This window comes from Streptomyces sp. NBC_00341 (genome assembly GCF_041435055.1).
Classification (GTDB): Bacteria; Actinomycetota; Actinomycetes; order Streptomycetales; family Streptomycetaceae; genus Streptomyces.
Window position 1 is genome coordinate 3,027,796 of sequence record NZ_CP108002.1, and the last position, 226,629, is coordinate 3,254,424.

The 226,629-nt window shown below is 70.7% G+C and carries 212 protein-coding genes, 5 tRNA genes, 1 other RNA gene, 1 pseudogene and 1 riboswitch (2 of these 220 cut by a window edge); of the genes and pseudogenes, 83 read left to right on the top strand and 136 right to left on the bottom strand.

Annotation, left to right across the window (positions count from 1 at the left end):
- Positions 1-20, top strand: partial view of an NADP-dependent oxidoreductase gene (locus OG892_RS13505; RefSeq protein WP_371629272.1) — the end only. The gene continues 886 nt to the left of window position 1, outside the view; only the last 20 of its 906 coding nucleotides appear in the window; its start codon lies off the left edge, out of view; the stop codon is at positions 18-20.
- Between the two features lie 20 nt (positions 21-40).
- On the opposite strand, the gene OG892_RS13510 is transcribed toward OG892_RS13505, so the two are convergent.
- From OG892_RS13510 to OG892_RS13530, 5 genes are all read right to left on the bottom strand, one after another.
- On the bottom strand, positions 41-1,072 hold the full coding sequence (locus tag OG892_RS13510) for a LacI family DNA-binding transcriptional regulator (RefSeq protein ID WP_371629273.1): 1,032 nt from the start codon (positions 1,070-1,072) through the stop codon (positions 41-43).
- Between the two features lie 292 nt (positions 1,073-1,364).
- Positions 1,365-2,825: a GH1 family beta-glucosidase gene (locus OG892_RS13515; protein WP_073738325.1), complete on the bottom strand. Its 1,461-nt coding sequence runs from the start codon at positions 2,823-2,825 to the stop codon at positions 1,365-1,367.
- Positions 2,826-2,980: 155 nt separating this feature from the next.
- Positions 2,981-3,901: a carbohydrate ABC transporter permease gene (locus OG892_RS13520; protein WP_073738324.1), complete on the bottom strand. Its 921-nt coding sequence runs from the start codon at positions 3,899-3,901 to the stop codon at positions 2,981-2,983.
- A gap of 15 nt (positions 3,902-3,916) precedes the next feature.
- Complete coding sequence (locus tag OG892_RS13525) at positions 3,917-4,915, bottom strand: carbohydrate ABC transporter permease (protein ID WP_073738323.1); 999 nt, start codon at positions 4,913-4,915, stop codon at positions 3,917-3,919.
- A 188-nt stretch (positions 4,916-5,103) separates the two neighbouring features.
- Positions 5,104-6,429 carry an extracellular solute-binding protein gene (locus OG892_RS13530; protein ID WP_327336979.1) on the bottom strand — a complete coding sequence of 442 codons (1,326 nt, stop codon included), beginning with the start codon at positions 6,427-6,429 and terminating at the stop codon, positions 5,104-5,106.
- Positions 6,430-7,090: 661 nt separating this feature from the next.
- On the opposite strand from OG892_RS13530, the gene aspT (OG892_RS13535) reads away from it, so the two are divergent.
- From aspT (OG892_RS13535) to OG892_RS13545, 3 genes are all read left to right on the top strand, one after another.
- Positions 7,091-8,767 carry an aspartate-alanine antiporter gene (gene aspT / locus OG892_RS13535; RefSeq protein WP_371629274.1) on the top strand — a complete coding sequence of 559 codons (1,677 nt, stop codon included), beginning with the start codon at positions 7,091-7,093 and terminating at the stop codon, positions 8,765-8,767.
- 57 nt (positions 8,768-8,824) lie between these two features.
- Positions 8,825-10,528, top strand: a complete 1,704-nt coding sequence (gene aspT / locus OG892_RS13540; protein ID WP_073738320.1) for an aspartate-alanine antiporter — start codon at positions 8,825-8,827, stop codon at positions 10,526-10,528.
- 100 nt (positions 10,529-10,628) lie between these two features.
- Positions 10,629-12,290, top strand: a complete 1,662-nt coding sequence (locus tag OG892_RS13545) for a bifunctional aspartate transaminase/aspartate 4-decarboxylase (protein ID WP_371629275.1) — start codon at positions 10,629-10,631, stop codon at positions 12,288-12,290.
- A gap of 55 nt (positions 12,291-12,345) precedes the next feature.
- Here the strand turns inward: OG892_RS13545 and OG892_RS13550 are convergent, their stop codons facing one another.
- Positions 12,346-13,038, bottom strand: coding sequence for a FadR/GntR family transcriptional regulator (locus OG892_RS13550; RefSeq protein ID WP_371629276.1), 693 nt, complete (start codon positions 13,036-13,038; stop codon positions 12,346-12,348).
- A gap of 153 nt (positions 13,039-13,191) precedes the next feature.
- Between OG892_RS13550 and OG892_RS13555 the strand changes: the two genes are divergently transcribed.
- Positions 13,192-14,976, top strand: a complete 1,785-nt coding sequence (locus tag OG892_RS13555) for a 2-isopropylmalate synthase (RefSeq protein WP_371629277.1) — start codon at positions 13,192-13,194, stop codon at positions 14,974-14,976.
- Positions 14,977-15,052: 76 nt separating this feature from the next.
- Here the strand turns inward: OG892_RS13555 and OG892_RS13560 are convergent, their stop codons facing one another.
- From OG892_RS13560 to OG892_RS13570, 3 genes are all read right to left on the bottom strand, one after another.
- Entirely contained in the window at positions 15,053-16,546 is a 1,494-nt protein-coding gene (locus tag OG892_RS13560) for a cellulose binding domain-containing protein (RefSeq protein ID WP_371629278.1), read from the bottom strand.
- Positions 16,547-16,676: 130 nt separating this feature from the next.
- Positions 16,677-18,122, bottom strand: coding sequence for an ATP-binding protein (locus tag OG892_RS13565; RefSeq protein ID WP_371629279.1), 1,446 nt, complete (start codon positions 18,120-18,122; stop codon positions 16,677-16,679).
- The gene (locus OG892_RS13570) at positions 18,119-18,829 is read right to left on the bottom strand and encodes a response regulator transcription factor (RefSeq protein ID WP_073738315.1); all 711 of its coding nucleotides are present in this window, start codon (positions 18,827-18,829) and stop codon (positions 18,119-18,121) included. The genes OG892_RS13565 and OG892_RS13570 overlap by 4 nt, the downstream gene beginning before the upstream one ends.
- Before the next feature lie 80 nt (positions 18,830-18,909).
- On the opposite strand from OG892_RS13570, the gene OG892_RS13575 reads away from it, so the two are divergent.
- Positions 18,910-19,449 (top strand): hypothetical protein, encoded by a 540-nt coding sequence (locus tag OG892_RS13575; protein ID WP_371629280.1) that lies wholly within the window; start codon positions 18,910-18,912, stop codon positions 19,447-19,449.
- Between the two features lie 18 nt (positions 19,450-19,467).
- Here the strand turns inward: OG892_RS13575 and OG892_RS13580 are convergent, their stop codons facing one another.
- Positions 19,468-20,394 (bottom strand): fused MFS/spermidine synthase, encoded by a 927-nt coding sequence (locus OG892_RS13580; RefSeq protein ID WP_328866979.1) that lies wholly within the window; start codon positions 20,392-20,394, stop codon positions 19,468-19,470.
- 274 nt (positions 20,395-20,668) lie between these two features.
- A complete protein-coding gene (locus OG892_RS13585) occupies positions 20,669-21,139 on the bottom strand; it encodes a hypothetical protein (protein ID WP_371629281.1) in 471 nt (156 codons plus the stop codon).
- Between the two features lie 241 nt (positions 21,140-21,380).
- Here OG892_RS13585 and OG892_RS13590 point away from each other — a divergent pair, with 241 nt between their 5' ends.
- On the top strand, positions 21,381-22,772 hold the full coding sequence (locus tag OG892_RS13590) for a tetratricopeptide repeat protein (RefSeq protein ID WP_371629282.1): 1,392 nt from the start codon (positions 21,381-21,383) through the stop codon (positions 22,770-22,772).
- A gap of 422 nt (positions 22,773-23,194) precedes the next feature.
- On the opposite strand, the gene OG892_RS13595 is transcribed toward OG892_RS13590, so the two are convergent.
- Positions 23,195-23,791, bottom strand: a complete 597-nt coding sequence (locus OG892_RS13595) for a histidine phosphatase family protein (protein WP_371629283.1) — start codon at positions 23,789-23,791, stop codon at positions 23,195-23,197.
- A 301-nt stretch (positions 23,792-24,092) separates the two neighbouring features.
- On the opposite strand from OG892_RS13595, the gene OG892_RS13600 reads away from it, so the two are divergent.
- From OG892_RS13600 to OG892_RS13630, 7 genes are all read left to right on the top strand, one after another.
- Positions 24,093-25,070 carry a phosphatase PAP2 family protein gene (locus tag OG892_RS13600; protein WP_073738388.1) on the top strand — a complete coding sequence of 326 codons (978 nt, stop codon included), beginning with the start codon at positions 24,093-24,095 and terminating at the stop codon, positions 25,068-25,070.
- On the top strand, positions 24,970-26,142 hold the full coding sequence (locus OG892_RS13605) for a hypothetical protein (RefSeq protein ID WP_242436852.1): 1,173 nt from the start codon (positions 24,970-24,972) through the stop codon (positions 26,140-26,142). Before OG892_RS13600 ends, OG892_RS13605 begins: the two co-directional genes overlap by 101 nt.
- A complete protein-coding gene (locus OG892_RS13610) occupies positions 26,133-27,740 on the top strand; it encodes a hypothetical protein (protein ID WP_371629284.1) in 1,608 nt (535 codons plus the stop codon). The genes OG892_RS13605 and OG892_RS13610 overlap by 10 nt, the downstream gene beginning before the upstream one ends.
- Positions 27,737-29,071, top strand: a complete 1,335-nt coding sequence (locus OG892_RS13615; RefSeq protein ID WP_073738310.1) for an AAA domain-containing protein — start codon at positions 27,737-27,739, stop codon at positions 29,069-29,071. The genes OG892_RS13610 and OG892_RS13615 overlap by 4 nt, the downstream gene beginning before the upstream one ends.
- A 115-nt stretch (positions 29,072-29,186) precedes the next feature.
- Complete coding sequence (locus tag OG892_RS13620) at positions 29,187-29,528, top strand: hypothetical protein (RefSeq protein ID WP_073738309.1); 342 nt, start codon at positions 29,187-29,189, stop codon at positions 29,526-29,528.
- Positions 29,529-29,722: 194 nt separating this feature from the next.
- Entirely contained in the window at positions 29,723-30,451 is a 729-nt protein-coding gene (locus tag OG892_RS13625; RefSeq protein ID WP_073738308.1) for a bifunctional DNA primase/polymerase, read from the top strand.
- A tRNA-Lys gene (locus OG892_RS13630) sits at positions 30,442-30,515 on the top strand. Before OG892_RS13625 ends, OG892_RS13630 begins: the two co-directional genes overlap by 10 nt.
- A 55-nt stretch (positions 30,516-30,570) precedes the next feature.
- On the opposite strand, the gene OG892_RS13635 is transcribed toward OG892_RS13630, so the two are convergent.
- A complete protein-coding gene (locus OG892_RS13635; RefSeq protein WP_371629285.1) occupies positions 30,571-31,788 on the bottom strand; it encodes a M6 family metalloprotease domain-containing protein in 1,218 nt (405 codons plus the stop codon).
- 429 nt (positions 31,789-32,217) lie between these two features.
- On the opposite strand from OG892_RS13635, the gene OG892_RS13640 reads away from it, so the two are divergent.
- A complete protein-coding gene (locus OG892_RS13640; RefSeq protein WP_371629286.1) occupies positions 32,218-34,110 on the top strand; it encodes a putative bifunctional diguanylate cyclase/phosphodiesterase in 1,893 nt (630 codons plus the stop codon).
- Here the strand turns inward: OG892_RS13640 and OG892_RS13645 are convergent.
- Entirely contained in the window at positions 34,044-35,078 is a 1,035-nt protein-coding gene (locus tag OG892_RS13645) for a LysR family transcriptional regulator (protein ID WP_371629287.1), read from the bottom strand. The genes OG892_RS13640 and OG892_RS13645 overlap by 67 nt on opposite strands.
- Positions 35,079-35,170: 92 nt before the next feature.
- Here OG892_RS13645 and OG892_RS13650 point away from each other — a divergent pair, with 92 nt between their 5' ends.
- Positions 35,171-36,724, top strand: coding sequence for an MFS transporter (locus OG892_RS13650; protein WP_371629288.1), 1,554 nt, complete (start codon positions 35,171-35,173; stop codon positions 36,722-36,724).
- Positions 36,725-36,819: 95 nt separating this feature from the next.
- Here OG892_RS13650 and OG892_RS13655 read toward each other — a convergent pair whose 3' ends face one another.
- Both OG892_RS13655 and OG892_RS13660 read right to left on the bottom strand, forming a co-directional pair.
- Positions 36,820-37,917 carry an LLM class flavin-dependent oxidoreductase gene (locus OG892_RS13655; protein WP_371629289.1) on the bottom strand — a complete coding sequence of 366 codons (1,098 nt, stop codon included), beginning with the start codon at positions 37,915-37,917 and terminating at the stop codon, positions 36,820-36,822.
- Positions 37,918-38,023: 106 nt separating this feature from the next.
- Complete coding sequence (locus tag OG892_RS13660; protein WP_371629290.1) at positions 38,024-38,836, bottom strand: decarboxylase; 813 nt, start codon at positions 38,834-38,836, stop codon at positions 38,024-38,026.
- 200 nt (positions 38,837-39,036) lie between these two features.
- Here OG892_RS13660 and OG892_RS13665 point away from each other — a divergent pair, with 200 nt between their 5' ends.
- The 8 genes from OG892_RS13665 to OG892_RS13700 all read left to right on the top strand — a co-directional run bounded on the left by OG892_RS13665 (position 39,037) and on the right by OG892_RS13700 (position 46,112).
- On the top strand, positions 39,037-39,996 hold the full coding sequence (locus OG892_RS13665) for a D-2-hydroxyacid dehydrogenase (RefSeq protein ID WP_371629291.1): 960 nt from the start codon (positions 39,037-39,039) through the stop codon (positions 39,994-39,996).
- Positions 39,997-40,251: 255 nt separating this feature from the next.
- Positions 40,252-41,154, top strand: coding sequence for an ectoine/hydroxyectoine ABC transporter substrate-binding protein EhuB (gene ehuB / locus OG892_RS13670; RefSeq protein ID WP_073738301.1), 903 nt, complete (start codon positions 40,252-40,254; stop codon positions 41,152-41,154).
- A 19-nt stretch (positions 41,155-41,173) separates the two neighbouring features.
- Positions 41,174-41,908, top strand: coding sequence for an ectoine/hydroxyectoine ABC transporter permease subunit EhuC (ehuC, locus tag OG892_RS13675; protein ID WP_328866970.1), 735 nt, complete (start codon positions 41,174-41,176; stop codon positions 41,906-41,908).
- Positions 41,905-42,549, top strand: coding sequence for an ectoine/hydroxyectoine ABC transporter permease subunit EhuD (gene ehuD, locus OG892_RS13680; RefSeq protein WP_371629292.1), 645 nt, complete (start codon positions 41,905-41,907; stop codon positions 42,547-42,549). Before ehuC ends, ehuD begins: the two co-directional genes overlap by 4 nt.
- Positions 42,539-43,390: an ectoine/hydroxyectoine ABC transporter ATP-binding protein EhuA gene (gene ehuA / locus OG892_RS13685; RefSeq protein ID WP_073738298.1), complete on the top strand. Its 852-nt coding sequence runs from the start codon at positions 42,539-42,541 to the stop codon at positions 43,388-43,390. The genes ehuD and ehuA overlap by 11 nt, the downstream gene beginning before the upstream one ends.
- Before the next feature lie 166 nt (positions 43,391-43,556).
- On the top strand, positions 43,557-44,315 hold the full coding sequence (locus OG892_RS13690; RefSeq protein ID WP_073738297.1) for an IclR family transcriptional regulator: 759 nt from the start codon (positions 43,557-43,559) through the stop codon (positions 44,313-44,315).
- 87 nt (positions 44,316-44,402) lie between these two features.
- Positions 44,403-44,476: transfer RNA gene (locus OG892_RS13695), tRNA-Lys, on the top strand.
- Positions 44,477-44,606: 130 nt separating this feature from the next.
- Positions 44,607-46,112 carry an MFS transporter gene (locus OG892_RS13700; protein WP_371629293.1) on the top strand — a complete coding sequence of 502 codons (1,506 nt, stop codon included), beginning with the start codon at positions 44,607-44,609 and terminating at the stop codon, positions 46,110-46,112.
- Here the strand turns inward: OG892_RS13700 and OG892_RS13705 are convergent.
- The 4 genes from OG892_RS13705 to OG892_RS13720 all read right to left on the bottom strand — a co-directional run bounded on the left by OG892_RS13705 (position 46,089) and on the right by OG892_RS13720 (position 51,656).
- Complete coding sequence (locus tag OG892_RS13705; RefSeq protein WP_371629294.1) at positions 46,089-47,765, bottom strand: AMP-binding protein; 1,677 nt, start codon at positions 47,763-47,765, stop codon at positions 46,089-46,091. The genes OG892_RS13700 and OG892_RS13705 overlap by 24 nt on opposite strands.
- A gap of 26 nt (positions 47,766-47,791) precedes the next feature.
- Complete coding sequence (locus tag OG892_RS13710) at positions 47,792-48,382, bottom strand: lytic polysaccharide monooxygenase (RefSeq protein ID WP_073738294.1); 591 nt, start codon at positions 48,380-48,382, stop codon at positions 47,792-47,794.
- A 159-nt stretch (positions 48,383-48,541) separates the two neighbouring features.
- Positions 48,542-50,236 (bottom strand): SPFH domain-containing protein, encoded by a 1,695-nt coding sequence (locus tag OG892_RS13715; protein WP_371629295.1) that lies wholly within the window; start codon positions 50,234-50,236, stop codon positions 48,542-48,544.
- A gap of 25 nt (positions 50,237-50,261) precedes the next feature.
- Positions 50,262-51,656: a peptidoglycan-binding protein gene (locus OG892_RS13720; protein WP_371629296.1), complete on the bottom strand. Its 1,395-nt coding sequence runs from the start codon at positions 51,654-51,656 to the stop codon at positions 50,262-50,264.
- 183 nt (positions 51,657-51,839) lie between these two features.
- Here OG892_RS13720 and OG892_RS13725 point away from each other — a divergent pair.
- The 3 genes from OG892_RS13725 to OG892_RS13735 all read left to right on the top strand — a co-directional run bounded on the left by OG892_RS13725 (position 51,840) and on the right by OG892_RS13735 (position 56,335).
- A tRNA-Lys gene (locus OG892_RS13725) sits at positions 51,840-51,913 on the top strand.
- Between the two features lie 568 nt (positions 51,914-52,481).
- Entirely contained in the window at positions 52,482-54,404 is a 1,923-nt protein-coding gene (locus tag OG892_RS13730; protein ID WP_371629297.1) for a glycosyltransferase, read from the top strand.
- Entirely contained in the window at positions 54,401-56,335 is a 1,935-nt protein-coding gene (locus tag OG892_RS13735; RefSeq protein ID WP_371629298.1) for a galactose oxidase-like domain-containing protein, read from the top strand. The genes OG892_RS13730 and OG892_RS13735 overlap by 4 nt, the downstream gene beginning before the upstream one ends.
- A gap of 63 nt (positions 56,336-56,398) precedes the next feature.
- On the opposite strand, the gene OG892_RS13740 is transcribed toward OG892_RS13735, so the two are convergent.
- Both OG892_RS13740 and OG892_RS13745 read right to left on the bottom strand, forming a co-directional pair.
- The gene (locus OG892_RS13740) at positions 56,399-57,451 is read right to left on the bottom strand and encodes a glycoside hydrolase family 6 protein (protein ID WP_073738289.1); all 1,053 of its coding nucleotides are present in this window, start codon (positions 57,449-57,451) and stop codon (positions 56,399-56,401) included.
- A 354-nt stretch (positions 57,452-57,805) separates the two neighbouring features.
- Positions 57,806-58,705 carry a LysR substrate-binding domain-containing protein gene (locus tag OG892_RS13745; RefSeq protein ID WP_073738386.1) on the bottom strand — a complete coding sequence of 300 codons (900 nt, stop codon included), beginning with the start codon at positions 58,703-58,705 and terminating at the stop codon, positions 57,806-57,808.
- Positions 58,706-58,896: 191 nt separating this feature from the next.
- On the opposite strand from OG892_RS13745, the gene OG892_RS13750 reads away from it, so the two are divergent.
- Positions 58,897-59,820: an SDR family oxidoreductase gene (locus OG892_RS13750; RefSeq protein WP_371629299.1), complete on the top strand. Its 924-nt coding sequence runs from the start codon at positions 58,897-58,899 to the stop codon at positions 59,818-59,820.
- Here OG892_RS13750 and OG892_RS13755 read toward each other — a convergent pair whose 3' ends face one another.
- The 13 genes from OG892_RS13755 to OG892_RS13815 form a co-directional block, all read right to left on the bottom strand.
- Positions 59,821-60,534 (bottom strand): class F sortase, encoded by a 714-nt coding sequence (locus OG892_RS13755; RefSeq protein WP_328866962.1) that lies wholly within the window; start codon positions 60,532-60,534, stop codon positions 59,821-59,823. It abuts the gene before it with no gap.
- A gap of 1 nt (position 60,535) precedes the next feature.
- On the bottom strand, positions 60,536-61,102 hold the full coding sequence (locus tag OG892_RS13760) for a hypothetical protein (RefSeq protein ID WP_371629300.1): 567 nt from the start codon (positions 61,100-61,102) through the stop codon (positions 60,536-60,538).
- Positions 61,103-61,220: 118 nt separating this feature from the next.
- Positions 61,221-62,009, bottom strand: coding sequence for an HAD-IIA family hydrolase (locus OG892_RS13765; protein ID WP_371629301.1), 789 nt, complete (start codon positions 62,007-62,009; stop codon positions 61,221-61,223).
- A 118-nt stretch (positions 62,010-62,127) separates the two neighbouring features.
- Positions 62,128-63,615, bottom strand: a complete 1,488-nt coding sequence (locus tag OG892_RS13770) for an alkaline phosphatase family protein (RefSeq protein WP_371631632.1) — start codon at positions 63,613-63,615, stop codon at positions 62,128-62,130.
- Positions 63,616-63,777: 162 nt separating this feature from the next.
- A complete protein-coding gene (locus OG892_RS13775; RefSeq protein WP_328866961.1) occupies positions 63,778-64,839 on the bottom strand; it encodes a 2-aminoethylphosphonate ABC transporter substrate-binding protein in 1,062 nt (353 codons plus the stop codon).
- Between the two features lie 42 nt (positions 64,840-64,881).
- Complete coding sequence (locus OG892_RS13780) at positions 64,882-65,679, bottom strand: ABC transporter permease (RefSeq protein WP_073738282.1); 798 nt, start codon at positions 65,677-65,679, stop codon at positions 64,882-64,884.
- Positions 65,666-66,550 (bottom strand): 2-aminoethylphosphonate ABC transporter permease subunit, encoded by an 885-nt coding sequence (locus OG892_RS13785; protein ID WP_371629302.1) that lies wholly within the window; start codon positions 66,548-66,550, stop codon positions 65,666-65,668. Before OG892_RS13785 ends, OG892_RS13780 begins: the two co-directional genes overlap by 14 nt.
- On the bottom strand, positions 66,543-67,628 hold the full coding sequence (locus OG892_RS13790; RefSeq protein ID WP_073738280.1) for an ABC transporter ATP-binding protein: 1,086 nt from the start codon (positions 67,626-67,628) through the stop codon (positions 66,543-66,545). Before OG892_RS13790 ends, OG892_RS13785 begins: the two co-directional genes overlap by 8 nt.
- Positions 67,625-68,284 carry an HAD family hydrolase gene (locus OG892_RS13795; protein WP_242436859.1) on the bottom strand — a complete coding sequence of 220 codons (660 nt, stop codon included), beginning with the start codon at positions 68,282-68,284 and terminating at the stop codon, positions 67,625-67,627. The genes OG892_RS13790 and OG892_RS13795 overlap by 4 nt, the downstream gene beginning before the upstream one ends.
- Positions 68,285-68,373: 89 nt before the next feature.
- Positions 68,374-69,498, bottom strand: coding sequence for a TIGR03364 family FAD-dependent oxidoreductase (locus OG892_RS13800; protein WP_371629303.1), 1,125 nt, complete (start codon positions 69,496-69,498; stop codon positions 68,374-68,376).
- Positions 69,499-69,654: 156 nt separating this feature from the next.
- A complete protein-coding gene (locus OG892_RS13805) occupies positions 69,655-70,419 on the bottom strand; it encodes a GntR family transcriptional regulator (protein WP_073738384.1) in 765 nt (254 codons plus the stop codon).
- Positions 70,420-70,550: 131 nt separating this feature from the next.
- Complete coding sequence (locus OG892_RS13810) at positions 70,551-71,747, bottom strand: hypothetical protein (protein ID WP_371629304.1); 1,197 nt, start codon at positions 71,745-71,747, stop codon at positions 70,551-70,553.
- A 250-nt stretch (positions 71,748-71,997) separates the two neighbouring features.
- Positions 71,998-73,113: an ROK family protein gene (locus OG892_RS13815; protein WP_371629305.1), complete on the bottom strand. Its 1,116-nt coding sequence runs from the start codon at positions 73,111-73,113 to the stop codon at positions 71,998-72,000.
- A 56-nt stretch (positions 73,114-73,169) separates the two neighbouring features.
- On the opposite strand from OG892_RS13815, the gene OG892_RS13820 reads away from it, so the two are divergent.
- Positions 73,170-74,300, top strand: coding sequence for a Gfo/Idh/MocA family oxidoreductase (locus OG892_RS13820; protein WP_371629306.1), 1,131 nt, complete (start codon positions 73,170-73,172; stop codon positions 74,298-74,300).
- Positions 74,297-74,776, top strand: coding sequence for a heme-degrading domain-containing protein (locus tag OG892_RS13825; RefSeq protein WP_024490964.1), 480 nt, complete (start codon positions 74,297-74,299; stop codon positions 74,774-74,776). The genes OG892_RS13820 and OG892_RS13825 overlap by 4 nt, the downstream gene beginning before the upstream one ends.
- A 193-nt stretch (positions 74,777-74,969) precedes the next feature.
- Here the strand turns inward: OG892_RS13825 and OG892_RS13830 are convergent, their stop codons facing one another.
- The 10 genes from OG892_RS13830 to OG892_RS13875 all read right to left on the bottom strand — a co-directional run bounded on the left by OG892_RS13830 (position 74,970) and on the right by OG892_RS13875 (position 83,961).
- The gene (locus OG892_RS13830; protein WP_073738275.1) at positions 74,970-75,830 is read right to left on the bottom strand and encodes a fumarylacetoacetate hydrolase family protein; all 861 of its coding nucleotides are present in this window, start codon (positions 75,828-75,830) and stop codon (positions 74,970-74,972) included.
- A gap of 136 nt (positions 75,831-75,966) precedes the next feature.
- On the bottom strand, positions 75,967-76,737 hold the full coding sequence (locus tag OG892_RS13835) for a YidC/Oxa1 family membrane protein insertase (protein WP_328866955.1): 771 nt from the start codon (positions 76,735-76,737) through the stop codon (positions 75,967-75,969).
- Positions 76,738-76,867: 130 nt separating this feature from the next.
- The gene (locus tag OG892_RS13840) at positions 76,868-77,203 is read right to left on the bottom strand and encodes a DUF6412 domain-containing protein (protein ID WP_073738273.1); all 336 of its coding nucleotides are present in this window, start codon (positions 77,201-77,203) and stop codon (positions 76,868-76,870) included.
- 62 nt (positions 77,204-77,265) lie between these two features.
- Entirely contained in the window at positions 77,266-78,786 is a 1,521-nt protein-coding gene (locus tag OG892_RS13845; RefSeq protein WP_371629307.1) for a sodium:solute symporter, read from the bottom strand.
- Positions 78,783-78,941, bottom strand: coding sequence for a DUF3311 domain-containing protein (locus tag OG892_RS13850; RefSeq protein ID WP_073738383.1), 159 nt, complete (start codon positions 78,939-78,941; stop codon positions 78,783-78,785). Before OG892_RS13850 ends, OG892_RS13845 begins: the two co-directional genes overlap by 4 nt.
- Positions 78,942-79,053: 112 nt before the next feature.
- Positions 79,054-79,770 (bottom strand): hypothetical protein, encoded by a 717-nt coding sequence (locus tag OG892_RS13855; protein WP_073738271.1) that lies wholly within the window; start codon positions 79,768-79,770, stop codon positions 79,054-79,056.
- Positions 79,764-81,398, bottom strand: a complete 1,635-nt coding sequence (locus tag OG892_RS13860) for a hypothetical protein (RefSeq protein WP_371629308.1) — start codon at positions 81,396-81,398, stop codon at positions 79,764-79,766. Before OG892_RS13860 ends, OG892_RS13855 begins: the two co-directional genes overlap by 7 nt.
- Positions 81,395-82,273, bottom strand: a complete 879-nt coding sequence (locus tag OG892_RS13865; protein ID WP_327337031.1) for an ABC transporter ATP-binding protein — start codon at positions 82,271-82,273, stop codon at positions 81,395-81,397. The genes OG892_RS13860 and OG892_RS13865 overlap by 4 nt, the downstream gene beginning before the upstream one ends.
- Positions 82,274-82,447: 174 nt before the next feature.
- Positions 82,448-83,164 carry a hypothetical protein gene (locus OG892_RS13870; protein WP_079193618.1) on the bottom strand — a complete coding sequence of 239 codons (717 nt, stop codon included), beginning with the start codon at positions 83,162-83,164 and terminating at the stop codon, positions 82,448-82,450.
- Positions 83,165-83,409: 245 nt separating this feature from the next.
- Positions 83,410-83,961, bottom strand: a complete 552-nt coding sequence (locus OG892_RS13875; RefSeq protein WP_073738269.1) for an RNA polymerase sigma factor — start codon at positions 83,959-83,961, stop codon at positions 83,410-83,412.
- A gap of 353 nt (positions 83,962-84,314) precedes the next feature.
- Here OG892_RS13875 and OG892_RS13880 point away from each other — a divergent pair, with 353 nt between their 5' ends.
- Positions 84,315-84,623 (top strand): hypothetical protein, encoded by a 309-nt coding sequence (locus OG892_RS13880; protein WP_327337033.1) that lies wholly within the window; start codon positions 84,315-84,317, stop codon positions 84,621-84,623.
- Between the two features lie 301 nt (positions 84,624-84,924).
- Here OG892_RS13880 and OG892_RS13885 read toward each other — a convergent pair whose 3' ends face one another.
- On the bottom strand, positions 84,925-85,629 hold the full coding sequence (locus OG892_RS13885) for a class E sortase (protein ID WP_371631633.1): 705 nt from the start codon (positions 85,627-85,629) through the stop codon (positions 84,925-84,927).
- A gap of 183 nt (positions 85,630-85,812) precedes the next feature.
- On the opposite strand from OG892_RS13885, the gene OG892_RS13890 reads away from it, so the two are divergent.
- The 6 genes from OG892_RS13890 (at position 85,813) to OG892_RS13915 (ending at position 90,932) form a co-directional block, all read left to right on the top strand.
- Positions 85,813-86,817: an SEC-C domain-containing protein gene (locus OG892_RS13890; RefSeq protein WP_073738267.1), complete on the top strand. Its 1,005-nt coding sequence runs from the start codon at positions 85,813-85,815 to the stop codon at positions 86,815-86,817.
- Between the two features lie 83 nt (positions 86,818-86,900).
- A complete protein-coding gene (locus OG892_RS13895; RefSeq protein ID WP_371629309.1) occupies positions 86,901-87,389 on the top strand; it encodes a GNAT family N-acetyltransferase in 489 nt (162 codons plus the stop codon).
- A gap of 121 nt (positions 87,390-87,510) precedes the next feature.
- A complete protein-coding gene (locus OG892_RS13900) occupies positions 87,511-88,365 on the top strand; it encodes a methyltransferase domain-containing protein (protein ID WP_371629310.1) in 855 nt (284 codons plus the stop codon).
- A 470-nt stretch (positions 88,366-88,835) separates the two neighbouring features.
- Entirely contained in the window at positions 88,836-89,816 is a 981-nt protein-coding gene (locus OG892_RS13905) for a NaeI family type II restriction endonuclease (RefSeq protein ID WP_371629311.1), read from the top strand.
- Between the two features lie 101 nt (positions 89,817-89,917).
- Complete coding sequence (locus OG892_RS13910) at positions 89,918-90,118, top strand: PIN-like domain-containing protein (protein ID WP_371631634.1); 201 nt, start codon at positions 89,918-89,920, stop codon at positions 90,116-90,118.
- Between the two features lie 358 nt (positions 90,119-90,476).
- Positions 90,477-90,932, top strand: coding sequence for a very short patch repair endonuclease (locus OG892_RS13915; protein WP_371629312.1), 456 nt, complete (start codon positions 90,477-90,479; stop codon positions 90,930-90,932).
- Here the strand turns inward: OG892_RS13915 and OG892_RS13920 are convergent.
- The gene (locus OG892_RS13920; RefSeq protein ID WP_371629313.1) at positions 90,867-92,078 is read right to left on the bottom strand and encodes a DNA cytosine methyltransferase; all 1,212 of its coding nucleotides are present in this window, start codon (positions 92,076-92,078) and stop codon (positions 90,867-90,869) included. The two genes, OG892_RS13915 and OG892_RS13920, sit on opposite strands and share 66 nt — an antisense overlap.
- Positions 92,079-92,239: 161 nt before the next feature.
- Here OG892_RS13920 and OG892_RS13925 point away from each other — a divergent pair, with 161 nt between their 5' ends.
- Positions 92,240-92,983: an HNH endonuclease gene (locus OG892_RS13925; protein WP_371629314.1), complete on the top strand. Its 744-nt coding sequence runs from the start codon at positions 92,240-92,242 to the stop codon at positions 92,981-92,983.
- Between the two features lie 195 nt (positions 92,984-93,178).
- Here OG892_RS13925 and OG892_RS13930 read toward each other — a convergent pair whose 3' ends face one another.
- Positions 93,179-93,799 (bottom strand): ATP-binding protein, encoded by a 621-nt coding sequence (locus OG892_RS13930; RefSeq protein ID WP_371629315.1) that lies wholly within the window; start codon positions 93,797-93,799, stop codon positions 93,179-93,181.
- A gap of 220 nt (positions 93,800-94,019) precedes the next feature.
- Between OG892_RS13930 and OG892_RS13935 the strand changes: the two genes are divergently transcribed.
- The 6 genes from OG892_RS13935 (at position 94,020) to OG892_RS13960 (ending at position 98,867) form a co-directional block, all read left to right on the top strand.
- Entirely contained in the window at positions 94,020-94,868 is an 849-nt protein-coding gene (locus OG892_RS13935) for a helix-turn-helix domain-containing protein (protein WP_371629316.1), read from the top strand.
- On the top strand, positions 94,865-95,056 hold the full coding sequence (locus OG892_RS13940) for a DUF397 domain-containing protein (protein ID WP_371629317.1): 192 nt from the start codon (positions 94,865-94,867) through the stop codon (positions 95,054-95,056). Before OG892_RS13935 ends, OG892_RS13940 begins: the two co-directional genes overlap by 4 nt.
- A 1,318-nt stretch (positions 95,057-96,374) precedes the next feature.
- Positions 96,375-96,767: a hypothetical protein gene (locus tag OG892_RS13945; RefSeq protein WP_371629318.1), complete on the top strand. Its 393-nt coding sequence runs from the start codon at positions 96,375-96,377 to the stop codon at positions 96,765-96,767.
- Between the two features lie 266 nt (positions 96,768-97,033).
- Positions 97,034-97,303, top strand: coding sequence for a hypothetical protein (locus tag OG892_RS13950; protein WP_371629319.1), 270 nt, complete (start codon positions 97,034-97,036; stop codon positions 97,301-97,303).
- Positions 97,296-97,913, top strand: a complete 618-nt coding sequence (locus tag OG892_RS13955; protein WP_371629320.1) for a DUF6879 family protein — start codon at positions 97,296-97,298, stop codon at positions 97,911-97,913. Before OG892_RS13950 ends, OG892_RS13955 begins: the two co-directional genes overlap by 8 nt.
- A gap of 102 nt (positions 97,914-98,015) precedes the next feature.
- Complete coding sequence (locus OG892_RS13960; protein WP_371629321.1) at positions 98,016-98,867, top strand: methionyl-tRNA formyltransferase; 852 nt, start codon at positions 98,016-98,018, stop codon at positions 98,865-98,867.
- A 23-nt stretch (positions 98,868-98,890) separates the two neighbouring features.
- Here the strand turns inward: OG892_RS13960 and OG892_RS13965 are convergent, their stop codons facing one another.
- From OG892_RS13965 to OG892_RS13995, 7 genes are all read right to left on the bottom strand, one after another.
- Positions 98,891-101,047 (bottom strand): tetratricopeptide repeat protein, encoded by a 2,157-nt coding sequence (locus tag OG892_RS13965; RefSeq protein ID WP_371629322.1) that lies wholly within the window; start codon positions 101,045-101,047, stop codon positions 98,891-98,893.
- Complete coding sequence (locus OG892_RS13970; protein ID WP_371629323.1) at positions 101,044-101,454, bottom strand: hypothetical protein; 411 nt, start codon at positions 101,452-101,454, stop codon at positions 101,044-101,046. The genes OG892_RS13965 and OG892_RS13970 overlap by 4 nt, the downstream gene beginning before the upstream one ends.
- 515 nt (positions 101,455-101,969) lie before the next feature.
- Positions 101,970-102,221, bottom strand: coding sequence for a hypothetical protein (locus OG892_RS13975; RefSeq protein ID WP_371629324.1), 252 nt, complete (start codon positions 102,219-102,221; stop codon positions 101,970-101,972).
- Positions 102,222-102,371: 150 nt separating this feature from the next.
- Complete coding sequence (locus OG892_RS13980; protein WP_328866942.1) at positions 102,372-102,569, bottom strand: hypothetical protein; 198 nt, start codon at positions 102,567-102,569, stop codon at positions 102,372-102,374.
- Between the two features lie 194 nt (positions 102,570-102,763).
- Positions 102,764-103,888 carry a tetratricopeptide repeat protein gene (locus OG892_RS13985; RefSeq protein WP_371629325.1) on the bottom strand — a complete coding sequence of 375 codons (1,125 nt, stop codon included), beginning with the start codon at positions 103,886-103,888 and terminating at the stop codon, positions 102,764-102,766.
- Entirely contained in the window at positions 103,885-105,120 is a 1,236-nt protein-coding gene (locus OG892_RS13990) for a 26S protease regulatory subunit (protein ID WP_371629326.1), read from the bottom strand. The genes OG892_RS13985 and OG892_RS13990 overlap by 4 nt, the downstream gene beginning before the upstream one ends.
- A 98-nt stretch (positions 105,121-105,218) precedes the next feature.
- On the bottom strand, positions 105,219-106,742 hold the full coding sequence (locus OG892_RS13995) for a hypothetical protein (RefSeq protein WP_371629327.1): 1,524 nt from the start codon (positions 106,740-106,742) through the stop codon (positions 105,219-105,221).
- A 416-nt stretch (positions 106,743-107,158) separates the two neighbouring features.
- Here OG892_RS13995 and OG892_RS14000 point away from each other — a divergent pair, with 416 nt between their 5' ends.
- Complete coding sequence (locus tag OG892_RS14000; RefSeq protein ID WP_371629328.1) at positions 107,159-107,959, top strand: alpha/beta fold hydrolase; 801 nt, start codon at positions 107,159-107,161, stop codon at positions 107,957-107,959.
- Between the two features lie 25 nt (positions 107,960-107,984).
- Here OG892_RS14000 and OG892_RS14005 read toward each other — a convergent pair whose 3' ends face one another.
- From OG892_RS14005 to OG892_RS14015, 3 genes are all read right to left on the bottom strand, one after another.
- The gene (locus tag OG892_RS14005) at positions 107,985-108,587 is read right to left on the bottom strand and encodes a dihydrofolate reductase family protein (RefSeq protein WP_371629329.1); all 603 of its coding nucleotides are present in this window, start codon (positions 108,585-108,587) and stop codon (positions 107,985-107,987) included.
- 155 nt (positions 108,588-108,742) lie between these two features.
- Entirely contained in the window at positions 108,743-109,126 is a 384-nt protein-coding gene (locus OG892_RS14010; RefSeq protein ID WP_327337052.1) for a hypothetical protein, read from the bottom strand.
- Positions 109,127-109,249: 123 nt separating this feature from the next.
- The gene (locus tag OG892_RS14015; RefSeq protein ID WP_371629330.1) at positions 109,250-109,897 is read right to left on the bottom strand and encodes a TetR family transcriptional regulator; all 648 of its coding nucleotides are present in this window, start codon (positions 109,895-109,897) and stop codon (positions 109,250-109,252) included.
- A 61-nt stretch (positions 109,898-109,958) separates the two neighbouring features.
- Between OG892_RS14015 and OG892_RS14020 the strand changes: the two genes are divergently transcribed.
- Positions 109,959-110,999 (top strand): oxidoreductase, encoded by a 1,041-nt coding sequence (locus OG892_RS14020; RefSeq protein ID WP_371629331.1) that lies wholly within the window; start codon positions 109,959-109,961, stop codon positions 110,997-110,999.
- A gap of 126 nt (positions 111,000-111,125) precedes the next feature.
- A complete protein-coding gene (locus OG892_RS14025) occupies positions 111,126-111,872 on the top strand; it encodes a DUF1838 family protein (protein WP_073738251.1) in 747 nt (248 codons plus the stop codon).
- Here the strand turns inward: OG892_RS14025 and OG892_RS14030 are convergent.
- Positions 111,856-112,527, bottom strand: a complete 672-nt coding sequence (locus OG892_RS14030; protein WP_371629332.1) for a GNAT family N-acetyltransferase — start codon at positions 112,525-112,527, stop codon at positions 111,856-111,858. The genes OG892_RS14025 and OG892_RS14030 overlap by 17 nt on opposite strands.
- Positions 112,528-112,714: 187 nt before the next feature.
- Here OG892_RS14030 and OG892_RS14035 point away from each other — a divergent pair, with 187 nt between their 5' ends.
- Positions 112,715-114,622 carry a protein kinase gene (locus OG892_RS14035; protein WP_371629333.1) on the top strand — a complete coding sequence of 636 codons (1,908 nt, stop codon included), beginning with the start codon at positions 112,715-112,717 and terminating at the stop codon, positions 114,620-114,622.
- 61 nt (positions 114,623-114,683) lie between these two features.
- Here the strand turns inward: OG892_RS14035 and OG892_RS14040 are convergent, their stop codons facing one another.
- Positions 114,684-115,619, bottom strand: a complete 936-nt coding sequence (locus OG892_RS14040) for an acetamidase/formamidase family protein (RefSeq protein WP_371629334.1) — start codon at positions 115,617-115,619, stop codon at positions 114,684-114,686.
- Between the two features lie 395 nt (positions 115,620-116,014).
- On the opposite strand from OG892_RS14040, the gene OG892_RS14045 reads away from it, so the two are divergent.
- Both OG892_RS14045 and OG892_RS14050 read left to right on the top strand, forming a co-directional pair.
- Positions 116,015-116,368 (top strand): hypothetical protein, encoded by a 354-nt coding sequence (locus OG892_RS14045; protein WP_371629335.1) that lies wholly within the window; start codon positions 116,015-116,017, stop codon positions 116,366-116,368.
- Positions 116,369-116,467: 99 nt separating this feature from the next.
- Positions 116,468-116,959, top strand: a complete 492-nt coding sequence (locus OG892_RS14050; protein ID WP_073738246.1) for a GNAT family N-acetyltransferase — start codon at positions 116,468-116,470, stop codon at positions 116,957-116,959.
- A gap of 98 nt (positions 116,960-117,057) precedes the next feature.
- On the opposite strand, the gene OG892_RS14055 is transcribed toward OG892_RS14050, so the two are convergent.
- A complete protein-coding gene (locus tag OG892_RS14055) occupies positions 117,058-117,645 on the bottom strand; it encodes a winged helix-turn-helix domain-containing protein (protein ID WP_371629336.1) in 588 nt (195 codons plus the stop codon).
- A gap of 109 nt (positions 117,646-117,754) precedes the next feature.
- Between OG892_RS14055 and def the strand changes: the two genes are divergently transcribed.
- Positions 117,755-118,414 (top strand): peptide deformylase, encoded by a 660-nt coding sequence (gene def / locus OG892_RS14060; protein ID WP_371629337.1) that lies wholly within the window; start codon positions 117,755-117,757, stop codon positions 118,412-118,414.
- A gap of 10 nt (positions 118,415-118,424) precedes the next feature.
- Here the strand turns inward: def and OG892_RS14065 are convergent, their stop codons facing one another.
- Genes OG892_RS14065 through OG892_RS14075 form a run of 3 tightly spaced genes read right to left on the bottom strand, consistent with a single transcriptional unit; the run spans position 118,425 to position 121,108 of the window.
- Positions 118,425-118,976: a hypothetical protein gene (locus OG892_RS14065; RefSeq protein WP_371629338.1), complete on the bottom strand. Its 552-nt coding sequence runs from the start codon at positions 118,974-118,976 to the stop codon at positions 118,425-118,427.
- Positions 118,977-119,021: 45 nt separating this feature from the next.
- Positions 119,022-119,600, bottom strand: coding sequence for a TetR/AcrR family transcriptional regulator (locus OG892_RS14070; protein WP_073738244.1), 579 nt, complete (start codon positions 119,598-119,600; stop codon positions 119,022-119,024).
- A complete protein-coding gene (locus OG892_RS14075) occupies positions 119,597-121,108 on the bottom strand; it encodes an MFS transporter (RefSeq protein ID WP_328696798.1) in 1,512 nt (503 codons plus the stop codon). The genes OG892_RS14070 and OG892_RS14075 overlap by 4 nt, the downstream gene beginning before the upstream one ends.
- 184 nt (positions 121,109-121,292) lie before the next feature.
- Here OG892_RS14075 and OG892_RS14080 point away from each other — a divergent pair, with 184 nt between their 5' ends.
- Positions 121,293-121,595, top strand: a complete 303-nt coding sequence (locus OG892_RS14080; RefSeq protein ID WP_073738373.1) for a hypothetical protein — start codon at positions 121,293-121,295, stop codon at positions 121,593-121,595.
- Positions 121,596-121,758: 163 nt separating this feature from the next.
- Here the strand turns inward: OG892_RS14080 and OG892_RS14085 are convergent, their stop codons facing one another.
- Positions 121,759-123,135 (bottom strand): DUF445 domain-containing protein, encoded by a 1,377-nt coding sequence (locus OG892_RS14085; RefSeq protein ID WP_371629339.1) that lies wholly within the window; start codon positions 123,133-123,135, stop codon positions 121,759-121,761.
- A 144-nt stretch (positions 123,136-123,279) separates the two neighbouring features.
- Between OG892_RS14085 and OG892_RS14090 the strand changes: the two genes are divergently transcribed.
- The gene (locus OG892_RS14090; RefSeq protein ID WP_371629340.1) at positions 123,280-124,524 is read left to right on the top strand and encodes an SGNH/GDSL hydrolase family protein; all 1,245 of its coding nucleotides are present in this window, start codon (positions 123,280-123,282) and stop codon (positions 124,522-124,524) included.
- Between the two features lie 125 nt (positions 124,525-124,649).
- Here the strand turns inward: OG892_RS14090 and OG892_RS14095 are convergent, their stop codons facing one another.
- From OG892_RS14095 to OG892_RS14110, 4 genes and pseudogenes are all read right to left on the bottom strand, one after another.
- Positions 124,650-125,348 (bottom strand): DUF1707 domain-containing protein, encoded by a 699-nt coding sequence (locus OG892_RS14095; protein WP_073738241.1) that lies wholly within the window; start codon positions 125,346-125,348, stop codon positions 124,650-124,652.
- A 136-nt stretch (positions 125,349-125,484) separates the two neighbouring features.
- Positions 125,485-126,483 (bottom strand): annotated as a pseudogene (locus tag OG892_RS14100) (ATP-binding cassette domain-containing protein); the annotation flags it as partial.
- A 29-nt stretch (positions 126,484-126,512) separates the two neighbouring features.
- Positions 126,513-127,382: an ABC transporter permease gene (locus OG892_RS14105; protein WP_328866926.1), complete on the bottom strand. Its 870-nt coding sequence runs from the start codon at positions 127,380-127,382 to the stop codon at positions 126,513-126,515.
- Positions 127,375-128,175, bottom strand: coding sequence for an ABC transporter permease (locus OG892_RS14110; protein ID WP_371629341.1), 801 nt, complete (start codon positions 128,173-128,175; stop codon positions 127,375-127,377). Before OG892_RS14110 ends, OG892_RS14105 begins: the two co-directional genes overlap by 8 nt.
- A gap of 174 nt (positions 128,176-128,349) precedes the next feature.
- Between OG892_RS14110 and OG892_RS14115 the strand changes: the two genes are divergently transcribed.
- The gene (locus tag OG892_RS14115; RefSeq protein WP_371629342.1) at positions 128,350-130,890 is read left to right on the top strand and encodes a transglycosylase domain-containing protein; all 2,541 of its coding nucleotides are present in this window, start codon (positions 128,350-128,352) and stop codon (positions 130,888-130,890) included.
- Between the two features lie 77 nt (positions 130,891-130,967).
- Here the strand turns inward: OG892_RS14115 and OG892_RS14120 are convergent, their stop codons facing one another.
- From OG892_RS14120 to OG892_RS14130, 3 genes are all read right to left on the bottom strand, one after another.
- A complete protein-coding gene (locus OG892_RS14120) occupies positions 130,968-131,288 on the bottom strand; it encodes a multidrug efflux SMR transporter (protein WP_024491021.1) in 321 nt (106 codons plus the stop codon).
- A 39-nt stretch (positions 131,289-131,327) separates the two neighbouring features.
- A riboswitch (guanidine-III (ykkC-III) riboswitch) is annotated at positions 131,328-131,392 on the bottom strand.
- 56 nt (positions 131,393-131,448) lie between these two features.
- Complete coding sequence (locus OG892_RS14125; RefSeq protein ID WP_031087845.1) at positions 131,449-131,787, bottom strand: co-chaperone GroES; 339 nt, start codon at positions 131,785-131,787, stop codon at positions 131,449-131,451.
- A gap of 46 nt (positions 131,788-131,833) precedes the next feature.
- Positions 131,834-132,154 carry a DUF3618 domain-containing protein gene (locus OG892_RS14130; RefSeq protein ID WP_073738237.1) on the bottom strand — a complete coding sequence of 107 codons (321 nt, stop codon included), beginning with the start codon at positions 132,152-132,154 and terminating at the stop codon, positions 131,834-131,836.
- 127 nt (positions 132,155-132,281) lie between these two features.
- Here OG892_RS14130 and bcp point away from each other — a divergent pair, with 127 nt between their 5' ends.
- The 4 genes from bcp to OG892_RS14150 all read left to right on the top strand — a co-directional run bounded on the left by bcp (position 132,282) and on the right by OG892_RS14150 (position 135,676).
- Positions 132,282-132,749 carry a thioredoxin-dependent thiol peroxidase gene (bcp, locus tag OG892_RS14135; RefSeq protein WP_327337071.1) on the top strand — a complete coding sequence of 156 codons (468 nt, stop codon included), beginning with the start codon at positions 132,282-132,284 and terminating at the stop codon, positions 132,747-132,749.
- Between the two features lie 142 nt (positions 132,750-132,891).
- The gene (gene proP, locus OG892_RS14140; RefSeq protein WP_328866924.1) at positions 132,892-134,388 is read left to right on the top strand and encodes a glycine betaine/L-proline transporter ProP; all 1,497 of its coding nucleotides are present in this window, start codon (positions 132,892-132,894) and stop codon (positions 134,386-134,388) included.
- Between the two features lie 154 nt (positions 134,389-134,542).
- Complete coding sequence (locus OG892_RS14145; RefSeq protein WP_371629343.1) at positions 134,543-135,565, top strand: HNH endonuclease signature motif containing protein; 1,023 nt, start codon at positions 134,543-134,545, stop codon at positions 135,563-135,565.
- Between the two features lie 27 nt (positions 135,566-135,592).
- Positions 135,593-135,676: transfer RNA gene (locus OG892_RS14150), tRNA-Leu, on the top strand.
- Positions 135,677-135,739: 63 nt separating this feature from the next.
- Here OG892_RS14150 and rdgB read toward each other — a convergent pair.
- The 3 genes from rdgB to rph form a co-directional block, all read right to left on the bottom strand.
- Positions 135,740-136,342 carry an RdgB/HAM1 family non-canonical purine NTP pyrophosphatase gene (rdgB, locus tag OG892_RS14155; protein ID WP_371629344.1) on the bottom strand — a complete coding sequence of 201 codons (603 nt, stop codon included), beginning with the start codon at positions 136,340-136,342 and terminating at the stop codon, positions 135,740-135,742.
- A gap of 32 nt (positions 136,343-136,374) precedes the next feature.
- On the bottom strand, positions 136,375-136,767 hold the full coding sequence (locus OG892_RS14160; RefSeq protein WP_073738231.1) for a hypothetical protein: 393 nt from the start codon (positions 136,765-136,767) through the stop codon (positions 136,375-136,377).
- Between the two features lie 125 nt (positions 136,768-136,892).
- Positions 136,893-137,630, bottom strand: a complete 738-nt coding sequence (rph, locus tag OG892_RS14165; RefSeq protein WP_073738230.1) for a ribonuclease PH — start codon at positions 137,628-137,630, stop codon at positions 136,893-136,895.
- Between the two features lie 128 nt (positions 137,631-137,758).
- On the opposite strand from rph, the gene OG892_RS14170 reads away from it, so the two are divergent.
- Positions 137,759-139,465 (top strand): SpoIIE family protein phosphatase, encoded by a 1,707-nt coding sequence (locus OG892_RS14170; RefSeq protein WP_371629345.1) that lies wholly within the window; start codon positions 137,759-137,761, stop codon positions 139,463-139,465.
- A 121-nt stretch (positions 139,466-139,586) separates the two neighbouring features.
- Here OG892_RS14170 and OG892_RS14175 read toward each other — a convergent pair whose 3' ends face one another.
- Positions 139,587-139,820, bottom strand: a complete 234-nt coding sequence (locus OG892_RS14175; protein WP_018517946.1) for a glucose PTS transporter subunit EIIB — start codon at positions 139,818-139,820, stop codon at positions 139,587-139,589.
- A gap of 222 nt (positions 139,821-140,042) precedes the next feature.
- On the opposite strand from OG892_RS14175, the gene OG892_RS14180 reads away from it, so the two are divergent.
- Positions 140,043-141,353, top strand: a complete 1,311-nt coding sequence (locus tag OG892_RS14180; RefSeq protein ID WP_371629346.1) for a PTS transporter subunit EIIC — start codon at positions 140,043-140,045, stop codon at positions 141,351-141,353.
- A 260-nt stretch (positions 141,354-141,613) separates the two neighbouring features.
- Entirely contained in the window at positions 141,614-142,864 is a 1,251-nt protein-coding gene (locus OG892_RS14185) for a PTS transporter subunit EIIC (RefSeq protein WP_073738228.1), read from the top strand.
- 78 nt (positions 142,865-142,942) lie between these two features.
- Here OG892_RS14185 and OG892_RS14190 read toward each other — a convergent pair whose 3' ends face one another.
- The 8 genes from OG892_RS14190 to clpS all read right to left on the bottom strand — a co-directional run bounded on the left by OG892_RS14190 (position 142,943) and on the right by clpS (position 148,949).
- A complete protein-coding gene (locus OG892_RS14190; protein ID WP_327337079.1) occupies positions 142,943-143,695 on the bottom strand; it encodes an MBL fold metallo-hydrolase in 753 nt (250 codons plus the stop codon).
- A 398-nt stretch (positions 143,696-144,093) separates the two neighbouring features.
- Positions 144,094-145,044 (bottom strand): PLP-dependent cysteine synthase family protein, encoded by a 951-nt coding sequence (locus OG892_RS14195; protein ID WP_073738225.1) that lies wholly within the window; start codon positions 145,042-145,044, stop codon positions 144,094-144,096.
- Complete coding sequence (locus tag OG892_RS14200; protein WP_073738224.1) at positions 145,044-145,322, bottom strand: MoaD/ThiS family protein; 279 nt, start codon at positions 145,320-145,322, stop codon at positions 145,044-145,046. The genes OG892_RS14195 and OG892_RS14200 overlap by 1 nt, the downstream gene beginning before the upstream one ends.
- Positions 145,323-145,461: 139 nt before the next feature.
- Positions 145,462-145,587, bottom strand: a complete 126-nt coding sequence (locus tag OG892_RS14205) for a putative leader peptide (RefSeq protein ID WP_274535170.1) — start codon at positions 145,585-145,587, stop codon at positions 145,462-145,464.
- Positions 145,588-145,720: 133 nt separating this feature from the next.
- Positions 145,721-146,152 (bottom strand): Mov34/MPN/PAD-1 family protein, encoded by a 432-nt coding sequence (locus tag OG892_RS14210; RefSeq protein WP_073738223.1) that lies wholly within the window; start codon positions 146,150-146,152, stop codon positions 145,721-145,723.
- A gap of 92 nt (positions 146,153-146,244) precedes the next feature.
- A complete protein-coding gene (locus OG892_RS14215) occupies positions 146,245-147,678 on the bottom strand; it encodes an amino acid permease (protein ID WP_328866918.1) in 1,434 nt (477 codons plus the stop codon).
- A gap of 315 nt (positions 147,679-147,993) precedes the next feature.
- Complete coding sequence (locus OG892_RS14220; RefSeq protein WP_073738221.1) at positions 147,994-148,578, bottom strand: DUF2017 domain-containing protein; 585 nt, start codon at positions 148,576-148,578, stop codon at positions 147,994-147,996.
- Between the two features lie 65 nt (positions 148,579-148,643).
- Positions 148,644-148,949 (bottom strand): ATP-dependent Clp protease adapter ClpS, encoded by a 306-nt coding sequence (clpS, locus tag OG892_RS14225; RefSeq protein ID WP_018555894.1) that lies wholly within the window; start codon positions 148,947-148,949, stop codon positions 148,644-148,646.
- A gap of 111 nt (positions 148,950-149,060) precedes the next feature.
- Here clpS and OG892_RS14230 point away from each other — a divergent pair, with 111 nt between their 5' ends.
- On the top strand, positions 149,061-150,389 hold the full coding sequence (locus OG892_RS14230; protein ID WP_328866917.1) for a nicotinate phosphoribosyltransferase: 1,329 nt from the start codon (positions 149,061-149,063) through the stop codon (positions 150,387-150,389).
- 85 nt (positions 150,390-150,474) lie between these two features.
- Positions 150,475-151,059, top strand: a complete 585-nt coding sequence (locus tag OG892_RS14235; protein ID WP_073738219.1) for an isochorismatase family protein — start codon at positions 150,475-150,477, stop codon at positions 151,057-151,059.
- Positions 151,060-151,072: 13 nt separating this feature from the next.
- Here OG892_RS14235 and OG892_RS14240 read toward each other — a convergent pair whose 3' ends face one another.
- Positions 151,073-151,405, bottom strand: coding sequence for a hypothetical protein (locus tag OG892_RS14240; protein ID WP_199884514.1), 333 nt, complete (start codon positions 151,403-151,405; stop codon positions 151,073-151,075).
- Positions 151,406-151,529: 124 nt separating this feature from the next.
- On the bottom strand, positions 151,530-153,929 hold the full coding sequence (locus OG892_RS14245) for an immune inhibitor A domain-containing protein (protein ID WP_199884513.1): 2,400 nt from the start codon (positions 153,927-153,929) through the stop codon (positions 151,530-151,532).
- A gap of 369 nt (positions 153,930-154,298) precedes the next feature.
- Here OG892_RS14245 and OG892_RS14250 point away from each other — a divergent pair, with 369 nt between their 5' ends.
- The gene (locus tag OG892_RS14250) at positions 154,299-154,631 is read left to right on the top strand and encodes a hypothetical protein (RefSeq protein ID WP_371629347.1); all 333 of its coding nucleotides are present in this window, start codon (positions 154,299-154,301) and stop codon (positions 154,629-154,631) included.
- Positions 154,632-154,663: 32 nt separating this feature from the next.
- Here the strand turns inward: OG892_RS14250 and OG892_RS14255 are convergent, their stop codons facing one another.
- Both OG892_RS14255 and OG892_RS14260 read right to left on the bottom strand, forming a co-directional pair.
- Positions 154,664-155,335, bottom strand: coding sequence for an RDD family protein (locus OG892_RS14255; protein WP_073738216.1), 672 nt, complete (start codon positions 155,333-155,335; stop codon positions 154,664-154,666).
- A gap of 112 nt (positions 155,336-155,447) precedes the next feature.
- Positions 155,448-157,103 (bottom strand): RDD family protein, encoded by a 1,656-nt coding sequence (locus OG892_RS14260; protein ID WP_371629348.1) that lies wholly within the window; start codon positions 157,101-157,103, stop codon positions 155,448-155,450.
- A 224-nt stretch (positions 157,104-157,327) separates the two neighbouring features.
- Here OG892_RS14260 and OG892_RS14265 point away from each other — a divergent pair, with 224 nt between their 5' ends.
- Positions 157,328-157,804: an SsgA family sporulation/cell division regulator gene (locus OG892_RS14265; protein WP_073738371.1), complete on the top strand. Its 477-nt coding sequence runs from the start codon at positions 157,328-157,330 to the stop codon at positions 157,802-157,804.
- Between the two features lie 44 nt (positions 157,805-157,848).
- Here OG892_RS14265 and OG892_RS14270 read toward each other — a convergent pair whose 3' ends face one another.
- A complete protein-coding gene (locus OG892_RS14270; RefSeq protein WP_073738214.1) occupies positions 157,849-159,216 on the bottom strand; it encodes an FAD-binding oxidoreductase in 1,368 nt (455 codons plus the stop codon).
- Between the two features lie 97 nt (positions 159,217-159,313).
- Between OG892_RS14270 and OG892_RS14275 the strand changes: the two genes are divergently transcribed.
- Positions 159,314-160,975 carry a tetratricopeptide repeat protein gene (locus OG892_RS14275; protein WP_371629349.1) on the top strand — a complete coding sequence of 554 codons (1,662 nt, stop codon included), beginning with the start codon at positions 159,314-159,316 and terminating at the stop codon, positions 160,973-160,975.
- A 402-nt stretch (positions 160,976-161,377) separates the two neighbouring features.
- Here the strand turns inward: OG892_RS14275 and OG892_RS14280 are convergent, their stop codons facing one another.
- From OG892_RS14280 to OG892_RS14295, 4 genes are all read right to left on the bottom strand, one after another.
- Positions 161,378-161,710: a hypothetical protein gene (locus OG892_RS14280; protein ID WP_371629350.1), complete on the bottom strand. Its 333-nt coding sequence runs from the start codon at positions 161,708-161,710 to the stop codon at positions 161,378-161,380.
- The gene (locus OG892_RS14285) at positions 161,703-161,852 is read right to left on the bottom strand and encodes a hypothetical protein (protein WP_371629351.1); all 150 of its coding nucleotides are present in this window, start codon (positions 161,850-161,852) and stop codon (positions 161,703-161,705) included. The genes OG892_RS14280 and OG892_RS14285 overlap by 8 nt, the downstream gene beginning before the upstream one ends.
- Before the next feature lie 441 nt (positions 161,853-162,293).
- On the bottom strand, positions 162,294-163,022 hold the full coding sequence (locus OG892_RS14290; protein WP_371629352.1) for a PASTA domain-containing protein: 729 nt from the start codon (positions 163,020-163,022) through the stop codon (positions 162,294-162,296).
- The gene (locus tag OG892_RS14295; RefSeq protein ID WP_073738211.1) at positions 163,019-163,576 is read right to left on the bottom strand and encodes a SigE family RNA polymerase sigma factor; all 558 of its coding nucleotides are present in this window, start codon (positions 163,574-163,576) and stop codon (positions 163,019-163,021) included. The genes OG892_RS14290 and OG892_RS14295 overlap by 4 nt, the downstream gene beginning before the upstream one ends.
- A 259-nt stretch (positions 163,577-163,835) precedes the next feature.
- Here OG892_RS14295 and OG892_RS14300 point away from each other — a divergent pair, with 259 nt between their 5' ends.
- A complete protein-coding gene (locus tag OG892_RS14300) occupies positions 163,836-164,633 on the top strand; it encodes an SDR family NAD(P)-dependent oxidoreductase (protein ID WP_073738210.1) in 798 nt (265 codons plus the stop codon).
- A 122-nt stretch (positions 164,634-164,755) separates the two neighbouring features.
- Positions 164,756-165,301, top strand: a complete 546-nt coding sequence (locus OG892_RS14305; protein ID WP_371629353.1) for a hypothetical protein — start codon at positions 164,756-164,758, stop codon at positions 165,299-165,301.
- A gap of 33 nt (positions 165,302-165,334) precedes the next feature.
- Here the strand turns inward: OG892_RS14305 and OG892_RS14310 are convergent, their stop codons facing one another.
- The 3 genes from OG892_RS14310 to OG892_RS14320 are packed head-to-tail and all read right to left on the bottom strand — an operon-like array spanning position 165,335 to position 166,465.
- Positions 165,335-165,766: a hypothetical protein gene (locus OG892_RS14310; RefSeq protein ID WP_143195112.1), complete on the bottom strand. Its 432-nt coding sequence runs from the start codon at positions 165,764-165,766 to the stop codon at positions 165,335-165,337.
- Positions 165,756-166,175, bottom strand: a complete 420-nt coding sequence (locus OG892_RS14315; protein WP_073738208.1) for an ATP-binding protein — start codon at positions 166,173-166,175, stop codon at positions 165,756-165,758. Before OG892_RS14315 ends, OG892_RS14310 begins: the two co-directional genes overlap by 11 nt.
- Positions 166,175-166,465 carry a hypothetical protein gene (locus OG892_RS14320; RefSeq protein WP_327337097.1) on the bottom strand — a complete coding sequence of 97 codons (291 nt, stop codon included), beginning with the start codon at positions 166,463-166,465 and terminating at the stop codon, positions 166,175-166,177. The genes OG892_RS14315 and OG892_RS14320 overlap by 1 nt, the downstream gene beginning before the upstream one ends.
- Before the next feature lie 231 nt (positions 166,466-166,696).
- On the opposite strand from OG892_RS14320, the gene OG892_RS14325 reads away from it, so the two are divergent.
- The 3 genes from OG892_RS14325 (at position 166,697) to OG892_RS14335 (ending at position 169,013) form a co-directional block, all read left to right on the top strand.
- Positions 166,697-167,548: a helix-turn-helix transcriptional regulator gene (locus OG892_RS14325; protein ID WP_328866910.1), complete on the top strand. Its 852-nt coding sequence runs from the start codon at positions 166,697-166,699 to the stop codon at positions 167,546-167,548.
- A 23-nt stretch (positions 167,549-167,571) separates the two neighbouring features.
- Positions 167,572-167,769 carry a DUF397 domain-containing protein gene (locus OG892_RS14330; RefSeq protein ID WP_328866909.1) on the top strand — a complete coding sequence of 66 codons (198 nt, stop codon included), beginning with the start codon at positions 167,572-167,574 and terminating at the stop codon, positions 167,767-167,769.
- Positions 167,770-167,996: 227 nt separating this feature from the next.
- Positions 167,997-169,013 (top strand): tetratricopeptide repeat protein, encoded by a 1,017-nt coding sequence (locus OG892_RS14335; protein ID WP_371629354.1) that lies wholly within the window; start codon positions 167,997-167,999, stop codon positions 169,011-169,013.
- A 50-nt stretch (positions 169,014-169,063) separates the two neighbouring features.
- Here the strand turns inward: OG892_RS14335 and OG892_RS14340 are convergent, their stop codons facing one another.
- Both OG892_RS14340 and hppD read right to left on the bottom strand, forming a co-directional pair.
- Complete coding sequence (locus tag OG892_RS14340; protein WP_371629355.1) at positions 169,064-169,837, bottom strand: glycosyltransferase family 2 protein; 774 nt, start codon at positions 169,835-169,837, stop codon at positions 169,064-169,066.
- 145 nt (positions 169,838-169,982) lie between these two features.
- Positions 169,983-171,128: a 4-hydroxyphenylpyruvate dioxygenase gene (hppD, locus tag OG892_RS14345; RefSeq protein WP_371629356.1), complete on the bottom strand. Its 1,146-nt coding sequence runs from the start codon at positions 171,126-171,128 to the stop codon at positions 169,983-169,985.
- A 134-nt stretch (positions 171,129-171,262) separates the two neighbouring features.
- On the opposite strand from hppD, the gene OG892_RS14350 reads away from it, so the two are divergent.
- The 8 genes from OG892_RS14350 (at position 171,263) to OG892_RS14385 (ending at position 177,949) form a co-directional block, all read left to right on the top strand.
- Positions 171,263-171,736, top strand: a complete 474-nt coding sequence (locus OG892_RS14350; protein ID WP_327337101.1) for an Lrp/AsnC family transcriptional regulator — start codon at positions 171,263-171,265, stop codon at positions 171,734-171,736.
- Between the two features lie 16 nt (positions 171,737-171,752).
- Positions 171,753-172,400, top strand: a complete 648-nt coding sequence (locus tag OG892_RS14355) for an ABC transporter permease (RefSeq protein ID WP_073738202.1) — start codon at positions 171,753-171,755, stop codon at positions 172,398-172,400.
- Positions 172,393-173,655 carry an ABC transporter ATP-binding protein gene (locus OG892_RS14360; protein WP_371629357.1) on the top strand — a complete coding sequence of 421 codons (1,263 nt, stop codon included), beginning with the start codon at positions 172,393-172,395 and terminating at the stop codon, positions 173,653-173,655. Before OG892_RS14355 ends, OG892_RS14360 begins: the two co-directional genes overlap by 8 nt.
- Positions 173,652-174,551: an ABC transporter permease gene (locus tag OG892_RS14365; RefSeq protein WP_073738200.1), complete on the top strand. Its 900-nt coding sequence runs from the start codon at positions 173,652-173,654 to the stop codon at positions 174,549-174,551. The genes OG892_RS14360 and OG892_RS14365 overlap by 4 nt, the downstream gene beginning before the upstream one ends.
- Positions 174,548-175,528, top strand: coding sequence for a glycine betaine ABC transporter substrate-binding protein (locus OG892_RS14370; RefSeq protein WP_371629358.1), 981 nt, complete (start codon positions 174,548-174,550; stop codon positions 175,526-175,528). The genes OG892_RS14365 and OG892_RS14370 overlap by 4 nt, the downstream gene beginning before the upstream one ends.
- A 132-nt stretch (positions 175,529-175,660) precedes the next feature.
- Positions 175,661-176,275 carry a winged helix-turn-helix domain-containing protein gene (locus OG892_RS14375; protein WP_327337105.1) on the top strand — a complete coding sequence of 205 codons (615 nt, stop codon included), beginning with the start codon at positions 175,661-175,663 and terminating at the stop codon, positions 176,273-176,275.
- 84 nt (positions 176,276-176,359) lie between these two features.
- Entirely contained in the window at positions 176,360-176,590 is a 231-nt protein-coding gene (locus OG892_RS14380; protein ID WP_328866904.1) for a hypothetical protein, read from the top strand.
- Positions 176,591-176,593: 3 nt separating this feature from the next.
- Entirely contained in the window at positions 176,594-177,949 is a 1,356-nt protein-coding gene (locus OG892_RS14385; RefSeq protein ID WP_371629359.1) for an MFS transporter, read from the top strand.
- On the opposite strand, the gene OG892_RS14390 is transcribed toward OG892_RS14385, so the two are convergent.
- From OG892_RS14390 to OG892_RS14405, 4 genes are all read right to left on the bottom strand, one after another.
- Positions 177,879-178,667 carry a S16 family serine protease gene (locus tag OG892_RS14390; RefSeq protein WP_327337108.1) on the bottom strand — a complete coding sequence of 263 codons (789 nt, stop codon included), beginning with the start codon at positions 178,665-178,667 and terminating at the stop codon, positions 177,879-177,881. The two genes, OG892_RS14385 and OG892_RS14390, sit on opposite strands and share 71 nt — an antisense overlap.
- Before the next feature lie 490 nt (positions 178,668-179,157).
- Entirely contained in the window at positions 179,158-179,799 is a 642-nt protein-coding gene (locus tag OG892_RS14395; RefSeq protein ID WP_024489166.1) for an IclR family transcriptional regulator, read from the bottom strand.
- Positions 179,800-180,136: 337 nt separating this feature from the next.
- Positions 180,137-182,155, bottom strand: coding sequence for a hypothetical protein (locus OG892_RS14400; RefSeq protein ID WP_371629360.1), 2,019 nt, complete (start codon positions 182,153-182,155; stop codon positions 180,137-180,139).
- A gap of 138 nt (positions 182,156-182,293) precedes the next feature.
- Positions 182,294-183,919, bottom strand: a complete 1,626-nt coding sequence (locus OG892_RS14405; protein WP_371629361.1) for a WxL domain-containing protein — start codon at positions 183,917-183,919, stop codon at positions 182,294-182,296.
- 274 nt (positions 183,920-184,193) lie between these two features.
- On the opposite strand from OG892_RS14405, the gene OG892_RS14410 reads away from it, so the two are divergent.
- On the top strand, positions 184,194-184,745 hold the full coding sequence (locus OG892_RS14410; RefSeq protein WP_371629362.1) for a hypothetical protein: 552 nt from the start codon (positions 184,194-184,196) through the stop codon (positions 184,743-184,745).
- 120 nt (positions 184,746-184,865) lie between these two features.
- On the opposite strand, the gene OG892_RS14415 is transcribed toward OG892_RS14410, so the two are convergent.
- The 4 genes from OG892_RS14415 to OG892_RS14430 form a co-directional block, all read right to left on the bottom strand.
- Positions 184,866-186,647 (bottom strand): DEAD/DEAH box helicase, encoded by a 1,782-nt coding sequence (locus OG892_RS14415; protein ID WP_073738192.1) that lies wholly within the window; start codon positions 186,645-186,647, stop codon positions 184,866-184,868.
- Between the two features lie 151 nt (positions 186,648-186,798).
- A complete protein-coding gene (locus tag OG892_RS14420) occupies positions 186,799-187,188 on the bottom strand; it encodes a type II toxin-antitoxin system death-on-curing family toxin (protein ID WP_328866899.1) in 390 nt (129 codons plus the stop codon).
- Positions 187,185-187,385: a ribbon-helix-helix protein, CopG family gene (locus OG892_RS14425; RefSeq protein WP_073738190.1), complete on the bottom strand. Its 201-nt coding sequence runs from the start codon at positions 187,383-187,385 to the stop codon at positions 187,185-187,187. The genes OG892_RS14420 and OG892_RS14425 overlap by 4 nt, the downstream gene beginning before the upstream one ends.
- A gap of 40 nt (positions 187,386-187,425) precedes the next feature.
- Positions 187,426-188,904 (bottom strand): MFS transporter, encoded by a 1,479-nt coding sequence (locus OG892_RS14430; RefSeq protein WP_328866898.1) that lies wholly within the window; start codon positions 188,902-188,904, stop codon positions 187,426-187,428.
- Positions 188,905-189,087: 183 nt separating this feature from the next.
- Between OG892_RS14430 and OG892_RS14435 the strand changes: the two genes are divergently transcribed.
- Positions 189,088-189,159, top strand: a tRNA-Cys gene (locus OG892_RS14435).
- Between the two features lie 66 nt (positions 189,160-189,225).
- Here OG892_RS14435 and OG892_RS14440 read toward each other — a convergent pair.
- From OG892_RS14440 to OG892_RS14520, 17 genes are all read right to left on the bottom strand, one after another.
- The gene (locus OG892_RS14440; RefSeq protein WP_371629363.1) at positions 189,226-190,692 is read right to left on the bottom strand and encodes an amino acid permease; all 1,467 of its coding nucleotides are present in this window, start codon (positions 190,690-190,692) and stop codon (positions 189,226-189,228) included.
- A gap of 129 nt (positions 190,693-190,821) precedes the next feature.
- Positions 190,822-191,655 (bottom strand): M55 family metallopeptidase, encoded by an 834-nt coding sequence (locus OG892_RS14445; RefSeq protein WP_371629364.1) that lies wholly within the window; start codon positions 191,653-191,655, stop codon positions 190,822-190,824.
- Positions 191,652-193,064, bottom strand: a complete 1,413-nt coding sequence (locus tag OG892_RS14450; RefSeq protein WP_371629365.1) for a diaminopimelate decarboxylase — start codon at positions 193,062-193,064, stop codon at positions 191,652-191,654. The genes OG892_RS14445 and OG892_RS14450 overlap by 4 nt, the downstream gene beginning before the upstream one ends.
- A 178-nt stretch (positions 193,065-193,242) precedes the next feature.
- Complete coding sequence (locus OG892_RS14455; RefSeq protein WP_371629366.1) at positions 193,243-194,904, bottom strand: PucR family transcriptional regulator; 1,662 nt, start codon at positions 194,902-194,904, stop codon at positions 193,243-193,245.
- Between the two features lie 68 nt (positions 194,905-194,972).
- A complete protein-coding gene (locus OG892_RS14460) occupies positions 194,973-195,599 on the bottom strand; it encodes a hypothetical protein (RefSeq protein WP_371629367.1) in 627 nt (208 codons plus the stop codon).
- On the bottom strand, positions 195,596-196,189 hold the full coding sequence (locus OG892_RS14465) for a hypothetical protein (protein WP_328866893.1): 594 nt from the start codon (positions 196,187-196,189) through the stop codon (positions 195,596-195,598). The genes OG892_RS14460 and OG892_RS14465 overlap by 4 nt, the downstream gene beginning before the upstream one ends.
- A gap of 5 nt (positions 196,190-196,194) precedes the next feature.
- Entirely contained in the window at positions 196,195-197,916 is a 1,722-nt protein-coding gene (locus tag OG892_RS14470) for an alpha/beta hydrolase (RefSeq protein ID WP_371629368.1), read from the bottom strand.
- 3 nt (positions 197,917-197,919) lie between these two features.
- Positions 197,920-198,285 (bottom strand): hypothetical protein, encoded by a 366-nt coding sequence (locus tag OG892_RS14475; protein WP_371629369.1) that lies wholly within the window; start codon positions 198,283-198,285, stop codon positions 197,920-197,922.
- A gap of 150 nt (positions 198,286-198,435) precedes the next feature.
- Positions 198,436-200,781 (bottom strand): xanthine dehydrogenase family protein molybdopterin-binding subunit, encoded by a 2,346-nt coding sequence (locus OG892_RS14480; protein WP_073738183.1) that lies wholly within the window; start codon positions 200,779-200,781, stop codon positions 198,436-198,438.
- Entirely contained in the window at positions 200,778-202,490 is a 1,713-nt protein-coding gene (locus OG892_RS14485) for a 2Fe-2S iron-sulfur cluster-binding protein (protein WP_371629370.1), read from the bottom strand. Before OG892_RS14485 ends, OG892_RS14480 begins: the two co-directional genes overlap by 4 nt.
- Entirely contained in the window at positions 202,487-203,383 is an 897-nt protein-coding gene (locus tag OG892_RS14490; RefSeq protein WP_073738181.1) for a xanthine dehydrogenase family protein subunit M, read from the bottom strand. The genes OG892_RS14485 and OG892_RS14490 overlap by 4 nt, the downstream gene beginning before the upstream one ends.
- Positions 203,384-203,692: 309 nt before the next feature.
- The gene (locus OG892_RS14495) at positions 203,693-205,336 is read right to left on the bottom strand and encodes a beta-N-acetylhexosaminidase (protein WP_371629371.1); all 1,644 of its coding nucleotides are present in this window, start codon (positions 205,334-205,336) and stop codon (positions 203,693-203,695) included.
- A 4-nt stretch (positions 205,337-205,340) separates the two neighbouring features.
- A complete protein-coding gene (locus tag OG892_RS14500) occupies positions 205,341-206,189 on the bottom strand; it encodes a carbohydrate ABC transporter permease (RefSeq protein ID WP_073738179.1) in 849 nt (282 codons plus the stop codon).
- Positions 206,186-207,160, bottom strand: a complete 975-nt coding sequence (locus tag OG892_RS14505) for a sugar ABC transporter permease (RefSeq protein ID WP_328866887.1) — start codon at positions 207,158-207,160, stop codon at positions 206,186-206,188. Before OG892_RS14505 ends, OG892_RS14500 begins: the two co-directional genes overlap by 4 nt.
- 2 nt (positions 207,161-207,162) lie before the next feature.
- Positions 207,163-208,467, bottom strand: a complete 1,305-nt coding sequence (locus OG892_RS14510; protein WP_371629372.1) for an extracellular solute-binding protein — start codon at positions 208,465-208,467, stop codon at positions 207,163-207,165.
- Positions 208,468-208,712: 245 nt separating this feature from the next.
- Positions 208,713-209,006, bottom strand: coding sequence for a DUF3039 domain-containing protein (locus OG892_RS14515; RefSeq protein WP_073723799.1), 294 nt, complete (start codon positions 209,004-209,006; stop codon positions 208,713-208,715).
- Between the two features lie 30 nt (positions 209,007-209,036).
- Positions 209,037-209,597 (bottom strand): YqgE/AlgH family protein, encoded by a 561-nt coding sequence (locus OG892_RS14520; RefSeq protein WP_073738176.1) that lies wholly within the window; start codon positions 209,595-209,597, stop codon positions 209,037-209,039.
- A gap of 274 nt (positions 209,598-209,871) precedes the next feature.
- On the opposite strand from OG892_RS14520, the gene murA reads away from it, so the two are divergent.
- Positions 209,872-211,212, top strand: coding sequence for a UDP-N-acetylglucosamine 1-carboxyvinyltransferase (gene murA, locus OG892_RS14525; protein ID WP_073738175.1), 1,341 nt, complete (start codon positions 209,872-209,874; stop codon positions 211,210-211,212).
- Between the two features lie 140 nt (positions 211,213-211,352).
- Here the strand turns inward: murA and OG892_RS14530 are convergent, their stop codons facing one another.
- The 5 genes from OG892_RS14530 to OG892_RS14550 all read right to left on the bottom strand — a co-directional run bounded on the left by OG892_RS14530 (position 211,353) and on the right by OG892_RS14550 (position 217,667).
- A complete protein-coding gene (locus tag OG892_RS14530) occupies positions 211,353-211,634 on the bottom strand; it encodes an HU family DNA-binding protein (protein ID WP_003968811.1) in 282 nt (93 codons plus the stop codon).
- A gap of 342 nt (positions 211,635-211,976) precedes the next feature.
- Positions 211,977-213,410 carry an NAD-dependent malic enzyme gene (locus tag OG892_RS14535; protein ID WP_073738174.1) on the bottom strand — a complete coding sequence of 478 codons (1,434 nt, stop codon included), beginning with the start codon at positions 213,408-213,410 and terminating at the stop codon, positions 211,977-211,979.
- Between the two features lie 448 nt (positions 213,411-213,858).
- A complete protein-coding gene (locus OG892_RS14540) occupies positions 213,859-216,240 on the bottom strand; it encodes a UvrD-helicase domain-containing protein (RefSeq protein ID WP_328866885.1) in 2,382 nt (793 codons plus the stop codon).
- Between the two features lie 117 nt (positions 216,241-216,357).
- Positions 216,358-216,966 (bottom strand): ABATE domain-containing protein, encoded by a 609-nt coding sequence (locus tag OG892_RS14545; protein ID WP_073738364.1) that lies wholly within the window; start codon positions 216,964-216,966, stop codon positions 216,358-216,360.
- A gap of 116 nt (positions 216,967-217,082) precedes the next feature.
- Positions 217,083-217,667, bottom strand: coding sequence for a GNAT family N-acetyltransferase (locus OG892_RS14550; protein ID WP_073738172.1), 585 nt, complete (start codon positions 217,665-217,667; stop codon positions 217,083-217,085).
- Positions 217,668-217,758: 91 nt separating this feature from the next.
- Between OG892_RS14550 and OG892_RS14555 the strand changes: the two genes are divergently transcribed.
- Positions 217,759-218,328 (top strand): DUF1772 domain-containing protein, encoded by a 570-nt coding sequence (locus OG892_RS14555; protein WP_073738171.1) that lies wholly within the window; start codon positions 217,759-217,761, stop codon positions 218,326-218,328.
- On the opposite strand, the gene OG892_RS14560 is transcribed toward OG892_RS14555, so the two are convergent.
- The 8 genes from OG892_RS14560 to OG892_RS14595 form a co-directional block, all read right to left on the bottom strand.
- Positions 218,277-219,419, bottom strand: a complete 1,143-nt coding sequence (locus tag OG892_RS14560) for a uroporphyrinogen-III synthase (RefSeq protein WP_371631635.1) — start codon at positions 219,417-219,419, stop codon at positions 218,277-218,279. The two genes, OG892_RS14555 and OG892_RS14560, sit on opposite strands and share 52 nt — an antisense overlap.
- Positions 219,420-219,548: 129 nt before the next feature.
- Complete coding sequence (locus OG892_RS14565; RefSeq protein WP_371629373.1) at positions 219,549-220,880, bottom strand: nitrate/nitrite transporter; 1,332 nt, start codon at positions 220,878-220,880, stop codon at positions 219,549-219,551.
- Between the two features lie 128 nt (positions 220,881-221,008).
- A complete protein-coding gene (locus tag OG892_RS14570) occupies positions 221,009-222,373 on the bottom strand; it encodes an acyltransferase (protein ID WP_371629374.1) in 1,365 nt (454 codons plus the stop codon).
- Positions 222,370-224,499 carry a glycosyltransferase gene (locus OG892_RS14575; protein WP_371629375.1) on the bottom strand — a complete coding sequence of 710 codons (2,130 nt, stop codon included), beginning with the start codon at positions 224,497-224,499 and terminating at the stop codon, positions 222,370-222,372. Before OG892_RS14575 ends, OG892_RS14570 begins: the two co-directional genes overlap by 4 nt.
- 66 nt (positions 224,500-224,565) lie before the next feature.
- Positions 224,566-225,258 (bottom strand): hypothetical protein, encoded by a 693-nt coding sequence (locus OG892_RS14580; protein WP_328866879.1) that lies wholly within the window; start codon positions 225,256-225,258, stop codon positions 224,566-224,568.
- Positions 225,259-225,572: 314 nt separating this feature from the next.
- Positions 225,573-225,960, bottom strand: a transfer-messenger RNA (tmRNA) gene (ssrA, locus tag OG892_RS14585).
- Between the two features lie 121 nt (positions 225,961-226,081).
- Positions 226,082-226,570, bottom strand: coding sequence for an SsrA-binding protein SmpB (gene smpB, locus OG892_RS14590; protein ID WP_073738167.1), 489 nt, complete (start codon positions 226,568-226,570; stop codon positions 226,082-226,084).
- Positions 226,571-226,588: 18 nt separating this feature from the next.
- Positions 226,589-226,629, bottom strand: partial view of a S41 family peptidase gene (locus tag OG892_RS14595; protein ID WP_371629376.1) — the end only. It continues 1,147 nt past the right edge of the window; the window shows 41 of its 1,188 coding nt (coding positions 1,148-1,188); the start codon falls outside the window, past its right edge — the gene reads right to left on this strand; its stop codon occupies positions 226,589-226,591.

Consider the following 226,629-nt stretch of genomic DNA (forward strand, 5'->3'; position numbering starts at 1 on the left):
AGATCGTGATCCGCGTCTGAACAGGCCGGCCGGCCCCGCCTCACGACGAGTCGCGCACGACCAGTTCCGTCGGGAGCACGATCTGCGGCCGCTCGTCGCTCTCGCCCGCGATCAGGTCGAGGAGCACCCGGGTCATCGTGCGGCCCATCTCCTCGATCGGCTGCCGCACGCTGGTGAGGGCCGGGTCCATGTGGCGGGCCACGGCCGAGTCGTCGAAGCCGATGAGGGCCACGTCGCCCGGGATGCGCCGGCCGGCCTCGCGGAGCACCTGGCGGGCGCCCGCGGCCATCAGGTCGGAGGCGGCGAAGACCGCGTCCACGTCGGGGCGGCGGGCGAGCAGCTCGCGCATGGCGCGGACGCCGCCCTCCTCGGAGAAGTCGGCGGGGGCGATCAGCCGTTCGTCGGGTTCGAGGCCCGCGTCGGCCAGGGCCTTGCGGTAGCCGTCCAGGCGCCCCTGGGAGGCGTAGACGTCGAGTCGGCCGGTGATGGTGGCGATGGAGCGGCGGCCCCGGGAGACGAGGTGCTGGACGGCGCCCCGGGCGCCCTCGAAGTTGTCGGAGTCGACCGAGGGCAGCGGCTCCGCGGCGGACCTGCGGCCGTTCATCACGGCGGGCATGCCGAGCTGCTCCAGCAGGTCGGGCAGCGGGTCGTCCGCGTGCACGGAGACCAGCAGCACGCCGTCCACGCGGTGGGCGGTGAGGTACTGGGCCAGCCTGCGGCGTTCGCGGTCGCCGCCGACCAGGGTGAGCAGCAGCTGCATCTCGGTGTCGGCCAGGGCCGCGCCGACCCCTCGGACGATGTCGGAGAAGTAGGGCTCCGCGAAGAAGCGGCTCTCCGACTCCGGCACCACGAGCGCGATGGCGTCCGTGCGGTTGCCGGCCAGGGCGCGGGCGGCGCGGTTGGGTACGTAGCCCAGCTCGGCGACGGCCGCCTCCACCGCCTCCCTGGTGCGCGCGCTGACCCTCGGTGAGCCGTTGATGACGCGTGAGGCCGTGCCGCGGCCCACGCCCGCCCGTGCCGCGACTTCCTCCAGCGTGGGCCGGCCCCCGCTCCGTACTCGCGCTGCCGTCATGGCTGCCTCCCGTTCGCGGTCAATTTCTCACAGTCGGATAACCAAACCAAGTCCTGGTGTTGGCTCTCTTGACACTCGACGGGACCGGTCGGCCGTTCCCCCGCCCCCTCCATGGGAGCGCTCCCACCCTACGCGCGCGGTCAAGCGCCCGTGCGCGGCGGGGGTGCGGCCGCACCCGGCTGACCTCGGGACACGACTGAGACCCGGCACCGGGCCGGGTCTCAGAGGTGCTGTCCGCTCAGGCAGCGACGGTCAACGTCCTTGCGTGTGAGCGAGGTTGACCGTCAGGGCTTCAGGCGGGGCCGGTCTGCGGCAGGCCGTGGCGGCGGATGACATCGGCGTACCAGTGGGCGCTCGCCTTGGGAATGCGGCGCTGGGAGGCGTAGTCGACGTACACCGCACCGAAGCGCTTCGAATAGCCGTACGCCCACTCGAAGTTGTCCATCAGCGACCACAGGAAGTAGCCCCGGACATCGGCGCCGTCGGCCACCGCGCGCTGCACGGCGTCGAGGTGACCGTGCAGGTACGCGATCCGCTCGGGGTCCTCCACCCGGCCCTCCGGCGAGACGTAGTCGTCGAAGGCGGCGCCGTTCTCGGTGACCATCAGGGGCAGCCCCGGGTGGTCCCGGGTGACGTCCATGAGGAGGCTGTAGAGCCCGTTGGGGTCGATCGACCAGTTCATCGCGGTGCGCTCCTTCCCCTCGGCCAGGTGGAAGGCGACGTGCTCGGAGCCGGGCCACGGGGAGTGGTCGCTGGCGCCGTGACCGTCGTTGCGCGTGTCCCCTGCGCCCTCAGCGGGCGTGGAGACCAGCGTCGGCGTGTAGTAGTTGACGCCGAGCACGTCGACCGGACGGGAGATGGCGGCCAGGTCGCCGTCCTGGACCAGCTGCGACCAGTCCACCAGATGCCTGGTGTCCGCGATCAGGTCCTCCGGGTACTCGCCGCGCAGCATCGGACCGGTGAAGATCCGGTTGCCCACCGCGTCGATCCGGCGGGCGGCGTCGGCGTCGGCCGCGCTCGCGGTGAGCGGACGGACCTGGTGGAGGTTGAGGGTGACCGAGGTCTGCACGGCAGCGGGGAGTTGACCGCGCAGAACCTCGATCGCCCGGCCATGGGCGAGGTTGAGGTGATGGGCCGCCCGCAGGGCGGAGGCGGGCTCGGTGCGACCCGGCGCGTGCACACCGGAGCCGTATCCGAGGAAGGCCGAGCACCACGGCTCGTTGAAGGTGGTCCACGTGCCCACGCGGTCGCCGAGGGCGCCCGCCATGATCGCGGCGTAGTCCGCGAACCGGTCCGCGGTCACCCGCTGGGGCCAGCCGCCGGCGTCCTCCAGCTCCTGGGGCAGGTCCCAGTGGTAGAGGGTGGCGACCGGGGTGATGCCGGCTTCGAGGAGCTCGTCGACGAGCTTGCGGTAGAAGTCGAGGCCGCGCTCGACGGCGGGGCCGCGCCCGGTGGGCTGCACCCGGGACCAGGAGATGGAGAAGCGGTACGCCTTCAGCCCCAGCCGCTTCATCAGCGCCACGTCGTCGCGGTACAGGTGGTAGTGGTCGGCGGCGATGTCTCCGGTGTCGCCGTTGCGGACCTTGCCCGGCGTGCGGCTGAAGGTGTCCCAGATGGAGGGGGTGCGGCCGTCCTCGGCCGCGGCGCCCTCGACCTGGTAGGCGGCGGTGGCCGCCCCCCAGACGAAGCCTGTCGGAAATCTCGTTGCCTCGGGCGCCTGCTTCGGGGCGATGTCGGGTCGTACAGCAGTCATGCGGGAGCGCTCCCAGGAGTGGACGGACAGGGGCGGGAAGGAGGTGGTGCTCCGGAACCCGTACGGCCCGCGGTCAGGTACGGGCCGTACGGGACTTCCGGCAGTGGTCGTCGGTCGGGCAGGGGACTTCCGGCGGTGGTCGTCGGCGGGAGGTGTCAGCCCTTGACGGCGCCGGACATGATCCCGCCGACGATCCGCTTGCCGAAGACCACGAACACCACGAGCAGTGGCAGCGTGCTGATCAGCGCGCCGGCCATCACGATGCTCTGGTCGGGGGTGTAGGAGGCGCTCAGCTGGCCGAGGGCCACCTGGAGCGTGGGGTTCTGCTGGTTCAGTGCGAGGTAGGGCCAGAAGAAGTCGTTCCACGCCTGGACGAAGGTGAGCATGCCGAGCACCATCATCGCCGGGCGGGCCACCGGCAGCACGATGCTCAGCACGATACGGAAGTTGTTCGCCCCGTCGATCTTGGCGGCCTCGATCAGCTCGTACGGGAGCGCCTCCAGCAGGTACTGCCGCATGAAGAACACACCGAACGCGCTGACCAGGGTCGGGAAGATCACCGACTCCAGGTTCCCGCCCCAGCCGAGGTCGGCCATCATCATGAACAGCGGGACGACGCTGAGCTGCGGCGGGATCGTCAGGGTCAGGATGACACCGGTCATCAGGGCGCCACGGCCCCGGAACCGCATCTTGGCGAAGGCGTACCCGGCCAGGGTGCAGAAGAAGAGCGTCGCCACCGTGATGCAGCCGGAGACGATGACGCTGTTGACGATCGCCTTGCCCAGATGGGCCTGGGTCCAGGCGGCGTCGAGGTTGTGCATCAGCCGGCCACCCGGCAGGAACGGCGGTGTGGAGGCCAGTACTTCGTCCTGGGTGTGGGACGCGGCCACCAGGGTCCAGTACAGCGGCAGCAGCGATCCGATGCCGACGACGGCCAGCGCGATGTAGGCGAACGGACCGCCGTTCAGCTGCTTGCCCGCGCCGGGCCTGAAGCGGCTCGCGCGCTTCGGCGCGCGGTGCACGGTTGGTGCCGGGAGGGCGGTCTCCGGAACGTGGGTGTGGCTGGTGATGGTCATGGATATCGCTCCCGGTCAGACCGCGGATTTGCGTACGAAGCGGCCGAACAGCCAGTTGATCCCGGCGATGATCAGCAGGAGGGCGAGCATCGCCCAGGCGACCGCGGCGGCCGGACCGAGATGCCCGAGGTGCCAGCCGTAGTTGTAGAGGTAGACGCTGAGGGTCTCGTACTGATTCTCGGTTCCGCCGGTCGCGCCGATGGCGCCGCCCTCCAGCAGCAGGGGTTCACCGAAGAGCTGCATGGCACCGATGGTCGAGATGACGATCGTGAACAGGATCGTGGGCCGCAGCGAGGGGATGGTCACCTTGCGGAACTGCTGCCAGCGCGAGGCGCCGTCGAGCGAGGCGGCCTCGTACAGATCGGACGGCACGGCCTGCATCGCCGCCAGGTAGATCAGGGTGTTGTAGCCGGTCCAGCGCCAGATCACGATGACCGAGATGGCGATCTTCGACGTCCATTCGCCGTTCGCCCAGTTCGTGTGACCGAGACCGACGAAGTGCAGCACCCAGTTCAGCAGTCCGCCGTCGGCCCGGAAGACCAGGGCGAAGACGAGGGCCGCGGAGGCCACAGAGGTGGCGTACGGGGTGAGGATGATCGTCCGCCAGAAGGTGCTGGCGCGGAGTTTGTAGTTCAGCAGGTGGGCCAGGCCGAGCGCGACGAGCAGCTGCGGGACCGTCGACATGACACCGATCAGGAAGGTGTTGGTGACGGCCGTCCAGAACTCCGCGTCGTGCAGGATCCTGTCGAAGTTCGCCCAGCCGACCCACTCCATCTGGTCCAGGCCGGTCATCTCCACCCGGTGCAGGGCGATCCAGCCGGTGTAGACCAGCGGATAGAGCCCGAAGGCGGCGAAGACGAGGAAGAACGGGGCTATGTAGGCGTACGGCGACGCCTTGTCGTCGAAGCGCCAGAGCCGGCTCCGCCACATCTGCCGGCGGGCGTTCACCGGTTTCTGCTGCGAGCCGCGGGGCGGCGGTGCGTATGCGTCCCGGGTGGGAGTCGAGGTGGCCACGGGCGGGAGTCCTTCCCTGGATTGCTTGGTTACCCGGGTACGGGCGGCGGCGTCCGCGGTGGGCTTCCGTGGGGCGGCCGGGAGGTACCCGGCCGCCCCGCGGGAGCCCACCGGGAGACGGGCCGCCCCGGCGCGGGATGGGGACACGCAGGCGCGGGCGGCCCTGGGGCCGCCCGCCGCTGCGACCGTCAGCCGATCACCTTGTCGATCTTGTCGACCGCTGTGTCCCAGGCCTTGTCGGGGCTGGTTCCGCGCTGCTCCATGTTGTTGATCTGGGTGGAGATGGCGTCCTTGATGTCGGCGTCCTTCGGACCGAGAACGGTCTCGGGGATGGACTTGGCCTCGTCGGCGTAGATCTCACCGATCGGCGCGTCGTTGAAGTACGGGAGCTTGCCGGTCTTCACGTCGGCCAGGTCGTACGCGCCCTTGTTGGACGGGAAGAGACCGGTCGCCTTGAAGACGGCGGCCTGCTGCTCGGGGGCGGTCAGCCACTTGACGAGCTCGCCGGCCTCCTTGACGTGCTTGCCCGCCGTCGGGACGCCGAGGAAGGAGCCGCCCCAGTTGGACGCGGTCTCACCGGGGGCGGTGGTGATGTCCCACTTGCCCTTGTTGCCCTCACCGGCGGCGTCCGAGATCTGGGCGGCCATCCAGGCGGGGCAGACCACGGTGGCCATGGTGCTCTTGCGCAGAGCGGCCTTCCACGGGTCGCCGAACTGGGCGAGGCCCTGGGTCAGCTTCTTGTCGGCGGCCTCCGCGGCGAGGTCCCAGCCCTGCTTGACGCCGGGGCTGTCCTTGTAGATCGGCTTGCCGGACTCGTCGTAGTACTGCTTCGGGTTCGAGCTGACCACGGCGTTGAACATCGCGCTCGCGGAGTCCATGAAGTAGGTCTTCGCCGGGGCGTTCTTCTGGTACTCCTCACCGAGCTTGAGGTAGTCCTCCCAGCCACCGGCGAACTTGGCGGCGACCGCCTTGCGGTCGGTCGGCAGGCCGGCCTTCTTGAACAGCTCGGTGTTGTAGCAGAGCGACATCGGGCCGATGTCGGTGCCCGCGCCGATCACCTTGCCGTCCTTGGTGGTGGCCTGCTTCTCCTTCCAGGACACCCAGTCGTCGACGTCGATCACCTTGCTGAGGTCGGCGAACTGGTCCGCCTTGGTGTCGACGACCTCCTTGATGCGGCCGACCTCGACACCCTGGACATCGGCCAGTCCACTGCCGGACGTCAGCTGCTGGAGCAGCTTGGGGTAGTAGTTCTTCTCTTCGGCGGTGGTGTCTTCCTTCACCGTGATGTTCGGGTGCAGCTCGTGGTACTTGGCGAAGAGGCCGGCTTCCTTGTAGCCGAACTGCCCGTAGTCGGCGACGGTCAGCGTGATCTTCCCGTTCGCATCGGAGCTCGTGTCCGATGAGTCCGAGTCGCTGCTGCAGCCGGTCAGCAACAGGGCCGAGGCTGTCAGGCCCGTGGTGACCAGAACCGCGGCTCTGCGGCTTCGGCCGGCGACGGTGCGGGTGATACGCATTCCACTACTCCTTGTTCCAGGGTGGGACTGGCGTTCTGACTGCGTGGCGTTCCGCGCCGGTGGGTGCGGGTGCCAGGTGTTCAGGGGGGAGGACACGGGCAGTGCCGTTCGCGCGAGAAATCCTCTTGCGATGTGGGAGCGCTCCCATGCGTCGATGTCGGAAGGTTCCTGCCTGGGAGGGGTGGGTGTCAAGAGTTGAAGACGCTTCCGTTGCGCGAGCGTGTCCTGCAAGTCACGAGACCGTGTCCGGCCAGGGGCTTGCCAAAGCACCCGCACGAGGAAACCGGAACGCTCGCCTCCCGAATACCCGCAGGTGAGAGGGGTGTTGGGGGTGGATCAGCGGAGCGGGGGCGCGGAGCCGAGCCGATCGGCCAGGATTTCCGGAGCCACCCGGAAACCGCCACCCCTCCCCCCGGGCGGACCACCGGGGCCCGACGGAAGGTGAACGGGACACCGCCTCGCGGGGGCGGCCCGGACCACCTCCGCGTTCTTTCCCCGAATCCGGCCGGCGGCACACCGGGGCGTACGGCCAACTGCCGGGCGGCTACTGGGTGGCCGACATACGGACAACTGGCTGGAAATGCCTTGCACCTCACGCCCTGTTAAATTCACCGCTATGTACCTATTGACCCTTTATATTCGCTCGGGTGGGTGAGGCTGGATGGGAGTCATCCGAGACCATCCCGAGCTCGCGCTCTTTCTCTGCCTGTCCCTCGGCTACCTGGTCGGCAAGATCCGCGTCGGCCCGATCACCCTCGGCGGCATCTGCGGGACACTGATCGTCGCGCTGCTGATCGGCACCCGGCACGTCAGCGTCAACGACGACGTCAAGACCGTCTTCTTCGCGCTGTTCATCTTCTCGCTGGGCTACCTGGCCGGGCCGCAGTTCTTCGCCAACCTCAACCGCAGCAGCCTGCGCTTCTTCGCCCTCTGCCTGATCGAGCTGGTCTGCGTGCTCGGCATCGCCTTCGGCATCGCCAAGGCGTTCGACCTCGACGTGGGCACCGCCTCGGGCATCCTGGCGGGCGCGGCGACCGAGTCCGCGGTCGTCGGCACCGCCACCGAGGCCATCGGCAAGCTCGATGACCTGAGCCAGAGCCAGATCACCCAGTACCAGGGGCACGTCGCCACCGCGTACACCGTCTGCTACCTCTTCGGCCTGATCACCATCGTGCTGTTCACCAGCCAGATCATGCCGATGCTGCTGCGCATCAACCTCGCCGACGCCTCGCGCGAGCTGTGGGAGAAGATGCGCGGCGGGGCCGCCGGCCTGGAGGAGGACGAGCGGGAGGCGCTGCCGAGGACCGTCGGCCGCACCTTCCTGGTGACGCACGCGGACGGCCGCCGGATCGGCGATCTGGAGGCCGGCCTCAAGAACGCCGTCACCGTCGAGGGCGTCAAGCGCGGCAGCAAGGTGCTCGACCCCTCCCCCGATCTGGAACTGACCCTGAGCGACCTGGTCCAGGTCGTCGGACGGCGCTCCGCCATCATCACGGCCGGCCGGGAGATCGGCCCCGAGACACCGGCGGTACCCGGGCTCGACACCCCCCTGGCCACCACCCAGGTCGCGGTGACCGAGAAGGCCACCGCGGGCTCGACCATCGCCCACCTGGAGCAGACCCATCCCGAGTTCCGCAAGGACGGGGTGTACATCACCGATGTGCTGCGCAACGACCAGCATCTGCCCGCCTCGGCCGAGACCACGGTCCAGCGCGGTGACGTACTGACGCTGGTCGGTGCCCGTGCCGGGCTCAACCGGCTCGTCGCGAAGATCGGTGCCGTCGTCAAGAACGACACGACCGACTACATCTATCTCGGCCTCGGCATCGTGGCGGGCTCGCTGCTCGGCCAGATCGTCGTACGGATCGGTGACATCCCGCTGTCGCTCGGCACCGGCGGCGGCTGCCTGATCACCGGGCTGCTCTTCGGCTGGTTCCGCTCCCGCAAGCAGACCTTCGGGGCCTTCCCGCCGCAGGCAGCGAACACCCTGAAGGACCTGGGCCTGGCCGTCTTCATCGCCTGCACCGGGCTGACCGCCGGACCGCAGGCCTGGCCGCTGCTGAAGGAGTACGGCGCGCTGCTGCCGTTCGCCGGCATCGCCATGGTGCTGATCCCCGCGTCCATCTCACTGATCGTCGGGCTGAAGCTCCTGCGGATCGAGAAACCCCTGTTGATCGGGGCCATCGCGGGACAGCAGTGCTCGACCCCGGCGATCACCTCCATCACCCAGGTCGCACAGAGCTCCGTACCGCTGCTCGGCTACACGATCACGTACGCGCTCTCGAACTTCCTGCTGCCACTCACCGGACCGATCCTCGTCGGGGTCCTGGGGTCCTAGGGCCTCTCGTTTGGACCATGCCGGGCTCGCCCGAACGAAAGACCCCAGGGGGCCTGAATGATCGATTTCCTGAACCGCAACATCTTCACTCCCCATCCCGAGCTGCTTGTCTTCCTGGTCGTCGCGTTCGGCTTCCTGATCGGCAGGATCCGCTACAAGGCCATCGCGCTGGGCGCGGTGACGGGCTGTCTGGTCGCCGGTCTGGTGCTGGGCGCGCAGTTCAAGGTCCAGATCGACGGGACGGTGAAGAACCTCTTCTTCATCATGTTCCTGTTCGCCCTCGGCTACCGGGTGGGACCGCAGTTCTTCCGCGGGCTGCGCAAGGACGGACTTCCGCAGGTCGTCAACGCGGTCGTCGTCTGCGTCTCCGGCCTGCTGATCTCCTGGCTCTTCGCCGTCATGCTCGGCTACGGGCCCGGCCTCGGCGCCGGCCTGATGAGCGGCGCGCTCACCCAGTCCGCGGCCATCGGCGTCGCCCAGGACGCCATCGGCACCCTGCCCGGACTCTCCGCCGCGCAGGTCAAGTCCGAGCAGAACCTGGTGGCGGTCGGCTACGCGGTGACGTATCCGCTCGGCACCATCCTGTGCGCGATGCTGCTCGCGAACGTACTGCCGCGGCTCTACCGCAAGAACCTGGCCCAGGAGAGCGCCGAGCTCGCCGCGGAGCTGGACGCGCCGGACGACAACCCGGACGAGGGCGAGGGCTACTACGAGACGGTGCTGCGCGCCTACCGGGTCGAGCGCCCCGATCTCGTCGGCCGCAGCATCGGGGACTTCGAGAACCAGCAGCAGGCGCTCGGCCGACGCGTCTACATCACCCAGGTCCGGCGCGAGGGAACGATCCTGCCGCAGGCCCAGACGCTGGTGCTGCGGGACGGCGACACCGTCGCGGTCAGCGCGCTGCGGCACGACCTGGTGGACTTCGACGCCCGTACCCATGTGGGCGCGGAGGCCGACGACGTGGCGCTGCTCGGGTACCGGACGGAGACCCTGCACGTGGTGGCGTCCGAGAAGGCCCAGCTGGGGCGGACGGTGGCGGAACTGCGCCAGGAGCCGTTCATGGCCGGTGTCTACATCGAGAAGATCTACCGGGCGGGCGCCGAATTCCCCTTCCGGCTCTCCACCCCCGTCGAGCGCGGCGACACCCTGGTGCTGACCGGTCCCGAACGGCTGGTCGGCCCGGCGGGGCGGGAGCTCGGCAAGCCGGTGCCGACGAGCTTCGCCACCGACATGATCTGGGTCGGCCTCGGCATCTTCCTCGGCGGCTGCATCGGCATTCCGGCGCTGACCGCGGGCGGGGTGCCGATCTCGCTCTCCACCTCGGGCGGCGGCCTCATCATGGGGCTGGTCTTCGGCTGGATCCGGGGCAAGTACCCGACGTACGGGAACGTGCCGCCGGGCGCCCAGTGGTTCATGGACACCCTCGGGCTGTGCATGTTCGTCGCGGTGGTCGGCATCAACGCCGGTCCCAGCTTCACCAGCGGGCTGTCCTCGGCGGGCTGGGGGCTGCTGCTCCTGGGCGCCGTCGCCACGGTCGTACCGCTGCTCGTCGGCTTCCTGGTGGGCCACTACATCCAGAAGATCAGATTCCCGATCCTGATGGGCGTGCTGGCCGGCGGCCAGACCACCACGGCGGCGATCGGCGCCATCAACGAGACCTCCAGGTCCCAGATCCCCACGCTCGGCTACACGATCCCGTACGCCGTCGGCAATGTGCTGCTGACCGTGTGGGGCGCCGTGATCGTGATCCTCAACCACTGAACGTGATCGTGAACCACAACCACTGAACGTGCTCGTGAACCACAACCACTGAACGTGCTCGTGATCCACAACCACCGAACCTGAACACGGGAGCGCAGACATGCCCAAGGCCACCCTCAGCCGTGCCGAGATCCGCTCTTTCGCCCAGCTCAGCCCGTTCGAGCTGAAGGACAAGTTCATCAGCATCGCCCAGGCCGAGCAGAGCGACAAGCCCGGTCAGAAGGGCAAGGCGATGCGCGCCATGCTCAACGCGGGCCGCGGCAACCCCAACTGGATCGCCACCGGTCCCCGGGAGGCGTACCACGCACTCGGCTACTTCGCGCTCTCCGAGTCCCGCCGGGTCTGGACGGCCGACAACCTGGGCGGGATGCCGGAGGAGGCGGGCTGTGCGGAGCGCTTCGCCACCTTCGTCCGCACGCATCCTGAGCTGCCCGGGATCGAGCTGCTCCAGGCGAGCGTCGATCTGGCGGTCAAGCGGTTCGGCTTCGTGCCCGACTCCTTCGTGCACGAGCTGGCGGACTCCTCGATCGGGGACAACTACCCGGTGCCGGGGCGCATCCTGACGCACGTGGAGCAGGTCGTGCGCGGGTACGTGGCCGACGAGATGTTCGACCACCGGCCGCCGGAGGGCCAGCACCTGAGCCTGTTCGCGACCGAGGGCGGCACGGCGGCGATGTGCTACATCTTCGACTCGCTGATGAAGAACGGAATCCTGCACAAGGGCGACCGGATCGCCCTGATGGTGCCGGTGTTCACGCCGTACCTGGAGATTCCGGAGCTGGACACGTACGGCTTCGACGTCGTCCGCGTCGAGGCGAACCTGTTCACCGAGACCGGTGTGCGGCAGTGGCGCTACCCGCCGGAGGAGATCGACAAGCTGGCCGATCCGTCGGTCAAGCTGGTCTGCTGCGTCAACCCGAGCAACCCGCCCTCGCTCGCGCTCGCGCCGAAGGTCGCCGAGCAGATCGTGTCCATCGTCGCGGACCGGAACCCGAACCTGATCGTGGTGACGGACGACGTGTACGGGACCTTCGTCGAGGGCTTCCGCTCGCTGGCCGCGGACCTGCCGCGCAACGCGCTGCTGGTGTACTCGTACTCCAAGCACTACGGCGCCACCGGCTGGCGGCTCGGCGTGATCGGGCTGCACGACGACAACGTCATCGACGACATGCTGCGGGCGCAGGACGCGGCGCAGAAGGCCCGGCTGGAGAGCCGGTACGGAACGCTGTCCCTGGAACCGGAGAAGATCCGGTTCATCGACCGGCTGGTCGCGGACTCCCGGCAGGTGGCGCTGAACCACACGGCGGGCCTCTCGCTGCCGCAGCAGGTGATGATGACGCTCTTCTCGCTGTTCGACATGCTGGACGAGGGCCAGGCGTACAAGGCCCGGATCCGCTCGATCGTCCGCCAGCGCCTCGAACTCCTCCTGGAGGGCGCCCACATGAAGATCTCGGAGGACCCCAAGCGGGCCGCGTACTACATCGAACTCGACCTGCTGGCCGAGGCGGAGCGCACCCTGGGCAAGGAGTTCGCCGACTATCTGGAGCAGAACTACGAGCCCGTCGACCCGCTGTTCCGGCTGGCCGAGCAGACGTCCGTGGTGCTGCTGAACGGCGGCGGCTTCGACGGCCCCGAGTGGTCGGTCCGGGTCTCGCTGGCCAATCTGGACGACCTGGACTACCTGAAGATCGGGCACCAGCTGCGGGCGATCTTCGACGAGTACGCGCAGGAGTGGCGGGACTCGGGGGCGGGCGCCGCGTAGGCGGGACGGCGCCGGACGCGGAGGCGCCGCGGGCCGGTCAGGCGGCGCGGGCCGGTCAGGCGGCGCGCAGGCGGGCCAGGGTCTTCTCCAGCTCCGCCTGGGCGGCCCGGCCCGCCGCTTCCGCGTCGCCCGCCACGACGGCCGTGACCAGCGCCCGATGGGCCGCGTCGCCGTGGTGCGGGTCCTCGCGGCGCAGTCCGGTCAGCTCCACCAGGTCGATGAGCGCCTGACGCAGCGCCGGGGCGAACTCCGCGAAGAGGTCGGTGAGCACCGGGTTGTGGGCCGCCGCCAGGACGGCCCGGTGCAGCGCGATGTCCGCGTCCACGAAGCCGTCGTCGGGCCCCGCGCCCGCCGCCCGCCGTGCCGTGAGTGCCGCGTCCAGGGCGGCCAGGTCCTCGTCGGTGCGGCGCCGGGCGGCCAGCCGGGCCGCCTGCACCTCGACCAGCATGCGCACCTCGTAGACATCGGCGACCGCGGCCCGGCGCAGCCGGACCGGCCAGTCCTCGGCCGCGTGGTCCGCGATGACGAAGACGCCGGACCCCTGGCGGGACTGGAGCAGGCCGAGCGCGGCGAGGGTGCGCACCGCCTCGCGGACAGTGGAGCGGCCCACGCCCAGTGTTCTGGCGAGGGTGGTCTCGCCGGGGATCTTCGTGCCGACCGGCCAGTGCCCCTCGGTGATCTGTGCGCGCAGACGGCCGGTGGCCTGGTCGACCAGGGGGCTGGGGCTGAGCGGGCCGAGCGAGGACACGAGTTCACCTGTCAGGTTGTCTGAGGACTTGGTTTCTGGCTACTGTACCGGCCATGACGTACCGCGGTCTCCTTCTTCTCGGCTGCCGCGGCGGGGCCTGAAGCGATCGGCACCCCGCCGCGGGGTGCCGTGCTGTGCCGGTCGCATCCGGCGATGCGAGAAGAGACCGCGTTCATGTCCGACCATCTGTCACCGATGCACAGCTTCCCCACGATCCGCACCCCGCGCGGCCCGGTGCCCTCGGCCGCGCCCCGGTGGAACCGGCAGCGCTCCAGCTCGATGCCGTCGCACCGCTACCGTTCCGCCTTCGACCGCGTGGAGATCCCGCTGACCGGGCGCACCTGGCCGCAGGCCCGGATCGAGCGGGCCCCGCTCTGGGTGCCCGTCGACCTGCGGGACGGCAACCAGGCGCTGGCCGAGCCGATGGACACCCCGCGCAAGCGCCGAATGTTCGACCTGCTCGTGGCGATGGGCTTCAAGGAGATCGAGATCGGCTACCCGTCGGCGAGCCGCACCGACTTCGACTTCGTCCGGCATCTGGCGACGAGCGGGGCGGTGCCGGACGACGTGACGGTGGTCGTCTTCACCCCGGCCAGGGCGGATCTGATCGAGCGGACCTTCGAGTCCGTGACGGGCATGGACCGGGTGGTCGTCCACCTCTACATCCCGACCGCCCCCGTCTGGCGGGACGTCGTCCTGGGACGTGACCGGGCCGGCGTGCACGGGGTGGTGCTGGACGCCGCGCGGCGGATGGAGCGCCTCGCGCGGGCCAGGCCCGGCGCGGACATCCGGTTCGAGTTCTCGCCCGAGGTCTTCATCCTCACCGAGCCGGACTACGTACTGGAGATCTGCAACAGCCTGACCGAGCTGTGGGACGCCTCACCGGACCGCCCGGTGATCCACAACCTGCCGGCCACGGTGGAGATCGCGACGCCCAACGTCTACGCCGACCAGATCGAGTACATGCACCGCCACCTGGACCGGCGCGATTCGGTGATCCTCTCCGTCCACCCGCACAACGACCGGGGTACGGGGGTGGCGTGCGCGGAACTCGCGGTGCTGGCGGGGGCGCAGCGCGTGGAGGGCTGCCTGTTCGGCAACGGGGAGCGCACCGGCAACGTCGACCTGGTCAACCTGGCGCTGAACCTGCACGCCCAGGGCGTCGACCCGATGATCGACTTCTCGGACATCGACGAGATCCGCCGCACGGTCGAGCACTGCAACCGGCTGCCGGTGCCGCCGCGCCATCCGTACGGCGGCGACCTGGTCTACACCGCGTTCTCCGGCACCCACCAGGACGCGATCAGCAAGGGCTTCGCGCACCACGCGAGCAGCGGCTCCGAGGTGTGGTCGGTGCCTTACCTGCCGATCGACCCGGCGGACGTGGGGCGCAGTTACGAGGCCGTCATCCGGGTCAACAGCCAGTCCGGCAAGGGCGGCATCGCCCATCTGCTGCGCGGCAACTACGGGGTGGACCTGCCGGCCCGGATGCGGGCGGACTTCTCCCGTACGGTGCAGGACGCGACGGACGGCAGCGGGCTGGAGGCCACGCCGAAGGACCTGTGGGAGCTGTTCGGGGCCACGTACCTGGTCCCGGGGCGGGACGGGGCGATCGCCCTGACGTCCTGGTCCGCGGAGCGTGATCCGGCCGGTGGCCGGCGGTTCGTCTGCACACTGCGGGTGGACGGGCGGGAGGGCGACTACGAGGGCACGGGCGCCGGCACGGTGTCCGCGTTCACGGAGGCGCTGGCTGCCGCCGGGGTGGAGGTCACGATCCTCGACTTCTCGGAGCACGGGGCGGACGCGGCCCGGTCCACGGTGACCGCGTACGCCGAGTGCCGGGTGGACGGCGAGGTCCGCTGGGGGGCGGGCCAGGACGCGTCCGCGCTCGCGGCGTCGGTGGCGGCGGTGCTGTCGGCGGTCAACCGGGCGCGGTAGCCCGGCAACATGGGGGCGCACCCCGGCCGGTTGTGGGGGACGTGGGGACCGGCCGGGATGCGCGGGGGGATGGTGGCTACTTGTAGGCGCCGAACGCCTTCGTGAAGGCGAGCGGCTCCTGGGCGATCGAGCTGCACGACGCGTCGGCGGTCGGCTTCGCACCGCCCTCGCACTCCTTGTCCCGGGTGCCAGACCACATCGCGAGCCAGCCGATCCCCTTCTCCTGGGCGAACTCCACCAGCTGCGTGGCGTCCTCGACCTTGAAGATCTCGGTGCTGACGTCGTTGACCCCGATCATCGGGGTGACCGCGACGGCCTTCCAGGCGTCCGCGTCCGAGAGCCCGAGCACGCCCTTGATCTGGGCCTGCGTCGCGGTGGCGGCCTGGATCGCGTACGTGCCCATGTCACCGCTGTACGAGGCGCCGTAGTCCATCGCCATGATGTTGACGGCCCCGACGTCGACGCCGTTCTTCTTCGCGTCGGCGACCAGGTCCACCCCGGGCTGGGTCAGGCCCTCCGGCATCACCGGCAGGGTGAAGGAGACGTCCAGGCCGGGGTGGGACTTCTGGAGCTGCGCGATGGCCTGGGAGCGGCGGGAGTTGGCCGCGGTGTCGGGCAGCGCGCCGCCCTCGATGTCGAAGTCGACCTTGGTCAGCTTGTACGTGTCCACGACCTTGCCGTAGGCCGCGGCCAGGTCGGCCGCCGAGGTGCAGTTCAGTGCCAGCTCGGAGCCGGACGCGCCGCCGAAGGAGACCCGGACGTCGCCGCCCGCCGCGCGCAGGCCGTCGATCTGGGAGGCGACCTGGTCGTCGCCGAGGCCGGTGACGCCGCCCCAGAGCGGGGCGCAGCTGCCGCCGGAGGTGATGAAGGCGAGGTTGAACTGCTTGACGCCGGTCTTGGTGGCGGTGCCGGTGAGGTCGAAGGCGGGGTAGAGGGAGGTGTCGACGTACGGGGCGAAGCCCGCCCCGCTCGCCGTACCGCCGCTGCCACCGTCCGCGTCGGTCTTGGTGGGGGCCGGTGTGGGGGTGCCGGACCCGGTCGGGGTGGGGGTAGCGGTGGGGGCCGCGGTTCGGGTGGGGCGGCCGCTGGGCTGCGGGGCGGCGCCGGTGTCGACGGAGCACTTGGCGCCGTCGACGACGCAGCCGGTGGGGTCGGCCGCCTTGTCGTCCGCGCCGGAACCGGCCGTTTTGCCGTCGGAGCTGGTGACGAAGCCGATGGTGACGGACTTGCCGGGGGCCAGCTCCTTGTCCCAGCTCGACGGTGTGACGGTGACGTGGTTGCCGTCGACGGTGTGCTCGCCGTTCCACAGCGAGCTGAGCTTCGTGCCCGCCGGGAGGTCGAACTCCAGCGTCCAGCCGGACTTGGCGCTGTCCGTGTCGTTGGTGACGACGTACTGCGCGGTGTAGCCGCCCGTCCAGCCGCTGGTCCTGGTGTAGGCGGCGCCGACCGCCGACGCCTGGGCCGTGCCGGTGAGGGCGAAGACCGTCCCGCCGATCACGGCCGCGGCGACGACCGCGCCGACCGCTTTGGTCCGGGTGCTCGCCGTGCGCCGGTGCGTGCTGGTGCCCATCGCGTTCCTGCCTCGTCATACGGAAGTGGGGGGATGCGAGAGCACGCTAGCGGCAATGAATCCGGCAAATACGGCACTTGGGACCCGAGTTGATGTTCTTAGGGCGGGCTTAAGGAGCGCATCGGCCGGTCTAAAGGTTCGGGCCCGTTCCGGAGCGGAACCGGGTCCCCGCGCCCCGCCGGTTCACCGCGCGCCGCTGCCGCCCGAGCCGGTGCCCGAGCCGCTGCGGACGCTGCCCGCCGAGCCCGATCCAGATGCGCACCTCCGTGCCGCCGAGCACCGAGCGGCCGATCCGCACATCGCCGCCGGTGGACTCCGCGACCCGGCGGACGATGTCGAGGCCGAGCCCGGTCGAGCCCACCGCGCCCATCGCGCCGCCCTGTCCGCTGCCGCCGCGCGTCAGCGCCGCCCTGGGGTCCGCGATGCCGCCGCCCGCGTCCGAGACCAGCACGATCACCGCCTCGCCGCTGTGGTGCACGTCCACGGCGAAGGCGGTGCCCTCCGGGGTGTGCCGGAAGACGTTGCCGAGCAGCGCGTCCAGTGCCGCCGCCAGTTCGGGGCGGGCCACCGGGATGCGTACCGTGCGGTCCACTCCGGCGAGGCGCACCTCGCGGCCCTCGTCCTCTGCCAGCGCGGACCAGAAGGCCATGCGTTCGCGGATCACCTCTGAGGCGTCGCAGCCGGCTCCCGGACCGCCGACCTGTCCCTGGGTCTGCGGGCGCTGCTCCCTGGCGGTCCTGATGATCGTGTCCACCTCGTGTTCCAGCTGCTCGACGGCCGCCCGGGTCTGCTCGGCCGCCGGGCCCTCTCCGAGCGAGGCGGCGTTGAGCCGGAGCACGGTGAGCGGGGTGCGCAGCCGGTGCGAGAGGTCGGCGGCCAGTTCCCGTTCGTTGGCGAGGAGCTGGACGACCTGGTCGGCCATGGAGTTGAACGCGACGGCGGCGGAGTGCAGTTCGGTCGGGCCCTCCTCCGGCACCCTGGTCCCGAGCCGACCCTCCCCCAGGTCCTGGGCGGCCCCCGCGAGCCGCCGGGCGGGCTCCACCATGCGCACGCCGAGCCGGTCGGCCACCGCGACCGAGCCGACGATCAGCGCGATGCCGACGCCCGCCAGCATCAGCCAGGCGGTGGTGACCCCGTTGGAGACCTCGTCATCGGGCACGAACACCTCGACGACTGCGGTGCCCCCGGCGCCGAGCGCGGTGGGCTGGAGCAACGCGGAGCCGCCGGGCACCTCGGAGATGGAGGCGCGCCCCGATGCCCGTACGGTCTCCAGGTCCTTGCGGGTGGCGCGCCGGCGGCCGATCTCCACCGCCTGCCTGTCGGCCTCCGCGGCGGCCGGTATGTGGACGGCCATCCGGTCGTGGGCGCCGGGTTCCGTGGTGAGCACGGCCTTGAGGAGTTCGGCGCGGTCGGTGGTGATGGAGAGCGTCGGGCCGATCGTCGCGGCCTGCCGTTCGGCGTCGGAGAAGGCCCGGTCGCTGGCCATCTCCTTGATGACGAGACCGAGGGGTACGGCGAAGGCGATCACGACCATCGCGGTGACGGCCAGGCAGACCTTGACGAGCGCCCATCTCATGCGGGCTGCTCCGGGGGCGCGGCGGGCGGCTGCAGTTTCACGCCGACGCCGCGCAGGGTGTGCAGGTAGCGGGGCCGGGCGGCCGTCTCGCCCAGTTTCCGGCGGAGCCAGGACAGATGGACGTCGATGGTCTGGTCGTCCCCGTACGACTGCTGCCAGACCTCGGCGAGCAGTTCCTTGCGCGGGACGACGACGCCCGGCCGGCCGGCCAGGAAGGTCAGCAGGTCGAACTCCCGCCGGGTGAGGTCGAGGTCGGTGCCGTCGAGTTCGGCCAGTCGCCGCAGCGGGTCGATGGAGAGCCCGCCGACCCGGATGACGCGCGGGGAGGCCGACCGGCCCTCCGAGGCGCGCGAGCGGCGCAGCACGGCGGCCATCCGCGCGGCGAGGTGCTCCACGGAGAAGGGTTTGGTCAGGTAGTCGTCCGCACCGTCGTTGAGCAGCCGGACGATCTCGCTCTCGTCGTCCCTGGCGGTCGCGATGATGACGGGGACGTCAGTGATGCCGCGCAGCATCTTGAGCGCCTCCGAGCCGTCGAGGTCGGGCAGCCCGAGATCGAGGATCACCACGTCGAAGCGGAAGTGGGCGACCTCGCGCAGCGCTTCGAGCGCGGTGCCGACACTCCGTACGGTGTGCGACGCCTCGGTCAGGTGCCGGATGAGGGCGGAACGTACGAACTGGTCGTCCTCGACCACAAGCACACTTGGCATGGGCGGCACCGTACGCCATCGGGCACCTCGGGGGCCGCCCCGATCCGGAGGACGGTCCCCCATGGTGCAGGATGTGCCGGATGCGACGAGGACTCGTACACGGGCTCGCGTGGTCGCTCGCCACCGGCGGCGCGGTCACGCTGTCGTGGTGGGGCGTGCACACGGTGATGGCGGGGACGGCGTACGACCCGCCGCGCGCGGTGCCGATCTCCGCGAGCGCGCGGGCGACCACGGAGTCCCTGTCGTCCTCGACGCACCGCCCCGAGCCGTCCCCGTCACCCGGCGCCGACAAGTCCGCTTCCGCCCCGAAGCCGTCCGTGACGTCGGTGAGTCCCTCCCCCTCGCGCTCGCACGCCCCGGCGGGCACGCCTCGGCCCGCTGCCTCGGCCACCCCCGCCGGGACGGCGAGGAGTTACGCGACGGACGGCGGACGGGTCGTCTTCGAGCTGGGCGCGGACAGCGCGAAGCTGGTCTCCGCGACGCCGGAGCAGGGCTGGTCGATGCGGGTCTGGACGGAACCGGCCTGGATCCGGGTCAACTTCGCCCGGGACGACGGCACGACGGTCTCGGTGTTCTGCACCTGGAACGGCTATCCGCCGAAGGTCGAGATCGTGACGTGACGGCGGTGTAGCGGGCGCTCAGTCGAAGGCGGACGCGGGTGGCGGCGGCGAGGGCCTGGCGTCGGCGTCGTGCACCGGGGCCGCACCCCCGGTGAAGTCCGCGAGCGCCCGCCCGTGTTCGACGCGCCCAGGATGCGGATCGGTCGCGACCCGGCGGGTCAGCTCCGCGACCTTCGGCACCACGTCGGAGGCGAGCAGTACGGCGTTGCCGAAGCGGCGGCCGCGGAACACGGTCGGGTCAGCGGCCAGCGCCAGCTCGGGGAAGACCGTGGCGGCGGTGGCGATCTGGCCGCGCAGATGGGCCAGCGGAGGTCCGTCCGCGAGGTTGGCCACGTAGGTCCCGCCGGGCTTCAGCACGCGGCGCACCTCCGCGAGGAACTCGGTGCTGGTGAGGTGGGCGGGGGTACGGGCGCCGCTGAAGACGTCCGCGATGACGAGGTCCGCCCAGTCGTCCTGGATCTTCCCGAGCCCGGCGCGGGCGTCGGTGGCCCTGACCCTGATCCTGGCCTGCGGGTCCAGCGGCAGTTCCCGGCGCACCAGTTGGACGAGCGCCGCGTCCACCTCGACGATCTGCTGGGTGGAGCGGGGCCGGGTCGCCGCGACGTAGCGGGCGAGCGTGAAGGCCCCGCCGCCCAGGTGCACGACGTGCAGCGGCTGCCCGGCGGGCGCCGCCAGGTCCGCGATGTGGCCGATCCGGCGCTGGTACTCGAAGGAGAGGTACGCCGGGTCTTCGAGGTCCACGTGGGACTGCGGGGCGCCGTCGATCGTCAGCGTCCAGGCGCGCCTGCGCTCCCGGTCGGGCACCAGCTCGGCGAGGCCGCCGTCCACCGGTTCCGAGACGTTGCCCCCGGGGGGCCCGGAGCCGCGGGCCGCCTTGCGGTCGGTCCTGCGGTCCGCGCGCTGCTTGCGGCTCCCCGCTTCGCCGGAACCTCCTCGACGTGCCACTGCCGTTCGTACCTGCTCACTGCTCATAGGGTCCGGGACCGGCCGGGTCCGGCCGTGCGGGGCGGTCGCGCTCACCGCCCCTTGGGCGTGTCCGCGAAGTCGCGTCGTCCGCCCGGAGGGCGGGCCCGGCGGCGTCTGGTGCGTGCTCTCGGCGTGCCGGGCGCAGACCCTCGTACTGGACGTACTTGGGTCTTCGCCCGGTGCGGCGAGAGTGCGTGCCAGGCGTCGCCGGGCAGGCGAGACTTTGCGGACACGCCCCTAGGACATTATGGGCTCAGCGGCAGTTGTCGGCCGCCTCGATCAGCCGGGCGGCCTGGTCCAGCGCGGCCCGCAGCGCGGCCGGGTCGGTGACCGAGGTGTCGTCGCCGGGCGGCAGCAGCCAGCCGCTGCCGGAGACGGGCGGCTCCGCGGGGATGCGCAGCCCCCGGCCGTTGGTGCTCGTACAGGCGCTGCCCGGTACGTCCCAGGCCTCTGCGGTGCCCGGCGGCACCAGGAAGCCGACGGTGGCGCAGGGGCCGTCGTGCAGGACCGGGCCGACGGCCTCCTGATCGGCGCCCCGGCGCAGGATGTCCGCCGCCTCCAGTCCCTGCCGGGCGGGAACGGTCACCAGGTCGCAGGGTTCCGCGCCGGGAAGCGGGCCGGTCGCGGCGGGCTCCTCCGCACGTGCCACGGGGCCGGTCGTCGCGGTCTGTGCGGCCGTCGTCGCGGTCGTCCGCGAGCCGGTCGCCATGTCGGTGTGCAACAAGGGACCTCTCCTCTCATCGCCGGGCGGAGCCGGACTCCGTCGCCACATGGACCAACGCGCGGACCGCGTCAAGGGCTACGGCCCCACACCGCTGCAAAGGGTGGCAGTTCATGGCGGATCGTGGGCGAGATACCCGTTTTGTTCGTAAACGCAGCGTGTGGGAGTTGTCACAACAGGTACGTTCTTGCTCCGCCGGGACACCGGAATCAATCGCCCGGCTCGCACCAGAGAGGGCCCCGCCATGGTGTCGACACGGGCAGTTCCCAACCTCGCCTTCCGGCGGCTGCGCGGCCCGCGCTCCGCCGGGGAGTTCGCTGCCGCGGTACGCAGGTCCGCCCGCGAGATCGGCGAGCAGGTCGCGTGCGACGCCCGGTACATCGGACGCGTGGAGTCCGGCGAGATCCGCTGCCCGAACTACGCCTACGAGCGGGTCTTCCTGCACATGTTCCCCGGGGCGAACCTGGTGGACCTGGGCTTCTCACCGCGTGAATCGGTACGCGGCCGGGGGGCACCGTCCGCCGCGGACGCCCCTTCGTCCCCGACTTCGCCGCTGCTCGGCAGCGACACCGACGAGGAGTGCGACGTGCTGCGTCGCGTATTCATGACAAGCGGCTCCACCACGATGGCGGCCGCGTCCCTGAGCCTGGGCCTGGGCGGCGTGGCCGCCTCCGTCTCCCTGCCCGCGCAGCGCCGGGTGGGCGAGGCGGAGGTGCACGCCGTGGAGAAGGCGGTACGGCAGATCCGTCTGCTGGACGACCGGCACGGGGGTGACGGCCTGTACCGCCGGGCCTCGCAGCCGCTGCGGGCGGCGTACGCGCTGCTCGACTCCGGAACCGCGACCCGGCGCTCCACGGCCGACCGGCTGCACTCCGGGGCCGGTGAGCTGGCGATCTCGGTGGGCTGGCTGGCCCATGACTCGGGCCGGTTCGAGGACGCCCGCTCGCACTACGCGGAGGCGCTGGCCACGGCGCGGGTGGCCGGGGACCACGCGCTGGAGGCGCACGCCTTCTGCAACGCGTCGTTCCTGGCCCGGGACACCGGGCGCTCCCGCGAGTCGCTGCGCGCCGCGGAGGCGGGGCTGCGGGCCGCGCGGCCGCTGGGCTCACCGCGGCTGATGGCGCTGCTCTCGCTGCGCGAGGCGGGCGGCCGGGCGGGGCTCGGGGACCGTACCGGCTGCGAGCGGGCGCTCGGCCGGGCGCACACCTCGTTCGGGCAGGGGCCCGCCCCTTCGGACCCGGAGTGGATGAGCTTCTTCCGGGAGGCGGAGCTGGAGATGCTGGAGGCGCAGTGCTGGTCGGCGCTGGGCGACTGGTCGCGGGCGGCCAGGCACGCGCGGCGTGCGACGCGGCTGCAGGACCCGCACTTCACCCGGAACCTGGCGCTGTACCGGGCCGAGCTGACCACGGACCTGGCCCGCGCGGGCCTCGCGGAGGAGGCGGCGGCCACGGGTCACCAGGTGCTGGACCTGCTGGACCAGGTCCGGTCCTCCCGGATCAGGACGATGCTGGCGGGCGCGGTGGCGGTGCTGAGGCCCCGGGGCCGGGGCTCCGTCGACATCACGGACTTCCTCGACCGCCACGGCACGGAGCCCTCCGGGGGGCGGGGCGCGAAAACGAGCTCGCCCGGCGCTTGAGGACGGAACCCTCTGCCCGGATCGGGGCGCGTTCCCTGCCATCCCGGCCAACCCAAGCCTGTCCGGCGTTTGAGGACGGACGAGGCTCGCCTCGGGGCGCGTTTACGTCCACCCCGGACATCCCAAGCCCGTCCGGCGCTTGAGGACGGAACCCTCTGCCCGGACCTGGGCGCGAAAACCAGCCCGCCCGGCGCTTGAGGGCAGAGCGGCCCGCCCCGGACCGGGGCGCGGGGGTCCGTCCTCAAACGCCGGACGGGCTGGGATACCCGACCGCGGGGCTCGGGGTTCCGTCCTCAAACGCCGGACGGGCTGGGATTGGCCGGGATCGCGAGCCCCGAGGCGCCGGACCGGCCGGGGTTGGCCGGATCACGGGCCCCGAGGCGCCGGGCGGGCCGGGATGCCGGGGCCACGGGGCGTCGGGCCTATCGCTCCAGGTGGCCCGTGTCGTTCCAGCGTTCCAGGGCGGGCGTCCCGTAGGCCCAGCCCAGGACGGACAGCGACGTCGGCTCCAGCCGGATGCGCGCCGCGAAGGACACGTCCTCGCCCAGCCACCGCGCCCCCAGCGCCCGCAGGATGTGACCGTGGGCGAACACCAGGACGTCGCGGTCGGCCGAGCGGGCCCACTCGATGACCTCGTCGGCACGGGCCGACAGCTCGGCCAGGGTCTCCCCCTCCGGGACGCCGTCGCGCCAGATGAACCAGCCCGGGCGGCTCGCCTTGATCGCGGCCGGCGTCATCCCCTCGTACGCCCCGTAGTCCCACTCCATCAGCGCGTCCCACGGCTCGGCCCGCTCGCCGAACCCCGCGAGCTCACAGGTCTCAGAGGCCCGCACCAGCGGGCTGGTCCGGACCTCAAGACCGGGCAGATCCACCCACGGCCCCCGGTGCAGCCGCTCCCCGAGCAGCTTGGCGCCCTCGCGCCCGGTGTCGAGCAGGGGGATGTCCGTCCTGCCGGTGTGATTGCCGTTGACGGACCATTCCGTCTGGCCGTGCCGGGCAAGCAGGATTCGCGGTGCCATGTGACGGCTCTCCCTGAAACTGAGACCTCTGACGCTGGATCTGAGATCTTGGACATCGACAGGGACGCAACCGTCCGACACGCTACGGGTGAACGGGTGGGAACGGAACGTCCGGTTTTCCATCATCCCGCACACGCGCGTGACGCAACCCCTGGGGCCGTACGGGCGTCCCTCTCAACGCAGACCGAACCAGAGCGGCTGAGGGGTGCCGAGTGCACCCCTGGGGGAATCCCGGCCGCACCGCACCGTACGGTTGAACGTCCGCCGTCGGCCGCATGAACTCATGATGGAGAACTTCCGGATGCCGCCTGCCACCACCGCGCCCGCGCAGCGCCCCCGGCCCCGCTGGTGGACCGAGCTCCCGCTGCTCGCCCTGGTGTACGCGGCGTATTCGGGCGGCAGACTGCTGGTGCGCGGCGACGTGTCGACGGCCGTCGACCACGGACTGCGCATCCTGGACCTGGAACAGACGCTCCGTATCAACTTCGAGCACCCGCTGAACCGGCTGCTCACCGCGCACTCCTCGATCGGGATACCCGCCGACTTCGCGTACGCGTCGCTGCACTACCTGATAACCCCGGCCGTCCTCATCTGGATGTTCAGGCGCCACTCGCAGGCCTACCGCAGGGCCCGCACCTGGCTGATGACCTCCACGATGCTCGGCCTGATCGGCTTCACCCTGATGCCGACCTGCCCGCCCCGGCTGCTGGCCGCCGGACACGGCTTCGTCGACACGATGGCGCAGTACAGCTCGTACGGCTGGTGGGGCACAGAGGCGTCCGCCCCGCGCGGCATGGGCGGAATGACCAATCAGTACGCGGCGATGCCCAGCCTGCACGTCGGCTGGGCGCTGTGGTGCGGCATCCTCATCTGGCGCCACGGGCGCCACCCGCTCGTACGGGCGGCGGGCGTCGCCTACCCCCTGATCACCGTCTTCGTGGTGATGGGCACCGCCAACCACTACTTCCTCGACGCGGTGGCCGGCGCCGCCGTGATGGGCCTCGGCGCCCTGCTGGGCCGGCCCGTGACCCGGCTCGCCAACAAGGTCGCCGACGCGGCCAAGGCCCGCTTCGCACCGCCGAGTACGGCCGCGGAGTCCCCGGATGTCAGTGCCGGATGCAAGACTTCCGCGGGTGAGCGAATCCCCGGCCAGCGGACCTCCTCCGCAGACCCCACCGATGCCCCGGCACCGGCCGGTCCACCTGCCCCGGCCGACGTCCCCGCCGGAAGCACCGCGGGACGTACCGTCGGCGGTGACACTGCGGCAGCGGCTCGCTGAGCTGAGGGGCCCGGCCGTCGCACCCCGTCCGCTGGACGCCCGCGCACTGGCCGCCCTCGCCGCCAACCCCGGCTGCAAGCGGCGCGCCCTGCTCGACGGGGCCGGGGTCGACAAGACCGCCCTGGCCACCGCACTCGGCTCACCGGCCCCCTTCGGCCAGTCCCAGTTCGCCTTCATGCGCGGCAACGCCTTCGAGGCCAAGGTCAAGGCCGACGGCGGTACGGAGCTGATGCGGCTGCTGCACGAGCGGCTCGGTGAGCCCGGCGAACCCCCGCGCGACGTCGCGGTTCCCGATCTGAGCGCCGCCGGTCCAGAGGGCCGCGCCGCGCGCACCGCCCTGGCCCTGCGGGAGGCGACCGGGGCGGGCGGCTGGGCGCTGCTGGACCACCCGATGCTGGCCCTGGAGGTGGCGGGCTCGCCCGCCTATCTGGAGCCGGACGCGGTGGTGGTGCACCCCGACGGCACCTGGACGGTCGTCGAGATCAAGTCCTTCCCCATGATCGACGGCTCCGCCGACGCCGCGAAGGTCGGCGCGGCCGCCCGCCAGTCCGCGGTCTACGTGCTGGCGCTGGAGCGGATCGCCGCCGCCACCGACGGGGCTGAGGTAGGCCACCGGGTGCTGCTGGTCTGCCCCAAGGACTTCTCCAACCTGCCGGCCGCGTCCGTCGTCGACGTGCGCAAGCAGTGCGCGGTCACCCGCCGCCAGCTCATCCGGCTCACCCGGATCGAGGACATCGCGGCGGCCCTGCCCGAGGGCACCACGTTCGACCCGGAGCGCTCCCCGGAGGAGCTGGGCCGCGCCGTCGAGTCGGTCACCGCGGCGTACGCGCCGGAGTGCCTGGCCGCCTGCGAGCTGGCCTTCCACTGCCGGGGCAAGGCGCGGGCCACCGGCGCGGTGGAGGCGCTGGGGCGCAGTGTGCGGGGCGAGCTCGGCGGGCTGACCACGGTCGGCGCGGTGCTGGCCGCGGCCGCGGGCAAGGAGGGCGATCCGGCGGACCCGACGGTCTCCGCGCTGCGCCGCGCCGCCGCGCTGCGCGCCGAGGCGTTGGAGGGCGGGTCCGGATGCCACTGATCTCCACCCTGGCCAGGCTGGAGGCCGTGGAGAACGGCCGCGCGCAGCCGCTGGCCACGGTCCGCCACCGCCGCCTCACGGACCGGCCGCTGGTCCTGGTGCCGCTGACCACGTCCGGCGAGGCGGGCGCCCCGCTCGGCGCCCTGGTCGGCTCCGAGCGGGACGCGCCCCGGCTGCTGGTCGTGGCGCAGCCGCGCGACCGGGATCTGCGGTTCGCGTTCCTCGCGGAGCTGGCGGAGGCGGTGCTGCCGCACATCGAGTCGTACGCCGATGTCATCGAGCCCGCCGAGCGCAGCGAGACGGACCCGGCGACCGGCAAGAAGGTCAAGGTCGAGACCGAGCTGTGCACGGACGCCGCGCAGCTGATCGTGCCGAGCCGGGCGGGCATCGAGTTCGTCCGGCTGCTGGGCCGCTCCATGCGGTTCCGGCGCACCGTGGAGGACGACCCCGACACCCCGTATCCGGCGCCCGCCCGCGTCCCGCTGCTGGGCCGCTGGCTGACGCACTACGGCGAGCGCGCCCGGGTGCCGGGCTCCTCGCTGCTGCTGGCCTGCACCGATCTGCTCAACCGGCACTGGGCGAGCGGCCAGTCCAGCCTGGAGGACCAGCACCTGGGCGCCCTGCTCGCCTGGGTCGATCCACCGGCCGGCGAGTCTGGGGCCGAGGCCGCGCTCCGCGCCGAGCTGGCCCGGGACCGCGCGGGACAGCTGCTCTGCCCGCCCGCCGGACCGGCCACCGACCCGGACTTCGACAACCGGCTGCTGGCCCCCGCGATCGAGCGGTACGACCGCGCGCGCACCGCGCTGGCCGCCGCGGAGGACGGTCTGTCGGCCGATGCCGGGCTCGCCGCGCTGACGGCGGCCGAGCGGGAGATCAGGGCGCTGCTGGCGGGCGTGCTGCGGCCGACCTGGGACGCCGTGTGGCGGGGCCTGGACCTGCTGCGGGAGCTGCCGGAGGGGGCCAGGACCGAGGACCGCTGGACCCGCGACCGCTGGTCGTTCACCGGCCACCGCGACCGGGTGCGGTCCGGCGAGCCGCCGCAGCCGCGCCGGGACGACGCGGTGACGGCGGCCCGCAAGCTCGCCTCGCGGGAGACCGCCCAGGCGCAGCTGGAGGCCCAGGAGGCGCTGGACGATCCGCTGGTGCTGGCCGGCCGGCGGCTGGCGGGCGAGGCGTTCCTCGGGGAGGTGACCGGGGTGGAGATGACGTACACCGAGTCGAAGCGCCCCTCGCCGCGCCCGCTGGTCACCGTGCGCACGGCAGAGCAGCCGCAGCTGGCGGAGCGTCTGAAGGTCTACCGCTCGCTGGACGGCAAGCCGCAGACCGCCGAGTTCGCCGGGTACGGGCCGCCGGAGGAGGGCGAGCCGCCCGCGCTGGTGCTGCGGATCACCGACCGGATGGGCCGGGGCAGGGAGCCGGCCCCTGGTTCGGTGCCGGAGCCCGGTGACCGGATCGCCTGGACGCTCTTCGAGCACGACCAGCGCGGCGGCCCGAAGCTGCCGGAGCCGGAGGAGACACCCTGGACCCACGGCGGTCCGCCGGGCTCCGGGGCGGCTGTGGAGAGCCCCGATCCCGTGACCCCGGAGGACCTGCTGTGAGCGACCGACTCGACCCGGGGGCGGCGGCGGGCCGGGCCACCGCCCAGATCCTGGACGACACGCTGAACGGCACCGCGCGCGGCATCGTGGTGGACTCCCCGCCCGGCGCGGGCAAGTCCACCCTGGTGGTCCGCGCCGCGCTCGAACTCGCGGCGGCCGGCCGCCCGCTGATGGTCGTCGCCCAGACGAACGCCCAGGTCGACGACCTGGTGGTGCGGCTGGCCGAGAAGGACCCCGGGCTCCCGGTCGGCCGGCTGCACAGCAGCGACTCGGACCCGTACGACAAGGTGCTGGACGGGCTGGACAACGTACGCAAGTCGGCGAAGGCGGCGGATCTGGCCGGGCTGGACATCGTCATCTCGACGGCCGCCAAGTGGGCCCATGTGAAGAACGTCGAGCCGTGGGGGCACGCGATCGTCGACGAGGCGTACCAGATGCGCTCCGACGCGCTGCTGGCCGTCGCCGGGCTCTTCGAACGGGCGCTGTTCGTGGGCGATCCGGGCCAGCTCGACCCGTTCTCGATCGTCGGCGCGGACCAGTGGGCGGGGCTGAGTTACGACCCGTCCGCGAGCGCGGTCTCCACGTTGCTGGCGCACAATCCGGAGCTGCCGCAGCGCAGGCTGCCGGTCTCCTGGCGGTTGCCCGCGTCGGCCGCGCAGCTGGTCTCGGACGCGTTCTACCCGTACACCCCGTTCCGCAGCGGTACCGACCACGGGGACCGGCTGCTGTCGTTCGGCGTCGGGTCCGACGGCTCACCGGCCGACCGGGTGCTGGACGAGGCCGCGGAGTCCGGCTGGGGGCTGCTGGAGCTGCCCGCCCGGCACACCCCGCGCACGGACCCGGAGGCGGTCCGGGCGGTGGCCACGGTGGTGCGCCGGCTCCTCGACCGGGGCGGCGCGGCCACCAGCGAGCGTTCTCCGGACCCGGCCCCGGTGACGGCGGACCGGGTGGCGGTCGGCACGGCCCACCGCGACCAGGCGGCGGCGGTGCGGGCGGCGCTCGCGGAGCTGGGGGTGACGGGCGTGGCGGTGGACACCGCGAACCGGCTCCAGGGCCGCGAGTTCGATGTGACGGTGGTCCTGCACCCGCTGTCCGGGCGGCCGGACGCCACGGCGTTCCATCTGGAGACGGGCCGGCTGTGTGTGCTGGCCTCGCGCCACCGGCACGCCTGCATCGTGGTCTGCCGCGCGGGCGTCGCGGAGCTGCTCGACGAGCACCCGTCCACGGAGCCGGTCCAGCTGGGCGTCACCGTGAAGTTCCCGGACGGCTGGGAGGCGAACCACCGGGTGCTGGCGCATCTGGCGGAACACCGCGTGCGCTGGGGGCGTTGAGCCCGGGGGCGCGGGAAGCGGCTCCGCGCACGCCCCCGGACACGCTCCGGGCGCCCTTGCGGCGGGCTGGACAATAGAGGGTGGCCGTCGGGCCCACCGGAGGAGGAACAACCACATGGCACAACCCGAGCGGAACGAGCGGCAGCGGCTGCGCCCCGCGCCCCTGCTCTTCGAGCCGTCGGCGTCGGTCGCCGATCCGGAGCACTTCTTCGACCTGGAGTCGATGGAGGATCCGAAGGAGCTGCTGAGCCGTTCCACCGAGCTGGCCCTGGCGTTCCGCGCCGCGACCGACCGGGCGGTCGAGTTCCAGGCGATCGCCGCCGCCCAGCTGGCCGATCCGCGCCGGTTCGACCGGCTCACCACGGCGGACATCGCGCGGCGGGCGGAGTGGACGGAGGACTACGCGACGAAGATGGTCGAGTTCGGCCGGAGCCTGCTGAACGGCCCCAGGCCCTGAGCAGGCCGACCCGCCAACCCGCCGATGCGCCAACCCGCCGATGCGCCGATGCGCCGGCTGATCATGACCGGTGCTGACTGTGGGTAGAACCACTGGCATATGCCCTGGGGCAAGATACTCCTCACCACCCCGGCCTGTCCCGGTTTCCGGCAACTCTCGGAATCCGCTTGATCACTCCCGGTAGACCTGTGTGCATGACCGCATGGCTGCCAGACGAAACGACCCTGCATCACGGCGACGGCCCCTACCGGGAAGACCGGGCCGCCGACGTGTTCGCCGTCCTGCGCGAGCAGGCCGGTGACCAGACGGCTCAGGTGACCGCGGCCGGTGCCGCCTGGCTGGCCGGCGCGGCGGCGTATCCGCGCAGCGCCCTGAGCCAGTGGGAGTCGCACCCGTCCGCCCCCGGTGTGCTGCCGTGCGGCTCGTCCTTCGACGTGGTGAACGTGCCCACGCTCTTCGGGCGCCGGATGCTCGAACACCTCTGGGCGGACGGGCCGGGCTCCGGACCCGTCGCCACGCACCGCGGCCGGATGCTGCTCTTCGCCTCCCCCGGGACGGCCCAGCGGCTGCCCTCGCTGCTCGACTGGGAGGAGTGGGGCGGGGGCGCCGCGTCCCGGTCCGCGGGGGGTTCGGCGGGGGGTTCTGCGGGGCGGGACGAGAGCGGCCGGAAGGTGCCACCGCTGCTCTGTCACGGCACCGGGGACGCGGTGACCGTGCCGCCCCTGACCTGTGGGCCGAACGCCTCGGGCCCCCGTTGGGTGGTCGCCCCCGACACCCGCAGCCCCTGGCTGCCCGGACCCGACGTACTGCTCTGGGCGTGTGTGCGGGTGGCCCGCTCGGTGCCCTCTTCGGGGCCCCGTATTTCGATTTTTCCTCCCGCCGATCAGGGTGCTAAGGTCTACGACGTCAGCAGGCGCCGCTAGCTCAGTTGGTTAGAGCAGCTGACTCTTAATCAGCGGGTCCGGGGTTCGAGTCCCTGGCGGCGCACAGACGGAAGAAGCCCCCTCGCGAGAGCGAGGGGGCTTCTTCGTTGTGGTCCTCGTCATTGTGTTCCGGTGGTGATCCGGACCGTCCAGGCGCCGGACGGGGTCCGGTCGGCGACCTCGATCGTGGTGTGCCCGCCGGGTACGGAGAACGTCTCACCGAGCCGCAGCGGGGCGTCCGCGAGCGGCGGATAGACGGACTGGTCCCAGCAGGCGTCGGTGCCGGGGTGGGTGTCGATGACGTCGACCGGCCCGCCGCCCGACGGGGTCTCGTTGCGGACCCGGTAGAGCAGCACGCCCTCGCCGCACGTCGACCGGTCGTTGCCGGTGGCGCTGCGGGCCTCGATCGCCACGGCGCTGCCCTCGCCCGTCCTGATCACCGCGAGCCGGGTCCCGATGGACGCGCCGGGCACCGGCACGGCGGCCATCGGCTCCAGGGTGAGCACCCGGTCGCTCTGGACGCAGACCACCTGCCGGTCGTCCAGCCAGCCCAGCTTCCACTTGTGCCAGCCGAAGAGATCGGGCGCGAGCCCGAACTGGCTGCCCATCACGTCCCAGTCGCCCACATAGGTGTCCCAGTCGCCCTTGCCGTCCGAGGGCCGGTGGTAGAGGTCGGGCAGGTCGAAGACGTGTCCGGTCTCGTGGGCCAGCACGTTGTGGTCGGGCGGGTGCTGTTCGAAGACGGTGACGACGCGCCTGATGTCCGTACCGTCGGCGCGCAGCGGCTGATCGAAGTTGACGACCTTGGTGGCGTCGGAGTCGACGCCCGGGGCGTCCGGGTCCGCGACGAGGTAGACGATGTCGTACTTCGAGAAGTCCACCTCGGGGTCGGCCGCGTCGATGGCGTCGTGCAGATAGGCGCCGCGCCGGTCGCTGGACCAGTCCCGCCTTATGCCGTACCGCACCGACGGCTTGGGCATCTGGATCCACCGCTTCTGCGGGTGCGGGCGCAGGGTGAACTTTCCGTAACTGGCGCGCTGGAAGAACCGGGTGGTGGCGGGGAAGTAGTCGGCGGTGAGTTCGGCGGGGGTGGTGACGGGCCGGGCGTCCGGGAACGAGAGGAAGACCATCACCGCGTCGAGCGGATGGTCGGGGCGTGGGTAGGCGCCGTTCCACTCGTCCAGGCCCAGCGAGTGGTGGGCCGCGGTCCGGGGCAGCGCGCAGGCGGCCGCCGCACCGGTGGCGGCCGCGGCCGGGCCCGCGACGAGGGAGGTGGCGGCGACCGCCAGCAGGGAGATCAGGCCGGCCGTCACGGCGCGCGGACTCGGCCTCACCACTCCTCCGGGTCCGTGCTGACGCGGCACATCTACCTCCGGGTGCGGGGTGCGGACGCCTGGGATCTTCAGCACCCTCCCGACCACCCTGTGGCGATTCAGGCGTTACGTCCTGTTGAGCTGCCCCAGTCGGGTCAGTGCCCCAACCACGCACTCGCTTCACAGACAGTCACAATCGATCACCGGCGCAACCGTAGAGAACAGAGCCGCGCAGAAACGATCAGGCATGGGCAAACCGGATCTGCGCGCGAATGGCCCATGCACATCGGGCACGGAGCCCGGAACGGTCGGGGCGCTGGAACGGCCGAGCCGCCAGCCTCTATGCTTCACCTCGCTTTCCTCCGCGATTTCCGCCCCTGACAACGGCGCTCCACGCGGCGGGCCAGTCCGACCAGACCTGTCCGGGACAGAACTGCATGGCGGGAGCGAACGGTGAGCGCAACCTCCGATGGGCCGAGGCCCCCGGCAGGCACAGCACCCTCTTCCGCACGACCATCGGTCACGGAGCGTCATGACTCTTGGCCCGCCGGGGACGCCCCTGCCGACGCCCCCGGGGAGACGGCGCTCTCCGGTCCGCACGACTACCGGGCCGCCTTCCTCGCCGCCACCCTCCCGATGGCCGTCGTCGACAACGAGGGCCTGATCGTCACCGCGAACGAGGCGCTGTCCGCCCTGGTCGGTATCCCCGCCCCGGCGCTCACCGCGCAGTCCGCCTCCGATCTCGTCGACCTCGCGGCGGACGGCCGCACCTGGCACGCCTACCGCGAGGTGCTGTACGGCAGGCGCTCCCGCTTCCGCTGCACCCGCCGGCTCAAGCACCCCGACGGGCGCTCCCTGTGGGCCGAGATCACCGTCGTACCGATGCCGGGGACGCGGGGGCCCGAGACCGGCGCCGAGCACCGGCAGGTACTGCTCTCCGTCGCGGACGTCAGCGACCGGCGCGAGCTGCAGAAGAGGCTGCGCCACCTCCAGATGCACGACCCGGTGACCCGGCTGCCCAACCGCGCCCTGTTCTTCGAGCGGCTCTCGGCCGTCCTGGAGACCCCGCCGTACCAGGACGACACCCGTCCCGGACGCGGCCGGATCGGGCTCTGCTACCTCGACCTGGACGGCTTCAAGGCGGTCAACGACACCCTGGGGCACCGGATCGGGGACCGGCTGCTCGCCGCCGTCGCCGCCCGGCTCACCGACTGCGCGGAGCAGGAGGGCCTCCACCCCGGCGGCGCCCCGCTGGTGGCGCGCCTCGGCGGGGACGAGTTCGCGATCCTGGTCGAGGAGTCCACGGGTACCCGGCAGCTGACCGAACTCGCCCGCACCGTGCTCGCCGCGCTCCAGAAGCCCTTCGACCTGGCCGGCCAGCGGCTCTCCGTCTCGGCGTCGATCGGTGTGGTGGAGCGGCCGGTGGCGGGCACCTCGGCGACGGGGCTCATGCAGGCCGCCGATACGACGCTGTACTGGGCGAAGGCCGACGGCAAGGCCCGCTGGACCCTCTTCGACCCGGAGCGCAACGCCCACCGGATGACGCGCCAGGCCCTCTCGTCCACGCTCCGGCCGGCCGTGGAGCGCGGCGAGTTCACCATCGAGTACCAGCCGCTGGTCGGCATGGCCGACGGGGTGGTGCGCGGGGTGGAGGCGCTGGTGCGCTGGAACCATCCGCAGTTCGGCATGCTCTCGCCCAACCGGTTCGTCGCGATCGCGGAGGAGGACGGCTCGATCGTGCAGCTGGGCCGCTGGGTGCTGCGGGCTGCGTGCCGTCAGGCCCGGCGCTGGCAGCTCGACCACCCGGCGGAGCAGCCGCTGTTCATCAGCGTCAACGTCGCGGTGCGCCAGGTCTGGGACTCCGACCTGGTCACCGATGTGGCGGAGATCCTCGCGGAGACCGGCCTGGCCCCGGCGCTGCTGCAGCTGGAGCTGACCGAGTCCGCGGTGATGGGTTCGGCGGGCCGCCCGCTCCAGTCCCTCCAGACACTGAGCGACATGGGCGTCCGGATCGCCATCGACGACTTCGGGACCGGCTACTCCAACCTCGCCTACCTGAGCCGCCTGCCGGTCTCCGTGCTGAAGCTGGACGGCGCCTTCGTTCGCGGCTTCCGCTACGAGGACGGCGCCCATCCCAGCCCCGCCGACGAGACGATCGTCGAGGCGATGGTCCAGCTGGCGCACCGGCTGGGCCTGACCGTCACCGCGGAGTGCGTGGAGACGGCCGGCCAGGCGGAACGGCTGCGCCGGATCGGCTGCGACACCGGGCAGGGCTGGCTCTACTCGCGCGCGGTCGCCCCGGAGCGCATCACCGAACTGCTCGGCGCCCGCGCCCTGGAGGCCTGAGGCGACGGCCCGAGGCGGCTCGGGTCAGGCTCCCGGCAGCCCCCGGGGTCCGGGGCGGGCAGCTCGCCGGACTCCGGGACGGGCCGCAGCTCCAGGCAGCTGCGCACGAAGTCCCGGACGGCGGCGGGGACATCGGGCGTACGGGGCCGGGCGACTCCGACCCGGGACGGGCTGACCCCGCTGACCGGGCGGTAGACCACGTCAGGGCGTTGGTAGAAGCGGGCCGTGGCCTGCGGGGTGAGGCTGACGCCGTAGCCGTTGGCGATCGCGTTCAGCCACTCGTCGGGATTGTGTGCGACGGCCCCGACCGTCACCGGGTGCCCGCCCCGCTCGTCCGAGGCCAGCCAGTAGTCGCGCCACCGGCCCGACGCCTCCGGGGTGGCGACGAACGGCTCCTCGAAGAGGTCGGCGAACGGGATCACCTCCTGGCCGGCCAGCCGGTGGCCGACGGGCAGCGCCACCCACCGGTCCTCGGTGATCAGCACCTCGATGTCCAGCGCCTCCTCGCCGGGGAACGGCAGCCGCAGCAGCGCGGCATCGGCGTCCCCGGACGCCAGCCCCGCCGTCGGGTCGTCCCACGAGGTCTGGTGGAGCTGGACCCGCCAGCCCGGCCGCCGCCGGGCGAAGGCCGCGATGATCCGCTGCGTCAGCTCGTTGGCCCCGCTCGCGACGAAGCCGACCCGCAGCACCCGGTCCGCCCGGCCGGCGGCGCTCTTGGCCGTGCGCAGGGCCACGTCCCAGGAGTCGAGTACGGCGGGGACCGATCCGGCGAGCGCGGCCCCCGCCTCCGTGAGCGTCATACCGGTCCGGGACCGGGTGAACAGCGTGACGCCGAGCAGCGCTTCGAGCTGCTTGATCTGTTTGGTCAGGGCGGGCTGCGAGATGAACAGCCGCTCCGCGGCCCGGGTCAGATGGCCCTCGTCGGCCACGACCGCGAACGAGCGGAGCAGCCTGGTGTCGACATCCATGCCCCCAGGTTATGAAAGCGGGTATTGGACCGGCCGGGCGGTGCGGGCCGAAGCTCGTACGCGTAACCACCGCGCCGCACCGAAGAGTTGGCATGGGATCACCGGTCACCTCGCTGACCGGCACTCTCCGGGCGGGCGGCGCGGCCGGGAACCCGGCCGCGCCGCGACCCGGCGTCCTCCCGGTCGGCATCCGCGTACGAACCGCTGAGAGGCTCCCGATGACCACCGCCGCCTCACCCCCGTCCGGGGACGCCCTGACCGGCACCACCGCCCCGGGGACCTCCGCACTCGGGCCGCGTGGCCTGCTGATCCTGATCACCCTGTGCGGGGCCACGTTCATGACCGGCCTCGACTACTCGATCATCACCGTCGCGCTGCCGGAGATCGGCCGCGACCTCGGCTTCGCCTCCACGGGCGATCTGCAGTGGGTGGCCACCGCCTGTCTGCTGCCCACCGCCGGACTGCTGCCGCTCTTCGGCCGGCTGTGCGACCTGGTCGGCCGGCGCAGGCTCTTCGTCCTGGGCGCCGCCCTGTTCACCGCGCTCTCGCTGCTGGCCGCCGCGACCACGGGTCCGGCGCTGCTGATCGCCGCACGGGCCGGACAGGGGGTCGCCGCCGCGATGATCGGGCCGACCGCGCTCGCCCTGATGACCGCCTCGTTTCCCGAAGGGCCCCGGCGCACCAAGGCGCTGGGGATCAACGGCGCGCTGCTCTCGCTCGGTTTCGTGACCGGCACCATCGGCGGCGGGCTCATCACCAGCGGGCTCAACTGGCGCTGGACGATGCTGCTGCTGGCGCTGATCGGTTCGGCCGTCCTCGTCGGCGCGCTCACCGTGCTGCCCGCCCCGGCCGACGCCCGCCGCGCGGGCCGTCTCGACGTGCCGGGCGCCCTGCTGTCCAGCGCCGGGCTGTTCGCCCTGGTGTACGCGATCTCGACCGGGGCCGACGCCGGCTGGGCGAGTGCGCCGACCCTGACCGCGCTGACCGGCGCGGTGGCGCTGCTCGCCGCCTTCCTCTTCGCCGAGTCCCGGCACAGCGCGCCGCTGGTCCCGCTCGGGCTGCTGGGCCGCCGCACGGTCAAGTGGAGCGCGCTGGTCGGGCTGATCACCTTCTCGATGTGCGGCGGTGCGACGCTGCTGCTCAGCCTGTACATGCAGGACGTGCTCGGCTGGTCGCCGCTGGCCACCGGATTCGGCTTCCTCGCCGAGGGTGCGGCCGCGCTGGTCGCCGGGACCCTGGCCTCCCGGGTGATCGCGGCGCGCGGTACGACGGCCGCGATGGTGAGCGGTCTGCTGGTCCAGGCGGCGGGCACGGGTGCGATGGTCCTGCTGCCGGGGAACGGCAGTCTTCCGCTGCTGCTGGTGACGTCGGGGCTGATGGGGTTCGGCCATGTCCTCGCCGTGGTCGCGTTCATCTCGACGCTGACCTCCGGGCTGCGGGACGACGAGCAGGGCGTGGCGGGCAGCCTGGCCCAGATGCCGCAGTTCGTGGGCGCCATCGGTGTCGCGGGGCTGGCCGCCGTCGCCGCCTCGGGCGACTCGCTGCTGGCCGGGCTGCACGCGGCCCTGCTGGTGGCGGGCGGCACGCTGCTGGCCGGGGTGCTGGTCGCGGCGCTCTTCCTGCGCCGCCGCGGGCCGGAGTGCTGACCGGGTGCCCGCCCGGACGCCTGCGTACGGATACGCCGAAGCCGGTCCGGCCCCCACACGACGTGGGGGCCGGACCGGCTTCGGTGCGGCCCGGGTCAGGCTCCCGGCAGCCCGTAGGCGTCCGCGATCAGCCCGTAGCTGCGCAGCCGGGCCTCGCCGCCGTGGGCGTTGGCGGTGATCATCAGCTCGTCGGCGCCGGTGCGCTTGGCCAGGTCGTCGAGGCCGGTGCGGACCTCGTCGGCCGTGCCGTGGACGATGTTGACGAGCCAGCTGTCGACGAACTCGCGCTCCATCGGGGTGAAGGCGTACGCCTCCGCCTCCTCCGGCGTCGGGACAAGGCCGGGGCGGCCGGAGCGCAGCCGGAGCATCGACAGGGCGCCGGTCAGCACCTGGCGGCGGGCCTCGCGCTCGTCCTCCGCGGCCAGGGCGGCGACGCCGATCAGGGAGTACGGGGCGTCCAGCACCGCGGACGGCCTGAAGGACTCCCGGTACAGCTCCAGGGCCGGGATGGTGTTCTGGGCCGAGAAGTGGTGGGCGAAGGCGAAGGGCAGGCCGAGCACGCCGGCCAGCCGGGCGCTGAAGCCGGAGGAGCCGAGCAGCCACAGGGGCGGCCGGGCCGGGGACTGGACGCCGCCCTCCGCGGTGGCCTGGACGGGGCCGGGGACCGCGTGGATGCGGGCGTAGGGGTGGCCGTCGGGGAAGTCGTCGTCCAGGAAGCGGGTCAGCTCGGCCAGCTGCTGCGGAAAGTCGTCGGCGCCCTCGTTGAGCCGTTCGGTGCGGCGCAGCGCGGCGGCGGTGGCGCCGTCCGTGCCCGGGGCCCGGCCGAGGCCGAGGTCGACGCGGCCGGGGGCCATGGCCTCCAGGGTGCCGAATTGCTCGGCGATGACGAGCGGGGCGTGGTTGGGCAGCATGACGCCGCCGGAGCCGAGCCGGATGCGTTCGGTGTGGGCGGCGGTGTGGGCCAGGATCACGGCCGGTGAGGAGGAGGCGACGCCGGGCATCGAGTGGTGTTCCGCGACCCAGTAGCGGTGGAAGCCGCGCCGCTCCGCGAGCTGCGCGATCTCGACCCCGGTGCGCAGGGCCTGGCTCGCGGTACCGCCCTGGCCCACGGTCACCAGATCGAGCACGGAGAGCGGAACGGGTGCCGTTCCCTCCGCCTTGCCACGGATCTCGTCGCCTCGAATCTCGTCCACGTCCTGACCTCTCCGATGGTGCTCTGATATCCCTCTGTACGTCCGGAGAGAACAAACAGGAGGATGGCTCCGTTTATTCCGGGCCCGCCACTGTCCCGGAGTCCGCCTACTCCGGGGTCCGGCCGGAGTCTCCGCCGTGCGCATACGAGCGGCCGCTGCCCCAGACCCGCCGGGCCTGCGGCTCCGCCGGGGCCGGCGGGGCCTCGCGGGCCGCGAAGAGCGTGCCGAGCCGCGCGGCCCAGGCGGGGCGGTCGGCCAGCCGCAGGGCCTCCCGGACGGCCACCTGGTTCGCGGTGAGGACCGGTTTGCCGAGCAGCTCCTCCAGTTCCGTGAGGTGGCCGACCGTGTGCAGGGCGGTGTCCGGCAGCAGGACCGCGTCCGCGTCCGGGCGGTCGGCGGCGGTGGCCAGCTCCTTGATCCGGTCCGGGCCCCAGTCGGCGGCCTCCGCGGCCGTGGCGGCACCGGCCGCGTGGGTGGCGAGCACCTCGATGCCCTCGGCCGTCAGGAACGCGGTGAAGTGCGCGGCGATCTCCTCCGGATACGTCGCGGCCACCGCGACCCGGGCGGCGCCCAGCTTCCGTACCGCGTGGACGAAGCCGATGGAGGTGCTGGAGACGGGCACGCCCAGCGCGCGGGCCAGCGTCGCGGCCTGGGCGTGGGCGCCCTGCGGGCCGTACAGGAAACTGCCGCCGTCGCAGGCCCAGACGACGGACTCCACCCCGGAGCGCCCCAGCTCCTGCGCCCCGGCCGCGAGCCGCTCGGGGGCGCCCAGGGCCCGCAGGGCGTCCTCGCGGTAGGCGTCGTCGGGGCACTCGGTGTGCTGGACGACGAGTCTGATGGTGCTGTCGAGCAGGACCTCCATGCGCGGGAAGTCGCCCGCCGCGAAATGGCCCGGGTAGAGGAATCCGACGGTCGTCATGTCCACCCTTCCTGTGCGCCGGCAGCTTCCGTCCGCTGTCCGGCTGTCTTCCGGAGCTCCCCCGTCTCCGTTCAAGTATTCCCCCATCCGCCCGGGTCATCGCTCCGAGCTGTTGACGGGGGCGGGAGCGGCTGCGAGCGTGGGCCGGGAGCCCACCTGGGGTCTGTCACCCCAGGCCGACGCGGGAGGAACCGTCCCCCATGCCGGAGCCCGTTCTGCTCGTACTGGACGCCGATCCACCGCCCCGGCTCGGCCGGCTGGCCGGGCGGGTCGCGGTCCGGCACACCGACGCGGCCGGTCTGGCCGCGCGGCTCCCCCATGCCGATGTCCTGCTGGTCTGGGACTTCACCTCCGACGCGGTGCGGGAGGCCTGGCCGGGTGACGGGCCGCGCCCTGCCTGGGTGCATACGGCGAGCGCGGGCGTCGACCGGCTGCTCTGCCCGGAGCTGGTGGAGTGCGACACGGTGGTGACCAATGCTCGGGGCGTGTTCGAACAGCCGATCGCCGAGTACGTGGCGGGGCTGGTGCTGGCGTTCGCGAAGGACCTCCCCGGCACCTTGGAGCTCCAGCGGGCGCGGCGGTGGCAGCACCGCGAGAGCGTCCCGGTCACCGGCACGCGTGCCGTGGTCGTCGGCGCGGGGCCGGTCGGCCGGGCGGTCACCCGGCTGCTGATGGCGCTGGGCGTCGAGGTGGCGCTGGTGGGGCGCACGGCCCGGCGCACGATCCACGGGGCGGAGGATCTGGACCCGCTGGCGGCGCGGGCCGACTGGGTGATCTGCGCGGCGCCGCTGACCCCTCGGACGTACGGGATGTTCGACCGCCGGTTCTTCGGGCTCATGCAGCCGTCGGCCCGGTTCATCAACGTGGGACGCGGACCGATGGTCGTCGAGGGCGATCTGGTGGACGCGCTGCGCAAGCGGTGGATCGCGGGGGCGGCGCTCGACGTGTTCGCCACGGAACCGCTCGGCCCGCGGAGCCCGCTGTGGGACGTGCCCGGCCTGATCGTCTCGCCGCACATGAGCGGTGACACGGTGGGCTGGCGGGACCGGCTGGGTGAGCAGTTCGTCGCGATGTACGAACTGCGGGCGGCCGGGAACCCGTTGCCGAACGTGGTGGACAAACGGCTCGGCTACATCCCGGGGACGGATCTGGACGAGTGAGCCCAACCCGGCCCGTTCCATGCCGACTTCACCACCCCATTGCGGACATCTACCGATAACACCCCGTCATCCGCCGCATCCCGCAAGGAAATACACCCTGCACACATCTCGTCGCGCTCCGCCCAACTTCGGACACGGGAAGGTCACCCTCCGGCCACCGTTCGGTTACATGCAATCTCCTGCTGCATAGACGTACGGGAGCGGGCAGCGTTCACCCTGTCCGGACTGTTCGAACCTTCCAGGAGACTGCGAACCATGGCTGACTTCCCGAACCTGTCCCGCCGGGGCTTTCTCAACCGATCGGCAGCCGTGGGCGGTCTGCTCGTCGTCCCCGGCCTGCTCACCGCGTGCAGCAAGACCGGCGCCGACTCCGCGGACGGCGAAGGAGCCCTCGACAAGCTCCGCAAGCAGGGCTTCGTCCGGGTCGCGTACGCGGATGAGGCCCCGTACGGCTACATGGAGGGCAAGCAGCTCAAGGGCGAGGCACCGGCACTGCACCGCGAGATCTTCAAGGCCCTCGGGGTCGACGAGCTGCGGCCCACCCTCTCCGAGTGGGACGGGCTGATCCCGGGCCTCCAGGCCAAGAAGTACGACGTGGTCAGCGCCGGTATGGCGATCACCCCCGAGCGCTGCGCCAACGCCCTCTTCTCGGAGCCCGAGTTCATCTCGCCGACCGCGATGATGGTGAAGAAGGGCAACCCGAAGAAGATCACCGACCTGGCCTCCGCGAAGGCGGCCGGGATCACCATCGGTGTGATGGCAGGTGCGGTCGAGGGCTCGTACGCCGAGGGCGCCGGCATCTCCAAGGACAGGATCAAGACGCTGCAGAAGCCGCAGGACGGCGCGGACGCGGTCAAGGGCGGCCGGGTCGACGCGTTCCTGCTCACCGGCATCTCGCTGCGCTGGCTCGCCAAGACCAACGCGGGCACCGAGGTCACCGAGGCCTTCCTGCCCGAGCTCAAGGGCAAGAAGCAGTACAGCCCCGGCGGCGCCGTCTTCCGCAAGGGCAACGAGGATCTGCGGGACGCCTTCAACCGTGAGCTGAAGAAGATCGTCTCCGACAAGTCGCGCTATGTGAGCCTGCTCCAGGACTACGGCTTCGGAGCCAGCGAGCTCCCGCCGACCACCCTGAAGACGGCCGATCTCTGCAAGGGCTGACAGGGACGGAACCCACCGCATGAGTGATTTCTTCTCCGCCTTCATGGACGATCTCCCACAGTTGCGCTCCGGCCTGTGGGTCACGCTGGAAGCCACGATCCTGGGCGCGCTGCTGGCCCTGGTGCTGTCGTTCGTCCTCGGCCTGATGTCGATCAGCCGGCTGCTGCTGTCGCGCGGCGTCTCCCGCGTGGTCGTGGAGTTCTTCCGCGGCACCTCGCTGTACGTCCAGCTGTTCTGGTTCTACTACGCGATGCCCCCGCTGACCGGGTACGAGCTGTCCCCGCTGGTCTGCGGCGTCCTCGCCTTCGGCCTCAACTACGGCGCGTACGGCGCCGAGGTGGTGCGCGGGGCGATCAACTCCGTTCCACGCGCCCAGTACGAGGCGACGATCGCGCTGAACATGACGCCGCTGCACCGGATGCGCAAGGTGATCATGCCGCAGGCCTGGGTGCAGATGCTCCCCTCCCTCACCAACCTGCTGATCCAGCTGCTGAAGTGCACGCCACTGCTGTGGCTCATCTCGGCCGCCGACCTGATGACCGCGGTCGAGAAGCTGCGCACCCGTACGGGTGAGACCCTCACCGCGTATGTGACCCTGCTGGCCTGCTACTTCGTGCTGGCGTACGCGCTGACCCTGCTGATGAACCTGCTGGAACGGTCCGCCAAGCGCAAGCTCGGCCTGGACACCGGCGGGCGCAGCCTGCTGAAGTCCCGCAGCGCCGTGACCGCCGCCGCCGCGGGAGGTGCCCGGTGAACGAGGGATTCAAGTGGGGCGCCGTCGGCGAGGCCCTGCCTCTGCTCCTGCAGGGGTTCAAGATCACCCTGCTGGCCACCCTGCTGGGCACGGTGGTCGCCGCGGTGCTCGGGCTGGCCATCGCGGTCGCCGGACGGGCTCCGAGCCGGTTCGTGACCGTGCCGGTGAAGGTGGTGATGGAGTTCATCCGCTCCACCCCGCTGCTGATCCAGCTCGTCGGCGCCGCCGCGGTGTTCAGCTCGGTGGAGCCGCTGTACATCGGCATCGTGGTGCTGGGCATCCACTACGCCACATACACCTCCGAGGTGTACCGCGCCGGGATCGACAGCGTCCCGAAGGGGCAGTGGGAAGCCTGCCGGGCACTGTCCATGTCGCCCCGGCGGACCTGGCAGGCCGTGATCCTGCCGCAGGCGGTGCGCAACGTGCTGCCCGCCCTCGGGAACTACGCGATCCTGATGTTCAAGGAGACCCCGTTCCTCGCCGTGATCACGGTGCAGGAGATGGTCTTCAAAGCCCGTGAGTACGGGGCCGCACACTTCGTGTACACCGAGGTGTTCACGCTCGCCGGGATCCTCTTCCTGGTCGCGAGCTACCCGACCTCGCTGTTGATGAGAAAACTGGAGAAGCGCCTTGGCCACTGAACCTCTCCCCGTGCAGAAGACCGCGGCCACGGCGCCCGAGGACGTCGTGCCGGTCTCCACCTCCAAGGTCACCGGGCATCCGCTGGTCCGCTTCGACAAGGTGGTCAAGCAGTACGGCGACCATGTCGTCCTCGACCAGCTGGACTTCACGGTCGAGCGCGGCGAGCACGTCACCCTGATCGGGCCCAGCGGCTCGGGCAAGACCACGATCCTGCGGCTGCTGATGACGCTGGAGAAGGTCAGCGACGGCGTGATCCGGATCAACGGCGACCCGCTGACGCACATGACGGCGGCGGACGGTTCGCTGAAGCCGGCCTCCGAGAAGCATCTGCGTGAGGCGCGGAAGAAGATCGGGATGGTCTTCCAGCAGTTCAACCTCTTCCCCAACATGAAGGTGCTCCAGAACATCACAGAGGCGCCGATCAACGTCCTGGGCATGGACCGCGACAAGGCGGAGACCCGGGCCCGGGAGCTGCTCGACCTGGTCGGGCTCTCCGCGAAGGTCGACGCCCACCCCTCCCAGCTCTCCGGCGGCCAGCAGCAGCGGGTCGCCATCGCGCGGGCATTGGCGATGGAGCCGGAGATCCTGCTCCTGGACGAGGTGACGTCGGCGCTCGACCCGGAGCTGGTGGCCGGCGTCCTGGAGCTGCTGAGCGATATCGCGCGCAACACCGACATCACCATGCTCTGTGTGACCCACGAGATGAACTTCGCCCGGGACGTCTCGGAGAAGGTGCTGATGTTCGACGCCGGACGGGTCGTGGAGTCGGGTTCGCCGGAAAAAATCTTCACGGACCCGGAGCACGAACGCACGCGCGAATTCCTCAACGCGGTGCTGTGACCTCGGCATCCGTCGTCCACTCTTGACCTTGGCATATGCCAGGTGCGTGCGCCCCGGTCCGCGGTGCCGGGGCGCACGGCCGAGTCGTCAACACCAGCCCCTGAACAGGCCATTGGCCGCTATCGTGAGGACAGAGCTTGCGGTCACAACCTGGTAGGGGGAAACCGTGGCGTTGAAGCCCGAACCGACCGCGCCGTTCCATTCGGTGCAGTACGCCCTCCGTGTTCTCGAAACGGTCTCCAAACACGGCAACGGCGTGACGGACACCCAGATCGCCCGGGAGACGGGACTGCCCGTCGGGCATCTCGCCTCCCTCCTGCTGATGCTGCGCCGCGAGGGGTACGTCGAGCAGATCGCCGACGGCGCGTATGTGATCGGCGCCTCACTGCTGCTGCTCGGCTCCGGCGCGGCGCGCAGACAGGCCGTGGAGGCCCGGCTCCAGCAGGCGCTGGTGCAGCTGCGCGACTCGGTCGGCGCGGCGATCTACATCAGCCGGTACGTGGACGGCGAGATCCGGGTCACCCAGTACGCCGACGGGCCGCGCACCCCGGCGGTCAACGAGTGGGTGGACTTCAGGTCCTCGGCGCACGCCTCGGCCATCGGCAAGTGCCTGCTGACCCAGCTGGACCAGAACGGCCGCCGCGACCACATCTCCCGGCACAAGACCGCCCGGCTGACGTCGCGGACGATCACGAGCGAGCAGGTCCTCTTCTCCAAGCTGGACAGCCAGCCGGCGACGGTCCCGGTGCTCGACCTCCAGGAGTACGCGGTCGGCACGGTGTGCGCGGCGGTGCCGCTGACCGCCGGGGCGTCGGCGGGATGCCTGGCGCTCTCGCTGCCCGTCGAGGACGCGCACCGACTGCGCGAGGCGGCGGACACGCTGAACCGGCGCGCGGCCCCGGTGCTGCTGTCCCTGGCCCTGTAGGGCCTGGCTCGACAGCCCCGTGGACCCGGTCCGCCGGGGGGTGTCATTCGCACCCCTGAGGACCAGGTATTATTTTCGAGTCAGCAGGCGCCGCTAGCTCAGTTGGTTAGAGCAGCTGACTCTTAATCAGCGGGTCCGGGGTTCGAGTCCCTGGCGGCGCACAGACAACGCACGAGGCGGTCTCCGTTCAACGGGGACCGCCTCGTGCGTTTTGTGCTGCCCTTCGGTATGTACAAGTGTTTTACACGCTCGTACTAGACAGACGTTTTAAACGCTCGTATATTCCCAGGCATGACAACACCTACGGGCACTGCCACGGCACCCGGCGAGCGCGCCGGCCGCAAGGAGTGGACCGCTTTCGTGGTCCTGCTGCTCCCCCTCCTCCTGGTCTCGATGGACGTCTCCGTCCTCTTCTTCGCGATCCCGTCCATCGACCGGGACCTCGCGCCCAGCGCCACCCAGCAGCTCTGGATCTTCGATGTGTACGGCTTCGCCCTCTCCGGCCTGCTCATCACGATGGGCTCGCTCGGCGACCGGATCGGCCGCCGCAAGCTGCTGATGATCGGCGCCCTCGCCTTCAGCGCCGCCTCGGTCGGCGCCGCCTACGCCTCCAGCCCCGAGATGCTCATCGCGGCCCGCGCCCTGCTGGGGATCGGCGGTGCGACGCTGATGCCGTCGACGATGGGCCTGGTACGGAACATGTTCCGCGACGAGACGCAGCGCAGCCGGGCCGTCGGCATCTGGTCCGGCGCCATGGCCGGCGGGATCGCGCTCGGATCGGTGCTCAGCGGCGTCATGCTGGAGCACTTCTGGTGGGGTTCGGTCTTCCTGATCAACGTGCCGGCGATGGTGCTGCTGCTGGTCCTGGTGCCGGTGCTGGTGCCGGAGTTCAAGGACCCGGCCCCGGGCCGCTTCGACTTCCTCAGCGTGCCGCTGTCGATGGGCTCGGTGCTGCCGGTCGTCTACGGGGTCAAGGAGACCGCCGCCCACGGTATGGACGCGCGCAATGCCCTGATCATCGTCGCCGGGCTCGTCATCGGCTGGTTCTTCGTCCGCCGGCAGCGCGGCCGGGAGGACGCGATGATCAGCCGGGAGCTGTTCCGCGGCCGTGGCTTCGCCGCCGGGATCGGGCTGAACGCGCTGGCCTCCTTCGCGATGATGGGCTCCGCCTTCTTCACCACCCAGTACCTCCAGTCGGTGCTCGGCATGAGCACGATGGAGGCCTCGCTCTGGAGCCTGGCACCGTCCCTGGCGGTCGGTGCCGCCGCGCCCACCGCCACGGCCGTCGCCCAGCGGGTCGAGCGGAGCCGGGTCGTCTGCGCCGGCTTCGTGATCGCGGCGGCCGGCTTCGGCGTCCTCGCCCTGTCCGGTACCGACTCGCTGTGGGTGCTGCTCGTCGGATCGGCCGTGATGAGCAGTGGCATCGTGACCGTCATGGCGCTCGTATCGGACATGGCACTGTCCACCAGCCCGCCGGAGAAGGCGAGTTCGGCCGCCTCCCTGCTGGAGACCGGGCAGGAGTTCGGCGGGGCGATGGGGATGGCGCTGCTGGGTGCGGTGGCGACCGCGGTGTACACCGCCCAGATGCCGGACTCGGCGCCCGCCGTGGCCCGCAAGACGCTGCCGGGGGCGCTGTCCACGGGTGACGGTTCGCTGATCTCGCTCGGCCGGGAGGCCTTCGTGCACAGCATGAGCTACGCCTCGGTGGCCGGGGCGCTGCTCCTGCTGGCGGGGGCGGTCCTCGCGGTGACGCAGCTGCGGCGGGCGATGCTCTCACGCCCGTCCGGCGTCCGATGACAGCAGACCGGCCCGGCCGTGCTCCTCGAACTCCGCCGTGAGGGAGGTCAGTTGTTCCTCACCGAACGGTACGTACGCACCCTCCCGGTCCCGGTACCACACAGCGGTCCCGGCCCGGAATCCCGCCAGGCGCAGCCCGGCCCGGTGCACCTTGTTCGTCGCGGTCACCGGCATCGTCGGCACGATCCGCACGAACCGGGGTGCCATCTTCGTGCCCAGGTCGGGCTGGTCCCGGAGGAAGGCGGCGAAGGCGGCCGGATCGAAGCCGGCCCCCTCGCGCAGCGCCAGCGCCGCCATGACCTGGTCCCCCGCGACCGGGTCGGGCACCGCGTAGACCGCGACGGCCGCCGCGTCCGCCCAGCGGGCCAGGATGTTCTCGATCATCGCGGCGGCCAGGTTCTCGCTGTCGACCCGGAGCCGGTCCTCGGTGCGGCCGGCGAAGTAGAGGAAGCCGTCGGGGTCGCGGAAGAAGAGGTCGCCGGTCCAGTACCAGCCGTTACGCACCCGGGCCGCGTCCGCCTCCTCGTTGCGCCAGTAGCCCTCGAACGGGGTCCGGCCCCGGTTGACCAGCTCCCCTATCGCGGCGGCGCCGTTGAGCAGCTTCCCGCCCTCGTCGAATACGGCGGCGACCCGCTCGCGGCCCGTCTCGGGGTCGACGACCGCGAGGTCGTCGCGGTCCGCGGCCCGGCCGATCGCGCCGGGCGGGGTGTCCGGGGTCCGCTGGATCGCGGCGCCGCCCTCCGAGGAGCCGTAGCCCTCGACCAGCCGCACCCCGAACCGCTCCCGGAAGCGGGCCGCGTCCACCGCGCCCGCCTCGGTGCCGAAGCCGATCCGCAGCGGGTGCTCCCGGTCGTCGGGGCGCTCCGGGGTGGCCAGCAGGTACTGCACGGCGCGGCCGACGTAGGTGAAGTAGGTGGCCCCGTGGGCGCGTACGTCGGAGAGGAATCCGGAGGCGGAGAAGCGGCGGCGCAGCGCCACGGCGGCGCCGCCGGCCAGCGCCGGGGCCCAGTCCGCGATCACCGCGTTGCCGTGGAACATCGGCATGCAGATGTAGTGGACGTCCTCGCGGCCGATGCCGAAGTGCTCGACGAGCGAGTGGCCGGCCGCGGCGAGCCGGCCCTGGGTGCAGAGCGCGGCCTTGGGGGCGCCGGTGGAGCCGGAGGTGAAGTAGAGCAGCATCCGGGTTCCGGGCCCGGGGCGGGCGATGACCGTGTCGCCCGGCTCGGCCCCGGCGTAGGGTGCGAGCAGGGCGGCGTACGCCTCGGTGTCCGTGACCAGTACCCGTACGCCCGGGAGTTCCAGGCCGTCGAGCAGCGGCAGGTGGGCGCGCTCGGTGATCAGCACCCGGCATTCGGTGTGCGTGATGTCGCGGGCCAGCTCGGCGCCGCGGCGGGTGGGGTTGATGCCGGCGACGGCGGCCCCGGCCAGGGCCGCCGCGCTCAACCACAGGGGGAATTCAGGGGTGTTGTCGAGCAGCACCCCGAGGTGCGGTTCGCCGCCCGCCGGCAGCAGATCCGCCAGGAGCGCGGCCCGTGCGGCAGCGCCCGAGGCGACCTGGTGGTGGCTGAGAACGGTGTCCTCGTGCCGTAATCCCGGCCGGTGGTCGCCCCATTGGCGCTGTACGAGCTCCGCGACGGTGCCTGCGCTCCTCATGGCGCCGCACGGTAACTGACTATGCGTCAGAACTGAACATCGGAGCACGAGTAGAACGCGTTGGCCGTGTCCGAGATGTTCCAGACGCTCAGGATGATGTGCTTCCCGGTCTTCTGAGTGGGGATGGTGCCCTGCTGGGTCAGCGTGGCGGGGGGCTGCTGGTTGTTGTACGGCACCGTCATGAAGGGCTGGGCCTCCAGGTCGGAGCGCTTGAGCGGCTTGGTGGGGTCCCAGCCGTTCTTGGTGATGTAGTAGCGGAAGTCCGTGGTGGCGTGCCGGGCGGTGAACTGCCAGCGGAAGCTGAAGCCCTGACCTGCGGTGACGTGGGTGGCGGGCCAGTTGCCGCCGCGCGGGTCGTCGAGCTGCGCGAACTCGCCGTGGCCACCGGAACAGATCGCACCGTCGGCGGGGCCGGCCGCCGGGAAGCCCTTGGGGCCCTCGACGCTCTGCGGCTCCCACTGGATGTTGCCGCAGCCGGTCACCGTGCCGTTGGCACAGAGCTTCTGACGACTGATGGGGTTGTCGGTGTAGCCGTGGCTGCTGGCACTGCTGGTCGCGAACATCGAGACGCCCGCCACCGCCAGGCCCACCAGGGCCGCACTTGTCTTCTTACGCATTGCTGACGCTCCTCGGATACGTGGGGGAGGTTCCATGAGCACTGCTGCGCGCGTTTCGTGCGGTCTAGACCAAGGCCTAGATTATTGACGGATCATGAACATGTCCAGACCAATGTGAGTTGGATTCCGGTTCACCTCACACCGGTCTCCGGGGCCACTTCAGGCACTGTCCCCACCACCGCGTCCGGTGTAGAAAGCCACCGTCAGATCCTTCACCAGTGACTTCCGTTCGTAGTCGTCCAGTTCCACGAGCCCCCGGGCGGTCAGCCGGCTGACCGTGTCGTCCACCGCGTCCACCACCGAAGTCAGCACGCTGTCGCGGTGTTTGGCGTCGATGGCCGCGATCCGGCGCCGCTGCATGGCCGCGGCCACCTCCGGGGCGTACTCGATCCCCGTCGGCTGCGCCGAGTACACCTCGATGCCGACCGGCTCGCAGTCCGCCTTCAGCATCCGGGTCAGCGCGTCGCCCACGGCCTCGGCGTTGCGCAGGGTGTGGGCGTCCTCGTGGAAGGCGTCGGCGGGCAGTTGCGAGAGGACCCGGGCCATCGCCGCCTCCACCTGCTCCCGCAGGTACTCCTCGTGGTCCGCGATGCCCAGCGTCGCCCGCACGGTGTCCTCGACCCGCCACACGACGAGGACGACGACCCGCAGCGCCGTGCCGTTCGCGTCCACCGCGGGCAGCGGCTCGCTGCGCCAGTGCCGCAGCCGGACATCGACCCGGCGGCGCAGCAGCAGCGGGCTGACCCACATCAGCCCGGTGCGCCGCACGCTGCCCCGGTACTGGCCGAAGAGGGTGAGCACCCACGCGTACCCGACCCGGCCGCGGGTCAGCCCGCCGAGCGCGAAGAGCACTCCGGTCAGCAGCAGCGCGAGCGCCGCCCAGGCGCCGAGGCCGATGCCGTCGTAGGGACGCGGGCCGAGCCCGAGCCGGGACAGCACTCCGCCCGGCAGCGCGCCCGTCCACCACAGGACCCCGCCCGCCGCGGCGAGTGAGGCCAGGGCTGCGAGCAGGGCCGCCCAGCCGGGCAGCGCGGGTCCCGGCCGTTCGTTCAGCCGTGGGTCCGCGACCGGCGCGGGCCGGGTGGACGGCCGCACCTGCCCCGACCGGGGCGGCGGCGGCCGCCGGACACCGGCCGGCTGCTCGATCCCGGACGCCCCGCGGACGACGGTGGCCGGCAGTGCGACGGCGTCGGAGGCGACCTCGGGGTCGTCGCGGAAGAGCAGGTGCACCGGGATGGAGGCGGTGCGCTCGTTGGCGATGACCGAGTGATGGCGTCCGGTGTCCACCCGCACCTGGGTGCGCATCTCGGTACGCGTGTCGGTACGCGTCTCGGTGCGCGTCTCGCCCGTGTCGTCGTCGCCGAAGGACAGCGAGAGGGAGGGCCCGAGGTCCCGGCGGGCCGGGGCGAGCCCAGGGCCGGGGAGGAACGGCCCCACCGCCAGGGCCGGTTGCCCCGGATCACGCGCGCCCTCGCGCACCTCCGCGTCCGCTCCCCCGTCCGGCCCGGTGGCCGCGTCCGGAGCCGGGGCCGTGCCCGGAACAGAGACCGAGGCGGAGGTCGCGCCGAAGGCGGAGCCCCCGCGTTCGCCCGCGCCCGGCGTCAGGTCCAGCACCAGGTCGACCACGGAGTCCGGCCCGGACCGCACCCCCGGACCGGTCCCGCGCTCCACCCCCGGCTCCGGCGCCGACCAGTCGTAGGGCCCGCCGGGACCCGCCCGCTCCGGCCGGTCCGGGGCGGCCCACTCCCGCACCGGGAGCGCCCCGTACCTCTCCTCGCCGTGCCCCGGGTTCTCCGGGCTCCCGTTCTCTCCGTGCTCCTGGTTCCCGGAGCTGTCCGGCACCGTGGATCGCATTCCCGCCTCCGTCATGTGCGTCGTGTCACGCGAAGAGTCGCCGCCAGGTCTCCGGACCCGGATAGCCGTCGGCCTCCGCACCCCGCCAGCCCTGGGCCTTCTGGAAGGCCTCGACATTGCGCCGGTCCGCCTCGGTCCACCGGGGGCCGGGGCCCGACAGGTAGTACTTGCCGTATCCCTTCTTCACCAACTGTTTCCCGAGCCGGTCGACATGGCTGTTGGACTGACCCGTCCGGAAATAGCCCCGACCGGGGAAGGCGGGCACCGCCGTGGAACCGCCCTGGCCGCCCACGGGGATGCTGCGGCCGGTGCCGCCGGTCAGCAGACGCCAGGTGTCGGGGCCCGGGATGCCGTCGGCCTCCTTGCCCTTCCAGCCCTGGGCCTTCTGGAACGCCTCGGTCGCCTGCCGGTCGGCGCTGCCCCAGGCGGGTCCGGGGCCGACCTTGTAGAAGCGTTTGCCGCCGCGCGCGACGAGCAGTTTGCCGAGCTGGGTGACGTAGGCGTTGTTGGCGCCCGGACCGAACTTCCCGGCTCCCGGGAACCCCGTCGTCGAGCCGCTGCCGCCGGTTCCGGTGCTCAGCCCCTTGTAGCGGTAGGCGACGTAGCTGCCCGAGTTGGACCAGTACGCGATGGGCGTCGTCTGCTTGCGGGTGTGCGGCGTGGTCTGCTCGTACGCCGTGTAGTGGGTGTGCGTGTAGTCCGTCCAGCCGCCGAAGATCGTGACGTGCGAGCCCTTCGAGGGGTCGGCCGGGTTGTGGAAGAGCAGGATGTCGCCGGGCTGGAGATCCTCCCGGGCGATCCGCGTCCCGTACGAGGCGAGGCTGCCGGTCCACTCGTTGCCCGGCAGGTTCCAGGCCATCGACACATAGCCGGAGCAGTCCTGGCGGTACCCGTCCGACCAGTACTTGCTCATGTTGTACGGGACCTGCGCGGTGATCCATTTCTTGGCGCGGTTGATGATGTCGGCCCGGCTGGTCTTGCGCAGCACGGGCGTGCCCGTCTGCGAGGCCGGCGGGCCGGAGGCCCCCGCACCCTGCAACGGACCCGGCCCGCCCTGCGGACTCTCAGGTCCGGGGTCGGCCGGATCGGCCGCGTCCCCCGGCTCTGCCGGAAGGGCCAGCCCCACCGGTACCGCGCCGGCGGCCGGGGCCGGACCGGCCCCCGGCGCCGGGTCGCCCGGCAGGGCCGGATCGGTCACCGGGGCGGGGTCGGCCGCCGCCGTCGCCGCCTCCGCCAGACCGGCGCTCAGCACCACCCCGGCGGCGGTGACCAGCACCAGCGCGCGCCGCGCGCCGTGCGCGGCCGGATGTCCTCCCTGCCGCGTCGGCAGTGCCGCGGCTGCGGTTCGCCGTCGTACGGCGCACCCCGCACAGGTGCAGTCGATGGCGGGTACGTACTCCTCGAAGGCCGGCACAGTCATGCGATTCCCTCCGCAGTTGTCAAGATCTTTGGGAGCATCTGTACGGGCGTCAGTGTCTCAACTCTCCGGACATATCGCATTTTGACGGATAGAAGAGAAAAAACGACCATCCGACAGGCCGGGTCGGGCCGGAAATGGTCGGGAGCACCGCCCCGAATCGGGTAGAGTTCTCCAGGTCAGCAGGCGCCGCTAGCTCAGTTGGTTAGAGCAGCTGACTCTTAATCAGCGGGTCCGGGGTTCGAGTCCCTGGCGGCGCACGCATAGTCAAGGCCCCCTCACCACGCGCGAGGGGGCCTTGACTGTTTTCCGGCCCACCCCCGGCCCGCCCTCCGGCATCTCACGCAGGTGCCGCACAGCGAATTCTTTGCTCACGCACAGTCTGCCCACACCCGACGCACAGTAATCAGTTGGTCACCCGGAGGCGCGGGCACCCTTCGCGGGCACCCCGATCGCCTCTGCTTACGCCGCCGCATCCTCTCGTCGCAGGGGCCCCTCAAATCGTGCGTATGAGCGGTTAATAGCCTGTTTCACCCTTGCGGTCACGGCTCGTGTCGGCCAACCTGTCCGGGGGTCATCGGCGCCAACCACGCAGATGAGCCGAGCAGTTGGGGGCCCGAGAGCGGGATGTTCCGGTTGTGCGCGATGTGGGGTGGGGGCCTCGCACATGAGCAAATACCGAACAGGCATCATGCAACCGGAAGGGCACTGTTCCATGTCTCTGGAAGGGTGCCCGACACTGAGCCGTCGGTCGCGTTCCAGGGGGACACGCGGCAGGCGAAAGGACCGACCGACCACGCAGCCGGCCTGCGTGCAGGGGGATGACCCATGACGTCGACGCCGCCAGGCGCCCGGCCGAACAACGACGACCCTTCCCGGACCACGCAGCTTCGGATACCCCCGCAGCTCCGGACCGGGGGCCGCCGCCGGCGTCCGCAGAAGGCGCTGCCACGCTACGACTACGAGCACTACAGCCGGCTCGCCGGGCCACTGACCCAGCCCGATCCGGCCAAGCCGTACACCGTGAAGTACCGCTCGCTCCTCTCCCAGGAGCCGCACCGGATACGCGCGGCCCTGCTGCTGGGCGCCGCACCGCTCGTCTCGCTCGGCCTGTTCGCCTGGCTGATGCAGCCCGAGCACTGGACGCAGCGCGACCCGAACCTCAAGAACGACACGCTGCTGATCCTCGACATCGTGATGCTGGTGTCGATCGGTCTGATCGAGCTGTTCCGCACCCTGAACGTCCTCTCCAACGCGCACGCCACGCTGGTCGCACGTGATCCGGTGCCGGTCGTGCCGGAGAACGGCACCAGGGTCGCCTTCCTCACCTCCTTCGTCCCGGGCAAGGAGCCCCTGGAGATGGTGACGAAGACCCTGGAGGCCGCCGTCCGCATCCGTCACCGCGGACTGATGCACGTCTGGCTGCTCGACGAGGGCGACGACCCGGCGGTGAAGGAGGTCTGCCGGCGGCTGGGGGTGCACCACTTCTCCCGCAAGGGCGTGGCGCACTGGAACCAGGCCAAGGGACCGCACCGGGCGAAGACCAAGCACGGCAACTACAACGCCTGGCTCGACGCCCACGGCGACACCTACGACTTCTTCGCCTCGGTCGACACCGACCACGTCCCGATGCCCAACTACCTGGAGCGGATGCTCGGCTACTTCCGCGACCCGGACGTCGGCTTCGTCATCGGCCCGCAGGTGTACGGCAACTACGACACCTTCGTCACCAAGGCCGCAGAATCTCAGCAGTTCCTCTTCCACGCGCTGATCCAGCGCGCGGGCAACCGCTACGGCGCCCCGATGTTCGTCGGCACCAGCAACGCGGTGCGGATCTCGGCCCTCAAGCAGATCGGCGGCCTGTACGACTCGATCACCGAGGACATGGCGACCGGCTTCGAGATGCACCGCGCCCGCAATCCGCGCACCGGCCGCAAGTGGCGCTCGGTGTACACCCCGGACGTACTGGCCGTGGGCGAGGGCCCGACCGCCTGGACGGACTTCTTCACCCAGCAGCTGCGCTGGTCGCGCGGGACGTACGAGACGATCCTCAAGCAGTACTGGAAGGGCTTCTTCTCGCTGCCCGCGGGCAAGCTCTTCAACTACACCATGATGATCATCTTCTACCCGATGTCCGCCATGAACTGGATCCTCGCCGCACTCAGTTGCGCACTGTTCCTGGGCATGGGCGCCTCGGGTGTGCAGATCGACCCGACGGTCTGGATGATGTTGTACGGCAACGCCTCGGCGCTCCAGATCGGCCTGTACATCTGGAACCGCCGGCACAACGTCTCACCGCACGAGCCCGAGGGCTCCGGCGGGCTGGCCGGCATGATGATGTCCGCGCTCTCCGCGCCGATCTACGCCCGCTCGCTGATGGACGCCGTGCTGCGCCGCAAGAGCTCGTTCGTGGTCACGCCCAAGGGCGACTCCTCCAGTCCGGACACCCTCTTCGGGACCTTCCGCATCCACCTCTTCTTCATCCTGGTCTTCGCCGGCTCGATCGTGGCGTCGTTCGTCCTCGGCCACAGCCATCCCGCGATGCTCACCTGGGCCGCGCTGGCGCTGCTGATCACCGCAGCGCCGGTCTTCGGCTGGCGGTACACCGTGCGGGCGGAGAAGAAGAAGCGGCGCGCGGGACCGCCGCCGGGCGGCCCGACCGCCGGTCGGCAGGGCGCGGGCCGGGAGAACACCGGCTGGGCCGGCAACGAACAGACCATGCAGATCGCCCTTGGGGGACGTAAACCATGAAGTACCGTCCGAGCCGCCGTACCCGCCGCATGGCGATCAGTACGGCGGTCGTCCTCGCGCTCGCGGGAGCGAACGGGCCGTGGCTGTACCGCTTCAGCACCGAGCGCTACCACGACTACAAGATCAACCAGGCCGGTTACAAGGCCACCAACGGCCACTGGGACTTCCTGGATATCCCGTCCGAGTTCAAGATCAACACGATCCACGCGGCCCTGCTGCACACCGGCAAGGTGCTGCTGGTCGCGGGCTCCGGCAACAACCAGAAGAACTTCGACGCGAAGAGCTTCCGCTCCGTGCTGTGGGACCCGAAGACCAACGGGTTCAAGAACATACCCACGCCGAAAGACATGTTCTGCGCCGGTCACACCCAGTTGCCCGACGGCAAGCTGCTCATCGCCGGCGGCACGAAGCAGTACGAGAAGCTCAAGGGCGACGTCACCAAGGCCGGCGGCCTGATGATCGTCCACAACGAGGACCCGGACAAGCCGGTCACGCTTCCGGCGGGCACCAGATTCACCGGCAAGACCAACGGCAGGACCTTCGTCACCAAGGACCCCGTGCTGGTGGAGAAGGCCAAGAAGGTCTTCGACAAGAACACCGGCGCGTTCCTGCGCAACGACCCAGGACTCGGCCGGATCTACGTCGAGGCGCAGAAGTCCGGTACGAAGTACGAGACGGGCACCGAGGACAACTACCGGATAGCCGGCCTGTCCGGCTCCGACACCCGCAACGTGTACGGGATCGCCCAGAAGCTCGCCCTGGACAAGAAGGACTTCCAGGGCATCCGGGAGGCCTTCGAGTTCGATCCGGTGGCGGAGAAGTACATCACCGTCGACCCGATGAACGAGGCCCGCTGGTACCCGACGCTCACCACCCTCAAGGACGGCAAGGTCCTCGCCCTCTCCGGCCTGGACGAGATCGGGCAGATCGTGCCCGGCAAGGACGAGGTCTACGACCCGGAGACCAAGAAGTGGAAGTACACCGGCATCGTCCGGAAGTTCCCCACCTATCCCGCGGTCTTCCTCCTCAACAGCGGCAAGCTCTTCTACTCCGGCTCGAACGCGGGCTACGGCCCCGCCGACGTCGGCCGCGCACCCGGCGTCTGGGACCTGGCGACGAACAAGTTCACCGAGGTCCCCGGACTGAGCGACCCGGACAAGATGGAGACCTCGGCGACCGTACGGCTGCCCCCGGCCCAGGACGAGAAGTTCATGGTGATCGGCGGCGGCGGCGTCGGTGAGTCCGACAAGTCCAGCGAGAAGTCCCGGCTGGTCGACCTGAAGGACGCGGACCCGGAGTTCAAGGACGGCGCCTCCCTGGACGAGGGCACCCGCTACCCCAGCGCGTCCCTGCTCCCCGACGACTCCCTGCTGGTCACCGGCGGCTCCAACGACTACCGGGGCCGTGGCGGCTCCAACGTCCTGCAGGCCCGGCTGTACGACGCGAAGACGGACACCTACGAGCGGGTCGCGGACCCGGCGGTGGGCCGCAACTACCACTCGGGCTCGGTACTGCTGCCCGACGGCCGGGTGATGATCTTCGGCTCCGACTCGCTCTACTCCGACAAGGCGAACACCCGGCCCGGCGTCTTCGAGCAGCGCATCGAGATCTACACCCCGCCGTACCTGTACCGCGACTCGCGGCCCGAACTGACCGCCGGACCGAAGGAGATCAAGCGCGGCGGCACGGCGGTGTTCACCACCAACCAGGCCGAGGACATCAAGTCCGCGAAGCTGATGCGGCCGAGCGCGGTCACCCATGTCACGGACACGGACCAGCGCTCCGTGGCACTGGACCTGAAGAAGACGGACGGCGGCATCTCGGTGACCGTGCCGGAGAACCGCGCGCTGGTGCCATCGGGCTGGTACATGCTCTTCGTCACCGACAGCAAGGGCACCCCGTCCGAGGGAACGTGGGTCGAGGTGCCCTAAGACCTGTCGGCAGACCGCCCGGTGCCGCGCGGCGCCGCCCCCGGCACCGGGCAGGACCCCGTCCTATCCGGTGCCGCGGGCCAGGCCCAGCGCGTACTCGGGCCACCAGTCGCCGGCCTTCGGGCCGCCCCGGCAGTCGCCGTCCGACTCCCCCGGGCGCTTGATCCAGAGGTAGGCGTCGACCAGTTCGTCACCCGTCGACGTCGTCGGCGTCTCACCGAGGGCACGGCCCGGCGGGTTGCACCAGCTCTTCGCGGGATCGCCGCCGGTGTAGGGGCCGTTGCCGTTGCGGCTGGTGTCGATGACGAACGGCTTGCCGCCCACCTTCGCCGACAGCCGCTTGCCGAAGTCCTTGCTGACCTCGGTGGTCTGGAAGTTCGAGACGTTCACCGCGAACCCGTCGGCCGCGTCGATGCCCGCCTGCCGCAGGGGCTGGAAGAGCGCGTCCGGCGTGTGCCAGCCCGCGTTGCCCGCGTCCAGGTAGACCTTGGTGCCGGGCAGCTTCTTCAGCCGCTCCACCGCACCCTTGAGCAGGTCGTAGCGCTCCTCGTGGAACTCCTGCGGGGTGCACCCGTCGACCAGGTGCAGCACCGCGTCCGGCTCCAGGACCACCGTGGCGCCCCGGTCACCGATGCCCTTGGCGACGCCCTCCAGCCAGCTTCGGTAGGCGTTGCCGTCGGCGGCGCCGCCCTTGGAGAACTGTCCACAGTCCCGGTGCGGGATGTTGTAGAGGACCAGCAGCGCCTCCCGGCCGGCCTTCTGCGCGGCCTGTGTGAAGCCCTTCGCCTCGGCCTCCGGGTTGTCAGGCCCGATCCACTCACCGACCGGCTGCCGCGCGATCCTGCGGACCAGGCCGGCGTCCTTGCCGTTGCCGTCCTCGGTGTACCGGGCGACCTGCCTGGCGGCGTTCCCGTCGGGGTTGACCCAGTACGGATCGGTGCCCTTGGGCTGCTGGCCGATGGCGGCGGGGTTCTTCCCCGCGCCGGAGCCCTGCCCGCCGTCACCGTCGCCGTCACCGTCTCCGGAGGAGGAGCATCCGGCGAGCAGCAGCGCCGCGCCGATCACGGCCACGCCCGCTCCCCGTATACCGAACCGGCCGTTGTGGCTGCCGTACATCCCCACTCCCCTTCGGGTGCGACGGCGGTGCACTGTCGCATCGCGGCCCATCCTGGCACAGCGCCCGGGAGCGGCCCGGCCCCTCACCACTTCCCCGAAGAGCCGTTACGGCGGGTTCACCGCACTCCGCCCGAATTGACCGGGCGCGGAGCGTGACTGGTTATCGACGTAACGTCAGAACTCAACTGTCCGGGGTGAGTTCGGCGTCCTACAGTGGGCGTGCGGCGGGCCGGACGCCAAAGACCTCCCGTGTCCGCGCCGGGCCACTCCCGCGGCCCGCGCCCCGCGGTCGAGGACCGGCCCGGCCGGCGCCCGGAGAACCCGGGTGGCCGGCCGGGCCGTGTACCGCCGGGATCAGGCGCCGACAGCGCCCGTGAGGTGGGCGAGGGCGCAGGCGCGGAAGGCGGCCACCAGGCGGCCGCGGTCACCGGCCCGCGCCGCCAGCACGACACGGCTCGGTTCGACGCCGCGCAGGGGGACGACGGCCAGGTCGGGGCGGATGCCGAGCCCGCCGGTGCCCGCCGTGACGGCCAGGGCCTTCCCCGAGGCGACGAGTTCGAACTTGTCCTCGAAGTCCTCGGCCAGCGGGCCGTCGGGCGCCCGGCTTCCGTCGGGCCGGGGGTCGATGCGCCAGAAGGCGTTCCAGGCCGGGTCGGACACCCGGAGCAGCGGCTCGGCGGAGATGTCGTCGAGCGTGACGTACTCCCTGCCGGCCAGCCGGTGACCGAGGGGCACCACCAGCACCCGGGGCTCGTCGTGGAGGACCGTCACATCCAGCCCGTCGGCCCGCAGCGGCAGCCGGGTCACCACCGCGTCCACCCGGTGGGCGAGAAGGGCCTCCGGCGGCTCGTTCCAGGCCAGGTGCAGGACCCGCACGTCGGCTTCCGGGTACCGCTGGCGCAGCTCACGTACCACCGGGGTGACGATGAGGCCCCGCGTGAAACCGACGGTGATCCGGCGGGGCTCGGCGACGGAGCGGGCGTGGGCCGCGGTCTGTTCGGCGAGCCGCAGCAGGGCCTTCGCCCCGGGCAGGAAGGCCGCTCCGGCCTCGGTGAGCCGGCTGCCCTGCGGGTCACGGTCCAGCAGTCGCACGCCCAGGCGCTGTTCGAGGCCACGGATCTGCCTGCTCAGCGACGGCTGCGCGATATGGAGAGCGGCGGCCGCCCGCCCGTAGTGGAGGTGTTCGGCGACGACGGTGAAGTACCGCACCAGACGCAGGTCCAGGTCAGCCGGCGGGGAGGGCGAGTCGGGCATGCCCCGATGGTAGCCAGGCAGGCGGTGCCCGGAGCCGCCTCGGAACATCCCGTCGGCCTGGGGTGATGCCTGTGCCGTATCACGCGGTGCGGCACAGGACTTGGACGGCCGAGCGGACCCGTCCCTAGCGTGGGCACGGGCCCGCCGCCGTCCGGTGCCGGGCCGGCCCGAATCACCGGGGGAGAGTCACTGTGCGGGTATTTGTTGCGGGCGCGACGGGGTACATCGGATCCGCGGTCGTGCGCGAACTCCTCGGAGCGGGGCACCGGGTGGCCGGTCTCGCCCGCTCGGAACAGGCCGCCGCCGCGCTGGCGGAGGCGGGCGCGGAGGTACACCGGGGCGATCTGGACGAGCCGGCCAGTCTGCGTGCCGGGGCCGCGGACGCGGACGGCGTGATCTTCGCCGCGAACAAGCACATCACCGAGACCTCGGACCCGGCCGCACGCGCCCGGGTCGAGCGCGCCGCCGTCGAGGCGATCGGTGCGGAGCTGAAGGGGAGCGGCAGACCGTTCGTCGTCACCTCGGGAGTCATCGGCCGCGCGCCGGGCCGGCTGCTCACCGAGGAGACCACCACCGACCCGGGCATGCTCTCGGCCCCGCGGCTCGCCGTCGAGTCGTCCGTCCTCGCGATGGCTGAGCTGGGTGTGCGCTCGTCCTCCGTCCGGCTGGCGCCGACCGTTCACGGCCGGGGCGACGCACGCGGTTTCGTCGCGGCCCTGATCGCCGTCGCCCGTGCGACGGGGGTGTCCGCGTACGTCGGTGACGGGGCGAACCGGTGGCCGTCGGTGCACCGGCTCGACGCGGCGGTGCTGTACCGGCTGGCCCTGGAATCCGCCCCCGCCGGTGCGCCGTTGCACGCGGTCGCCGAGGACGGGGTGCCGTTCCGGGACATCGCCGGGGCCATCGGCCGCCGGCTGGGGCTCCCGGCAGCCGGCCTGACCGCGCAGGAGGCGGGCCGGCACTTCGCCAACTTCCTCGCCCCGCTGGTGGCGCTGGACAGTGCGGCGTCGAGCGCCGTGACCCGGGAGCTCCTGGACTGGCGGCCCGCCCACGTCCCGCTGGTCCAGGACATCGAGGAAGGACATTACTTCAACGGCCTGGCGGTCCTGCCCTGATCACACCGCCGGACCCGCGGCGCCCTGCGCCGCTTGTGCCGCCTTCTGCGCCGGCTCCTCGCCGGTCAGGTACGCCGAGACGACCACGTTCGCGGTGTACGAGTGCGAGGCGCGGTCGTACGTACCGCCGCAGGTGATCAGCCGGAGCTCGGCCCGGCCGTCCTTGCGGGGCCCGTACGCCTTCTGGGCGTTGAAGCGGGCCCGGGTGAAGACCTGGACGTCGTCGATGGTGAACTCCGCGACCGTGCCGTCGGTCCGGGTCACCTCGACCTTGGCGCCGGGGCGGGCCGCGCTGAGCCCGTAGAAGACGGCCGGTTTCGTCTCGGTGTCGACGTGGCCGACGAACAGGGCCGGCCCCTTGGCGCCGGGCTCGGTGCCGGCGCCGTACCAGCCGACCGTCTGGGGCGTGTCGAACGACGGCGGTGCGATCGCGCCGTCCGCGTCCAGGCCCCGGGAGACGACGGGGGCCCTGATGCCGATCGACGGGATCTCCACGCTCCTCGGCGTCACGCCCCTGATCGGCTCGTGCGCCGGGGGCAGCGGTACGCCGAGCGGGCGTCCGACGGCGGCGACGTCCCCGGTGGTCGGGGCGGAGCCGATGCCGGAGCCGTCGGTGATGCCTCGGCCCCAGAGCCACAGGCCCAGCAGGAGTACGGCCCAGGCCACTCCGGTGAGCAGCCTGCCGTGCCCCGTCGAACGGTCCTGGGAGGACATGTCAGTCGAGGGCCGGACGGCGGCGGCGGCGCGCGCTGCGGAAGGCGACCGCGACGGCGGCGACGGCGGCCAGGGCGAGGCCGACCACCGCGTGGATCGTGCCGGGGCCCTCCTGCTGGGCGGCCTGGTCCGCGAGCACGGCGGTGCCGCCGCCGCCCGCGCGGACGGGGGCGACCGGCATGGGCCGGTTGCGGTGGACGACGGTGACGACGCCGGACACCTTGGTGTGCTTGTCGTCCTTGCACACCACCTGGATGTCGTAGTCGCCGGGCTCGGCGTCGGAGCGGATCCGGGCCTCCGCGAACAGCGTCCGGTCGTCGCCGGGCGAGAAGCGCGCCTCGGAGACGAAGGCGTCGGAGTTCCCCTTGGCCTCCTTGCCCTTGCAGCCGCCGACCTCCAGGTCGACCTCGCCGCCCGGTGCGATGGAGGACGGGGAGACCGAGAGGGTGGCCCGGGACCGCGAATCCTGGTCGTGGTCGGAACCGGAATTGGCCAGTGCGACGGAAGCGGGCATCAGGGTCGCCGCAGCGGCTGCGGCGGCACAGAACGTAAGGGGTATTGAACGCATCGTGAACCTCCTTATGGAAGGTTCACGCGTGCGGCGCGTTTCCGCATCCGCAGGGGGCCCGGCACTGGGCCGGTGGAGTGCGGGGAGGCGGTGCCGGAGCACCGCTCCCCGCCCGTGATCAGCCCAGGTCCACGAGGTCCACGAGGTCGGCGATGGAGTCGACGACGGTGGACGGCCGGAACGGGTACTTGTCGATGTCCTCGACCGTGGTGAGGCCGGTGAGCACCAGGAACGTCTGCATGCCCGCCTCCAGTCCGGCCAGCACGTCGGTGTCCATCCGGTCACCGATCATGGCGCTGGACTCGGAGTGGGCGCCGATCGCGTTGAGCCCGGTGCGCATCATCAGCGGGTTGGGCTTGCCCGCGAAGTACGGGGCCTTGCCGGTGGCCTTGGTGATGAGGGCGGCGACCGACCCGGTCGCGGGCAGCGGGCCCTCTGCGGACGGGCCGGTCTCGTCCGGGTTGGTGCAGATGAAGCGGGCGCCGCCGTTGATCAGCCGGATCGCCTTGGTGAGCGTCTCGAATGAGTAGGTTCGGGTCTCCCCGAGCACCACGTAGTCGGGCTCGTGGTCGGTGAGGACGTAGCCGATGTCGTGCAGCGCCGTGGTCAGCCCGGCCTCACCGATGACGTACGCCGTGCCGCCGGGCCGCTGGTCGTCCAGGAACTGGGCGGTGGCGAGCGCGGAGGTCCAGATGTTCTCGACGGGCACGTCGAGGCCCATCCGGTTGAGCCGGGCGTGCAGGTCGCGCGCGGTGTAGATGGAGTTGTTGGTGAGGACCAGGAAGGGCAGCCCGGACTCGCGCAGCCGCTTGATGAAGGCGTCGGCGCCGGGGATCGGGGTCCCCTCGTGGATGAGGACTCCGTCCATGTCGGTGAGCCAGGACGAGATCGGCTTGCGCTCTGCCATGCGGGACTCCTGATGTGCCGTACGCCGGGTGCGGGACGCCGGCGGCACCGCGTTGTGCAGCGCCGGCGTACCCGATTTTAGAGGGTCCGCGTCCGGGCGTTCCGGCCGCGGCTCCGGATCAGCCGGAGGTGACCTTCACGCCGTCGACCACCCAGAACCAGTTGTTGCCCCCGGTGTACCGGAACCGGACCTGGGCGGTGGAGGCTCCGGCCGGGACCTTGAGTGCGATCGACTCGTTCACGGAGACGGTGTCCGAGGTGTACGTCTTGACGGAGACGGGTGCGGCGCCGTCGTAGGAGACGAGGACCTCGCCCTTCTGCGGGGCCTCCTGACGGTAGTGGGTGGTGTAGGCGAGGGTGGCGGTGCGGCCGCCGGTGACCGGCCAGGCGGGGCTGACCAGAGTGGAGTCGAAGGTGCCGGTGTAGCTCTTGTCGACCCATTCGTCGCCGTCTGCGACCGCGAAGACGTTCCGGGCCCGGACGTTGGTCTCGCGCCACTGGCCGCGCTCCGCGGCGGTCCAGAACTCGTCGGTGGTGAAGGTCCAGCCGCGCCATTCGGTGACGCCGCCGGTGCCCATCGCGCTGTTGTCGATGCTCCATCCGGCGGGCGGGGTGTGGGTGAAGCCGAGGACCGCGGCTCCGGTGCCCGTCTCGTCCACCCGGGTCTGCAGCTTCGGGCGCAGCGTGTCGAAGGCGTCGGGGGACGGCTGCTGGAGCGGGCGCCCGTCCAGGCCCCAGGCCGGGGCGATGGCTATGCCGAGGTGGGCGAGGGCGGAGGCGGCGACGTCCGGCATCTTGATGTCGTACCGGGTCGAGCCCGCGGTGATGCCACCGCCGGTCGCGATGAGGAAGGTCTGCCGCTCGGCCGCGCTGGCCCCGCCGTGGCCGCCCGCGTCGGTGTGCCCGTGGTCGGCGGTGATCATGATGAGCCAGTCCTCGGAGCCGTAGGTGGCCCGGCCCTTCACCGCCGCGACCAACTGGCCGACCTGGGTGTCGACGCCGTGGATCGCGGCCAGGTACTCGCTGCTGGCGGCGCCGTAGCTGTGGCCCGCGTGGTCGACGTTGTCGAGGTGGACGAAGACCGCGTCCCGGTTGCCGCCGGCCAGTTCCGCGGCGGCCCGGCTGGTGGTGCCGGTGTCGTACTCGGCGTCCGGGGTGGAGACCCGGGTGTCGACCTTCGAGGAGAAGATCGTGTCGGTGACCGGGTTCCAGGAGGCCACGGCATACGTCGAGAGCGCGGGCTTCGCCGTCTCGATCCGGGTCAGGAAGTCCGGGTACCGGTCGAAGGCGTTGCCGGTGAACTCGTTGTTCTTGACGTGGTGCTTGTCGGGCCAGACGCCGGTGATGATCGTGGACCAGCCGGGGCCGGACAGGGTGGGTGCCATCGGGTCGGCGTAGAGCGGGCTGACGGAGGTGAGTCCGGCGGCCATCAGCGCGTCGAGGTGGGGTGCGTCGGCGTCCTTGATTCTGTTCAGCAGGGCGCCGTCCAGGCCGATGACCAGGACCTTGGGGGTGCGGGCGGCAGCCGCACCGGCGACGCCCGCGGCGGCGAGCGGTGCGGCGGCGGCGAGGGCGGCCGCGCTCATGAGGAGTGTGCGGCGGGACATACCTGAGGTCACGAGATCCTCCGTCGAAGTGGTGGGGGCACACGGAAAACCCGTTCAACTCCCCGCTGGTCGACGAGGAGTTGAACTTGGGCCTAGACCCGTTATCTTTTCGCGATGATCCGCCGGAGGTCCAGACCCCTGCGGTGAATGATCCGGCAACGGTCAGCTGCCGGTGGCCGACTTCCAGGCGTCCACGTACGAGTCGAGGTTGGCCGCGATGTCCGACCAGTCCGGCTCGAAGACCTCGACCCCGTCCATCAGCTTCTTCAGCGCGACCGCGTTGGGGTCGCCCGCCTCGATGTCCTTGCGGGCCGCGAAGCCGCCGCCGACCGCGCTGACGTCCTGCTGGGCCTGCTCGCCGAGCATGAAGTCGAGCAGCTTCTTGCCGTTGGCGCTGTGCGGGGCCTTGGTGACCAGGCCTGCCGCGTACGGCAGGGCGAAGGTGGTGGGCTCGGCACCGGCCTTCGCGGGGAACCAGATGCCGAGGTTCGGCATGTCCTTGGACTGGGCGTAGTTCATCTGGACGTCACCGTTGGCGGCGAGGAGTTCGCCCTTGTCGACCTTGGGCGCGAGCTTGCCGGTGGAGGCGGACGGGCCGACGTTGTTGGCCTGGAGCTTCTTCAGGTACGCCATCGCCGGCTCCTTGCCGCCGAAGTCGTGCATGGCCTTGATGAGTACGGCGGTGCCGTCGCCGGCGACGCCGGGGGTGGAGTACTGGACCTTCTCCTTGTACTTCCCGTCGAGCAGCTCCTCCCAGGTGGCGGGCGGGGTCTTCAGCTCCTTCGTGTTGTGGATGAAGCCGAAGTAGTTGTTGACGACCGAGGTCCACTTGGAATCGGACGCCTTGTCGGCGCTCGCCACCTGCTCGGAGCCGGCCGGCTCGTACGCCTGGAGGAGCCCCTTGGAGTCGGCCTGCTGGATGAACGGCGGGAGGGTGATCAGCACGTCGGCCTGGGTGTTGGTCTTCTCGCGGACGGCGCGCTGCACCATCTCGCCGGAGCCGCCCTCCACGTACTCGACCTTGATGCCGGTCTTCTTCTCGAAGTCCTTGAAGACCTTGTCGTACCAGCCGTCGCCGTTCTCGCCCTTGAGGCCGTCGGCGCTGTAGACGGTGACGACCTTCGCGTCGGAGGCGGCGGAGGAACCGCCGCAGGCGGACAGCGAGGCGGCGAGGGCGAGCGCGATGGCGCCGGCGGCTACGGGCCTGAGGTGGTTCTTGCGCATGGGATTCGTATCTCCTGGAAAACGTGTCAGAGCGGGGGGAGGTCAGCGGTACGAGGCCCTGGTGCGGATGCGGGAGACCGCGAACAGCACGAGCAGCGTCGTCGCCATCAGGACCACGGCGACGGCGGCTCCGGTGAAGAGCGAGCCGCGGTCGGTGGCCGCGAAGATCTGTACCGGAAGGGGTGTCCAGTCCGGCGGGTAGAGCATCATCGTGGCGCTCAGCTCGCCCATGGAGAGGGCGAAGCACAGCCCCGCGGCCGCGGTGAGCGACGGCAGCAGGAGCGGCAGTCTGATGCGCCACAGGACGTACGCGGGCCGGGCGCCGAGGCTGGCGGCGGCCTGTTCGTACATCGGGTCGAGACGTACTGTCGCGGCCGAGACCGACGAATAGGCGAACGCCGTGACAAGAACGGTGTGCGCGAGGATCACGATCCAGCGCGTCCCGTTGAGCAGCACCGGCGGCCGGCTGAACGCGACGAGCACGGCGAGCCCGACGACGACCGACGGCACGGCCACCGGCAGCATGAACAGCGCGTCGAGGAACCGTTTCCCGCGCCGCCCCAGCGAGGCCGCGGCGAGCGCCGCCCAGGAGCCGACGAGCAGCGCGAGGAGGCTGGCGGTGACGGCGGTGACCAGGCTCGTGGTGAGCGCCTGGAGGGAGTCCCCGGCGGTCGCCGCGTCGTAGTGCTCCAGCGTGGGCCCGGAGGGGAACGCGCCGGACCAGTTCGTGGCGAACGAGGCGGCGAGGACGACCAGCAGCGGCACCGCGAACAGTGGGACGAACAGCAGCAGGAACACGGCCCAGGTGGCCCACTTCCCGGTACGGCTATGCACCAGCACGTCGGCTCACCACCCGGTACAGGCTGTAGAGGCCGACGGAGATCGCGATGTTGACGACGGCCACGACGCAGGCGGCCGGGTAGTCGGACTCCAGGATCGCCTTGCTGTAGACGAGCATCGGCAGGGTGGTGACGCCCTTCGCGCCGGTGAACAGCACGATGCCGAACTCGTTGAGGCACATCACCAGGACGAGGCTGCCGCCCGCCGCGAGCGCCGGGAGCGCCTCGGGCAGGATCACCTGGCGCACGATCCGGGCCGGTCCGGCGCCCAGCGAGGACGCCACCTCCAGTTGCGCGGTGTCGAGCTGGGAGAAGGCGGCGAGCAGCGGGCGCATCACGAACGGGGTGAAGTAGGTGATCTCGGCCAGGAGTACGCCCCACGGTGTGGTGAGGAAATGGAAGGGCCCGTCGGCCGCCCCGGTGGCCCCGGTCCACAGGCCGTTGGCCATCCCGGCGTTGCCGTAGATGAACAGCAGGGCGAGCGTGATCAGGAAGGACGGGAAGGAGAGGAAGACGTCGACGAACCGGGCGACGGCCTTGCCGCCGGGGAACGGTACGAAGGCGATGACCATGGCGAGGACGAAGCCGAGGACGAGGCACCCGACGGTCGCACCGGCCGCGAGCCACACGGTGGTGGTGAGCGCCGAGCGGAAGGAGGCGGAGGCGAAGACCTCGGTGTACGGGGCGAAGGAGGTACCGCCCTCGTCGGGGCTGAAGGACTGCCGGACGACGAGGAGGAGCGGGTAGAGGAACACGACGGCGAGCACGGCGACGGGGGGCATGGCCCAGAGGTTCCGGCTCGTCCGGCGTTTGAGGACGGACCCGCTGTCGGACGCGGCCGCCCTGACGTCCCCGGTCACGGCGCTAGCCATGGGACGCCCCCGCCCCGGCAGGCAGCAGCACCGCGTCCGCCGCCGCGAAGTGCAGCGTCACCGTGTTGCCCAGCGCAGGCGTCTCCCGCAGCTCCCGGACGTCCGCCTTGATCCGGTGCCCGTCGATGTCGACGTACAGCCGGTGGGTGGAGCCGCGCCACTGGACCTCGCAGATCGTGCCGGTCAGCGCGTTGGGGCCGGCGCCGAGCCCGACCAGGTGCGGCCGGACGCAGAGCGTGGCGGTGACGCCCTCGGCCACCTCGCCGGTGGGTACGGCGAGTGCGTGCCCGGCGAAGTCCACGGTGTCGCCGGTCTTCGTGACGGTGACCGGCAGCAGGTTGGCGTTGCCGACGAACGAGGCGGTGAACTCCGTGCGCGGGCGCCGGTACAGCTCCTGCGGGGTGTCGCAGTCCCGCAGCCGGGCCCGGTCCATGACGGCGATCCGGTCCGCGAGGGTGAGCGCCTCGACCTGGTCGTGGGTGACGTACAGGATGGAGACGTCGGGCAGTTCCCGGTGCAGCCGGGCCAGTTCGGTGAGCATCCCGGAGCGCAGCTGGGCGTCGAGCGCGGAGAGCGGTTCGTCGAGCAGCAGGACGCCGGGGCGGATGGCGAGGGCGCGGGCGATGGCGACGCGCTGCTGCTGGCCGCCGGAGAGTTCGCGCGGGTAGCGGCGGGCGTACCCGGCCATGCCGACGAGTTCGAGCGCCTCGGCGACCCGGCCCGGGATCTCGGACCTGTCGGCCTTCTGGGCCTTCAGGCCGAAGGCGACGTTGTCCTGGACCCGCAGGTGGGGGAAGAGGGCGTAGCTCTGGACGACCATGCCGATGCCGCGCTTGTGCGGCGGCAGGGCGGTGACGTCGCGGTCACCGATGAACACCCGCCCGGAGGCGGGCCGGACAAATCCGGCGACGGCGCGCAGGGCGGTCGTCTTGCCGGATCCGGAGGGCCCGAGCAGGGCCATGACCTCGCCGGGTTCGACGGTGAGGTCGAGGCCGTCCAGGACGGTGTTCCCGCCGTACGCGACGCTGACCCGGTCGAACCTGATGCCGCTGCGGACGGCCGTGGCCCCGCCCGTCACGCCTCGGCCCGCGCGATCAGGTCCGGCAGTTCGGCCACGGAGCCCAGCACGTGGGTGGCGCCGCTGCGGGTGAGCCGGTCCTTGTCGTGGGCGCCGGTGAGGACGCCCGCGACGATCCCGGCGCCGGAGCGTACGCCGCTGAGCATGTCGTACGAGGTGTCCCCCGCGACGACGGTCCGGCGGACGTCGTCCACCGCCCCGGTGCGCAGGAGCGCGGCGAGGACCATGTCCGGGTAGGGGCGGCCGCGGCCGCCCGCGTCGGCGGGGCAGAGGGTCAGCTCGACGAGGTCCTGCCAGCCGAGTGCGGTGAGGATCGCGTCCTGGGTGGTGCGGGCGAATCCGGTGGACAGGACCACGGTGCGGCCCTCGGTCCGGAGCCGCTCGATGGCCTCGGGGGCGCCGGGGACGGGGGCGATGAGGCCGCCGTCGACCAGTTGCCCGTACGCCTTCTCGAAGGCGGCGTTGGCCTGCTGGGCGAGGGCCTCCTCACCGAAGAGGTGCCGGAACACGGTGATCTTGGACTCGCCCATGGTGGCGCGGACGTAGTCGAGCTTCTCGGCGTGGTCGTCGGAGCCGGGCCGCACACCGAGGTGTTCTGCGGCGGTGGAGAAGGCCCGCTCGACGAGGCCGCCGTCGGCAACGGTGGTGCCCGCCATGTCGAGGACGATCAGGTTGTGGGTGCTGCGGGTGTCGCTCGCGCTGCGGGTGTTGTTCGTGCCGTGGGTGTTGTTCGTGGTCAACTTCTTCACCAGCCCAGTTCGTTGGCGGTCGTTTCTGCGATGGCGGGCGAGCAGGTCATACCGCGTCCGCCCGGTCCGGTGACCAGCCAGACGCCGTCCCGTACCTGCTGGCGGTGGACGACGCGGCCGGTGTCGGTGCACTGGGCGTAGACCCCGGCCCAGCGGCGGCGGATGCGCGGCAGCGGGCGGCCGAGGAAGGACTCGACGACCGCGGTGAGGTGCTCGTACGGCTCCTCGACGGTGTCGAAGGCGAAGGGGTGCTCGTACTCGTGGGTGTCACCGATGGTCAGTCCGCCGTCGCGGCGCTGCACCATCAGGAGCTGCATCCGGTGCTCCGCGGCGGTGGGGGCCTGGGGCTGTCCGGCGTTGAGGGCGTCGAGCGCCTCGCCCCGGTAGGCGGGGTAGTAGCGGAAGCTGTCGGCGTCCGCGACGGACGTGGTGAGCTTCTCGCCCAGTGCGTCGGTCTGCATCATCTGGAGGCGGACCCGGCGCACCGGCAGGTCGGGACCGGCCAGTTCGCGGACGAGCCCGCCGAGCCAGGCACCGGTGGCCAGGACGACGGCGTCGCCGGTGTGCACGTCGCCGTGGTCGTCGCGGACGGACGCGGCGCCGACCACCTCGCGCACCTCGCGGCCCCCGAGGTAGGTGTACCGGCCGGAGGCCAGCAGTTCCCGCTTCAGGGCGAGCTGGGCGGTGCGCGGTTCGACGGCCGCGTCCCGCTCGCACCACAGGGCGGCGCGGAAGTCGCCGCGCAGCGCCGGGTTGATCGCGCGGGCCTCTGCGGCGGTGAGCAGCTTGTAGCCGCGGGCGGCCGCGTCGGGGCGGGCGACGGCCGCCTCGGCCACCGCGGTCTCCCGGTCGGTCCGCAGCGGGGTGAGCGAGCCGCAGGCGCGGAAGCCCAGGTCCGGTACCCGCTCCCCGATGGACTCCCACAGCTCACGGGCGCGGAGCGCGGTCTCCAGCTCCTCGCCGCCGGCCCGGCCGCTGACCCATATCTGTCCGAAATTACGGAGTGACGCTCCGCGTGCCTCGCTCTCGCGCTCGATCTGTACGACCTCGTGGCCGCGGCTGACTGCGTGCCAGGCGTGCATGGTTCCCACCACGCCGGCTCCTACGACGATGACTCTCACGACGGCAACGCTCCTCGGGACGGGTGACCCGTACGGATCGGTACGGCAACGGGAGGGTGAACTGAGCCCCAAACTTGGCCTAGACCCGTTACGTTCCCGTTATCGGAGTGAGTCGATCTGCCGTCCAACCGTGTTACGTGTCGGGCCTGTCGGCCGTCAGCCGCGTCCGCTCAGGTGGGCGGTGAAGGAGAACCGGTCGCCGCGGAACAGGGTCCGCACCCGCTCCAGCGGCTGCCCGCCCGCGTCCCGCGAGACCCGGTGGATCAGCAGCATGGGCAGCGCGGGCGGCGTGCCGATGAGCAGCGCCTCGCGCGGGGTGGCGAGCACGGTCTCGATCCGCTCGTCCGCGTCACCGAAGGAGATCCCGAGCCGGTCGTGGAGGTAGGCGTAGAACGACGAGTCGGGGTCGAACTCCCCCGCCAGGTCCGGCATCCGGGCCACGCTGACGTACGTGCTCTCCAGGCCGACCCGGTCGTCGTCGGCGAGCAGCACCCGCTCCAGGTGCCAGACCGGCTCCCCGCGCTCCGCCCCGATCTCGGCGGCGAGCGCCTCCGGGCAGGGGAAGCGTTCCAGTCCGATGAGATGGCGTCCCGGGGTGCGGCCCTGCCGGCGTACGCCCTCCGTGTAGCTGGCGAGGGAGAGCGGCTGCTCCAGCTTGGGGCCCGCGACCACCGTGCCCCGGCCCTGCCGGGCGAGGCGCCCCTCCAGGAGCAGTTCGCGCAGCGCCTGGCGCACGGTCTCGCGCGACACCCCGTAGCGCAGGGCGAGATCGCGCTCCGGCGGGAGCATGCCGCCCTCGCCCAACTCCTCGATGAGGGCGGATACATGGGCCTTCACGGCGTAGTACTTGGGAATACGGCCGTGCTCCGGGATGCCGGAGCGGATCGGTGCGCCAGGTGCCTGGTCGTGCGGGTAGTCCACGGCTCGATGGTGGCAGACGGACATGAACACCGGTCGACGCTCCGGCACTCGGCGGCCGGAAGTCGGCGCCGGAACGTCAGCGCCGGGACCTCACCGGCGGAAGTCAGCGGCGGAATGTCAGCGCCGGGACGTCACCGGCGGGCGCGGCGCGTCCGGCGCGACCAGACCACCATCGCTCCGCCGCCGATCAGGAAACCGGAGACGGTGAGGACCGGCCGGGGCAACGCCACGGGGATACCGGTCCTGGCCAGCTCCGGGACCCCGGCCGGGTCCCGGCCGGGTGCGACGGGGCGCGGGGTGCCGGTGGCGGCGCCACTGGGGCGCGGGCTGGGCCGGGTGCCGTCGGGGAGGCGGCCGGGCTCCTCGGCCGTGCCGTCGTTCTCCCGGCCGGTGCCGTCGCTCTCGTGGCCCTTGCGGACCTCGCCGGTGCCGTCGTTCTCCCGGCCGGTCCCGTCCCTGTCCACGCCCGCCCCGCCGCCGTCCTCGACCACGGTGAACACGTAGTCCTCCGACTCACCGACCCACTCCCCGTCGCTGCCCTTCGGTGCCGTACCCGTCTCGCCCGTGCCGCTGTCACCCGTGGCGCGGTCGCTGCCGCCGCCCGCCGGGTGCTTGCGCTGGACGATCGCGGCGTTGGCGGTGATCCGGCCGGGGCCGGTGTCGGAGGTGAACGCGAGCCGGACCTGGACGGTGACGGTGCGGCCGGCGGGCACGGTGAAGCCCTCGAAGGCGTCGTCGCCGGTGCCGCCGAAGACGCCGATGTGCTCGTTCCGGTCGGTCGTCTCCCAGGTGACACGGTGTTCCACGTCCGGGTGGGCGCGCTCGGAGAACTTCAGCTGGATCTGGTCCGAGGTCAGCTTGCGGTCCTCGTCGGTGAGGACCAGGACCGGGTGGATGGACCGGCAGGCCCGTGAGGTGGTGTTGGTCAGGTCCAGGAACCAGGTGCCGTAGCCGCCGCCGGACGCGTAGGTGTCGGGGCCGCCGTGGATCCGGGTGTCGATCGGGAAGTCGGCCGCCTCCGGATCACCGCAGGCGGGCTGCTGCTCGGCCGCGACAGCGGTGACGGCGGCCGGTGCGCCGGCCGCGGAGGCCTGCCCCGCGGCCGAAGCCGCCAGGGCGGAGGTCAGCGGAGTGGCCGGGGTCGCGGCCGGATTGCGCTGCGGCGCCGCGGACGCGTTCGCCGCTCCGCCGAGCACGACGGCGGGGACGACACTGGCCGCGGCCAGCCCGAGCACCAGCCCGTGCCGGGGCCGCCCCGTGGGCCCGGACGGGGGCGGCGGCGCGGGGTGTTCCGGGGGTGTGGCGGGCGGGGGCGGTGTGGCGGGCATGAGGGCGGCCTTCGCTGTTCGCGGAAACGGTCGGCTCGCCCCGGACCCGGAGTCCACCGGCATGGACCCGCGACGCTGCCACGCCCTTCGGGGCGTCCGCGTGCAGACATGCCGAGGGGCCGCCCGGCCGGCGGCGCGGAACCCCTCGATCAGCCGAGCCGCGCCGGCTCCGCCCCCGTTCGGAGTCCCTCACCGCCCCGTTCAGGTTCCCTCACCGCCCCGTTCGGGTCCCCGCCCCGTTCGGGTTCCCTCACCCGTCCCGCTCCGCGTCGTTGCCGCCGACGCGGCCGAACAGCGGGGCCAGGACCAGTTGCGCCGCCCCCTCGGCCACCGGCCGGTCGCCTCCGCCGGCGGTGACGTCCGGTACCGGCTCCCCGCCCACGCCGCCGCGCCGGGCCCGCTCGTCGAGCACCGCGCGCACGCCTCGTACGTACGCGTCGGGCTCTGCCGCGATGGTGCGTCCGCCCAGCACCACCCGGTCGATGTCGAGCAGCGCGACCAGGTTCGCGGCGCCGGTGCCGAGCACCCGCGCGGCCTCGGCCACATCGCCGCGGGCCACCGCCGCCAGGCAGAGCGCCTCGATGCAGCCGCGCCCGCCGCAGCCGCACCTCGGACCGTCCAGCTGGACTGTCTGATGGCCGAACTCACCGGCTCCGGTACGGGCCCCCCGGTGCAGCGCCCCGCCGAGGACCAGCCCCGCGCCGAGCCCGGTCCCGAGGTGGAGGTAGGCGAAGTCGGCCGGACCCGGTTCCTGGAGGGCGAGCCCGAGGGCGGCGGCGTTGGTGTCCTTGTCGATGACGACGGGCAGCCCGGTCCGCGCGGTGAGCGCGTCCCCGAGCCGGTAGCCGTCCCACTGCGGGAATCCGGTGACGCGGTGCAGCACCCCGTCCCGGTGGTCGAGCGGCCCCGGCACCGCCGCGCCCACGCCGAGCACCGGCCCGGCGCCGTCCCCGCGCACCTGCGCCACCGCCCCGGCGGCCGCCGCGACCACCTCGTCGGCCGGGGCGCCGAAGTCCAGCGGAGCCGTAGCGCTCGTGACCACGGTGCCCGCGAGGTCGACGAGCACCACGCTCAGCCCGTCGCGGTCCAGGTGCAGCCCCACCGCGTGGCCGGCGTCGGGCACCAGACGCAGCACGGTCCGGGGCTTGCCGCCCGTGGAGGCGCGGTGGCCCGCCTCCGTGGCCAGCCCCTCGGCCCGCAGCCGTGCGGTGATCTTGCTGACGGCCTGCGGGGTGAGCCCCGTCCGCTCGGCCAGTTCGAGCCGGCTGATCCCGCGCTCGCCCGCGACCCGCAGCAGGTCCAGCACGAGCGCCGCGTTGTGGCCCCGCAGCGTCGGCAGGTTGGCGCCGCTATTACTCCTGTTCACAGACCCATTGTCGCTGCCGCTTGCACTTTGGCAACAGCGTTGCCAAAGTGGAACGCATGACTGCCCACGCGACTCACGAGACCTCCGGCACGTCCGGGACCCCCCTGCGCGTCGGACTCGTCGGCTACGGCCTGGCGGGTTCCGTCTTCCACGCCCCGCTGATCGCCGCGACCGACGGCCTCGTCCTGGACACGGTCGTCACGTCGAACGAGGAGCGGCGGGAGCAGGCCCGCGCCGAGTTCCCCGGCGTGCGGTTCGCCGCCTCGCCGGACGAGCTGTGGCAGCGGGCGGACGAGCTCGACCTGATCGTGATCGCGTCGCCGAACAAGACGCACGTCCCGATCGCCGCCGCCGCGATCAGGGCCGGTCTGCCGGTGGTCGTGGACAAGCCGATCGCCGGTTCGGCCGCCCAGGCGCGGGAGCTGGCGGCCCTGGCCGAGGAGCACGGGGTGCTGCTCTCGGTCTTCCAGAACCGCCGCTGGGACAACGACTTCCTCACTCTGCGCTCACTGCTCGCGGACGGCGCGCTGGGCGAGGTGCAGCGCTTCGAGTCCCGCTTCGAGCGGTGGCGGCCGCAGCCGAAGGGCGGCTGGCGCGAGTCGGGCGACCCGCAGGAGATCGGCGGGCTGCTGTTCGACCTGGGCAGCCACGTCGTCGACCAGGCGCTGGTCCTGTTCGGTCCGGCGGTGCGGGTGTACGCGGAGTCGGACGTGCGCCGCCCGGGTGCGGCGGCCGACGACGACACGTTCGTGGCGATCACGCATGCGAACGGGGTCCGCTCGCACCTGTACGTCAGCGCGACGACGGCCCAGCTCGGCCCGCGTTTCCGGGTGCTCGGCTCCACCGCCGGCTATGTGAAGTACGGCCTCGACCCCCAGGAGGCGGCCCTGCGCGAGGGTGCCCGCCCGTCGGCGGACGAGCCGTGGGGCGTGGAGGCCGAGGAGCTGTGGGGCCGCCTCGGCTCGGGCGAGTCCCCGCTCACGGGCGGCGGGGCCCCGGTCCGTACGGTGCCGGGCGACTACCCCGCGTACTACGCGGCGGTCACCGACGCGCTGCGCGGAAAGGGCGAGAATCCGGTGACCGCGCTCCAGGCGGCCGCGACCCTGGACGTCCTGGAGGCCGCCCGCCGCTCGGCCCGCGAAGGCGTGACCGTAACCCTGCCCACGAACGAGGAGCAGCCCGTATGAACCCCACCGCTCCGACCATCTCCGAGCTGATCGCGCAGGAGCGCAGGCTGACGCTGCCGCATTTCGGCTACGACGACGCGTACGCGCTCGGCGGCCTGCTCGTCGCCCTGGCCCGGGAGCGGCACGCACCGGTCGCGATCGACATCCGGCGCGGGGCGCAGCAGCTGTTCCACGCCGCGCTGCCGGGTTCGAGCGCGGACAACGACGCCTGGATCGACCGCAAGCGCAGGGTCGTCGAGCGCTACGGAGAGAGCTCCTACCTGGTCGGAACCCGGTTCCGGGCCAAGGGGACGACGTTCGACGACGCCTCGCGGCTGAACCCGGGCACGTACGCCGCGCACGGCGGCTCGTTCCCGATCTCCGTCGAGGGCGCGGGCGTCATCGGCTCGGTCACGGTCTCGGGCCTGCCCCAGGCGGAGGACCACGCGCTGGTGGTGGAGGCCCTGGAACAGTTCGCGACAACGATCGGCGGCTGACCGACCGGAGGGGTGGAGGCTGCCAGCAGCAGCCCCCACCCCTCCGACCTTTGAACGAGCCGAGCCCGGTTCAATCAAGCCGAGCCCGGCAGAGCCAAGCCCGTCCGGCGATTGAGGACGTCTTCTCAGCCCGTCCGGCGATTGAGGACGAAGCGGCCCCGGGCGCACCCGGACCCAACCCCGCCCCCACCCCCTACGCCCCCTTCAGCTCCTGCCGCTGCCGCCCGAGCCCCGCGATCTCCAGCTCCACCACATCCCCCGCCCGGAGATACGGCTTGGGCTCCGGCTGCCCCATGGCCACCCCGGCCGGCGTCCCGGTGTTGATCACGTCGCCCGGGTACAGGGTCATGAAGTGGCTCAGGTAGCGCACGACCTCACCGACCGGGAAGATCTGCTCGGCCGTCGTACCGTCCTGCTTCAGCTCACCGTTGACCCAGAGCTTCAGCGGCAGCGCCTGCGGGTCGGCGACCTCGTCGGCCGTCACCAGCCAGGGACCCAGCGGGTTGAACGTCTCGCAGTTCTTGCCCTTGTCCCAGGTGCCGCCGCGCTCGATCTGGTACTCGCGCTCGGAGACGTCGTGCGCGACCGCGTACCCGGCGACGTGGGCGAGGCCCTCCTCGGCGGAGTCCAGGTAGCGGGCGGTGCGGCCGATGACGACCGCGAGCTCGACCTCCCAGTCGGTCTTCACGCTGCCGCGCGGCACCAGCACCGTGTCCTCGGGGCCGACGACGGTGTCCGGCGCCTTGAAGAACAGGATCGGCTCGGCCGGTATCTGCGCGCCGGTCTCCGTGGCGTGGTCGTGGTAGTTCAGCCCGATGCACACGATCTTGCCGATCCGGGCGAGCGGCGGACCCACCCGCAGCCCCTCGGCGTCGAGCACCGGCAGCTCGCCGGGCGCGGCCGCGGCCGCCCGGACCCGGGCCAGCGCGTCCTCGTCGGCGAGCAGCGCGCTGTCGATGTCGGTGACGACTCCCGACAGGTCACGCAGGGTGCCGTCCTCATCAAGCAGCGCCGGTCGTTCCGCGCCTGCCGTACCCACACGAAGCAGCTTCAACGGTCTGTCTCCCCTTGGTCGAGATCGGGCCCGTCGGATGGGTTGCGGCCATCGCAGGCTTGTCCGATCCTCCAAGACATCCGATCACTCCGCAAGACCCTGTTCACACACTGGACCGGCGCAGTCGCGTCCGCGATTACGCCGCGGTGGCCATGGCGGCGCCGGCGGCCGGGATGTCGCGGTACAGGTAGGCCCGCTCGATCGCGGTCCAGGTGGTGCTGGTGACGACGTACAGCGCGGCGGCCAGCGGCACGAAGGCGACGGTGAAGAGGGTGAAGAAGGACATCAGCGGCATCACCTTCGTCATGGCGCCCATCCCCGGAACCGGCTGTCCGTCGGGCCCGGTGGCCGGGGTGGTGGGGTTGGCCGCCATCTGCCGCTTCGTCCGGCCGTAGTTGAACGTGGCGACTGTGGCGACGATCACGAACAGGCCCAGGTACACGAGGCCGTGGGCGCCGAACACCCCGCCGTCCGCGAGCGCGTCGCGCCAGCGCTCGCCCAGCGGGGCGCCGAGGAGCTGGTGGCCGAGGAGCTGGTTGGCGTCGCCGCCGATCTTCTGGCTGGAGAAGAGGTGGTAGAGCAGGAAGAAGGCCGGCATCTGGAGCAGGCTGGGCAGACAGCCGGAGAGCGGCGAGACCTTCTCCTCCTTGTGCAGCTCCATGATCGCCTTCTGCATCCGCTCGGGGTTCTTCTTGTGCTTCTTGCGGAGTTCGGCGATCTGCGGCTGGAGCCGGCGCTGCGCCCTCTGCCCGCGCGCCGCGGCCCGCGACAGGGGGTGCACGGCGAGCCGCACGAGCGCGGTGAACAGCACGATCGCGGCGGCGGTGGACGCGCTCTGGAAGAACGGGTGCAGCAGATCGGCGAAGGCGCCGACCAGGCTGGCGAAAGCGGACATGAAGGCGGACATGGATGAGCCCTCCGGGGGTCTCGTCGTGCCGGGAAGTGGATCAGCTTCGGCATGACGATCCGCGCGGGGCGCCCGCACGTACGCACACGGCGTACGCACCTGGACGAAGGAGGGAGGGAGAGCGGGAGCCCTACGCGGCCGTCAGGAGGACACGGCCGGGGGCTCGGGGGCGTCGGCGCCCCTTGGCGTCGGGGTCTCGTTGCGGGAGGAACGCGGTGCGTTTCTCCCGGTCGCGCATGGCGGTACGGACCCGGGTGCGGGGCACCGGCACGGCGCAGCGGGCGCTGATGACCGAGCAGGCGACGAGTGCGGTACCGGCGGCCGCGGTGGCGGCGAGCGCGACGGCGGCGGAGAGGCTGCCGCCCTCCGCGAGCAGGACCTCGGTGAGGAAGAAGAGCAGCAGCCCGGCGGGGCGGAGCAGCCGGGCGAGGCCACCGCGCAAGCGGTTCATGGCCGTTGCGTCCATGGGTCCTCCCCCTCTCGCGCTCCTGCGGCCGCGGCGTAATGCGGCACTTCAACCTTTAACCGTTATACACGATGGCCCTCGCCCGCCCCCATGGCCGATGCGCGGTCCTCGATCTCGTCGCGCGCCAGCACGTCCTCGTCCGGCCGTTCGTCGCGCTCGCGCGGCCCCGCGTACGTCACCGCCAGCGCGACGGCCAGATTCGCGCCGAGCGCGATGATGCCGGCGTTCACGCCCCACACCGGATCGTTCTCCGTGAACACGAACCCGCACACCACACCCACCCCCACGACCAGCCCGCTCATCGCCCCGAGCAGCGTCAGCCGCCGCCACATCAGCCCCAGCAACACCATGGGGAGCAGCTGCGCCATCCCCTCGTACGAGATCAGCGAGAGCCGTACGAGGGTGTTCGGCGCGGTGTACGTGAGCAGCAGGGCCAGGCTCCCCGCGATGACGACGACGAACTGGGCCGCGCCCTTCTGCCGCTGCTTCCAGCGCGGTACGAGGGAGAGCACGCTGCGTCCCCACATCGTGCCGATGACCAGCATGAAGACGGCCATCGGCACGATCGAGGAGAGTGCGGCCGCGACCCCGATGACCCCGACCGACCAGGCCGGCAGCGAGTCCACGACCAGCTTGAAGAGGGCCAGGTTGGATTCGGCCCCGACCAGCCCCGGGACGACGAACAGGGCCGCCATGCCGAGCAGCATCGGGACGAACAGCAGCACGTTGTAGGCGGGCAGCCACATGGCGTTGCGCCGCAGTACGTCGGCGTTCTTGGCGCCGAGGTAGCCGGCGACAGTCGTCGGGAAGATCACGACGGTGAGCGAGTTGAGGAACGAGGTGGTGATGAACCAGGCCTGCCCCATCCCGCTGTTCCCGTGCCCGGGGAAGGTCAGCCACTCGCTCTTCTCGGTGACGAGCCGGTCGAGGAAGGGCCCGTAACCGTCGAAGTAGTGCATCGGTACGTAGACGGCGAGGAAGCCGAGCGTGGCGATGACCATGACGTCCTTCAGCACGGACACCCACGCGCTGCCGCGCAGCCCGCTGACGACGACGAAGCCGGTGGTGACGGCGAAGGCGATGAAGTAGGCCCAGTTCAGACTGATGGCGCCGTAGGAGATCGTCGAGACGACCACGCCCATGCCGGTGATCTGGAGCTGGATGTACGGGAGCAGGAAGACGGTCGCGAGGACGGCGGTGAGCGCCCCGAGCCAGGGCCGGCCGAAGCGGTGGGCCACCATGTCGGTGATCCCGACGAGTCCGTGCTTGCGGGCGTACGCCCAGAGCATCGGCCCGACGACGTAGCCGACGGCGTAACCGCAGGACATGTACGCGACCACGTAGAGGACGGGCGCCCCGTAGTCGTAGCCCCAGCCGGCGGCGCCGAGGTAGCTGAAGCTGGTGTAGCCCTCACCGGCCATGAGCACCCAGATGAAGACGGTCCCGAGGCTGCGCCCGCCCACCGACCACTCGGCGAGCCCGCCGCCCTTCGCCCCGCGCCGCCCGCGCACGGCGAACAGTCCGAGGACCACGGTGGCGACCATGAAGACCCCGAAGACGGAGGTCGCGACGGCGGCGTTCACCGGCGGTCCCCCCGCCGGGTCAGCCAGACGGCGACGGGGGTCAGCACGGTCGCCCCGAGCAGCCAGAGGAAGAGGAACGGCAGCCCGAGAACGACGGGCCGGACCCGGTTCACGAACGGCAGCGCCCCCAGGTAGAGCACGTAGGGAACCAGCAACCACAGCAACTGCGGACGTCGTCTCAGCACGTCGGAGAACCTTACGGCTTGGTGCGCGACAGGCGGTGGACTCCCTGTCGCGCAGCACTCAGTACAAGGGGCCCGGACCCTGTCACCTTCTGGTTCTGGTTCCGGTCAACCGTGCCGAGTCCGCACCACCGGCCAGGAGCACGCCCCCGGCCAGCGCGGCCGTCAGGAGTCCCGTCCAGACCCGGTGGACGGCCGCCCAGGACGGGTGCCCGGGTGGAAGGAACAGTGCCGCTCCCTCCGGCAGCAGCGCCACGGTGATCACCAGCAGCAGGATTCCCGGTGCGGCGACCAGCGAGCCCCGCTCGCCTTCGGTGAACCGCAACCCCACCGCGGCGAGCGCCAGGGAGAGCGCCACGAGTGCCGCGGCCTCGGCCGCCAGACCGCCCCAAGGAAAGAGAGGACGGGCGTCCTGCGGCAGGGTCGTACGGGCCACCGCCGCGGCCACCGCCCACACGGCCGTCCCCAGGACGAGGACGGGAACGGCCCGCACGGCCCGCTGGGCCGCGCGGCTCACCGGTACGGCCACGGTGGTCCTGGCCGCGGGATCGTCGAGGACGAAACCGGCCCCCAGGGCCACGGCCACAGCGGCCACTCTGCTCAGCACGGCCACATCGGGCAGGCCCAGGCCGACGTGGAGGAGCGCGGGTGTGGCCGTGGTCAGCAGGCCGACGAGTCCCCCGAGCGCGAGCGGCATCTTCGGCATCGCCCGCAGCGACGCCCGGAGCAGGACGGTGAGGTGCCGGGCCCTTCGCGGACCGGTGCGTACGCGCGTGTCCGGCGGCACGGCTGAGCTCAGCATCCGGCCACCTGCCCCGACGCGGGGACCGCCGGGGGAGCCTTGACGCCGAGCAGACGGGCGGCTCGGTCGACCGTGGTGTCCGGTGCTGTCAGTTCGGCCCAGTTCTTCTTGATCACCGTCGCGTTGGCCCGTGACGGGCGGTCAATGAGGTCGAAGGCGAAGTCGGCGGCGCGGGGCTCGAAGGAGAGTCCCGCTCCCGAGTTGAGCAGGGGCAGGCTGATCCCGCCGCCGAAGGTGCGTTCCCGTGTGGAGCGCAGCGCCTCCTGGGTGCCGGGGGTGGCCTTGCCCGCCAGCCACAGCACCAGCGTGGCCCGAGCACCGCAGACCATGGTCAGCCGCGGCCGGCCGGGGACATCGCCGGTGACGGCGCGGTAGGCGAAGCCCGTCGCGAACTCGACGACGGCGTCGCTCCTGCGGTCGCCGCCGGCCGCGCCGTCACTCCAGTCCGTGCCGACCGTCACCGCCTTCGGCGTGCCGGCCCGGCTGTCGTCGGCGGCCCACTCCGTCAGCGGCGGGGGCTGTCCGTCGCTGCTCGCGCCCCCCGGCGGGAAGATCCGCTGCCGGATCGTGTACGGCGCACCGGCCACCTCGCCGGGCGCGTACGCGAGGACGCCCCTGGCGACCTTCGCCCACTGCGTCGTCCACGGGGCGAACTCGGGAAACGCGCAGAGGGTGAGGCCGTTCCCCTTCGTGCACCGTTGGTGCGCGGCCGGATGGTCGGTGTACGCGCTCACCTGGTCCGTGTCCGCGGCGGAGAGCCCGCGGGTCTGGGTGAATCCGGCGACGAGTGCTGCCGCCAGCGCCAGCGCGGTCGTCGCCTTGAGCGCCGTTCCGCGTCCGCCGGCCCGCAGCACGGCGGTCGCACCGAGCAGCACCACGAGGGCCGCCAGCCAGGCCAGATGGGCGGCCGCTGGACGATGCACCAGGGCCGCCGGGAGCGGAGCGGCGTTCTCGTTCTCGAAGGCCAGAAGTCCGAACCAACGCCACGAGGCACTCGTGTTGACCGCTCCCGCGAAGGTCAGCATGCCGAGCCCGACGACGGCCATGGGGGCAACGGCCGCCGATGTGACGAGCGTTGACAGCAGCACTCCGACCACACCGGCCAGAAGTACGCAGGCAGGCCCGGCCAGGACGTCCCAGGGGCGCACCTCGCCCACCGCCCCGGAACGCCCGGCCAGGTATCCCATCCGACCCGCCGTCAGCAGGAGCGCGAGCAACGCGGCGGGCAGCAGCGACAGCAGGTGCGCACAGATCCGCCGGGACCGGCCGACGACCAGCACGTCGTACATCGGCTCGGTCATGTTGCGGTGCGAGCGCAGAACCCCCTGGTTGGCGGCCAGCAGCACCCCGGCGGCCAGCAGCAGGAGCGGCAGGTGGACGGACCAGGACTCGTCCTGGAGCACGGGGTAGGCGTGGGCGGCGCCCCCCGGGACCAGGTCGTAGATCCAGAACGCCGCGTAGAGCACGACGGCCGCCAGGAACGCCGGGTGCCGCAGCAGGAGCCTGGACTCGGTTCCGGCCAGCACCGGAACGGCCGGCCGGCCGCGCGATCCCCGGCCGGGGGCCGGCAGCGACGTGCCCGTCCGGCGGGCGTCGTCGTCGGTGGTGGTGGTGGTCGAGAACGTCATCGCCGGGCTCCCTGATCCGTCATGGGCGTGCCGTCGAGCAGCAGCAGGTATCCGTCCTCCAGAGCGGGCGGAATCGGTTCGGCCCCCGGGGGCGGACTGCCGATGTTCCGGAAGGTGCCCTCGCCCGTCCGCCAGCCGGCGACAGCGCTGTTGTCCTTCTCGCCGCTCAGCCAGACCCGGCCGGCGGCGACCGCGATCAGGTCCGAGGGCACTCCCTCGAACCTCACCACGCCCTGGTCGAGCACGATCACCCGTCGGCAGAGCGCGGAGACGTCTTCCGTCTGGTGGGTCGAGAGCAGGACCGTCCGTCCTTCGCCGAGATCGGCGATGACCTCCCGGAACCTCAGGCGCTGCTCCGGGTCCAGGCCGACCGTCGGCTCGTCGAGGATGAGCAGGTCGGGGTCGCCGATGAGCGCGGCGGCCAGCGCCACCCGCTGGCGCATCCCACCGGACAGTGCCTTGATGCGCTTGCCGCGCTGGTCGGAGAGCCCGACCGCTTCCAGAACCCTGAGCACTTCGCTGCGCCTGGCCTTGGTCTCCGTCACCTCCTTGAGGATCGCGACGTAGTCGACGAAGTCCATTGCCGTGAAGTGGGGATGGAATCCGGGGTCCTGCGGCAGGTAGCCGAGACGGCGCCGGACGGCAAGCTTCCCCGCAGCCGTCGTCGGGTCCTCGCCGAGGACGGACAGCTCTCCCCGGTCTGCGGAGATGGCTGTGGCCAGGACCCGCAGGAGCGTCGTCTTGCCCGCTCCGTTCGGCCCCAGGAGTCCCGTCACGCCCGGCTGCAACCGGAATGACGCACGGTCGAGGGCGGCTCTGCCCCGGTAACTCACCGACACGTCACGGACGTCCACCGGACTTGCCTGCTCAGACATCGGTCCCCTGCCTCGCATTCGTAAGCTTCGTATTCACATGCTTCGTATTCGTGCGCTTCGTATTCGTGCGCTTCGTATTCGTGTGCTTCGTATTCGTGCGCTTCGTATTCGTGCGCTTCGTAGCTGATCGAAAGGGGTGCGGCCGGGCGGAACACCGCGAGGCGACGGCCCGGCTCACAGGGCCAGTCCATTCGGGCGCCGGCCTCGCACGGCGTGCTCGAACCGGTGCCGCTGAGCGGCGATGAACACGGCACAGGCCAGCGCCAGGCACGCGGCCACGGCCTGCCCCGGAACGGTGAGTAGTACGGAATGCCGGACGCCGTCCCCCATGGCCAGGACCGACACCACGAGCCACCCGGCGCCCGTCGCGCGAGCGGCGACGAGGGGGTCGAAGAAGGCGGACAGCGCAAGCGTCAGCGCGGTCACCGCGAGCGACGGGGCCAGCCAGCCGAAGACAGCCGCTCCCTGCTCCGGCAGCGCGAGCGTGACCAGCGCGCTGACAGCGGTGCTCGCGACCAGCACGGTCGTACTGCGGAACAGGATCAGCCGCAGGGCCTGGGTCGGCATGACGAGGCCCAGCTCGTGCATCGGGTCGAAGGCGGGACCGTACGACACCGCTACACCGGCCGCCGGAATCAGCGGCGCCACCATGAGGAGGAGGACGGCGGAGGCACCGGGGGACAGCCGGGCCGCGATCACCGTGAAGAGCAGCGTCACCAACGACGCACCGATCCAGGACCGGCGCAGGACCGGCGTCGCCATCGCCAGCCGCGCCAGGTGCTCGGGAGCCCCGAGAGACACGATGGCGCGTTCCGCGAGGCTCTGGGAGGGCACGTCCACAGCGAACGAGAGCCGCTGCCAGCCGGCATCCGTGGCCTCGGGCGGTGTCACCGCGCCGAGGGCCGTCCGGCAGACCGCGCATCGGTCGAGGTGCCGTTCGACTGGTGCACACCGCTCCACGGGCAGCACCCCCTGGGCATAGGACGCGATAAGCCCCTGTTCGAGGTGGCCCCCCTCAGGCCCGACCGACGTGTCCGGCGTATCCGGCGTGTCCGGCGTGTCCGGTCCCGCTCCTGGGGCTGGGGACGGAGAGGGGTTCGTCGGGTACGGAGGAGGGTTCGTCGGGTACGGAGCGCTCATGCCAGTTCCTCCCGCAGCCGCCTCCGCGCCCGGCTGGCCCGTGTCTTGACCGTTCCCTCCGGGATCTGCAACACCACCGACGCCTCCCTTGTTGTCAGGCCTTCGAGCACCGTGACGGCGAGAACCTCCCGCAGGTCGTTCGGCAGCCGGCCGATCGCCGCGCCGAGGTCGCCGTGCGCGACACCTTCGAGCACCACTTCCTCGGCCGACGGTGCCCGGTTGCCCCGCATGCCCATGCGCGCGAGCAGCGCCTGAAGCCGCTGCCGTGACCCGCTCCCGCGCCCCGCGTCCGCCAGCCGACGGCTGCAGATCCTCCACAGCCAGCCCGCCACATCCGCGTCCTCGTGATGCCGGAAGCGGGACGCACCCCGCCAGACGCTGACGAACGTCTCCTGCACGATGTCCTGCACCAACTCCGCGTCGGCACAGCGATACCGCAACCTGGCCGTCAGCCAGGGCGCGTAGTGGCGGTAGAGCGACTCGAACGCCGCCCGGTCACCGTCCGCCACGGCACGCAGCAGCAGCGCGTGCTCCTCGGCCCGTTCCATCTCACTCACCACACCCCTTGGATCGTCACCACACCCTCCAACGGTTCACGCTCAGCCCAACTATTTCTGCGGTTCTTTCGGCCGCACCCCGCCCAATACATCTCGGCCAAGATCGCGATATTCGGAGCGAGGACTTTCATTTGTGCGCACCTGTCACCCAATTCACCTATCAACCGAAGGCAAGAACCGGAATGACCACCCATCAAATTCCTTACACAGCAATGAATTTGCGCCAACACCAAACGAATCCCGCCCGATTCCCCGGGACCGGCCCCAGCCACTTCGACCCCAAGTAGCGTCTCCACCGTCGAATAACACCTGTGTTCGACAAATCGCGAGAAAGGTACGTCACCATGCAGTTATCCACGTCCGCGGTCAAGCGAACCGCGGCGGTTCTGGGAGCCACCGCACTGCTCGGCGGAAGCGTTGCCGTGGGGACGGCGAGCGCCGCCAACGCCCCCTCGTGCGTCTCGTTCAAGAGCACCAGCAGCTGGGCCACTCACACCACGCGGGCGACCAACAACTGCTCCTCCAGCGTGCGGATCCGCTTCAACTGGTCGAACCACGTCGACGGCCCGTGCACCACGATCGGCGCCCGCGGCGGATGGCACTCGGAGACCGTGGCCATCACGGCGTCCTTCCAGGGCGCCTACACCTGCTGACGCGGGACGAAGGGCAGCGGACCCGGCACGTTCTCCGCCGCGCCGATGCCCTGCCGACAGCCTGGCCGTCCTCGGTGACCGGCTCCCCCGCGGGGGAGTGAGCGGGCCACCACCTTCGAGGAGCCGGCCGGCCTGCGAGGCCCGTCTGTATGAGCGGAACGGCAGGCGGGGTGGCCGAGGAGCAAGCCCCTCGGCCACCCCGCCTGCCTCACACCCACCGGTCTCACGTCGCGCGCGGCACCGGCACGCACCGCTCGTGGGCAGGACTCGTGGGCAGGACAGCGCGCCTCACCTCAGCGCCTCAGCTACCCCGCACATCCGTCAGCTTCCCCCACACCACCAGCCGGTAACGGGAGGTGAACTCGGGCGTGCACGTCGTCAACGTCACATAGGACCCGGCGGTCCGATAGCCCACGTACGGCTTCACGTTGCTGCGCGGCACGGCGGCCACCACCCCGCCGTCCCCGGCACCGGTCTGCGGGAGGATCTTGTCGACGGTGTACGTGTAGACGGCGTCCCGGGTCTCGACGGTGATCCGGTCACCGGAGCGCAGCCGGTTGATGTAGCGGAACGGTTCGCCGTGGGTGTTGCGGTGCCCGGCGAGCGCGAAGTTCCCGGAGGCGCCGGGCTGCGCGGTGCCCGGGTAGTGCCCGGCGTACCCCTTGTCCAGGACATCGCGCTTGCTGACGCCCTGGGCGACGGGCGCGGTCAGCCCGAGACGCGGGATGCGGATGACGGCGTACGCCTGGGACCGGCGGGGCGCGGCAACGGCGGCCGGGGCCGCGCCCCGGCCCTTCGTATCGCCCGTCTCCCCCGTGGACACGGCGGGACTGTCGTCCGCAGGCGCCTCGGGCACCACCGACGGCGACGGCTCGGGGGCCGGCTCCCCCCAGTCGCGCTGGAGGGCGTGCACGGTGTCGGCGGCCTCCGCACGGGCCTGCCGGTTGGTCCACCACAGCTGATGGGCGACGAGCAGCAGCAGAACGACGCCGAGGGTCACCACCATTTCGGCACTCGTCCACAGCCCGCGCACAGCGGCCCGCCGCCCCCGCGAGTTCCGCTGCACCACCACCGGTATCCGCTCACGTATCCGCTGACGCACGGCCCGCACGATAGGGCCAAGCCCCGTAACTCTCCAGAGCCCGAACAACTCTCCGTGCCGTGGCCCTACCGCAGTACGGTGTGGTTCATGCGCCCCGACACGCCTGCCGACCACATCACCGAAGCCGAGCGCCTGCTGCGCACCGCGGCACGGTACCCGGAGGACCATGAGCCGCTGCTCCTCCAGGCCGCCGCCCATCTGGAGCTCGCCGGCGAGCGCGCCCGCGCCACGACGCTCTACGACGAACTGCTCAGCGCTCCCGGCACCGAGCACCCGCACCTGGTCAAGGCGCTCAACGCCGCCAACCTCTGGGAGTACGGGCACGAGGCCGAGGCCCGCGCGATCATCGACGGCATCCGCGCGGCGGGCCCGCTGGAGGCGGCTCCCTGGGAGATCGCGGCGGAGACCCTGGAGGCCCACGACGAGCTGGAGTCGGCCCACGACTACTTCTCCACGGCCCTCACCCTGCTGATCGCCCCGGGCGAGGAAGTCCCGTACGCCACCCAGTCGCTGCTGACCGGCCGCCACCGGGTCCGCCGGCTGATGGGTGTCCGGCACGACGCCTGGGACGAGCTGGCCGACACCCTGCACACGGCGGCCGTCCCGCTGGACGAACTCCACGACCCGAAGCGGCTGTGGGCCCTGGGCTCCTCCGACCCGGGCGAGCTGCGCGCCGAGATCACCCGCCTGCGCGCCGAACTCGGCACCTACCGCACCGCTCTCTCCCGCCCCTTCCCGGTGGCGGTGCTGCACTGGCCGCAGGCCGAGCTGGACGAGCTCCTCACCGCGTACCCGAGCCTCGGCAGCGAGTACGCCTCCCACCCGGACCACCTGGCCCGCCTGGAGGCGGCCCTGCGCGACCTCCATGCGACGGGCACCCCGAACCTCGGCATCGTGACCGGCACGGTCCCGTCGTACGAGGCGTTCGCCGCCTCGGAGGCCGCCTCCCCGGCCGACCCGGACCTGCTCCCCCAGTACGCCACCACCCTGGCGGCCCGGGGCCGCGCGGTCCCGTGGCCCCCGGCGAGGAGCGCGGCGTGCTGGTGCGGCACGGGGCGGTCGTACCGGGACTGCCACGGGGGCGCGCTGTAGGGGCGCCTGCTCTGCCTGCCGCTCGCCGGGCCCCGCCCGAATACCGGATGCGGGGGCGGCGACCGCCCGGGTACGGTCCCGCCATGCCCGAACTCCAGCGGCTGCGCGCCGACCACGCCCCGGCCCTCCTCACGTTCGAGCAGGAGAACCGCGCCTTCTTCACTGCCTCGATCTCGGACCGCGGCGACGACTACTTCGCCCACTTCGCCGCCCGCCACGAGGCCCTGCTGGCCGCACAGGCGGCCGGCACCGACCACTTCCACCTCCTGGTGACGGAGGACGGCGAGGTGCTGGGCCGCTTCAACCTGATGGACGTGGCGGACGGCACGGCGGACCTGGGTTTCCGCCTGGCGGAGAAGGCGACGGGCCGCGGCCTGGCCACGGCGGCGGTCCACCAGATCTTCGAACTGAGCGCGACGACGTACGCCCTGACCTCGCTCCGCGCGTCGGCCGCCGTCACCAACACCGCCTCCCGCGCGGTCCTGATCCGGACGGGCTTCGTCCCCACGGGCGAGGAGGTACTGCTGAGCGGGAAGCGGGGCCTGGCGTACGTACGGGAGCTACCGGCGTAGCAGCACCATGAACCAGTAGGCAGCGCACGCAAGTTGACGCGCGTGGGCCGAGCCCGACGGGTCCCGGTCGAACCTGTCCAACAGGCCGAAACCGCCACCCGGTTGCCGTAAGAATGGGGCGATGGCATCACCTGAGGCGATGACGACGGCCGACTACGTCCACGGGTACTCCGACCGCGAGGCGACCCGGCTCGGCGACCAGGCGGACACCTTGGCGGCCCTGCTGCACGCGGGCACGGCCTACCCGGCCGGCAGCCGGGTACTGGAGATCGGCTGCGGGGTCGGCGCCCAGACGGTCCACCTGGCCCAGGCCGCCCCGGAGGCCCGGATCACCGCGGTCGACCACTCCGCCGAATCCCTTTCACAGGCCCGCGCCCGTCTCGCGGACCACGCACCCGGGGCGGACGTGGAGTGGCACCACGCCGACCTGTTCGACCTCCCCTTCTCCCCCGCGGAGTTCGACCACGTCTTCGTCTGCTTCGTCCTGGAACACCTGCCGGACCCCCGGCGGGCGCTGGCCGTACTCCGGCGCGTACTACGGCCCGGTGGCACCATCACCGTGGTCGAAGGGGATCACGGCTCCGCACTCTTCCACCCCGCCAGCACCCTGGCCCGAGCAGTGATCGACTGCCAGGTCCAACTGCAGTCGGCCGCCGGCGGAGACGCGTTGATCGGCCGGCAGTTACATCCACTGCTGGCCCGCGCCGGATACGCCGACATCGTGGTCCGCCCCCGCACGGTGTACGCCGACCAGACCCGCCCCACCCTGGTCGACGGCTTCACCCGCAACACGTTCATCGCCATGGTCGAAGCGGTCCGGGACGAGGCACTGGCCGCCAACCTCATGACCGAGCCCGACTGGAACCAGGGCATCACGGACCTGCACCGCACGGCACTGGCCCACGGGACCTTCCACTACACGTTCTTCAAGGCGGTCGCGGTGAACCCGGCGGGCAGTGTCGCCGCGGGCGGGTGATCGTCGCCCGCGCTCCGCCCGCGCCTACTGCGCGGGGGCTGGAGTGCGACCAGGAGCGCCGTGCACGTAGATCCAGATGACAAGGAAACCATCGAACCGCGATGTCTTCTCTCGCCTCGCCGAAACACTCGCCATGGGCCTCCGCACGATGCCCTGGTGGGCCACACAAAGCCCGAGCGCCCGACACTTGTCTTAAGCAAGCAGCCCACCCTGGCCATGGCCTTCTGAGCGCCGGGTCGCGCGGCAGCATCACTTGGCGTGGCTGACTCCTCGAAGATCACTTGATCTTCACCCTCATCCCACCGAGGTCGGCCATCGGCGCAACACGACAGCTCCTTCGCTTTCGGGCGAAGGACGACAGCCGCGCCCAGGACGTCTTCGTGACAACAACTTGTCTCTGTGGGAACTCTGCGCCCACCCCCGGCAGTCAAGCTAGGTAGCCATCCGCACAGAGCCACGAAAGGTAACAAGTGACACTTTTCGAACCTCCTGGACCGGTATCGGGTGTTTGTGATGATCCGGAACTGATGCTGGTATACCAGCACTTGATCCAACTGGATCCCGACGGCAGACGCCTTGCCCGCGTGCTGCGGGACACCATCGACCAGTTGCTCAACGGTGAAGCCACGGGACGCTACGACTGGGCCACCCTGTTCAAGACCGAGAAGACCCACGCGGGAACGCTTGTTGAGATCAACCTGCAGCGCGAGTTCCAGTTCAACGACGGCGACGAAATGGACTACTGCATCGAGGGAATCGACGTCGACTGTAAGTATTCGCAAAAGTTTGGCTCCTGGATGATTCCTCCTGAGGCCGAAGGTCATCTTTGCCTGCTCGTCTGGGCTGACGACTATCAAAGCCTCTGGAGCGTCGGCCTCTTGCGGATCAAACGTGAATGGCTCAACGTCGGCACCAACCGGGACATGAAGTTCACTATCAAGGCAGAACACCGGAATAAGATCACGTGGCTCTGGAAGGATGCCGCTCTACCGGAGAACGTTCTGCTCCACCTTTCCCCATCAACCCGGTCACGCATCCTGCTCCCTGGAAAGAAAAAGGGTCAGGAACGCGTCCGTGAGCTGTTCCGTGCCGTCCACGGCAAACGAATCGGCCGCGGCGTCGTACGTACCGCTGCCCAGCAGCTCGACTACATGGCGCGAGTACGCGAGGGAGACGAGGGGCGCGCCCGTCCCGCACTGCGTCCCGACGGAATCATCATCTTGGGTGACTACCGCAGCCACCAGGCAGTAGCCAGAGATCTCGGCGGACCGGTACCAGAGGAGGGAGAGTTCGTCGCACACCGCATCGTGCGCGCCCGGCCCGAGCACCGAGGTCGCCCTCAGGCCGAGATCGACGGAGAGCTCTGGGTCGTAGCCGATCCTGGTGACGCAGTCGAAGCGGCGCCAAAGCTTCCAGAGGCCCAGGCGGGCAGGGGCAAGCCAGCTCAGTAACGTCTCCCACTCCGAGGAGAAGACCACCCTGCAGCACCTACCCAAGGCAGGAGTGGGCAGTGACCTGAAAGGGCCCCCTATTCGCAGACGGAGCCGTCGCAATAGGCACAAGCGCCCTGCTCCGCTTCTACGCGCAGACCCTCTCTGCCCACCGACGGGCGCTGGACGCTCTCCAGGGCGTCCAGCCGCCACTGCGGATTTCGCACCAGGCAGGTCTCGAATTCTCTCAGAATCGCCATCATGTAGTTACTGAAAGACAAAAGGCCCCACAGGAAGGCCGACGGATCGATCCTTCAGAATAAGCCGCGCGATGCCAAGCCGAAGTGAAGGAGGCCCGGCCACTCGCGCAGCGAGTGCTAGGGAAGCAGATCTCCAAGCCGTCAGACCACGACTTCACCATATCGCCAGACATATCGCCAGGCACCGAAGTCGGCGATATCCTATCCCAGATCGAAGCCCTATTTGGCGACCGGAACCCTGACTCGCCAAATTCGGGACAGACCCGATAGCGCGTCGATGAACCCTCGGGATACAGGCTGAGGACTCGCGGGCCCCGTGATCTTGAGTTGGGCTTACACTAGAATGGGGAAAATACACGGAAAGCGAATTCCTGCACAAAGGAGAGGCGACGTATCCTTAAGAAAGCTGGCACTCCTGAAAATGGTTAGCGACAAGACTTGGCAAGCTCCAGAAGGATCCTGGGCCTCATCCGCCGCTAGACGCCGTAACATGCAGGCGATCCGCAGCCGGGACACCAAGCCGGAACTTCTGATCCGGCGAGTCCTTCACGCTCAGGGCCTCCGGTACCGAGTGGCCGCAAAGCCCCTGCCAGACCTTCGCCGGACAGCAGACATCGTCTTCCGTCCGGCGAAGCTAGCCATTTTCGTCGATGGTTGTTATTGGCATGGCTGTCCAGACCACTATGTCCCGCCCAAGACCAACACCAACTATTGGTCAGCCAAGGTTCTGCGAAACATGACCCGAGACCGGGACACCAACACACAGCTTCAAGCAGCAGGATGGACAGTGCTTCGGTTCTGGGAACACGAGTCAGCCGACGGCTGCGCCCTCACGATCACTGCTGCGCTCGGTCGCATTCGGGACAGCCGGCACTGAAATCTCGGTCAACCCGAAGAGCAACTCGCTATCCCGGTTGCCAGCCGCTGTGCTCTGCTGTCGAACTGGAGCGACAACACCGGCGTCCTGGGCACCCCTAAGCGCGGCGATGACTTGCTCACCAACCGCTTGGGCCACCGGTGGCGGGAAGGCATTTCCCACTTGCCGGTAGGCGGCAGTCTTCTTTCCCTTGAACTTCCAGTACTGAGGGAACCCTTGGATGATCGCAGCCTGCTCAACGGTGAGCTTGGGGCCCGCGGCGGCGAAAAGATCACGCTCCTGGCTTTCCTGCCGCTTCATTTCGGTTGAGTCATTTGCTACCCCCAGCCCACAGACACCAAGCGCCTCCCATGCCTTCTTCGCCCGGGTTGGGCCTAGATCAGCACCACCATGCTTCTTGGACCCGCCCACGAGCGTGGGAGCAACCCCCTTAAGCGCCTTCTCCCGCCAGGTCTTCAGCGCCTCTGCTGCGCGCGGGTCATCGACCTCAGCGAACCGGGCTGCCATCGTCTTGTCTAGCGCTGCCCGCACCGTTCGCAGCTTGAGCTTCCTTGGCTTGGCAGGAGCAAAATAGGGGATGTACTCCCGCTTCAAGGCCACAAGAATGGCGCGAGGCCGGAGTTGCGGAACGCCGTAGTCCTTTGCTTCCAGCACGGCCCAGTAACATTTCTCGTAGCCCATGGATTCTAGGCGTTCGAGCAGTTCCTCTCGGTACCCCTGGAACTTTTCTTTTGGCTCCAGTAGTCCTCGAACGTTTTCGATTAGTACGGCCTTCGGCTCCAGTTCGCCGACAAGGTCGAGCATGGTCGGGAAGAGGTCCCTCTCATCGTCCCGCCCCAGTTGCTTGCCTGCGACAGAAAATGGCGGGCAAGGAACGCCGCCGGCCAAGAGGTCAAGATCGCCCGGGTCCAGTCCCAACTCAAGCCTCAACTCCCTCGGATCGAGCTTGGTCAGATCGGCCTGTTTGACCATGCACCCTTCCCACTCGGGGTTACCCTCCACATTCTCCTTAAGGGTTTCCACGGCATGGGGATCAATCTCGATCAGCGCGAGATGTCGAAATAGCGCATTGTGCAGGCCTAGGGCCTGCCCGCCCGCCCCAGCGCAGATCTCAACCGAGGTGAACGTCCTCTTGGTGCTGGTCATACACCCTCCTTTCAAACGAGCCCGACTGGCACGGCTTCCCACCAGTCATCACAGAGGGTGACAGACCCCACTGACAACGCGACCGCCTTCAAGTGTGCGTCACGCATCAATGCACTCCGACCGCCCCACGAGTGACAGCGAACACTCATACGATATGGCCCATGCCTAGAATCCCCGCGTGGACCCACGACGAGCTGTTGCTGGCCTGCGCCCTGGTAGTCGAGAACGGCTGGAGTGAGCTCAGGGAGCGCGACCCACGTGTGCTTGACCTCTCGGACCTGCTTCGCTCCTTGCCGATCCACGAGGGCGTCGCGCAAGCGACCCCTCAGTTCAGGTCGACCGGAAGCGTCAGCCACAAGACCACCGACCTGGCGACGAACCACCCTGCGTATGCCGGCGCTCCCACCAAGGGAGGACGCCTGGACAAGGAAGTGATCGCAGCCTTCATCGCACGGCCCTCGGAGATGCTTGAGGCTGCCCAAGGTCTGCGGCTGGGCATCGGCACAGGCGAGCTCCACAGGATTCCTCCAGAGCCAGACGAACTCGATGAAGAAGGAAACTCGGCGGTCGAAGGCCGCCTTCTCACCCGTTGGGCGTTGCACCGCGAACGCGACCGCGGCCTCCGGGCGCGCAAGATCGGACAGGCAGTGAAGCTGGGTCACCCCCTGCGGTGCGAGGTCTGCACCTTCGATTTTGGCCAGGTCTACGGGCCTCTCGGCCAGGGCTACATCGAAGTTCACCACCGCCTGCCCCTTCACGTATCTGGCCCCCGTGAGACCAAGCTGGATGACCTGGCCTTCCTCTGCGCCAACTGCCACCGCATGTGCCACAAGCGACGCTCTGGAGAATCCTGGCGCACCCCCGACACTCTGCGGACCGAAATGGACCAGTCCAGCTCCCTCTGAACCGAGATCCTCGCGGCGGATCACACAGCCCGTTCTCCGTACCTACCCATTGGATACGGTCATGCCCATGGCCGACTACACAGGTCGTGCATGCTGATAGAGCAGAGCAAATACCACTGGGTCGATGGCCCGTTACTCTGCTGCCAGGCCGACCGCTCGGACGAGATCCCGACGCGCTCCATCAGGCACTCCGGCTCAGGCTGCGCCGGCCTCCGTCTCGAAATGTGTCTGGGCCCGGTCCAGCGCCTCGTCCACGTCGGCGCCGTGAACGCGTAGCCAATGAAGGAGGTCAGTGATCAGTTCGATCGCCGCCTCCTCCATGACGGCCACGCTTACCCGCCCGCCCTCACCCCCGGCGCCGGAGTAGAGCGTCAAACACGCCTCGCCCTTGGCGACCCGCCGGTCGTCAACATGGCCATCCGGCGTGGAGAGCGATGTAGCCAGATCGCACCAGACCAGTTTTGACTCCGCGCCGAGGATGACGCCCCACCGGTCCGACACGGCATCCAGCAACGCCATTCCGCGCCCCGACTCGTCGTCCGGCCCCGCGTGCACAAGCGTCGGAAGTACTCGGGTGTCGGGGTCCCTGAGCGCCACTCGAAGATGCGTGCCGTTCATCTCGACGACGAGTGTCGCCGGCGTTCCTTCACCGACGTGCGTGATGACATTCGCTGCGAGCTCGCTGACACAGATCTCGGCAGCGTCCACCACCTCCGAGAGACCCCACAACCGCAGGTGCAGCCGGATGACGCGCCTCAGGCCGGCTACCTCCTCGGGCTCCGCCAGGAACGGCAGCTCCCAGGGCTTTCGCGTCATGCAAGCTCCGATTCCACTCACCACGAACCAACTCCTCCCGCCGAGCGAGCACCACTCATCACTCATCGCAATGAATCGTTACTCACGGTTGCCTCAGCCAAGAATGCAGCCTGAAAATCCCGCCGTGCAATATGCACGGAGAGATTCGCTCGTACGAGTGATGACACCCTGCGCCGGTTCGGGATGAGATGGAATCCTCACTGGGACAAGGAGAGTTGAAGTGTCCGGATCCCCCACCGCGCGTCGGCGCCGCTTGGCTATCGAGCTGAAGAAGCTCCGCGAGGAAAGTGGCCTCACCTGCAACGATGTTGGCAAGGAGCTCGATTGGAGCGGATCGAAGGTCAACCGGCTGGAGACGGGCCTGGGCCGCGTACAGCCCTCGGACATCGATGCTCTCTGCCGCTTCTACGGAACATCAGTCGAACTTCGTGATCTGCTCAAGGCGTTCGCCAAGGAGTCGAAGACCAAGGGCTGGTGGCACGCCCACGGCGAAGCGGTCCCCTCCTGGTTCTCCGTATACGTGGGTCTTGAGCAAGCGGCGTCCGGCCTGCGCAGCTACCAGAGCGAGTTCGTTCCCGGCCTGCTCCAGACGCCGCAGTACGCAACCGCGCTGAGCAGAGCCTCCGCCGACCACTCCGAGGAGGAGATCGAAAGCCTCATCGAAGTGCGGATGCGCAGGCAGCAACTACTCACTACCGCCCCGTCGCCGGACCTTTGGACGGTGATCCATGAAAGTGTCCTCAGGCACGTCGTCGGCAGCCGATCCACCATGGCCGCCCAGATCAGTCATGTTCTGGGCGCTACAGCCTTGCGCAACGTAACCGTGCAAGTCCTGCCCTTCGACGCAGGCGCCTATCCGGCGACAGGCCCGTTCACGATCCTGGGGTTTCCCGAGCAGGAGGACCCTGACGTCGTCTATCGAGAGGGTCTGACCGACTCGGTCTACCTGGAGGCTGCATCGGATGTCAGCCTGTACACCAAGGCGTTCGACCATCTCAGGGCCCTGGCTCTCAGCCCTGAACGATCGGCCTCGTTGATGCGCGCGACCCTGAAGGAGCATGACCGATGACGCAATTCCCTCCTCTCCCCCAGTGGCGCAAGAGCAGTTACAGCAACGGCACGGGGGGCGAGTGCGTCGAAGTGGCTGAGCTGCACTACTCGGTCGGCGTGCGGGATTCGAAGGACCGGGAAGGCCCTCACATATCCGTGGGCCGCAGTTCCTGGACGGCTTTCGTGACGTCGCTGAGGTGTGGATGAACCGCTACGTTCCAGGACTCCACTCAGCCCGACCGGCCAGTAGCGGTCCACCGGGCACCTACACATCCGGAGTGGCGCGCCCCCGCCCCGGGCGAACAGCGAGCCAAGCCCTGATGGCGCCCTCCCGCCAAGCGGGAGAGCGGCCGAACTGATCGTCAGGGAGGGGGAAGTCCGCCGGCCTGACGCGGAGACCGTCAGTCACGCGCTTGCGGGTGCGCTTGAGGTACAGGCGAACGGTGGCCGGCGTAATCCCCGCAACCTCCGCGACACCCCCGGTGTCAAGAAGTCGCTCGGGTGGGGTGGCCATGTCTCTCCTTCGCCCATGTCGTGAAGGCAAAGATACCGAGACGTCGGCGGACGACAGAAGCGTCTCCCCCGTCGCATCTCCTTGATTCGCTACATGTTTGACCCTGTCATGGGATCATTTATGTACTGAAGCCACCGCGCAGAGCCCTTCCGCCATGCGCCCCGCGCTTCTGCCGTGGCCTGCCCTCCCTCCAATTCCTGGACTGTCATGCGTCGTGCTCTCGACGCGGCCCCGCGCCGCGTCTCCCAGTCATGCCCGGATCCGCATTGGCAACCCGTCCCCCGGCCGTTGCAGGAGGTGTTCGCGACCACCGCCCGGCATGCTCAACCCCGGGCATGGTTGCGAGCCGTGGCGTGGCTGGTCGAGAAGACCGGGCTCCATCCAAGGGCCGGCGAAGCGACGTTACGTATCGCGCGGGACTTGGCTGGGCGGATGGACTACGCCGCAGGGACCGTCCTTTACGACCTCGACGGCACGGCCGCCCGCTGCGCTCTGTCGAGGGCGACCGTCAAGCGTCACATCGGATACCTGCGAGAACTGGGGGCGCTGGTCTGGGTACGGCACGGGTCACGACGCAATCTGCGACTCCCCGGGCGTCCGTACACGGGTACGGCAACGATCTACGCGGCCACCATCCCCTGTGTCTACGACCGGGCGCACGGGAACCGGACCAACGGTCTGGGGTTCACGGCCCGGGTGGTCGGAGTGCCGGCGCCGCCTGTGCACAACTCAGCAGGGGGCAGTTCTGATGGTCAAGGGCGTGAGCCCCAATCTCTGGGCACCCACCCCCACGTACCCAGGATTGAAGTGGCGGGGAAGTGTAAGAACACCCCGCGCAGGCGCGCAAGGTCTCGGGCCACCTCCCTCCCCGGAAGGCCGACATCGAGAAGCCCGCTACAGGTCGCCACCGACATCCGGATCGCCGCTCAGGTCCGACCGCACATCCCATGGGCGCAGAGCGAAGGTCTGCGCCGACTCGCCTATGCCTTGAGGCCGTTGATCGACCGGGGCATGGAGGCTCACGACATCGCCGCCGAGCTGACATCCTGGTGGCTCTCCTGGCGCCCCGCGCGGCCCGCCGCCTACATCACCGCCCAACTCCGTAACCGGATGGACGCCGCTCCGGACGAGGCGGCGTCGGCTGAAGCCCACCCGGACACCCCCGGGCCCACCGGTAACCCGGCGTGGCAGGCATGGCTCCGGCAACGCGCCACGGCAACGGAATTACGCGAGCCGCAGCGCACCGACGACGACCGCCGCCACGCCCGCCTCTACAGCTGGGACCGCTGGGCGGAGGTTGCCGACCATTACGCCACGGACCCCGAAGACGCCCTGGACCTCTACGGCGCCCGTCTGTGCGCCTACGCGGTCAAACGCGCTTCGGGTTGTTGGCGGGGACCGTGATGCGGGCGCGTCCCGTCCACCCCACCGCTGGACTTCGCGGCAGCCCTGGGCCGGACGGGACGGCGGTGCACATGCATTCAACGCTGTCACGATCAGCCCGGCGCGAGTCCGGTCGTTGCTGCCGGGCAGCTTCGCCGCGGTCCGCCCGCCGTGTCCGGTCGATGCAGCGGGACGAGTTGTTGTGTTCCGGTGGCCGGAAGTCGCTGCCTGACATTGTGCCGGGTGTGATCTCCGTTACCTTCGGGGGGACTGAATGGAGAGCCGTGATGACTCGGGGCTGGGAAGCCGATCCTTCTTCGCCGCTGGTTCGCCGCTTGGGCAGATCCCCCGCCGAGCTCGGGACCACGGGCGGCGAGCAGGGATGCCCGGACATCTGGGAACTGGAGAACGGGGACATCGCCGTCGTTGGCCGCGATCTCACCGATTCCTACCTGCCCGGCCTTCCCCCGGGGCTCTTTGTCGCCCCGGACGAGCGGATCGTCGTCATCCCCCGCAGGACAGCTGCTGCGGCGAAGGCAGACCTTCCCGATGCTTAGCCCACAGACCGACGGCCCCGGTCAGCGCCTCGGACTTGACGACTACTCCGAGGACTTCGGTCGCCATTTCTGGCGGTCAGGCTCCGAGGGGTTCTGGAAGCTCGAACGTCAGCAGAGCTTCCAGGAGCCCGGGGTGGAAAGCTGGGAGGCCTTCCGAAAGGGGCACTGGGACGAGTCACTGACACTGATCGAGGGACAGCGGGGCCACTACGAGGAGTACCTCCGGCGCATCGCCGGCAGCGGATTCGCCCTTCACCGTGTCCGCTGTGTGGAGGAGCCCATCTCTCCGTACCTCCAGTGGGAGCTCCATCTCCTGCACCTGAAGGCCCAGTGCGGGGAGGACACGAGAGTCCTCGGCCGGGACGGCATCCTCGGGTACGAAGCGCAGCACCCGCTTCCGGAGGTCGTGGTCCTCGGCTCCTCGGTGATGTACGAGGTGCTGTATGACGGCGACGGGAAACTCGCGGGCGGGATTCGTTTCGACGATCCGCGCGACATCTCCCGGTGGCGGAAGACGATCCAGGAGATGCACCGGGCCGGCGAGCCGTTGGACGACTACTTCACTCGCCGGGTCGCCCAGTTGCCTCCGCCGGCTGTGACCGAGGAGTAGAGCAGAGTAATCGTGCGGGACTCGGTGGAGAGTCCCGGATGGGCTTGAGGGTTGAAGGTTGAGGGTTTCAGTCGAAGGCCGGTCGCACTATAAGGGCTACATATGCGCGTTATCTTGATTTCCTACTCTGCACAGGGATTCGCCCTCCTGCACAGCGTGTGCGAGCAGGCAGGGCACACGCCCGTCGCTTACCTGCATGCTCGATCGCTGCGGCCGGGCGAACCGACGCGACGCGGTGCGGGCGACGTCGTGGGCGAGATCGTCGATGCGCTGCCGCCCGGGATGGATCTACTGATTCCGGGGCGGAAGAGTTTGTTGCCGCACATCGTCGCGGGGTACCAGGCCGATCTGATCGTCTGCTACGGATTCCCCTGGAAGTTGCCACTGACGGTACTTCGGTCGACTAATTTGGGCGCCATCAACGTGCATACGTCGATGCTGCCGAAATATCGAGGCCCCATTCCGGTCAACTGGGCGATCAGGAACGGTGACAAGGAAATCGGCATCAGCATCCACTGGATGGAGAGCGAATTCGACTCCGGCGGGATCCTGGCTCAGGAGGCAGGGATCGCATTGGGTGACGATGTCGCCCCCCAGCTGTTGTGGGAAGAGGTCGACCGATACATCGAGCGACTTCTGCCCCGCGCGCTCTCGTTGGCCGTAGCCGGATCGCCCGGTACGCCGCAGCAGGAGAGCTCTGCCACCTACGCGGGGTGGATGGAACCCGAGTTCTCGCAGATCGACTGGAACACCGCCAGGGAAGTGATCCACAACCAGGTGCGCGCCATCAGGTTCGGCAGTTCGGGAAAATCCGGCCCGGTGGCCATGGTGGCTGACCGTCGTCTGCGGGTTCTGCGCACATCGTTGCAGCCGACGGACGGGATCAAGGTGATGTGTGGGGATGGACCCGTGTGGATCACGGAGTCCGTACGGGTGGCGGACTCCGGCTCCTGAAACGGGCGCCGTACTGCCGCGTGTCAGTTCGGGTCCGGCGACGTTGCCTCCGCCAGGGAACGCCGGTACCGCCTCAGCTTGTCCCGGATCCCCCTCGTCCACGGGTGCTCCGGACCGAGTACGCGCTCGCGCCATTCCCTGACGACTTCAGCCTGTTCGATGGCCTCCCGGTGCTCTCCGACCGTGTTCAGGACGTTGCTGAGCAGGCTTCGTGCCGACAGTGTGATGGGGTAGTCGGCTCCGAACCGACGTTCGTGTGCCGCCAGCGCACGGCGGGCCGACAGCAGCGCTTCGGCGTGCTTTCCGGTGTTGAGCAGCGCTCCCGCGCAGTTGAGATCGGCCGACAGCGTGATCGGGTGGTCCGGGCCCAGCTCACGGCGACAGTCGGCGACCAAATCCGTTCCTGCCAGTGCCTCATGGTCCAAGTCCGGGCCGGGAGGAAGTTCAAGCAGACATGCCCTCGCCTCCAGCGTCAGCGGGTGCCGCGGTCCCAACAGTGCTGCTCGCCCGGCAACCGCCCGGCGCATCAACTGCACGGCTTCCGCCACTTGATCGAGCCAGACCAACGGGCGGGACAGATGGAGACAGCTGGTCAGGGTGTCCAGCGCCTCGGGGCCGCAGACCCGTTCGAGGTCGTCGAGCAGCTCGCGGTGGAGATTGGCTGCCTCTTCGAGGCGCCCGAGACGATCGGTAGCCTTCCCTGTCCGCTGCCGCAGTCGCAGTACCAGGACGTGATCGTCTCCCAGTCGTCGTCGCACGAGAGCCGTCGCTTGTTCGGCCGTGGCCAGCGCAGACGCGTAATCGCCGGAGCGATGCTGGGCCGTCACCAGGCGCAGGGCGCAGGTGGCTGCGGACTCGGCGGTGCCGGTTGTGGTCTCGGGCCAGGTGATGACGCGGCGGAGCAGCGCCAGGACATGCGGGGTGAGGATGGTGAGCAGGCTGTCACGCAAGCCGCGTTCCGGGGACGCGGGCAGGGAGTGCAGAAGAAGTCCGGCCGCCGCGAACGCGAGTTGGTCGCGTTCCCCGGCCGGAGTGACGCGCGCGACGCTGTCGAGCAGCACTCCGTGCGTGCGCAAGCAGCGGATGTCGCCGGGAACGAGTTCGGTGAGCGAGTGGTCAAGCAGCCCCCGAAGCGCCAGTTCCACCCGGTCGGCGGGCAGAGGCAGGTCGGGCCGGGCGTCGGCCAGCAGCGACAGGGGTAGCGGGTCGTTCGACCAGCAGGCCAGAAGGCGCAGCAGGGCGACAGCCTCGGGCAGGTTCTGCCCGGCCAGGGAGTTCAGCGAAAGCTGCCACGTTCCGCTGACCAGGTGACGTGAATCGTTGCCCGCCTCGATGGCTCCCTGGTCGATCAGTTCGATGGGGTCCTGACGCTCCTGCAGGCGACGCCCGTACTCCTCCATCGTCCAGGGTGCGATCACCTGGTGTGCCAGGAACCCACCAGCGAGAGTCAGGGCGAGCGGCAGGCGGCCCAGGCTGTCGGCAATGGCGGCCGCGTCCTCGGCGGAACCCGTTCCGGGGGCGAGGTCGCGCAGGACCTGGGCCGCCTCCTCGCGCGGCAGGACATCCACGTACAGCAGCTCGGCGGCGGGCCACCAGTGGCCGGCTGCCTGCCGTGTGGTCACGAGGACGGTTCCACGAGGGCTGGTGCGCAGCCATCCGCCGTCCCGTAGCACTGCTGGGTCATCGGCGTTGTCCAGCACCAGCAGCCATGGCACGTCGGACCGGTCGAGATGGTCCCAGACCAAGTCTGCCGCCGCGCGCAAGCCGTTGCGCGCGGCCATCAGCTTTCCGTCGCCGGCGCCGCGGTCGGCGGCCACAGCTAGCATTCCGGCCCGCAGGGATGCCTGATCGGAGGCGTTGACCCACAGGCCCAGGCGTCCGCGTTCCCGGGTGGCGTGTTCGAAGAGCGCGCACGCCACGGCCGTCTTTCCGCACCCTCCCAGGCCGTGCAGGACGAACACGGTGCTTCCGGCACCCTCGGTCACCGCCTCCCGCAGGCGTCCGATGAGTTCGCCACGATCCCTCAGGATCGCTGGTGCTCGGCCGATGGGCGGATGCCGCACCGAGTCCGGGCCAGCCCAGGCGGCGCCGTGATGGTGGTGCTCGGTGATGTGCTGATCACCGGAAGCCTGGTATACGCGCCCCTGATCAGCGGCGCGTCCGTCGTTGCGGCCGGTCACCGCTGGTCGATGTTCAGGTCGCGGCCGGCCTGGTAGACGCGTGAACTGCCGGAGGCGGTCGCGTGTTGGGTGACGGTCGGGATGGAGGGTGTGCCGGGGTCGAGCTCGGCCAGCAGGGAGTGCAGTTCCGTCACCAGTTCGGGGTGGGCGACGAGGAGACGGCGGATGCGGCCCTGCCACTCCGCCGCGATCTCCCGCCCGGTCTCCTCGTCACCACTGCTCCGCGCGCCCAGGAGGTCCCGGCGCGATGTGTCGAGCTGTGCGGCGACTTGGTCCTCGTGGTCCGGTCGGACACGTCTCCACAGCGTGATCACGCCGTTCCGCACGCCGTTCCAGGTGTCGGTCGCCAGCAGCGTCGCGATCATCGTCCCGGCTGTGCCTGCCAAAAGGGTGATCTCCGCGTCCATCCTTTGCCCTCCCTCAATCCGGCCGGATTGACAACTCTATGGAGCCGACGGGGTCCCAGTACACCGGACTTTCAGCGACATTTCGCGCCGCCCTCGGCCCACTGCCACGGACCGGCGCGTAGTCCGCGGTCGGCTCAGCCACCGCGGTGCTTGTGCGGCACGCTGCCGCGCCCTGTTCCGGGGCCGAGCTTCGGAGCACTGCAGCCCTGACGCCCTGGCTCATTGCCCCTTCCGCTTGGGCGCGTGCCAGAAAGATCGATGCGTCGTCACGAAATATCGAGACGAGCTGCACACGATCCTCACAAAGTCTTAAGATCTCACCGGTCTGGCGCTCTGGGTGACTCACACCTCGGAGGCCGGCGCGCATCCACGCCGCGACACAGCACGCGAGCGTGGGGCAGCAGCAGCGTTCGAGAACGAGAACTAGGGGGCGGCATGTCTCTTCGCGATGCACCGAGGTCTTCGATATCCGGCGGTGGCCAGGGCATGAAGCGCGGGAGGAAGGAACGCCGGGCCTACGGAGCCCTGGTGGTCGGGCTCATGGCCCTCTCCGTCGGCATCTCGGCGTGCTCCGACGGGGACCAGGACGCGGTTTCAACCTCGGCTTCTGTTTCGGCTTCGGCTTCGGCTTCGGCTTCCGCGAGCGCGTCGGCATCGGCATCGGTTTCGCCCTCTGCGACGGCTTCGGTGTCGCCCTCGGACACCGCTTCCGCGTCCCCGTCCGCGACCCCCTCGAAGAAGCCTGTCGTCAAGGAGACGGTGGGCACCTATGCCGGGTGGAACCTCGGCAAGGCCGTGGCGGACGCTCGCGGACACCACGTGAGGTCTGTTTCGTACGCCGACGCGAGCGAGCTGCGGCGTTCCGTGGTGCACACGTCCAACTGGAAGGTGTGCTCACAGAGCCCGTCCGCCGGTACCTACGGCACCTCCACCAAGCTCTCGTTCAAGATCGTGGAGGCGGGCGAGTCGTGTGCGCACCCGCCGCGCGCCTCCTCCAGCGGTAAGTCCAGCAGCGGCGGATCGTCCTCGTCCGGTGGCAGCGGCGGCAGCAGCTCCAGTTCGGGTGGGAGTACGGCGACGGGTGGGGGCTCCACCACGACGCAGGTCTGCAGCATCCGTTCCAACGCGGGCAATTGCTACCACGCCGGGCAGTTCTGCAGGAACGCCGATGTCGGGGCGACAACCACTGACGCGGCCGGACGGAAGATCACGTGCAGCTATCAGGCCAGTGCGAACCGGTGGCATTACTGAGCTGTCCGCAAATACCTACAGCCTGCCTGGGGCCCCGCGCCGCTTCCCTCCCTGCGGCTCAGGTGGCCTTCGGCCGGTCGAACCACATCGTCGCCACCGCCGGCACCAGGCCCGCCCAGAAGAGGACGAGCGGGATCGTGCGTTCCGTCCAGGGGATCTGGGTGATCAGCAGCGCGCAGAGCATGGCCCATGCCGCCTGGCCCAGGACGATGCGGGACCAGGGCATGCGGCGGATGAGGGAGCGGAGGTTGACCCGGATGCCGGCGCGGAGGCGGCGGTAGCGGAGCAGGGCGCCGAGGGCCCAGATGACCGCCATCGGGACGAGGTCCCACAGGCGCTGGCCGAGGACCAGGGGGAGCTCTCGCTGGGTGTCCCCGTCCGTGGCGAACAGGTCGATGCCCGTGGCGGCCAGGGCCAGGCAGAGCAGGGCGAGCCAGCGGAGGCCGCGCAGAAGGCGGTAGGAGGCCGCGTCCAGTCCGCGCTGCATGGGGGCGGAGTCCGGGGTGGCGGCCAGGGCGTCGGCGTACAGGGTGGCGGCTTCCGTCGCCTTGACGCCGGGGGCGGTCGCCGCCGCCTTCGTCCGGCGGGCCAGGGCCTGTTCGTGTTGCGGGTCCAGCCGGAGGATCGCCTCGTCCAGCCGGGCGGCGGCGCTCCGGTTGGCGGACATGTCGGCGATGAGCCAGGCCACCTCGTAGGCGTACACCTGCTCGGGGGCCAGTCGGATGGCCTCCTGGGCGATGACGTCGGCCTCCCGCAGAGCGGCCTCCATGTCCTCGCGCGGGACCTGGCGGCCGTTGGCCCGTCCGGAGGTGATCACCCTGATGCGCCACAGCCAGTCGGCGAGCCGCGCGTAGCTGAACCAGTAGTCGGGCGCCAGCCGGATCGCCTCGCGCAGCACGCCCTCGGTCTCCGGGAAGCGGCCGCCGACGCGCAGGGCGCGCGCGTGCATGAGGAGCGCCCCGATGTCCTGGGAGTTCAGGGCCAGCGCCCGCTCGGTCGCCTCCAGCGCCTTCGCGCCGTTCTCCTTGTCCTCGACATGGCTCCGGGCGAGTTCGACCCAGGCCTTGATGTCCTCCGGGTCCTCCGCGAGCCGCTGGGCCAGCAGCTCCCTGGCCTCCTCGTACCGCTTGAGGTCGATGAGCAGGTCGGCCCGCTCCACCGCGGGGTGCAGGGTCGTGGTCACAGCTTGCGCCTCTTCTTCAGGTACGTCACCAGGTCGTCGTACATGCCGCCCTCGTTGGCGAACATCGCCACGTTGCGCGCGGAGGCGAACCACGGTTCGGCGGACGGCACGACCTCGTTCGCGGCGGCCAGCAGGTCCTTCATGCCGATCATCCGTACGGTTCCGGTGCGCACCGAGTCCAGCAGCGCACGCTCCGCCGCCACCTCGCAGACATGGGCCAGGTCCGCGCCGGAGAGGCCCTCGGTGATCTTGACCAGCTTGCCCAGTCCGACGTTCTCGATGGGCCGGTCCCGCAGGTGGTAGCGGAGGATCGCCTCCCGGGCGGGTCCGTCGGGCGGGAGGACGAGGATCGTCCTGTCGAGGCGGCCGGGGCGGCGCAGGGCGTTGTCCACGTCCCAGGGCACATTGGTGGCGGCCAGGACGAAGACGCCCTCGTTCGCCGCGGAGTCGATGCCGTCCAACTCGCTGAGCAGCTGGTTGACCACGTTGCGCATGCCGCTGTGACCGGTGCGGCCGCGCTTGGCGCCGAGGGCGTCCAGCTCGTCCAGGAAGACCACGCAGGGCGCCTGCCGGCGGGCCGTCTCGAAGACCTCGTGCATGTTGCGTTCGGAGTTGCCGATCCACATGTCGAGCACGTCGTTCACGGACACCGACAGGAACGCGGCGCCCAGTTCGCCGGCCACCGCCCGCGCGATGAACGTCTTGCCGCAGCCGGGCGGCCCGTACAGCAACAGGCCGCCGCGGAGGCTCTTGCCGTACAGCTTGCGCAGCTCGGGGTTGCGCAGCGGGGCGAGGAAGGCGGCGTCCAGGCGGTCCTTCACCTCCTGCATGCCGCCGACGTCGGCCAGTCGTACGGTGCCGGGGTCCTCCACGTCCCACGCGTCGGCGCCCTCGGAGTCGTCCTGCCCGTCCGCGCGGACCGGCGTCTCGGTGAACCGCGGCGGCACCGCGTCCCCGACCTGCTCCTCCGCGGCCTTCCAGTCGAACCCGGCCCGCTTTCGCGGAGGTTGGGGCGCGGACGGGGGCGGCGCATCCATCGCCCTGGCCATCAGGTCGCGGGCGTGGGCGTCGCCCGGCGCGTGTTGCAGAGCCACGGCCGCCTCGGCGACGGCCTCGTCGGACCGGTCCGCCTCCAGCAGGAGCTGGGCCAGGTGGAGCCGGAGGGGCACATCGGCGGGGGCGGCGGCGACCGCGGTGCGCAGGCTCTGTATGAGAGGGGAGTCGTCCGGCATGATCCACAGACTAGCGGCGCCGTACGACACACCCCGGGGCCCTGGGCGTGGAGTGCGCGGGGCCGGCGCTGCCGCTGCTCACGCCACACGCCGGGCGGTCAGAGAGCGGCCTCTGCGCCCTCGCGCGGCCCTGCCGCCGGAGCTGCCTCGGGCGGCAGGGCCGCCCGTGGCACGTCGAGTCGGTCGTCCGGCACAGCGGCCGGGCGGTCCGCCGCCGCGCGGCGACGTGTCACGAAGCCGGTCGCGACGAGGGTGAGGGCGATGGTCCCGGAGAGCGCGGGCCAGTACACGTACCGGTAGTTGGACTCGGGCGCCGTGGGCAGGTAGGCGAGGATGTACAGGAGCGAACTCGCCCCGAGGAGGCGCAGTTCCCGGGAGTAGGGACCCGCCCAGCGGCGGCGCAGTACGAGCACCAGCGAGACGGCCAGCCAGAACCAGCCCTGGAAGAGCATCGGCAGATCGCGGGTGAAGCCACTCACGTAGTTCTGCAGAGCGAACCTCAGTGTGTCGTTCAGTGGCTGCTTCCGCACCAGGGGATGCAGTCGGGCACCCGCGTTGGCATGTGTGCCGTTCCAGAAGGTCTGGTTGCTCTGGAAGAGCAGTTTGGTGAAGACCCGGCCCCGGTACTCGGCGTAGCCCTTCCAGTGGCGCGGCATCTGCTGCGCCCACATCCGGACGATGACGTCGGCGTGCCGATCCAGGTAGGTGACGTCGAACGGCTTGGTGTGCGGGAAGCACTGCAGGTACGCGTCCGATGCGATGTTCCGCTTCTGGCAGTCCGCGGCGGTGGCGACCAGACGGTCCCGCAAGTCCGTTCCCGTGTGCGCCTGTTCCGCCGCCGATCGCATCTGGTCCGGGGTCAGCACGTGCGCGAGGTCGTCCACCGGGATCACCGCGTACACGCGGGTGGCCAGCGGAGTGGTGGCCGCGGACACCCCGGCGCCGCAGGCGATCACGACAGCGGCGAGGACCCCGATGGCGGCCAGCCAGCGGCGCCGGCCAGGGGTGGGCCAGGCGGCCAACACCAGGAGGGCGAAGACCGGGATCACGGCCGGGACACCGTTCTTGCGCACCAGGGCGGCGTACACGAGGAACAGCAGGCCCGACACCAGGAGGGCCCAGCGGCTCACGACCCGGTCGCGCGGCAGCTCGCGCACGGTGAGCGCGATCGCGAGCACGGCGAGGAGCGCGTACGCCAGGTGCACGTCCTTCCACACCACCCCCGTGAAGTTCACGATGTGCGGCGCGAGGCCCACGGCCAGCACCGCGAGGGAGAGCGCCCGGCTGCCGGACCTCTTCCACACCAGGCGGGCGAGGACCCACAGCGACCCCCACAGCACCGCGGCCTGCAGCGCGGCCATGGCGGAGAAGTCTCCCGTGATCCGGATGAGGACGCGCCACAGCAGCGCCATCACCGGGGGGTGCCAGTCGTTCACGGGCTCGTCCCCCAGCGCCTGCCACAGCTGGGTGTTGCTGTCCGCACTGAGGTACCCGGGGTGAAAGACGGTGGCCACGGCGTAGCCGCAGACCGCCGCGACGGCCGCCAGGCACCACGGCCACAGTGTGCCGTCCCTCCAGGCTCTGCGCAGTGCTGTGGTCCACCGGTCGACGGTTGCGGACATGTGGGCGGAGCCCTCCCAGCCGAGGATGACGGGTCTCGCTGCCGCTCGACCACGTTCCAGGGGCGAACAGCGTTCCAGGGGGAACAGCTGGCGCACAACGTGGCGGAAATCTATGCGTATTGGACCTCAAAGGACAAACCGGAACGATAATTCGTCTGCGGACCACCAGTCCACGCGAGTCACGGAGCCACGGGGCCGCAGAGCGCGACACCGAGGCCCCGGCCGCACTCGGCCAAGGCAGGCGTCACCACGGGAGGATGGCACTACGCCCGGTGTTTGGTGCCTGGCGTTTGGTGCCTGGCGTTTGGCGCCTGGTGCCTGGTGCCTGGTGCCTGGTGCCTGGTGCCTGGTGCCAGGCGCCTGATGCCAGGTGTCGGCTCAATGTGAGACCCGCTCCCCCAGCCCTGGAGGCCCGTATGTCCTGGTCCGAGCGCACGGTGACGCGGGACGGTGTCCGGCTGGTCTGCCGTGACTGGGGCGGGCCGGGGCAGCCTGTCATCCTGCTGCACGGGCTGGCGGGCCACGCCGGTGAATGGGACACCATGGCCCGGTCCCTGAGCCCCGGACTGCGGATCGTCGCGGTCGATCAACGCGGGCACGGCGCCGCCGAACGCCGTCCGCGGGATGTCTCCCGCGCCGCCTATGTCTCGGACGTCGTCGCCGTGACCGATCAGCTCGGACTGCGACAGCCCGTCCTCATCGGCCAGTCCCTGGGCGCCCACACCGCCATGCTCACCGCCGCCGCGCACCCCGCCTACGTACGCGCGCTCGTCCTCGTCGAGGCAGGTCCGGCTGTCGCGGACCCGAACACCTCTTCCAAGATCGGCAGTTGGCTGGACACATGGCCGACGCCGTTCGCCTCGCGCGAAGCCGCCGTCCGGTTCTTCGGCGGCGGACCGCTCGGTGAGGGCTGGGCGGGCGGACTGGAGGAACGCGAGGGCGGCTGGTGGCCACGGTTCGACCGGGACGTCATGGTCGGCGCCATCACGGAGAACGCGCAGCGCCCGTTCTGGGACGAGTGGGACTCCGTCACCTGCCCGACCCTGCTCGTCCTGGGCCAGAGCGGCTTCGTCCCGCCGCAGGAGGTCGACGAGATGCTGCGCCGGCGCCCAGCCACCGAGGCCGCCTGCCTCCCCGGTACCGGCCACGACCTGCACCTGGAGCGGCCTGCCGCGCTGCACGACCTGATCTCCGGGTTCCTGGCCGGAATCGGCTGAGGGGCAGGGTGCCGGGAACGGCGATTCAGCGCCGGTCGGGAGCGCGGTCGTACGTCAGGAACATCGCCCCGCTGTCCAGGACCTGGTGATCCGTGAGCGTCCAGGCGTTCGGGCTGAACGTCGCCTTGTCGGAGAAGAGCGGGATGCCCGCGCCGATGGTCATCGGGCTCAGCTTGACGATCAGGGTGTCGATCTCGGAGTACAGGGCGCCCGCGAGTTCCCCGCCGCCGACCAGCCAGATGTCCTTGCCCTCCGCCCGCTTCAGCTCCCTGACCCGGGCCACCGGGTCGTCCGCCACGACCTCCACCGCGGGGTCCGGGCTCTCGCCCAGGGTCCGGGAGAACACGATGTGCCGCAGATGCGGGTAGGCGTCGGTCACGCCGGCCTTGAGCCCGATCCCGTAGGACCTGCGGCCTTCGAGGACGGTGTCGAAGTGCGTGCCCGGCGCGGAGATGGACAGCGCGGTACGGGCCGGGCCCGGCAGGGTCTCCGGGTACTCGGCGATCATGTGCCCGATGTAGTCCTCCGGGATCGGCCAGAATCCGTCCGGACCGGTGGGGTCGGCGCCGTCCGGGCCGGCGATGAAACCGTCCAGGGTGGCGGCGATGTAGTACACGAGCTTGCGCACGGAGGGCCTTTCGTCCACGGCGGCCGCCACGGGGCGGGCGGTCCTCGGCGCTCATGATCAGACAGACCCGCCCGCCGTGCAACGGGAATCGAGGCTTCCGCCCGCCCCGCCCCAGGGCACCCCCTGCACCCCGGGGCGGGGTGCAGGGGGCCTTCTCAGCAGTACGGGAGGCCGGGCGCCGGGTCCACGCTGGTGAAGACGCGGGACGCCGGGATGTAGCCGTAAGCCCCGTGGTCGTCGCCGTTGGTGTAGTACCAGACGTTGTTGCCGCCGCTGTGCTTCTCGCCTCGCACGTAGCACTTGAACCAGCTGTATGTGCTGCGCAGCGTGTCGACCTGGGTGATGCGGTTGCCGCAGGTGGCCGAGGGCTCGGTGCACGGGTGGTTGAGCAGGCCGGTCGGTGCGTAGTTGCCGCAGTTCATCCCCGAACTGCCCCCGGAGCAGCCGGCGGCGTGGGCCGCCGGGCTCCCGAGGACGAGCGTGCCGGCGATCAGTGCGGAGCCTGCGGCGAGTCGGCTGAGGTTCTTGAGCGTGAGCATGGTGTCCCCCGTTTGCTCGGGTCGGTCAGTGACTACGTCAACCCTGGGGCCGCTGCCGCGCCCTCGGCCCGTGTTTCGACGAGCGTGCAATAAGAGCGGCGGATTCCGGACAGCGGGGGACGATCAGGACTTCTGCTGCCCTCGCACGGCGTCCAGCGCCGGGGTGATCACCGCGAAGGCCTGGACGATGAGGTCGGCCGGGTCCTCCGCCCCTTCGCTCGCGCTCCACCGGTGCAGTACGGCGTCGAAGGCGTTCAGCGCCATTCCGGCGGCCAGCCTCGGATAGAGGCCGGATTCCGCCTCCGGACCCGGGCGCCGGGCCAGCTCCTGCGCCAGGTCGTCACGCCACTGCGCCTGGCGTTCCAGGAAGCGGGCGAGCAGGGCGGGGGTGCGCAGGATCAGCTGGACGACGCGCAGCGCCCTGTCCGAGTCGGCGTCGACGGCGCAGGCCGCGAGGGGGACGCGGACGGCGTGCAGCAACGCGACGGACGGCGGTTCCTCTGCGGGGCGGGCCGCGAGCTCCGCGCGGATACCAGTACCCATGTCGGCCAGGAAGCGGACGACGACGTCCTCCTTGGACGCGAAGTACCGGAAGAACGTCCGCTTGGACACGCCCGCAGCGGTCACGATCTCGTCGATCGTCACCGCGTCGAACCCCTTCGACGCCAGCAACTGCAGTGCGGCTTCGGTCAGTTCTTCGGAGACGAGCTGACGCTTGCGCTCGGCCATCGTCACTTCGGGGCGGGTACTCACCCACTCAGGGTACTTCATGCCCCCAATGGCACTCAGTAGCATCTTGACACTAAGTGCCACCAGGGGCAGTCTGTGCCGCATGACGCAGCGGCAGGAGCAAGGGCAAGAGCAGAGGCAAAAGCAGGAGCAGCAGGGGCGCGGGCAGGGACAGGGACAGGGGCAGGGGCAGGGGCAGGGACGGCGGAATCGGCAACGGCGGCGGTGGACCTCCGAGCTGATCCCGGACCAGACCGGCCGGGTCTTCGTCGTCACCGGCGCCAACAGCGGACTCGGCCTGGCCACCACCCGCGCGGTCGCCCGCCGGGGAGCGCACGTGATCCTCGCCGTCCGCGACGAGGACAAGGGCCGGCGGGCAGTCGCCGGGATCACCGCGGAGCACCCGGACGCGAGCCTTGAGGTGCGGCGCCTCGACCTCGCCGACCTCGACTCGGTGCGCGCCTTCGCCGCTGTGGTGCGCACCGCCCATCCGCGCCTGGACGTGCTCGTCAACAACGCCGGGGTGATGGCACCGCCCCGGTCACTGAGCCCGCAGGGCCACGAGTCGCAGTTCGCGTCCAACCATCTCGGCCACTTCGCGCTGACCGGGCTGCTCCTCGACCTGCTGACCCCGGGCATCGATCCCGTCGTGGTCACGGTGAGTTCGGCCAACCACCGCAAGGCGAGCCTCTTCTTCGACGACCTCACGGGCGAACGCCACTACTCACCGATGGGGTACTACAACCAGTCGAAGCTCGCCAACGCCGTCTTCGGCCACGCGCTCCACCGCCGGCTCGGCGAAGCGGGCAGCCCGGTACGCAGCGTGCTCGCCCACCCCGGCTACACCGCGACCGGTCTCCAGACCGACGGGCCCGTCGGCCCGGTGAAGCTGCTGTTCGGCCACCTCCTCACCCCCCTCGCCCAGAACCCGGCCCAGGGCGCGCTGCCACAGCTGTACGCGGCCACGGACCCGAGCGTGGCGGGCGGCGAGTTCATCGGGCCGGACGGCATGGCGGAACTGCGCGGCGGGCCGACGCGGGTGGAGCTGTCCGCCGGGGCCGCCGACGCCGCGACCGGCCGCCGGCTGTGGGAGCTCTCGGAACGGGCGACGGGCGTGCGGTACGTGTTCCCCACCCCTGCCTGACGTCCCTCCCCGCCCGCCCCGCCTCTGCCTGACGGGTCCCTCCCCGCCCACCCCGCCACGGCCGCTTCGGGCCCGTCCGGGCGGTTTCCGCCCGGCACGGGCGGGGGAACGCGCAGAGTGGGGCGTATGACGACACCCGCAGAGCTGCTCCGCTCCTTCGCCCGCACCCGCGCCTCGCTCGACGGCGAGGAGGTCACGTACTGGTGGTCCGGCGACGTGTACGCCTGGTCCCCCGACGAGCCCTACCAGCGCGTCTTCGGCTTCGAGGGGCTCAACGTCTCCCGCCTCGTCCAGGATGCCGACGCCGGTCCCGACGCCTACCAACTCCTCACCCGTGAGGCCGCCTTCTACCTGGACCCCGCGAGCCGCGAGATCCTGGAGACCTGGCAGGACCTGCCCGTGGTGCACGTCTGGAACGACCCGGCGAACCAGAAGTGGCGCCCCTTCCCGGTCCCGGTGACCGAGCTGGGCGGGCAGGTCTGCTTCAGCCTGGAGATCCCGCTCGCCTACCCCTCACCGCTGCCGGTGGCCCAGTACCCCGTCCACTCGGCCGGTGACACGTACAAGGCCCTGGAGCTCTTCCAGTTCTTCGCCGACCGGGCAGAGCTGGCAGGACCGGCACCCAGCGTGCCGGCCACCATGTCGTGGACCCGGATGTCCCCGTGGCTCCCATGGATGGCACGCGGTCAGCGGCCCGGTGGCCTCACCTACCACTGCCGGGGCCGCAAGCTCGGCTCGTACGCCGAGGTCCCCGAGCGGACCCGGGCCTACATCGCCGCCCACCACCCGGAGTTCGCCCACGCGCCGGAGAAGTGGAGCGAGCCGAACGAGACCAGCTGGACGTACTTCCGCAAGCTCAACCCGCCGCAGTAGCAGCCGGACCGGCCCCGGCCCCCGCATCGGCGCCGGCACCCGTACCCGCATTCACACCCACACCCACACCCGCATCCTCCGAGCGGAGCCGGGCATGGAGGTGCACGTCGTGCCGGCCGTCCGCGTGCAGCCACGCCCCGCGCCGGATGCCCTCCACCTCGAATCCGGCCTTGACCGCCACCCGGCAGGACGCGTGGTTGGCGGTCGCGTGTTCCAGCTCGATGCGGTGGAAGCCGCGCTCGTACAGCGCCCACCGGGTGACGGCCTCGGCCGCCCGGGGGCACAGGCCCCGGCCGCGGGCCGACGGGACGGTCCAGTAGGCGAGTTCGGCCGAACCGCCCTGCAGATCGAAGGACTTCAGGGCGACCCGTCCCAGCAGCGCGTCGCTCTCCGCGTCGACGAGCGCCCAGTGGGCGCCCCGCTCGGACGGCCATTCGCTCCGCCACGTCTCGATCCAGCCCCGCGCCTCCGCCTCCGAGTCGGCCCGCCGGACGTGCCAGTGCTGGATCGCCGGGTCCCGGAACGCCTCCCGTACCGCGTTGGCGTCGGTGAGCAGCCAGGGGCGCAGGGCGGCCTCGGTGGCGACGGGCAGGGTGGGCTGACCGGTCGCGGCCAGCGCACCGGCGGGTATCGCGGGAGCAACCAGGTACGGCATGACGGGAATTGTCACAGACGGGGCCCGCCGAGTACCTGCCTCGGCCCGGCCCGGCCCGGCTCGACTCGGCTCGGCTCGACTCAGCTCTGCTCGGCCCGGAAGCTCCGGCTCTCCAAGGACTGTCCCGGCCCGGATTTGGATAAGGTGCCGTTTCGACAGCAGCGCTCTGCGGGGGAGATACGAGTTCATGAGCGGTCAGCAGCCAAACGGGGGCAGCGGCTCCCAGGTCTTTCAGCCACTCACAGCCGACGATCCGGCGACCATCGCCGGATACCGGCTGGCCGCCAAGCTCGGTGCGGGCGGCATGGGCAAGGTGTACCTGTCGTACACGCCCGGCGGGCGGCCCGTGGCCATCAAGGTGATCCGGCCCGAGTTCGGTGAGGACCCCGAGTTCCGGCGGCGGTTCGCCCAGGAGGTGCAGTCCGCGCAGCGCGTGCAGGGGCTGTTCACCGCGCCGGTCATCGACGCGGACACCAACGGCGCGCAGCCGTGGCTGGCCACCGCCTACGTGCCGGGGCCCTCGCTCGCCGACGCGGTCGTCGCGCACGGGGCGCTGCCGGTCGAGGCGGTGCTGCTGCTGATCGCCGGTATGGCCGAGGCGCTGCACGTCATCCACGGCGCGGGCATCGTGCACCGCGATCTCAAACCGTCCAACGTGCTGCTCGCCGCCGACGGGCCCCGCGTCATCGACTTCGGCATCGCGTACGCGGCCGACGCGACCTCGCTCACCGGCAGCGGCGTCACCATCGGCACCCCGTCGTTCATGGCCCCCGAGCAGGCCGCCGGGCGCCGGGTCACCCCGGCCACCGACATCTTCGCCCTCGGCCAGGTCGCGGCGTTCGCGGCGGCGGGAGCACCCGCCTTCGGGGAGGGGACCTCGCACGGGGTGCTCTACCGGATCGTCCACGAGGAGCCCGACCTCAGCCGCGTACCGGAACGGCTGATGGAGCTGGTCAGCCGGTGCCTGGCCAAGGACCCGGAGGCCAGGCCCTCGGTCGCCGAGGTCATCGAGCTGTGCCAGACCGCGAACGCGGAGACGGTGCTGCGGCGCCCCGAGGACTGGCTGCCGAGCCCGGTCGCCGCCGACATCACGGTACGGGCGGCGGCCCCGGCCCCCGCCCAGACCCCGCCGCCCCCGGCCACGCCTCCCGGCCGGGCCGCCGGATACTCACCGACCACTCCGGCGGCGCCGAGCACCCCGCCCCCGGGGTTCGGTCCGGCTCCCACGCCGCCGCCCGGCCAGTACGCCGAGACGTCCCAGGGCTCCTATCCCCTCCAGCCGCCGCACGCGCAGCCGACTCAGCCCGCCCATCCCGCCCAGCAGTACCCCACCGGTCCTCAACCCCAGGCCCAGCACCAGACCCCGGCCCACACGCCAGGGCCGTACCCCGCGCAGGCGCAGGCCTACCCCGGGCAGCAGCCACCCCAGGGGCACCAGACCCACCCCACGCCCCACCCAACACCCCAGCCCGCGAAGGGCCGGCGCGGCCGGATCGCCGTCATCGCCATCGCCGCGGCGGTGGTCTTCGCCGTCGCGGGCGCCGGAGCGGCGTACTACGTGCTCAAGGACGACGGCAAGGAGACGCAGAACAACGCCTCCCCGAAGACCAGCACCTCCCCCAAGGCCAACGCCTCACCGGACGCGACCGATTCGTCGTCGGGCGGTGACAAGGGCAGCGAGACCGATGCCGAGCCGACGCCCCAAGCCGACCCCGAGCCCGCCGAGTACAAGTCCATCAACCTCACCGAGGGTTACCACCTGACGCTCGGGGACGAGGACCTCCGGCCCCAGGAGGGCGAGGACGCGGGGTACGAGCTGTCCTACGACAGCGGCGGGTACCTCGACGCGGAGAGCGACGAGGGGAAGCTGATCCTGCTCAATCCGGGGCAGGAGGGCTCGCTGGACGTCTGCCGCGCGGACACCCGGTTCGCGAAGAACATCCCCTTGGAGAAGCTCACCAAGGGGCGCCAGGTCTGCATCATCACGGGCACGGGACACATGGGCCTGCTGACGTACCAGGGCCACTCGCCGGAGGACTCGCCCAGTACGTACATGACGGTGGACGTGACCGTCTGGCGCAACGCGGACAGCTGAGCGAGCGGGTGAGGGGCGGCGGGGCGGACTCCCCCTGCTCGCCCCTCACCCGCGGTGCCGGCTACCTCCGCGCCTGCGCCCCGCCCAGCAGCTCCCGCTCCACATGGGCCGATACCACCCAGTTCGGCGCGTCCACGATCTCGGAGATCTTCAGGTCCGCCGCCACGCTCGCCAGCAGGTAGGCGTCCTGCGGGACGAGCCCCGTCCGGGCCGAGATCTCGTCGATCAGCGCGCGGACCGCGTCCTTCGCCGCCTCCATCAGGTCCGGTCCGATGCCCGTCGTGGCCAGGGCGGCGCCGGTCCTGGCGCTGACCGGGTCCGTCTCGATCACCGGTGTACGGGGCGCCGCGCCCTTGCGGACGTCCACCCGCAGCCGCGCCGTCGCCCGCGTCTCGATGCCCGTACCGCAGACCTCTCCGTCGCCCATCGCGGCGTGCGCGTCGCCCGCCGAGAGCAGGGCGCCCGGCACCCCGACGGGCAGGATGAGCCGGGCGCCGGGGCCGATGTGGCGGATGTCCATGTTGCCGCCCCAGCGGCGGGGCGGGATGACCGAGTGCCGTCCGGGCTCCGGCGGGGCGACGCCGGTGGTGCCGATCATCGGCACCACCGGGATCCGCAGGCCGGGCAGCAGTTCGGCGTAGCCGCCGGTGATCGTCGAGATGCGCAGGTACGGGTCGGGGAAGTCGTCGGTGAGCAGCCCGAACCCGGGCAGGCAGGCCGTCCAGCCCCACTCCCCGACCTGTACGTCGAGGACGTCGACGACCAGCGCGTCACCGGGCTCGGCCCCGGCCACGTACAGGGGGCCGGTGACGGGGTTGAGGGTGCCGAAGTCGAGCTCGGAAAGGTCTGCGGCGGTCGATCCGGCGGCCAGCTGGCCGCCGCTCGCGTCCTGGAACTCCAGGACCGCCTCGTCGCCGGGGTCGAGCGTGGCGACGGGCTTGACCGTCCGGTCCCAGGCGTGGTGCACCTGTCCGCGGTGGATGCTGAAGTCACTCATGAACGGCGGGGCCTCCAGGTCGGGTTCGGTGCGATGCGGTGCGTGCGTTCGTCGGCGCGTGCGCTGCCTCGGCCGGCGGGGGCTGCCGTCCGCACGGCACCGCCGATCCTGGCGCGGCCGTGCGGGTTGCACAACACAGCCGGTCCGGGGCGGCCCGTACCGCGGCCTGACCCACATGGCCGAAGGCGGGCCCATGAGGCGGTTCCCGTTCGGGTGAGCACGTACCGCGTGCGAGTGAATCCGTGGCCCGGCGGGGCCGCTGCGGGGCCAGACTCTGGCCGGAACGATCTTGTTTCGTTCCGATCCGGTCCCGGTCGAACCGTGCCGGCCCGGCCAGGCCCCGGTCCAACCGTGCGGCGAACCGCACGGCGAACCCCACAAGGAGTTTCCCCACCATGCGACTTCGTACCACTGCTGCCGCCGCCCTCGGCGCGCTCGCGCTCGTCGTCAGCCTCCCCGGCTCCGCGAACGCGGCTGCGGCCGAAGGCCAGTTCGCGTACACGTACACCACCACGGCGGGACACCGGCAGGCGGTCGTCCTGCTCGACCCGCCCAGCCGGGAGTGCGTCACCCTGCCCGGAGTGGCCGACACGCACACCTCGGAGCCCGCCGACAAGCCCTGGAACAACACCGGTTCGACCGCGACGGTCTTCACCGGCCCGGACTGCGACGGCGCCCACTACACCCTGCGGCCCGACGGCGGCCACGCCTCCAGCCGGCTCAAGCTCCGGTCGGTCGTCTTCAGCTGATCCGGCTGCGGTCGTACCGTGGCGGGGCGGCGGGAAGGAGCAAGGCCGGGCGGCCGATATTCACGGGCGGGTATCCGGCCGCGCCGGTAGCTTGCGGGGATGCCTTCCTCACCCCGCCTCGTCACGGTCACGTCCGACAACGTCGAGGACGCCTGCGCCCTGCGGGTCCGCCCCGACCAGGACGGACTCGTGAAGCCGGTCGCCTGGTCCCTGGCCCAGGCGTACGCCTCGCCCGAGACCGCGTGGCCCCGGCTGATCGTCGACGACGGGCGGATCGTCGGCTTCGTGATGGCCTTCCTCGACGTGCGCTTCCACCCCGGGGAGCCGGGCGACCGGCCGCGCTCCGGGCTCTGGCGGCTGAACATCGCCGCCGGACAGCAGACCCGGGGCTACGGACGGTTCGCGGTGGAGGCCGTCAACGACGAGCTGCGCCGACGCGGGCAGACACGTACGACCGTCTCGTACGTGCCCGGCGAGCACGGGCCCGAGGGGTTCTACCGAAAGCTCGGATTCCGGACGACCGGCGAGCTCAGCGGCGACCAGGTGGTGGCCGAACTGCAACTGGCACCGAACCCGGCCCTCCAGCGGTAGGGCAGGCCGGGGGCCGTGCGGATACGGGAATCATCGGCCGGGTCCGTACAGCTACGGGATACGGATACGGGTACGGATACGGAGTAATCAGCAGGCCGTCAGACCGGGTGCGGACGACCGGGGTTGTCGGCCAGCAGCGGGAAGAGCCTGGTGACCGCCGCCACGGCCACGGCGTCTGCGGGGCGCGCCCCCGGGTGGTCCTCGCGCTCGCGGTAAACAGCCAGCAAGTCGCGCACGGTGGAGGCGAGTTCGGCCATCTCCGCCGGGGTGATGTGAATGACGGCACTGAACGAATCGTCTTGCCGCCACTCGGCCGGCGCCCGGTCGCGGTGGCTCAGCCAGTGTTGGTAGCTCTCGTCCTCCAGTCCGCGTGCGAGCGCGTCGAACTCGGCCTCGCCCTCCTGACCCGGTTCGCGGGAGGGCTCCCAGCGCAGCCGCCACGGCCGCACCCGGCCGCCCTTGTGCGGGGCCTCCTCGATGAGGCCGTGCGCGGCGAGTTGGCGCAGGTGGAAGGAGCAGAGGCCGGAGCTGTGGCCGAGGCGGGCGGCGGCCTCGGTGGACGTCACCGTGCCGGCCTCCGCGAGCAGATCGAGCAGGGCTACCCGGACGGGGTGGTCCGGGAGCGGCTTGCGGGCCCGGTACGGCAGCGGACCCGTGGACCCGGCCTGACGCTTTTCATCGCTCATTTTGCAAAGGGTGCTACTTTGCAAAGCGTTCGGTCAAACCGGCCGCCCGTCGGCTGTCCAGGCCGCCCCCGGCCGACTCCCTTGTGCGCGGAAGGCGTTGATCATCCCCATGGCCGCTCGGTTCGATGACACCTCGCAGGACCGCCGGGTACGCGTGCAGGGCGTACCCGTCGACTCCTTTCCCCGGTTCGCGCCGGAGACCGAACGGGGCTCGGTGCGCCGGATCACCGTCGTCGGTGAGGAGATCCTGCGCCGCCCTTGCCGGGAGGTCACCGAGTTCGGCACCCCCGAACTCGCCCGGCTGGTCGACGACATGTTCGCCACCAACCAGGTGGCGGAGGGCGCCGGACTCGCCGCCAACCAGGTCGGTGTGGACCTGCGGCTGTTCATGTGGGACATCACGGACGACTGGGGGGTGCGCCATGTCGGGCACATCGCCAATCCCGTCCTGGACGAGGTGCCGCCCGAACAGCGCAGGCTGGTCGAGGAGTCCGAGGGGTGTCTGTCCGTCCCGGGCCCCTACCGGATGGTGTCGAGGCTGGACCGTACCGTCGTACGCGGCCGGGACAAGGACGGCGATCCGCTGGTCATCGAGGGCCGGGGCTACTTCGCCCGCTGCCTCCAGCACGAGACGGACCACCTGCGCGGCCACCTCTATCTGGACCGGCTCGCCCAGCGCGACCGGAAGACGGCCCTGCGCGAGATGGACGCCGCCAAGGAGGAGACGTTCGCCCGGCGCGCCGCGCGGGCGGCGAAGCTGGGCAAGTGACCTCGGGCCGTCAGCGGTAGTCCTCCGGGTGGCCCTGCATCCACGAGTTGATGCGGTCGCGGGTGCTGACCAGGTCCTTGAAGTGCTTCTCCAGATTGGCCGTGGAGGTGTCACCGGCCAGTACGGTGCGCAGCGTCGCCGTCCACCCCAGGGGCTCCTTGAAGTGACCGGGCCCCTGCGGGTCCACCTTCATCGAGGCCTCCATGCCGGTGAGTTCCTCGTTCACCCGGCCCAGGAAGTAGGCGCAGTCCCCGGCGCCGGGGGTGCAGGTTTCCTGGAGGGTGGCCTGGAGACCGGCGAAGGCGTCCCGGACCTTCTCGGGGCCGGGGGTCGTGTACGCCGCCGCGTCACCGCCCGCCTCCGCGTCCCCCGCCTCGTCGCCCGCCGGCTCCGCGGCGGCCTCCGCCGACTCGTACACCGACGGGGCCACCTGCGGGACATCGGCCCCGGGCCCCTGCGACGTGGTCGCCTCCGAGCAGCCCGCCAGCGCGGTCACCAGAGCGGCCGCCACGGCCAGTACCGCCGCGTGTCTGCGGGCGTGGATGCGGATACGGTCGGTCACAGGAGGCCCCCCTCGTCGAATGGCCCAGACCTTACCCCGGACCGCTCAGCCCGTGATCAGCTTCTGGAGCGCGGGTGCGTAGAGGTCTGCGATGTGTTCCGGGGTGGCCAGGGCGCCGGCTCCCTCGCGGTGCAGGCTGAGGGTGGCGCCGAGGCCGAGCAGATGGCCGGCCAGCAGCTCGGCCCGCAGCACCCGGTCGGGGCCGGAGAGCCGGGCGGTCAGGGCGTCGGTGACCTGTTCGTGGAACCGGTCGCGCAGCAGCGAGCGTTCGTCCTGGTTGCCGAGGGAGAACACCACGCGCAGGAGCGGGTCCGAGTTGAGCTCGCGGCGCCGGGTCACCAGGGTGACGACCAGGTGGCGGCCCAGCCGGGCGAGCGGGGCGTCGAACAGTTCCGCGGCGGCCGGGCCGAAGTCGGCCACGGTGTTGAACAGCTCCTCCTTGCGGCCGAAGTGCTTGACCACCAGGGCCGGGCTCACCCCGGCGTCCGCGGCGATCTGGCGGATCGTCACCTCGGCGTACGGACGCTGGGTGAACGCCCGCCGGGCCGCGCGCAGGATCGCACCCCGTCCGGTGCCCGCGTCCGCGGACCCGGTGGCCGGTGCGGTGGCCTGGCCGCCGGTCATGCGCCCTCCTGGATCTGTGCTGTCCGTACACCGCCCTCGCGGATGCCCGGCGCCTTGCGGCTCTCCCCGACCGTACCCGCCCCGGCCTGCCGGTGGCCCGGCAGGAACAGTGTGACGACCAGCGCGGCGAGCGCCGCGCCCGCCGCGATCACGAAGACCAACTGGTACGCGTGGAGGGTCGGAGCCGTACGTCCCCCAGCCTGGAACGTGATGTTGGCCAGGACCGCGGCCACCGTCGCACTGCAGAAGGCCTGCCCGATCGACCGCATGAGGGTGTTCAGTCCGTTGGCCGCCCCGGTCTCACTGACCGGGACCCCGCGCATCACGAGGGCGGGCAGGGCCGAGTACGCGATGGCCGTGCCCGACGCGACGACGGTGGCTCCGGCGACGATCAGCCACAGGCTGTGGCTGGTGAAGAAGCGCACCCCGTAACCGAGGGCGATGATCCCGGCCGCCAGCGCCAGGCTGACCTTCGGGCCGCGCTTGGCGGAGATCCGCGCCGAGACGGGCGAGAGCGCCACCATCGCCACACCACCGGGCAGCAGGCACAGGCCGCTGACGACGAGCGAGGCGCCGAGCCCGTAACCGGTGGCCTTCGGCTCCTGCACCATCTGGGCGGTCACCAGCGAGTTCGCGTAGAACGCGAAGCCGATCAGCAGGGCGGCGATATTGGTGAGCAGCACGGCCGGGCGGGCGGAGACCCGCAGGTCGACCATGGGCGTCGCGACGCGGAGCTCGTACGCGCCCCAGAGCAGCGCCACCACGACCGCCGTCACGAGCAGGCCCACCGTCCGGACCGAACCCCAGCCCCAGTCGGCGCCCTGGGTGACCGCGAGCAGCAGGCAGACCAGTGCGGCGGACAGGCCCAGCGCGCCGACGGCGTCGAAGCGGCCCCGGCTGCGCAGCGGGGATTCCGGCACCCAGCGCAGGACCAGCGCGATGTCGATGAGTCCGATCACGCCGGAGACCCAGAACATCGTGTGCCAGTCGAAGTTCTCCACGACGACCGCGGCGATCGGCAGACCGACGGCCGCGCCGATCCCGAGCGTGGAGCTCATCAGCGCGACGGCGGACAGCACGCGCTCGGGCGGCAGCTCGTCGCGCAGGATGCTGATGCCCAGCGGTACGACGGCGATCGCAGCGCCCTGGAGGGCGCGGCCGGTGATCAGGACGCCGATGTGCGAGCTGACCGCGCAGAGCACCGAGCCCACCACCAGCACCGCGAGCGAGGCGACGAGCACCCGCCGCTTGCCGTACATGTCGCCGACCCGGCCCAGGACCGGGGTGAAGACCGCGCCGGTGAGGAGCGTGACGGTGACCAGCCAGCTCGCGGCGGCGGGGGTGGCGCCGGTCAGCTCGGGGATGTGCGGCAGCAGCGGGACGACGATCGTCTGCATGACCGCGACCACGACACCGCAGAACGCCAGCACGCCGACGGCGAAGCGGGGGTGCGGGGCCTGGACGGCGGGGGTGCCGGGATCGGCTGGGGCGGGTATGTCCGCGGGCATGGCTCTCCGTACGGTGCTCGGCGGCGAGGCAGGGGTGTACGTGCGTTCACCCCCGGAGTCCTAGGGTAAACGCACGTACACCCCCTCGGCGACGGGACGCCGGAAAGCCGCGTTAGCCTCGGATCCGGGATCGGGGCCCGAGAAGCGGCACCGGACGACGGACGCGAAGGTGAAGGTGGCCGCGATGGCGAGGATTCCGGCAACGGCAGTGGCGGCGAGCGGGCTGGTCGGCGGCTACGCGGTGGCGCGGTGGACCAGGAAGCGGCCGCTGGGCGGCGTCGCCCTGGCCGCGGCGGGCACCGCGGCGGCGTACGAGTGGAACCGGCGGGCCGGGACGCGCGCCGCCGTCGGGCTGACCACCGCGTACGTCGCCGCCTTCGCCGGATCGCACCCGCTCGCCAAGCGGATCGGTGCCTGGCCCGCGGTCTTCACCGTGGCGGGCACGGTGGCCGCCGCGTCCTGGGCGGTCACGCGGCGCGCGGCCTGAGCGGCGCCTTCCGGGGGGCGGGGCGCGGGGCGGGGCCCCGGGGGGACCGGGCGAGGCGCGGGTGAGCCCGTCCGGGGAGCCGGTTGTCCTCAATCGCCGGACGGGCTTGATTTGGCCGGCGGACGGGCTTGGTGGGCCCGCCGACGGGCGTACCTGAGCCGCCTCAGCCTCCCAGCGCTCGGGACACCGAATAGATCGCCAGGCCCGCCAGCGCGCCCACGACCGTGCCGTTGATGCGGATGAACTGCAGGTCGCGGCCGATGTGGGCCTCGATCTTCTTCGATGTCTGGTCCGCGTCCCAGCCGGCCACCGTGTCGCTGATCAGCGACGTGATCTCCGTCCGGTACGTCGTGACGACGTACACCGCCGCGTCCTCCAGCCAGCCCTCCAGCTTCGCCTGGAGGCGGCCGTCGGTCGCCAGGCGGGCGCCCAGGGACATCAGGGAGGCACGGGCGCGCAGCCGCAGTTCGCTCTGCTCGTCCTCTGCCGCCGCGATGACCATCGTGCGGACCGAGGACCAGGCGGACGCGATGACGTCCTGCACCTCGCCGCGCCCCAGCACCTCCGACTTCAGCCGCTCCACCCGGGCCCTGGTCTCCGAGTCCGTCTGGAGGTCGGCCGCGAAGTCCGTCAGGAACGTGTCGATCGAGCCGCGCGCCGGATGCCCCGGCATGTCGCGCATCTCCGTGAGGAAGCGCAGCAGCTCCTTGTAGACCCGCTCCCCCACCCGCTTGTCCACGAACCGCGGGGTCCAGCCCGGCGCGCCGCCCTGCACCGCGTCCATCACCGAGTCGCCGTGCAGCACCAGCCAGTCGTGAGCCCGGACACACACCAGGTCCACCACCTTGCGGTGGCCGCCGTCCGCGACGACCTTCTCCAGCATCTTGCCGAGACCCGGACCGATCTCCGCCGCGTTCGCCCGCCGGGTGATCGCCTCACCCACCACGGCCTGCACATCCGAGTCGCGCAGCACCGTCAGCGCACCGCGCAGCGCGGTCGACAGCTCGGCCGTGACCCGGTCCGCGTGGGCCGGTTCCGCGAGCCACGCACCGAGCCTGCCGCCGATGCCGAGGGAGTGGATCCGGTCCCGTACGACATCACCCGACAGAAAGTTCTCGCCCACGAAGGAACCGAGTGAGGCTCCAAGCTGGTCCTTCTTCGTGGGAATGATGGCGGTGTGCGGAATCGGCAGGCCGAGCGGACGCTTGAAGAGCGCCGTGACGGCGAACCAGTCGGCCAGCGCACCCACCATGCCCGCCTCGGCGGCCGCGGCGACGAAGCCCGGCCAGCCGCCCACCCCCTCGTTCTTCGCCCAGGTGGCAAGGACGTACACCAGCGCGACCAGCAGAAGGAGGCCCGTGGCCGTGGTCTTCATCCGCCGTACGCCGCGCCGCTTCTCCTCGTCCGCGGCGGTGTACGAGAACGAGGCCAGGGAGGCCGGGCGGCGGCTGCCCGCACCCCTGCCCCCCGGGCCCGCGCTCCCGCCCGTCTGCGCACCGGCCTCCCGCTCGCCGGGTCCGGTGCCTTCGATCCGTTCCATCCACTCCACCCGTCCGCGTACGCATCGTCCCCCGACGCCCCGTACGCATTGTCCTTACCCGACCTACTCCCGGGCCGCACGTTGAGTTCCCCGCGCCCTGCCGCATCATGGAACCGGCCCACGAACAGAGGAGAAACACCGCCCATGCCCAGGCGCCAGGGGTACGCCCTGCTCATAGCTCTCGTGACCGGCACCGCCGCGCTCGCCGCCGTCGTGGCGTTCGCCGGCTCGATGCTGTTCTCCGGGCCCCGGGCGAAGGCCTCCGCGTCCGCCGCGCCGCAGAGCACGGGCCGCCCGCCCGCGGCCCCGGCCCGCTCCGCCGGGCTCTGGCTCGCCACCTGGGCGGCCGCACCCGTCCTCGGCGCTCCCGACCCGAACCACGACCAGGACCTGACCCACCGCACCATCCGCAACGTCGTTCACACCAGCATCGGCGGCAACGCGGCCCGCGTCACCCTCTCCAACCTCTTCGGTACCCAGCCGCTGCTGATCGACAACGTCACCGTGAACACCCGCCCGGTGACCTTCCGCGGCGCCCCGGCCACCACCGTCGCCGCGGGCGCGAAGATCGTCAGCGACCCCGTCGTCGTCCCGGTCGCCGCCGACGCCGACCTCGTCGTCACCCTGCGCACCCCCCACGCGAGCGGACCGGTCACGGCACACCCCAACAGCCACCAGAGCTCCTACCTGGAGACCACGAAGGGCACCTGGCGCAGCACCGCCTGGCGCTACCTCACCGCCGTGGACGTGCGCAGCACGACCGCCACCGGAACCGTCGTCGCGCTCGGTGACTCGCTCACCGCCGGGACCGGCTCCACCACCGACGCGAACAGCCGCTGGCCCGACGTCCTCTCCGACCGGCTGAACGGCCGCTACGCGGTGGTCAACCAAGGCATCGGCGGCAACCGCATCCTGCACGACGGCATCGGGCCCCGCGCCCTGGACCGCTTCCAGCGCGACGCGCTGGACATCAGCGGCGCGAAGACCGTCATCATCGCCCTCGGCATCAACGACGTGCAGGGCTTCCCGCAGCAGACGGACCCGCGGCGGATCACGGACGCCCTGCGCGGCATGACGCAGCGGGCCCACGCGCGCGGGATGCGGGTCGTCGGCGCGACCCTGATGCCGTACAACGGCTACCGCAGCTGGACCCCCGCCCAGGACGCCGTACGCAACCGGGTCAACGAGACGATCCGGGCCGGCGGGGTCTTCGACCAGGTCCTGGACTTCGACCGCGACATGCGCGACCCGGGCCACCCGTACCGGCTGAACCCCGCCTACGACTGCGGTGACCACCTCCACCTGAACGACGCGGGCTACCAGCGCCTGGGCTCCCTGGTGGACCTGGCCGACCTGGTGAGCGTCCGGCCGTCGTCCGACGCGCTGTAAGGAACGGGCGCCGCAAGACGGGGCGAGGGACGGGGCGAGGGCACGCGGGACGGCAGGACGGGGGGACGGCAGGACGGGGGGACGGCGGGACGGCAGGACGGCGGGACGGGGCCGGGGCGTTGGGGCTACTTGCCCTTCCCCCCGCCCCCGTCGCCCTTCTCCAGCCGGCCGCGCGAGCGCTCCGCCTCCCGCAGCCGCTGCTTCTCCGCCTTGCTCCGCTTGCGCTCCACGCCGACGCCGCCCATCAGCGCGAAGCCGGTGACCCGCACCCGGGGCGAGTCCGGGGCCGGGAAGCCCTCGTCCTTCGTGTTCTCCCCGAAGCCGCCCATCACGCCGATGCCCCGGACCTCGACATTCAGGTCCGGCGGGACCGTCACCTGCATACCGCCCATGAACGCGAAGCAGCGGATGACCACCTCGCGGTCCTCGAAGTTCGCCTCGCGCAGATCGATCTCACCACCGCCCCACATCGCGAACGCGGTGAACTTCCGGCCGACCGTCCAGTTGCCCCGGCGGCTGAACCCGCCCCAGAACGCGAAGGCGCCGCCCGATGTCGCGGGCGTGCCCACCCGGTCCGACCAGCGGGCCATCGAACCGGTTCGGGGCTGCCCCGCGGCCACCGGCGCCACCGCCGCGCCGACGGCCGGAAGATCGCGGACGATCGGTTCCAACTCCCCGTGCGTGCGGGCCTTGTAGGCGGCGTCGAGGCGCTGCTCGAACTCCTCCATCTCCAGCCGGCCCTCGGCCACCGCCTCGCGCAGGATCTCGGCGATGCGTTCACGCTCGGCGTCGGAGGCGCGCATGTCAGGAAGTTCGCTACTCATAGCGCGCAGCCTATTGAACGGCCGGGCTTCCGTCACCGGACTACCTGCCCGAAGCCGGCCCCGCAGGCGCCTCCGTGACCGGTTCCTCGGCCGGTGTATTGGCCGGATTCCTGGCCGGTTCCTTGGCCGGTTCCTTGGCCGACGCGTACATCTTGGCGATCACGGCCTCGATATCGGGCTCCCGCACCGAGAGGTCCACCATCGGGTACTCCGCGGCGATCCGTGCCACCAGGGGCGCCGCGGACGCGGACGCCGGGAACGCCAGCCACTGCCGCGGCCCCTCCACCTTCACGGTGCGCACCGAGGGCTCCGACTCCAGCCGGATGGGCGGGAGTTCGCGTTCCAGGTCGACCACCAGCGTCCGCTCACTCTCCCCCACCTCGTGCAGGCCGGACAGCGCACCGTCGTACATCAGACGGCCGTGGTCGATCACCATCACCCGCTTGCACAACTGCTCGATGTCCGTCAGATCGTGGGTGGTGAGCAGCACCGTCGTACCGCGCTCCGCGTTCAAGTCCCGCAGGAATCCACGCACCTTGGCCTTCGACACCACATCGAGGCCGATCGTCGGCTCGTCCAGGTACAGCACCTCGGGATCGTGCAGCAGGGCCGCCGCGATGTCGCCGCGCATCCGCTGCCCCAGCGAGAGCTGCCGCACCGGTACCTCCAACAGCTCCTCCAGGTCGAGGAGTTCGACGCAGCGCTCCAGGTTGGCCCGGAAGCGGGCGTCCGGGACCCGGTACATCCGGTGGACCAGCCGGTAGGAGTCGCGCAGCGGCAGGTCCCACCAGAGCGTGGTGCGCTGCCCGAACACCACGCCGATCCGGTGCGCCAGCCTCGTACGCTCCCGCGAGGGGTCGATGCCCGCCACCCGCAGCGAACCGCCGCTCGGGGTGAGGATGCCCGTCAGCATCTTGATCGTCGTGGATTTCCCCGCCCCGTTCGGACCGATGTAGCCGACCATCTCACCGCGCTCCACCCGGAAGCTGATGCCGTCGACGGCCCGCACCTCGCGGCGTTCGCTGCGCAGGAAGCCCGTACGGCGGCGGACGTCGAACACCTTCTCCAGTCCGTCCAGCTCGATGAACCCGTCGCCGGTACCGCCTCCGGTGTCACTGCCGCTGCCCACGCCCATGTCCGATGCCCCGCCCCGCTCGATGATCGTCAACTTCCCGTACTCCGATACGCCCGCAGACCCGCACGCCAGGCCAGGCCCGCGACCACCCAGCACAGCGCCGCCACCACCGGCGGCAGGAACGCCACCCGGTCCGGCAGGTCCAGCGGATACGGCCGGCCCAGCACGTACAGCGCCGGCAGCCAGTTCACGAACGCCAGCGGCACGACGAACGTGACCCCGCGCACCAGGTCCTTCGCGAAGACCGTCGGCGGGTACTGGAGCAGCGTGTTGCCCCCGTACGTGAAGGAGTTCTGCACCTCGGAGGCGTCCTGCGCGAAGAACTGGAACGCCGCCCCCGCCACGAACACCGCACCGAAGATCGCCGCCCCGCTCAGCAGCATCAGCGGCACCATCAGGACCCGCGCGGCGGTCCAGTCGATGTCCAGGGTCACCAGCGCATAGCCCAGCACCAGCGCCCCCTGCGTGATCCGCCCCAGCCTGCGCAGCGCGAACCGGTCCGCCGCCACCTGAGCCAGCACCGGAACCGGCCGCACCAGCAGGGTGTCCAGCGTCCCGTCCCGCACCCGCCGGCCCAGCCGGTCCATCGAGCCCATCACCAGATCCGCCAGGCCGAACGCCGTGCCCGCGGCCCCGTACAGCAGGGCGATCTCCGGCAGCGTGTATCCGCCCAGCACGTCCACGTGCGAGAACATCAGCATGATCGCGACGAAGTCGAACGCCGTCGCCGCGAAGTTGCCGAACGCCGTCATCACGAACGACGCCCGGTACGCCATCGTCGAGCGCAGCCACATCGCGGCGATCAGCCCGTACGCCCTGACCCCGTCAACCACCCGCGACCGGGGCTCGAACACCGCGACGGGCGGCTCCGCCTCCACCGTCTCCAGCACCTCAGCCACCCTGGACCACCACCCTCCGCGTCGCCGCCGACTGCATCAGCCGCCCGACGAGCAGCAGCGCCAGCGCCCAGCCCGCCTGGAACCCGTACGCGCGCACCAGGCTCCAGCCCGTGCGCTTGCCCAGGAACACATCGGCCGGCACCTGGAGCAGCGCCGACCACGGCAACGCCCGCGCCACCTCGCCCAGCAGCCCCGGGAACAGGTTCAGCGGCAGCAGCAGCCCGGAGAAGAACATCCCCGCCAGGAACGCGATCTGCGCCGCCCCCGCCCCGTCCATCAGCCAGAACGCGGACAGCGCCACCAGATAGCGGATCGCGAAACTCACCACGACGCCCAGCGCCACGGAGACCAGGAACGCCGGCCAGATCCCCGGCGACGTGGGCAGCGCCAGCTCGAAGGCCATGGAGCCCAGCAGCATCGGCACGATGCCGCGCCCCAGCAGGTGGAACGCGGCACGGCCCAAGTCACCTGCCAGCCACCACAGTTGGAGATCGATCGGCCGGTAGAGATCGACCGCGACATCGCCGGTACGGATCCGCTCCATCAGCTCGTCCTCGAAGCCGCCGCCCATCATCGCGCACGTCATCAGCAGCGCCTGGCCCAGCCATACGTACGTGAGCGCCTGCGGCATGTCGTAGCCGCCGAGCTGCGGACGCTCGTCCCACAGGGCCACATACGTGTACGCCATGATGAAGCCGAAGACGGTGTTGGTGAAGATCCCCGCGACCGTCGCGATCCGGTACGTGGCATAGCGCCGGAACCCGCCCGCCGCCACCACCGCATAGAGCCGCACCGCACCCCCACCCCCCGCCGCCTGTGACGCCGCCCGGCACTCGGCACCAAAGCGCACGAGCCTAGTCCAGCCGGGGCAGCCGCCGCGACCGCTTTTCGGGGGCAGATCCGGTGGTTATACCGGAGAAAAGGGCACTATGGGGGAACTGACCGCGGCCGAGGAGTCTGCACCGACATGAGCGACGAGCCACAGCAGCAGAACGGGGACCCCGACCGCAGGGGCTGGACCCCCAGAGACCTGCCTGCCGACGCCGCCGCCCCCGGAGGACAGGGCACCCCTGCCTCAGACCCCGCCAACGAGGCGACCGGGCCGAACGGAAAGACCAATACAAGCGGCACGAACGACACCAGCGGTACGAGCGGCACCAGCAGCACGGACGGGCCGAGCAGCACGGACGGCGCGAAGCAGAAGAAGCCCAAGCGCCCCAAACGCACGGGCTGGCGCCGCGCCGTCCCCACCTGGCGGATGGTGCTCGGTGGCATCCTCCTCGTCGCCCTGGTCCTGATCGGCGGCTTCATCGCCGGGTACGAGCTCGTCGACATCCCCTCCGCCAACGCCAGTGCCACCGCCCAGTCCAACGTCTACCTCTACAAGGACGGCAGCGTCATCGCCCGCGACGGCGAGGTCAACCGGGAGAACATCAAGCTCGCCCAGGTCCCCCGCACCGTCCAGCAGGCGGTCCTCGCCGCCGAGGACCGCGACTTCTACTCCGAACGCGCCGTCGACATCAAGGCGATGTTCCGGGCCGGCTGGAACACCTTCACCGGCAAGGGCAAACAGGGCGGCTCGACCATCACGCAGCAGTACGTCAAGAACTACTACCTGGGCCAGGAACAGACCGTCGGCCGCAAGATCAAGGAGTTCTTCATCGCGATCAAGCTCAACCGCGAGGAATCCAAGAACCAGATCTTCGAGGGCTACCTCAACACCAGTTACTTCGGCCGCAACGCCTACGGCATCCAGGCCGCCGCCCAGGCCTACTACAGCAAGGACATCGGCGACATCACCACCGCCGAGGGCGCCTACCTCGCCTCCCTGCTCAACGCGCCCAGCGCGTACGACGTCATCACCCACCCGGAGAACAAGAGCGCCGCCGTCGCCCGCTGGAACTACGTACTCGACGGCATGGTCAAGGAGGACTGGCTCGGCGCCGGCGAACGCGCCGCCATGACCTTCCCCCCGTCGGGCCCGGTCAAGCCCGCCAACAGCCTCTCCGGACAGCGCGGCTACATCGTCCAGGCCGTCGAGGACTACCTCGTCCGCAACGACATCCTCGACGAGAAGACCCTCGCCACCCGCGGCTACCGGATCACCACCACGCTGGAGAAGAAGAAACAGGACGCCCTCGTCGAGGCCGTCGACGACAACGTCATGTCCAAGACCAGCAAACAGAACAAGGCCGACCGCAACGTCCGCGTCGGCGGCGCCTCCATCGACCCCGCGACCGGCCGCGTCGTCGCCATGTACGGCGGCATCGACTACACCCGGCAGTACGTCAACAACGCGACCCGCACCGACTACCAGGTCGGCTCCACCTTCAAGCCGTTCGTCTTCACCTCCGCCGTCGCCAACGACTCCACCACCCAGGACGGCCGGCGCATCACCCCCACCACCCTCTACGACGGCACCAACAAGCGCATGGTCCAGGGCCCCGACGGGCCCACCGGCTACTCGCCCGCCAACGAGGACGACCGCAGCTACGGGCCCATCACCGTCAGCGCCGCCACCGACAAGTCCGTCAACGCCGTCTACGCCCAGATGGCCGAGGACGTAGGCCCCGGCAAGGTCCGCCAGACCGCCGTCGACCTCGGCATCCCCAAGGACACCCCCGACCTCACGGCGTCCCCGTCGATCGCGCTCGGCCCCGCCACCGCCAGCGTCCTGGACATGACCGACGCCTACGCCACCCTCGCCGGCCACGGCAGGCACGGCGCCCACGTCCTCGTCGACAAGGTCACCAAGGACGGTACGGCGGTCAAGCTCCCCGACCGCAGCACCAAGCAGGCCGTCAGCCGACAGGCGGCCGACACCACCACCTCGATCCTGCGGAGCGTCGTCGACGGCGGCACCGGAACCGCCGCCCAGGGCGCGGGCCGCCCCGCCGCCGGAAAGACCGGCACCGCGGAGGAGGACAAGGCCGCCTGGTTCGCCGGCTACACCCCCGAACTCGCCACCGTCATCGCCGTCATGGGCCAGGACCCCGCCACCGGCGTACAGAAACCGCTCTACGGCGCGCTCGGACTGCCCCGCGTCAACGGCGGCGGCGCCCCCGCCGAGACCTGGGCCCAGTACACCGGAGCCGCCCTGCGCGGCACCCCCGTCAAGAACTTCACGCTCGACCTGGAGAGCGGCACCGACGAAACCGAACCGCCCAGCACGCAGAGCAGCGCACCCGGCGACACCGGTCAGCCGTCCCGGACCCCCTCCGGCACCACCTCGAACACTCCGTCCAGCACGCCGCCCACCACCCCGTCCACCCCGGAAAGCCCGCCCGCCACCACCGGCACCCCCACCGGCGGCACCGACACCCCAGGCGGCACGGACGGCGGCACGGACGGGGCGGCCGGCGGTACAGGCGGTGGAGCCGACGGCGGCACGGACACCGGAGGCGGCGACAGCGGCGGCGGGGACAACGGCGGAGCGGACGACGGCGCGGGCACCACCGGCGGCCTCCTGGAAGGCGCCCGAGGCACCCGCGCCCCCGGGCGCCTCTGAGAGGCAGAGGCAGCCCACCGGAGACCCGAAGTGACCGTCACTGACCCTCAGAAACCGTCACTGACCCTCAGAAACCGTCAGTGACCCGAGGTCGCCTTCAGCCCCACGACGGCCACCAGCAGCAGACACACGAAGAAGATCCGGGCCGCCGTCACCGGCTCGTGCAGCACGACCATGCCCAGCACCGCGGCACCGGCCGCACCGATACCCACCCAGACGCCGTACGCCGTACCGATGGGCAGCGTCCGCGCCGCATGGGACAGCAACACCATGCTCGCCACGATCCCGAGACCCGTGAACACACTCGGCCACAACCGGGTGAACCCCTCGGTGTACTTCATCCCGATCGACCAGGCCACTTCCAGCAGACCGGCGATCACCAGCAGAACCCACGCCATGACAGAACCTCCGACGACACAGAACACGCGGACAACACGGGTGCGTCGTCTTTGCGAAGCCCGGTACGGCGCGTCTCGTCGGGGTCCCACCACCGTAGCAAAGAACAGGCAAAAGGCCTGGTGACAACGGTCACCAGGCCCTGCACACCACTATTGGGGGCTACAGATACAAACCGGTCGAATCCACCGAGCCCTCGAACCGGTCCGCCGCCACCGCGTGCAGATCCCGCTCCCGCATCAGCACGTACGCCACCCCCCGCACCTCGACCTCGGCACGGTCCTCGGGGTCGTACAGCACCCGGTCCCCCGGCTCCACCGTCCGCACGTTCTGCCCCACGGCCACCACCACGGCCCACGCCAGACGGCGACCGACCGCGGCCGTCGCCGGAATCAGGATGCCGCCGCCGGAACGCCGCTCACCCTCGGGCGAATCGGACCGGACCAGCACACGGTCGTGCAGCATCCGGATGGGCAGCTTGTCGTCGGTGTTCTCGCTCACGCCCCGCAACCTACCTGGCCGCGACTCCGCCCCGCGCCCTCGGGGCTCAACGCTTCTTCCGCCGGGCGGACACCGTGAGCAGCCCGACCACACCCACCGCGAGCAGCGCCGCCGGAATCACCCGCTCCAGCCGCGGCGCGCCGTCCTCCGTGACGAACTGCGCCTTCACGTCGGACACCGTCCGGTTCACCGCGACGAACGCCCGCCCGGCCGTCCGGTCCACGGCCTCGGCGGCCTTCGCCTTCGCGTCACCCATGATCGTCTTCGGGTGCACCCGCACCCCGATCTCATCGAGCACCACCGCGAGCTGCTCGCGCCTGGTGATGATGTCCGCCTCGATCTGCGCAGGGCTCCTGGCATCCGACACTGCGCCGCCTCCGTGGTCCTCGTCCGGTAAACCTTCATCGACAGTCTGTCAGCTCGACCGCCCCCGCACCCGGCGGCACCCCTATTACTCTCGGTCCCGTACACCCCACGTACCAACGAGGAGAACCATGAGCGAGCGACTCCAGCCCGGCGACACCGCCCCGGCCTTCACCCTCCCCGACGCCGACGGCAACGACGTCTCGCTCGCGGACCACAAGGGCCGCAAAGTCATCGTCTACTTCTACCCGGCGGCTCTTACCCCCGGCTGCACCAAGCAGGCCTGCGACTTCACCGACAACCTCGACCTGCTGGCCGGTGCCGGATACGACGTCATCGGCGTCTCCCCCGACAAGCCCGAGAAGCTCGCCAAGTTCCGCGAGAAGGAGAACCTCAAGGTCACGCTCGTCGGTGACCCGGCCAAGGAGACCCTGGAGGCCTACGGCGCCTTCGGCGAGAAGAAGCTCTACGGCAAAACGGTGACGGGCGTCATCCGCTCCACGGTCGTCGTCGACGAAGAGGGCAAGATCGAGCACGCCTTCTACAACGTCAAGGCCACCGGCCACGTCGCGAAGATCATCAGGGACCTCGGGATCTGACGACCGCATCCGGCGGCCGGGGATTGGGCCGAATGGCCGAAAAAATGTGATGGACATCCCAATCCCCCGCCGATTCGGTTTGCGACCGCCATGACCGCGCAGAAGCCTTCCCTGGAACACCCACCGAGGAAAGGACCCGGCCATGGCGGCCTCCGACCCCCATCAGGCGGCCGACCCCGAAGCGGTCAAACGCCATCCCGCCCTCTTCCGCGCCATCCGCAAACGGCAGAATCCCAAGCTGCGGCGGACGGACATCACCATCACGGACGACCAGGCGGTCAAGCGCGCCGTGAAAGCGGCCTCGCTCGGCAACGCCATGGAGTGGTTCGACTTCGGCATCTACTCCTACATGGCCGCGACCCTGGGCCACGTCTTCTTCCCGGGAGGGAGCGACACCACCCAGCTCCTCTCCTCCTTCGCGACCTTCGCCGTCGCCTTCCTCGTGCGCCCCCTCGGTGGCATGTTCTTCGGGCCCATGGGTGACAAGGTCGGCCGCAAGAAGATCCTCGCCCTCACCATGATCATGATGGCGATCGGCACCTTCGCGATCGGCCTCATCCCCTCACACGGCTCCATCGGCCTCTGGTCCCCCGTACTCCTGATCTTCTTCCGGATGCTCCAGGGCTTCTCGACCGGCGGTGAGTACGGCGGCGCCTCCACCTTCATCGCCGAGTACGCCCCCGACAAGCGACGCGGCTACTTCGGCAGCTTCCTCGAATTCGGCACGCTCGCCGGCTACGTGGGCGCCTCCGGCCTGGTCACCCTGCTCTACGCGCTCCTGGACACCGGCCAGATGGAGACCTGGGGCTGGCGCATCCCCTTCCTCGTCGCCGGCCCGCTCGGCCTCGTCGGCCTCTACCTGCGACTGCGCCTCGACGAGACCCCCGCCTTCCAGAAGCTGGAGGGCGGCACGGCACACGCCACCGAGGCGGCGGACGGCGTCGAGGTGACCGCGAAGGGCGACCTCGCCAAGATCTTCCGCGACTACTGGCCGACGCTGATCCTCTGCATCTGCCTGGTCGGCGCGTACAACATCACCGACTACATGCTGCTCTCGTACATGCCGACGTACCTCTCCGACGAGCTCGGCTACAGCGAGACCCACGGACTGCTCATCCTGCTCGCCGTCATGGTCTTCCTGATGCTGATCATCAGCCAGGTCGGCAAGCTCTCCGACCACTTCGGCCGCAAGCCGCTCCTGATGACGGGCATGCTCGGCTTCCTGGTCTTCTCCCTGCCCGCGTTCCTGCTCATCCGGCAGGGAAGCATTCCGGCCGTCTCGCTCGGCATGCTGATGCTGGGCCTCTCGCTGGTCTGCATGCTCGGCACGATGTCCGCCGCCCTCCCGGCCCTGTTCCCCACCCAGGTCCGCTACGGCTCCCTGTCGGTGGGCTACAACCTGTCGGCGTCGATCTTCGGCGGTACGACCCCGTTCGTCATCACCGCCCTGATCAGCGTCTCGGGCACCAACCTGATGCCGGCGTACTACGCGATGGGCGCGGCCGTGGTCGGCGTGATCGCGGTGGCCTGCATGAAGGAGACCGCCAACAAGCCGCTGGACGGCTCGCCGCCCTCGGTGGAGACGAGCGAGGAGGCGGAGGAACTGGTCGCGAACCAGACCCCGGACCCGAAGTTCTGACCCTTCACCTACGGGAATGGCCCGTCCCGCTTCGGTTGTCGCCGAAGCGGGACGGGCCATTCCGCATCTTGTCGGATATCGGACGTGACTCTCCGATAAGCGGTTCGTTGTTCCGTACGAGGCTGCGAACAGGCGGCCGGATGCGGAGGGGAACGTGTCGGGCCAGTACGTGTACGAGCGGGAGCGGCTCGCCAGGGCCATCGCCGAGGCGAAGAACTGGACGGACCTGATGAGTCGACTCGGGCTCAAGAAGAGTGGGGGCCAGCGACTCGTGCTGCAGGGGAAGGTAGCCGAACATGGTCTGGATACGTCCCACTTCAAGAAGCGCAGCCCGTGGCAAAAGTATCCGGACGCGGCCATTGCAGCGGCCGTCGCGTCTTCTTCGTCGCTACGCGAGGTCGTCACCAAGCTTGGTGCACCACCCGCCAGTGGCACGCTCTCCCACATCAGCCGCCGCATCGCAGCCGCGGGAATCGATGTCAGCCACTTCCCTGGCATGAACCGTCCGCGTCTGGACTTGGTGTTCACCACAGAGGAGCTACAGGCGGCCACGGCCGCCGCCGACAGCATCCGAGGAGTGGCGCGCGGCCTGGGAATGGGTGACGACAGCCAGTCACGCTCAGCACTGGCGGGCCTACTACGCAGGAGAGGCATCGACACCTCGCACTTCCGTAATGCCCGCCTCGCGATCCCCGAGGACGCCCTGCGGGACGCCGTTCCTCTAGCCAGCAGCTACGCGGACGTCATGCGTGCACTCGGCCTTGAGGTAAAGGACTCGAACCACCGCCGCGTGCGACGCAAGGTCCTTCAGCTGGAGCTCGACACGAGCCATTTCACGCGACGCACCTGGGCTTCGACCCAGGTGCGCGAGCCGAAGGCAATCGCACCGACGACCTTGGTAGTCAAACCGCAAGGGTCAGGACGCACGAAACGGGACAGGCTTCACCAGGCCCTGCAAGAGATCGGAGTCGTGTACCGCTGTGAGTCCTGTGGGAATCGGGGCAGCTGGCTGAAGCAGTCCTTCACGCTTCAGATCGACCACATAAATGGCGATTGGCTCGACAACCGGGCCGAGAACCTTCGCTACCTCTGCCCCAATTGCCATGCGCTCACCGAGACATGGTGCCGGAACCGACGTCCTAAGGAGACGGGCGCACGATTCTCCTCGGGGCTGTGACCCCTCCCCTTGTAGACTGCCGGAGACGCGCGAGTGCTGGAATTGGTTAGACAGGCTGGTTTTAGGTACCAGTGCCCTAGTGGCGTGAGGGTTCGAGTCCCTCCTCGCGCACCCCGGCGACAGGCCCGGCTCACTGCGGAAGTGAGCCGGGCCTGCGGCGTTCACGGGGGAGCGTCACCCCACCAACTCCCGCACCACCGGAACCAACGCCCGGAACGCCTTCCCCCGATGGCTGATCGCGTTCTTCTCCGCCGGGGTCATTTCCGCGCAGGTGCGGGTCTCGCCGTCCGGCTGGAGGATCGGGTCGTAGCCGAAGCCGTGGGTGCCGGCCGGGGTGTGGCGCAGGGTGCCGGGCAGGCGGCCCTCGACCACGCGTTCCGTGCCGTCGGGGAGCGCGAGGGCGGCGGCGCAGGCGAAGTGGGCGGCGCGGTGCGGGGCGTCGATGTCGGAGAGCTGGGCCAGGAGCAGGTCCAGGTTGGCCAGGTCGTCGCCGTGGGTGCCGGACCAGCGGGCGGAGAAGATGCCGGGGGCGCCGCCGAGCACGTCGACGCAGAGGCCGGAGTCGTCCGCGATGGCGGGGTGGCCGGTGGCCTGCGCGAGGGCGTGGGCCTTGAGGAGGGCGTTCTCGGCGAAGGTGACGCCGGTCTCCTTGACGTCGGGGATCTCGGGGTACGCGTCCGCGCCGACGAGTTCGTGGGTGAGGCCTGCGTCGGCGAGGATCGCGTGGAGTTCGGTGATCTTCCCGGCGTTGCGGGTGGCGAGGATGAGGCGGGTCATGGGTCGATTATCGCCGCCACCGGCATCCCTGGTTACGGGGTGCAGACCTTGCCGATCTCCTTGGCCGCGTCGGTGACCGGGGTGATGTCGGGGGTCTCGTCGCCCTTGTCTATGGAGTCGCGGACGTTGCCGACGCCGTCCCGGAGGTCGTCGACGGCCTTGCTGAGGTCGGCGTTGTCGGACTTGTCCCCGAGGTTGCCGAGCTCCTTCTCGATGTCGTCGAGGGCTTCGGAGGCCTGGCTGGGGTCGTTCGAGGCGTTCGTGACGGCCTGCTGGAGGTTGTTCACGCTGGTGGCGATGGCGTCGGCGGTCTGTACGCAGTCGATCGCCTTGTCGAGCGCCCCGCAGCCGGCCGCGGCGGTGACGGTGAGAGTTGCGGTGATGATGACCAGTGCGGTGCGGTGGCGTCGGTGGCGCGCGGCCATGGTGTGGTCCCTCCCCGGGTGCGGATACGCGGACGGGCGCACGGTTCGACCCGTGCGCCCGTACTCGTATCGACGCTGTGCGTGGGGACTTGGTTGCTTCTTTACCTGACCGGCCGGGCAGGCCCTCAGGCGCCGAGGGTGCGGGCCAGGGCGTCGTTCTGGAACGCGGCGAGGTCGACGCAGCCGGCGGTGGCGAGGTCGAGGAGGGCGTTCAGTTCGGCGCGGTCGAAGGGCTCGGCCTCCGCGGTGCCCTGGACCTCGACGAAGCGGCCGTCGCCGGTGCAGACGACGTTCATGTCGGTCTCGGCGCGGACGTCCTCCTCGTAGCAGAGGTCGAGGAGGGGGGTGCCGTCGACGATGCCGACGCTGATGGCGGAGACGGTGCCGGTCAGCGGCTTGCGGCCGTGCTTGATGATCTTCTTGCCCTGGGCCCAGGTGATGGCGTCCGCGAGGGCGACGTAGGCGCCGGTGATGGCGGCGGTGCGGGTGCCGCCGTCGGCCTGGAGGACGTCGCAGTCCAGGACGATGGTGTTCTCGCCGAGGGCCTTGTAGTCGATGACCGCGCGCAGCGAGCGGCCGATGAGGCGGCTGATCTCGTGGGTGCGGCCGCCGATCTTGCCGCGTACGGATTCGCGGTCGCCGCGGGTGTTGGTGGAGCGGGGCAGCATGGAGTACTCGGCGGTGACCCAGCCTTCGCCGCTGCCCTTGCGCCAGCGCGGGACGCCTTCGGTGACGGAGGCGGTGCAGAAGACTTTGGTGTCGCCGAAGGAGACGAGTACGGATCCTTCGGCGTGCTTGCTCCATCCGCGTTCGATGGTGACGGGGCGGAGCTGGTCGGGGGTGCGGCCGTCGATACGAGACATGGGCGGAAGCCTATCCGGCGGGTGGAGTGACCTTTGGCCCGATGCCCGGGGACGTTCAGCCTTTCCGTCTTTACTGTGAGTTTGCTAAAGCTTTTAGTATCTAACTGTCCACTCACGGGAAGATCCTGATGCCCCTCCCTTCCAGTCAGGCAATCCGGCCGCAGCCCGCCGCACCGCGTCTGCCCCTGGCGGACCACCTCGCGTCCGTCCAGGTCCTGGAGGGTGCGCCGCATGGGATCGTCATCGCTTCCGCCGAGCGGGGGGCGACGACGGTGTACGCGAACGGGCGGCTGGCGGAGCTGTTCGGGGCGCCGGTGCCGTCGGAGCCGGGCGGGCTGGCGCGGGCGGCCACGTCCTTCAGCGACCGCAACGGCGAGCCGATGCGGTTCGCCGAATCGCCGCTCGGGGTGGCGCTGGGTCTGCGCCGTCCGGCGCGGGCGGAGGTGCGGTACATGCCGGAGGGCGAGCGGGCGCTGTGGCTGGACATCAGTGCCGTGCCGCTGGACTTCGGCCCCGGTGAGCTGCCGCTGGCCGTCGCGTTCCTGCACGACGTCTCGCAGCAGCGGCGGTCGGCCGATGATCTGGACGAGGTGAACCGCAGGCTGGCCGAGCAGTTGGAGGACGCCACCTGGGTGCACGGTCTCACGGAGCGGCTGACGGACCACGACAGCGTGGACGGCACGCTGCATCAGGTGCTGGGTGAGGGTGCGCGGCTGTTGCGGGCGGACATGGGTGTGGCGCGGCTGCGGGACGAGGACGGTTCGCTGATGCGAACGCGTGCGCTGTACGGGATGCCGGCGGATGTGCGGTCGGTGCGTGAGGCGGTGGAGGGGCTGCCGCCGGGGCGCTTCCTGGTCGACGAGGCGGAGGCGGCGGGGGGCGCGCTGATCGTGGAGGACGTGGAGACCGATCCGTCCTGTACGCCGGGCATGCGGGAGCTGGCGCGCGCGGCGGGGTTCCGTCGGGTGTACGCGCTGGCGCTGAGCACCTCGTCGGGCCGTCGGCTGGGAGTGGTGGCCTGGGCGTGGCGGGAGCCGGGGCGGCCCACGCTGCGGCAGCGGCAGCTGGTGGGGACGTACTGCCGGTTCGCGGGTCAGATGGTCGAGAACAATCTGCTGTACGAGCGTGAGCGCCGGATCGCGGGGACGCTCCAGCAGTCGATGCTGGCGCAGGAGTTGCCGGAGATCGCCGGGGTGCAGGTCGCCGCGTGCAGCCTGCCGGGGGCGCGGGGGATGCAGGCCGGGGGTGATTGGTACGACGTGATGGCGCTGCCGGGCGGGAAGGCGGGGCTGGCGCTGGGTGACGTGATGGGCAAGGGGTTGCGCGCGGCGACGGCGATGGGGCAGTTGCGGACGGCGTTGCGCAGTTACGCGCTGGTGGAGGGGGAGGATCCGGTGGCGGTGCTGTCGGATCTGAACGCGTTGAGCCAGGACATGGCGCTGACGGACCTGGCGACGGTGCTGTACATGACGGTGGATCCGCGGGAGCGCCGGGCGGTGGTGGCGTCGGCCGGTCATTGTCCGCCGTTGCTGGTGGACCATTCGGGGGCGCGGTTCCTGCGTGCGGGGCAGGGGGTTCCGCTGGGTGTGGTGGACGAGTGGGACGCGGAGGCGGACGAGTTCGAGCTGCCGCCGGGGGCGTTGCTGGTGCTGTACACGGATGGTCTGGTGGAGCGGCGCGGGGAGGAGTTGGGGGTGGGGCTGGAGCGTCTGCGGACGGCGGCGCTGGCGGCGCCCTCCGAGGTGGGTGATCTGTGCGAGCACCTGGTGGAGGCGTGCCTGGACGACGGTGAGGCCTCGGACGACGTGGCGATCCTGGCGGTCCGGGTGCGCTGACCGGGGACGGGGACGGGGAACGGGGGGCAGGGGACGGGATGCGTGGGTACGCCGCAGGCCCCGTCCTGGTGGGGCGGGGCCTGCGGCGTCCGGGCGGGGGCCCGGGGGGTTCAGCGGTGGGTCACATCATGTCTTCGATGTCGGCGGCGATGGGGTCCGCGTCGGTGCCGATGACGACCTGGATCGCGGTGCCCATCTTGACGACGCCGTGGGCACCGGCGGCCTTGAGCGCGGCTTCGTCGACCTTGCTCGGGTCGATGACCTCGGTGCGGAGGCGGGTGATGCAGCCTTCGACCTCTTCGATGTTCTCGATTCCGCCGAGCCCGGCGACGATCTTCTCAGCCTTGCTGGCCATGGCCTTCTCCCTGGTTCTTCACGTACATGTGACGGCCCACCATGGGTCCGTTTCGTCACGGTAACGCACGGTTGGCCCAACTTCACGGGCGGGCAGCCGAGCCATCGCCAATGATGACGATCACCGGCGCCCTGTCTTCCGGGCGGGCTCCGCACCGTACCGCAACTGGTCTACACCAGTGTGCAACAACCCCCAATTGTGCCTTGTTCCGGGAGGACGCCGATGAGCTCGAGCAGCGCAGCGATCCCACAGAAGCAGTGGTGGAACGGTCTGTTCCAGGGCCTGCAGAAGATGGGGCGCAGCCTTCAGCTCCCGATCGCCGTGCTGCCCGCGGCGGGCATCCTCAACCGGCTCGGCCAGCCGGACGTGTTCGGTGACGAGGGCCTGGGCTGGAACAACCTCGCCAAGGTGTTCGCCGCCGCCGGCGGGGCGCTGCTCGACTCGGGGCTCGGTCTTCCGTTGCTGTTCTGCGTCGGCGTGGCGATCGGGATGGCGAAGAAGTCGGACGGTTCGACGGCGCTGGCGGCGGTGACGGGCTTCCTCGTCTACTACGCGGTGCTGCACGCCTTCCCGGTGGACTGCGACGAGGGTTCGACGTTCGTGTCGGGCGGCGTCTGGTTCGGTACGTGTGTCACGGGTGACGCGCAGGTGACGGCGGCCGAGTACCAGAACCCGGGGGTGTTCGGCGGGATCGTGATGGGGCTGATGGCGGCCTGGTTCTGGCAGCGGTTCCACCGGGTCAAGCTGGTGGACTGGCTGGGCTTCTTCAACGGCCGCCGACTCGTCCCGATCATCATGGCCTTCGTCGGCCTGCTCTTCGCGGCCCTCTGCGCCTGGGTGTGGCAGCCGGTGGGTGACGGCCTGACGAGCTTCTCCGAGTGGCTGGTGGACCTGAACTGGCTGGGCTCCGGCATCTTCGGCCTGGCCAACCGGGCCCTGCTCGTCTTCGGCCTCCACCAGTTCCTCAACACCTTCGTCTGGTTCCAGTTCGGCGACTTCACCAAGCCGGACGGGACGGTCGTGCACGGTGACATCAACCGGTTCCTGGCGGGCGACCCGACGGCCGGTCAGTTCACCACCGGGTTCTTCCCGATCATGATGTTCGCCCTGCCGGCGGCCGCGCTGGCGATCTACCACTGCGCGAAGCCGCATCGCCGCAAGGCGGTCGGGGGCCTGATGGTGTCGGTCGGCCTGACGTCGTTCGTGACGGGAATCACGGAGCCGATCGAGTACTCGTTCCTGTTCGTCGCGCCCGTGCTGTACGCGATCCACGCGGTGCTGACGGGTGTGTCGATGGCGCTCTCGTGGGCGCTCGGGGTGAAGGACGGCTTCAGCTTCTCGGCGGGTCTGATCGACTACGTCATCAACTGGAGTCTGGCCACCAAACCATGGCTGATCATCCCGATCGGGCTGGGCTTCGCCGTGGTGTACTACGCGATCTTCCGGTTCGCGATCATCAGGTTCAACCTCCAGACCCCGGGCCGGGAGCCCGACGAGGTGGAGGAAGAAATCGAGAGCAACCTCACGAAGTAGCCGCTGGTACGGGGTCGTAGCCCGTACCGCCAAGGCCCCCGGACCCTCGGTCCGGGGGCCTTCGGCATGTCACGTTGCGTGTGCGACGGCCACTGCGAAGTAGTCGCAAATTGCAGGTTCCTTATCTAACCCTCACCGTGCTAAAACTGGTCTACACCACTGAGTGGTCCAGACCACGTGGCGTTCTGCCACGTTTCTTGAGTCGTCGCCCACCAAAAAAACCCTGTCCCTGGCGGCGCCTTGCCTACTGGAGGAAGTTGATGAGTACGGCCACCGCTACGGCGGCCCCCGCGAAGAAGCGGGGCTCCGGCCTGTTCCAGGGCCTGCAGAAGGTGGGGCGCAGCCTCCAGCTGCCGATCGCCGTGCTGCCGGCCGCGGGCATCCTGCTCCGCCTCGGCCAGCCCGACGTCTTCGGTGACGACGGGCTCGGCTGGCACAAGGTCGCGTCCGTGTTCGCCACGGCGGGTGGCGCGGTCTTCGACAACCTCCCGATGCTCTTCTGTATCGGTGTCGCGATCGGGTTCGCCAAGAAGTCGGACGGCTCCACCGCGCTGGCCGCGCTCGTCGGCTTCCTGGTCTACAGCAATGTCCTCAAGGCCTTCCCGGTCACCGAAGCGGTGATCCAGAAGGGCGCGGACACCGCGGCGACGTACAACAACCCCGGTGTCCTCGGCGGCATCCTGATGGGTCTCGTCACGGCGATCCTGTGGCAGAAGTTCCACCGCACCAGGCTGGTGGACTGGCTGGGCTTCTTCAACGGCCGGCGGCTCGTCCCGATCATCATGGCCTTCGTCGGTGTGATCTTCGGTGTGTTCTTCGGCCTGGTCTGGGAGCCCATCGGCGACGTCATAGCCGACTTCGGCCAGTGGATGACCGGTCTCGGTTCCTTCGGTGCCGGACTCTTCGGCCTGATCAACCGCGCGCTGCTGCCCGTCGGCATGCACCAGTTCGTCAACACGGTCTCGTGGTTCCAGCTGGGTGACTTCACGGACGCCACCGGCGCCGTCGTGCACGGCGACCTGAACCGCTTCTTCGCCGGTGACCCGACCTCGGGCCAGTTCATGTCGGGCTTCTTCCCGATCATGATGTTCGGCCTCCCGGCCGCCGCCATCGCCATCGCCCACGCCGCTCGCCCCGAGCGCCGCAAGGCCGTGATGGGCATGATGATCTCCCTCGCGCTGACCTCGTTCGTCACCGGTGTGACCGAGCCGATCGAGTTCTCGTTCATGTTCATCGCGCCGGTGCTCTACGCGATCCACGCCGTCCTGACCGCCATCTCGATGGCCGTCACCTGGGCGCTCGGCGTGCACGCCGGATTCACCTTCTCCGCGGGCTTCATCGACTACGCGCTGAACTGGAACCTGGCGACCAAGCCGTGGCTGATCATCCCGATCGGTCTCGTCTTCGGAGCGCTCTACTACGTGCTGTTCCGCTTCGCCATCACCAAGTTCAACCTCACCACCCCGGGCCGTGAGCCCGAGGAAGAGGTCGAGGACCTGACCAAGGCGTAAGCCCGGTCGGTACACGACGGAGCCCTCACCTTCCCGGCGGAAGGTGAGGGCTCCGTCGTGCGTACGGGGCCGGCGCCGTCAGATCTCGTAGACCGCGCCCGGTACCGCCAGCTCGCTCGGGCCGTCGAAGACCTCGCGGGCGTCGGAGAGGTTGCGGCCGGCGTCGGTCCACGGCGGGATGTGCGTGAGGACCAGGCGCCCCGCCCCGGCGCGGGCGGCGAACTCGCCCGCCTGGCGGCCATTCAGGTGGAGGTCCGGGATGTCCTCCTTGCCGTGGACGAACGACGCCTCGCAGAGGAAGAGGTCGACGCCCTCGGCCAGCTCGTCCAGGGCCTCGCAGGGGCCGGTGTCGCCGGAGTACGTGAGCGAGCTGCCGCCGTGCTCGATCCGGATGCCGAACGTCTCGACGGGGTGGCGGAGCTTCTCCGTACGGACCGAGAAGGGGCCGATCTCGAACGAGCCCGGCTTCAGCGTGTGGAAGTCGAAGACCTCGCCCATCGCGTGGTCGGACGGGGTGTCGGCGTGGGCGGTGGTGAGCCGCTGCTCGGTGCCGTCGGGTCCGTAGACCGGGATGGGGGCCGGGCGTCCGCCCTCGTGCGGGTAGTAGCGGACGACGAAGTACGCGCACATGTCGATGCAGTGATCGGCATGGAGATGGCTGAGGAAGATGGCGTCGAGGTCGTAGAGACCGACATGGCGCTGCAGCTCGCCGAGGGCGCCGTTGCCCATGTCGAGGAGCAGCCTGAAGCCGTCGGCCTCTACGAGGTAGCTCGAACAGGCTGATCCCGCTGACGGGAACGAGCCGGAGCATCCGACGACGGTGAGCTTCATGGAGCGTGAACCTCCGAGACGTGGGAACGGGGAGGGTTCGTGCGGTTCGTGGAGCGGTTTGTTGAGCGTAAGGCGCGAAAGAGCTGGTCGCTCCTTTGCGGCGGGCCGTTGTGGGGGAACTCACCTGCGCTGTCACCGGTTCGATGGAAGGGGGGCGCCCCTGGGGGCGCGGCAGGCGGGAGGTGCGCCTGCGGCGGGCCTGTTCCCCGCCCCTTCCCGTCCGGGGCTCCGCCCCGGACCCCGCGCCTCAAACGCCGGCGAGGCCGGGAACTCAAGCCCCTCCGGCGATTGAGGAGCGGGGGTGCGGGGGCGGAGTCCCCGGAAACGGCGGACGCCGGGGGCCCGGACCGATACGGGTCCTGGCCCCCGGCGTCCGGGGTGCGTTACAGCGTGTGGGCCTACGCCCAGAGCTGGCCGTGCAGCGTTTCGATCGCCGCCTCCGTCGTGGGCGCGGTGTAGACGCCCGTCGACAGGTACTTCCAGCCGCCGTCCGCGACGACGAAGACGATGTCGGCGCGCTCACCGGCCTTGACCGCCTTGTTGCCCACGCCGATCGCGGCGTGCAGCGCGGCGCCGGTGGAGACGCCCGCGAAGATGCCCTCCTGCTGGAGGAGTTCGCGGGTGCGGGTGACGGCGTCGGCCGAGCCGACGGAGAAGCGGGTGGTGAGGACCGAGGCGTCGTACAGCTCGGGGACGAAGCCCTCGTCGAGGTTGCGCAGGCCGTAGACCAGGTCGTCGTAGCGCGGCTCCGCGGCGACGATCCTGATGCCCTCGACGTTCTCCCGCAGGTAGCGGCCGACGCCCATGAGCGTTCCGGTGGTGCCGAGGCCCGCCACGAAGTGCGTGATGGAGGGGAGGTCGGTGAGGATCTCCGGGCCGGTGGTGGCGTAGTGGGCGCCCGCGTTGTCGGGGTTGCCGTACTGGTAGAGCATCACCCAGTCCGGGTGCTGCGCCGACAGCTCCTTGGCGACGCGGACGGCGGTGTTGGAGCCGCCCGCCGCCGGGGAGGGGATGATCTCGGCGCCCCACATGGTGAGGAGGTCGCGCCGTTCCTGCGAGGTGTTCTCCGGCATCACGCAGACGATGCGGTAGCCCTTGAGCTTCGCCGCCATGGCGAGCGAGATGCCGGTGTTGCCGCTGGTGGGTTCGAGGATGGTGCAGCCGGGGGTGAGCCGGCCGTCCTTCTCGGCCTGCTCGACCATGTGGAGCGCGGGACGGTCCTTGATCGAGCCGGTGGGGTTGCGGTCCTCCAGCTTGGCCCAGATGCGGACGTCGTCCGACGGTGACAGCCGCGGCAGGCGGACGAGCGGGGTGTTGCCCACTGCGGCGAGCGGGCTGTCGTAGCGCATCAGTTCATGCCGCCGGCGACGGCCGGGAGGATGGTGACGCTGTCGCCGTCGCTGAGCTTGGTGGAGATGCCGTCGAGGAAGCGGACGTCCTCGTCGTTGAGGTACACGTTCACGAAGCGGCGCAGCTGGTCGCCGTCGACGATGCGCTCACGGATGCCGGTGTGGCGGCTTTCCAGGTCCGTGAAGAGGTCGGCGAGGGTCGCTCCGCTGGCCTCGACGGCCTTGGCGCCGTCGGTGTAGGTGCGGAGGATGGTCGGGATGCGGACCTCGATGGCCATGGCGTGGGCTCCTGTCGAAGCGGAGTGGTGACGGTGGGCGTGGGGCACGCGGCTCTGCCCCCGCGCGGGGGTGGAACGGGTGTGGGGCGGTACGTGTGCGGGTGGCGCCCCGGCCGGCGGCGCCTGACTCCGGCCCGGCTCAGGCCTCGCGGCCGGCGGCCCGGCGGTTCGTACAGATCGCGCTGGAGAGCCGGCACAGATCGACGTGCAGGCGCGCCACGAGCAGCATGCCCGGCGTCTTGTCGCTCACGTCATGGAGAACCATGGGCTCATCGTATCGATTCCCGGTCCGGAATCTGGAATGTGATCTCACCTGATGGATGGTCGGTGTTCGACAGGTGGACAGGGCCGGGGTGGCGGCCCTGTCCGGCCGGTGCCGCGGGTGCCGGTGGCCCGGCTCAGGCGGCGTCGTGGGCGTCGACGACCTCGACGTCCTCCTCGGTGATCTCGCCGTCCACGATCCGGTACGAGCGGAACTGGAAGGGCCCGGCCCCGTCGGTGTCGGCGGTCGATACCAGGACGTAGTGGGCGCCCGGTTCGTTGGCGTAGGTGACGTCGGTGCGGGAGGGGTAGGCCTCGGTCGCGGTGTGCGAGTGGTAGACGATCACGGGCTCCTCGTCGCGGTCGTCCATGTCGCGGTAGAGCTTGAGGAGGTCGGCCGAGTCGAATTCGTAGAACGTGGGCGAGCGGGCCGCGTTGAGCATGGGGATGAAGCGTTCGGCGCGGCCCGTTCCGGCCGGCCCGGCGACCACGCCGCACGCCTCGTCGGGGTGGTCGGCGCGGGAGTGCGCGACGATCTGGTCGTACAGCGCCTGGGTGATGGTCAGCATGGCGCCCAGGATAGGACGACGGGCCACCGCGTACCGAGGGGTGGTACGCGGTGGCCCGCATCGTGGAAGTGCCCGGGTCGCGGGCGCAGGGCTCAGCGGCCGGTGAAGGCCTTGTTCGCGGGGTTGCGGGCCTTGAGGACCAGGTAGGAGACGCCCAGGATCAGGGCCCACAGGGGGGCGCAGTACAGCGAGATCCGGGCATCCTTGTCGATGCCCATCATCACGATGACCAGGCCGAGGAAGGCGAGCGCGAAGACGCTGGTGTACGGGGCTCCGGGGGCCCGGAAGCTGGACTGCGGGAGGACTCCGCGGTCGGCCAGGCGGCGGTAGCGGAGCTGGCTGACCAGGATCATGATCCAGGCCCACATGCCGGAGATGGTGGCGAAGGAGACGACGTAGGTGAAGGCGTCGCCGGGCCACTGGTAGTTGATCCAGACGCCGACGAGCATCAGGGCGGCCGAGACGGTGGTGCCGACGAGCGGGGTGCCGCTCCTGGTCAGCCGGGTGAAGACCTTCGGGCCCTGGCCGTTGAGCGCGAGGTCGCGCAGCATGCGGCCGGTGGAGTACATCCCGGAGTTGCAGGACGAGAGCGCCGCGGTCAGGACGACGAAGTTGACGATGCCCGCGCCGAGGCCGAGCCCCATCTTCTGGAAGGCCTCGACGAACGGGGAGACGTCCGGCGAGAACTCGGTCCAGGGGACCACCGAGAGGATCATGACGAGCGCGCCGATGTAGAAGACGGCGATGCGCCACGGCACGGTGTTGATGGCCTTGGGCAGCACGGTCTTCGGGTCCTTGGACTCGCCCGCGGTGACGCCGACGAGTTCGACGGCGAGGAAGGCGAACATCACGATCTGCAGGGTCATCAGGGTGCCCTTGATGCCGTGCGGGAAGAAGCCGCCGTCGGCCCAGAGGTGGGTGACGGACGCGGTGTCGCCGGCGTCGGAGAAGCCGAGGGTGAGGATTCCGGCGCAGATGAGGATCATGCCGACGATGGCGGTGACCTTGACCATCGAGAACCAGAATTCGAGTTCGCCGAAGAGCTTCACGGAGATGAGGTTCACGCCGTAGAGAATGACCGTGAAGATCAGTGCGGAGACCCATTGCGGAATGCTGAACCAGAACGTCATGTACTGGGCCGCTGCGGTGACTTCGGTGATTCCGGTGACGACCCAGAACAGCCAGTACGTCCAGCCGGTGACGAAGCCCGCGAAGGGCCCGACGAATTCACGGGCGTACTCGGAGAAGGAGCCCGCGACCGGGCGGTACATGAGGAGTTCGCCCAGGGCCCGCATGATGAAGAAGATCACCAGGCCCGCGATCGCGTAGGCCAGGACGAGACTGGGTCCTGCCTTGGCTATGGCCTTGCCCGCGCCGAGGAAGAGGCCGGTGCCGATGGCCCCGCCGATGGCGATCATCTGGATCTGACGTGCCCCGAGGGCGCGCTGGTAGCCCTCGGCCGAGGTGGTCTCCGCGGCTGCGGCCGGTGGTTCTTCCGGTCCCTTTTCGACCTTCGCCGATGTCATGAGGTGCGCCTTTCTCCATGCTGATCCGCGCCTCGCGACTGCGGATCAGGTCCTGATCCCCCCGGATATGGATGGAGTGCCGCCGGTGGTGACCGGTCGATAGCGCCGTCGGGGACAGGGGTGGCGTCCCCGAGTGGTCGTGAAGATCTATCACGGGCATCACGGGGGCTCGTCGGACATCATGTGGCGCATACCACAAGAAGAAGCGGACATCGGTGTTCAGGCATCGCAAAAAAGGCTGATCGGGTGACGCGATCGTTATTCGGATTTGAGCGTCCGTTGAGCGAACACGTGCTGGTGGTGCGCGTGTGCGCGTTACGGCATCAGCGTCTCGATGAGCGTTTCCTGGAGGCCGCCCAGCCAGAGGTAGGCCATAACCATGGGCTTGCGCGGGTCGCTGTCGGGGAGCCGGTAGAGCGAGCCCTCCTCGCCGCCGTCCTCGTCGGAGACCTCCAGCCGGGCGCCGATGGTGAGCCGCAGGTCGTTCAGGGTCCCCAGCCAGCTGCGGCACTCCCCCGCGTCGAGCCGGAGCACGGCGCCGCCTTCCCCGACGGGCGAGAGTCCGTCCAGGGTGCGTACGACCACGAGGGCGTCGTCGCGCTTGCGGGTGCGCAGGTCGTTCTCGGTGAAGCGGCGGAACTCGGCGGAGGCGGCGCGCAGTTCGTCGTCCTTGTCGCCGTAGGCCTCGGGGAAGAGGCGGGCCAGGGCGGGGTCGCTGGGCGGCTCGCTGGGCCCCTCGGCGAAGAGCGCGGCGAGCGGGTCCTCGCCCTCGACGGGTTCGTCGCCGGGGCCGATGAGCTCCAGCAGCTGGACGGCGAGGGAGCGCAGGATCGCGGTCTCCACCTCGTCGAGCGCGACGGCCGCGCCGCCGCCGGGGGTGGCCTCGAAGTGGCCGGCCATGGGTTTTCTCCGATGGTGGTCGGGCGTGCGGGGCGGGACAGGGCGGAGCGAGGGGAGCCGCGGTGCTAGTTGCGGTCCTGGGTGAGTGTGGCCCAGAGCCCGTAGCCGTGCATCGCCTGGACGTCGCGCTCCATCTCCTCGCGGCTTCCGCTGGAGACGACGGCGCGGCCCTTCTGGTGGACGTCGAGCATGAGCTTGTGGGCCTTGTCCTTCGAATAGCCGAAGTAGGCCTGGAAGACATAGGTGACGTAGCTCATCAGGTTGACCGGGTCGTTGTGGACCAGCGTCACCCAGGGGACGTCGGGCTCGGGGACAACGAGGTTCTCCTCGGCCGATTCGGGACGTTCGATCTCTACGGGGGCGACGCTCACCTACCCCATGCTGCCACCCGGGAGGGGGCATCGCACAAACGGGCCCGGCACCGCGCCGGGCCCACCACCCCCATCTCGTCACTTTGACGAAATAGGGGTAGCATCCCCGGCATGAACTCTGCGGACCTTGGGCGACGGGTCGGTGTGCCCTCGACAGCGCTCTTCACCGACCAGTACGAGCTCACGATGGTGCAGGCCGCGCTGAAGGCCGGCACCGCCGACCGGCGCTCGGTCTTCGAGGCGTTCACCCGCCGGCTGCCCGAGGGGCGGCGCTACGGCGTCGTCGCGGGCACCGGGCGGGTCCTGGACGCGGTCGAGAACTTCCACTTCGACGACGAGATGCTCGCCTTCCTGCGCGACCAGAACGTCGTCGACGCCCCGACGCTCGACTATCTGGCCGATTTCCGCTTCAGCGGGGACATCTGGGGCTACCCGGAGGGCGAGGTGTACTTCCCCGGCTCGCCGATCCTGCGGGCCGAGGGCTCCTTCGCGGAGTGCGTGCTGCTGGAGACGGTGATCCTGTCGATCCTCAACCACGACTCGGCGATCGCCGCCGCGGCCTCGCGGATGTCGTCGGCGGCGGGCGGCCGGGGGCTGATCGAGATGGGCGCGCGGCGCACCCATGAGCTGTCGGCGGTGGCCTCGGCCCGTGCCGCGTACATCGGCGGCTTCGACACCACCTCCGACCTGGCGGCGGGCTTCCGCTACAACATCCCGACCGTCGGGACGAGCGCCCACGCCTTCACCCTGCTGCACGACTCCGAGCGCGACGCGTTCCGGGCCCAGGTCGACTCGCTGGGGCGCGACACGACGCTGCTGGTCGACACGTACGACGTGACGGCGGCGGTCCGTACGGCGGTCGAGGTCGCCGGTACCGAGCTGGGCGCCGTCCGGATCGACTCCGGCGACCTGTTGCTGGTCGCGCACCGGGTGCGCCAGCAGCTGGACGAGCTGGGCGCGACGGACACGAAGATCGTGGTGACCTCGGACCTGGACGAGTACGCCATCGCCTCGCTGGCCGCCGCGCCGGTGGACGCGTACGGGGTCGGCACGCAGCTGGTGACCGGCAGCGGGCAGCCCACCTGCTCGATGGTCTACAAGCTGGTGGCGCGGGCGACCTCGGCCGATCCGGCGGACCCGCTGCGTCCGGTGGCCAAGAAGTCGCTGGGCGCGAAGACGTCCATCGGCGGCCGCAAGTGGGCGGCGCGCCGGCTGGACGAGGACGGGGTGGCCGAGGCCGAGGTGATCGGCACCGGCCCGGTGCCGCCGGAGCTGGCCGGCCGGCAGCTGCTGGTGGAGCTGGTCCGGGGCGGCGAGGTGGTCGCCCGGGAGCCGCTGGACGCGGCCCGGGAGCGGCACATCACGGCACGGGCGGGGCTGCCGATGTCCGCGATGCAGCTGTCGCGGGGCGAGCCGGTTCTTCCCACCGAGTACGTATGAGGCGCGGACGGGCCTGATGGCCCTAGGCTCGGGGCCATCCCCGTAGCCGCCGCTCTTCCCCCTCCCCCACCTAAGGACACCCGCCATGCACCGCGCCTTGATCGTCGTGGACGTTCAGAACGACTTCTGTGAGGGCGGGAGCCTCGCGGTGGCGGGGGGTGCCGATGTCGCCGCCGCCATCACGGACCTGATCGGTGAGGCCCAGCCCGGCTACCGACATGTGGTGGCCACCCGTGATCACCACATCGACCCCGGCGCGCACTTCTCCTCCGCGCCGGACTTCGAGCACTCCTGGCCGCCGCACTGCGTGGCCGGTACGGAGGGGGTGGGCTTCCACCCCAACTTCGCGCCCGCGGTCGCCTCCGGGGCCATCGACGCGGTGTTCGACAAGGGGGCGTACGCGGCGGCGTACAGCGGCTTCGAGGGCCTGGACGAGAACGGTGTGGGGCTGGCCGAGTGGCTGCGCGACCGCGGGGTGGAGTCGGTCGACGTGGTCGGTATCGCCACCGACCACTGCGTCCGGGCCACCGCGCTGGACGCCGTCCGGGAGGGCTTCGGCACGCACGTGCTGCTCGATCTGACCGCGGGCGTCGCAAAGGCGACCACGGACCGGGCGCTGACGGAGCTGCGGGAGGCGGGCGTGGTGCTCGCCGGCAAGCCTGTCGTGTAGCGGGAAGAGCCGGTCAGCTCTGCCGGGCCGGCAGGGCGGGCCTCAGGAGCGCCCGGATCGGGTGCCAGAGTTCCTGGGCCCGCTCGGGTCTCGCGCGCCACAGAACGCCGTCGGGATGGTGCAGGACGGCGGTGATCTCGTCCGGGGTGGGCGGTTCCGCGTTGCCGCGGAGGTAGACGGCGCGCAGGCCCAGATTACGCAGCCGGGTCAGTGCGCGGGCCCGGTTCGCCGCGTGCACCAGGACGCGGACCGGGGTGTCCGGCCCCACGCTCTGCGCCGGGCTCGACAGGGTGATCGCGACGACCACGCTGCCGTTCGGCAATTTGCTGAATCCTCCGCCTGCCATACTCCGCACTCCCCCGTGAGACATCGTGTCAATAAGGAACAGAACAAGAGGCACCTAAACACGATCGGCCGCCGCCCGCTAGAGGGCGACGGCCGATCATGCTCTGACCTGCGGTGTTACCGGATTACTTGTGCGAGGCGCCCACCCGGACGGTCATCGTGGAGCCGCTGAGCGGCTCGCTGATGATCGAGATCCGGGTGTTGGTGTCAGCGACCTGCACGCTTCCGGTCTTGTTCTCCTTGTACCAGTAGGTTCCCTTATGGTCGTCGAAGACCGGGACGCCGAACTGCGGCTTGATCTTCGTGGCCACGTCACCGAGGTGCAGCGTGAAGCCGTCGGTGGGGTACCAGCTGAACGGTGCGTCGAAGGGCTGGATCTTGTTGCGGATGACCGTGCCGTCCGCCCACTTCAGCGGCTTGGCGTGCGCGTCGACCGGCAGGATCAGGCCCTTGCCCGGGTGGACCGAGACGTTGTTGTCCTTCTGCGAGGTGTCCCACAGCCAGACGAGCAGACCGTTCTGGTACGGGAAGTGCTCGACCCAGTCCGGACGGGTGTTCGCGAAGCCGAAGTTGTACGGGCCGACCTTGAGGGTCTGGTCGTAACTGACGTACTGGCGGTTCTCCGCGAGGTAGTACTGCGGGTAGTCCTTGGTGAACGACTTGCCGACCCGCGAGAAGCCCTTGGCGGTCCAGCCGTTGTCGTCGCCCTCGGCGTTGTCCGTGAAGAGCGCGGCACCGTCGGCGTTGACCGCGATGGTGTCGGCCGCGAAGCCCACACCGCCCGCGCCGCCGTCGGTGGCGTAGCGGAAGCGGACGTCGATCTTCTTGCCCGCGTAGGCGTCCAGCGAGTAGGAGAGCTTCTGGTACTTGCCGGAGACGTCGGTCAGGGCCGGCTTGTCACTGGCGTCGCGCGGGATCGCCTTGCCGTCGGCGGTGCCGTCGATCGCGGTCCAGCTGGTGCCGCCGTTGTCGGAGACCTCGGTGTAGAGGTAGTCGTAGTCCGCCTCGATGTCCCACCAGCCGGCGAGGTCGAGGGAGGCCTTGGACTTGCCGGTGAGGTCGACCGGGCGGGACAGGGTGTTGCTGAGGTTGTCACCCATGTCGCTCCACCACTGCTTGGCACCCTCCGCGGGCGCCGTGACATCGGTGGTGACGGCCTTGTCGGGCAGCGTGACGACGAGCGCCTGCTTGTCCTTGGTGTTGTACTCGGACACGCCCAGCTTGTGGGTGGACTTCGTCGCGGCCTTGGCCTCGGCGTAGTTCAGCCAGCCCAGCTGGAGCTTGTCCCAGGCGGTCATGTCGCCGGGCAGGTCACCGATGCTGTTCTTACCGGTGCCGAGCCAGGAACCGGCCGACATCAGGGACCAGAAACCGACCGAGTTCTCGGCGGTGTTGGTCGTGTCGTAGAGGTCCGGCAGGCCGAGGTCGTGGCCGTACTCGTGGGCGAAGACGCCCAGGCCGCCGTTCTCGGGCTGCGCGGTGTAGTCACCGACCCAGATGCCGGTGTCACCGATCTGGGTGCCGCCGGCCTTGTTCTCGGCCGGGCCGGTCGCGCCGGCGTCCGTGCCGTAGGCGTACCAGCGGTGCGCCCAGATGGCGTTGGTGCCCTCGACGCCGCCGCCGGCGGACTCGTCCTCGCCGGCGTGCACGATCTGGAAGTGGTCGATGTAGCCGTCGGGCTCGTTGAAGTTGCCGTCACCGTCGAAGTCGTAACGGTCCCACTGGTCGTACTGGGCGAGATCCGTCTTGATCTGCTCCGGCGTACGGCCCTTGGCCTTCTGGTCGGCGGCCCAGGCGTTGGTGCCGTCCTTGATCATGTCCCAGGCGTTGGCGCAGTTGGTCGAACCGCACCAGTTCGAGCCGTAGCGGGCCTCGTTGTACGGGACCTTGACCCAGTCGGAGACCTCGCCGTCCACCGAGTAGCGCCCGGAGGACGTCTTCTCGTAGTACGTCTTGAGCGAGTTCTTGCCGGCGCCCGTGCCGAAGTACAGGTCCTGGAAGTGGGCCTGGTTGTAATCGGCCTGCCAGGCGGTGCTGTTGTCCTTCTTGGGGTCCGGCTTGGCTATCTTGTTGTGCGCCGGTCCCGCCGTGCCGCCGTACTTCGGGACGGCGGGCTTGGGGCCGTCGCCGTCCGGGTCGAACATGGTCGTGTTGTCGACCTTGTCGCCGAACTCCACCAGGATGGTGAAGATCTTGTCGGTCTTCTCGCGGCCGAGCTCGACGTACTTCTTGTCGTCGAGCTTGACGACGTTGGAACCGCCGCGCGTCGACACCTTCTTGTCGCCGGATATGACCTGTTCGAGCGCGGCCTGACGCTGAGCGTCCTGCTGCTTGCTGAACGGGCCTTCCAGGTTGTGCGCGTTGCCCTCGTTCGACCCCGGGTCCCGGCGGTCGACAGCGGAGGCAGCGACGCCTGACGCTTTGTCATCAGCCTGAGCGGTGGCGAAGGCGGATGCGGTGGCGGCGGTCGCGGCCATGGCCACGACAACCGCTCCGGTGCGAAGCGCCCGTCTGTTAATGATCACGTGATGCAGTCCTCCCCGGCGCCCGCGACTGCGGCCTGGGGGTGTGAGAGGGCCGCGCGCGGAAACGCGTCACAAGTGACGACATTCGACCGGAGTTACGAGAGAAAAGACAGACCTTGACTTGAACAGACCAAGTGCACTATGCAGGAGCACATTTCCGGTATCCGGACGACCACGTCACACCCAACCGGCGCGCCGAAGAGCGTGATTGGCGCAGAGAATGACTCCGTGCGCCCCCCGTGCACCGGCACTGTGGGTTAGGTCATGCTTACTAGCCGTTCCGCGAGGGCATCCACCGTCGTAGAGTCGCTTGACAGCGCGACCGTGTTGAGAGACCGCCCATCCGACGTCCCGAGGACGGATAACGCCATGCCGCGTCCTACTGCTGCACAGCTCTCCTACGGTTCGGTCACCGTCGTCTTCTCGACCCTCGCCATGCTGCTGCTGTTCCGCACGAGTTCGGACCTGGGCATCGCCGTGATCGCTGCGGCCGGGCTCGCGCTCGGCCTGCTGGTGGCCGTCACCGTGCCCGCGCCGACGCGCCGCAGGACGCCGCCCACCGGGGCCACGGCCTCCGCGCACCAGGACGCCCGCCCGGCCCAAGAGCCCGGGGACCGCGCCGTGGGTCAGGTACAGCGCACGATCCCGGCCGCGCGCACCTCCGCCTCCGCGCGGGTGGGCGAGCACTCACTACGGCGCTGACGGCGTCCGTACCTGGCCGTGTTGCGGCTGCCTCAAGCCGTGTTGCGGCCGTTGGTGGTCACCACCACCGTCTTGCCCGCCTTGTCCTGCAGTGCCTGCCGGTACGGCTTGTCCGTGAACATCAGCACGATGTTGATCAGCCACCACAGGCACGGGCAGCACAGCAGCGCCGGCAGCCACAGCACCACGGCCCGCAGGAAGGAACTGCCGGTGTCCGGCACGCTGCCGTCGTTGAGCATCGCGACCCGCAGCTTCAGCAGCCGTTTGCCGGGTGTGCGGCCGTCCTTGTGCGTGAAGTACGTGTCGTACCCGACGTAGATCACCAGGCCGATCAGCGACCAGATCAGCTGATGGCCGCTGTACGTCTGGGCGAAGATGTCACCGACGTCGTCGTTGCCGTTGTTGTCGTTCGACACCTCCACCGCGCCGCCCCAGGGCAGCGAGATCAGGTACAGCGGGATCGAGATGATCAGGAAGTCGATCAGCCGGGCCAGGACGCGCTTGCCGGGCTCGGCGAGCGGCGGCATCCCCGCCAGCGGATCCGCGCCCCCGGACTGGCCCCCGCCGTAGGGGCCGGGGTCGTACGGCGGAGGCGGCGGCGCGCTGTCGTAGGGCGAGCCCGACGGCGGCTGGGGCTCGTGCGGCTTCTTGAGGAACGGGTCGTCCTCTGGCGGCTGGCCGGACGTCGGCTGATCGTTGCTCATGGGGGCAGTGCACCCCGCCGCACGGGCGCCCGCAACGGCTGAGGTTCTTTCGGGGGAACGGGATCCGTCCGACGGCCCATCACCCGATGAGCCGTCAGCCGTGCGGGTCCCCTCAGCCGGCCACGAAGGTGCGGGCCGCCTTGTCGTGCCAGCACTGCCGCCACGGCCGGTCGATCAGGCACCAGAGCACGTTGAGCACACCGACCGCCAGGAGGCCCAGCACGCCGTAGACCAGCCAGCGGCGCAGGGAGGCGCCGAAGGTGGGCGCCGAGCCGGACTCGATGTCCCGTACGCCGAGTCCGCAGAGCTTCTTGCCGAGCGTACGGCCCCACTTCGCGGTCGGCAGCGCCTCCAGGAGGACGCCCAGCACCAGGAACGCGACCAGGACCCCGGCGGCCAGACCGGCGGTGGTGGAGTCCAGCAGCCAGACGGTGACCGTCTGACCGGACAGCTTGGCCGCGTCGATCTTCTCGTTGATGTGGTCCGTGGCCCGGGTCGCGAGGGGGAAGGCGACGGCGCCGACGAGCGCGCCCAGCACGACGGTGTCGATGAGCCGGGCGGCCAACCTCTTGCCGAGCGCGGCCGGACGGGCGGCCGACTGGGCCGCCGCGAGCTGCTGGAAGTGGTCGTTCACCGGAGGCTTCCAAGGCACGACGGGCTGATCGGCCCCTTGAGCCTGTTGGGGTGTCTGTTGGGGTGCCTGAGCCTGCGGGGGCTGCTGAGCTTGCGGGGGCTGGTAGGTCTGCGGGGGTTGCTGGGCCTGCTGAGGCTGGCGGGCCTGCTGAGGCTGGCGGGCCTGCTGAGGCGCCTGAATCTGCCGGGGTGTCTGAGCCTGTTGAGGTGTCCGAGCCTGCTGGGGTGCCTGAGCCTGCTGGGGGAACGCGGGCCCCTGTTGCTGCGCGGGGCCCGGCGCGGTGGTCTGTGGGGCGGCCGGGGCTGCCGGGACGGCCGGGCCGATCGCACGGATCGTCATCGTGCCCTCGGCGGGCGGCTCCTGCGCGTCGCGGTCACCGCTGCCGGAACCGCCGGAGCGACCTGAGCGACCGGACCGGGCGACCCGGATGGCGACGGTGTTCTCCGCCCGGTCACCGCCGTCCCGCATACCCGGCAGCGCACCGGCGGCCGGCTCTGAGGCCGGGGCCGGGGCCGCATCCGGGCCCGGCGGCATGGGCAGGCGCGGGTCCACCGGAGCAAGCTCGGCGCTCCGCCGGACGGCGGGCGAGCGGTCACCGGAGGAACGCAGCACCGGGGAGCGGTCTCCGGGCGTGTCGGCTGCCGGGGAACTGCCCTCGGGCGTACGCGGATCGGTACTCGGTACAGACTGCACAGGCTGCACGGGCTGCTGCGAAAGCTGCTCACCCTGCCGCGAAGGCTGCACGGGCTGCGGGCCGGGCTGTCCGGGCTGTCCGGGCTGTCCGGGCTGTCCGCCCCAGGAGACCCGGCGGTCGCGCTCGCCGCCGAAGCCGTTCTGCCGGGAGACGTCGGCCTGCCAGGCGGGCGAGGGCTCGGACCGGACGTCGTCCAGCGGCTCCTCGTCGAAGAACATCGGACCGGTCTCGTCCACCGGCGCGGGGGCGGGCCGGTGCGGCTCTGCCGGCTCCGGGTCGGGTGCCGAGGGCATCACCTCGCCGCTCTGCGGGGCGGGCCTGCTCGTGCCGGGCACCCAGGAGGCGCCGTTCCAGTACCGGACGTATCCGGGAATGGACGGATCGGGGTAGTACCCCTCGCGGGGGCTTTCGTCACCGGGTGCCGGGGTTGGGGCGCTCATCACCGTGGTCCCGTATCTCTTCGAGTCTCAGTACAAGGGTCTCCGTACAAGGGTCCACATCTACCAGACACCCGCGTACCCCCGTGCCGGTCCGGGTGTTTGGGCCACTTTCCGGTCACGCCAATCTTTTTTCCCCGAAGTCGCGTAATGGATGGAGGGGAGGGCGCTCTCTCCCTGTGAAGGCCGGTCGCGGGACCGGCTCACAGGTCTCGAAGGGACGCCTCATGCACACCGTCGTGGAACGCGAACTGGAGCTCAAGCTGGTCCTGTCGCCCGAGCGCAGCATCCCGGTGCCCGCCCGGCTGACGTATCGGACCCAGGACCCGTACGCCGTGCACATCACCTTCCACATCGGCTCCGACGCCCCCGTGTACTGGACGTTCGCCCGCGATCTGCTGGTGGAGGGCGTGTTCCGGCCGTGCGGGCACGGGGACGTACGGATCTGGCCGACCAAGGTCGACGGACGCTCCGTCATCTGCGTGGCGCTGACCTCGCCCGACGGCAACGCCCTCCTGGAGGTGGGGTCCGTCGCCGTGGCCGCCTGGATGGAACGGACGCTGCGGGTGGTTCCGCCGGGCACGGAGTCCGAGCGGCTCGGCATCGACGAGGGCCTCGCGGAACTGCTGGCGCCGCTGCCGGCCGACGACCTGTGGATGAGCGATCCGTGGCCGTCGGACGACGCGCAGGACGGGGAGAGTTGAGCGGACGCGGCGGGGGACGCCGGTCGGAGCACCTTGCCGGAGTGTCAGAACACCTTGCCCGGGTTGAGCAGCCCCAGCGGGTCGAAGGCCTGCTTGATGCCCCGGTGCAGTTCCACGCTCACCTCGCCGAGTTCCCGGGCGAGCCACTCCTTCTTGAGGACGCCGACGCCGTGTTCGCCGGTGATGGTGCCGCCGAGTTCGAGGCCGAGCGCCATGATCTCGTCGAAGGACTCGCGGGCCCGCCGGGACTCGTCGGCGTCGGTGTGGTCGAAGCAGACGACGGGGTGGGTGTTGCCGTCGCCCGCGTGGGCGCAGACGCCGATGGTGAGGTCGTACTTCTCCGCGACGGCTGCGGTGCCCTCCAGCATGGCGCCGAGCTGGGAGCGCGGTACGCACACGTCGTCGATCATCGTGGCGGATTTGACGGTCTCCAGCGCGGTGAGCGACATCCGGCGGGCCTGGAGCAGCATTTCGGACTCGGCCGCGTCCTCCGCCGGGACGACCTCGGTGGCGCCGGCGGCCGTGCAGAGTTCCGCGACGGCGGCCAGATCGGCTGCGGGGTCCGGTGTGTCGAAGGCGGCGAGCAGGAGCGCCTCCGTGGAGTCGGGGAGGCCCATGTTCGCCATCTTGTTGACGGCTCGGACTGTCGTACGGTCCATCAGTTCGAGGAGTGACGGGGTGTGACCCCGCTCCATGATCGCGCAGATCGCGTCGCAGGCACTGGCCGCGCTGGGGAACTCGGCGGCCAGCGCGAGCTGCCGGGGCGGCTTCGGCTTGAGCGCGAGCACGGCCTTGACGACGATCCCGAGGCTGCCCTCGGAGCCGACGAGGAGCCGGGTGAGGTCGTATCCGGCGACGCCCTTCGCGGTGCGGCGGCCGGTGCTGAGGAGACGCCCGTCCGCGAGGACGACGTCGAGGCCGAGGACGTATTCGGCGGTGACCCCGTACTTGACGCAGCACAGGCCGCCGGAGGCGGTCCCGATGTTGCCGCCGATGGTGCACATCTCCCAGCTGGAGGGGTCCGGCGGGTAGTACAGCCCGTGCTCGTCGACCGCGCGGGACAGCACCGCGTTGATGACGCCCGGCTCCACCACGGCGATCCGGTCGACGGGGCTGATCTCCAGGATGCGGTCCATCTTGGTCAGGGAGAGCACGATGCAGCCGTCGGAGGCGTTGGCGGCGCCCGACAGGCCCGTGCGGGCCCCCTGTGGGACGACCGGGACGCGCAGGGCCGTGGCGGTGCGCATGACGTGCTGGACCTGCTCGACGTTGCGTGGGAGCGCGACGACGGCCGGGGTGCCCGCCTCGCAGAAACTCGCCATGTCGTTGGCGTAGGAGGCGGTGATGTCCGGGTCGGTGATCAGGGCCTCGGCCGGGAGCCCCGCACGCAGTAGTTCGAGAAGATCGTCCATGATCCAAGACTCGCACCCGGGCCCATTGGTGTGAACCCGTAAGCGCCTGCCATCCCAAGACGCGGTGCGATCTTCATACTGACGCAGAGTGATCGGCATGGACGTCACTCCGCAGCAGCCCCCGGCGGCCCCCGGGCCGGACCACTCCCCCGAGACCCCGGACACCGCCTACGCCCCGCCGTGCGAATCCCCTCCGGCCCTGCCGCCGGACCCCGCCTCCCTGGCCGAGCCGCCGCCCGCCTCGCTGCGCACGACGCTGCGCCGGGCCGCGTTCGGCGTGGTGGCGGGTGCGGTGCTGGTGACGGGTGCGGTGGTTGCCGTGCCCGACGAGGACAAGGACGCGGCGCCGCCGGTGTCCGGTCCGGTCTCCCGGGCGATGACCGCGACAGCGGCAGGCTCCCCCGCCTCGCTCTCCGATCTGACATCGCTGATCGGGGACCGGCAGGCGTGGGTGGGCACCCATCCCTCCGACGCGCAGTCGTGGGCGGTGCTGGGCTCCGCCTACGTGGAGTGGGGGCGGCGGGCGGCGGACGCGGCGTACTACACCCGGGCCGAGCAGGCGCTGAAGCGGTCGCTGAACGTGCAGCCGGGCGACCGGGGGAACGAGGCCGCCTGGGTCGGCCTCGCCTCGCTCGCCAACGCCCGGCACGACTTCGTGACGGCGAAGAAGTGGGGCGAGACGGTACGGCGCCGGCAGCCGAAGCAGTGGACGGTCTACCCGGAGCTGATCGACGCGTACAACGGCCTCGGCGACCAGAAGTCGGCGATCACGGCGGTGGAGAAGTACACGGCGCTGCGGGCCGGGGTGCCCGCGCTGGGCCGGACGGCGGAGATGTACCGCGACCGGGGCTGGCGCGAGGACGCGCTCGCCACCGCCCAGGACGCCGCGAACCGGGCGAAGACACCTGCGGAGAAGGCGGCCTGCCTCTCCCGGCTGGGTGATCTGGCCTGGGAGCGGGGCGAACCGGAGGAGGCCGTGGCCCAGTACGGGGCTGCGCTGCGCACCGACCGCGCCCACCACGCCTCCCTCGCGGGCCGCGCCCGCGCGCTGGCGGCCCTCGGCCGCACGGACGAGGCCCAGCGGGACTACCAGGCCGCACTGGCCAAGTCCCCGCGGCCCGAGTACATGCTGGAGCTGGGCGAGCTGTACGAGTCGCTGGGCCTGGACGGCGACTCCGTCAACCAGTACACCCGGCTGCGCGAGGCGCTGTCCCGGGCCGGGACCCAGGGCGTGGACGAGGCCCTGCTCCTCGGCCGCTTCGAGGCAGCCCACGGTGACGCGGACGCGGCGGTGGAGCAGCTGCGCGCGGAGTGGGACCTCGGTCACCGCAGCGCGGCGGTGGCGGACGCGCTGGGCTGGGCGCTGCACCGCTCGGGCGATTCGGACTCGGCTCTGGAGTACGCGCGGAAGGCGGTCGACACGGGCGGCCAGAACGCCTCTTACGCGTACCACCTGGGCATGGTCCAGCGCGCGCTGAACGACTTCGGCCCGGCCCGCCGCAACCTGGAGGACGCGCTGCGCACCAACCCGCAGTTCTCGCCCCTGGACGCCCCGAACGCGCAGGAGGCCCTGGACACCATGGGCCTGCCCCCGGCGGGCGGCCCCCAGGACATGCAGCCCGCGCCCCCGCCGGCACCACCCCAGGCCCCGGCACCGCAGCGAACCGACCCGCCGCAGGCACCGGCCCCGTCGCAGGCACCGGCCCCGTCCCCCGCACCCCCGAAGCAGGGCGCGGCGGGGGCGTCGTCGGGCCACTGACGTCCATAGGGGGCACCCGCCCATGGCAGGCGGGTGGACGGTCCGGCCCACCCGTCCGCCCGCCCGCCTCGACCGGCAGCTGCGCCGCTCAAGGCCCCTATCCTCAAATGCATGAACGACACCGTGTACGGTCGTTTGCGCAAATTCGCCGCAGAACTCACCGTGCCTCCCCGTCTGGAGTACCCGGAGATCAGCCACGGCGAGATCGTCATGGTGATGTCGCCAGTGAAGCGACACGAGCTCGCCGCGCTGCGTCTGCGCAGGCAACTCGACGCCCAGCTGACCGATGGCGTGGTCGCTCACACCGGCGGAGACGTCGAGGAACAGGCGCTCGGGATTCTGCGACGCCCCGATGTGATCCGCTGGGCAAGGCCGAGCCGGAGCTCGCCCCCTCCGAGGGGGTCACGCAACCGGCGCGAACACCATCCGCGCTGTCGCCGTGAGGATCAGCACTACCGGGATGGCGAACCACCAGCGCCGAAGACGTAGCAGTGCGACGACCGCCCACGTAACCACGATGGCCAACACCTCGGTCAACAGGGCGAAGACGGCCATCATCCGGGCGGTGTCCGTGACCGTGCTGTCCCACGGCCCCTCGGGCTCGACAAGCAGAGCGTTCAGCAGGAAGAGCCCCCCGATGGCATGCAGCACCAGCAGAATCGTGGCACACAGACCTGTCACGACGGCCTTGATGGGTGGCCCTTGCGTCCGCTCCTTCAAGCCTTGCTCAGTCATGCAGTGCCTGCCTTGCCTGGTCCAGGTTGTACCCGAAGCCACGACCGTAGGCCTGCGCGTCGTCGGTCTGCCAGCCAGGACCGCCGTTGTAACGGGCGGCCAGTTCTTGATACTGCGCCGGAGTCATCTGATCGGCAGGCACTCCGAGAAGTGTCCTTACCCCTTCTACCCGGAGCCGGGCGGGCTCCTGCCGTGGGCGGGAACCGACAACGGAGACCGGGTCTGCTGGCTCACCGAGGGGCAGCCGGACGGGTGGACGGTCGTCTGCTGGAATCCGAGAGGCTGGTACTACGACGCCCATCCCGTGGGCACGGTCGAGTTCCTGGTCGGCTGGCTGTCAGGTGACATCAGCACCAGCGTCTTTCCCGACGCCGCCGAGTTCGCCGCCGATGCCGATGAGTTCGTCGCAGAGGCTGATCCGCTGCTCATCGGTGCGTGTGAGGAGCTGAGTCGCACAAGCCGGCCCGATCAAGTTCTGCGACGGCGACAGTATCGGCGGCGGGGCCCCGGTCCGATGACCGGAGCCCCGCCAGGGTTCTGCGTCCGCGCGCAGGGTGACGGGACCTCGGGGGAGACCCTCGGCTCAGCGGATACAGATGGTCAGGTTGACCGTGTCGCCCGGCGAGACATTGTGCGGGCTGTGCGGAGACACCCCGATGACGGAGGTCGGCTTGCAGTTGGGCACCGACTTCTCCGTCACCGTCCCCAGCTTCAACCCCACCTGAACCAACGCAGCCTTGGCCGAACCAGCGTCCCAGCCCGTCATATCGATCTTCTTGCCCGAGATCATCACGGTCGTCGCATCCGTGTCAGGAGCCGAAGAACGGGAGCAGAGGGTGAGGTTGACCGTGTCGCCCGGCGACACGTTCTGCGGGCTGTGCGGCGACACCCCGAGGACAGAAGTCGGCTTGCAGTCGGGCACCGACTTCTCCGTCACCGTCCCCAGCTTCAACCCCACCTGAACCAACGCAGCCTTCGCGGAACCGGAATCCCAGCCCGTCATATCGATCTTCTTGCCGGAGATCATCACGGTCGTCGCATCCGTGCTGCTCGCGGCGGTGGTACTCGACGTGTTCGGGCTGCCGGTGGTGATGGCGGCCAAGGCGGTGCCGCCGCCGGCCACGGCCACGGCGGCGGCCACCCCGGCGATGAGGCCGGCGCGCTTGCGGCGGGCGCGGCGCTGGATGCCGGTGGCGTCGAAGTGGGGGGCGGGCGAGTTGTTCGCGAAGTCGTTCAAGGCGGATACCAGTTCCTGCTCGAAGGAGGTGTCACCGGGGCCGCCGTCCAGGGGCCGCGATCCGTAGCCGTTCATCGGGTTCCCTTCCGGGGCTGCGGTGACGAAGGTTCGGAGAGTGCGGGCGCCTGGGCCCGGAGTTTTTCGAGGCCGCGGGTGATCTGGGACCGGACGGCGCTCGGTGAGATCCGGAGGTCCTCAGCGATCTCGGCGTCCGACAGGTCGTGGAAGTAACGCAGCACCACGACGGTGCGCATTCCTATCGGCAGCCCCTGCAGAGCCCGGACGAGCTGGTCCCGGCTGTCTATGCGCCCGTAGTCGTCGCCGGGGGCCGGCCGGTCGTCGCCCGTATCGTGCCGGGGCACGACACGGCGGAACCGTCGCCATCTGTCGTTGGCCAGATTGACCATGATCCGCCGCACGTACGCGTCCGGAGCGTCCTTGTCAGCGATGGTGCGCCAGCGACGGCAGGTACGTTCCAGAGTCTCCTGGACCAGATCCTCGGCCGCCTCGCGGCTCCCGGTCAGCACCAGCGCGCCCCGGAACAGTGCGCCCGAACGGGCGGCGACGAAGGCCTGGAAGCCGGTCCCCGGATCCGTGGGCACCTGCGCCAAAGCCGCCCGGTCGGGCACATCGGGCCGGGCCGCCTCGGACCGCAGCGAACTCCATTGGGTTGCCAGATCCACAGCGCTCCTCCCTTCCTGTCCCCCTCTTGACGGGGAAGGGGTCTCGCCTGCTGCACGGCCCAGTTGAGAGCTGCGTCACACGGAGGGGTTCAACGCGGCGCGGGTCGGCCCGGCGATTGTTTGTGCATAGTGCACGCTATATGTATCGTGAAAAAGGCATGCATAGTACACAACGCTGCCGGGAAAGCACCGTAAGGAAACGAACATGAACCGTCTGCACGACAAAGTGGCCGTCATCACCGGAGCCGGAAGCGGCATCGGCCGCGCCGCCGCCGAACTCATGAGCAAGGAGGGCGCCCGCGTCGTCGTGGCCGACCACGACACCCGGGCAGCCGAGGAGACGGCCGCCCTCATCACCGCGGCGGGCGGTCAGGCACTGCCCCTCACGGTGGACGTCATGGAGGAGGACTCCATCGCGGACATGATCAGCGCCACGGTGAACGAGTACGGCGCCCTGAACGTCCTGTGCAACCACGTCGGCGGCACCAACCCGCGTACCGACCTCGACGTGCTCCGCGTGGACATGGACGAATTCGACCGGGCCGTCGCCCTCAACATGCGCAGCACGCTCCTGGGTTCCCGGCACGCGATCCCCCACATGATCCGGGCCGGCGGCGGCTCGATCATCAACACCGCGTCCGTCGCCGCGCTCGTCGGCGACGTCTTGCAGACCTCCTACGGCGCGGTCAAGGCCGCAGTGGTCAGCATCACCAAGTCGGTCGCCACCCAGTACGGTCCGCAGAACATCCGCTGCAACGCCATCGCCCCCGGCGCGGTGGTGACGCCCGCCCTGGAGAACAACCTCCCCCAGGAAGTGGTCGACAGCCTCAAGCGGGGCAACGCCCTCCCCTACCTGGGCTCCCCCGAGGACATCGGCCACACCATGGTCTTCCTCGCCTCCGACGAGTCCCGCTACCTCACCGGCCAGCTCCTCGTGGTGGACGGCGGGATGACGGCACAGTCGTCCGCCGCGCCGGGACGCCGCGCCATGCTCCCGGTGTAGCGCCTCCGGCGGTGCACGGGCTGCGGCAGGCGCGGCTCCCGGCGCCCGTCGCGGCGGCACAGCGTGAAAAACTCCCCTCTCGAACGCGGGGCACACGCTCCCGCGACCTGGGAGGGAACACCGTGAGCAGGACGATTTGGGTTGCCGTGGCGACAGCGGTCATCGCGCTCGGAGCCGCAGGCTGCGGCACGAGCGACGCCGACACCGGGGCAGCCGCCCCTTCGTCGCCATCACCCCGCCCCAAGGGCACCGGTCCTCTCCCGGAGAAAGTCGTACGCACGGACCTGGACACCTCGACCGCGGACGCGGGCGTTCCGGCGAACGCACCGGATTTCGCCCGCTCGGCCGAGGAACGGTCGGACGGCTCGCCAGCATCGTGCACCGTCGCCTTCAAGGGCTTCGGCACCAAGTCCACGCCTGTTGACCTCAGCAGTTTCGAGGGAGTGGTGAGCGAGCTGGGCGAGCGCGACTGGCAGCTGTCCCGGAAACGGGAGGACCGCAAGCGCAAAGATGGCGACATCGCCGAGTCCCGGACGGTCCTGAAGCAGCGCGGCTGGACCCTGATAGCGAACTACCTGGTCCTGGCGGACAACGGCGTGATCACCCTGTTCGCCTCCGAGGACGCGTGCATAAAGAAGATCGGCGCCGACACGGGCCTGCTCGGCTGACCGACCCCCTCACGCGGGGTCGGGAACACCGCGTCAATGAGGGACCCCGTCCACCGCAACCGCCCTCAGCAGCCCCACGCGCAGGGCCAGGAACCCGGTGTGCCCCGTCCGGGCCGCGTGCTCGGCGCACCACAGCTGCCGTACGGCAACGTCCTGGGACACGGTGGGCTCCGGGCCCTCCCCACACGTGGTGCACTCCGTTTCGTGCACCGCCGGGCTGTCGGACGCGTCCTCGACGAACGCCCAGCCCGGCGGCCTCGGCGGCTCCGGTAGCGGCACGGTGACCAGGTGATCGGCGGGCACGCGCAGCGGGCGGCCCCCTCCGGCGAAGGTCAGCACCACGGCCATGCCGCCGGTCGCGTACCGGTCCAGCCGCACGGCACCCACCTCACGCCACTCCCCCTGTACGTGTACGAGGTCGCCACGCCTCATCCGTACCGCGCACCGCAGTTGTTCAGACGGCATCCGGACCGCCTCCGGTCTGCGACGGCAGCCTGCACTCCGCCCAGACCGCTTTCCCCGGGCCGTTGCGGTCAGCAGCGCCCCACCGGTCCGCGAGTGCGGCGACGAGGAACAGCCCGCGCCCTTCGCACGCGTCCGGCACGGGCTCCCGGCGGACCGGGCGGACGGACGAGGCGTCGTGCACCTCGATCCGCACGCCGTCCGGCAGCCGGACGAAGCGGGTCTCGATCTCCCGGCCCGGCGAGACCCGGGCGTGCCGCCCGGCGTTCGTGAGTAACTCCGACAGGACGAGCAACGCGGTGTCGGTGACCGGCACCAGTCCCCAACTCGCGAGTGCCGTACACAGTTCGGCGCGCGCCCGCCCGACCTGCCGGGGATGCCGGCTCCACCGCCGCACCACCTGTTTTGGCATCACCGCCCCACCACCACACCGTGGATGAGCCCCTTCCTCGCACAGTCACCGTGCGCGGCCAGCCACCACACGGTCCGCCGCGCCCGCCGCTCCCGGTTCGCGGCACGCTCCCATCGGGCCCAGGCGGCGGGCGAGTAGGGGCCGGGCGCGGCAGCCAGCCGCGCGTCCGCCAGCGCGATGACGCCGGACCGGGGCCTGACCGGGAAGGGCGGTGGGAGGGGACGGAGTTGAGGGGGCGGCTTCATGGATCGCCGCAGCGGGCCAAACAACCAGTCGATAACATGCTTCATGTCGACGCTCCTGGAGGGCGTGGGCCACGCCCCCGGACCGGTGCAGGTCGCGGGGGTCTTTTGCGTGCGCACCACGGACAGCGCGAGGCGTCACCGCCATCGCACACTGAGTGATGATGGCACCAGAGTGCTCTGCTCGCGCGCATCTCGCAAGTGACTCTTTGGAACTCGACCCATGATCTTTTAGCGTCGGTACGCTTCTCCCCGTCAGCCCATCGTCAAGGGGGACTTATGGCCGCATCACGCCCAACTGTTCGACGTCGTCGACTCGCCTCGCTGCTGATCGAGTACCGCGAGGCGGCAGGCAAAACCCCTGAAGATGCGGCACAACGCATCGGCTGTCATCGCACGAAGATCAACCGGATCGAGAAGGCCAGACTGGGCATCTCTTTGGGCGAGTTGCGCGATCTTCTGTCCTTCTACGGGGTCGAGAGCGCGGCGCAGGTCGACGGCATGGTGTCGCTGGCTCAACGCAGCCGCGAACCGGGGTGGGTGCAGCGCGCGGGGCTCGCCCGCCCCTCGTACATGGACTTCATCGACTACGAGAAGACGGCCGACTACATCAGGTCCTGTCAGAACAACCTGATCGCCGGACTTCTTCAGACACCCGACTACGCGCGAGCCATCCTGTCGGCCCCGCCATCAACGCTTGACGGAGAGGCGATTGACGACCTCGTCACGGCCCGGATGAAGCGCCAGGAGATTCTGCGGAGTCCAGAGCCGCCTCGCCTGTGCGTCATCGAGGGCGAAGCTGCTCTGCGCCTGCAAGTAGGCGGCGCCCAGGTCATGCGTCGGCAGCTTGACCACCTGGCGGCCATGACGGAGCAGCCGAATGTCGACGTACAGATCATTCCTGACAGAGCCGGAGCACACGCCGGGCTGGCCGGTTCGTTCGTTCTCTTCGGCTTCCCCAACGCATCGTTCTCTCCCGTCGTCTGCGTGGAGCATCGAACGGGGACGCTGTACATGGAGACTCCCGAAGAGACCGAGGAATATACGCTGATCTTCGACTCGCTTCGGTCCATCGCCTTGAGCCCCGGGGACAGTTTGAACTTGATCACCAAGGCGCGGCAGGAGATGTAGAGCGTGACATGGAGAGGTAGACAGTGACGAGCACCCCTGACCTTGAGGCCGCAGCATGGCGCAAGAGCAGCTACAGCGGCCAAGGCGGCGACTGCATAGAGGTCGCGGGCCTCACCGCCCGCACCGCCGTCCGCGACAGCAAGAACCCCACCGGCCCCGCGCTCATCCTCGGCAACCGGGCCTGGGCCGCCTTCGTCGAGGACGCCAAGCAGCCCCGCTGAGCACGCGCTGCCCGCGACGGGCGGGCCGGAGCTCCCGGCCCGCCCGTAGTCGTATCCCGGCAGCGTGTAGAGGTTGTCCCTCGCGCCCGGTGCGACAGTGCGTCTGCCCCGGTTGACGACCGCGCACAACCAGGCGCTTTCCGCGCTGAACTTGCCCAAGCGCGAGCCCCACGCGGTGAGCCGGGGCCGATACCGTGGCCTCGGTCGTCCGGTTAGGAGAGTCAGACTTGCACCGTCGGCAGTTCCTCGCAGCCTCCAGCGCCGCGGCCCTCAGCGCGCTCTCCCTGCCCGACCCCGACAGCATCACCCGCCGTACCGCCGCCGCGGACGCAGGCGCCACCGTGACCGTCGGCCTCGGCGAGGTCACCGCCGTCCGGCACATGACCACCACGCTCGGCGATGCTGCTTCCGAGCTCGGCGGCGGCCACGCCCGTCACCTGGCGGTCCGCTACCTCACCCAGGACGTCCGCCCCTGGCTGGAGGGCAGCTACACCCAGGCCACCGGCCGCGAACTCTTCGCCTCCGTCGCCCAGCTCGTCCACCTCGCCGGATGGATGGCGCAAGATGAAGGCAACCAGGGCATGGCCCAGGAGTACTTCAAGGAGTCGTATCAGATGGCCCGGGAGGCCGGCCACGCCGAACTGGCCGCGACCGCCCTCCGCGGGCTCGCCGTCCAGTGCATCGATTTGAACTACCGGGCGGCCGGGGTACGCATTTCCGAGGAATGTGTCCGCCTCGCCCGCCACCTCGATGAGCCGCGGGCCATCGCTTACTACAACGCCACCCTCGCCAACGCCGCCGCCACCGACGGCGACCCTCGTACCGCCGCCAAGGCTCTCGCCGCCTCACAGACTGCCATCGAGAGTGCTCCCGCCGTCCCGGGGGAATCCTGGGCCGCCCACTACTCGCCGGGGCGCTGGGCGCACGAGTCCGGCATGGTCCTCGCCCGCCTCGGAGACCTCGACGCCGCCGAAGAGCACCTGCACCTCGCGCTCGACATCCACGGAATCGACCGCAAGCGCACCCGTGCCATGGTCCTCGCCGACCTCGGTCAAGTCCGGCTCCGCCGCGACGACGTCGACGGCGCGGTCGCCGTATGGAACGAATTCCTCGACTGCACCGTCGGCATCCGCTCAATGAAGGTCCACGACGCCCTGCACGACATGCGCGCCCGGCTGGACCTCGACCGCCTCCACGGAGTGTTCGGCGTCGCGGAACTCAAAGAACGTGCGGACACGCTCTAGTTGAGACACCGCGGACACCCCACGCCCGGCTTCCCGGCCCGTGCCCCGGGTCAGACGCGCGAGTTCCGCAGCGACTGCCACACCGCGCCGGCCAGTGCGCGCGTCGCCCGGGGGACCGAGAGGTGCTCGTGCTCGCGGTACAGGTTCCAGTTGTACGGGACGAGCGACAGCTTGTTCGAGGACAGCGATCCCGCCTGGTGGGCCCGGTACACCGCGAGCGGTTCGGCGAGGCCGCGGGCGTCGGCGCCGTCGCGCATGATCGACAGCCACAGGGCGTAGTCCTGGCGCTTGCGCATCTCCGGCATGAGCCTCGTGCCCAGGGCGTTGCGGTCGTACATGGCGGTGAGGGCGCCGATGTAGTCCTTGACCAGCATCGCGCGGTAGTCCACGTGCGCCCGCGCGGGGATGACCCGCCCGTTCGGGACCCAGTCGGTGCTGTCGCCCGGGTAGTCGGCGTCCATCTTGAAGTACGAGGTGAACGTCAGAGGCGCGGTGGCCTCCGCGGCGAAGGCGAGCTGCTTCTCGGCCTTCTCCGGCAGCCACATGTCGTCGGAGTCGAGGAAGGCCACGTAGTCCCCGCGGGCGCGCTCGATCGCGAGGTTGCGGGCGCGGCCCGCACCGCCCCGCTCGGGCGCCGACTCCGGCAGCACGCGCTCGTCCTGGGCGGCGAACTCGCGGAGCAGGTCCATGGAGCCGTCGGAGGACTGGTCGTCGGTGACCAGCAGTTCCAGATCGCTATGGGTCTGCGTGAGCACCGACCGGATCGCTGCCCCCAGCGTCGCGGCCGAGTTGTACACGGGCATCACTACAGACACCAGGGGCACAGCGCATCTCCTTGCGGGATCAGGAACGACGGTCCATTCAAGCACCGCATCGGGCAAGAGCTGACACGCAGGTGGCCGCCCCGCAAACCGCGACGGGCGGGCCGGAGAGAATCCGGCCCGCCCGTCGCGGTCACTCCCGCGTCGCTCAGAGGTTGCCGCGGCGCTCCTGCTCGCGCTCGATCGCCTCGAACAGGGCCTTGAAGTTGCCCTTGCCGAAGCCCATCGAGCCGTGGCGCTCGATCATCTCGAAGAACACCGTAGGACGGTCCTGGACCGGCTTGGTGAAGATCTGGAGCAGGTAGCCGTCCTCGTCGCGGTCCACGAGGATCTTCTGCTCGCGCAGGGTCTCCACCGGCACCCGGGTCTCGCCGGCCCACTCGCCCAGCGTGTCGTAGTACGAGTCCGGGGTGTCCAGGAACTGGACGCCGGCCGCGCGCATCGCCTTCACGGAGGCGACGATGTCGTTCGTGGCGAGCGCGATGTGCTGGACGCCCGCGCTGCCGTAGAACTCCAGGTACTCGTCGATCTGGGACTTCTTCTTGGCGACGGCCGGCTCGTTGATCGGGAACTTGACCTTGAGGGTGCCGTCCGCGACCACCTTGGACATGAGCGCGGAGTACTCGGTGGCGATGTCGTCGCCCACGAACTCCTTCATGTTGGTGAAGCCCATGACCTTGTTGTAGAAGCCGACCCACTCGTTCATCCGGCCGAGCTCGACGTTGCCGACGCAGTGGTCGATGGCCTGGAAGGTGCGCTTGGCGGGCGGCGCGACGATCGGCTCGGCCGCGGCGTAGCCGGGGAGGTAGGGGCCGTCGTAGCCGCCGCGCTCGACGAGGGTGTGGCGGGTCTTGCCGTACGTGGCGATGGCGGCCAGGACGACGGTGCCGTGCTCGTCCTTCACCTCGTGCGGCTCGGTCAGGCCGTGGGCGCCGTGCTCGACCGCGTAGGCGTACGCGGCGCGGGCGTCCGGGACCTCGATGGCCAGGTCGACGACGCCGTCGCCGTGCTCGTTGACGTGCTCCGCCAGGAAGCGGCCGTGGTCCGTGGCCGGCTTGATGACGGAGGTGAAGACGAAGCGGGCGGAACCGGCGGTCAGGACGTAACTGGCCGTCTCGCGGCTGCCGTTCTCCGGTCCGGAGTAGGCGACCAGCTTCATGCCGAAGGCGGTGGAGTAGTAGTGCGCGGCCTGCTTGGCGTTGCCGACGGCGAAGACGACGGCGTCCATTCCCTTGACCGGGAAGGGGTCGGCCTGCCGTGCACTGTCGGGGGTGCTGTGCATCGTCTCAGTCATGTCCGAAGGTTCTCCCCGCTTCGCAAGGTGCGCAACAGTTTGCGAAATCACTGGGCAGTCTGTGCAGTGGTTGGCCATGATGGGCGGGCTATCTGTACATGCTGACCATCCCTGTGACTCCCCGGAGGCGGACCTTGGCGATCGATCACCTGGACGGGCGGCTCATCGTGCTGCTGGCGCGTGAACCCAGGATCGGGGTACTGGAGGCTTCGCGCAGGCTCGGCGTGGCGCGCGGGACGGTACAGGCGCGCCTCGACCGTCTTCAGTCGAATGGCGTCATCCGCGGATTCGGTCCGGACGTGGACCCGGCGGCCCTCGGCTACCCGGTCACCGCTTTCGCGACGCTGGAGATCAAACAGGGCCAAGGGACCGACGTACGGGCGCACTTGAGTGGCGTACCGGAGGTACTTGAACTGCACACCACCACCGGCCAGGGCGATATGTTCTGCCGGCTCGTGGCCCGTTCCAACGCGGATCTCCAGCGGGTGATCGACCTCGTTGTCGGATTTGATGGCATTGTCCGGGCCTCCACGGCCATCGTCATGGAGAACCCCGTACCCCTGCGCATCATCCCCCTCGTCGAACAGGCGGCGGAGGACGTCAACTGAGCCGAGGAGTGCCGAGTTGAGCTTCTGGGAGTATCTGGGCAATCAGCACCAGCAGCTGCTCACCGACGCGTACCAGCACGTCAGCGCCGTGTTCCAGTGCATGGTCATCGCGACGGCGCTGGGGGTGCTGATCGGCGTCGTCAGCTATCGCAGCGGCTGGGGCGGCTCGCTGGCGATCACCTCGACGGCGGCCATCCTGACCATTCCGTCCCTCGCCGCGATCGGTCTGCTGATCCCGCTGGTCGGACTCGGTGTGGCGCCGACCGTGATCACGCTGACGCTGTACGGGCTGCTGCCCATCGTCCGGAACTCCATCGTCGGGCTGCGCGGCGTCGACCCGGCGCTGGTGGACGCGGCGAAGGGCATCGGGATGTCCCGGCTCGCCCGGCTCGGCAAGGTGGAACTTCCGCTCGCCTGGCCGCCCATCCTCACCGGTATCAGGGTCGCCACCCAGATGCTGATGGGCATCGCCGCCATTGCCGCGTACGCCTCCGGGCCGGGGCTCGGAAACGAGATCTTCCGCGGTATCGCCTCGCTGGGCAGTGCCAACGCGCTCAATCAGGTGCTCGCGGGCACGCTCGGCATCGTCATTCTCGCCCTGATCCTCGACGCCGCGCTGGTGCTGCTGGGGCGTCTGACCATCCCGCGGGGGATCCGTGTCTGAGACCGCGGCGGAAGACGGACAGGAACCCGCAGTCAACGCCACCTCCGGTGCCACCATCCAGCTGGAGAACCTGACCAAGCTCTATCCGGGCAACCCGAGCCCGGCCGTGGACAACGTCTCGATGGACATCAAGGCCGGCGAGACCGTGATCCTCGTCGGCCCGTCCGGCTGCGGGAAGTCGACCACCCTGAAGATGATCAACCGGCTGATCGAGCCGACGTCCGGCCGGATCCGGATCGGCGACGAGGACGTCACCGACATGGATCCGGTGAAGCTGCGCCGGAAGATCGGGTACGCGATCCAGTCGTCCGGGCTCTTCCCGCACATGACGGTCGCGGAGAACATCGCCCTGGTGCCGAAGATGATCGGCTGGTCGAAGTCGAAGGTGAAGGACCGGGTCGAGGAGATGCTCGACCTGGTCGGCCTCGACCCGCGCGAGTACCACGGCCGCTATCCGCGTGCGCTCTCCGGCGGTCAGCAGCAGCGGGTGGGCGTGGCGCGGGCGCTGGCCGCCGATCCGCCGGTGCTGCTGATGGACGAGCCGTTCGGCGCTGTCGACCCGATCACCCGCGACCACCTCCAGGACGAGCTGATCCGGCTCCAGCACGAACTGCACAAGACCATCGTCTTCGTCACCCACGACTTCGACGAGGCCATCAAGCTGGGCGACCGGATCGCCGTGCTGCGCGAGCGCTCCCACATCGCGCAGTTCGACACCCCGGAGGCCATCCTGACCAACCCGACGGACGACTTCGTCTCGGGCTTCGTCGGGGCCGGTGCGGCACTGAAGCGGCTCAACCTCACCCGGGTACGGGACGTGGAGATCGCCGAGTTCCCGACGGTGACGGTCGACGACCCGCTCCAGTCGGTCTTCAACAAACTGGGCGGCGGCCCGCACAACGAACTGCTGATGCTGGACCGCAGGAACCGCCCCTACAAGTGGCTGCGGCGCGGCGACCTGATGCGCGCCCGGGGTTCACTGGCGCGGGCCGGACAGCTCGTGCACGACACGGTGACCAGGGACGCCACGCTGCACGACGCGCTGGAAGCGGTGCTGACCGACAGCGGCGGGCGGGTCGCGGTGACCGGGCGGCGCGGCGAGTTCATCGGGGTCGTCGACATGCACACCCTGATGAACTCCGTGCACGAACTGCTGGAGGCCGACCGGCTCACCGCCATCGAGCACCAGCACGAGCTCCAGGAACTGCGCGGCAACCAGACCGTGCAGGAGCTGGAGGGCGGTGCGGACGTATGACTCCCAGCTCTCGCTCCCCCGGCCCCTCCGACCCCGGCCCCACCGGTCCGGTCCCCGCGTCCGACCGGGACCGCCCGCCGGGCGAGCACGACGTCAAGGGCCACGCCTTCCGTGACGAAGAGGAGGAGGAGCCGCCGCCCGCCGCGGCCCGGCCGGCCCGCCGGATCACCTGGCGCAAGCTGGTGACGGTGCCCGCGGCGCTCGCGGTGGTTCTGATCGTCACCTACGTATGGATCAACAACGTCCACCTCGACGCCATCGCGGAGAACTCACTCGCGGGCGACACCGTCGAACTGCGCTGGTGGCAGCACGTCAGGCTGACCGCCATCTCGACCTTCTGGGTACTGATCATCGCCATTCCGCTGGGCATCGCGCTGACCCGGCGCGGGCTGAACAAGGCCGCCCCGGTGGTCACGGCGATCGCCAACGTCGGTCAGGCGGCCCCGGCGATCGGGCTGCTGGCACTGCTGGTCATCTGGCTGGGCATCGGCCCGTCGACCGCGATCACGGGCATGGTGATCTACGCGGTACTGCCCGTGCTCTCCAACACCGTCGCCGGCCTCAACGCCATCGAGCCGACCCTGGTGGAGGCCTCGCGCGGGATCGGGATGTCCGCGATGGGGACGCTCTCCAAGGTCGAACTGCCGCTCGCGGTGCCGCTGATCCTGGCCGGGGTACGGACCGCGCTGGTGCTCAACGTGGGCACGGCGACCCTGGCGACGTTCGGCGGCGGCGGCGGGCTCGGGGACCTGATCACCTCGGGCATCCAGACCCAGCGGATGCCGGTGCTGGTGCTCGGTTCCGTACTGACGGTGGTGCTGGCGCTGCTGGTGGACTGGCTGGCGTCGCTGGTCGAGGTCGTGCTGACACCGCGCGGACTGGAGGCGGGGGCATGAGGAGGAGGTGGTTGCGTACGGCGTCGGTGGCGGCGGCCGCCCTGGCGCTGGTGCTCTCCGGGTGCGGCCTGAAGAGCGGGTCCCCGATGGTCGACGACGTGAAGCCGGGGTCCGTGGGGAAGGGCGAGCCGCTGGACGGCGCCTCGCTGACCGTCACCTCGAAGAACTTCAGCGAGAACATCATCCTGGGCCAGATGATCGGCCTGATCTTCAAGGCCGCCGGGGCCGAGGTGCTCGACCGGACGAACCTGCCCGGCTCGATCAGCGCGCGCGAGGCGATCCGCCAGGGCGACGCCGATGCGATGTACGAGTACACGGGCACCGCCTGGATCACCTATCTGGGCCATTCGAAGCCGATCGTCAGCCCGCTGAAGCAGTGGGAGGCGGTGCGCGACGCGGACCGGAAGAACGGGGTGACGTGGCTGCCGCAGTCCACCCTGAACAACACGTACGCGCTCGCCATCAGCAAGCGGAACAACGCGAAGTACCACCTGAAGACGCTCTCCGACGTCGCCGCGCTGGCGAAGAAGAACCCCTCGGCGGTGACGGTCTGCGTGGAGAACGAGTTCGCCTCCCGCAACGACGGACTGCCGGGCATGGAGAAGGCGTACGGGATGTCGATCCCCGGCGGCAACATCAAGAAGATGGACGCCGGGATCGTCTACACCCAGGTGTCGAAGTCCAACTCCTGCCTGCTGGGCGAGGTGTTCACCACCGACGGCCGGATCAAGGCGATGGACCTCGATGTGCTGACGGACAACAAGAACTTCTTCCCCAACTACAACGCGGCGCCCGTCATCCACACCCCGACCTTCGAGAAGTACCCGGTGATCGCCGCCCTGCTGGACCCGCTCAGCGCCCGGCTGACCACGGAGGTCGCGCAGCAGCTGAACGCCAAGGTGGACGTCGACGGGGACGACCCGCACAAGGTGGCGAAGGACTGGCTGGTCGCGGAGGGGTTCATCAAGACGGGATGAGGGGCCGCGGCCCGCCCGTCCGTCCACCCATCCACCCCCATCCACCCCCATCCATCCGTCCGTCCGGAGTTACAAAGAAAGCGATGCAAAGAACCTGTTGCAAAGCTTCCTTTGTAACTCTATGGTTGGGGCATGACAGAGAAAGAGGCCGGGGAAGAGGCCGGCCAGGACGGCACCCCCAACATGCACACGGTGGACGCCCGCTCCCTGCGCGGGCTGGCCCATCCCCTGCGGATGCGGCTGCTGACCGCCCTGCGGGAGTTCGGCCCGGCGACCGCGTCCGGCCTGGCGGACCGGCTCGGCGAGTCCAGCGGCGCCACCAGCTACCACCTGCGGCAGCTCGCCTCGTACGGCTTCGTGGAGGACGACCCGGAGCGCGGCAAGGGTCGTGAGCGGTGGTGGAGGGCCGTTCACGGAGGCATGGCGTTCGAACACGGCGCGGACTTCCTCCGCGACCCGGACCCGGAGATCCGAGGCGCCATGGGAGTCGTCCTGCACGAGAGCGCCACCCGGCACGCCCAGGAGCTGAACACCTGGCTCGGCACCACGCACGAGTGGCCCAAGGAGTGGGTGCGCTCCTCCGACCTCAGCGACTTCAAGATGCGCCTCACGCCCGAACTCGCCCTGGAAATGGCGGAGAAGGTCCACGAGCTCATCGAGAGCTACTGGGGGCGGGTCCCGGAGGGAACCGAGGGCTCAGCCCTGGTCCGCACCCACCTGCACGTCTTCCCGCGCCCGACCGAATGACTCGCCGGACGACCCGCCGAACGACCCACCCGGCGACCCCGTTACCGACCGAACGACCGACCTGACCGAGGGGACCACCGAGCCATGCATCCCGAGACGCACCTTCAGCTGCACGCCATCCGTTCCGCCGAACTCCAGCGCCACGCGGCCGACTTCCGCCTCACCCACCCCCGGCCCGGCATCGACACCGCCACCGGCTTCCCCGCCCCGCGCACCGGCCTGCGCACCCGACTGGGCCTGACCATGGTCGAGTTGGGGCTGCGACTGCTGCCGGACGGGTCCGCCGCGCCGTCCCGCACCGCTCGCACGGCGTAGTCCGTGGACGGGGGGAGGAACACACGGAACCGGCTGCCACTCGTCGCCGTACTGTCCGCCAACTCCATATCCACCGCCGGTACTTCACTCACCCTCATCGGTGTTCCGTGGTTCGTCCTGGAAACCACGGGCAGCGCCGGCCGGGCCGGGATCGTCGCCTTCTGCGCGACCCTCCCGATCGTCGTCTCCGCCCTGATCGGCGGGCCCGTCATCGACCGGATCGGCCGCCGCCGGGTCTCCGTCGCCTCCGACACCGCATGCGGACTGGCCGTCGCCGCAGTGCCGTTGCTCCACTACGCCGACGCCCTCGCCTTCTGGATGCTCTGCGCCCTGATGGCCGTCAACGGGCTGTTCCACACACCCGGCAACACCGCGCGCTACGTCCTGGTCCCCGACCTCGCCGAACATGCCGGCACCACGCTCCCCCGCGCCGCCAGCCTCTTCGACGCGGTCTCGCGCGGGGCCAGGATGGTCGGCGCCGCGCTGGCCGGGGTGCTGATCGCGATGGTCGGCGCGGAGACCGTACTGCTGCTGGACGCGGCCACCTTCCTCACCTCCGCCGCGCTCATCGCGGCGGGGCTACGGGGCGTGCGCGCGGCCGAGCCCGCCAGGACCGCCGAACCGGTCTCGCTGCCCACCTACAAGCGCGAACTGCGCGAAGGTTACGCCTACTTGTTCGGCAACCGGCTGCTGCTGGGCGTCGTCGTGATGGTCCTGATCATGAACGGAACCGACCAGGGCTGGGCCGCCGTCCTGCTGCCGGTCCACGCCTCGGCCGAACTCGGCGGAGCCCGGGATCTGGGCCTGCTCACCGCGCTGTTCGGGGCGGGCGGCCTGACCGGGGCCCTGCTGTACGGGGCGGTGGGGCACCGGTACTCGCGGCGGGCCGTGTTCAGCGTCTGCGTGATCCTGTGCGGGGCGCCGAGGTTCCTGGTCGCGGCGCTGACCGGTACGACGTTGCCGCTGGCCGTGACGATGGTGCTGAGCGGGGTCGCGGGCGGCGTGCTGAACCCGATCCTGACGACGGTGATCTACGGGAGCGTCCCCGACGCGCTGCGCAGCCGGGTCTCCGGGGCGATCACCGCCGGCTGCGAGCTGGCCATGCCGGTGGGCGGTCTCGCGGCCGGGCTGCTGGTGGAGAGCGCGGGCGCCTCGGGGGCGCTGCTGGCGATGGGCGGGTGCTACCTGCTCGCGACGCTGAGCCCGCTGGTCTTCCCGGCCTGGCGGACGATGGACGACGAACCGGGCACGGGTCCGGATGAGCCCTCCGACCCCGCGAAGCGGCCGGTCAGCAGCTCGGGACCTTGCCCCCGTGATCCAGTGCCCGCAGCGAGGACACCGCGCCCTTCAGGGTCGTGACCGGGATCAGCCGCAGCCCGTCGGGAAGCTCGGCGTGCGCCTCCTTGCACTCCGCCTTCGGTACGAGGAAGACGCTCGCCCCGTCCCGGCGGGCCGCCTGCGTCTTCAGCGAGACGCCGCCGACCGCGCCGACCTTGCCGTCCGCCTCGATGGTGCCGGTGCCGGCGATGGTGCGGCCACCGGTGAGATCGCCCCCGGAGCCGTCGCCGTCGAGCTTGTCGACGATCCCGAGCGCGAAGAAAAGTCCCGCGCTCGGGCCGCCCACGTCGGCGAGGTGCAGGGTGACGTCGACGGAGCCGGGCTTCCTGCCGAGGTAGTTCAGCGCGGCGTCCACGGCCGAGTCCTGCGACTCCACCATGTCGTCGAGGTTGTGCTTCTCGATCTCCTTCTCGGAGCCGCCGGTCGGGTAGACGGAGTCCCGGGGCATGACCGCCCGATCCGTACGGAACCAGCTGTCGACCACGTCACTGATCCCGACCTCGGCGTCGGGCCCGGTCGCCACGATCGTCGTCATCCGCAGCTGGCCCTTGGTGGGCCGGGTGGGGGTGCCCTCAATGGTGATCACAGGGGCGCCCTTGTCGTCCCCGAGCACATTCGCCGTCGTACCGGGCTGCGCCAGCGTGAACGGCAGCGGCGCGAAGGCGGCCACGCCGAAGAGGGCGAGCACGGGCAGGGCGCAGAGGGCGAGGGTGCGGGGGCGCGAGAGACGTGTGAGCACCCGCCCAATCTAACCGGACCCGCCTGTGCGATGTGCCCTGTCGGGGCGCGGGGTTCCTTGGTGCGGGCTCCGTCCTCAATCGCCGGACGGGCTTAATTGTGCGGGTACCCCGCGGGGTGCGCCCTGCCCGGTGGGTGGGGGGCGGTGCCCCTCCGGGGCGTCTCCTCAAAAATGGCGTGTTCACCCGGGACCGCGAGGGACCCGGGTCGTACGCCATTTCCTACGGGGACTCCCCTGCACGTCCCCACCCCTGCCGCAGACGCGCGACGGCAGGGTTCGGGGGCGTGCAGGGGAGTCCCCGCAGAACGACGAACACAGACCCGGGTACGCAATACGGACCCCCGCACGTTCGTCGTTTGAGGAGACGCCCCGGAGGGACCCCGAACCCCCACCCACCGGACAGGCGGCCCCGCACCCGGCGGAGCACCCGCACCCAAGCCCGTCCGGCGATTGAGGACAAAACCCGCACCCCGGAACCCCGCACCCCGCGTCAGCGAAGCGCGTCCGCCACTTCCCGCGCCGCGTCCACAACGCGGGGGCCGACCCGTTCCGGGACCGCGTCCGCGAGCATCACGACGCCCACGCTGCCCTCGACGCCCGTCACCCCCATCAGCGCGGCCGCCGCGCCGCTCGCCCCGGCCTCCAGCTCACCGTGGGTGAGGGTGAACGCGGTCTCGCCCACCGGCTTCTGCCGGGCCGCGAGGATCGCCCGGCCCGCGGCGCCCCGGTCGAGCGGGTGGCGGAAGCCGGCCCGGTACGCGACGTGGTAGTCCGTCCAGGTCGGTTCGACGACCGCGACGGCCAGCGCGTCCGTGCCGTCGACGAGCGTGAGGTGGGCCGTGGCACCTATGTCCTCCGCCAGCGAGCGGAGCGCGGGCAGCGCGGCCTCGCGGACGAGCGGGTGCACCTGGCGGCCCAGGCGCAGCACGCCCAGGCCGACTCTGGCTCTTCCACCCAAGTCGCGCCGGATCAGGGTGTGTTGCTCCAGGGTGGCGAGCAGACGGTAGACCACGGTGCGGTTGACGCCGAGTTTGTTCGACAACTCGGTGACCGTCAGTCCGTGGTCGGTGTCGGCAAGCAGTTTGAGGACACGCAGTCCCCGGTCGAGCGTCTGCGAGGTCTCCGCGGTCACGACGCCCTCTCCTCTTTGGTGAGCGGCGGCGGCTGGTTCCCACGGGTTGTGCGTCACCGGTCCCAGCGGCGACGCACGGAGAGGCCGCCGGCCTGGCCAAGGCACCGGCTGCGCTCCGCGGCGGCGTTGCCACGGGGCGTTCACATTTTTGGGACAGTAGCGAGCCAGTCCGCTCAGCGGAAGACCTCGTCCAGAATCCGGGCGCCTGCGGAAAAGCGCTTGTGCGTCGCGAGCATAAGTGCCGGTCAGCGGGGCGTCGGCCGGATGGCGCGGATCTACGCGCGTCCATGTCGGCCGACTCCCTCGCGACGCTCCGTACATGAGTTGTGAACCAGCGTTAACTCACCGTGAACAATTGCTGGACGGTTTTACCGTTCACGAGCACTTCGCAGGCCCGGATCGACTTCGTCGCCGGGTCCCGGACGGTGAAGTTGAGGGCGAAGGTGCCGTCGAGGCCGATGATCCGGGTGACGTAGGAGTCGGAGGTCTGCTTCCCGTCCGCGGTGCGTCCGGTCACCGAGACCGTGGCGACGGGTGCGAAGCCCCGGCCGGTCACCTGGACCACCGTGCCGACCGGTCCTTCGGGCGGCGAGAGCGCGAAGGACGGCCCGGCCGGGACCGTGCCGTCCTGGACGGTGAAGGCGGCCGTCTCGGTGCGCGGGTTGACGAGGACCTCGCGGACCCGGATCGCGACGGTGTCGGCCGCCTTGACGGTGAACGTCTGCGAGAACGCCCCGTCGAGGCCGACCACCTTGGTCCGTACCGGGTCGGAGGTCTGTGAGCCGTCCGCCCGCAGCCCGACGATCGACACGGTCGCGACCTTCGCGAAGCCCTGTCCCAGGACGGTGACGGCGGTGCCCTTCGGGCCGGCCGCCGGAGTGAGGACGATGTACGTGGGTGAGACGGTCAGCTGGGTGAGGGCCTCCGAGCTGCCGGCGGTGACGCGGAGCGCGTACACGGCGCGCGGGGTGGAGCCGGCGACGGTGACCGTGCCGCTCAGCTTGCCGTCGGCGGTGATCCGGAGGGTGGAGCCGCTGATCCGGGCCGCGTCGCAGCCGGTGCCGTCGGCGGCGCACAGCGCGGCGGACGGGGTGACGCCGGACGGCCAGCCGTCGCCGGAGACGCCGATGGACCCGCCCGGTTTGACCTTGGCCGTGCCCGCCGAGAGCGTCGCGGTGGCCTCGGTCACGGTGAACGGCGTGGTGAGTACGGTCGCCGGGTCATTGGCCTCGTCGACCTGGACCGAGGCGATCGCCGGGTCCGAGACGGTGAGCTCGACGCGGAACTTCCCGTCGGACCCGCTCTTCACGTAGACGGCGGTGTCGTCGAGGGTCGCCCCGCTCGCGTCGAGGGCGACCGTGTTGATCCACCGGTCCTGGAAGTAGTTGCTGCCGGTGACGGTGATGACGCTGCCGACCGGTCCGCTGCTCCGGGACAGCGCGATGGCGCGGGGCCCGTCGGGGACGAAGGCGCGGACGGTCAGGGGCGCGGTCGTCTCCTTCGTACCGTCGCCGACCTTCACCAGGTACGAGCCGTCCGGCACGGCGCCCGCCTCCGCGAGCACGGCGTTGCCGGTCAGCTGCCCGGAGCCGTCGATCGCGAGGGTGGAGGAGGCGAACTTGGCGGGGTCGCAGCCGCCGCCGTCCGCCGCGCAGAGCGACGGTACGGGGGTGGCGGACGGTGTCCACCGGCTGCCCGTCAGGGTGACCGCGGTGGACGGGCGCACCGGGGTGGTGGGGGCGATCAGCGTGGCCGGCTGTCCGGCGCTGCCCTCCACGGTCACGGTGCCGATGGACCCGCCGCCCGCGGTCACGACGCACGGGGTCTCGTAGGTGCCGCCGAGCACCTTGGTACGGGTGAGGTTGCGCAGCGGGGTGAAGGAGACCGGCCCGCTCGCGTCGGCGGGGACGATGAAGTCCCCTTCGTAGGGTGGGATCTCGATCGGTTTCCCGGACGGGATGTCGAGGGAGACCTGCGGTCCGGTGACGGTCACCGTGCCGGTGGCGCCGCCGGACATGGCGAGGTCGAGGCTCGGGGTGGTGGGCACGTCGTTGAGGCTGAGCCCGCTGGTGGCCGGGGACGGGCCGAGCGTCACCTTGGCGTGGACCTTGCCGCCCGGGTCGACGACGTCGGGGGTGAGTTCGACGTTCATCTGCTGCGGCCCGGTCGCCTCGCCCTGGCCGGCGGGCAGGGTGCAGTGCACGGTCGGGGTGACCGTACCGGCGTGGGCGAGGGGTGCCAGGGCGGCGGATCCGCCGGTCCAGACGAGCAGGGTGGTGGCGCCGAGTGCGACGGCGCGGCGTAATGCCGAGCCACCCGGTCTTCTCGTACCGGCGGATCTGTGATGCGCGAACATGCGGCTCCTCCAAAGGAAGCGGAATGGGAATGATGGGAATGGACTGAATGGTGCGGACGCGGAACGGGAAACGCCCGTCCGCTCCATTGCCGTATGGAGCGGGCGGGCGTCCGGAAGGGATTTCCCCGGTGACCCCTGTTACAGCAGGGTCAGGGTGAGGGTGGCGCTGTAATCTCCGGGCCGGGTGAATTCGGGAACGGTGAGGGCGAGATCCGCGTCGGCGTCGAACTTCCCGCCGGTGAACGGACGTGATCCGTCCGGATCCACCCGGCAGAGGCTCGCCGCCTCGCTCCCGAGCGCCGTGGGCGCTCCGGCCACCGGTGTCCCCACGCTCTCGTCCTGTGCCGAGCAGGCCGGGGTCCACCGCACGGCATAGGCCGGGATGATGTTCCCGTCGGCGCTGGTGAAGCGGCTCAGGGTGGCGGTCAGCGACCATCCGCTGTTGACGCCTCTGGCGTCCTCGACCTCGACCCGGTTGAGCCGGGCCTGCTGCGCACCGTTGTCCGTGCCCAGGACCGTGGTGCCGAAGTCGACGGTGTCACCGGCCTGGGTCATGGACAGCGTCCCGGCCCTGACCTCGGTGGTCAGTTGCTGCTCGGCCGTGCCGCCGTCGCCCCCTCCGCCGCCCTCCTCGGTGACGGTGAACGGCGCCGTGCGGACGGTCGCCGGGTCGTTGGCCTCGTCGGCCTGGACAGCGACGACGGCGTCGGAGATGACGGTGAACTCGACGGCGAAGGTGCCGTCGGAGCCGCTCTTGACGTAGACCGCGCTGTCGTCGAGGCCGGTGCCCGCCGCGTCGAGGCCGATGACGTTGATCCAGCGGTCCGGGTTGTAGTTCCGGCCGCTGACGGTGACGACGCTGCCGACCGGGCCGCTGTCCGCCGACAGCGAGATCTCCCTGTTGCCCGCCGCGACGGCCTTGACGGTGAGGGGGGCGGTGGCCTCCTTCGTGCCGTCGTTGACCTTCACCTCGTACCCGCCGTCGGGCACCGCCCCGGACTCGCCGAGGGTCGCGGTGCCGGTGAGCGTGCCGTAGGAGTCGATCCGCAGGGTGTTGGAGGTGAACTTCAGCGGATCGCAGCCGCCACCGCCCGCCGCGCAGAGCGACGGTACGGGGGTGCTGTCCGGCGTCCACTTCGAACCGCGCAGCTTGACCGCGGTGTTGGGGCGTACCGGGTCGGCGGGGGCGGTCAGGGTGGCGGGCTCGGAGGTGGAGCCCTCCGCCGTGACGGTGCCGACGCTGCCCACGTCGCCGACGACGTCGCACGGTGTCTCGAAGACCGATCCGAGGACCTTGGTCTGGGTGAGGGTGCGGACGGGGGCGAGCGAGATCTCGCCGGAGGCGTCCACCGGAACCAGGAAGTCGCCCTCGTACGCGGGAATCTCGATGGGCTGCCCGGCCGGCACGTCCATGGTGAACTCGGCGCCCCGCACGGTGATGGTGCCGGTGGCCCCGCCGGACATCGCGAGGTCGAGGCTGGGGATGGTCGGCACGTCCTCCAGGGCGATGGCGCTGGTGGCGGGGGACGCGCCGAGCGTCACCTTGGCGTGCACCTTGCCGCCCGGGGCGACGACCGCGGGCGACAGCTCGACGTTCATCTCCTGCGGCCCGGTCGCCTCGCCCTGGCCCGCGGGCAGGGTGCAGTGGACGGTCGGGGTCACCGTGCCGGCCGCGGCCGCCGTCGCGTGGTACGGGGGAAGCGGCGCGGCGGCCCCGACACAGCCCAGCGACAGTACGAAGCAGGCTGCGAGCAGACCGGTCACCCCGGGTCTTCGACGTCGGATCACCTGACACCCTTTCATGGCCCATTGATTGCGCACATTGAGGAGCTCCGGTGCAGAGAAGTCAAGAGAGACCGAATTGATCCTTTCGGAAATGCCCGAAAAGCATTTCAGCACGCGTTTTCGGCACATCCGTTGACATCTTTGAAGATCACCGTTTCACTGCACCCGACATGCCGGGCCCGGCACGCAGATCCGCAGGCTGGTACCGATCCAGCGAATCTGCGGAATTCAACCGGAAGGAGTTCCACCCGTCATGTCGATCTCCTCGCGCCACACCTGGAGCCGAAGACGCCTGCCGCTGGTGGCGGGCGCCACGTGTGCCGTCGGCGCCATGCTCGCGCTGTCGTCCCCGACGGCCTCCGCCGTGGTCCCGCTCACCGCGACGGCGAGCTACGACTGCGGCTCCTGGGGCAGCGGTCTTGCCACCCTGACCGCCGCCGACTCGGGCACCAGTAAGACCATCAAGATCACCTCCACTGCGATCAGGATGCCGGCCGGCACGAGTGCCGACCCGAACAGCATCACGACGACGCTCAAGCTCACCAAGACCTCGGGCGGCGTCACCAGTCAGGTCCAGTTCTCCGCGAAGGCCAACCCCGCTCTCAGCGGCGGCAACCCGATCACCCTCGGACCGCTGAAGCTCACATCCGGCACGCTCGCGGCGGGGGACAGTACCAACTCCACGGTGCTGCCCGCTCCCCCGAGCACCACCAACTGGTCGCTCCAGATCGTGGCCTCGTCCCCGACGTCGGCCACCGTGCCGTGCGTGGCGACGACCACCCAGTCCGCTCCGTTCGTCTGGTAGCGGCGGGCCCCCTCATGGCACCGGCCTCAGCCCGCTGAAGCCGGTCCGCTCATGACACCGGCCCGGGGCGAGGACGGCTGTCCTGTGCCCCGGGCCGGTGCCCGTGCGTCTCCGGTGGGCTCACGTCATGCGGGTGGCCCACTCCTGGACCTTCTTGATCCGCTGCTCGATCTGCCCGGCGGTGGCCTCCGCGCTCGGCGGCCCGCCGCACACCCGCCGCAGCTCGGTGTGGATGACCCCGTGCGGTTTGCCGCTCTGGTGCGTGTAGGCCGACACCATGGTGTTCAGCTGCTTGCGCAGGCTCAGCAGCTGCTTGTGCGTGACCACCGGCCGGTCACCGGCCGGTTTCTCCAGCAGATCGGCCTCGGAGGCCGGCTTCTGGCGGCTGTGCGCGATCTGCCGGGTCTGCCGCTTCTGGAGCAGCAGCTGCACCTGGTCCGGCTCCAGCAGCCCCGGGATCCCGAGGTAGTCCTGCTCCTCCTCGCTGCCCGGGTGCGCCTGCATGCCGAACTCGGCACCGTCGTACAGCACCCGGTCGAAGACCGCGTCGGATTCGAGGGCCTCGAAGGGCAGCTGCTCCTCGGTCTCCTCGTCCTCCAGCTTCTCCGCGTCGGCGAGGAGCTTGTCCTCCTCCGCGAACGGGTTCTCCTCCTCGCTGCCCTTCTTGGGCTTGTCGAGGACGTGGTCCCGTTCGACCTCCATCTCGTTGGCGAAGTCGAGCAGCATCGGGATCGTCGGTACGAAGACGGAGGCGGTCTCGCCGCGCTTGCGGGAGCGCACGAAGCGGCCGACTGCCTGGGCGAAGAAGAGCGGCGTAGAAATGGTGGTGGCGTACACGCCGACCGCGAGGCGCGGTACGTCGACGCCCTCGGACACCATCCGGACGGCGACCATCCAGCGGGAGCCGTCCTCGGTGAACGTGTCGATCCGCTTGGACGCGGCCTTCTCGTCGGACAGGACGACGGTGGCCTTCTCGCCGGTCACCTTCTTGAGGATCTTGGCGTACTCGCGGGCGGACTCCTGGTCGGTCGCGATGACCAGGCCGCCCGCGTCCGGGATGCCCTTGCGGACCTCGGTCAGCCGCTTGTCGGCGGCGCTGAGCACGTTGGGGATCCAGTCACCGGTGGGCGACAGCGCGGTGCGCCACGCCTGCCCGATGGCGTCCTTGGTCATCGGCTCACCGAGCCGGGCGGCGATCTCGTCACCGGCCTTGGTGCGCCAGCGCATGTTGCCGCTGTAGCTGAGGAAGATCACCGGGCGGACCACGCCGTCGGCCAGCGCGTTGCCGTAGCCGTAGGTGTAGTCGGCGGAGGACCGCCGGATGCCGTCGTTCCCCTCCTCGTAGACGACGAAGGGGATCGGGTTGGTGTCGGAGCGGAACGGCGTGCCGGTGAGCGCGAGCCGGCGGGTCGCCGGGTCGAACGCCTCCTGGCACGCCTCGCCCCAGGACTTCGAGTCACCGGCGTGGTGGATCTCGTCGAGGATCACCAGGGTCTTGCGCTGCTCGCACCGGTTGCGGTGCAGCATCGGGCGGACCCCGACACCCGCGTACGTGACGGCGACCCCGTGGTACTCCTTGCTCACGGGGCCGGCGCTGTAGTCGGGGTCGAGCTTGATCCCTATCCGGGCGGCGGCCTCCGCCCACTGCTTCTTGAGGTGCTCGGTCGGTGCCACGACGGTGACCTGCTGCACGACGTGGTGGTGCAGCAGCCATGACGCGAGGGTCAGCGCGAAGGTGGTCTTACCGGCGCCGGGGGTCGCGACGGCGAGGAAATCGCGCGGCTGCTCCTGGATGTACCTCTCCATGGCGCCCTGCTGCCAGGCTCGCAGCTTCCCGGCCGTACCCCAGGGGGCGCGGCCGGGAAAGGCGGGTGAGAGGTGGTGGGAGGCGGTAGTAGTCACGGTCTCCGGTTCGGGTCTCTCGGGTACGTGGAGTGCTGTCCGCACGGGCCGGGACGGGCACGCACGCGATACGACAACCGGGCCACCCTACCGGGGGGCGGGGTGCGATCCGCCCTGGACGGCGCCACCCCGGGGCGAATTGCGACGGCTCTCACACGTGCTCGTCGACCAGATCGCGCAGCCCCTGGGAGATGACCTTCACCTCGTCCGTTTCGCCTGTGGCGACCGCGATGACCAGGCGTTCCGCCGCGTCGATATCGGGGCGGAGATCGACGCCGTTCATCGCGAGGAAGGCCACGCACGACAGCCAGGCGGTGCGCCTGTTGCCGTCGAAGAGCGGATGGTTGATCGCCAGGGACTGGAGCAGTGCGGCCGCCTTGTCCACGACGTCCGGATACGCCTCCTCACCGAACATGGCCGCGGACGGCCGGTGGGCAGCCGATTCGAGCAGGCCAGCATCGCGGACCACGATCTGCATGTCGGGGCAGGCGTGTTCGGCGATGACGAGGATGTCTTCGGAGGAAAGGTAGATACAGCTCACTTGAGCCGCTCCATGAGCTCGCCCCACTTGGCCGCCTGCTCCTTCGCCGTCTTGCGGACGATGGCCTGCTGGGCGGTCCGGGCCAGATAGTCGTCCACGGCCTGGAGCAATATGGCGTGCATGCTCGTGCCCTCCTGCTCGGCGCGCTGCTTGAGTGCTTCGGTCTGGTCGTCACGAAGACGCAGATTCATGGCCATACCAAAACGGTACCACCAGGTGGGGCCAGATCGGTACCACTCAGCGCTCGCGCACCCGCGTAGCCACCCACGCCCCCACCAGCGCGACCCCCGCCATCGGCAGGAACACCACCGCGAACGCCCCCGGGTGGGAGCCGGAGGATCCCGCCTCGACGGCCTCGTGCACGGCCCCCACCGCTCCGCCGCCGAGCGCGCCGAACGCCGCGCCGCCGGCGGCCAGCAGCAGGGCGTTGGAGAGGCCGTCGGAGATCTGCAGGGCCGCGGAGTTCGCCCCGGCCTCGTGTGGTGCGGACAGCTTCAGCAGCAGCACACTGGTCGACGCGGTCACCGTGCCCATGCCGAGGCAGCCGACCGCCCAGGCCGCGGCGACCGTCCAGACGGGCACCCCGTCGATCAGCACGGTGGGCGCGGCCGCGATCGCCGCGGCGACCAGCACCATGCCGGCCACCATCAGCCGCTCGCGGTACGGCTCCAGGCGCGGCCGGGACTGCAGGAACGAGCCCAGCGCCCACGTCCCGCCACCGGCCGCGAGCGACAGCCCGGCCATCGTCGGGGACAGGCCGCGCTGGGTGACCAGCATCAGGGGGACGAACGACTCGGCGGCGATGAAAGACCCGGCCGCCAACCCGCGCAGCAGCACCACGGAGGGCAGCCCGCGCGCCGCCCTTCCGGTGCCACGGGGCAGCAGGCCCCGGATCGCGGGGACGAGCAGGGCGACCCCGGCGACGAGCGGCAGCAGCGAGAACCAGTTCCGCTCCTGCCCGGCGTACTGGAGCAGCCCCGCGCCCAGCGAGATGCCCAGCGCGAGCACGATGCGCCGGCGGTCGAACGCCTCGACGGGCGCTGCCGGGTCCGCGGGCCCGGACGCCATCCGCCGGATCGCGGGCAGCGCGAGCGCCAGCGGGAAGACCACCAGGACCGGGATGCCGACGAAGACCCAGCGCCAGCCCAGGTGCTCGGTCACGCTCCCGGAGGCCAGCGGCCCGACGATGGACGGGATCACCCAGCTCGCGGCGAACCCGGCCATGATCGCGGGCCGCAGCGGCTCCGGGTAGGCCCGGCTGACCACCACGTACAGCGCGACGATCACCAGCCCGCCGCCGAGCCCCTGCACGGCCCGTCCCGCGATGAACATCCACATGGTGCCCGCGGTCCCGGACAGCAGCAGGCCCACCCCGAAGGCGGTGATCCCGGCGGCGAGCGGCCCCAGCGGGCCGCGCCGGTCGGCCCACTGGCCGGAGAGCACCATGGCGAAGAGGCTGGTGGTGAAGTACGCCGAGAACGCGAACGCGTACAGCGGGACGCCGTGCAGCTCACGGGCGGCGACCGGCATCGCGGTCCCCACGGCCGTGGCCTCGAAGGCGATCAGGAACACGACGGAGACCATGCCGATACTGAGCGCCCGGTAGGTCCGCCCGAGCACCCCTTCCGCCGCTCCCACGGCCATGGTCCCGTGCAGGTCATCGATGTCTTCGGGGCGGGCCGAGACCTCGGCGTCACGCGGTTCCAGGGCGGTCATGAACCCTAGAGTAAGGGGCAAAATCGCCCTTGGACCCTGTCGCGAGTCCCTCCCGTTCTGGTCCCTTGGTCGTAGGACCGGACGGCTGTTCGTGAACGGGGTGTGGCAGTCGCGTTGCGGGACGGCCCGCGCTCTTGGCGGCCGTGGTCACGGACGTCTACGGTCGGGACCAGAACAACGCGCGGCCGTGTGCCCGAGAGGCTCAGGGGCTCGACTGCAACTCGAGTTACACCGGTTCGATTCCGGTCACGGCCTCGGTATACGGAACCGCCCGCCCCCTCGTCCGGAAGGACGCGGGGGCGGGCGGTTCCATGTGACGGGTCAGCCGGTCACCCCGGCGTCCGGTACCGGACGGCTGCCGCGCGCCCTGCGCACCGCGTACGCGACGAGGACGACGGCCAGGCTGCCGAGGCTGGTGAACAGCTGGGTGCGCTGGTCACCGATGACGGCCATGGCCACCAGCACCGCGGCGAATCCGGCCATCACCACCCAGGTCAGGTACGGGAAGAGCCACATGCGCAGGGTCAGCCGCTCGGGCTCCTCGCGCTCCAGCCGGCGCCGCATCCGCAGCTGGGAGACGCCGATCATCAGGTACATGAAGATGGCGATCGCTCCGGAGGAGTTCACCAGGTAGGTGAAGACGGTGTCCGGCGACAGGTAGGCCAGGAGCACCGAGATCCAGCCGACCGCGGTTCCGGCCAGGATCGCGCGGGCCGGGACCTGGCGCTTGTTCGTCGCCACCAGCCAGGTGGGGGCGTCGCCGTGGGTGGCGAGCGCCCGCAGCATCCGCGAGGAGACGTAGACCGAGGAGTTGAGCACGCTCAGCACGGCCGTGAGGATCACGATGTCCATCACGACGCCCGCGCCCGGCAGCCCGATGATCTTCCAGGCCGCGACGTACGGACTGGCCAGCACCTTGGCGCTGTCCCACGGAACGATGGTGACGACGAGGACGATGGAGCCGACGTAGAAGAGGATGATCCGCCAGATGATCCCGGTGGTGGCGCGGGCCACCGAGCGCTCGGGCTCCTTGCTCTCGGCGGCGGCGATGGTGACGATCTCGGCTCCGCCGAACGCGAAGATGACCACGACGATCGCGGAGAAGATCGCGGTGAAGCCGTTCGGCGCGAAGCCGCCGTGCGCGGTCAGGTTGGAGAAGTCGAAGGACGAGCCGGGCCAGCCGCCGAAGACGTAGAGACCGCCGACGATCAGGAACGCCACGATCGCGGCGACCTTGACGGAGGAGAACCAGAACTCGAACTCGCCGAACGACTTCACGGAGAGCAGGTTGGTCGCGGTCATCACGACCATCAGGCCCATGGCCAGCACCCAGAGCGGCAGCCCGATCCACGCGTGCAGGATCGCCGCGCCCGCGACGGCCTCCACGGCCACGATGATGACGTAGTAGTACCAGTACAGCCATCCGATGGTGAAGCCCGCCCACGGCCCGATGGCGGTACGGGCGTAGTCGGCGAAGGAGCCCGAGGAGGGCCTCGCCACGACCATCTCACCGAGCATCCGCATGGTGCACAGCACGAGCGCGCCGGCCAGGCAGTACGACACGATCGCGGCGGGCCCCGCGGTCTTGATCACCGAGCCGCTGCCGACGAAAAGGCCGGCGCCTATCGCGCCGCCGATCGCGATCATCGACATGTGGCGGTTGCGCAGCGAACGGCTGAGTTCCGGCTGCGGGCTCTGCGGCGTTTTCTGCGGTGCTTTCTGCGGTGCTTTCTGCGAAGTCTTCTGTGGAGTCTTCCGCGGCGTTCTCTGCGGTACGGAGGAAGTCATGGCAGCTCTCCAGGTCATGGGCAACGTCGTACAGGGCGGGGGAAGCCCCTGGGGGCGGGGGCGTGCGCGCCGTCGGAGCGGCATCCGGGCGGTGCCTGCACGGGCATCGGGCCGCCGGACCGCTGGGCCTCAGGTCCAGTCGCCCTCGCGACCGCCGCCGATCACCCAGCTGAGCGCCCGGAAGCGGCGCAGTGCCGTCCTGGCGTCCGGGGTGTCCATACGGACGGTGCGGGGGCCGGACCGTTCGACTCCGGGCAGTGCGCCCGCGCGGTCCGCGAGGTGCGGGCTGTCCACGTCGACCTCCACCACGTGCGGCACGGGGCGTGCGACGGGCCGGGGCGGGGGCGCCGAGAGGGCCGCCGCGGCCTCGCGGCGGATGTCGGCGCTCGTGACGGCCGGGGTGCGGCAGACGGCGGCGTGCCGGGAGATCGCCCTCTTCACGGTGACGGTCCGGCAGCCGGGGGCGTACCCGGTGGCTTCGCGGCAGGTCACGTCGTCGCCGGTGACCAGGACGACGGGGACGCCGGCCTCTGCGGCGACCAGGGCGTTGAACCCGCCCTCTCCGACGGGCTCGCCGTCGATGCGGACGCCGAGGATGCTGTGCGAGAGGTAGGTGTGCGCGAGGACGCCCTGTTCACCGGCGCCGGTGTGGTAGCCGACGAACGCCACCGCGTCGGGGCCCTCCGCCAGGCCCTCCATCATGCCGAGCGGCTTGTGCCGGCCGACGATCAGGACCGCGCGCGGGTCGAGTTCCTCGATGAGTACGTTGTCCATGCCGCAGTGCGCGTCGTTGACGACGATCTCGTCCGCGCCGGCGTCCGCGAACCCGGCGACGGCGGCGTTGACGTCCTGGGTGAGCAGTCGGCGGAAGCGTTCGTAGCGCGGTGTCCCGGCTGTGACGTCCGCCGGGGAGACGGTGCCCGTCGCCCCTTCCATGTCGGCGGATATGAGGACGTGCTTCACCCCGCCACCTCCTTCTTCGGTGCCTGCTCCGGCCCCCGCGCGCAGAGCGCCACGAGCGCGTCCGCGTGGGAGAGGCCGCTCTCCTCGACGACTTCGCGCACGCTCTGGGCCTCGCGGACCAGGGCGAGGCGGACCTGCCCTGCCGAATCCGTGCGATAACCGTACACAGCGGGTCTGGGCAGGGAGTTGTACGAGAAGTGCGACGAGAAGTAGTACGCCCCGGTGTCGTACAGCGCCACGACGTCACCGGGCTCGACCGCCGGGAGTTCGCGGGCGCTCGCGGTCAGGTCCCCGGCGAAGCAGCACGGTCCGGCGATGTCGACGACGTGGAGCGGCCCCTCCTTGGGCCGGCCCGAGGCGTCGAACACGCCGACGCGCAGGGGCCAGGAGTCGGGCATGAACACCGTGCGGGTGGCCACCTGGGCGCCGGCGTGGGTCACCGCGATCCGCCGGCCGCCGGCCGACTTGGTGTACTCGACGACCGAGGCGATGGTGCCGCTCTTCGCCAGCAGCGAGCGGCCGAACTCGGTGACGAGGGTGTAGCGGCCGTCGAAGAGCCCGGGGGCGGCGGCGCGCAGTTCGGTGACGTAGTCGGTGTAGGTGGGGCGGTCGTCCTCGCTGTCGAAGTTCACGGGCAGGCCGCCGCCGATGTCCAGTCCGGTGATCCGGGCGTGCCCGAGCAGGGTGTTGATCCGTTCCGCCAGCTCGTACGCGGCGCCGACCCCCTGCGCGATGAGCGGCAGCGGGCAGCCCTGGGAGCCGACGTGTGCGTGCAGCCGGTTGAGCCAGGGGCGCGTGGTGAAGGCCTCGATCACCGCGTCGACGGCTCCCGGGTCGCGCAGCGCGACGCCGAATTTGGACGTCGCGGTGGCGGTGCTCATCGCCCCGATGGCCCCGGCCCCGACCTGCGGGTTCACCCGGAGGCCGATGGGTCCGGCGGGCTCGCGGCCGGCCAGCAGGCGGTCGACGCGCTCAAGCTCCTGGAAGTTGTCCAGGTTGATCGCGATGCCGTGCTCAAGGGCGAACTCCAGCTCCTCGACGGTCTTCGCGGGGCTGTCGAACACCAGCCGGTCGTGGCTGAAGCCCGCGGCGAGGGCCTGTTCCAGCTCGCCGGGCGACGCCACCTCGCAGCCCATGCCCGCCTCCGCGAGCAGCCGGAGCACCGGCACCAGGCCGCACGCCTTGGCCGCGAACGTGTGGTGGACCGTGGCCGGCCCCTCGAACGCCTCGTTCAGCGCGTCCACCGCGGCCAGCACCCCGTCGACGTCGAGCAGGCCGACCAGGGGCGAGCCGGGGCCGAGCAGCCCGTCCTCGACGGCACGGGCGAGCGCCGCCTCACGGGCGCGCTTGCGCTGGGGGGCCGGACCGGAAGTCACCTGAACCACACTCCTACGTGATGGGTCGCTCATGCACCGCGCCCGTCGGACCGCGGGCCGTTGTGCCCAGCTTCGGGGCGCGGAGCCCGGCATGTCTTCGTCGCAGGGGACCAGGACCGACCCGTTCTTCTGTGAGCTGTGACAAGTAAACAATCATGAAGATGAGGGCCGGGCGCAGACCGGCAGGACAGAACCGGAATCAGGACCGGAATCAGGACCGGGGTCGGCCGGGCCCGAGGCGCAGGCCGATCTCCGCCAGGAACCGCACCGCCGGATCGGCCAGGTCGACCCCGAACAGCTCCCGCGCCCGCCGCAGCCGGTACCGCAGGGTATTCGGGTGCACGTTGAGGTGTCGCGCGGCGGCGGCCGTGTCGCCGAAGGCGTCGAGGTACGCGGCGACGGACTCGCCGTAGCGCGCCCCGTGCGACCGGTCGTGCTCCAGCATCGCGTGCACCGGCCCCGACGTCTCCTGCCACAGCGGCTCCACCCGGTCCAGCAGCCGCAGCACCGCCGCCTCGGCCGCGACCTCCGCGTACGACGCCACCGCGGAGCCGGCCCCGGCAGGGGTCAGCCGCGCGGCGCGCTCCCGCAGCACCCGCACCACCAGCTCCGCGGCGTCCCGCGAGGCGGGCAGTTCCGTCGGCTCGGAGACCACGGGCCCGGCTCCGGCGAAGACCACGCCCCGGGGCACGGAACGGGCCGTGGCCAGCAGGGTGCGCGCGGGGTCGCTCTCGCCGTCCACGGCCGGCACCAGGACGTACAGCCGCTGCCCGGAACGGGCGGTCACACACCCGGGACGGTAGGCCGCGGCCTGCAGCGCCAGTACGTCGAGCACCCGCTGCACCCGCTGCCCGGCGTCACCCGGCGCGGGCTCCGGCCCGTCGTAGGCCTCCGCCACCAGCACGGCGTACGGCCGGCCCCGGACGAGCCCCACGTCGTACGCCGCCTGCCCGTTGCCCGACAGGAGCGCGTGCACCGAACCCTCGCGCGCCCACGCCGCCGCCCGGCCCCAGGTCCGGTGGTGCGACAGGTGCGGGACGGCGGCGCGGGCCGCCGTCCGCAGCGCCGCCACCGCGTCCTCGGCCAGCGGCCGCCCGTCGGCCGCCGCCCAGATCGAGCCGAGCACCTCGGAGCCGTGCCGCACCGCGACGGCCAGCCGCTCGGCGTACCGCTCGTCCGCGGGGAGCCGCACCACGTCGTCGGTGTTCCACAGCGCCTGGAAGAAGCCGCTCTCCCGCAGTTGGACGACCCGCCAGCGGGGCACCTCCTGGCCGAGGATCGTGAGCCGGCGCATCGGATCGGGCTCGTGGTCCATCCGCGAGTAGGCCAGCACCCGCGACTGCGGGTCCTCAATCGTGATCGCGCCGCCGACGAGGTCCGCCACGGTGTTGGCCAGCCCCGAGAGGTCCCCCAGCCGCAGCCCGTCCACACCGGCCGCGCTCCCTGACCGGTCCGGGACGCTGTGCACCAACGCCGTCCGCAACTGCCCGAGCACCTCGGTCCAGCCCTGCCCGGCCCGCCGGGTCAGCAACGCCGTACGCCCCCGCTCCGCCGCCTCCAGCAACGCCGCCCGCGGCCCCCGCGCGCCGCGCCGCATCACCACGGCCGCCGCTCCGGCACGGTCCGCGGCGCGCAGCACGTCGACCGCCTCGGGCGAGGCGACCTCCACCCCGACGGCGAGCAGGACCAGCCCGGTGGCCGCCCAGGCGTCCTCGTCCCGCTCCTCACCGGAATCGTGCAGCACCACGTCGGACACGGGTACGCCGGTGCCGCACGGCGCCACGACGACATCGAGCGTCCCGGCAGCGATCAGCGCGAGGAGCTGCGCCAGCGTGGGGCCGGGTTCGGGGCGGTCAGCCGAGGAGAGGTGCATCCGCCCATGGTCGCCCCGCACCGCCGCGACCTGCCATGTCCCCGGTCACTACGGGGCAGCGCTCCGGGCTACTTCCGACGCGGGCCGCCGGAGGACCAGAAGTCCGAATGCTCCCGGGGCATCAGCTCCTCCTTCTTCGAACCCCCGGGCTGGCCGGGTGTTCCGGTTGGATAGGTCATCGCGGAGTCCTCGACGCAGCTGAGTCCCGCTTCGACGGAGACGTTGCCGATACTGCCCACTTGCAGGATGACGGCCAGCCCATCGGTTGTCCTGGCCCGGATCCGAGGCACGTCCTTGTCGGAGAAGACGCTGAAATCCCTGGCGCCCTGCTGCTTCCAGTAACGCCGGACCTGTTCCAAGAGCTCACCGCGCCGCTCCTTCGAGACCACAGTGAGGATGTTCCTGCTGCGAAAGACGGTCGTAGTCCCGGTCGGCCGGTTGAGACCGGTACTGCACGCCGATTCCGCAGGGGTGCCGTGAACCCATTTCACCGACGGGTGAATCGCCGCCATCGTGCCGTCGAGAATCACCTCCGCACGCTGCCCGGCCTGCTGCATATCTATCGCGGGCTCCTCCGGCTCCGCCTCGCCCTGACACGCCGCGAGCACCACCACCAGCAACACGCACCCCAGCAACCGCAACGGCCCACTCACACGCATCACCTCGGCACCGGCCTTGGCCCCACCGCCGTTCACGACGTCGACGACCGACGCACTTCGCCGGAGGACCAGAAGTCCGAATGCTCCCGCGGCGTCAGCTCCTCCTTCTTCGAACCCCCGGGCTGGCCGGGCGTCCCAGCCGGATAGGTCATCTCGGAGTCCTCGGCGCAGCTGAGTCCCACATCGACGAACACGTTCCCAATGCTGCCGACTTGCAGCGAGAGGGAGAATCCATCGGCGGTCGTGGCCCGGATCCATGGCATGTTCTTGTCGGATTTCACGCTGAATTCCTGGGCGCCCTGCTGTTCCCAGTACCGCCGGACCTGCTCCAACAGCTCACCGCGCCGCTGCTCGGAGACCACAGTGAGGATGTTCCTACTGCGGACGACGGTCGTGGTGCCGGTCGGTCTGTTGAGGTCGGTGCTGCACGGCTGTTCCATAGGAGTGCCGAAGACCCACTTAACCGGCGGCCGGATCGCCGCCATCGTGCCGCCGAGTATCGCCTCCGAGCGTTGCCCGGCCTGTTGCATATCCATCGCAGGTTCCTCCTGTTTCGCCTTGCCCTGACACGCCGCGAGCACCACCACCAGCAGCACACACCCCAGCAACCGCAACAGCCCACTCACACGCATCACCTCGGCGCCGCCGTCGTGATCTCGTTAGCATGACCGGCCACGACGCTCGCGATGTTGTCCAGGGAAGCTCCGCCCTTGCCCGGTTCGAAGTAGATCGAATGCGCGGGCAGATCGCCGGTCACGAGCCCCATGAGGCCGGTGTCCTCGCCGGGGGCGACGCTGAAGTGATGACCTCCGAAATGGTCGTCGGCCGGATCGGTACCGAACCAGTTCTCCTTGGGGCCGTACTCACTGCCCGGTGCGATGTACTGCAGAGGGTTACCCGTGGGCAGGTTGCTCACCTGGTCGTTCTCCGCCGCACCGACGTAGACGTGATCGGCGCCCACGCCGAGGTCGGCGGCCTTGTCGACGCCGACCCCCGGGCTGCCCACGAGGATCACGTCGTCGGCGGGGATTCCGCCGGGCTGCTGGGTTGCCTCACCCACGGTCAGGGAGCCGTACGAGTGGCCGATGGCCGTCACATGCGGGGACCCGGATTCATGGGTGGCCCGAATGCCATTCAAAAAGCCGTTGTACGCCGGGGCTCCGGCCTTGGCGTCATCGTCCCTCATGACGTCGGTGGCCGACCACTCGACACCGCCCAGCTGCGGTGCGTCATAGCCGAGCCAAACGATGGATGCGGTCGTGGCGCCCGGATATTTCTTGTTCGCGGCGTGCGCCACATTCCACGCCCGCTCCACGTCCGCAGACGCGAAGTGCCCGCTCAGCTTGGTGTTCAGGCCCGGCACATACGCGGAGACGTTCTTCGAGGTGTCCGGGTTGCCGAACGAGACGATGGCGCGGCCGTTGCCCTGCGAGCCGAGGCCTAGGAGATACGGGCGGGGCTCGCGCCCCCGGTCCAGTTGCTGCTGGATGCCCTTCACGCCGTCGATCTTGTCCTTGAGAGCCGCCGCCTCGCCCCCGGTCGCGGATGCGTAGTCGGACTCCAGGCTACTCAACAGCATGGGCAGGTAGGTCCGGTTGGCCCGGTCCCGGTCGGCCATCGGTACGCCGTCCCGGTTGCCGATCTCCTGCGGGTAGTCCTGGATCAGCTCGGCCTGGAGGCTGGGGGAGAGCCCCGCCCACCACGCCTGTACGGCGTCGGGCGACGCCTTTCCGTCCGGCATGCCGAGCTCGGACAGCAGCTCGGTATTGAGTGCGTCAGCTGTCGCCAGTTCCAGCAGGCCGGCGCTCCAGTCACCCTTGGCGCACCGGTTGGCCGCATCGGTGAAGAGTTCGATCGCCGCCGTGTACTCCTTGTCCGCCGCCTGCGCCGCGTTCCAGGCGTCACCGATCCGGTCGGCGTACCCCTGAGCGCGAGCGGCCTGGTCTCGATGCATGATCGCGATGTCGCCCGGCATCATGTGGTCGGCGCCGACAGTCGGGGCAGTGACCGTGCCGTCGTCGGCGACTTTGTATCCGGCGTCCGTGGCGTCCGCGACTGCGTCCGCGAGTCGGCCCTGGTAGGTCAGGAGCGCTTCGCCACAGGCCCTCAACACTTCGCCCACGCCGTCGAGTTCCTGCTTGGCGACGTTCAAGTCCCGCTGCATTCGGGCGAGTCTGTCGTCGGCCGACTCGGCGGTGGCACCGCCCCAGGCCCCGTCCTGACTGAGAGGGCGGTGCAGGTACTTGCCAAAGTCGCCTGCGTGAGTGGTGAACTGCTCCGCCAACGCGTCCCAGGCATCGCCGGCGTCGGTCAGCAGGAGTGGCTTGGCATCACGGAGCTCCGAGACTCGCATGCCTCAGTACCTCCCGTAGAGGCCGGGTGCGGGGCTGAAGCCCGGAGCGTAGGGGCCCCGGAACGCCTTGCGCCGCTCCTGGTCCTCGTCCGTGAGGCTCTTACCTGAGCCACTGACCGCGTCCGCCGCGCCTCCCACCATGCCCGCCAGTGAACGCAACGCCTTCGTCCACGCCTCCAGGCAGTCGTCAATCGCCTGGGCGGACTGGAAACCGACCAGTCCGGCGACGGCCGTATCCGTCGGCGTGAACAGGGCTTTGACGTCATCCGGTATGTCGTGGGCAACCTTGCGAGCGGCCGCGGCCGCCTTATGTACCTCGCTCGGTTCGATCCATAACCCTCGCGTCGCACCGCCGATCGGTGTGGACATGAGTTCCCCCCATGGTCGCTTGGTAGCTGGCGATCCATAGGCTAGAGACACGTTCGTCCCCGGCCCTGAGTACGCGTACTCAGGACCGGGGACGAGCAGTCGCGAAGTGCCGTGCCCCCGTGATGGTGCAGGCTCCGTGCCCCGCAGGGCTCAGGACCTGACCGTCGCCACCGCTGCCTGCGGCCGGATCGGGAGGCGGTTGACCGGGCGACCGGTGGCCGAGCGGACCGCCGCCGCCACCGCGGCCGGGGAGGTCACCACGGGGACCGCGGAGGCGGGTTTGGCGCCGAACGGGGCCACCACGTCGCGCTCCTCGACGAGTCGGACGATGCGGATGTCCGGCGCGTCGAGGGAGGTCGGCAGGGCGTAACCCGTGAGGTCGGGGTGGCGGATGAGGCCGCGGGCGGTGCGGAGGTTCTCCGTGAGGGCGGTGCCGATGCCCTGGGTGATGCCCGCCTCGATCCGGGTCGCCAGCTGGGACGGGTTGAGGACCCGGCCGACGTCCTGGGCGACGGCCATCTCCACGACGCGGACCGAGCCGAGCTCGATGTCGACGTCCACCACGGCCCGGATCGCGCAGAAGGCGAGGCCGACGAAGGCGTCGCCCTGGCCGGACTCGTCCAACGGCTCCGTGGGGTGGGGGCGGCACTGGGCGGTGGCCCAGAGCTCCTTGCCGTCCATCGCCTCCATGACGGTCGTCGAGAGCACCCCGTCGTAACTGGTGATCTTGCCGTCGGCGATCTGGAGCAGTTCGGTGGACATGCCGAACTGGTGGGCCAACGGCTGGAGCAGCTGGGTGCGGACCATCTTCGCGGCGCGTTCAACGGCTCCGGCCGAGACCCAGGTGTGACGGCCGTGCGTGGCCGGTCCCGCGGGGGGCTGGTCGGTGTCGACGGAGGCCACGTGGACCTCCTCGATGCCCAGGGTCTCCTGGACGACCTGGCGGGCCAGTGTCGAGAAGCCCTGGCCCGTCTCGACGGCGGCGCAGATGACGGTGGCGACCCCGTCGTGGACCCGGACCGTCGCCGTGGAGACCTCGTCCGCGCCCTCCGCACCGAGCATGTGGACCATGCCCAGCGCGTAGCCCACCCCGCGCCGCACCGCGCCGGGTTCGCCCGCGCCCTCCGGGCCGCCCGGGAGCAGCCAGTCGTCCTCCGGGGAGTCCTTGGGGAGCGAGGGGAGCCGGAAGTCCCGTACCGCGCGCAGGAGTTCCGCGACGGGGGCCGGGCAGGTCACGGTCTGTCCGGTGGGCAGGATGTCGCCGGTGGACAGGGCGTTGCGGAGCCGCAGTTCGGCCGGGTCGAGGGAGAGCTTGGCGGCCAGCTTGTCCATCTGGCCCTCGTACGCGGCGCAGACCTGCATCGCGCCCTCGCCCCGGACGTGGCCGGACGGCGGGTTGTTCGTACGGACGGCCCAGCCCTCGATGAAGGCGTGCGGGACGACGTAGGGGCCGCAGGCGAACGCGACGGCGGCGGCCAGCGATTCGGAGGAGTCGTCGGCGTACGCGCCCGCGTCGAGGAGGATCTGCGCCTCGACCTTCACCAACCGGCCCTCGGCGTCGGCGTGGTGGCGGTAGCGGAGCAGCGTCGGGTGGCGGTGCGCGTGGCCGAGGAAGGACTCCTCGCGGGTGGCGGCCAGCTTGACCGGGCAGCCGGTGCGCAGGGCGAGCAGCCCCAGCGGGAGCTGGAATCCGGGGTCCTCGCGGTCGCCGGTGGCGCCGGGGACGCCGGTCACGACGACCTTCACCCGGTCCGGTTCGAGGCCGAAGCAGGCGGCGGCGAGGTCGCGGTCGGTGTGCGGGTCGGTGGAGGCGGTGTAGATCTCGACGCCGCCGTCGGGGCGGGGCACGGCGAGCCCGGCCTCGGCACCGATCGGCGCCGGGTCCTGGCGGCCGATGCGGTACAGCCCCTCGACGATCACCTCGCCCACGATCTCCGGGTCGCCGTAGCGCAGCGGGATGTGGCGGATCAGGTTGCCGTCGGGGTGCAGCGGTTCCGCGGCGAAGGCCTTCTCCGGGTCGGTGACCGGTTCCAGCACCTCGTACTCGACGGCGATGGCGGCGGCGGCCAGCCTGGCGGTGTCGGGGTGGTCGGCGGCGACCGCGGCGATCGGCTCGCCGTGGTGGCGGACCAGCTCGGAGGCGAAGACGGGACGGTCCACGACGCGGCGTCCGTAGGCGCTCTCGCCGGGTACGTCCTCATGGGTGACGACCGCGCGTACGCCCGGCATCTCTACGGCGGCCGAGGTGTCGATCGACAGGATGCGCGCGTGCGGGTGCGGGGAGCGGAGCACGGCCGCCCAGAGCAGTCCCTCGGCCCACAGGTCGGCGGCGTACGGGAAGGTGCCCTCGGTCTTGGGGCGGGCGTCGGCCGGCGGCAGCGAGGCGCCGAGGCCGAACACCGGCTGCTCGCCCTCGGGGCCGTCGGGCCCGTCCAGTGAGGGGATGCTGATCGCCGTGTGGGTCGCGCCGCCCGCGGTGGCTGCGTCGTTGCTCACGCCATGCCTCCGTCCTGCAGATGGGCCTGCACACTACCCGCGCCGGGGGGCGCCTGGTGCGGGATGCGTGCCTCGTCCTGTTTCGCGGACTGTTCCGTGGGCTGTCCCGTGGACTGTCCCGTGGACTGTTCCGCGGATTCCGGTGCGGGTGCGGAGGCCGCCTCACGGCCCGCGATGACCTCGTTCACGGCGTCGAGCACCCCCCGGTAGCCGGAGCAGCGGCAGAGGTTGCCGCAGAGTGCCTGACGGGTCTCCAGCTCGCTGGGGGCGTGGTTGCCCTCCAGCAGGTCGTGGACGGTCATGGCCATTCCGGGGATGCAGAAGCCGCACTGGACGGCGCCGCAGTCGGCCAGCGCCCGCTGGACGTCGGACGGTTCGCCGTCGACGGCCAGGCCCTCGACGGTCCGCACCTCGCTGCCCGCCGCGGTGGCCGCGGGGACCAGGCAGGAGGCGACGAGCCGGCCGTCCACCTGGACGTTGCAGGCACCGCACTCGCCCTGTGAGCAGCCGTCCTTGGCCCCGGCGAGGCCGAGGCGCTCGCGCAGTACGTAGAGCAGCGACTCACCGATCCAGGCGTCGGTGACGGGCCGGTCGACGCCGTTCACGTGCAGCGCGTACGAGACGGAGGGGTGCTCGCTGGGCAGGTCGAGCCGGGGGGCCGGGGCGGCCTCCGGGTCCGTGACGTCGGGATCGGCGTCGAGATCAGGGGCGAGGTCGGGGGTGGGGGCGGGGTCTGTGACTCGGGGATCCGTGGCGTCGGCTTCGGCTTCGGCTTCGGCGGGCGTGTCCGCCGCGTCCGGGGCCGTGACATCGGTGTCCGGTGCCGCTTCGGCGTCCGTGGCCCCGGTGTCCGGCGCGTCCTCTGCGACCGGCTCCGCGACCGGGTCCGCAGCAGGTTCCGCCACCGGCTCCGTGCCTGGCTCCGTGACCGGTTCGGCCGGGCCGGGGTGCTCCATGGCGGGCTGCGACGCGTCCTGGAGGGCTGCCTCCGGCGGGACTTCGTGCGCGTCCGCCGCGCCGTCCGGCGCGTCCGGTGTCCCGTCGTGGTCCGCCCCCCGCGGCGGGGCGTTGTCCCCGGCCGGGGGTTCGGGCTCGCGCGTCGCCCAGGGGGCGGGCGCGCCGCCGGGCAGGGTGGCCGGCGGGGTGCGGTCCGCGTACCAGGCGGCCGCCGCGGAGGGGGAGAACTCGCCGGACTCCTCGGGGAGATCGCCGTCGGCGACCGGGATCTGCCACTGGCCGGTGTGCCCGGCCGGTTCCGCGGACTCGGCGGACTCCGCGAAGTTCCACTGGCCGGTGGCGGCCCGGTCCTCGCGGTACCGGTCCGGGTACTGCTCCCCCGGCGGGTGCGGCTGGTACGGGGTCTGCTGGTATCCGTACGGCGCCTGCTGCTGGTTCGGGTCGGGCCAGTGCACCGCCTCGGGGGCGGGCTGCTCCGCGCCCGGGGCGTGGTCCTGCCCGTCGCCCCGGCTGTCCTGCCCGTCCGGTGTCCGGACGACCCAGCTGCCGGTGGCCGCCGGGTCGATCCCGGCGGCCGGGGTCAGCGGCAGGATCATCGGCGGTACGTAGCCCTGGCCGGGCGCGGCCAGCGGGATGTTCGCCAGGTCCTCCGGCGGCAGGTGGACGAAGGCGGTCGACTCGCCGTCGTACTCACCGCTCTGGGGGATCGGCTCCCATCCCCCGTGCTGTTCGGTGTGGTCCTCGTTGCTCACGACAGTGCCCTCCCCAGCGCGCGTCGGGCCAGCGCTGCGACGGTGCGCCGCAGGTGCAGTACGGCGGGGGACAGCGGTGGCGCCTCTCCCCCGTCGGCGGGCGGTGGCTCGTCCGGGATGCACGCCGCGGCGACGTACTCGCCGAAGGCGGCCAGCGCGTCGGGCGCCAGGCCCCGTTCGCCGTCCCAGTCGATCAGCGAGGCGATCCAGCGTTCGGCCTCCAGCGGCCGCAGCGGCATCGGCGCGATGGCGCCGACCGCGCAGCGCACTCCGCGCCGGGCCGGGTCGAGGACGATCGCGACGGAGGCGGTGGCCCGGCCGGGGCCGGTGCGTCCGGTCGCCTTGAGGAAGACCTGCGGGGCGTGCAGCAGGGGTACCCGGACGAAGCCGATCAGCTCTGCGGGCTCCAGCATCTCGCGGCCGGCCAGCAGGTGCGAGACCGGGATCTCGCGGCGGGCGCCGCCGGGGCCGGCGATGACCAGCTCGGCCTCCAGCGCGGCCAGGACCGGCAGGGCGTCCCCGGTCGGGGCGGCGGTGGCGATGTTGCCGCCGAGCGTCCCGGCGTTGCGGATCTGCGGCGGGCCGGCGGCGCGGGCGGAGGCGGCCAGGGCGGGGATGAGGGCGGCGAAGTCGGGGCGGCCCATCCGGGCGTGGGTGAGCCCGGCGCCGAGGAGGGCGTGACCGTCCTGGTAGTGCCAGCCCCTCAGTTCGCTGATCCGGCCGAGTCCGACCAGGCCGGAGGGGCGCAGGAGGCCCTTGTTGACGGCCGACATCAGGTCCGTGCCGCCTGCCACGGGGACGGCGGCAGGCATGGCACCGAGTGCCGCCACTGCCTCGTCCAGCGAGGCAGGCAGCGTGACGGACTGCGTCGCCTGCGGTGCTTGCGTGGTCAACCCAGCTGCCCCTTCCCGGTGTCCCGGCTGTCCCGTCTGTTTCGCCGTACGGTACGTGCTCAAAGCCTGGACGTGGCAACTCTGGCACATCTTCGGACCGGCCCGACGCGAGGGTCCGCGAAGGGAGTATCCGTCCCTGGCCAGGGGGATGATCCCGATTCGCACCTCTTCGGAGTGGAGTGCGAATTGCCACTATTCAGCGAGCTTGTACGACTTATTCCGTTCCACGGAAGTGTCAACGGAGGAGAACGGCGGAGTTCGACGGGAGAGCCCGGAGAGCACCGGGAAGGGACCGGTAAGGGAGAGGTCTCACACGCGCGGGGGCGCTCCCTCGAGCGGGCGGCCGAGGATGCCGGGCCGCCGCTGCCACGGCAACGGGCCGCTCGACGGCCGGTAGTCGACACCCAGCGCGTCGAGTCGCGCGTAATGCGCGGTCATCCGCCGCTCGAAGCCGGCGAAGTCCCGTTCCTCCGGGGCGGGCAGGGCCGACCAGGCGACCTCCGCGAAGGCGGCCAGCCGCGGGAAGACCTGGTAGTCGACCCGGGCCCGGTTCTGCATGACCTCGGTCCAGACGTTGGCCTGGGTGCCCAGGACGTGCCGGGCCGCCTCCTCGGAGAGGCCCGGCGGAACGGGTTCGAAGCGGTAGACGTCCTCCAGGGTGCGGACGTAACCGATCGGCATCGGCTCGTCGGGGCCGCCGTCCTGACGGTGGTCCAGGTAGACCTGCTGCTCCGGGCACATCACGACGTCGTGCCCGGCCTCCGCGGCGGCGATGCCGCCCCCGTAGCCGCGCCACGAGGAGACGGCCGCGCCCTCGGCGAGTCCGCCCTCCAGGATCTCGTCCCAGCCGATCAGGCGGCGGCCCCGTGCGGTGAGCCAGCTGTCGAAGTGCCGGATGAACCAGGACTGGAGCTCGTCCTCGTCGGCCAGGCCGAGTTCCTTGATGCGGGCCTGGGCCGCGGGCGAGCGCTTCCACTGGTCCTTGGGGCACTCGTCGCCGCCGACGTGGATGAACGGCGAGGTGGCGGCGGGGAAGAGTTCGAGGACCTCCTCGAAGACGCCCTCGAAGAAGCGCAGGGTCTGCTCGGTGGGGGCGAGGACGTTCGGGGCGACGCCCCAGTCGTCCCAGACGGTCAGGGCGGTGGTGTCGATGACGTCGGTGTTGCCCAGCTCCGGGTAGGCGGTGATGGTCGCCTGCGAGTGGCCCGGGATGTCGATCTCGGGGACGACCCGGATGTGCCGGGCGGCGGCGTACGCCACGATCTCGCGGATGTCGTCCTGGGTGTAGAAACCGCCGTGCGGGGTCTCGTCCCAGAGTTCGGAGGCCCGGTGGCCGTGCTTGGTGCGCGAGCGCCACGCGCCGGCCTCGGTCAGGCGCGGGTGGCGCTTGATCTCGATGCGCCAGCCCTGGTCGTCGGTGAGGTGGAAGTGGAAGACGTTCAGCTTGTGGGCGGCGAGGAGGTCGAGGTAGCGCAGGACGTCGGTCTTGGGCATGAAGTGCCGTGACACGTCGAGCATCATGCCGCGCCAGCCGAAGCGCGGTCCGTCCTCGATGTCGGTGAACCCGAAGCCGGGCCGGGCGGCGCCGTCCACGGGCGCCCGGCGGAACGCCTCGGGCCCGAGCAGCTGACGCAGCGTCTGCGCGCCCCAGAACACCCCGGCGGGGCTGCCCCCGGTGATCGCGACGCTGTTGCCGGGCAGGGTGGTCAGCCGGTACGCCTCGGGCTCCAGGGCGGAGTCGGTCAGCAGCCGGACGGACTGCTCCGCGCCCTCCGCGGCGGGGGCGAGCGACAGGCCGAAGGCGGCGCCGAGCGTGGCGCGCAGCCAGCGCTCTGTGGTCTCGGTGCCGGGCGCCGCCGTGATGGTGGTGGACGCGTCCAGGACGAATCCGCCCCCGCCCTGGTCACCGGGGCCACCGGCGCGCACGGGGGCCGGGATCAGTTCCATGTCCATGAGGTCAGTCCTTAACCGCTCCGCCCAGTCCCGAGACCAGGCGTCGCTGTACGAGTACGAAGAAGACCAGCACGGGGATGGTCATCACCGTCGAGGCTGCCATGATCCCTCCCCAGTCGTTCTCATCGGGTTTGAAGAAGACCAGCAGCGCCATCGGGAGCGTCGACTGGGAGGTGTCGCTGATGATGAACGACTTCGCGAAGAGGAAGTCGTTCCAGGTCGAGATGAACGAGAAGACGCTCGTCGCGACCAGTCCCGGGAAGACCAGTGGGAAGAGGATCTGCCACAGGAAGCGGGCCCGGCTCGCGCCGTCGATGTACGCCGCCTCCTCCAGGGCGTCCGGGACGGCCTTGACGAAGCCGCGCAGCATCCAGATCGCGAACGGCAGCGAGAAGGCCAGGTGCGGCAGGATCAGCGAGCCGAGCGTGTTCAGCTGGCCGAAGTCGCGCATCAGGAAGAACAGCGGGATCGTCAGCGCCTCGACCGGCACCATCTGCGCGACCAGGAACATGATCAGCAGGGTGGTGCGGAAGCGGAACCGGAACCGGGTGACCGCCGTCGCCGCCAGGAAGGCGATCAGCGCGGAGACGATGACGACCGTGCCGGCGACGATCAGGCTGTTGAGGAAGTAGCGCCCGAAGTCCTGCTGCTGGAAGACCCGGCGGAAGGAGTCCAGGGACGGCGACAGCGTCCAGGGCCTCGGGTGCGCGGACTGGACCTCTCCGGCCGGCTTGAAGGCCGAGAGCACCATCCAGTACAGCGGGAAGGCCACGACGACGGCGATCAGCAGCGCCGCCGCCTCGGCGGCGAGCCGGCCGGGCCGGCGGACGCGCGACAGGGACGGCAGGCTCACAGTTCCTCCCCCTGGCGCCTCACCAGGCGCAGATAGACCAGCGTGACCGCCAGCAGGATGACCAGCATCACGACACCGATGGCCGAGCCGAGGCTGTACTGCGAGGACGCGAACGCCTTCTGGTAGGCGTACACGTTGAGCACCAGGTTCTGCCCGGCGATGCCGCCGCCGTTGGTCATCACGTAGATCTGCGTGAAGACCTTGAAGTCCCAGATGATCGACTGGATGGTGACGACGATCAGGATCGGCCGCAGCATCGGCGCCATGACGGAGCGCCAGATCCGCCACTGCGAGGCGCCGTCCAGCGCCGCCGCCTCCAGCACCTCGGTGGGGATCGCCCGGATGCCCGCGTACACGGTGACCATCACGAACGGGAACGAGCACCACAGGACTTCGAGGAGCACCAGTGCGAAGGCGCTGTAGCGCCCGTACGTCCACGAGAAGTCACCGAGCCCCAGCACCCGGTTGACCGGTCCGAAGTCGGCGTCGAAGAGGAAGACCCAGACGGTCGAACCGGTGATCGCCGGGGTCGCCCAGGCGCCGAGCGCGGCCATCATCAGCGCGAGCCGGGGCAGGGCCCGTACCCGGGTGAGCAGGACGGCCAGGGCGCAGCCGACCAGCAGGGTAGCCAGCACGCACAGGGTGGCGAAGACCACGGTGGCCGCCAGCACCTGCCAGAACTGGCTGTCCCGGAAGAGCGTCGCGTAGTTGCCGAACCCCTGGAAGGTGGCCGGTTCGCCGCCGCTGACCTGGGCCTGGGTGTACTCCAGGAAGGAGATCAGGCCGAGTTGGTAGATCGGGTAGACCAGCAGCCCGCCCAGCAGGACGAGCGCGGGCAGGAGGTAGAGCCAGGGGGTCCAGCCGGACCGCCGGGCCGGGGAGACCGGGGGGCGGTGCCGGCGCGGACGGGGGGTGGCCCCGCCCGTGCCGGGTGCGCCCGGCGCCTTGTACGCCGTGCTGTTCGCCGTCATCGTCAGCCCGCGGCGGCGAACGCTGCGTCCATCTTCTTCGCCGCGTCGTCCGAGGCGCCGGCCACGTCCTTACGGCCGCTGACGATCTCCTGGAACATCGTCGGCAGGATCAGCGAGGAGTCGATCTGGCCCCAGGCGGCCGAGGCGGGGACGAACTTGGCGCCCGCGCCGAGCGTCCTGACGAACGGTTCGACGAACGGCTCCTTCTTCGCGGCCGCGTCCAGCACGTCCGTGTACGTCGGCAGGAAGCCCATCGCGTCGAACATCTTCGCCTGGGTCTCCTTGCCGGTCAGCGACTTCATCAGGTCGACGGCGAGGGTGCGGTGCTTGCTGCTCTTCAGCACGCCGATGTTGTTGCCGCCCGCGAACGCGGGGGCGACGGAGCCCTCGGCCACGCCGGGCAGCGGGACGACCGCGTACTTGCCCTTCACCGTGCCCGCCTCGACGGCCGCGTGGCTGAAGTCGCCGCCGATGGCCATGGCGGCCTTGCCGGCGGCGAAGGCGGTGACGGTCGCGTTGCCGCCCATGGCCGCGCACTTGGCGGCCGGGCAGTTGGCGCCGCCGAAGAGCGAGGTGTAGGCGGCGATGCCCTTGCGGGCCTTCTCGCTGTTGATGGCCGCCTTGTACGAAGTCCCGCCGCCCGTGGCCAGTTCGCCGCCGTTGGCCCAGATGAACGGCATCGCGCCGTAGGTGTACGCGCCGCCCACCGCGAGCCCGTAGAGGTCCGGCTTCTTCTTGTGGATCTTCTTGGCGGTGGAGATCAGCTCCGCCTGGGACTTGGGCGCCTCGATCCCCAGGTCCTCGAAGACGTCGGTGCGGTAGTAGAGCGCCCGGACGCCGACGAAGAGCGGGGCCCCGTAGATCTTTCCGTCGACCGTCACGGACTGCTTGGCCGTGGGGTCGGTGTCCTTGGCGTCCGCCCACGCGCCGAACTCGGCGCTGATGTCGGCCAGTCCGCCGTCCTTCACGTAGCCGGCGGTGTCGGTGTTGCCGTACTCGATCAGGTCCGGGGCGCTCTTGGGGTCGTTGAACGCGGCCTTGACGCGCTGGGCGCGGGTGTCGACGGGTATGTACTCGATCTCGGCCTTCGCGTCCTTGTGGGCCTTCCGGAAGTCCGCGACCGCGGCGTCGACGACCTTCTCCTTGGGCTTGTTGCCCACCTCCTGGAACAGCCAGACGCGCAGTGTGCCGGTCTTCTCGTCCCCCTTGGCGCCGGTGTCGGAGGTCTGCGGCGCGCAGGCGGTGGCGGTGAGACCCGCCAGCACAAGCGCCGCAGCCGGGGCGGCAATTCGGGCAGAAAGCTTCATCCGGACCCCTACCGGTAGGCGTTGCAACATACGCAACGCGCGTTTCGTTCTGCACAACTTGCAGGAGGGTAGGTCTAGACGAAGTCGCCGACAAGTGGTCTCAACCACTCTGTGACCCGCGGGCGCAGCCCGTGCGACGCGGCGGGCCCGGAACGGCGAAGAACCCCCGGGGCACGCGGCTGCGTGCCCCGGGGGTTCTCCCGGACAGGTCGGTTCTGCTGCTGCGGACAGAAAGTGTCGGCCTACTACTTCTTGTCCTTGCCGCCCTTGCCCTTGTCCTTGTCGCCGCCGGCGCCCATGGACTCGTAGATCTCCTTGCACATGGGACACACCGGGTACTTCTTGGGATCGCGCCCCGGCACCCAGACCTTGCCGCACAGCGCCACCACGGGGGTGCCCTCCAGGGCACTCGCCATGATCTTGTCCTTCTGGACGTAATGGGCGTAGCGCTCGTGGTCGCCGTCGCCGTTCGACACCTGTGGCGTCGGCTCCACGAGGGTTCCCGTACCTGCCCCGCGATCGGGCTCAAGAGTGCTCATAACCGCCAAGCGTACTGAAAGCCCGGCGGATCAGTTCAGCGAAGGGTCGTCCGGGTACGTGGCGACCATGGCCAGTTCGCTGCGCTGTCGGCGCAGGACGGCCCTCCAGAGACCCTCCGGACGCGGGGACGAGACATCCCCCGGCTCCGACTCGACGACGTACCAGGCGCCCTCGGAGAGTTCCGCCTCCAGCTGCCCCGGCCCCCAGCCGGCGTACCCGGCGAAGATCCGCAGCGAGCCGAGGGCCGGCGCCAGCAGCTCGGGCGGCGCCTCCAGGTCCACCAGGCCGATCGCCCCGTGCACCCGGCGCCAGCCGAGCGGGCCCTCCTCCCCGGGGATCACCGCCACCCCCAGCGCCGAGTCGAGGGAGACCGGGCCGCCCTGGAAGACGACACCGGGTTCGCCGGCCAGTCCGGCCCAGGACAGCAGGATGTCGGCGACGCCCACCGGGGTCGGGCGGTTCAGGACAACGCCGAGCGAGCCCTCCTCGTCGTGGTCGAGGAGCAGCACCACCGCGCGGTCGAAATTCGGGTCCGCCAGGGCGGGTGCGGCCACGAGCAGCCGCCCTGTGAGCGAGGACACCTCGGTCATGCCAGAAATGATCCCGCATGTTCGGCGTTCGTGGGGGCCAAGTCGACCGGCAGCCGCCCTGCGCGCCCGAGCGCAGCTCAGGGCGCACGGGTGCACGGGGAGCGCACGGCCGGGCACCCGTGCGGACGGTGACCCTCCGCGAGATCCAGGACGCGGAGCGTGTTGTGGCGGATTCATGACGTTCGCGTACCCCCCGCTTTCTTACGGAAGGGGGGTGCGCGGCCATTACCCTTTCGATTGGCCCCCTGCCCGACCACTCCGGAACGCGAGATTCATGACCGGCACAGACGATGTCCTGCTTGTCCACGGCGGAACCCCGCTGGAGGGCGAGATCCGCGTCCGAGGCGCCAAGAACCTGGTGCCGAAGGCAATGGTCGCCGCGCTGCTCGGCAGCGGGCCCAGCCGGCTGCGCAACGTGCCCGACATCCGCGATGTGCGGGTGGTCCGGGGGCTTCTGCAGCTGCACGGCGTGACGGTCCGTCCGGGTGACGAACCGGGCGAGCTGATCCTGGACCCCACCCACGTCGAGAGCGCGAACGTCGCCGACATCGACGCCCACGCGGGCTCGTCGCGCATCCCGATCCTCTTCTGCGGCCCGCTGCTGCACCGGCTGGGCCACGCGTTCATCCCGGGGCTCGGCGGCTGCGACATCGGCGGCCGGCCGATCGACTTCCACTTCGACGTGCTGCGCCAGTTCGGCGCGACGATCGAGAAGCGGGCGGACGGCCAGTACCTGGAGGCCCCGCAGCGGCTGCGCGGCACCAAGATCCGACTGCCGTACCCGTCGGTGGGCTCGACCGAGCAGGTGCTGCTGACGGCCGTGCTGGCCGAGGGCGTCACCGAGCTGTCCAACGCGGCCGTGGAGCCGGAGATCGAGGACCTCATCTGCGTACTGCAGAAGATGGGCGCGATCATCTCCCTGGACACCGACCGGACCATCCGGATCACCGGTGTCGACCGGCTGGAGGGCTACACGCACCGGGCCATCCCGGACCGTCTGGAGGCCGCCTCCTGGGCGTCCGCGGCGCTGGCGACCGAGGGCAACATCTACGTCCACGGGGCGCAGCAGCGCTCGATGATGACGTTCCTGAACACCTTCCGCCGGGTCGGCGGCGCCTTCGAGATCGACGACGAGGGCATCCGGTTCTGGCATCCGGGCGGCGCGCTGAACGCCATCGCGCTGGAGACGGACGTGCACCCCGGTTTCCAGACCGACTGGCAGCAGCCGCTGGTCGTGGCGCTGACGCAGGCCGCCGGCCTGTCGATCGTGCACGAGACGGTGTACGAGTCGCGGCTCGGCTTCACCTCGGCGCTGAACCAGATGGGCGCGCACATCCAGCTCTACCGCGAGTGCCTGGGCGGCTCCGACTGCCGCTTCGGCCAGCGCAACTTCCTGCACTCCGCGGTCGTCTCCGGGCCGACGAAGCTGCAGGGCGCGGATCTGGTCATCCCGGACCTGCGCGGCGGTTTCTCGTACCTGATCGCCGCCCTGGCGGCGCAGGGGACGTCCCGGGTGCACGGGATCGACCTGATCAACCGGGGCTACGAGAACTTCATGGACAAGCTGGAGAAGCTCGGCGCGAAGGTGGAGCTGCCGGGCGGTTCACTCGTCTGAGCCGGGTCCCCGGGGGCGGCGAGCCCCCGGGGAGCGCCTCCGTACCCGCACAGAGGCCCGCAAACGGCTCTCTGCGGCCCGTACGCCGAAGGGCGGCCACCCTGGTCGGGGTGACCGCCCTTCGTCGTACCAGGGGGTTGTTACTTGCCCTTGGCGGCTTCCTTGAGCTTCGAGCCCGCGGAGACCTTCACGCTGTAGCCGGCCGGGATGTTGATCGGGTCGCCGGTCTGCGGGTTACGAGCGGTGCGAGCGGCACGGTGGGTGCGCTCGAAGGTCAGGAAGCCGGGGATGGTGACCTTCTCGTCGCCCTTGGCGACGATCTCACCGACGGTCTCGGCGAGCGCGGCCAGCACGGCGTCGGCGTCCTTGCGAGTCACCTCGGCGCGGTCGGCCAGGGCGGCCACCAGCTCACTGCGGTTCATGTTGTTACTCCCGTGTTCTTCTTGCCTGTGAGGCGTGAGATCGAAGCCGATGCTGCCAGGGCCCTCGGACAGTCCCCGGACTCGGGTCCGTGTAAGAACCCTCGCGCCCCGTGGGGTCTCCCCCCGGACGAAGTCCTTGGGAAAGTATCCTGCCCCCACCTGCGGCGGGAAAGCCAATCCGGCACCCTCCGGAGTCACACGAAAAGCGCCACTGCCTCGTCGTGGTGACGTTCCGTCGACTCCCCGAAAGCGGTCCGCAGCGATTGCGGGGCTCTGCGGGACGCGTCGCCCGCCCACCCTAAAGGGGCGTTTGGGGCGCCGCGACCCGCGACGCGCCGGACATCAGACGGACGTGGGACCCGTCACAGTCGCGCCGGCCGCCTTGGCGGCGTCCCGGACCGCTCCGGCGACCGCTCCGGCGACCTTGTCGTTGAAGACCGAGGGGATGATGTAGTTCGCGTTCACCTCGTCCTCCGCGACGACACCGGCGAGGGCGCGCGCGGCGGCGAGCATCATCTCGGTGTTGACGGTCCGGGACTGGGCGTCCAGGAGTCCGCGGAAGACGCCGGGGAAGACCAGGACGTTGTTGATCTGGTTGGGGAAGTCGGAGCGGCCGGTGGCCACGACCGCGGCCGTCTCGCGGGCGACCGTGGGGTCGACCTCGGGGTCCGGGTTCGCGAGCGCGAACACGATCGCGCCGTCCGCCATGGCCGCGACGTCGGTCCCGTCCAGCACGTTCGGGGCCGAGACGCCGATGAAGACGTCGGCGCCCACGACGGCCTGCTTGAGGGTGCCGGTGACGGACTCCGGGTTGGTGTTGTCCGCGATCCAGCGCAGCGGCGAGTCGGCGTCGGCGGAGACCAGGTCCTCGCGGCCGGCGTGCACCACGCCGTGGATGTCGGCGACGACCGCGTGCTTGACGCCCGCGGCGAGGAGGAGCTTCAGGATGGCCGTACCGGCCGCCCCGGCGCCGGACATGACCACTCGTACGTCCCCGATGGCCTTGCCCACCACGCGCAGCGCGTTGGTCAGCGAGGCCAGGACGACGATGGCGGTGCCGTGCTGGTCGTCGTGGAAGACGGGGATGTCCAGGGCCTCGCGCAGCCGGGCCTCGATCTCGAAGCAGCGCGGCGCGGAGATGTCCTCCAGGTTGATGCCCGCGAAGCCGGGGGCGATCGCCTTGACGATCTCGACGATGGCGTCGGTGTCCTGGGTGTCCAGGCAGATCGGCCAGGCGTCGATGCCGGCGAACCGCTTGAAGAGGGCCGCCTTGCCCTCCATCACCGGGAGCGCGGCCATCGGGCCGATGTTGCCGAGGCCGAGCACCGCGGAGCCGTCCGTCACGACTGCGACGGAGTTGCGCTTGATGGTGAGCCGGCGGGCGTCCTCGGGGTTCTCCGCGATCGCCATGCAGACCCGGGCCACACCGGGGGTGTAGATCATCGAGAGGTCGTCACGGTTGCGGATGGGGTGCTTCGACTGCATCTCGATCTTGCCGCCGAGGTGCATCAGGAACGTACGGTCGGACACCTTGCCGAGGACGACGCCGTCGATGTCGCGCAGGCCTTCGACGATCTCGTCGGCGTGCGAGGTGGAGGAGGCCGCGATCGTGACGTCGATCCGGAGCTTGTCGTGGCCGGAAGCGGTCACGTCGAGGCCGGTGACCGAACCACCGGAGGACTCCACGGCCGTGGTGAGCTGGGAGACCGCTGTGCCGCTCGCGGGCACCTCCAGCCTGACCGTCATCGAGTACGAGACGCTGGGCGCCGTTGCCATGGCCGAGTCCTTCGCTTTCCTTAGCTTCATTGCTACGCGGCCGGGTCCGAAATCAGGATCAGACCCGCACACGCCTTCAGATATTCGCACCTACCGGTGGGTAGCCGGTAATGACTGCCACACTTCGGAAAGTTGTTTCCACCATACGAGATATGGGGGCTCCAGCGGAACCCCTGAAGGGTCACCTCCGGGATGCCGGTGGGCCCGTAAACAGAAACAGACCCGCGTCACCGGGAGGTGACGCGGGTCTGTCTTCTTCGGTTAAGCGGCACCGGCCCGCCATGCTCGCCTCGCGGCAAGTGGTCGCTCGAAGCGACTAAGGTTGGGCCCGGGGGCTTGGATCGAGCCGATGCCGACTCCAGGCTAACAAACACCCCGGAGAAGTGATTCCCTCCGCGCGGGTTGACTCCGAAGAGGCTCCCTCGCCGGCTGCCGCGGCGGCCGGGCGTCAGTCCCTCAGCAGGTCCGGCACCCCGTCCTCGTCGGGCAGGTCCCGCTCCCCAGAGACGACCGTGAGCTGCTGCGTCGCCCGCGTCAGCGCGACGTACAGCACCCGCAGCCCCGCCGGGGACTCGTCCGCGATCTCCGCGGGCGAGACGACCACCGTGGCGTCGTACTCGAGGCCCTTCGCCTCCAGGCTGCCGAGCGCGACCACCCGTTCGCCCAGCTCCGCGAGCCACTTACGGGCCTGTGCCCGCCGGTTCATCGCGACGACGACGCCGACGGTGCCGTCCACCTCGGCCAGCAGCCGTCGCGCCTCCTCCCGCACGGTCCCGGCCAGATCACCGTCCCGTACGGTCTCGAAGCGCGGCCTCACACCCGTGGAGCGGACGGCGGCCGGTGACTCCATGCCGGGCATCGCGAGCGCGAGGACCTTGGCGGCGAGCTCGGCGATCTCCGCCGGGTTGCGGTAGTTGACGGTCAGCGTGAAGTTCCGGCGCGGGCGGCTGCCGAGCGCCTCGTCGCGCGCCGCGGCCGCCTCGTCCGGATCGGACCAGGAGGACTGCGCCGGGTCCCCGACGATCGTCCAGGTGGCGTGCCTGCCCCGGCGGCCGACCATCCGCCACTGCATGGGCGTGAGGTCCTGCGCCTCGTCGACGATGACGTGCGCGTACTCCGTGCGCTCCGCCGCGAGCCGCTCGGCCCGCTCCCACTGGGTCTCCTCCCGCTGCGGCATCAGCTCCTCCAGACCGGTGAGGTGGTCCAGCGGGTCGAACTCGCGTTTGCGCTTGGGCCGGTTCGGGGTGCCGATCAGATGCTGCAACTCGTCCAGCATCGCCACGTCGTGGACGGACAGCGGCCCCTGACCGGCGCTGTCGAGGCGCTTCAGGGAGCGGGCGAGCCGGCGCACCTCGCCCTGGTTGAGGGTCCGCCGCGCCCAGCGGGCGAGCCGCTTCTCGTCGGACATCGCGGCGAGCACCCCGCGCGGGGTGAGCTCGGGCCACCAGGCGTTCAGGAACGCGATGAACGGCGTCTCGGTGGAGACGTCCTCGTCGAACGACGAGCGCAGTTCGACGGCCAGCTCCGGATCGGTGTAGCGGCCCCGGCCGGACGACCTGCTCCACAGCGCGTCCAGCAGCAGTTTGCGGGCGCGCGGGCGCAGCAGGTTGACCGGTGCGGTTCCGCTCAGGACGTTGTTCCGGATGCGCCGGAGCTCGTCCTCGTTGAGCTCGACCCGGGCGCCGAAGGCCACCACCCGGAGCCGGGTGGGCGTGACGGCCTCCTTCGGGACCTCCTCCGCGTCGCCGAACGCCAGCTGGCCCGCGTCCTCGGCGGGCGGGCGGAGCACCGGCTGCTCCAGCGCCCCGCGGGCCGCCTTGCGCAGCACGTGCAGGATCCGGGAGGAGCCCTTGATCCGGGCGACGGCCGGTTCGTCGTAGGTGGTGGCGCCCTCGATGCCGGCCGCCTCGTCCGACAGCGAGCCGACCGCGCGGATCGCGACCTGGCCCTCCTCACCGAGCGAGGGCAGCACCCCCTCGGTGTACGCGACCAGCAGCGGCGTCGGTGAGACGACGAGGATGCCGCCCGCGTAGCGCCGCCGGTCCTGGTAGAGCAGGTAGGCGGCCCGGTGCAGGGCGACCGCGGTCTTGCCGGTGCCGGGGCCGCCCGAGACCTCGGTGACCGAGGCGGCGGGCGCCCGGATCACCATGTCCTGCTCGGCCTGGATGGAGGAGACGATGTCCCGCATGGTGTGGCTGCGGGCCTGCCCGAGCGCCGCCATCAGCGCCCCGTCCCCCACCACGGGGAGCTTCTCGCCCTCCAGGTAGCCGGTCAGCTCGGGGCGCATCAGGTCGTCCTCGACGCCGAGGACCCGGCGGCCCTTGGAGCGGATGACGCGGCGGCGGACCACCCGGCCCGGTTCCTTCGGCGTGGACCGGTAGAAGGGCGCGGCGGCCGGCGCCCGCCAGTCGATGACCAGTGGCGCGTAGTCGGAGTCGAGGACCCCGATCCGGCCGATGTGCAGCGTCTCCGCGATGTCTGCGGTGCTGTCCTCCCGTACTGCGTCGTCGGCCGGCTCGACGGAGGTGAACGCGCCGTCGGGGCCGCGCTCACCGTCCTTGCCGAGCAGCAGGTCGATCCTCCCGAAGAGGAAGTCCTCGAACTCGCTGTTCAGCCGGTTGAGGTGGATTCCGGCCCGGAACACCTGGGCGTCGCGTTCGGCGAGTGCTCCCGGTGTCCCGACCTGGCCGCGTTTGACGGCATCACTCATGAGAAATTCCGCCTCGTGGATCTTCTCCTCAAGGCGGTGGTACACACGGTCGAGATGTTCCTGCTCGACACCGATTTCCCGGTCCCGCAACGAATCGACAGCGGCATCCTGCGCGGCCACCGAGACCCCCTTCTGACGTGCATTGGGCAGCCGTCAACCCTATGCGACGCGGGGCCCGTCGCGCACCTGCCACGAGCATGTGATCTCACCGGTGCCCGGACAGGGACCCGAGGGGCGTCACGGCGTCGTGGGCCGCCCGGCCGGGTCGGCGTTGCGCCGCCGGTGCCGGGCGACCCGTTCGCGGTTCCCGCACACCTCGCTGGAGCACCAGCGCCGGCGCCGGCCGCGTGAGGTGTCCAGGTAGATCCGGCGGCAGTTGTCGCCCTCGCAGCGGCGCAGGCCGCCCAGCGCCACCGGGTCGGTGAGGAGCTCCACCGCGTCGCGGGCCACGGTGGCGAGCAGCGCCCGGCAGTCGGGTTCGGTGCTGAGCCCGCGCACCAGGGCGCCGCTCCCGGTGCGCACGGCGCGCACGCCGGGCGGCGCCCCGGCGGCGAGCGCGTTGACGCGCTCCAGGGCGCCCTCGGCTCCGCGGCCGCCGAGCTGTGCGGTCAGCAGCCGGTCGACGGCGGTCCTCAGCTGGCGGAAGAGCAGCAGCCAGTGGTGGTCCACGGCGGTGAGCCGGGTGCCCTGCGGTACGGCCCCGGAGGCCGTCAGCCAGTGGGCGAGCTGCTCGGGCCGGTCCAGCGGGTCGGGGGCGTCGGCGCGGCCGGCCCCTGTCGCGACCAGGTCCAGGCAGAGCCGCCCGGCGTCGAACCGCCAGTCGCACGATCCCTTGCGCGTTGCCATGCGCATGCCACCGCCTTGGGTCCGGCCCGACGTCCCCACCAGAGTGCCCCTCCGGCACCCCGCCCGTAACCCCTGCCGCCGCGCGGACACCGTACGGGCCGCGCGGGGGCGGGCGCTCAGGCGCCGGGCGCGGCCGGTGCCCCGGTGACCGGGCCGTCGTGCAGGATGCGCTGGAAGAGCCGGTGATCGCGCCAGTCTCCGTCGATGTGCATGTAGCGCGGGACCGTCGCGAACTGCTCGAAGCCGCACTTGGCGAGCACCCGCTGCGAGGCCACGTTGTGCAGCAGCGTTCCCGCCTGGATGCGGTGCAGCCGCAGCTCGTCCCGGGCCAGTTCGCAGATCAGCCGCACCGCGGTGGTGGCCAGGCCCCGGCCCGCGCACTCGACGTCCACCCAGTAGCCGAGCGTGGCGCTGCGGAACGGTCCGAGCACGATGCCGTCGAGGTTGAATCCGCCGACCGCCCGGTCCTCCTCGTCGGCCAGCACCCAGGACCTCGCACGCCCCGCCGCCTGGTCGGCCAGGATCCCGGCAAGCCGATCGCGCTGCCCCTGCTCGGTGTAGAAGGCCTCGGGCCGCCGGGGCTCCCACGCGCTCATGTACGTACGGCTGCGGGTCAGCGCCTCGGCGAGGGAGGCGGCGTCGGACTCGGTGACGGGACGGAGTCGTATCCCGGGGTCGAGCCGGTGGATGTCATTGATCATCCCAGCACGGTATCCCGGGCCTGGACGCCCGCGTAGGGAGCTGCGCGCCTGAACGATGGAGCGGGAGCCGCCGCGCGAATTGACTGGAGCCATGACAACCAGCCAGGCCCACCGGCCGCACCGCGCCCTCCGCCACCTCGTTCTCGGCGGCGCCGCCGTCACCACCGGACTCGTCGCGGGCACGTTCTACGTCTTCTCCTGCGCGGTCATGCCCGCGCTCGGCCGCAGCGACGACCGGACCTTCATCGAGGTCATGCAGAACATCAACGACGTCATAGAGAACCCGGTGTTCTTCGCCGGTTTCTTCGGCGCGCTGGTCCTCACCGCGGTGGCCGCCTGGCAGCAGCGCCGCTCCCCCGGTCCGCGCGGGTGGCTCTTCGCCGCGTTCGCGGTGTACGCCGTCGCCTTCCTGCTCACCTCCGGCGTCAACGTCCCGCTCAACGACGAGCTCGCCCGGGCCGGCAATCCGGCGCGCGTCGCAGACCCGGCCGCCGTGCGGGACCGGTTCGAGGACGCGTGGGTCGCCTGGAACGCCGTACGGGCGCTCCTGTGCACCGCGGCGCTGGCCCTCCTGCTGCGGGGATCACACCTGACGGCGCGCCATCTCCCTCAGGAGTCGGCGTACTTGGCGTCGGCGGCCGGGTCCAGGGCCAGCCGGTAGCCCCGCTTGACGACCGTCTGGACGATCCTGGGCACCCCGAGCGCGGTGCGCAGCCGAGCCATGGCCGTCTCCACCGCGTGCTCGTCCGTGCCGCTGCCCGGCAGCGCGCGCAGCAGTTCCGCGCGGGCCACCACCCAGCCCGGCCTGCGGGCCAGGGTGTGCAGCAGGGCCATCCCGGCGGGCGGCACCGGGCGCAGCTCGTCGTCGACCAGGACGGCGTGGCCCCGGATCTCGACCCGGTGTCCCGCGATGGGCAACGTCCGCGCCCGGGAGGGCAGTTCGCGGCAGAGGGCCTGGACGAGCGGGCCGAGCCGGAAGCGTTCCGGCTGGATGGTGTCGAGCCCGTGGGCCTGCAACGGCAGGGCGGTGACCGGCCCGACGCAGACCGATACGACGTTGTCCCGCAGCGCGCCCAGGAGTTCGGGAAGCATTCCGCGCTCCTCCGCACGGCGCAGCAGCGAGGCCGCGGCGGGGGCGCTGGTGAAGGTGAGCGCGTCCAGGCCGCGGGTGGTGGTGAGGTCGAGGAGCCGGTCGAGCGGGGTGATGTCCTCGGGCGGCATCCAGCGGTAGACGGGGACTCCGATGACCTCCGCGCCCGCCGCCCGCAGCGACTCGACGAAGCCGGGGAGCGGTTCGCCGTGCAGCTGGAGGGCGATGCGGCGGCCCTCGACGCCCTCTGCGAGCAGCCGTTCCAGCACTTCGGCCATGGACTCGGAGGCGGGTGACCACGCCTCGGTCAGCCCGGCGGCCCGGACCGCGCCCTTGACCTTGGGGCCGCGCGCCAGCAGCTCGACGCCGCGCAGCCGGTCCAGCAGCCGGTCCCCGATCCCCCAGCCGTCGGCCGCCTCGATCCAGCCCCGGAAGCCGATCGCGGTGGTGGCGATGACCACGTCGGGGACGCTGGTGATGAGCTCCTGGGTGGCGGCGAGGAGTTCGCTGTCGTCGGCGAGCGGCACGATCCGCAGGGCGGGGGCGTGCACCACGGTGGCGCCGCGCCGCCGCAGCAGCGTGGCGAGTTCCTCCGCCCGGCGCGCGGCGGTGACGCCGACCGTGAAGCCCGCGAGGGGCCCGTGCTGTTCGTCGTCGTGCATATGGTCTACCCGGCTCTCGTCCCGCTGCTGCTCGATGGTGCGGAGGACCGAGACTGTCAACGCCGCGTGACAGGCTCGGTTCACCCGTATTTCCCGCCCGTTACGTCACCCGACACCGTGCGGACATCATCACACCTCTGCGTAGCTGAGCTGGGGCTTCGCCGGCACCGGAGCCGTGCGGCGAAGGTATACCGCCCAGGTGAGTACGGCACACACCCCGTAGAAGGCGAGGAAGGACCAGAAGGCGGCCGTCCCGGTGCCCGCGTTCCGGAAGGACTGCCGGAAGGCCAGGTTGATGCCGAGCCCGCCGAGCGCGCCGACCGCGCCGATGAGCCCCATGGCCGCCCCGGACAGCCGCCGCCCCTGCGCCGCGGCCGCCTCACCGCGCAGTCCGCGCGCGGTCGCCTTGGCGTGGAAGATGCCCGGGATCATCTTGTACGTCGATCCGTTGCCGAGGCCGCTCAGTGCGAAGAGCGCGGTGAAGCCGGTCAGGAAGACGGTGAGCGATTCGATGCCGGAGGCGTACACGACGACTCCGGTCGCGGCGGCCATCGCGACGAAGTTCCCCATGGTGATGCGGGCGCCGCCGTACCGGTCGGCCAGCCGGCCGCCGACCGGCCGGATCAGGGAGCCCAGCAGCGGGCCGATGAAGGTGAGCGAGGCGGCCTCCAGCGGGGTGCGGCCGAACTGGGTCTGGAGCACCAGGCCGAAGGCGAAGCTGTAGCCGATGAAGGAGCCGAAGGTGCCGATGTAGAGCACCGCCATGATCCAGGTGTGCGGGTCGCGGACGGCGTCCCCGGCGGCCCCGGTGTCGTTCTGCACGGGTGCCAGGTTGTCCATGAAGTACGCGGCGCACAGCGCGGCGACGACGATCAGCGGGATGTACGCGCCGAGCACGATCCTCGGATGCGCGGCACCCGCCGTCCCGATCACCAGCAGCCCGGCGAGCTGTACGACGGGCACTCCGACGTTGCCGCCGCCCGCGTTGAGCCCGAGCGCCCAGCCCTTCTCGCGCAGCGGGAAGAAGGCGTTGATGTTCGTCATGGAGGAGGCGAAGTTGCCGCCGCCGATGCCGGTCAGCGCGGCCACCACCATGAAGGTGGTGTACGAGGTTCCCGGCTCCATCACCAGATAGGCGGCGACGGTCGGCACCAGCAGGGTGAACGCGCTGAACACGGTCCAGTTCCGGCCGCCGAACCGGGCCACCGCGAAGGTGTAGGGCACCCGCGCGACCGCGCCCACCAGGGTCGCGGTCGAGATCAGGAAGAACTTCCCGGCCGGGTCCACCCCGTACTCCGGCCCCATGAACAGGACCATCACCGACCACAGGGTCCAGATCGAGAAGCCGATGTGCTCGGAGAGGACGGAGAACCACAGATTCCGGCGGGCGATCCGCTCGCCCCTCTCCCGCCAGAACGTCTCGTCCTCCGGTTCCCACTGCTCGATCCAACGGCCAGCCATCACGCGCCTCCACAGGGGGTCGGGGTGTTGTCCCCGAACCTAGGGAGCGCGCGTTTCGGCGTGGTGCCGTGAGGTGACCGGTGCGCAACCTTGCTCTCACCGGGGCGCGGGCGCCCCGGTGAGGGAGGTCAGCGGCCGCGCCGCCCCGGGGACCCGGCCGCCTCCGGCGTGCCGCGTCCGGCGGGCCGCTTCCCGGTCCGCTTCGGCTCGCCGTTGGGCCAGAGCCGGGGCCGCCGCTTCGCCGCCACGTCCTCGACCCAGCCGACCGCGACGATCATCACCCCTATCAGCGGCCAGATCAGGATCAGCATCAGGACGTTGTAGGAGGCGTCGATGTAGGTGCCGAGGTGGTCACCGACCCACGGGATGTTCCACAGCTGGTCGATGATCGGCATCGTCGCCATGAACAGCAGGTTGTGCCAGAGGTAGATCGTCACGGCCCGGTTGTTGGCCAGGGTGATCGGACTGTCCCAGCCGGCCAGCCGGCCGGGCAGCTGCTTCCACGAGGGCGCGTACTGGAGCAGGATCGCGCAGAAGCCGAGTGACCAGGTGGCCTGGGCGAGCGGGATCTCGTCGAGGTTCCAGCCCTCCTCCGTGAGGTGTCCGGACGCCCACCAGAGGCCGAAGGCCATGATGATCGCGGCCGAGGAGACCGAGATGTAGCGCGGGACCTTCTTCAGCAGCCCGTCGTTGTGGGCGAAGCCCAGGATCCAGCAGGCGCCGAACGTACCGAAGTCGACGAGCGCCTCGCCGGTCGCCCCGTCCACGGTCACCAGGCCGGTGCCGATGACGGCGGTGAGGCCGATCGGCGCGAGCATCGTCGCCCAGGGCAGCCTGCGGAACGCCTTCAGGAGCAGCGGTGAGGCCAGTACGAACCACAGGTAGGCGCGGATGTACCAGAGCGGGCCCGCCGCCTGCTCGGCCCACGACTGCTCCAGGAACCCGCTCTCGGAGCCGCTCTCCCAGGGGAACGGCGGCGAGCCGACCGGCAGGATGTAGCAGCCGAGCTTCAGGAACCACCAGATGCCCTCGTCCCGAACCGGTTTGAGGCCCATCACGAACATCATCGGTACGACGAGTGCGGCGAACGCCCACATCGGCGGCAGCAGTCTGCGCAGCCGGCCGCGCAGGACGCTCCAGGCCGGCCGGGCCAGCGACCGGGCCATCAGGGAGCCGGCCAGCGCGAACATCACGCCCATGGACGGGAAGAGGATGGTCAGCCAGGCCCAGCCGAAGAGGTGGAAGACGACGACGCGGACGAGCGCGACGGCCCGGAGCAGGTCGAGGTAGCGGTCACGGCCGCCCGCCCTCGCCGGGGCGGCCTCCGGCTCCGTCGCGGGCGGGTACGGCGACTGTCCGGCGGGCGGGTACGGCGACTGTCCGGCGGGCGGGTACGGCGACTGCACCGGGAACGGCACCGTGTGCGGCTCCCCGGGCGGCTGCTGCGGCTGCGGCTGCGGCGGGTACGCGGAGGGGTAGCTGGGGTGGGTCATGCGACGGGCCTCCGGTCGTTGCTGCTGCCGCGCCGCTGGCCGGTCATCGCGCCGGGCGCCTCCACGACACCGGTGCGGCGCAGCTTCTGCCAGCGCAGCCGGCCGCCGGTGAGAGCGGTGATCCAGGACTGGAGCAGCACCACGTACATGAGCTGCCGGTAGAGGATCTGCTGGAGGGGCAGCGAGATCAGATGCGTCATGCGTTCCCGGTCGAGCCGGAAGGCGTACGCGGCGCAGACCGCCTGTACCGCGAGGACGCCGAGCCAGGCGACGATCGTCTTCTGGGTGGGCCCGAAGACGATCCCGTACAGCAGGAAGACGTCGATGAGGGGGGCGAGCAGCGGGGCGACGACCATGAACAGGGCGACGAACGGCAGTCCGACGCGTCCGAAGCGGCCGGAGGGGCCGCGCTCGATCACCGCGCGGCGGTGCTTCCAGATGGCCTGCATCGTGCCGTACGACCACCGGTAGCGCTGCGACCACAGCTGCTGCACGGTCTCCGGCGCCTCGGTCCAGGCGCGGGCGTTCTCCGCGTACACGACGCGCCAGCCGTCCCGGTGCATGGCCATCGTGACGTCGGTGTCCTCGGCGAGGGTGTCCTCGCTCATGCCGCCGATCCGGTCCAGCGCGTCCCGGCGGAACGCCCCGACCGCGCCGGGGATGGTGGGCATGCAGCGCAGCAGGTCGTACATCCTGCGGTCGAGGTTGAAGCCCATCACGTACTCGATGTGCTGCCAGGCCCCGATCATCGAGTCCCGGTTGCCGACCTTGGCGTTGCCCGCGACGGCCCCGACCCGTGGGTCCGCGAAGGGCTGTACGAGCTCGCGGACGGTGGACGGCTCGAAGACGGTGTCCCCGTCCATCATCACGATGATGTCGTGGCGGGCGTGCGCGATTCCGTTGTTGAGGGCCGCGGGCTTCCCCGCGTTGCGCTGGCGCACCACCCTGACGTCTCGCAGCCACATCGCCTCGACGATGTCCGCGGTGCCGTCCGTGGAACCGTCGTCGATCACGATGACTTCGACCGGATAGTCACTTGCCACCAGGGAGCGCACCGTGTTGGCGATGCACTCGCGTTCGTTGTACGCGGGCACCAGGACGGTCACCGGGCGGATCACCGGTTCGCCCCAGCCGAAGCCCCGTCCGCGGACCCGGCGCGCGTGCACGAAGGAGAGCAGCAGCATCAGCCCGAAGCGGGAGATGACCAGCACCCCGATGACGGCGAGACCGGCCACCATCACATCGGTGATGTGGTCCGAGACGCCGACGGCGTGGACGAACGCCTTGCCCTGCCAGAGCGCGAGACCCGTGACGGGGGTGTGCGCGCTGGGGGCGCCGAGGGCGGTGGTGAGGTTGGTGAACTCGTAGCCCTTGTCCTGCATCTTGGGCAGGAAGTGGCCGAGCGCGGCCACCGTCTGGGAGCGGTCGCCGCCCGAGTCGTGCATCAGGACGATGGCGCCCTTGCCGTGCTTCGGTGTGGCGTTCTTGCTGATGACACCGACGCCGGGGCGCTTCCAGTCCTCACTGTCGGTGTTGTTGACGACGGTGAGGTAGCCGCGGCTGCCGATGTACTGGGTGACCGGCCAGGACTTGTCGTCCATGGCGTCGGCGAACGAGGAGTACGGCGGCCGGAACAGCGAGGTGCGGATTCCGGCCGCGCCCGCCAGCACCAGCTGGTTCTGCGAGAGCTCCCAGTCGATGCGGGTGTGCGACTGGTAGGAGAGGTCGGGGTGGTTGAAGGTGTGCAGCCCGACCTCGTGCCCCTCCTCGACCATGCGCTTGACCAGGTCGGGATAGCGCGAGGCCATGGTGCCGGTGACGAAGAAGACGGCGTGGGCGCCGTACTCCTTGAGCTTGTCGAGCACGCGCGGGGTCCACACGGGGTCCGGGCCGTCGTCGAAGGTCAGCACGATGCGGTGATCGGGGATGCGCAGGGACTTGGCCGGTTCGCCCGCGCTGCGCGCGTCGATGACGGGTCCGCCTTCGAGGACCTGCTCGGGCACCGTGTCGGTCGCCGCAGGTGGCTGGATCCGGTGGTCGGCAAGGATTTCGCTGTGCACGTAACCGCGCAGCATCAGCATGGCGAGCAGGGCGACGAGGAGCAGGAACGGCAGCAAATAACGCATGGGAAGCCTGCGCCGCCGGGTCTGCTTCTTACGGTTGTGCCTGCCCCGCGTGACGGGGGTGGTCATTTAGTTGGTGCCTTCTTGCTCTTCCACAGGAGGGTCGGCGGACTCGGCGGGGGGCGGCGTCGTGGTGGTGTCCGACGGCTCCGTCCCCGGCTCCGCGGGAGGCGTCCCGGTGTCGGCGGCGGGCGGCGCGGACGCCGTGGTACCGGCGGACGACGCGGTGCCGCCACCACCGGTGGTGGCCGCAGAGCGGTCCCCGACCGGTACGACGGCGGCGGGTGCGGAGGAGCCGGCGCCGGGGGCCGTGGAGCCGGCCGCGGCGGAGCTGCCCGGCAGTACGGGGGCGCTACTTCCGGCCACGGGTGCGGACGGCGAGGAGCCGGCCGTCGCGCCGGGCGTCGCGGAGACGTCCGCGCTCTCGTCCGGTGCGGGCGGCACCTGGACCTCGTCCGCGTTCTGGTGCTCCTCCTGACCGGAGAGCGGCAGGAACGGGGCGCTGGAGTTGCCGCCGAGGACGGCGGCGACGAGCGTCACCGCGAAGCAGACGCAGACCGCTGCGATCACCCAGCCGAACCGTCGGAGCGTCTTGCTCCGGCGCCCGCTCTCGTCGACGAAGACGGGGCCGTCGGAGCCTTCCGGAGCGCCGGGTTCCGGCAGCAGCTCGGAGAGCTGGCGTCCCAGACCGTCAAGTTGGATGGTGACTTCGTTCGGCTCGTGTGTGTGCCCCGCATGGGCACCTTCACGCCAAGTTTCCACTGGTGTACGCACTTCCCCCACTCAAGATCGGGTGCGCGCAACTGACCGGTTATATGCCGCCGGACCGGGCCCCCACCCTGTCCACGCGCCCCCCACCACAGTGCACCCGGACGATGAATGTAGCGCACGCCGAGGAGGCCGCGACCCTACTGTCCGGTGTTGTAAATCATGAGTGGTACATCCGTTCCACCTCGCACGCCGCCGCACGCCGGGACGCGCGCCCCCGCGCGCCGGTCGTGGCCTGCGGGCCTGCCGGCAGACAAAAAACGAGGACCCCGCTGCCGGTGGCAACGGGGTCCTCGTTCACATGGGAATTGTGGAGATGGCGGGAATCGAACCCGCGTCCAACGGTGCGGAATCAGGGCTTCTCCGAGTGCAGTTCGCTGCGCTTTTCTCGGCCCCGGAGGTCACGCGAACAAGCCTCCGACAGGCCCAGTCACTGTTTGATTTCCTTCAGGGCCCCGTGACCGGGCCTAGAAGTTTAGATCCCTAAATGATGCCAGGATCCGGGTCGGGATCACCCCCGGGCTGACACTCCGCAGAGTCTTCGCTTAGCTGCTAATTAGGCAGCGAGGGCGAAGGCGGAGGAATCGCGCTTGGAATTGGCGATTATTGGTTGCGACATATGGTTAACGAGATCATTGCCGCTTCCTCGACTCGCTTCCCCTGCTTCGACATCCGCTGTCGAAACCGATCATCCCCATGTTGATTTTTCAAAGGTGGTACACACCCCGTGGGGTGCAGTGCCATCGTACGTGACCAACGTGCGCCGATGCCAGCGTATTCCTGGCGGACCGGCCGCCGGCCGTCGTGACCCGCCCGGTCAGGCGGCCCGCTGGCGGCGGCGCACCGCCGAGATCGCCCGGTTCGTCTCCCTGGTGTCCTGCTTCTCGCGCAGCGTCTGGCGCTTGTCGTACTCCTTCTTGCCCTTCGCCAGCGCGATCTCGACCTTGACCCGGCCGCTGCGGAAGTACAGGGCGAGCGGCACGATCGTGTGCCCGGTCTCCTGCGCCTTCGACTCCAGCTTGTCGATCTCGGCCCGGTGCATCAGCAGCTTGCGCTTGCGCTTGGCGGAGTGGTTGGTCCAGGTGCCCTGGACGTACTCGGGGACGTGGATGTTGTGCAGCCACGCCTCGCCGCCGTCGATCTGCACGAAGCCGTCCACCAGGGAGGCCCGGCCCATGCGCAGCGATTTGACCTCGGTCCCCATGAGTACGAGGCCGCACTCGTAGGTGTCGAGGATGGTGTAGTCGTGGCGCGCCTTCTTGTTCTGCGCGATGATCTTGCGCTCTGGGTCCTTTTCCTTAGCCATAGTGCGGCCATTTTCGCACTACGACCCACCCCCGAGGCCACTCAATACCGTCTCGGCCC

Excerpts from the sequence above, each read along its gene's own strand:
- OG892_RS13645 (WP_371629287.1), bottom strand. The coding sequence starts at position 35,078 with ATGGATGTCGACACCAGGCTGCTCCGCTCGTTCGCGGTCGTGGCCGAC.
- OG892_RS14505 (WP_328866887.1), bottom strand. The coding sequence starts at position 207,160 with ATGACGGCGAACAGCACGGCGTACAAGGCGCCGGGCGCACCCGGCACG.
- OG892_RS14380 (WP_328866904.1), top strand. The coding sequence starts at position 176,360 with ATGCATCCCGAGACGCACCTTCAGCTGCACGCCATCCGTTCCGCCGAA.
- OG892_RS14200 (WP_073738224.1), bottom strand. The coding sequence starts at position 145,322 with ATGGCCATCGAGGTCCGCATCCCGACCATCCTCCGCACCTACACCGAC.
- OG892_RS14000 (WP_371629328.1), top strand. The coding sequence starts at position 107,159 with ATGTCCTGGTCCGAGCGCACGGTGACGCGGGACGGTGTCCGGCTGGTC.
- OG892_RS13515 (WP_073738325.1), bottom strand. The coding sequence starts at position 2,825 with ATGACTGCTGTACGACCCGACATCGCCCCGAAGCAGGCGCCCGAGGCA.
- OG892_RS14545 (WP_073738364.1), bottom strand. The coding sequence starts at position 216,966 with ATGGCAACGCGCAAGGGATCGTGCGACTGGCGGTTCGACGCCGGGCGG.
- OG892_RS13945 (WP_371629318.1), top strand. The coding sequence starts at position 96,375 with ATGGAGGCTCACGACATCGCCGCCGAGCTGACATCCTGGTGGCTCTCC.
- OG892_RS14280 (WP_371629350.1), bottom strand. The coding sequence starts at position 161,710 with ATGACTGAGCAAGGCTTGAAGGAGCGGACGCAAGGGCCACCCATCAAG.
- OG892_RS14045 (WP_371629335.1), top strand. The coding sequence starts at position 116,015 with ATGCGACTTCGTACCACTGCTGCCGCCGCCCTCGGCGCGCTCGCGCTC.
- OG892_RS13740 (WP_073738289.1), bottom strand. The coding sequence starts at position 57,451 with ATGTACGGCAGCCACAACGGCCGGTTCGGTATACGGGGAGCGGGCGTG.
- OG892_RS14570 (WP_371629374.1), bottom strand. The coding sequence starts at position 222,373 with ATGACCCACCCCAGCTACCCCTCCGCGTACCCGCCGCAGCCGCAGCCG.
- OG892_RS13755 (WP_328866962.1), bottom strand. The coding sequence starts at position 60,534 with ATGTCCTCCCAGGACCGTTCGACGGGGCACGGCAGGCTGCTCACCGGA.
- OG892_RS14255 (WP_073738216.1), bottom strand. The coding sequence starts at position 155,335 with ATGAGCAACGATCAGCCGACGTCCGGCCAGCCGCCAGAGGACGACCCG.
- OG892_RS13605 (WP_242436852.1), top strand. The coding sequence starts at position 24,970 with ATGCCCCGGCACCGGCCGGTCCACCTGCCCCGGCCGACGTCCCCGCCG.
- OG892_RS14425 (WP_073738190.1), bottom strand. The coding sequence starts at position 187,385 with ATGGCCATGAATCTGCGTCTTCGTGACGACCAGACCGAAGCACTCAAG.
- OG892_RS13810 (WP_371629304.1), bottom strand. The coding sequence starts at position 71,747 with ATGCCCGCCACACCGCCCCCGCCCGCCACACCCCCGGAACACCCCGCG.
- OG892_RS14015 (WP_371629330.1), bottom strand. The coding sequence starts at position 109,897 with ATGAAGTACCCTGAGTGGGTGAGTACCCGCCCCGAAGTGACGATGGCC.
- OG892_RS13890 (WP_073738267.1), top strand. The coding sequence starts at position 85,813 with ATGCGCCCCGACACGCCTGCCGACCACATCACCGAAGCCGAGCGCCTG.
- OG892_RS14260 (WP_371629348.1), bottom strand. The coding sequence starts at position 157,103 with ATGAGCGCCCCAACCCCGGCACCCGGTGACGAAAGCCCCCGCGAGGGG.
- OG892_RS14400 (WP_371629360.1), bottom strand. The coding sequence starts at position 182,155 with ATGTTCGCGCATCACAGATCCGCCGGTACGAGAAGACCGGGTGGCTCG.
- bcp (WP_327337071.1), top strand. The coding sequence starts at position 132,282 with ATGAGCGAGCGACTCCAGCCCGGCGACACCGCCCCGGCCTTCACCCTC.
- OG892_RS14025 (WP_073738251.1), top strand. The coding sequence starts at position 111,126 with ATGACGACACCCGCAGAGCTGCTCCGCTCCTTCGCCCGCACCCGCGCC.
- OG892_RS14530 (WP_003968811.1), bottom strand. The coding sequence starts at position 211,634 with ATGAACCGCAGTGAGCTGGTGGCCGCCCTGGCCGACCGCGCCGAGGTG.
- OG892_RS14220 (WP_073738221.1), bottom strand. The coding sequence starts at position 148,578 with ATGGCCGGCCACTTCGAGGCCACCCCCGGCGGCGGCGCGGCCGTCGCG.
- OG892_RS13590 (WP_371629282.1), top strand. The coding sequence starts at position 21,381 with ATGGTGTCGACACGGGCAGTTCCCAACCTCGCCTTCCGGCGGCTGCGC.
- OG892_RS13770 (WP_371631632.1), bottom strand. The coding sequence starts at position 63,615 with ATGTCCCGCCGCACACTCCTCATGAGCGCGGCCGCCCTCGCCGCCGCC.
- OG892_RS13595 (WP_371629283.1), bottom strand. The coding sequence starts at position 23,791 with ATGGCACCGCGAATCCTGCTTGCCCGGCACGGCCAGACGGAATGGTCC.
- OG892_RS14230 (WP_328866917.1), top strand. The coding sequence starts at position 149,061 with ATGAACTCTGCGGACCTTGGGCGACGGGTCGGTGTGCCCTCGACAGCG.
- OG892_RS13970 (WP_371629323.1), bottom strand. The coding sequence starts at position 101,454 with ATGGACGCGGAGATCACCCTTTTGGCAGGCACAGCCGGGACGATGATC.
- OG892_RS13720 (WP_371629296.1), bottom strand. The coding sequence starts at position 51,656 with ATGACTGTGCCGGCCTTCGAGGAGTACGTACCCGCCATCGACTGCACC.
- OG892_RS14560 (WP_371631635.1), bottom strand. The coding sequence starts at position 219,419 with ATGCACGACGACGAACAGCACGGGCCCCTCGCGGGCTTCACGGTCGGC.
- OG892_RS14550 (WP_073738172.1), bottom strand. The coding sequence starts at position 217,667 with ATGATCAATGACATCCACCGGCTCGACCCCGGGATACGACTCCGTCCC.
- OG892_RS14440 (WP_371629363.1), bottom strand. The coding sequence starts at position 190,692 with ATGACTTCCTCCGTACCGCAGAGAACGCCGCGGAAGACTCCACAGAAG.
- OG892_RS13775 (WP_328866961.1), bottom strand. The coding sequence starts at position 64,839 with ATGCGCAAGAACCACCTCAGGCCCGTAGCCGCCGGCGCCATCGCGCTC.
- proP (WP_328866924.1), top strand. The coding sequence starts at position 132,892 with ATGGCGGCCTCCGACCCCCATCAGGCGGCCGACCCCGAAGCGGTCAAA.
- OG892_RS14185 (WP_073738228.1), top strand. The coding sequence starts at position 141,614 with ATGAGTACGGCCACCGCTACGGCGGCCCCCGCGAAGAAGCGGGGCTCC.
- OG892_RS13715 (WP_371629295.1), bottom strand. The coding sequence starts at position 50,236 with ATGCGATCCACGGTGCCGGACAGCTCCGGGAACCAGGAGCACGGAGAG.
- ehuC (WP_328866970.1), top strand. The coding sequence starts at position 41,174 with ATGAGTGATTTCTTCTCCGCCTTCATGGACGATCTCCCACAGTTGCGC.
- OG892_RS14470 (WP_371629368.1), bottom strand. The coding sequence starts at position 197,916 with ATGCGAGTCTCGGAGCTCCGTGATGCCAAGCCACTCCTGCTGACCGAC.
- OG892_RS14180 (WP_371629346.1), top strand. The coding sequence starts at position 140,043 with ATGAGCTCGAGCAGCGCAGCGATCCCACAGAAGCAGTGGTGGAACGGT.
- OG892_RS14325 (WP_328866910.1), top strand. The coding sequence starts at position 166,697 with ATGGCCGCATCACGCCCAACTGTTCGACGTCGTCGACTCGCCTCGCTG.
- OG892_RS14565 (WP_371629373.1), bottom strand. The coding sequence starts at position 220,880 with ATGGCTGGCCGTTGGATCGAGCAGTGGGAACCGGAGGACGAGACGTTC.
- OG892_RS14215 (WP_328866918.1), bottom strand. The coding sequence starts at position 147,678 with ATGACATCGGCGAAGGTCGAAAAGGGACCGGAAGAACCACCGGCCGCA.
- OG892_RS14175 (WP_018517946.1), bottom strand. The coding sequence starts at position 139,820 with ATGGCCAGCAAGGCTGAGAAGATCGTCGCCGGGCTCGGCGGAATCGAG.
- OG892_RS14195 (WP_073738225.1), bottom strand. The coding sequence starts at position 145,044 with ATGCGCTACGACAGCCCGCTCGCCGCAGTGGGCAACACCCCGCTCGTC.
- OG892_RS13855 (WP_073738271.1), bottom strand. The coding sequence starts at position 79,770 with ATGCTGAGCTCAGCCGTGCCGCCGGACACGCGCGTACGCACCGGTCCG.
- OG892_RS14050 (WP_073738246.1), top strand. The coding sequence starts at position 116,468 with ATGCCTTCCTCACCCCGCCTCGTCACGGTCACGTCCGACAACGTCGAG.
- OG892_RS14055 (WP_371629336.1), bottom strand. The coding sequence starts at position 117,645 with ATGAGCGATGAAAAGCGTCAGGCCGGGTCCACGGGTCCGCTGCCGTAC.
- OG892_RS13880 (WP_327337033.1), top strand. The coding sequence starts at position 84,315 with ATGCAGTTATCCACGTCCGCGGTCAAGCGAACCGCGGCGGTTCTGGGA.
- OG892_RS13895 (WP_371629309.1), top strand. The coding sequence starts at position 86,901 with ATGCCCGAACTCCAGCGGCTGCGCGCCGACCACGCCCCGGCCCTCCTC.
- aspT (WP_371629274.1), top strand. The coding sequence starts at position 7,091 with ATGGGAGTCATCCGAGACCATCCCGAGCTCGCGCTCTTTCTCTGCCTG.
- OG892_RS13625 (WP_073738308.1), top strand. The coding sequence starts at position 29,723 with ATGACCGCATGGCTGCCAGACGAAACGACCCTGCATCACGGCGACGGC.
- OG892_RS14450 (WP_371629365.1), bottom strand. The coding sequence starts at position 193,064 with ATGAGCGACCCATCACGTAGGAGTGTGGTTCAGGTGACTTCCGGTCCG.
- OG892_RS13530 (WP_327336979.1), bottom strand. The coding sequence starts at position 6,429 with ATGCGTATCACCCGCACCGTCGCCGGCCGAAGCCGCAGAGCCGCGGTT.
- OG892_RS13665 (WP_371629291.1), top strand. The coding sequence starts at position 39,037 with ATGCCGGAGCCCGTTCTGCTCGTACTGGACGCCGATCCACCGCCCCGG.
- OG892_RS13860 (WP_371629308.1), bottom strand. The coding sequence starts at position 81,398 with ATGACGTTCTCGACCACCACCACCACCGACGACGACGCCCGCCGGACG.
- hppD (WP_371629356.1), bottom strand. The coding sequence starts at position 171,128 with ATGACTGAGACGATGCACAGCACCCCCGACAGTGCACGGCAGGCCGAC.
- OG892_RS13940 (WP_371629317.1), top strand. The coding sequence starts at position 94,865 with ATGACGCAATTCCCTCCTCTCCCCCAGTGGCGCAAGAGCAGTTACAGC.
- OG892_RS14290 (WP_371629352.1), bottom strand. The coding sequence starts at position 163,022 with ATGAACGGCTACGGATCGCGGCCCCTGGACGGCGGCCCCGGTGACACC.
- OG892_RS14080 (WP_073738373.1), top strand. The coding sequence starts at position 121,293 with ATGGCGAGGATTCCGGCAACGGCAGTGGCGGCGAGCGGGCTGGTCGGC.
- OG892_RS13990 (WP_371629326.1), bottom strand. The coding sequence starts at position 105,120 with ATGCCGGACGACTCCCCTCTCATACAGAGCCTGCGCACCGCGGTCGCC.
- OG892_RS14210 (WP_073738223.1), bottom strand. The coding sequence starts at position 146,152 with ATGCTGACCATCACCCAGGCGCTGTACGACCAGATCGTCGCGCACTCC.
- def (WP_371629337.1), top strand. The coding sequence starts at position 117,755 with ATGGCCGCTCGGTTCGATGACACCTCGCAGGACCGCCGGGTACGCGTG.
- OG892_RS13570 (WP_073738315.1), bottom strand. The coding sequence starts at position 18,829 with ATGCCAAGTGTGCTTGTGGTCGAGGACGACCAGTTCGTACGTTCCGCC.
- OG892_RS13865 (WP_327337031.1), bottom strand. The coding sequence starts at position 82,273 with ATGTCTGAGCAGGCAAGTCCGGTGGACGTCCGTGACGTGTCGGTGAGT.
- OG892_RS14265 (WP_073738371.1), top strand. The coding sequence starts at position 157,328 with ATGCACACCGTCGTGGAACGCGAACTGGAGCTCAAGCTGGTCCTGTCG.
- OG892_RS14085 (WP_371629339.1), bottom strand. The coding sequence starts at position 123,135 with ATGGAACGGATCGAAGGCACCGGACCCGGCGAGCGGGAGGCCGGTGCG.
- OG892_RS14375 (WP_327337105.1), top strand. The coding sequence starts at position 175,661 with ATGACAGAGAAAGAGGCCGGGGAAGAGGCCGGCCAGGACGGCACCCCC.
- ehuB (WP_073738301.1), top strand. The coding sequence starts at position 40,252 with ATGGCTGACTTCCCGAACCTGTCCCGCCGGGGCTTTCTCAACCGATCG.
- OG892_RS14235 (WP_073738219.1), top strand. The coding sequence starts at position 150,475 with ATGCACCGCGCCTTGATCGTCGTGGACGTTCAGAACGACTTCTGTGAG.
- OG892_RS13555 (WP_371629277.1), top strand. The coding sequence starts at position 13,192 with ATGCGAGAAGAGACCGCGTTCATGTCCGACCATCTGTCACCGATGCAC.
- OG892_RS14160 (WP_073738231.1), bottom strand. The coding sequence starts at position 136,767 with ATGGCCGCGCGCCACCGACGCCACCGCACCGCACTGGTCATCATCACC.
- OG892_RS13795 (WP_242436859.1), bottom strand. The coding sequence starts at position 68,284 with ATGGCGGGCACCACCGTTGCCGACGGCGGCCTCGTCGAGCGGGCCTTC.
- OG892_RS14510 (WP_371629372.1), bottom strand. The coding sequence starts at position 208,467 with ATGAAGCTTTCTGCCCGAATTGCCGCCCCGGCTGCGGCGCTTGTGCTG.
- OG892_RS14575 (WP_371629375.1), bottom strand. The coding sequence starts at position 224,499 with ATGCGTTATTTGCTGCCGTTCCTGCTCCTCGTCGCCCTGCTCGCCATG.
- OG892_RS13825 (WP_024490964.1), top strand. The coding sequence starts at position 74,297 with ATGAACCCCACCGCTCCGACCATCTCCGAGCTGATCGCGCAGGAGCGC.
- OG892_RS14555 (WP_073738171.1), top strand. The coding sequence starts at position 217,759 with ATGACAACCAGCCAGGCCCACCGGCCGCACCGCGCCCTCCGCCACCTC.
- OG892_RS13620 (WP_073738309.1), top strand. The coding sequence starts at position 29,187 with ATGGCACAACCCGAGCGGAACGAGCGGCAGCGGCTGCGCCCCGCGCCC.
- OG892_RS13765 (WP_371629301.1), bottom strand. The coding sequence starts at position 62,009 with ATGGCAGAGCGCAAGCCGATCTCGTCCTGGCTCACCGACATGGACGGA.
- OG892_RS14515 (WP_073723799.1), bottom strand. The coding sequence starts at position 209,006 with ATGAGCACTCTTGAGCCCGATCGCGGGGCAGGTACGGGAACCCTCGTG.
- OG892_RS13900 (WP_371629310.1), top strand. The coding sequence starts at position 87,511 with ATGGCATCACCTGAGGCGATGACGACGGCCGACTACGTCCACGGGTAC.
- OG892_RS14120 (WP_024491021.1), bottom strand. The coding sequence starts at position 131,288 with ATGGCGTGGGTTCTGCTGGTGATCGCCGGTCTGCTGGAAGTGGCCTGG.
- OG892_RS14190 (WP_327337079.1), bottom strand. The coding sequence starts at position 143,695 with ATGAAGCTCACCGTCGTCGGATGCTCCGGCTCGTTCCCGTCAGCGGGA.
- OG892_RS13915 (WP_371629312.1), top strand. The coding sequence starts at position 90,477 with ATGGTTAGCGACAAGACTTGGCAAGCTCCAGAAGGATCCTGGGCCTCA.
- OG892_RS13560 (WP_371629278.1), bottom strand. The coding sequence starts at position 16,546 with ATGGGCACCAGCACGCACCGGCGCACGGCGAGCACCCGGACCAAAGCG.
- OG892_RS14250 (WP_371629347.1), top strand. The coding sequence starts at position 154,299 with ATGCCGCGTCCTACTGCTGCACAGCTCTCCTACGGTTCGGTCACCGTC.
- OG892_RS14040 (WP_371629334.1), bottom strand. The coding sequence starts at position 115,619 with ATGAGTGACTTCAGCATCCACCGCGGACAGGTGCACCACGCCTGGGAC.
- OG892_RS13545 (WP_371629275.1), top strand. The coding sequence starts at position 10,629 with ATGCCCAAGGCCACCCTCAGCCGTGCCGAGATCCGCTCTTTCGCCCAG.
- OG892_RS13660 (WP_371629290.1), bottom strand. The coding sequence starts at position 38,836 with ATGACGACCGTCGGATTCCTCTACCCGGGCCATTTCGCGGCGGGCGAC.
- OG892_RS14020 (WP_371629331.1), top strand. The coding sequence starts at position 109,959 with ATGACGCAGCGGCAGGAGCAAGGGCAAGAGCAGAGGCAAAAGCAGGAG.
- OG892_RS13730 (WP_371629297.1), top strand. The coding sequence starts at position 52,482 with ATGACGTCGACGCCGCCAGGCGCCCGGCCGAACAACGACGACCCTTCC.
- OG892_RS14520 (WP_073738176.1), bottom strand. The coding sequence starts at position 209,597 with ATGACCGAGGTGTCCTCGCTCACAGGGCGGCTGCTCGTGGCCGCACCC.
- OG892_RS14365 (WP_073738200.1), top strand. The coding sequence starts at position 173,652 with ATGACTCCCAGCTCTCGCTCCCCCGGCCCCTCCGACCCCGGCCCCACC.
- rph (WP_073738230.1), bottom strand. The coding sequence starts at position 137,630 with ATGTCTCGTATCGACGGCCGCACCCCCGACCAGCTCCGCCCCGTCACC.
- aspT (WP_073738320.1), top strand. The coding sequence starts at position 8,825 with ATGATCGATTTCCTGAACCGCAACATCTTCACTCCCCATCCCGAGCTG.
- OG892_RS13925 (WP_371629314.1), top strand. The coding sequence starts at position 92,240 with ATGCCTAGAATCCCCGCGTGGACCCACGACGAGCTGTTGCTGGCCTGC.
- OG892_RS14270 (WP_073738214.1), bottom strand. The coding sequence starts at position 159,216 with ATGGACGATCTTCTCGAACTACTGCGTGCGGGGCTCCCGGCCGAGGCC.
- OG892_RS13710 (WP_073738294.1), bottom strand. The coding sequence starts at position 48,382 with ATGCGTAAGAAGACAAGTGCGGCCCTGGTGGGCCTGGCGGTGGCGGGC.
- OG892_RS13610 (WP_371629284.1), top strand. The coding sequence starts at position 26,133 with ATGCCACTGATCTCCACCCTGGCCAGGCTGGAGGCCGTGGAGAACGGC.
- OG892_RS13785 (WP_371629302.1), bottom strand. The coding sequence starts at position 66,550 with ATGGCTAGCGCCGTGACCGGGGACGTCAGGGCGGCCGCGTCCGACAGC.
- OG892_RS13760 (WP_371629300.1), bottom strand. The coding sequence starts at position 61,102 with ATGCGTTCAATACCCCTTACGTTCTGTGCCGCCGCAGCCGCTGCGGCG.
- OG892_RS13840 (WP_073738273.1), bottom strand. The coding sequence starts at position 77,203 with ATGGACGCAACGGCCATGAACCGCTTGCGCGGTGGCCTCGCCCGGCTG.
- OG892_RS13960 (WP_371629321.1), top strand. The coding sequence starts at position 98,016 with ATGCGCGTTATCTTGATTTCCTACTCTGCACAGGGATTCGCCCTCCTG.
- OG892_RS14070 (WP_073738244.1), bottom strand. The coding sequence starts at position 119,600 with ATGACCGGCGGCCAGGCCACCGCACCGGCCACCGGGTCCGCGGACGCG.
- OG892_RS14115 (WP_371629342.1), top strand. The coding sequence starts at position 128,350 with ATGAGCGACGAGCCACAGCAGCAGAACGGGGACCCCGACCGCAGGGGC.
- OG892_RS14275 (WP_371629349.1), top strand. The coding sequence starts at position 159,314 with ATGGACGTCACTCCGCAGCAGCCCCCGGCGGCCCCCGGGCCGGACCAC.
- OG892_RS14495 (WP_371629371.1), bottom strand. The coding sequence starts at position 205,336 with ATGGACATGGAACTGATCCCGGCCCCCGTGCGCGCCGGTGGCCCCGGT.
- OG892_RS13565 (WP_371629279.1), bottom strand. The coding sequence starts at position 18,122 with ATGAGATGGGCGCTCGTCAAGGTCTGCCTGGCCGTCACCGCGATGGTC.
- OG892_RS14535 (WP_073738174.1), bottom strand. The coding sequence starts at position 213,410 with ATGGCAACGGCGCCCAGCGTCTCGTACTCGATGACGGTCAGGCTGGAG.
- OG892_RS14410 (WP_371629362.1), top strand. The coding sequence starts at position 184,194 with ATGTCGATCTCCTCGCGCCACACCTGGAGCCGAAGACGCCTGCCGCTG.
- OG892_RS14035 (WP_371629333.1), top strand. The coding sequence starts at position 112,715 with ATGAGCGGTCAGCAGCCAAACGGGGGCAGCGGCTCCCAGGTCTTTCAG.
- OG892_RS13520 (WP_073738324.1), bottom strand. The coding sequence starts at position 3,901 with ATGACCATCACCAGCCACACCCACGTTCCGGAGACCGCCCTCCCGGCA.
- OG892_RS13980 (WP_328866942.1), bottom strand. The coding sequence starts at position 102,569 with ATGCTGCAGACCTGCGTCGTGGTGGAGCCCCCACCCGTCGCCGTACTC.
- OG892_RS13735 (WP_371629298.1), top strand. The coding sequence starts at position 54,401 with ATGAAGTACCGTCCGAGCCGCCGTACCCGCCGCATGGCGATCAGTACG.
- murA (WP_073738175.1), top strand. The coding sequence starts at position 209,872 with ATGACCGGCACAGACGATGTCCTGCTTGTCCACGGCGGAACCCCGCTG.
- OG892_RS14205 (WP_274535170.1), bottom strand. The coding sequence starts at position 145,587 with ATGGTTCTCCATGACGTGAGCGACAAGACGCCGGGCATGCTGCTCGTG.
- OG892_RS14310 (WP_143195112.1), bottom strand. The coding sequence starts at position 165,766 with ATGCCGTCTGAACAACTGCGGTGCGCGGTACGGATGAGGCGTGGCGAC.
- OG892_RS14010 (WP_327337052.1), bottom strand. The coding sequence starts at position 109,126 with ATGCTCACGCTCAAGAACCTCAGCCGACTCGCCGCAGGCTCCGCACTG.
- OG892_RS13950 (WP_371629319.1), top strand. The coding sequence starts at position 97,034 with ATGACTCGGGGCTGGGAAGCCGATCCTTCTTCGCCGCTGGTTCGCCGC.
- OG892_RS13930 (WP_371629315.1), bottom strand. The coding sequence starts at position 93,799 with ATGACGCGAAAGCCCTGGGAGCTGCCGTTCCTGGCGGAGCCCGAGGAG.
- OG892_RS13705 (WP_371629294.1), bottom strand. The coding sequence starts at position 47,765 with ATGAGGAGCGCAGGCACCGTCGCGGAGCTCGTACAGCGCCAATGGGGC.
- OG892_RS14170 (WP_371629345.1), top strand. The coding sequence starts at position 137,759 with ATGCCCCTCCCTTCCAGTCAGGCAATCCGGCCGCAGCCCGCCGCACCG.
- OG892_RS13745 (WP_073738386.1), bottom strand. The coding sequence starts at position 58,705 with ATGCCCGACTCGCCCTCCCCGCCGGCTGACCTGGACCTGCGTCTGGTG.
- OG892_RS14095 (WP_073738241.1), bottom strand. The coding sequence starts at position 125,348 with ATGAGTAGCGAACTTCCTGACATGCGCGCCTCCGACGCCGAGCGTGAA.
- OG892_RS14430 (WP_328866898.1), bottom strand. The coding sequence starts at position 188,904 with ATGACCGCCCTGGAACCGCGTGACGCCGAGGTCTCGGCCCGCCCCGAA.
- OG892_RS13835 (WP_328866955.1), bottom strand. The coding sequence starts at position 76,737 with ATGTCCGCCTTCATGTCCGCTTTCGCCAGCCTGGTCGGCGCCTTCGCC.
- OG892_RS14320 (WP_327337097.1), bottom strand. The coding sequence starts at position 166,465 with ATGAAGCATGTTATCGACTGGTTGTTTGGCCCGCTGCGGCGATCCATG.
- OG892_RS14370 (WP_371629358.1), top strand. The coding sequence starts at position 174,548 with ATGAGGAGGAGGTGGTTGCGTACGGCGTCGGTGGCGGCGGCCGCCCTG.
- OG892_RS14300 (WP_073738210.1), top strand. The coding sequence starts at position 163,836 with ATGAACCGTCTGCACGACAAAGTGGCCGTCATCACCGGAGCCGGAAGC.
- OG892_RS13600 (WP_073738388.1), top strand. The coding sequence starts at position 24,093 with ATGCCGCCTGCCACCACCGCGCCCGCGCAGCGCCCCCGGCCCCGCTGG.
- smpB (WP_073738167.1), bottom strand. The coding sequence starts at position 226,570 with ATGGCTAAGGAAAAGGACCCAGAGCGCAAGATCATCGCGCAGAACAAG.
- OG892_RS13700 (WP_371629293.1), top strand. The coding sequence starts at position 44,607 with ATGACAACACCTACGGGCACTGCCACGGCACCCGGCGAGCGCGCCGGC.
- OG892_RS14315 (WP_073738208.1), bottom strand. The coding sequence starts at position 166,175 with ATGCCAAAACAGGTGGTGCGGCGGTGGAGCCGGCATCCCCGGCAGGTC.
- OG892_RS13820 (WP_371629306.1), top strand. The coding sequence starts at position 73,170 with ATGACTGCCCACGCGACTCACGAGACCTCCGGCACGTCCGGGACCCCC.
- OG892_RS14240 (WP_199884514.1), bottom strand. The coding sequence starts at position 151,405 with ATGGCAGGCGGAGGATTCAGCAAATTGCCGAACGGCAGCGTGGTCGTC.
- OG892_RS14030 (WP_371629332.1), bottom strand. The coding sequence starts at position 112,527 with ATGCCGTACCTGGTTGCTCCCGCGATACCCGCCGGTGCGCTGGCCGCG.
- OG892_RS13650 (WP_371629288.1), top strand. The coding sequence starts at position 35,171 with ATGGGATCACCGGTCACCTCGCTGACCGGCACTCTCCGGGCGGGCGGC.
- OG892_RS14090 (WP_371629340.1), top strand. The coding sequence starts at position 123,280 with ATGCCCAGGCGCCAGGGGTACGCCCTGCTCATAGCTCTCGTGACCGGC.
- rdgB (WP_371629344.1), bottom strand. The coding sequence starts at position 136,342 with ATGACCCGCCTCATCCTCGCCACCCGCAACGCCGGGAAGATCACCGAA.
- OG892_RS13920 (WP_371629313.1), bottom strand. The coding sequence starts at position 92,078 with ATGACCAGCACCAAGAGGACGTTCACCTCGGTTGAGATCTGCGCTGGG.
- OG892_RS13875 (WP_073738269.1), bottom strand. The coding sequence starts at position 83,961 with ATGGAACGGGCCGAGGAGCACGCGCTGCTGCTGCGTGCCGTGGCGGAC.
- OG892_RS13885 (WP_371631633.1), bottom strand. The coding sequence starts at position 85,629 with ATGGTGGTGACCCTCGGCGTCGTTCTGCTGCTGCTCGTCGCCCATCAG.
- OG892_RS13995 (WP_371629327.1), bottom strand. The coding sequence starts at position 106,742 with ATGTCCGCAACCGTCGACCGGTGGACCACAGCACTGCGCAGAGCCTGG.
- OG892_RS13575 (WP_371629280.1), top strand. The coding sequence starts at position 18,910 with ATGCGACGAGGACTCGTACACGGGCTCGCGTGGTCGCTCGCCACCGGC.
- OG892_RS14475 (WP_371629369.1), bottom strand. The coding sequence starts at position 198,285 with ATGTCCACACCGATCGGCGGTGCGACGCGAGGGTTATGGATCGAACCG.
- OG892_RS14455 (WP_371629366.1), bottom strand. The coding sequence starts at position 194,904 with ATGCACCTCTCCTCGGCTGACCGCCCCGAACCCGGCCCCACGCTGGCG.
- OG892_RS13955 (WP_371629320.1), top strand. The coding sequence starts at position 97,296 with ATGCTTAGCCCACAGACCGACGGCCCCGGTCAGCGCCTCGGACTTGAC.
- OG892_RS14075 (WP_328696798.1), bottom strand. The coding sequence starts at position 121,108 with ATGCCCGCGGACATACCCGCCCCAGCCGATCCCGGCACCCCCGCCGTC.
- OG892_RS13510 (WP_371629273.1), bottom strand. The coding sequence starts at position 1,072 with ATGACGGCAGCGCGAGTACGGAGCGGGGGCCGGCCCACGCTGGAGGAA.